181 protein-coding genes and 2 pseudogenes (1 of these 183 cut by a window edge) are annotated in these 230,686 nt (G+C 74.4%); 86 read left to right on the top strand and 97 right to left on the bottom strand.

Annotation, left to right across the window (positions count from 1 at the left end; genetic code table 11):
• The 9 genes from O7633_RS00915 to araB all read right to left on the bottom strand — a co-directional run.
• Positions 1 to 4,363: the 5' portion of a family 43 glycosylhydrolase gene (locus tag O7633_RS00915; RefSeq protein ID WP_282325397.1), read on the bottom strand. Its footprint begins 449 nt before the window's first position; 4,363 of the gene's 4,812 nt are visible here — the first part of the coding sequence; it begins with the start codon at positions 4,361 to 4,363; its stop codon lies beyond the left edge, outside the window.
• Between the two features lie 230 nt (positions 4,364 to 4,593).
• The gene (locus O7633_RS00910) at positions 4,594 to 5,619 is read right to left on the bottom strand and encodes a LacI family DNA-binding transcriptional regulator (protein WP_282325395.1); all 1,026 of its coding nucleotides are present in this window, start codon (positions 5,617 to 5,619) and stop codon (positions 4,594 to 4,596) included.
• 142 nt (positions 5,620 to 5,761) lie between these two features.
• A complete protein-coding gene (araA, locus tag O7633_RS00905; protein ID WP_074479102.1) occupies positions 5,762 to 7,267 on the bottom strand; it encodes an L-arabinose isomerase in 1,506 nt (501 codons plus the stop codon).
• Between the two features lie 28 nt (positions 7,268 to 7,295).
• A complete protein-coding gene (gene yjfF, locus O7633_RS00900) occupies positions 7,296 to 8,288 on the bottom strand; it encodes a galactofuranose ABC transporter, permease protein YjfF (protein WP_074479101.1) in 993 nt (330 codons plus the stop codon).
• Positions 8,285 to 9,355: an ABC transporter permease gene (locus O7633_RS00895; RefSeq protein ID WP_278134618.1), complete on the bottom strand. Its 1,071-nt coding sequence runs from the start codon at positions 9,353 to 9,355 to the stop codon at positions 8,285 to 8,287. The genes yjfF and O7633_RS00895 overlap by 4 nt, the downstream gene beginning before the upstream one ends.
• Positions 9,352 to 10,896 (bottom strand): sugar ABC transporter ATP-binding protein, encoded by a 1,545-nt coding sequence (locus tag O7633_RS00890; RefSeq protein ID WP_282325392.1) that lies wholly within the window; start codon positions 10,894 to 10,896, stop codon positions 9,352 to 9,354. The genes O7633_RS00895 and O7633_RS00890 overlap by 4 nt, the downstream gene beginning before the upstream one ends.
• A 72-nt stretch (positions 10,897 to 10,968) precedes the next feature.
• On the bottom strand, positions 10,969 to 11,976 hold the full coding sequence (locus O7633_RS00885) for an ABC transporter substrate-binding protein (protein WP_278134613.1): 1,008 nt from the start codon (positions 11,974 to 11,976) through the stop codon (positions 10,969 to 10,971).
• Positions 11,977 to 12,131: 155 nt separating this feature from the next.
• Complete coding sequence (locus tag O7633_RS00880) at positions 12,132 to 12,821, bottom strand: L-ribulose-5-phosphate 4-epimerase (protein ID WP_176735066.1); 690 nt, start codon at positions 12,819 to 12,821, stop codon at positions 12,132 to 12,134.
• The gene (araB, locus tag O7633_RS00875) at positions 12,818 to 14,515 is read right to left on the bottom strand and encodes a ribulokinase (RefSeq protein ID WP_282325390.1); all 1,698 of its coding nucleotides are present in this window, start codon (positions 14,513 to 14,515) and stop codon (positions 12,818 to 12,820) included. The genes O7633_RS00880 and araB overlap by 4 nt, the downstream gene beginning before the upstream one ends.
• 879 nt (positions 14,516 to 15,394) lie before the next feature.
• Here araB and O7633_RS00870 point away from each other — a divergent pair.
• Positions 15,395 to 16,408, top strand: a complete 1,014-nt coding sequence (locus tag O7633_RS00870; protein WP_074479096.1) for a LacI family DNA-binding transcriptional regulator — start codon at positions 15,395 to 15,397, stop codon at positions 16,406 to 16,408.
• A 49-nt stretch (positions 16,409 to 16,457) separates the two neighbouring features.
• Here the strand turns inward: O7633_RS00870 and O7633_RS00865 are convergent, their stop codons facing one another.
• The 5 genes from O7633_RS00865 to O7633_RS00845 all read right to left on the bottom strand — a co-directional run bounded on the left by O7633_RS00865 (position 16,458) and on the right by O7633_RS00845 (position 21,954).
• Complete coding sequence (locus O7633_RS00865; protein WP_278134606.1) at positions 16,458 to 17,492, bottom strand: ABC transporter ATP-binding protein; 1,035 nt, start codon at positions 17,490 to 17,492, stop codon at positions 16,458 to 16,460.
• A complete protein-coding gene (locus tag O7633_RS00860; protein WP_278134604.1) occupies positions 17,489 to 18,526 on the bottom strand; it encodes an ABC transporter ATP-binding protein in 1,038 nt (345 codons plus the stop codon). The genes O7633_RS00865 and O7633_RS00860 overlap by 4 nt, the downstream gene beginning before the upstream one ends.
• Positions 18,523 to 19,380 (bottom strand): ABC transporter permease, encoded by an 858-nt coding sequence (locus tag O7633_RS00855; protein WP_282328707.1) that lies wholly within the window; start codon positions 19,378 to 19,380, stop codon positions 18,523 to 18,525. Before O7633_RS00855 ends, O7633_RS00860 begins: the two co-directional genes overlap by 4 nt.
• A gap of 74 nt (positions 19,381 to 19,454) precedes the next feature.
• Entirely contained in the window at positions 19,455 to 20,399 is a 945-nt protein-coding gene (locus tag O7633_RS00850; RefSeq protein WP_074479093.1) for an ABC transporter permease, read from the bottom strand.
• Positions 20,400 to 20,415: 16 nt separating this feature from the next.
• Positions 20,416 to 21,954 (bottom strand): ABC transporter substrate-binding protein, encoded by a 1,539-nt coding sequence (locus O7633_RS00845; RefSeq protein ID WP_282325386.1) that lies wholly within the window; start codon positions 21,952 to 21,954, stop codon positions 20,416 to 20,418.
• A 236-nt stretch (positions 21,955 to 22,190) separates the two neighbouring features.
• Here O7633_RS00845 and O7633_RS00840 point away from each other — a divergent pair, with 236 nt between their 5' ends.
• The gene (locus O7633_RS00840) at positions 22,191 to 22,802 is read left to right on the top strand and encodes an STAS domain-containing protein (RefSeq protein ID WP_282325382.1); all 612 of its coding nucleotides are present in this window, start codon (positions 22,191 to 22,193) and stop codon (positions 22,800 to 22,802) included.
• A 21-nt stretch (positions 22,803 to 22,823) separates the two neighbouring features.
• Here O7633_RS00840 and nhaA read toward each other — a convergent pair whose 3' ends face one another.
• A complete protein-coding gene (nhaA, locus tag O7633_RS00835) occupies positions 22,824 to 24,107 on the bottom strand; it encodes a Na+/H+ antiporter NhaA (RefSeq protein ID WP_221487399.1) in 1,284 nt (427 codons plus the stop codon).
• A gap of 254 nt (positions 24,108 to 24,361) precedes the next feature.
• Between nhaA and O7633_RS00830 the strand changes: the two genes are divergently transcribed.
• Positions 24,362 to 25,705 (top strand): PHB depolymerase family esterase, encoded by a 1,344-nt coding sequence (locus O7633_RS00830; RefSeq protein ID WP_282325381.1) that lies wholly within the window; start codon positions 24,362 to 24,364, stop codon positions 25,703 to 25,705.
• 180 nt (positions 25,706 to 25,885) lie between these two features.
• Here O7633_RS00830 and O7633_RS00825 read toward each other — a convergent pair whose 3' ends face one another.
• A complete protein-coding gene (locus O7633_RS00825; RefSeq protein WP_282325380.1) occupies positions 25,886 to 26,809 on the bottom strand; it encodes a sulfite exporter TauE/SafE family protein in 924 nt (307 codons plus the stop codon).
• Between the two features lie 845 nt (positions 26,810 to 27,654).
• Between O7633_RS00825 and O7633_RS00820 the strand changes: the two genes are divergently transcribed.
• The 12 genes from O7633_RS00820 to cysN all read left to right on the top strand — a co-directional run bounded on the left by O7633_RS00820 (position 27,655) and on the right by cysN (position 50,977).
• Positions 27,655 to 35,427: a type I polyketide synthase gene (locus O7633_RS00820; protein ID WP_282325375.1), complete on the top strand. Its 7,773-nt coding sequence runs from the start codon at positions 27,655 to 27,657 to the stop codon at positions 35,425 to 35,427.
• Between the two features lie 52 nt (positions 35,428 to 35,479).
• Positions 35,480 to 40,432, top strand: coding sequence for a type I polyketide synthase (locus O7633_RS00815; RefSeq protein ID WP_282325373.1), 4,953 nt, complete (start codon positions 35,480 to 35,482; stop codon positions 40,430 to 40,432).
• 80 nt (positions 40,433 to 40,512) lie between these two features.
• Positions 40,513 to 40,818: a phosphopantetheine-binding protein gene (locus tag O7633_RS00810; protein ID WP_282325372.1), complete on the top strand. Its 306-nt coding sequence runs from the start codon at positions 40,513 to 40,515 to the stop codon at positions 40,816 to 40,818.
• Positions 40,819 to 40,820: 2 nt separating this feature from the next.
• Positions 40,821 to 41,645 carry an alpha/beta hydrolase gene (locus O7633_RS00805; RefSeq protein ID WP_282328706.1) on the top strand — a complete coding sequence of 275 codons (825 nt, stop codon included), beginning with the start codon at positions 40,821 to 40,823 and terminating at the stop codon, positions 41,643 to 41,645.
• A 26-nt stretch (positions 41,646 to 41,671) separates the two neighbouring features.
• Complete coding sequence (locus O7633_RS00800; RefSeq protein ID WP_074479083.1) at positions 41,672 to 42,634, top strand: sulfotransferase; 963 nt, start codon at positions 41,672 to 41,674, stop codon at positions 42,632 to 42,634.
• A gap of 171 nt (positions 42,635 to 42,805) precedes the next feature.
• On the top strand, positions 42,806 to 44,575 hold the full coding sequence (locus O7633_RS00795) for a hypothetical protein (protein WP_282325370.1): 1,770 nt from the start codon (positions 42,806 to 42,808) through the stop codon (positions 44,573 to 44,575).
• Positions 44,576 to 44,693: 118 nt separating this feature from the next.
• Positions 44,694 to 45,764, top strand: coding sequence for a PHB depolymerase family esterase (locus O7633_RS00790; protein ID WP_282325369.1), 1,071 nt, complete (start codon positions 44,694 to 44,696; stop codon positions 45,762 to 45,764).
• Between the two features lie 82 nt (positions 45,765 to 45,846).
• Positions 45,847 to 47,025, top strand: a complete 1,179-nt coding sequence (locus O7633_RS00785) for an ABC transporter ATP-binding protein (RefSeq protein WP_282325367.1) — start codon at positions 45,847 to 45,849, stop codon at positions 47,023 to 47,025.
• Complete coding sequence (locus O7633_RS00780) at positions 47,022 to 47,846, top strand: ABC transporter permease (RefSeq protein ID WP_074479079.1); 825 nt, start codon at positions 47,022 to 47,024, stop codon at positions 47,844 to 47,846. Before O7633_RS00785 ends, O7633_RS00780 begins: the two co-directional genes overlap by 4 nt.
• A 40-nt stretch (positions 47,847 to 47,886) precedes the next feature.
• Entirely contained in the window at positions 47,887 to 48,771 is an 885-nt protein-coding gene (locus O7633_RS00775) for a 3'(2'),5'-bisphosphate nucleotidase CysQ (RefSeq protein WP_278134584.1), read from the top strand.
• A complete protein-coding gene (gene cysD, locus O7633_RS00770; protein WP_282325365.1) occupies positions 48,768 to 49,682 on the top strand; it encodes a sulfate adenylyltransferase subunit CysD in 915 nt (304 codons plus the stop codon). The genes O7633_RS00775 and cysD overlap by 4 nt, the downstream gene beginning before the upstream one ends.
• Positions 49,682 to 50,977, top strand: a complete 1,296-nt coding sequence (gene cysN / locus O7633_RS00765; protein WP_282325364.1) for a sulfate adenylyltransferase subunit CysN — start codon at positions 49,682 to 49,684, stop codon at positions 50,975 to 50,977. The genes cysD and cysN overlap by 1 nt, the downstream gene beginning before the upstream one ends.
• 598 nt (positions 50,978 to 51,575) lie before the next feature.
• Here cysN and O7633_RS00760 read toward each other — a convergent pair.
• The 3 genes and pseudogenes from O7633_RS00760 to O7633_RS00750 all read right to left on the bottom strand — a co-directional run.
• Positions 51,576 to 51,971: pseudogene (locus O7633_RS00760) on the bottom strand (hypothetical protein); the annotation flags it as partial.
• A gap of 175 nt (positions 51,972 to 52,146) precedes the next feature.
• Positions 52,147 to 52,503 carry a hypothetical protein gene (locus O7633_RS00755; RefSeq protein ID WP_141724012.1) on the bottom strand — a complete coding sequence of 119 codons (357 nt, stop codon included), beginning with the start codon at positions 52,501 to 52,503 and terminating at the stop codon, positions 52,147 to 52,149.
• A 140-nt stretch (positions 52,504 to 52,643) separates the two neighbouring features.
• Complete coding sequence (locus tag O7633_RS00750; protein ID WP_278134577.1) at positions 52,644 to 53,762, bottom strand: PIN domain-containing protein; 1,119 nt, start codon at positions 53,760 to 53,762, stop codon at positions 52,644 to 52,646.
• Between O7633_RS00750 and O7633_RS00745 the strand changes: the two genes are divergently transcribed.
• Complete coding sequence (locus tag O7633_RS00745; protein ID WP_282325359.1) at positions 53,754 to 53,897, top strand: hypothetical protein; 144 nt, start codon at positions 53,754 to 53,756, stop codon at positions 53,895 to 53,897. The genes O7633_RS00750 and O7633_RS00745 overlap by 9 nt on opposite strands.
• Before the next feature lie 111 nt (positions 53,898 to 54,008).
• A complete protein-coding gene (locus tag O7633_RS00740) occupies positions 54,009 to 57,272 on the top strand; it encodes an NACHT domain-containing protein (protein ID WP_282325357.1) in 3,264 nt (1,087 codons plus the stop codon).
• Positions 57,273 to 57,423: 151 nt separating this feature from the next.
• On the opposite strand, the gene O7633_RS00735 is transcribed toward O7633_RS00740, so the two are convergent.
• The 7 genes from O7633_RS00735 to O7633_RS00705 all read right to left on the bottom strand — a co-directional run bounded on the left by O7633_RS00735 (position 57,424) and on the right by O7633_RS00705 (position 65,756).
• A complete protein-coding gene (locus tag O7633_RS00735; RefSeq protein ID WP_282325355.1) occupies positions 57,424 to 58,152 on the bottom strand; it encodes a VOC family protein in 729 nt (242 codons plus the stop codon).
• 64 nt (positions 58,153 to 58,216) lie between these two features.
• Positions 58,217 to 60,217, bottom strand: coding sequence for an EAL domain-containing protein (locus tag O7633_RS00730; RefSeq protein WP_282328705.1), 2,001 nt, complete (start codon positions 60,215 to 60,217; stop codon positions 58,217 to 58,219).
• Between the two features lie 101 nt (positions 60,218 to 60,318).
• Positions 60,319 to 61,278 carry an NAD(P)-dependent oxidoreductase gene (locus O7633_RS00725; protein WP_256095840.1) on the bottom strand — a complete coding sequence of 320 codons (960 nt, stop codon included), beginning with the start codon at positions 61,276 to 61,278 and terminating at the stop codon, positions 60,319 to 60,321.
• Between the two features lie 32 nt (positions 61,279 to 61,310).
• Positions 61,311 to 62,453 (bottom strand): cytochrome P450, encoded by a 1,143-nt coding sequence (locus tag O7633_RS00720; RefSeq protein ID WP_282325353.1) that lies wholly within the window; start codon positions 62,451 to 62,453, stop codon positions 61,311 to 61,313.
• The gene (locus O7633_RS00715; RefSeq protein ID WP_282325350.1) at positions 62,446 to 63,939 is read right to left on the bottom strand and encodes a class I adenylate-forming enzyme family protein; all 1,494 of its coding nucleotides are present in this window, start codon (positions 63,937 to 63,939) and stop codon (positions 62,446 to 62,448) included. The genes O7633_RS00720 and O7633_RS00715 overlap by 8 nt, the downstream gene beginning before the upstream one ends.
• A 30-nt stretch (positions 63,940 to 63,969) precedes the next feature.
• Positions 63,970 to 64,728 (bottom strand): glycosyltransferase family A protein, encoded by a 759-nt coding sequence (locus tag O7633_RS00710; protein ID WP_282325349.1) that lies wholly within the window; start codon positions 64,726 to 64,728, stop codon positions 63,970 to 63,972.
• Positions 64,725 to 65,756 carry a 3-oxoacyl-[acyl-carrier-protein] synthase III C-terminal domain-containing protein gene (locus O7633_RS00705; RefSeq protein WP_282325347.1) on the bottom strand — a complete coding sequence of 344 codons (1,032 nt, stop codon included), beginning with the start codon at positions 65,754 to 65,756 and terminating at the stop codon, positions 64,725 to 64,727. Before O7633_RS00705 ends, O7633_RS00710 begins: the two co-directional genes overlap by 4 nt.
• A 218-nt stretch (positions 65,757 to 65,974) precedes the next feature.
• Between O7633_RS00705 and O7633_RS00700 the strand changes: the two genes are divergently transcribed.
• Both O7633_RS00700 and O7633_RS00695 read left to right on the top strand, forming a co-directional pair.
• Entirely contained in the window at positions 65,975 to 66,121 is a 147-nt protein-coding gene (locus O7633_RS00700; RefSeq protein ID WP_282325345.1) for a hypothetical protein, read from the top strand.
• A 4-nt stretch (positions 66,122 to 66,125) separates the two neighbouring features.
• Positions 66,126 to 66,914, top strand: coding sequence for an ABC-2 family transporter protein (locus O7633_RS00695; protein ID WP_282325344.1), 789 nt, complete (start codon positions 66,126 to 66,128; stop codon positions 66,912 to 66,914).
• On the opposite strand, the gene O7633_RS00690 is transcribed toward O7633_RS00695, so the two are convergent.
• Both O7633_RS00690 and O7633_RS00685 read right to left on the bottom strand, forming a co-directional pair.
• Entirely contained in the window at positions 66,893 to 67,495 is a 603-nt protein-coding gene (locus tag O7633_RS00690; protein WP_282325343.1) for an AAA family ATPase, read from the bottom strand. The genes O7633_RS00695 and O7633_RS00690 overlap by 22 nt on opposite strands.
• Positions 67,482 to 68,324 (bottom strand): nucleotidyltransferase domain-containing protein, encoded by an 843-nt coding sequence (locus tag O7633_RS00685; protein ID WP_282325342.1) that lies wholly within the window; start codon positions 68,322 to 68,324, stop codon positions 67,482 to 67,484. Before O7633_RS00685 ends, O7633_RS00690 begins: the two co-directional genes overlap by 14 nt.
• A 285-nt stretch (positions 68,325 to 68,609) precedes the next feature.
• On the opposite strand from O7633_RS00685, the gene O7633_RS00680 reads away from it, so the two are divergent.
• Positions 68,610 to 69,527: an FkbM family methyltransferase gene (locus O7633_RS00680; RefSeq protein ID WP_282325340.1), complete on the top strand. Its 918-nt coding sequence runs from the start codon at positions 68,610 to 68,612 to the stop codon at positions 69,525 to 69,527.
• On the top strand, positions 69,520 to 69,906 hold the full coding sequence (locus tag O7633_RS00675; protein ID WP_282325338.1) for an amidohydrolase family protein: 387 nt from the start codon (positions 69,520 to 69,522) through the stop codon (positions 69,904 to 69,906). Before O7633_RS00680 ends, O7633_RS00675 begins: the two co-directional genes overlap by 8 nt.
• Here the strand turns inward: O7633_RS00675 and O7633_RS00670 are convergent.
• The 4 genes from O7633_RS00670 to O7633_RS00655 form a co-directional block, all read right to left on the bottom strand.
• Entirely contained in the window at positions 69,857 to 70,480 is a 624-nt protein-coding gene (locus tag O7633_RS00670; protein WP_219825047.1) for a DUF2238 domain-containing protein, read from the bottom strand. The two genes, O7633_RS00675 and O7633_RS00670, sit on opposite strands and share 50 nt — an antisense overlap.
• A gap of 161 nt (positions 70,481 to 70,641) precedes the next feature.
• Positions 70,642 to 70,839 (bottom strand): DUF397 domain-containing protein, encoded by a 198-nt coding sequence (locus O7633_RS00665; RefSeq protein WP_282325330.1) that lies wholly within the window; start codon positions 70,837 to 70,839, stop codon positions 70,642 to 70,644.
• Positions 70,840 to 71,037: 198 nt separating this feature from the next.
• Entirely contained in the window at positions 71,038 to 71,232 is a 195-nt protein-coding gene (locus O7633_RS00660) for a DUF397 domain-containing protein (RefSeq protein WP_282325329.1), read from the bottom strand.
• Positions 71,229 to 72,137 carry a helix-turn-helix transcriptional regulator gene (locus O7633_RS00655; protein ID WP_282325327.1) on the bottom strand — a complete coding sequence of 303 codons (909 nt, stop codon included), beginning with the start codon at positions 72,135 to 72,137 and terminating at the stop codon, positions 71,229 to 71,231. Before O7633_RS00655 ends, O7633_RS00660 begins: the two co-directional genes overlap by 4 nt.
• Positions 72,138 to 72,262: 125 nt before the next feature.
• Between O7633_RS00655 and O7633_RS00650 the strand changes: the two genes are divergently transcribed.
• From O7633_RS00650 to O7633_RS00635, 4 genes are all read left to right on the top strand, one after another.
• Positions 72,263 to 72,607 carry a hypothetical protein gene (locus tag O7633_RS00650; RefSeq protein WP_178064520.1) on the top strand — a complete coding sequence of 115 codons (345 nt, stop codon included), beginning with the start codon at positions 72,263 to 72,265 and terminating at the stop codon, positions 72,605 to 72,607.
• Positions 72,608 to 72,806: 199 nt separating this feature from the next.
• Positions 72,807 to 74,078 carry a sensor histidine kinase gene (locus O7633_RS00645; protein WP_282325325.1) on the top strand — a complete coding sequence of 424 codons (1,272 nt, stop codon included), beginning with the start codon at positions 72,807 to 72,809 and terminating at the stop codon, positions 74,076 to 74,078.
• The gene (locus tag O7633_RS00640) at positions 74,066 to 74,725 is read left to right on the top strand and encodes a response regulator transcription factor (RefSeq protein ID WP_074477902.1); all 660 of its coding nucleotides are present in this window, start codon (positions 74,066 to 74,068) and stop codon (positions 74,723 to 74,725) included. Before O7633_RS00645 ends, O7633_RS00640 begins: the two co-directional genes overlap by 13 nt.
• 59 nt (positions 74,726 to 74,784) lie before the next feature.
• The gene (locus O7633_RS00635) at positions 74,785 to 75,417 is read left to right on the top strand and encodes a hypothetical protein (RefSeq protein ID WP_282325320.1); all 633 of its coding nucleotides are present in this window, start codon (positions 74,785 to 74,787) and stop codon (positions 75,415 to 75,417) included.
• A 157-nt stretch (positions 75,418 to 75,574) separates the two neighbouring features.
• Here the strand turns inward: O7633_RS00635 and O7633_RS00630 are convergent, their stop codons facing one another.
• Entirely contained in the window at positions 75,575 to 77,221 is a 1,647-nt protein-coding gene (locus O7633_RS00630) for an MDR family MFS transporter (protein ID WP_282325318.1), read from the bottom strand.
• Positions 77,218 to 77,712 carry a MarR family transcriptional regulator gene (locus O7633_RS00625; RefSeq protein WP_282325316.1) on the bottom strand — a complete coding sequence of 165 codons (495 nt, stop codon included), beginning with the start codon at positions 77,710 to 77,712 and terminating at the stop codon, positions 77,218 to 77,220. Before O7633_RS00625 ends, O7633_RS00630 begins: the two co-directional genes overlap by 4 nt.
• A gap of 110 nt (positions 77,713 to 77,822) precedes the next feature.
• Here O7633_RS00625 and O7633_RS00620 point away from each other — a divergent pair, with 110 nt between their 5' ends.
• Both O7633_RS00620 and O7633_RS00615 read left to right on the top strand, forming a co-directional pair.
• Positions 77,823 to 78,428, top strand: coding sequence for a TetR/AcrR family transcriptional regulator (locus tag O7633_RS00620; protein WP_178064513.1), 606 nt, complete (start codon positions 77,823 to 77,825; stop codon positions 78,426 to 78,428).
• Between the two features lie 310 nt (positions 78,429 to 78,738).
• Positions 78,739 to 80,853 carry a cellulose binding domain-containing protein gene (locus O7633_RS00615; RefSeq protein ID WP_282325313.1) on the top strand — a complete coding sequence of 705 codons (2,115 nt, stop codon included), beginning with the start codon at positions 78,739 to 78,741 and terminating at the stop codon, positions 80,851 to 80,853.
• 93 nt (positions 80,854 to 80,946) lie between these two features.
• On the opposite strand, the gene O7633_RS00610 is transcribed toward O7633_RS00615, so the two are convergent.
• Positions 80,947 to 81,294 (bottom strand): helix-turn-helix domain-containing protein, encoded by a 348-nt coding sequence (locus O7633_RS00610; protein WP_282325312.1) that lies wholly within the window; start codon positions 81,292 to 81,294, stop codon positions 80,947 to 80,949.
• Positions 81,295 to 81,460: 166 nt separating this feature from the next.
• On the opposite strand from O7633_RS00610, the gene O7633_RS00605 reads away from it, so the two are divergent.
• From O7633_RS00605 to O7633_RS00560, 10 genes are all read left to right on the top strand, one after another.
• Positions 81,461 to 82,357, top strand: a complete 897-nt coding sequence (locus O7633_RS00605) for an NAD(P)-binding domain-containing protein (protein ID WP_282325311.1) — start codon at positions 81,461 to 81,463, stop codon at positions 82,355 to 82,357.
• Between the two features lie 125 nt (positions 82,358 to 82,482).
• Positions 82,483 to 84,264, top strand: a complete 1,782-nt coding sequence (locus O7633_RS00600; protein ID WP_282328704.1) for an ABC transporter ATP-binding protein — start codon at positions 82,483 to 82,485, stop codon at positions 84,262 to 84,264.
• Positions 84,261 to 85,994, top strand: a complete 1,734-nt coding sequence (locus O7633_RS00595; protein ID WP_282325310.1) for an ABC transporter ATP-binding protein — start codon at positions 84,261 to 84,263, stop codon at positions 85,992 to 85,994. The genes O7633_RS00600 and O7633_RS00595 overlap by 4 nt, the downstream gene beginning before the upstream one ends.
• 209 nt (positions 85,995 to 86,203) lie before the next feature.
• Positions 86,204 to 87,145 (top strand): hypothetical protein, encoded by a 942-nt coding sequence (locus tag O7633_RS00590; RefSeq protein ID WP_282325309.1) that lies wholly within the window; start codon positions 86,204 to 86,206, stop codon positions 87,143 to 87,145.
• A gap of 242 nt (positions 87,146 to 87,387) precedes the next feature.
• Positions 87,388 to 88,524 carry a LacI family DNA-binding transcriptional regulator gene (locus O7633_RS00585; protein WP_282325308.1) on the top strand — a complete coding sequence of 379 codons (1,137 nt, stop codon included), beginning with the start codon at positions 87,388 to 87,390 and terminating at the stop codon, positions 88,522 to 88,524.
• A gap of 36 nt (positions 88,525 to 88,560) precedes the next feature.
• Complete coding sequence (locus O7633_RS00580) at positions 88,561 to 89,832, top strand: sugar ABC transporter substrate-binding protein (RefSeq protein ID WP_282325307.1); 1,272 nt, start codon at positions 88,561 to 88,563, stop codon at positions 89,830 to 89,832.
• Position 89,833: 1 nt separating this feature from the next.
• Entirely contained in the window at positions 89,834 to 90,826 is a 993-nt protein-coding gene (locus O7633_RS00575; RefSeq protein ID WP_282325306.1) for a sugar ABC transporter permease, read from the top strand.
• 10 nt (positions 90,827 to 90,836) lie between these two features.
• Positions 90,837 to 91,670 (top strand): carbohydrate ABC transporter permease, encoded by an 834-nt coding sequence (locus O7633_RS00570; RefSeq protein WP_246384590.1) that lies wholly within the window; start codon positions 90,837 to 90,839, stop codon positions 91,668 to 91,670.
• 49 nt (positions 91,671 to 91,719) lie between these two features.
• Complete coding sequence (locus O7633_RS00565) at positions 91,720 to 93,273, top strand: glucoamylase family protein (RefSeq protein ID WP_282325305.1); 1,554 nt, start codon at positions 91,720 to 91,722, stop codon at positions 93,271 to 93,273.
• The gene (locus O7633_RS00560) at positions 93,270 to 95,141 is read left to right on the top strand and encodes a xylan 1,4-beta-xylosidase (RefSeq protein WP_282325304.1); all 1,872 of its coding nucleotides are present in this window, start codon (positions 93,270 to 93,272) and stop codon (positions 95,139 to 95,141) included. Before O7633_RS00565 ends, O7633_RS00560 begins: the two co-directional genes overlap by 4 nt.
• A gap of 111 nt (positions 95,142 to 95,252) precedes the next feature.
• On the opposite strand, the gene urtE is transcribed toward O7633_RS00560, so the two are convergent.
• The 6 genes from urtE to O7633_RS00530 form a co-directional block, all read right to left on the bottom strand.
• Complete coding sequence (gene urtE / locus O7633_RS00555; RefSeq protein WP_074477882.1) at positions 95,253 to 95,945, bottom strand: urea ABC transporter ATP-binding subunit UrtE; 693 nt, start codon at positions 95,943 to 95,945, stop codon at positions 95,253 to 95,255.
• Positions 95,945 to 96,706 (bottom strand): urea ABC transporter ATP-binding protein UrtD, encoded by a 762-nt coding sequence (gene urtD, locus O7633_RS00550; RefSeq protein WP_074477993.1) that lies wholly within the window; start codon positions 96,704 to 96,706, stop codon positions 95,945 to 95,947. Before urtD ends, urtE begins: the two co-directional genes overlap by 1 nt.
• Entirely contained in the window at positions 96,703 to 97,887 is a 1,185-nt protein-coding gene (urtC, locus tag O7633_RS00545; protein WP_282325303.1) for an urea ABC transporter permease subunit UrtC, read from the bottom strand. Before urtC ends, urtD begins: the two co-directional genes overlap by 4 nt.
• Entirely contained in the window at positions 97,884 to 98,771 is an 888-nt protein-coding gene (gene urtB, locus O7633_RS00540; protein WP_043963236.1) for an urea ABC transporter permease subunit UrtB, read from the bottom strand. The genes urtC and urtB overlap by 4 nt, the downstream gene beginning before the upstream one ends.
• 57 nt (positions 98,772 to 98,828) lie before the next feature.
• Positions 98,829 to 100,073 (bottom strand): urea ABC transporter substrate-binding protein, encoded by a 1,245-nt coding sequence (urtA, locus tag O7633_RS00535; protein WP_282325302.1) that lies wholly within the window; start codon positions 100,071 to 100,073, stop codon positions 98,829 to 98,831.
• A 442-nt stretch (positions 100,074 to 100,515) separates the two neighbouring features.
• On the bottom strand, positions 100,516 to 101,652 hold the full coding sequence (locus O7633_RS00530; RefSeq protein WP_282325301.1) for a substrate-binding domain-containing protein: 1,137 nt from the start codon (positions 101,650 to 101,652) through the stop codon (positions 100,516 to 100,518).
• Positions 101,653 to 101,749: 97 nt separating this feature from the next.
• Here O7633_RS00530 and O7633_RS00525 point away from each other — a divergent pair, with 97 nt between their 5' ends.
• Positions 101,750 to 102,223: a MarR family transcriptional regulator gene (locus O7633_RS00525; protein WP_282325300.1), complete on the top strand. Its 474-nt coding sequence runs from the start codon at positions 101,750 to 101,752 to the stop codon at positions 102,221 to 102,223.
• A gap of 48 nt (positions 102,224 to 102,271) precedes the next feature.
• Here O7633_RS00525 and O7633_RS00520 read toward each other — a convergent pair whose 3' ends face one another.
• From O7633_RS00520 to O7633_RS00495, 6 genes are read right to left on the bottom strand one after another with little or no spacing between them, the layout of a single operon-like run.
• Complete coding sequence (locus O7633_RS00520) at positions 102,272 to 103,075, bottom strand: urease accessory protein UreD (protein WP_282325299.1); 804 nt, start codon at positions 103,073 to 103,075, stop codon at positions 102,272 to 102,274.
• Complete coding sequence (gene ureG / locus O7633_RS00515; RefSeq protein ID WP_348776312.1) at positions 103,075 to 103,800, bottom strand: urease accessory protein UreG; 726 nt, start codon at positions 103,798 to 103,800, stop codon at positions 103,075 to 103,077. Before ureG ends, O7633_RS00520 begins: the two co-directional genes overlap by 1 nt.
• Positions 103,790 to 104,467, bottom strand: coding sequence for an urease accessory UreF family protein (locus tag O7633_RS00510; RefSeq protein ID WP_282325298.1), 678 nt, complete (start codon positions 104,465 to 104,467; stop codon positions 103,790 to 103,792). Before O7633_RS00510 ends, ureG begins: the two co-directional genes overlap by 11 nt.
• Before the next feature lie 5 nt (positions 104,468 to 104,472).
• A complete protein-coding gene (locus O7633_RS00505) occupies positions 104,473 to 106,176 on the bottom strand; it encodes an urease subunit alpha (RefSeq protein WP_282325297.1) in 1,704 nt (567 codons plus the stop codon).
• Positions 106,173 to 106,526 (bottom strand): urease subunit beta, encoded by a 354-nt coding sequence (locus O7633_RS00500; RefSeq protein WP_282325296.1) that lies wholly within the window; start codon positions 106,524 to 106,526, stop codon positions 106,173 to 106,175. The genes O7633_RS00505 and O7633_RS00500 overlap by 4 nt, the downstream gene beginning before the upstream one ends.
• Entirely contained in the window at positions 106,523 to 106,825 is a 303-nt protein-coding gene (locus O7633_RS00495; protein WP_074477867.1) for an urease subunit gamma, read from the bottom strand. Before O7633_RS00495 ends, O7633_RS00500 begins: the two co-directional genes overlap by 4 nt.
• A 425-nt stretch (positions 106,826 to 107,250) precedes the next feature.
• On the opposite strand from O7633_RS00495, the gene O7633_RS00490 reads away from it, so the two are divergent.
• Positions 107,251 to 108,348 (top strand): DUF5919 domain-containing protein, encoded by a 1,098-nt coding sequence (locus tag O7633_RS00490; protein WP_282325295.1) that lies wholly within the window; start codon positions 107,251 to 107,253, stop codon positions 108,346 to 108,348.
• Positions 108,349 to 108,435: 87 nt separating this feature from the next.
• Here the strand turns inward: O7633_RS00490 and O7633_RS00485 are convergent, their stop codons facing one another.
• Positions 108,436 to 111,651, bottom strand: a complete 3,216-nt coding sequence (locus O7633_RS00485; protein WP_282325294.1) for an Ig-like domain-containing protein — start codon at positions 111,649 to 111,651, stop codon at positions 108,436 to 108,438.
• Between the two features lie 222 nt (positions 111,652 to 111,873).
• On the opposite strand from O7633_RS00485, the gene O7633_RS00480 reads away from it, so the two are divergent.
• The 6 genes from O7633_RS00480 to O7633_RS00455 all read left to right on the top strand — a co-directional run bounded on the left by O7633_RS00480 (position 111,874) and on the right by O7633_RS00455 (position 115,690).
• Complete coding sequence (locus O7633_RS00480) at positions 111,874 to 112,947, top strand: LacI family DNA-binding transcriptional regulator (protein ID WP_282325293.1); 1,074 nt, start codon at positions 111,874 to 111,876, stop codon at positions 112,945 to 112,947.
• An 89-nt stretch (positions 112,948 to 113,036) separates the two neighbouring features.
• On the top strand, positions 113,037 to 113,438 hold the full coding sequence (locus O7633_RS00475) for a YbaB/EbfC family nucleoid-associated protein (protein WP_282325292.1): 402 nt from the start codon (positions 113,037 to 113,039) through the stop codon (positions 113,436 to 113,438).
• Positions 113,425 to 113,745 carry a type VII secretion target gene (locus O7633_RS00470; protein WP_282325291.1) on the top strand — a complete coding sequence of 107 codons (321 nt, stop codon included), beginning with the start codon at positions 113,425 to 113,427 and terminating at the stop codon, positions 113,743 to 113,745. The genes O7633_RS00475 and O7633_RS00470 overlap by 14 nt, the downstream gene beginning before the upstream one ends.
• A complete protein-coding gene (locus tag O7633_RS00465; protein ID WP_282325290.1) occupies positions 113,742 to 114,935 on the top strand; it encodes a WXG100 family type VII secretion target in 1,194 nt (397 codons plus the stop codon). The genes O7633_RS00470 and O7633_RS00465 overlap by 4 nt, the downstream gene beginning before the upstream one ends.
• Positions 114,935 to 115,258 (top strand): hypothetical protein, encoded by a 324-nt coding sequence (locus tag O7633_RS00460; protein WP_282325289.1) that lies wholly within the window; start codon positions 114,935 to 114,937, stop codon positions 115,256 to 115,258. Before O7633_RS00465 ends, O7633_RS00460 begins: the two co-directional genes overlap by 1 nt.
• 15 nt (positions 115,259 to 115,273) lie before the next feature.
• A complete protein-coding gene (locus O7633_RS00455; RefSeq protein ID WP_282325288.1) occupies positions 115,274 to 115,690 on the top strand; it encodes a hypothetical protein in 417 nt (138 codons plus the stop codon).
• 746 nt (positions 115,691 to 116,436) lie between these two features.
• On the opposite strand, the gene O7633_RS00450 is transcribed toward O7633_RS00455, so the two are convergent.
• Positions 116,437 to 117,681, bottom strand: a complete 1,245-nt coding sequence (locus O7633_RS00450; protein ID WP_282325287.1) for an IS256 family transposase — start codon at positions 117,679 to 117,681, stop codon at positions 116,437 to 116,439.
• A 165-nt stretch (positions 117,682 to 117,846) separates the two neighbouring features.
• Here O7633_RS00450 and O7633_RS00445 point away from each other — a divergent pair, with 165 nt between their 5' ends.
• Positions 117,847 to 118,761: an IS5 family transposase gene (locus tag O7633_RS00445; RefSeq protein WP_282325286.1), complete on the top strand. Its 915-nt coding sequence runs from the start codon at positions 117,847 to 117,849 to the stop codon at positions 118,759 to 118,761.
• On the opposite strand, the gene O7633_RS00440 is transcribed toward O7633_RS00445, so the two are convergent.
• Entirely contained in the window at positions 118,758 to 121,298 is a 2,541-nt protein-coding gene (locus O7633_RS00440) for a DUF262 domain-containing protein (RefSeq protein WP_282325285.1), read from the bottom strand. The two genes, O7633_RS00445 and O7633_RS00440, sit on opposite strands and share 4 nt — an antisense overlap.
• A 433-nt stretch (positions 121,299 to 121,731) precedes the next feature.
• Between O7633_RS00440 and O7633_RS00435 the strand changes: the two genes are divergently transcribed.
• The 5 genes from O7633_RS00435 to O7633_RS00415 all read left to right on the top strand — a co-directional run bounded on the left by O7633_RS00435 (position 121,732) and on the right by O7633_RS00415 (position 125,373).
• Complete coding sequence (locus tag O7633_RS00435) at positions 121,732 to 122,991, top strand: acyltransferase (protein WP_282325284.1); 1,260 nt, start codon at positions 121,732 to 121,734, stop codon at positions 122,989 to 122,991.
• 168 nt (positions 122,992 to 123,159) lie between these two features.
• Positions 123,160 to 124,098 (top strand): alpha/beta hydrolase, encoded by a 939-nt coding sequence (locus O7633_RS00430; RefSeq protein WP_282325283.1) that lies wholly within the window; start codon positions 123,160 to 123,162, stop codon positions 124,096 to 124,098.
• A gap of 49 nt (positions 124,099 to 124,147) precedes the next feature.
• Positions 124,148 to 124,525 carry a hypothetical protein gene (locus O7633_RS00425; protein ID WP_282325282.1) on the top strand — a complete coding sequence of 126 codons (378 nt, stop codon included), beginning with the start codon at positions 124,148 to 124,150 and terminating at the stop codon, positions 124,523 to 124,525.
• Between the two features lie 84 nt (positions 124,526 to 124,609).
• Entirely contained in the window at positions 124,610 to 125,137 is a 528-nt protein-coding gene (locus tag O7633_RS00420; RefSeq protein WP_282325281.1) for a Uma2 family endonuclease, read from the top strand.
• Positions 125,134 to 125,373: a GntR family transcriptional regulator gene (locus O7633_RS00415; RefSeq protein WP_282328702.1), complete on the top strand. Its 240-nt coding sequence runs from the start codon at positions 125,134 to 125,136 to the stop codon at positions 125,371 to 125,373. The genes O7633_RS00420 and O7633_RS00415 overlap by 4 nt, the downstream gene beginning before the upstream one ends.
• A gap of 451 nt (positions 125,374 to 125,824) precedes the next feature.
• Here the strand turns inward: O7633_RS00415 and O7633_RS00410 are convergent, their stop codons facing one another.
• From O7633_RS00410 to O7633_RS00365, 10 genes are all read right to left on the bottom strand, one after another.
• A complete protein-coding gene (locus tag O7633_RS00410; RefSeq protein ID WP_278134451.1) occupies positions 125,825 to 126,724 on the bottom strand; it encodes a hypothetical protein in 900 nt (299 codons plus the stop codon).
• 333 nt (positions 126,725 to 127,057) lie between these two features.
• Entirely contained in the window at positions 127,058 to 127,429 is a 372-nt protein-coding gene (locus O7633_RS00405; protein ID WP_282325280.1) for a nuclear transport factor 2 family protein, read from the bottom strand.
• A 97-nt stretch (positions 127,430 to 127,526) separates the two neighbouring features.
• The gene (locus O7633_RS00400; protein WP_282325279.1) at positions 127,527 to 128,957 is read right to left on the bottom strand and encodes a pectinesterase family protein; all 1,431 of its coding nucleotides are present in this window, start codon (positions 128,955 to 128,957) and stop codon (positions 127,527 to 127,529) included.
• A 201-nt stretch (positions 128,958 to 129,158) separates the two neighbouring features.
• The gene (locus O7633_RS00395; RefSeq protein WP_282325278.1) at positions 129,159 to 132,248 is read right to left on the bottom strand and encodes a tubulin-like doman-containing protein; all 3,090 of its coding nucleotides are present in this window, start codon (positions 132,246 to 132,248) and stop codon (positions 129,159 to 129,161) included.
• A 31-nt stretch (positions 132,249 to 132,279) separates the two neighbouring features.
• Complete coding sequence (locus tag O7633_RS00390) at positions 132,280 to 133,788, bottom strand: vWA domain-containing protein (protein ID WP_282325276.1); 1,509 nt, start codon at positions 133,786 to 133,788, stop codon at positions 132,280 to 132,282.
• Positions 133,789 to 133,801: 13 nt separating this feature from the next.
• Positions 133,802 to 135,175 (bottom strand): hypothetical protein, encoded by a 1,374-nt coding sequence (locus tag O7633_RS00385; protein WP_282325275.1) that lies wholly within the window; start codon positions 135,173 to 135,175, stop codon positions 133,802 to 133,804.
• A gap of 17 nt (positions 135,176 to 135,192) precedes the next feature.
• Positions 135,193 to 138,099 (bottom strand): hypothetical protein, encoded by a 2,907-nt coding sequence (locus O7633_RS00380; protein ID WP_282325274.1) that lies wholly within the window; start codon positions 138,097 to 138,099, stop codon positions 135,193 to 135,195.
• Positions 138,096 to 140,123, bottom strand: a complete 2,028-nt coding sequence (locus tag O7633_RS00375) for a hypothetical protein (protein ID WP_282325273.1) — start codon at positions 140,121 to 140,123, stop codon at positions 138,096 to 138,098. Before O7633_RS00375 ends, O7633_RS00380 begins: the two co-directional genes overlap by 4 nt.
• A gap of 340 nt (positions 140,124 to 140,463) precedes the next feature.
• Entirely contained in the window at positions 140,464 to 141,105 is a 642-nt protein-coding gene (locus tag O7633_RS00370; protein WP_074477844.1) for a response regulator transcription factor, read from the bottom strand.
• Complete coding sequence (locus O7633_RS00365) at positions 141,102 to 142,280, bottom strand: ATP-binding protein (RefSeq protein WP_282325272.1); 1,179 nt, start codon at positions 142,278 to 142,280, stop codon at positions 141,102 to 141,104. The genes O7633_RS00370 and O7633_RS00365 overlap by 4 nt, the downstream gene beginning before the upstream one ends.
• 390 nt (positions 142,281 to 142,670) lie before the next feature.
• Between O7633_RS00365 and O7633_RS00360 the strand changes: the two genes are divergently transcribed.
• Genes O7633_RS00360 through O7633_RS00325 form a run of 8 tightly spaced genes read left to right on the top strand, consistent with a single transcriptional unit; the run spans position 142,671 to position 153,999 of the window.
• Complete coding sequence (locus O7633_RS00360) at positions 142,671 to 144,413, top strand: hypothetical protein (RefSeq protein ID WP_282325271.1); 1,743 nt, start codon at positions 142,671 to 142,673, stop codon at positions 144,411 to 144,413.
• Entirely contained in the window at positions 144,410 to 146,938 is a 2,529-nt protein-coding gene (locus O7633_RS00355) for a protein kinase (protein ID WP_282325270.1), read from the top strand. Before O7633_RS00360 ends, O7633_RS00355 begins: the two co-directional genes overlap by 4 nt.
• Positions 146,939 to 146,972: 34 nt before the next feature.
• Positions 146,973 to 148,220 carry a hypothetical protein gene (locus tag O7633_RS00350; RefSeq protein ID WP_282325269.1) on the top strand — a complete coding sequence of 416 codons (1,248 nt, stop codon included), beginning with the start codon at positions 146,973 to 146,975 and terminating at the stop codon, positions 148,218 to 148,220.
• Complete coding sequence (locus O7633_RS00345) at positions 148,217 to 150,067, top strand: AAA family ATPase (protein WP_282325268.1); 1,851 nt, start codon at positions 148,217 to 148,219, stop codon at positions 150,065 to 150,067. The genes O7633_RS00350 and O7633_RS00345 overlap by 4 nt, the downstream gene beginning before the upstream one ends.
• The gene (locus tag O7633_RS00340; protein WP_178064484.1) at positions 150,064 to 150,708 is read left to right on the top strand and encodes a 4Fe-4S single cluster domain-containing protein; all 645 of its coding nucleotides are present in this window, start codon (positions 150,064 to 150,066) and stop codon (positions 150,706 to 150,708) included. Before O7633_RS00345 ends, O7633_RS00340 begins: the two co-directional genes overlap by 4 nt.
• Positions 150,696 to 151,316, top strand: coding sequence for an FHA domain-containing protein (locus O7633_RS00335; RefSeq protein ID WP_282325267.1), 621 nt, complete (start codon positions 150,696 to 150,698; stop codon positions 151,314 to 151,316). Before O7633_RS00340 ends, O7633_RS00335 begins: the two co-directional genes overlap by 13 nt.
• On the top strand, positions 151,313 to 152,098 hold the full coding sequence (locus tag O7633_RS00330) for a PP2C family serine/threonine-protein phosphatase (RefSeq protein ID WP_282325266.1): 786 nt from the start codon (positions 151,313 to 151,315) through the stop codon (positions 152,096 to 152,098). The genes O7633_RS00335 and O7633_RS00330 overlap by 4 nt, the downstream gene beginning before the upstream one ends.
• 47 nt (positions 152,099 to 152,145) lie before the next feature.
• Positions 152,146 to 153,999, top strand: a complete 1,854-nt coding sequence (locus tag O7633_RS00325) for an NACHT domain-containing protein (protein ID WP_282325265.1) — start codon at positions 152,146 to 152,148, stop codon at positions 153,997 to 153,999.
• Here O7633_RS00325 and O7633_RS00320 read toward each other — a convergent pair.
• The gene (locus tag O7633_RS00320) at positions 153,962 to 156,037 is read right to left on the bottom strand and encodes an NACHT domain-containing protein (RefSeq protein ID WP_282325264.1); all 2,076 of its coding nucleotides are present in this window, start codon (positions 156,035 to 156,037) and stop codon (positions 153,962 to 153,964) included. The genes O7633_RS00325 and O7633_RS00320 overlap by 38 nt on opposite strands.
• Between O7633_RS00320 and O7633_RS00315 the strand changes: the two genes are divergently transcribed.
• From O7633_RS00315 to O7633_RS00300, 4 genes are read left to right on the top strand one after another with little or no spacing between them, the layout of a single operon-like run.
• A complete protein-coding gene (locus tag O7633_RS00315; RefSeq protein ID WP_282325263.1) occupies positions 156,008 to 157,321 on the top strand; it encodes a CHAT domain-containing protein in 1,314 nt (437 codons plus the stop codon). The genes O7633_RS00320 and O7633_RS00315 overlap by 30 nt on opposite strands.
• Before the next feature lie 3 nt (positions 157,322 to 157,324).
• Positions 157,325 to 158,983, top strand: coding sequence for a CHAT domain-containing protein (locus O7633_RS00310; RefSeq protein WP_282325262.1), 1,659 nt, complete (start codon positions 157,325 to 157,327; stop codon positions 158,981 to 158,983).
• Positions 158,980 to 160,128 carry a hypothetical protein gene (locus O7633_RS00305; RefSeq protein WP_282325261.1) on the top strand — a complete coding sequence of 383 codons (1,149 nt, stop codon included), beginning with the start codon at positions 158,980 to 158,982 and terminating at the stop codon, positions 160,126 to 160,128. Before O7633_RS00310 ends, O7633_RS00305 begins: the two co-directional genes overlap by 4 nt.
• A 7-nt stretch (positions 160,129 to 160,135) precedes the next feature.
• Positions 160,136 to 160,762: a DUF2071 domain-containing protein gene (locus O7633_RS00300; protein ID WP_282325260.1), complete on the top strand. Its 627-nt coding sequence runs from the start codon at positions 160,136 to 160,138 to the stop codon at positions 160,760 to 160,762.
• A gap of 52 nt (positions 160,763 to 160,814) precedes the next feature.
• Here the strand turns inward: O7633_RS00300 and O7633_RS00295 are convergent, their stop codons facing one another.
• From O7633_RS00295 to O7633_RS00280, 4 genes are read right to left on the bottom strand one after another with little or no spacing between them, the layout of a single operon-like run.
• On the bottom strand, positions 160,815 to 161,708 hold the full coding sequence (locus O7633_RS00295) for a VOC family protein (RefSeq protein WP_178064476.1): 894 nt from the start codon (positions 161,706 to 161,708) through the stop codon (positions 160,815 to 160,817).
• Entirely contained in the window at positions 161,705 to 162,022 is a 318-nt protein-coding gene (locus O7633_RS00290; protein WP_178064475.1) for a Dabb family protein, read from the bottom strand. The genes O7633_RS00295 and O7633_RS00290 overlap by 4 nt, the downstream gene beginning before the upstream one ends.
• Positions 162,023 to 162,040: 18 nt before the next feature.
• Positions 162,041 to 162,529 carry an aromatic-ring-hydroxylating dioxygenase subunit beta gene (locus O7633_RS00285; protein ID WP_141724015.1) on the bottom strand — a complete coding sequence of 163 codons (489 nt, stop codon included), beginning with the start codon at positions 162,527 to 162,529 and terminating at the stop codon, positions 162,041 to 162,043.
• 44 nt (positions 162,530 to 162,573) lie between these two features.
• On the bottom strand, positions 162,574 to 163,953 hold the full coding sequence (locus tag O7633_RS00280) for an aromatic ring-hydroxylating dioxygenase subunit alpha (RefSeq protein ID WP_282325259.1): 1,380 nt from the start codon (positions 163,951 to 163,953) through the stop codon (positions 162,574 to 162,576).
• Between the two features lie 346 nt (positions 163,954 to 164,299).
• Between O7633_RS00280 and O7633_RS00275 the strand changes: the two genes are divergently transcribed.
• Complete coding sequence (locus O7633_RS00275) at positions 164,300 to 165,406, top strand: acetamidase/formamidase family protein (RefSeq protein WP_278134406.1); 1,107 nt, start codon at positions 164,300 to 164,302, stop codon at positions 165,404 to 165,406.
• Positions 165,407 to 165,630: 224 nt separating this feature from the next.
• Here the strand turns inward: O7633_RS00275 and O7633_RS00270 are convergent, their stop codons facing one another.
• Genes O7633_RS00270 through fdxA form a run of 7 tightly spaced genes read right to left on the bottom strand, consistent with a single transcriptional unit; the run spans position 165,631 to position 171,229 of the window.
• Positions 165,631 to 166,536 carry a ribokinase gene (locus O7633_RS00270; RefSeq protein WP_278134404.1) on the bottom strand — a complete coding sequence of 302 codons (906 nt, stop codon included), beginning with the start codon at positions 166,534 to 166,536 and terminating at the stop codon, positions 165,631 to 165,633.
• A gap of 7 nt (positions 166,537 to 166,543) precedes the next feature.
• The gene (locus tag O7633_RS00265; protein WP_074477804.1) at positions 166,544 to 166,918 is read right to left on the bottom strand and encodes a cupin domain-containing protein; all 375 of its coding nucleotides are present in this window, start codon (positions 166,916 to 166,918) and stop codon (positions 166,544 to 166,546) included.
• 26 nt (positions 166,919 to 166,944) lie between these two features.
• On the bottom strand, positions 166,945 to 167,760 hold the full coding sequence (locus O7633_RS00260) for an aldolase/citrate lyase family protein (RefSeq protein WP_282325258.1): 816 nt from the start codon (positions 167,758 to 167,760) through the stop codon (positions 166,945 to 166,947).
• Positions 167,761 to 167,767: 7 nt separating this feature from the next.
• A complete protein-coding gene (locus O7633_RS00255; protein WP_278134399.1) occupies positions 167,768 to 168,946 on the bottom strand; it encodes a hypothetical protein in 1,179 nt (392 codons plus the stop codon).
• Positions 168,943 to 169,941 carry a fumarylacetoacetate hydrolase family protein gene (locus O7633_RS00250; RefSeq protein WP_282325257.1) on the bottom strand — a complete coding sequence of 333 codons (999 nt, stop codon included), beginning with the start codon at positions 169,939 to 169,941 and terminating at the stop codon, positions 168,943 to 168,945. The genes O7633_RS00255 and O7633_RS00250 overlap by 4 nt, the downstream gene beginning before the upstream one ends.
• Positions 169,938 to 170,909, bottom strand: coding sequence for an NAD(P)/FAD-dependent oxidoreductase (locus O7633_RS00245; RefSeq protein ID WP_282328701.1), 972 nt, complete (start codon positions 170,907 to 170,909; stop codon positions 169,938 to 169,940). Before O7633_RS00245 ends, O7633_RS00250 begins: the two co-directional genes overlap by 4 nt.
• An 8-nt stretch (positions 170,910 to 170,917) precedes the next feature.
• The gene (gene fdxA, locus O7633_RS00240; protein ID WP_074477794.1) at positions 170,918 to 171,229 is read right to left on the bottom strand and encodes a ferredoxin; all 312 of its coding nucleotides are present in this window, start codon (positions 171,227 to 171,229) and stop codon (positions 170,918 to 170,920) included.
• Between the two features lie 173 nt (positions 171,230 to 171,402).
• Here fdxA and O7633_RS00235 point away from each other — a divergent pair, with 173 nt between their 5' ends.
• A complete protein-coding gene (locus tag O7633_RS00235; protein WP_282325256.1) occupies positions 171,403 to 172,719 on the top strand; it encodes a hypothetical protein in 1,317 nt (438 codons plus the stop codon).
• A gap of 49 nt (positions 172,720 to 172,768) precedes the next feature.
• The gene (locus O7633_RS00230; protein ID WP_178064466.1) at positions 172,769 to 173,623 is read left to right on the top strand and encodes an IclR family transcriptional regulator; all 855 of its coding nucleotides are present in this window, start codon (positions 172,769 to 172,771) and stop codon (positions 173,621 to 173,623) included.
• A gap of 37 nt (positions 173,624 to 173,660) precedes the next feature.
• Here O7633_RS00230 and O7633_RS00225 read toward each other — a convergent pair whose 3' ends face one another.
• The 3 genes from O7633_RS00225 to O7633_RS00215 all read right to left on the bottom strand — a co-directional run bounded on the left by O7633_RS00225 (position 173,661) and on the right by O7633_RS00215 (position 175,625).
• On the bottom strand, positions 173,661 to 174,428 hold the full coding sequence (locus tag O7633_RS00225) for an IclR family transcriptional regulator (RefSeq protein WP_074477788.1): 768 nt from the start codon (positions 174,426 to 174,428) through the stop codon (positions 173,661 to 173,663).
• A 385-nt stretch (positions 174,429 to 174,813) separates the two neighbouring features.
• Positions 174,814 to 175,224 carry a nuclear transport factor 2 family protein gene (locus tag O7633_RS00220; RefSeq protein ID WP_278134390.1) on the bottom strand — a complete coding sequence of 137 codons (411 nt, stop codon included), beginning with the start codon at positions 175,222 to 175,224 and terminating at the stop codon, positions 174,814 to 174,816.
• Positions 175,212 to 175,625 carry a VOC family protein gene (locus tag O7633_RS00215; protein ID WP_246384583.1) on the bottom strand — a complete coding sequence of 138 codons (414 nt, stop codon included), beginning with the start codon at positions 175,623 to 175,625 and terminating at the stop codon, positions 175,212 to 175,214. The genes O7633_RS00220 and O7633_RS00215 overlap by 13 nt, the downstream gene beginning before the upstream one ends.
• 221 nt (positions 175,626 to 175,846) lie before the next feature.
• Here O7633_RS00215 and O7633_RS00210 point away from each other — a divergent pair, with 221 nt between their 5' ends.
• From O7633_RS00210 to O7633_RS00190, 5 genes are all read left to right on the top strand, one after another.
• A complete protein-coding gene (locus tag O7633_RS00210; RefSeq protein ID WP_278134388.1) occupies positions 175,847 to 176,872 on the top strand; it encodes an aldo/keto reductase in 1,026 nt (341 codons plus the stop codon).
• Between the two features lie 105 nt (positions 176,873 to 176,977).
• A complete protein-coding gene (locus O7633_RS00205) occupies positions 176,978 to 178,504 on the top strand; it encodes an alpha-L-fucosidase (protein ID WP_282325254.1) in 1,527 nt (508 codons plus the stop codon).
• Complete coding sequence (locus O7633_RS00200; RefSeq protein WP_282325253.1) at positions 178,501 to 180,528, top strand: beta-galactosidase; 2,028 nt, start codon at positions 178,501 to 178,503, stop codon at positions 180,526 to 180,528. The genes O7633_RS00205 and O7633_RS00200 overlap by 4 nt, the downstream gene beginning before the upstream one ends.
• Before the next feature lie 319 nt (positions 180,529 to 180,847).
• A complete protein-coding gene (locus O7633_RS00195) occupies positions 180,848 to 182,500 on the top strand; it encodes a ricin-type beta-trefoil lectin domain protein (protein ID WP_278134382.1) in 1,653 nt (550 codons plus the stop codon).
• A 105-nt stretch (positions 182,501 to 182,605) separates the two neighbouring features.
• Positions 182,606 to 183,586: a phosphotransferase gene (locus tag O7633_RS00190; RefSeq protein ID WP_282325251.1), complete on the top strand. Its 981-nt coding sequence runs from the start codon at positions 182,606 to 182,608 to the stop codon at positions 183,584 to 183,586.
• A gap of 75 nt (positions 183,587 to 183,661) precedes the next feature.
• Here O7633_RS00190 and O7633_RS00185 read toward each other — a convergent pair whose 3' ends face one another.
• Both O7633_RS00185 and O7633_RS00180 read right to left on the bottom strand, forming a co-directional pair.
• Positions 183,662 to 183,901, bottom strand: coding sequence for a hypothetical protein (locus O7633_RS00185; RefSeq protein ID WP_282325250.1), 240 nt, complete (start codon positions 183,899 to 183,901; stop codon positions 183,662 to 183,664).
• A gap of 2 nt (positions 183,902 to 183,903) precedes the next feature.
• Positions 183,904 to 185,109 (bottom strand): helix-turn-helix domain-containing protein, encoded by a 1,206-nt coding sequence (locus tag O7633_RS00180; RefSeq protein ID WP_282325249.1) that lies wholly within the window; start codon positions 185,107 to 185,109, stop codon positions 183,904 to 183,906.
• 195 nt (positions 185,110 to 185,304) lie between these two features.
• Between O7633_RS00180 and O7633_RS00175 the strand changes: the two genes are divergently transcribed.
• Entirely contained in the window at positions 185,305 to 186,435 is a 1,131-nt protein-coding gene (locus O7633_RS00175) for a helix-turn-helix transcriptional regulator (protein ID WP_282325248.1), read from the top strand.
• Positions 186,432 to 187,010 (top strand): HD domain-containing protein, encoded by a 579-nt coding sequence (locus tag O7633_RS00170; protein WP_282325247.1) that lies wholly within the window; start codon positions 186,432 to 186,434, stop codon positions 187,008 to 187,010. Before O7633_RS00175 ends, O7633_RS00170 begins: the two co-directional genes overlap by 4 nt.
• Before the next feature lie 56 nt (positions 187,011 to 187,066).
• On the opposite strand, the gene O7633_RS00165 is transcribed toward O7633_RS00170, so the two are convergent.
• Together O7633_RS00165 and O7633_RS00160 are read right to left on the bottom strand one after the other, a co-directional pair.
• Positions 187,067 to 187,261: a helix-hairpin-helix domain-containing protein gene (locus tag O7633_RS00165; RefSeq protein WP_282325246.1), complete on the bottom strand. Its 195-nt coding sequence runs from the start codon at positions 187,259 to 187,261 to the stop codon at positions 187,067 to 187,069.
• Positions 187,262 to 187,314: 53 nt separating this feature from the next.
• Positions 187,315 to 188,166, bottom strand: coding sequence for an SDR family NAD(P)-dependent oxidoreductase (locus O7633_RS00160; RefSeq protein ID WP_282325245.1), 852 nt, complete (start codon positions 188,164 to 188,166; stop codon positions 187,315 to 187,317).
• Between the two features lie 80 nt (positions 188,167 to 188,246).
• Between O7633_RS00160 and O7633_RS00155 the strand changes: the two genes are divergently transcribed.
• The 3 genes from O7633_RS00155 to O7633_RS00145 all read left to right on the top strand — a co-directional run bounded on the left by O7633_RS00155 (position 188,247) and on the right by O7633_RS00145 (position 190,486).
• Positions 188,247 to 188,831, top strand: coding sequence for a TetR/AcrR family transcriptional regulator (locus tag O7633_RS00155; protein WP_282325244.1), 585 nt, complete (start codon positions 188,247 to 188,249; stop codon positions 188,829 to 188,831).
• 226 nt (positions 188,832 to 189,057) lie between these two features.
• Entirely contained in the window at positions 189,058 to 190,155 is a 1,098-nt protein-coding gene (locus O7633_RS00150) for a sporulation protein (protein ID WP_282325243.1), read from the top strand.
• 106 nt (positions 190,156 to 190,261) lie between these two features.
• Entirely contained in the window at positions 190,262 to 190,486 is a 225-nt protein-coding gene (locus O7633_RS00145; protein ID WP_077937497.1) for a hypothetical protein, read from the top strand.
• Positions 190,487 to 190,568: 82 nt separating this feature from the next.
• Here the strand turns inward: O7633_RS00145 and O7633_RS00140 are convergent, their stop codons facing one another.
• The 8 genes from O7633_RS00140 to O7633_RS00105 all read right to left on the bottom strand — a co-directional run bounded on the left by O7633_RS00140 (position 190,569) and on the right by O7633_RS00105 (position 200,813).
• Positions 190,569 to 191,483 (bottom strand): ABC transporter permease, encoded by a 915-nt coding sequence (locus O7633_RS00140; RefSeq protein WP_282325242.1) that lies wholly within the window; start codon positions 191,481 to 191,483, stop codon positions 190,569 to 190,571.
• Entirely contained in the window at positions 191,480 to 192,697 is a 1,218-nt protein-coding gene (locus tag O7633_RS00135) for an ABC transporter permease (RefSeq protein ID WP_282325241.1), read from the bottom strand. The genes O7633_RS00140 and O7633_RS00135 overlap by 4 nt, the downstream gene beginning before the upstream one ends.
• On the bottom strand, positions 192,697 to 194,286 hold the full coding sequence (locus tag O7633_RS00130) for an ABC transporter ATP-binding protein (RefSeq protein ID WP_282325240.1): 1,590 nt from the start codon (positions 194,284 to 194,286) through the stop codon (positions 192,697 to 192,699). Before O7633_RS00130 ends, O7633_RS00135 begins: the two co-directional genes overlap by 1 nt.
• A 36-nt stretch (positions 194,287 to 194,322) precedes the next feature.
• Positions 194,323 to 195,402 (bottom strand): BMP family ABC transporter substrate-binding protein, encoded by a 1,080-nt coding sequence (locus tag O7633_RS00125; protein WP_282325239.1) that lies wholly within the window; start codon positions 195,400 to 195,402, stop codon positions 194,323 to 194,325.
• A gap of 13 nt (positions 195,403 to 195,415) precedes the next feature.
• Positions 195,416 to 196,876: an amidohydrolase family protein gene (locus O7633_RS00120; protein WP_282325238.1), complete on the bottom strand. Its 1,461-nt coding sequence runs from the start codon at positions 196,874 to 196,876 to the stop codon at positions 195,416 to 195,418.
• The gene (locus O7633_RS00115) at positions 196,873 to 197,889 is read right to left on the bottom strand and encodes an alcohol dehydrogenase catalytic domain-containing protein (protein WP_278134366.1); all 1,017 of its coding nucleotides are present in this window, start codon (positions 197,887 to 197,889) and stop codon (positions 196,873 to 196,875) included. The genes O7633_RS00120 and O7633_RS00115 overlap by 4 nt, the downstream gene beginning before the upstream one ends.
• Positions 197,890 to 198,081: 192 nt before the next feature.
• Entirely contained in the window at positions 198,082 to 199,347 is a 1,266-nt protein-coding gene (locus O7633_RS00110) for a helix-turn-helix domain-containing protein (protein ID WP_282325237.1), read from the bottom strand.
• A complete protein-coding gene (locus O7633_RS00105) occupies positions 199,344 to 200,813 on the bottom strand; it encodes an aldehyde dehydrogenase family protein (RefSeq protein ID WP_282325236.1) in 1,470 nt (489 codons plus the stop codon). The genes O7633_RS00110 and O7633_RS00105 overlap by 4 nt, the downstream gene beginning before the upstream one ends.
• 73 nt (positions 200,814 to 200,886) lie before the next feature.
• Between O7633_RS00105 and O7633_RS00100 the strand changes: the two genes are divergently transcribed.
• Together O7633_RS00100 and O7633_RS00095 are read left to right on the top strand one after the other, a co-directional pair.
• Positions 200,887 to 201,969: an NAD(P)-dependent alcohol dehydrogenase gene (locus O7633_RS00100; protein ID WP_178064451.1), complete on the top strand. Its 1,083-nt coding sequence runs from the start codon at positions 200,887 to 200,889 to the stop codon at positions 201,967 to 201,969.
• A gap of 115 nt (positions 201,970 to 202,084) precedes the next feature.
• Entirely contained in the window at positions 202,085 to 204,310 is a 2,226-nt protein-coding gene (locus O7633_RS00095; RefSeq protein ID WP_282325235.1) for a cytochrome P450, read from the top strand.
• A gap of 442 nt (positions 204,311 to 204,752) precedes the next feature.
• On the opposite strand, the gene O7633_RS00090 is transcribed toward O7633_RS00095, so the two are convergent.
• Complete coding sequence (locus tag O7633_RS00090; RefSeq protein WP_278134358.1) at positions 204,753 to 205,820, bottom strand: TauD/TfdA family dioxygenase; 1,068 nt, start codon at positions 205,818 to 205,820, stop codon at positions 204,753 to 204,755.
• Between the two features lie 444 nt (positions 205,821 to 206,264).
• Here O7633_RS00090 and O7633_RS00085 point away from each other — a divergent pair, with 444 nt between their 5' ends.
• The gene (locus O7633_RS00085) at positions 206,265 to 207,917 is read left to right on the top strand and encodes an amino acid adenylation domain-containing protein (protein ID WP_282325234.1); all 1,653 of its coding nucleotides are present in this window, start codon (positions 206,265 to 206,267) and stop codon (positions 207,915 to 207,917) included.
• An 89-nt stretch (positions 207,918 to 208,006) separates the two neighbouring features.
• The gene (locus tag O7633_RS00080; protein WP_278136402.1) at positions 208,007 to 209,272 is read left to right on the top strand and encodes a hypothetical protein; all 1,266 of its coding nucleotides are present in this window, start codon (positions 208,007 to 208,009) and stop codon (positions 209,270 to 209,272) included.
• A 45-nt stretch (positions 209,273 to 209,317) separates the two neighbouring features.
• On the opposite strand, the gene O7633_RS00075 is transcribed toward O7633_RS00080, so the two are convergent.
• The 3 genes from O7633_RS00075 to O7633_RS00065 all read right to left on the bottom strand — a co-directional run bounded on the left by O7633_RS00075 (position 209,318) and on the right by O7633_RS00065 (position 212,493).
• Complete coding sequence (locus O7633_RS00075) at positions 209,318 to 209,998, bottom strand: response regulator transcription factor (protein ID WP_141724004.1); 681 nt, start codon at positions 209,996 to 209,998, stop codon at positions 209,318 to 209,320.
• Positions 209,999 to 210,064: 66 nt separating this feature from the next.
• The gene (locus tag O7633_RS00070) at positions 210,065 to 211,393 is read right to left on the bottom strand and encodes a HAMP domain-containing sensor histidine kinase (protein ID WP_278134354.1); all 1,329 of its coding nucleotides are present in this window, start codon (positions 211,391 to 211,393) and stop codon (positions 210,065 to 210,067) included.
• A gap of 107 nt (positions 211,394 to 211,500) precedes the next feature.
• Complete coding sequence (locus O7633_RS00065; RefSeq protein WP_282325233.1) at positions 211,501 to 212,493, bottom strand: bile acid:sodium symporter family protein; 993 nt, start codon at positions 212,491 to 212,493, stop codon at positions 211,501 to 211,503.
• Between the two features lie 174 nt (positions 212,494 to 212,667).
• Here O7633_RS00065 and O7633_RS00060 point away from each other — a divergent pair, with 174 nt between their 5' ends.
• Positions 212,668 to 213,153, top strand: a complete 486-nt coding sequence (locus O7633_RS00060; RefSeq protein ID WP_178064444.1) for a hypothetical protein — start codon at positions 212,668 to 212,670, stop codon at positions 213,151 to 213,153.
• Between the two features lie 151 nt (positions 213,154 to 213,304).
• Here the strand turns inward: O7633_RS00060 and O7633_RS00055 are convergent, their stop codons facing one another.
• The 4 genes from O7633_RS00055 to O7633_RS00040 form a co-directional block, all read right to left on the bottom strand.
• A complete protein-coding gene (locus O7633_RS00055) occupies positions 213,305 to 215,566 on the bottom strand; it encodes a catalase (protein WP_282325232.1) in 2,262 nt (753 codons plus the stop codon).
• An 89-nt stretch (positions 215,567 to 215,655) separates the two neighbouring features.
• Entirely contained in the window at positions 215,656 to 216,291 is a 636-nt protein-coding gene (locus O7633_RS00050) for a maleylpyruvate isomerase family mycothiol-dependent enzyme (protein ID WP_278134348.1), read from the bottom strand.
• A 106-nt stretch (positions 216,292 to 216,397) separates the two neighbouring features.
• Entirely contained in the window at positions 216,398 to 219,136 is a 2,739-nt protein-coding gene (locus O7633_RS00045) for an AAA family ATPase (protein WP_282325230.1), read from the bottom strand.
• Between the two features lie 71 nt (positions 219,137 to 219,207).
• A complete protein-coding gene (locus O7633_RS00040) occupies positions 219,208 to 219,837 on the bottom strand; it encodes a hypothetical protein (RefSeq protein WP_282325229.1) in 630 nt (209 codons plus the stop codon).
• A gap of 237 nt (positions 219,838 to 220,074) precedes the next feature.
• Here O7633_RS00040 and O7633_RS00035 point away from each other — a divergent pair, with 237 nt between their 5' ends.
• Positions 220,075 to 221,265, top strand: coding sequence for a pectate lyase (locus O7633_RS00035; RefSeq protein WP_282325228.1), 1,191 nt, complete (start codon positions 220,075 to 220,077; stop codon positions 221,263 to 221,265).
• A 68-nt stretch (positions 221,266 to 221,333) separates the two neighbouring features.
• Here O7633_RS00035 and O7633_RS00030 read toward each other — a convergent pair whose 3' ends face one another.
• Positions 221,334 to 221,867 carry an SRPBCC family protein gene (locus tag O7633_RS00030; RefSeq protein WP_256095827.1) on the bottom strand — a complete coding sequence of 178 codons (534 nt, stop codon included), beginning with the start codon at positions 221,865 to 221,867 and terminating at the stop codon, positions 221,334 to 221,336.
• Positions 221,868 to 221,924: 57 nt separating this feature from the next.
• Here O7633_RS00030 and O7633_RS00025 point away from each other — a divergent pair, with 57 nt between their 5' ends.
• Positions 221,925 to 222,422 (top strand): winged helix-turn-helix domain-containing protein, encoded by a 498-nt coding sequence (locus O7633_RS00025; protein ID WP_282325227.1) that lies wholly within the window; start codon positions 221,925 to 221,927, stop codon positions 222,420 to 222,422.
• A gap of 129 nt (positions 222,423 to 222,551) precedes the next feature.
• Here the strand turns inward: O7633_RS00025 and O7633_RS00020 are convergent, their stop codons facing one another.
• Positions 222,552 to 226,904: a carboxypeptidase regulatory-like domain-containing protein gene (locus O7633_RS00020; protein ID WP_282325226.1), complete on the bottom strand. Its 4,353-nt coding sequence runs from the start codon at positions 226,902 to 226,904 to the stop codon at positions 222,552 to 222,554.
• 324 nt (positions 226,905 to 227,228) lie between these two features.
• On the opposite strand from O7633_RS00020, the gene O7633_RS00015 reads away from it, so the two are divergent.
• The 3 genes and pseudogenes from O7633_RS00015 to O7633_RS00005 form a co-directional block, all read left to right on the top strand.
• Positions 227,229 to 227,768, top strand: a complete 540-nt coding sequence (locus tag O7633_RS00015; RefSeq protein ID WP_282325225.1) for a winged helix-turn-helix domain-containing protein — start codon at positions 227,229 to 227,231, stop codon at positions 227,766 to 227,768.
• 30 nt (positions 227,769 to 227,798) lie between these two features.
• Positions 227,799 to 230,456: an AAA family ATPase gene (locus O7633_RS00010; RefSeq protein ID WP_282325224.1), complete on the top strand. Its 2,658-nt coding sequence runs from the start codon at positions 227,799 to 227,801 to the stop codon at positions 230,454 to 230,456.
• Positions 230,457 to 230,486: 30 nt separating this feature from the next.
• Positions 230,487 to 230,686 (top strand): annotated as a pseudogene (locus O7633_RS00005) (hypothetical protein); the annotation flags it as partial.

The following is a 230,686-nucleotide window of genomic DNA, read 5'->3' as shown; positions in this document are numbered from 1 at the left end:
CGCTGGCGTTGACCACGAACTTGCGCTCCACCAGGTACGCCTGCACGGTCGGGGCGGTCTCGTCCACCTTGACCGGCAGCGACCACACGTCGCTCCAGAAGAGGTTGACGCCCTGGGCCCGGTAGTCGACGCGGTGGCTGCCCGCCGGCAGGTCCACCGGCTCGCGGTACGGGAACCAGCCGCCGCCGTCGATCTGGTACTCGACCAGCTTCACCTGGTCACCGGCGGTGATGGTCAGGGCGGCGTCCGCGCCGTACCACCCGTCGGCCCCCGCGGCGGAGACCGTCGCCTTCGGCTGCCCGCCCTCGTAGCGCAGCGGGTCGACGCCGCCCAGCGTCGGGACGACCTTCCTGATGGCGCCGTCCGCGTCGAAGTACAGCCGGTCGATCGTGGTCTCCCGGTGCGTGCCGTCGCCGCCCGGGATCCCGAACCGGTGGTACGCGACGTACCAGTCGTCGGTGCCCGGCACCTGGAGGATCGAGTGGTGCCCGGTGCCGAGGATGCCCTGGCTCGGGTCCTTGGTGAGGATCTCCCCCTTGGCGGTGAACGGCCCCAGCGGGCTGGTGCCGGTGCCATAGCCGACGCGGTAGTTCTCGCTGCCCGTGTCGTCGATCGACCAGGACAGGTAGTAGGTCCCGGCGCGCTTGTGCATGAACAGGCCCTCGCGGAAGTCCGTGAGGCCGGTCAGCCGCACCCGCTTGGCGACGTCGTAGGAGACCATGTCGTCGTTGAGCGGGACCACGTACGGGGTGCCGTTGCCCCAGTAGAGGTAGCTCTGCCCGTCGTCGTCGGTGAAGACCGCCGGGTCGATCTGCTGGGCGTTGTCGTAGTCGGCCTTGCTCACCAGCGGCTTGCCGATGGGGTCGACGAACGGCCCGAGCGGCGAGTCGGCGACGGCGACGCCGATGTTCTGCTGCGCCGAGAAGTAGAAGTAGTACTTGCCGTTCTTCTCGATCGCGGCGGGCGCCCACGCGTTGCTGTCGGCCCAGGTGATGTCCGGCCCGAGGTCGAGGATCGTGTCGTGCTCGGTCCAGTCGACCAGGTTGCGGCTCGACCAGACCTTGAACGTCGAGCTGCCCCAGCCGGGGAAGCCGTCGGTGGTCGCGTAGATGTAGTAGGTGTCGCCGAACCGGACGATGTTCGGGTCGGCGTTGAAGCCGGGCAGCACCGGCGAGCGCATCTGCACCGCCCGCACGGTCCACTCGCGGGTCGCCCCGGCCGCGCTGGTCACGGTCAGCGTCACCGGCTGCGAGTAGTCCCGCGCGCCGCCGGGCGTGACGGTCGAGGTCGGCGCGACCACGTACGTCGGGGCGAGGGCGGTCACGTCGGTGCCCGGCTTGACCGGCAGCGTGATGGTGCTGCTGGCGGCGTCGACGATCGCGGGGACCTTGAGGCTGTCGAGTTCGACCGCCACGACGCTGGTGCCGTTGGCGCCCAGCGCGGCGACCTCGCCGTCGGTGAGCGCCCGGTTGTAGAGGGAGAAGTCGCGCACCCGGCCCTTGAGGTACCTGTCCGAGGCGTACTGGGAGCGGCCGATGTAGTTGGCCGTGGTCCGGCCGCCGCCGATGTCGCCGGGGCGGTGGGTCAGGCCGGTCTTCTCGGCGACCCGCACCCCGTCGAGGTAGATCCGAGCGGTGCCGGCCGAGTTCAGGGTGTACGTGAGGGTCTTCCACACGCCCCGCGGGACGGCGCTGCCGCCGGTGACGGTCTGTTCGCCGGTCCAGTTGCCGAGGCTGATCGAGGTGCGGTAGTTGTTGCCGGTGGTGAAGAGGTAGCCGTTGCCGACGCCGGCGGAGTCGGTGTTGCCCAGGCCCCAGACGAAGTACGGCGTCGCCTGGTCGGTGGCCATGTTGACGTCCATCGACACGGTGATCTCGTCGAGGCCGGCCATGATGTTGTCGGGCAGGGCCACGTGGCCGTTGGTGCCGCCGAGGGCGAGGCTGCCGTCCCTCCAGTTCGCGTCGCCGGCCAGCTTCGCGTCGTAGCCGTTGCCGGAGTCGTCGGTGACGGTGGTGCCGCCGGCCTGGTCGAGCGCGTAGTGGGCGACGACGCCGTCGGCGTTGGCGCGCACCGGCGGCGGCGCGTCGTTGAGGGCGTCGAGTTCCTTCTTCGTGACCGGGATGACGGTGCCGTGCCGGGGGCTGGCGGGCAGGTCGTAGGAGGCCGGCACCTTCCAGTCCGGGTGCTCCAGGTCGTCGGTGCCCAGCGGGATGTAGCCCCGGCCGCCGTACTCGTCGACGAACAGGTAGTACTTCGAGCCGGAGGTGTCGCCGGGGTTGGCCTTGAAGACCGTGGGGCCCTCGACGGCGGAGGTGCCGGCGTCGCGGCCGATGCACGAGTCGAGCACCGCCCAGGAGGGCTTGCCGGGCAGGTCGACGGCGGTCAGCGAGGACGACTTCTCCTGGATGATGTCCGAGCAGCCGGTGCCGCCGCCGCCCTCGTCCTTGGTGAACCGGTAGTAGGTGTCGCCCTCCCGGATCACGGTGGAGTCGATGCGCGAGTCGCCCGGGTCCTGCCAGATCGTCGGCTGGCTGAACGTGACGAAGTCGCGGGTCGTCGCGGCGAGCATCCGGTTGTACGTGTTGCCGGTGTGGTTCGGGTCGCTCTCGGCGTAGAGCTTCGAGGCCCAGAAGACGAGGTACTCGCCCCGGGCGGCGTCCCAGTACGCCTCCGGCGCCCAGGTGTTGCCGGCGGCGGGCGGGGAGACCAGGACGTGCCGCTGCTCCGACCAGTTCACCAGGTCGGTGGACTCCCAGACCTCCAGGTAGCGGCTGCCCTGGCGCTGGGCGACGTCCCAGTTGCCGTTGCGGCCGATGGACAGGTCGGTGGCGATGAGGAAGAACCGGTCCCCCTCCGGGCTGCGGATCAGGAACGGGTCCCGCAGGCCCAGGGTGCCGAACGTCGACTCCAGCTTCGGCTGGCCGCCGTTGAGCTCGGTCCACCGCAGCGCGTTGTTGCCCTGGCTGGCCGCGAAGTAGATCTTCTCCCCGGCGATGGAGTTGCCGGTGAAGTAGCTGAAGGCGTAGCCGGCGTAGGGGGCGGCCTCGGGCAGCTCGCGGACGGTCAGCTCGATGGCCCGCTCGGCGGTGGCCGTGCCGACGGTGACGGTGGCGGTCACGGTGACCTTGACGTCGCCCGCCCCGTGCGCGGGGCGCTTGACGATGCCGTCGGGGCTGACGACGTCCGGGCGGGCGGAGCGCCAGGCGACGGTCGCGCCGTTGCTCCCGGTGCTCGGCATGGTGAGGTTGCCGCGCACGTCGCCGGCGTTCACGAGCGAGAGGGCGGCGGCGGCCGCGGCGGCCCGCGTCTGGTCGGTCTCGTTGGGCAGGACGGTGGCGGTGAACGCCTTGGTGTCGCTGCTGCCACCCCGGCTGACGGTCGCGGTGAGGGTGACCGTGGCGGGCCCGTCGGTGGGGGCCGGGCGGGTCACCTCGCCGGTCGCGCTGATCGTGCCCGGCGCGCTGGAGGACCAGGAGATCGCCGAGCCGTACGTGCCGGTGGTGGGCAGGGTGAGCTTCCCGGTCACGGCCGAGAGGTCGCCCAGGTCGAGGGCGGCGGTGTCGGCGGCGACGCGGGTGGCGTCGGGCAGCGCGATGGCGGCCACCTCGCCGGCGGCCAGCGCCCGGTCGTAGATGCGGAAGTTGGCCACCCGACCCTTGAGGAACCGGTCGGCGGCGTAGTTGGACCGGCCGAGGTTGTTGTTGGTCGTCGTGCCGTTGCCAACGGCGCCGGGCAGCACGGTGACGCCGGTGTTCTGCGCGACCTGCACGCCGTCCTCGTAGAGGGTGCCGGTGGTGCCGGTCTGCGTGTAGGTGACGGACTTCCACACGCCCCGGGCGAGGTTCGCGCCCTTGCCGGTCACCTTCTCGCCGGACCAGTTGGTGGTGGTGATGGCGGTGCGGAAGGCGTCGCCGCTGGTGAACAGGTAGCCGGTGCCGGAGTTCGACGTCGCCGGGTTGCCGAGGCCCCAGATGAAGTACGGCGTCTGCTGCGCGGGGTCGACGAGCACGTCGACGGCGACGGTGATCGACGACAGCCCGGCCATGATGTTGTCGGGCAGCCTGACGTGGTCGTCGACCCCGTCGAGGAGGAGGCCCCCCTGGCCGGTCCAGGTGCCGCCGCCGGTGAGCGTGCCGTCGTTGCCCCGGCCGGAGCTGTCGGTGACGGTGGTGCCGGTGGTCTGGGTCAGGTCGTAGCGCACCAGCAGGCCGTCGGTCACGTCGGCCGCGGCGGCCGGCGCGGCGGTGGCGGGCAGCAGCCCGGCGACCAGGGCGAGGAGGATCCCGGCGACGAGTGGCCGGGCGCGGCGTCGGGAGCGGGGCGGGGAGGAGGATGGCGTTTCCGGGGGAGCTGCTTCGCGCATGGGGTTCCCTCGTGGTGGCGGGGGTGTGAGCGTTAACAAGCCCGAATTCTCGGCGCTACGAAACCCCGCAGTCAAGGGGCCCACCAGGCACGACGCTGGGTATGTGCGCGCTAACAGGGATCACTGCGGCGGACGGTTCGACCGCCGGGCCACCGCCGGCGGGCCCGGGCGGCCGGACGGCACGGCGGAGGCCGGCACGGCCCTGGCGGCGCGCCGCGTGCGGCGTGCGGTCAGCCCTTCCGGCCGCTGCTCGCGCGCACGACGAGCTGCGGCTCGACCTGCGGATGCGGGAAGCGCCCCGCCGGGCCGTCGGCGTCGAACAGCTCCAACAGGGCCGCCACGCAGCGGCGGCCCACCTCGTCGAAGTCCTGCCGCACCGTGGTCAGCGGCGGCGAGAGGTATTCGGCCTCGGGGATGTCGTCGAACCCGACCACGCTGACGTCCTCCGGAACCCGCACGCCGCGCTGGTGCAGCGCCCGCAGCAGGCCGAGCGCCTGGTGGTCGTTGGCGCAGAACACAGCCGTCACGTCCGGGCGGTCGACCAGCGTCTGCCCGATCTCGTAGCCCGCGCGGGGACTCCAGTCGCCGACGAGGACCGGGGGGACGGACCGCCCGGCCTGCTCCAGCGCCAACCGCCACCCGTCGACGCGGTCGCGGGCCTCCAGCCAGTCCCGGGGGCCGGCGATGTGCCACACCGTCTCGTGCCCGAGGGAGAGCAGGTGCTCCACGGCCAGCCGGGCCCCGGCGACCTGGTCGACGGAGATGCTCGGCAGCTCCCGGGCGCCGCCGCTCGACTCGACCACCACGGCGGGCACGCCGGTGGGCAGGCCGTGCACGGCCACCGCCGCCGTCATCATCGGGGCGATGACGACGACCCCCGCGACCGACTGCTCGGTGAGGGCGTCGATGGCCGACCGCATCCCGGCCCGGTCGAGCTGCTCCAGGGTGACGATGCTGATGCCGTACCCCGCGGCGCGGGCGGCGCGTTCGATGCCGAGCAGGGTCGCCGCCGGGCCGTAGAGGATGGTGTCGAAGCTGACCACGCCGATGACCCGGGAGCGCCGCCCGGCCAGGCCCCGGGCCAGGGCGTTGGGCCGGTAGTTGAGCTGGTGCACCGCGCGCATCACCCGCTCGCGGGTCTCCTGCCGGACGCTGGGGTGGTTGTTGAGCACCCGCGACACCGTCTGGTGCGAGACACCGGCGAGCCGGGCGACGTCGTTCATCACCGCCGCGCGTGCGGCCGGCTGCTGACCCATGGCAACTCCCCTCGTGGCCATCGTAGCCCGTCGTGATCAACAAGACGGGCGGTCAGGCTCGCTGCGCGGAGGGCGTGTCCGGCGTGCCCCCACCTCGGGGAGCACGCCGGATGGCCCTGTCGTACGGTCGACCGGTCGAGCCTCAGAATCCCCTGGCCAACCGGTAGTAGGCCTGGTTCCACCGCAACTCGTTCGTCAGCCGGCGGGTGGTCGTCTCCGCGTCGATGACGACCAGCTCGGTGGCGACCATCTCGGCCAGGTCGTGCAGTTCCTCGACCCCGACGGCCTGCGACAGCACCGTGTGGTGCGGCGCGCCGGCCGTGAGCCACGCCTCCGCCGAGCCGGCCAGGTCCGGCCGGGGCCGCCACACCGCGCGGGCCACGGGCAGCTTCGGCAGCGGCTGCGGCGGGACGATCACGTCGATCTCGTTGGCGACCAGCCGGAACCGCTCCCCCATGTCGGCCAGCCCCAGCACCACCGCGGGCCCCGCCTGGGCGTCGAACACCAGGCGCACCGGGTCCTCGCGGCCGCCGATGCCCAGCGGGTGGATCTCCACGGCGGGCGTGTCGGCGGCGATGGTCGGGCAGACCTCCAGCATGTGCGCGCCGAGGACGACCTCCTGCCCTGGCGTGAGGTCGTAGGTGTAGTCCTCCATGAAGGAGGTGCCGCCGGTGGTGCCCACCGACATCGCCTTGAGCGTGCGCACCAGCACCGAGGTCTTCCAGTCGCCCTCGCCGCCGAAGCCGTAGCCGTCGGCCATCAGCCGCTGCACCGCGATCCCCGGCAGCTGCCGCAGCCCGCCGAGGTCCTCGAAGTTGGTGGTGAACGCGCGGAACCCGCCCGCGTCGAGGAAGTCGCGCAGGCCCGCCTCGATCCGGGCGGCGTAGCGCAGGGAGTCGTGCCGGTCGCCGCCGGCCCGCAGCTCGGCGACGAGCCGGTAGCTGTCGTCGTACTCCTTGACCAGCTCGTCGATGCGCGTGTCCGCCACCGCGTCCACGGCCGCCACCAGGTCGTTCACGCCGTAGGTGTTGACCGAGACGCCGAAGCGCAGCTCCGCCTCGACCTTGTCGCCCTCGGTCACCGCCACGTTGCGCATGTTGTCGCCGAAGCGGGCCAGCCGCAGCGACCGCAGCTCCGCGTGCCCGATCGCCGCCCGGGTCCACGCCGCGATGCGGGCGGTGACGCTCGGGTTGCTCACGTGCCCGGCGACGGTCTTGCGGGCCACCCCCAGCCGGGTCTGCACGAACCCGAACTCCCGGTCGCCGTGGGCGGCCTGGTTGAGGTTCATGAAGTCCATGTCGATCTCGGACCAGGGCAGCGCCACGTTGGCCTGCGTGTGCAGGTGCAGCAGCGGGGTGCGCAGGGCGTCCAGGCCGGAGATCCACATCTTCGCGGGCGAGAAGGTGTGCATCCAGGCGATCACCCCGACCGCGCCCTGGACGGCGGCGTCACGGCAGACGGCCAGGATGTCGGCGCTGGAGGTGAGCACCGGCTTCCAGACCACCCGGGCGGGGATGGCCGGATCGGCGTCGAGCTGCTCCGCGATCTGCCGGGACTGGTCGGCCACCTGACGCAGGGTCTCCGGGCCGTACAGGCCCTGGCTGCCGGTGAGGAACCAGACCTCGGCGGCCGGGGATGGGTTGGTCATGGGGTTGCCTTCCGGTGTACTGGGGTGGTCACTTCTTGCGGATGCCGACGAGGCGCTGGAGGAGGATGAACGCGAACAGCAGGCCACCGATCACGATCTTGGTCCACCAGGAGCTGAGGCTGCCGTCGAAGGTGATCAGCGTCTGGATCACCCCCAGCACGAGGACACCCAGCACCGTGCCGAACACGTAGCCGGAGCCACCCGTGAGCAGGGTCCCGCCGATGACGACGGCGGCGATCGTGTCCAGCTCCATGCCGATCGCGATCAGCGGGGCGCCCGACAGCGTGTAGAACGACAGCAGGATGCCGCCGATGGCCGAGCAGAGCCCGCTGATCGTGTAGACGGCGATCTTCGTACGCCCCACGGGCAGGCCCATGAGCAGCGCCGACTGCTGGTTGCCGCCGATGGCGTACACGTTGCGGCCCAGCCGGGTGTAGGCCAGCGTGTACGCCGCGACCGCCACCACGACGAGGGCGACCAGGACGCTCACGGTCACGAAGTTCTCGCCGATGCGGATGCGCTCCTGCGCCGCCGAGGTCCAGAACCCGTCGGTGATCGGGATGGACGTCGAGCTGATCCAGGTGCACATGCCCCGGGCGAAGAACATGCCGGCGAGGGTGACGATGAACGGCTGGATGTCGAAGAAGTGGATGACGCAGCCCATCGCGAACCCGAGGGCGGGGCCGATGAGCAGCGCGATCAGCAGCACCACCGCGGGGTGCACGCCGTCGCCGAGCAGCGACGCCGACACCATCGCGGTCATCGCCACCACGGAGCCGACCGACAGGTCGATGCCGCCGGTCAGGATGACGAAGGTCATGCCGACCGCGACGACGAGCAGGAAGCCGTTGTCGATGAAGATGTTGAAGACGACCTGGATGTTGGAGAAGGCCCGGTACTGCGAGACGCCGATGCCGTACATCACCAGCAGCAGGGCCAGGGTGGCCAGCACCGGCACCTGCCGCTGCGGCACCCGCCACCAGGCCCGTGGGCCGCGCGCGGCCAGGGGGGTCGTGGTCATGCCGGGACCTGCTCCTTCTGCTTCTCGGCGGGCGTCGCCGGGGCTGACGTCGGCGCGTGCCGACGCCGGAACCGGGCGCGGAACGCCGGCGCCTGGATGAGGCAGACCGCGATCACCACGACCGCCTTGAACAGCAGGGCCGTCTGCGGGTCGATGTTCATGGCGTACACCGAGGTGGTCAGGGTCTGGATGATCAGCGCGCCGACGATGGTGCCGCTGAGGTAGAACCGGCCGCCGGCCAGCGACGTGCCGCCGATGACCACGGCGAGGATGGCGTCCAGCTCGACCCAGAGGCCGACCGCGTTGCCGTCGGCGCTGGAGACGTTCGCCGTCATCATGAACCCGGCCACGGCGGCGCAGGCGGCGCTCACCACGTAGACCAGGAAGGTGATCCGCCGCGAGCGCACGCCCGCCAGGCGGCTGGCCTCGGCGTTGCCGCCGACCGCCTCGATGATCATGCCGAGGGCGGTGCGGCGGGTCAGCACCGCCACGACCAGCGTCACCGCGAGGGCGATGATGATCGCGAACGGCAGCGTGAGCAGGTGCCCGACCCCGATCGTCTTGTACGGCTCGCTGTTGATCGTGATGATCTGCCCGGAGGTGACCAGCTGGGCCAGGCCCCGGCCGGCGACCATCAGGATCAGCGTGGCGATGATCGGTTGGATGCCTATCCCGGCGACCAGGATCCCGTTCCACGCGCCGAGCACCAGGGCCACGCCGAACGCGATCGCCACCGCCGTGAGCACGGCGCCGAGGCTGTTCTGGTCGGGCTGCTCGCTGATGTAGAGGCAGGCTATCGCGCCGCAGACGGCGGCCACGGAACCCACGGAGAGGTCGATGCCGCCCGTGGCGATCACCAGCGACATGCCCAGCGCGACCAGGATCAGCGGGGCGCTGAGCCGGACGATGTCGACGAGGCTGCCGTAGAGGTGGCCGTTCTTCAGCTCGACCGACAGGAAGCTCGGCCGGTAGACGGTGTTCGCCGCCAGCAGCACCACCAGCACGACCAGGGGCCAGAACAGCCGGTGGCCGGTGACGCCCGCGAGGCGGGTACGCGCTGTGCTCATACCTTCTCCAACCCTTCCTGCGCCGCGCCGCTGGCGATGGCCTGCATCACGCGGTCGGCGTCGAGGGTGTCGTCGTTGTCGAGCTGGGCGACCAGCCGCCGGTCGCGCATCACGACGACCTTGTGGCTGAGCCGCAGCACCTCCTCCAGCTCGGCGGAGATGAACAGCACCGCCATCCCGCCGTCGGAGAGCTGCGCCACGAGGCGCTGGATCTCGGTCTTCGCGCCGATGTCGATGCCCCGGGTCGGCTCGTCCAGGATCAGCAGCCGCGGCTCGGTGATCAGCCACCGGGCGAGCAGCACCTTCTGCTGGTTGCCGCCGGAGAGGTTGCGCACCGGCATGTCGGGGTTGGCCGGCCGGATGCTCAGCGCCTTGATGTAGCGCTCGACCAGCTCGTCCTGCTTGCGCCGGGGCACCGGCCGCAGCCAGCCGCGGGCCGCCTGCATGGCCAGGATGATGTTCTCCCGCACCGACAGCTCGCCCACCAGGCCCTCGGTGCGACGGTTCTCGGAGCAGAAGGCGACGCCCCGGTCGATCGCGGCCACCGGGTTGCGGATCGCGGCGGGCGCGCCGTCGACCGCGAGCCGGCCCTGGTCGGCGCGGTCCGCGCCGAAGAACAGGCGGGCGACCTCGGTACGCCCCGACCCCAGCAGCCCGGCCAGCCCGACGACCTCGCCGGCGTGGATGGTGAGGCTGAACGGCGCGACCGAGCCGGAGCGGCCCAGCCCGTCCGCCGCCACGAGGGGCTCTCCCTGCGTGACCGCCGTACGGTCCCGGTCGGTCTCGGAGTCGAGGCGCTCCAGCGCGTCGAGCTCCTTGCCGATCATCTTCTCCACGAGGGCGATCTGCGGCAGCTCGGCCGTCGGGTACTCGCCCACGAGGCGGCCGTTGCGCAGCACGGTGATCCGGTCGGCGATGCCGTACACCTGGTCGAGGAAGTGGGTGACGAAGACGATGGCGATGCCGTCGTCGCGCAACTGGCGCATGATCCGCATCAGCTGGGCCACCTCGTCGGCATCGAGGCTGGAGGTGGGCTCGTCGAGGATCAGCACCCGGGCGTTCACGTCGACGGCGCGGGCGATGGCCACCATCTGCTGCACCGCGAGGGAATAGCTGCCGAGCAGCTCGGTGACGTCGATGTGCAGGTCGATGCGGGCCAGCAGCTCCTTGGCCCGGCGGCGCATCTCGCGCCAGTTGACGGCCCCGAGCCGGCGCGGCTCCCGGCCGATGAAGATGTTCTCCGCCACCGACAGGTTGGGCAGGAGGTTGACCTCCTGGTAGACGGTGCTCACCCCGGCCGCGGTGGCCTGCATCGGCCCGGCGAAGGAGACCTGCTGACCGTCGAGGGTGATCGTGCCGGCGTCCGTGCTGTAGACGCCGGTCAGCACCTTGATGAGGGTGGACTTGCCGGCGCCGTTCTCGCCCATCAGGGCGTGGACCTCACCGGGGAAGAGACGGAAGTCGACGCCGTCGAGGGCGCGTACTCCCGGGAAGATCTTGCTGATCGCGGTCATCGTCAGGACCGGATGCCTCTGCGACATCCCACCAGGCCTTTCGTGTGTCGCGGAAGCGAGCGGCGGGGCCGCCGCGCGTGGCGCGGCGGCCCCCTCCGGTCAGTACTTCCGGGTCGGCAGAGCGGCCTTGGCCTGCTCCTGGGTGAAGGTGGTCTCCTGGGTCTCGACCCGGGCGGGGACCTCCTCGCCGGCCTTGACCTTCTTCACCAGGTCCATCAGCTGGTCGCCCAGCAGCGGGCTGCACTCGGCGATGAAGTTGAACTTGCCGTCGGCCAGGGCCTGCATGCCGTCCTTGACCGCGTCGATCGTGATGATGGTGATGTCCTTGCCCGGCACCTTGCCGGCCGCGGTGATCGCCTCCAGCGCGCCGAGGCCCATGTCGTCGTTGTGGGCGAACAGGACGTCGATCTTCGGGTTGGCCTTGAGGAACTGCTCCATGACCTGCTTGCCGCCGGCCCGGGTGAAGTCACCGCTCTGCGACGCGACGATCTTCAGGTTGGGGTTGGCGGCGATGGCCTCCGCGAAGCCCTTCTTGCGGTCGTTGGCCGGCGCCGAGCCGGTGGTGCCCTGGAGCTCGACGATGTTCACCGGGCCCGTGGCGTCCTTCTTCTGCTCGACCAGCCACTCGCCGGAGAGCCGGCCCTCCTTGACGAAGTCCGAGCCGATGAAGGTCTTGTAGAGGCTCTTGTCGGCCGAGTCGACGGCCCGGTCGGTCAGGATGACCGGGATCTTGGCGTCCTTGGCCTCCTTGAGCACGGTGTCCCAGCCCGACTCCACCACCGGCGAGAAGGCGATCACGTCGACCTTCTGCTGGATGAAGTTGCGGATCGCCTTGATCTGGTTCTCCTGCTTCTGCTGGGCGTCGTCGAACTGGAGCTTGATCCCGGCCTTCTCGGCGGACTCCTTGATGGAGTTGGTGTTCGCCGTGCGCCAGCCGCTCTCCGCGCCGACCTGCGAGAAGCCGAGGACGATCTGGCCGTCGCCGTTGCCGCCGGACTCCGAGCCGGTGTCGCTGTTGCCGCAGGCGGCCAGGCTGGTGGCCATCAGGCCGGCGGCCAGGATCGCGCCGAACCCGCGGCGGGTGATGGTCGTGCCGGACTTGCGCATGTGATGACTCCTTGCGGGGGTGGGTGGGGTACCTACATGGGCCGGGGCCGCCTCGGCGTGCCGGACGGCACGGCCAACCGGTGGTGCTGTGGTGAGGTGCGGTGGAACGGGCCGGGCCCTCGGGGTGCCGGACCGGCCGGGACGGGGTGGGGCGGTCAGGGGGTGGCGGAGACCCCGGGCTGCCCGTAGACGTTCTGGTAACGGTCGTAGAGGGAGTCGATGTCCTCGCGGGCCATCGGCACCGGCCGACCGAGCGTGCGGGCCAGGTGGGCGGTGCGGGCGACGTCCTCGCACATCACCGCCGCCTTGACCGCCGCGCGGGCGTCCTTGCCGATGGTGAAGACGCCGTGGTTGCGCATGAGCACCGCCGGCGAGCGGTGCCCGGACAGGGTGGCCACGATGCCCTTGCCGATGTCGTCGCCGCCGATGAGCGCGAACGGGCCGACCGGGATCTCGCCGCCGAACTCGTCGGCCTGGGCGGTGAGGTGGCACGGGATCGACTCGCCGCAGGCCGCCCAGGCGGTGGCGTAGGAGCTGTGGGTGTGCACCACGCCGCCGACCTCGGGCATCGCCCGGTAGACGTAGGCGTGCGCGGCGGTGTCGCTCGACGGCGACAGGTCACCCTCCACCACGACGCCGTCGAGGTCGCAGACGATCATGTTGTCGGGCCGCAGGTCGTCGTAGGAGACGCCGCTGGGCTTGATGACCATCAGGTCCGCGCCGGGCACCCGGGCGGAGACGTTGCCGGCCGTCCAGGCCACCAGGTTGTAGCGGACCAGCTCGCCGTGCAGGGTCGCGACCTGCTCGCGCAGGCGCGTCACCTCGGCGCCGAGGTCGGGGCTCATGCCAACACCTCCAGGGGGACTGCGGCCTCGCCGGCCGGGGAGTGGTCGGCCGCCCGACGGGCGGCGTTGCGGATGGCGCGCAGCCGCAGCAGGGCCTCGTCGCCGCCCCGGCCGAAGTGGTCGTGCAGCCGCCGGTACTCCGCGTAGAGCGCGTCGTAGGCGAGCGCCCGCTGCGGGTCGGGGCGGTAGACGTCGCGGTCGACCCGGCCCATCACGGCCGAGGCGGCCGGCACGTCGGGGTACGCGCCCGCGGCCACCGCCGCGTGGATCGCCGAGCCGAGCGCCGGGCCCTGCGTCGAGCCGATGATGCCCAGCGGGCGCTTCGTGACGTCGGCGTAGATCTGCATGAGCAACGCGTTGTTGGTCAGCCCGCCCGCGACGATGATCTCGTCGACCGGCACCCCCGCCTCGGCGAACGCCTCGATGATCATGCGGGTGCCGAACGCGGTGGACTCCAGCAGCGCGCGGTAGACGTCCGGCGGCCGGGTGGCCAGGGTCAGCCCGACGATCACCCCGCTGAGGTCGTGGTTGACCAGCAGGGACCGGTTGCCGTTCCACCAGTCCAGCGCCACCAGGCCGTGTGCGCCGACCGGCTGGGCCGCGGCGGCGGCCGTCAGCGCCTCGTGCGAGTCGAAGCCGGCGGGGGCGGCGTGCTGGACGTACCAGCCGAAGATGTCGCCGACGCCGCTCTGGCCCGCCTCGTAGCCCCAGTGCCCGGAGCTGATCCCGCCGTCCACGACGCCGCACATGCCGGCCACCTCGGCCAGCTCGGTGCCGTTGACGACGTGGCAGGTGGAGGTGCCCATGATGGCGACCAGCCGGCCCGGGTCGAGGGCCTGGGCGGCGGCGGAGGTGACGTGCGCGTCGACGTTGCCGACCGCCACGGCGATCCCCTCGGGCAGGCCGGTCCAGGCCGCGGCCTCGGCGGTCAGTCCGCCGGCCCGGGCGCCCAGCGGCGCGAGCGGGCCGTCGATCTTGGCGACGAAGTCGGCGAAGCCCGGGTTCAGGGCGGCCAGGTACTCCCGCGACGGGTACCGGCCGTCCTGGCGGATGCCCTTGTAGCCGGCGGTGCACACGTTGCGGGTCTCGACGCCGCAGAGCTGCCAGACGATCCAGTCGGCGGCCTCGATCCACCGCTCGGCGCGGTCGTAGACCTCCGGGTCCTCCTCCAGCAGTTGCAGGCCCTTGGCGTACTGCCACTCGGCGGAGATCTTGCCGCCGTAGCGGCCGATCCACGGCTCGTCGCGGGCGTGGGCCAGCTCGTTGATCCGGTCCGCCTGGGGCTGGGCCGCGTGGTGCTTCCACAGCTTGACCCAGGCGTGCGGCCGGGTACGCAGGTCGGGCAGCTCGCACAGCGGGGTGCCGTCGGCGCGGGTGGGCAGCACGGTGCAGGCGGTGAAGTCGATGCCGATGCCGATGACCTGGCGGGGGTCGACGCCGCTGGCGGCCAGGGCCGCCGGCACCGCCTGCCGCAGCACCTCGCGGTAGTCGTCCGGGTCCTGGAGGGCCCAGTCCGCGGGTAGCGCCTGGCCGTCGACGGCGAGTACCGTGTCCATCACGGCGTGTCGGTACTCGTGCACCGCCGTGCCCAGTTCGGCACCGTCACCGACCCGTACCACCAGCGCTCGACCCGACAACGTGCCGTAGTCGACGCCGACAACGTACCGGTCGCCCGGCCCTGCCGAAACGCTCATGACATCCTCCGCTCACTTGCTGGCAACAGTGTTAGCGCTCACATGTCGTGTCGTCAAGATGCTTCCCGCCAAGATCTTTCAGTCCGGTCCCCGACACGGCCCCCAGCCTGGAGTCTCTCCAGATGGCCACGTCGGCGACGATTCGGTCACGGGGCGCGACCCGCGGCGGAGGCGGCCCGAGGCCGGGGATGTGCGCGTTCACAAGGAGAGGGCGAGCCGGCCGCACGGCGCGGGAGACGCCCCACCGCCGCCCGCCGGCCCCCGCCGGGCCCACCGACCCGCCGCCCGGCCGTGACGGGGAGTGAGAGACGGCCCCCCGGCGCACCACGCCACCCGCCCGACCCGCTCCGCGCCAGAGGACGCAACACTCACGCTCCGCCACGAGGCAGAAGCCTTCGCAGCTCCTCGCGGAGCCGGATGCGCACCGCTCGACGAGGGCGTCGCGGCGCCGGGCACGCAGCAGAGCGCGCGGCGGCATCACGGAGACCCCCGGAGAATGACAACGCAGGGTAAGGACGATCGTCCTAATGTGGCCAGCTCCCCTTCGTCACGGAGCGCGACCGAAGCACCCAGGCTCGCAGCCCCGCCGAAGCCCTACCCCGGGCGGCCATGCCGGCCCGGGGAACCCCCGTCGGGCACCGGGCCGACGCCGCCCCGTCCGGCGGCGCCGACCCGGCCGACAGCAGACGCGGCAGCAGCAACCCGCGCCCGAAAGTTTCGAGCTTGTTTCGGACCCGTGCAGACTAAGCTTTCGAGCGAAGGCGAGTCAAGCGTCACCTGTCGATGCGACGAGGCCAGACCCCGACTTCACCCCTACCCGCCCCCAAGCGTCGAAAGTTTCGGGATATGCTGCGGCGGGCCGGGAACTAGGGAGATGGCATGGAACAACAGCGGGCGACGCTGGCGGAGATCGCGCAGGCGGCCGGGGTCTCGATCCCCACCGTCTCGAAGGTCCTCAACGGCCGACCGGACGTCGCACCCGCGACGCGGCACCGGGTGCAGACGCTGCTCGACGCGCGGGGGTACACCGCCCGGGGCACCGCCCGCCCGGCCAACCGGGCGGGCCTGATCGACCTGGTGCTGCGGGATCTCGGCAGCCCGTGGGCCATGCAGATCATCGACGGCGTGGAGGAGCTGGCCTACCAGGCCGGCTTCGGCGTCGTCGTCTCCGCCGTCCACGGCCGGCACCGCACCCGCCCCGACCGGCGCTGGACCGAGCAGCTCGCCGCCCGACGCTGCAACGGGGTGCTGCTCGTCCTCTCCGACCTCTCCCCCGCCCAGCGCGGCCAACTGGAGGACCTGGGCATCCCGGCGGTGATCATCGACCCCGCCGGGCAGCCCCCCGCCGACATCCCCTCCGTCGGGGCGACCAACTGGGCCGGCGGGCGGGCGGCCACCGAGCACCTGCTCGACCTCGGACACCGGCGGATCGCCGTCATCGGCGGACCCCCCACCGTGCCGTGCAGCCGCGCCCGCGTCGACGGCTACCGGGCCGCCATGGACGCCGCCGGGCAGCGGGTCCCCACCGGCCACGTCCGCGCCGGCGACTTCCTGGCGCCCTCGGGCTACCGGGAGACGCACGCCCTGCTCGACCTGGCCCGGCCGCCAACCGCGATCTTCGCCTGCTCCGACGAGATGGCCCTGGGCGCCTACGAGGCGCTCTACGAGCGGGGACTACGGGCGCCCGACGACATGAGCGTCGTCGGCTTCGACGACCTGGACGCCGCCCGATGGGCCGTGCCACCGCTGACGACCGTGCGGCAGCCGCTGACGGAGATGGCCGCGATGGCCACCCGCATGCTGCTCAGCCTGGTCAACGACGAGGAGCTGGCGAGCGACCGCATCGAGCTGGCCACCCCGCTGATCGTCCGGCACAGCACCCGGCCCTGCTGACCGCCCCGACCGCTGGCGTCCCGTCCACGTGGACGGGACGCCGCCGGGGTCAGGCCCCGTCCCGCATGGCGCGCACCGCCTCGCCCGCGTACAGGCAGGCGGCCCGCTGACCGGGGGCCACCTCGACCAGCCCCGGGTCGACCTCGGCGCAGTCCGGCCGGGCCTGGGGGCACCGGGTCCGGAACCGGCAGCCGGCGGGCGGGTCGACCGGGCTCGGCACGTCGCCGCGCAGGATGATCCGCCGCCGGCGCCGCTCCACCTTCGGGTCCGCCACCGGGACGGCCGACAGCAGCGCGGCGGTGTACGGGTGCGCCGGCTGCCGGTAGAGCTGCGCCGGGGTGCCGGTCTCCACGATCCGGCCCAGGTACATCACGGCGATCCGGTCGCTCATGTGCTCGACGGCCGCGAGGTCGTGGGCGATGAACAGGTACGTCAGTCCCAGGTCCCGTTGCAGCGCCCGCAGCAGGTTCATGATCTGCGCCTGCACGCTCAGGTCGAGCGAGGCGATGGGCTCGTCGAGGACGATCAGGTCGGGCTCCCCGGCCAGCGCGCGGGCGATGCCGACCCGCTGGCGTTGCCCGCCGGAAAGCTCGTGCGGGTGCCGGCCGGCGAGGTCGGGGCGGAGGCCGACCAGTTCCAGCAGCTCGGCGACCCGGCGGCCGCGGGCCTGGGCGGAGCCGGCGAGGCGGTGCACCACCAGCGGCTCGGCGACGCTGGCCCCGATCGTGCGCCGGGGGTCCAGCGACGCCTGCGGGTCCTGGAACACCATGGCCACCCGCCGACGCAGGCCGCGCAGCCGGCGGCGGGACCACCGGGTGACGTCCCGGCCGCCGACCCGCACGCGCCCGGAGGTCGGGTCGACCAGGCGCAGCAGCGCCAGGCCGGTGGTGGACTTACCGCTGCCCGACTCGCCGACCAGCCCCAGCGTCTCGCCCCGCCGGACGGTCAGCGACACCCCGTCGACGGCCCGCACCTGCGCGCCGCCCCCGGCCGGGAACCACACCCGCAGGTCGTCGAGCTCGGCGAGGGGCTCCGGCGGCCGGGCCTGCGGCGTCGGCGCGGCCGGGACGGTGTCGGTGCTCATGCGTCCTCCCCGCCGGGATAGAAGGTGCGTACGTCGTGACCGGGGGCCACCGGGACCAGCGGCGGCAGCTCGTGCGCGCACCGGGCGTCGCCGCGCACCGGGCAGCGGGGCCAGAACGCGCAGCCGGGCGGCAGGTCCAGCGGGCTCGGCGGCGCGCCGTGGATCGCCGGGAGGTCGCCGCCGCCATGCTGCGGGTCCGGGCGGGCCGCCAGCAGGGCCCGGGTGTACGGGTGCGCCGGCGCGTCGAAGACGGCGTCGACGTCGCCCCGCTCGACGATCCGGCCGCCATACATGACGGCCACCGTGTCGGCGACCCCGGCGACCACGCCGAGGTCGTGGGTGATCCAGACGACGGCGGTGCCGAGCCGGCGGCGCAGGTCGGCGACCAGCTCGACGATCTGCGCCTGGGTGGTGACGTCGAGCGCGGTGGTCGGCTCGTCGGCGATCAGCAGGGCCGGCTCGCAGGCCAGGGCCATCGCGATGACGACCCGCTGCCGCATCCCGCCGGAGAACTGGTGCGGGTACTCGTCGACGCGCCGGCCCGGCGACGGGATGCCGACCAGGTCGAGCAGCTCCACGGCCCGGTCCCGGGCCTGCCGGCGGGTCATGCCGAGGTGCTCCTCGCACGCCTCGGACACCTGCCGGCCCACGGTGAGCACCGGGTTGAGCGAGGTCATCGGGTCCTGGAAGACGAAGCCGACGTGCCGTCCGCGCAGCCGCCGGCGGCGCGGCTCGGGCAGCGCGGTCAGCTCCTCGCCGAGCAGCCGGACCCGGCCGGTGACCGTGGCCGCGCGGGGGGCCAGGCCGGTGGCGGCGAGCACGGTCATGCTCTTGCCGCTGCCGGACTCGCCGACCAGGGCGAGGGTCTGCCCGGCCCGCACCGACCAGTCGACGCCCGCGACGGCCCGGGCCGGGCCACGTCGGGTGCCGATCGTCACCGTCAGGTCCTCGATCGCCAGCACCGGCGCGTCGTCGTCGCGGGCGGCGGGGCCGGGCCCGGCGTCATCGCGGGCGGCGGGGGGTGGTGTGCTCATGTCCTGCTCCTGTTCGCCTCGCCGACGGTGAGCTGGCGCGGGTCCAGCACGTCGCGCAGCGCGTCGCCGACGAGGTTGAAGGCGAGCACGGTGAGGAAGATCGCGGCGCCGGGGAAGACGCCGAGCCACCACGCCTCGGTGACGAACCCGCGCCCGTCGTAGAGCATCCGGCCCCAGGCGGGGTCCGGCGGCTGCACGCCGAGGCCCAGGAAGGACAGGGCCGCCTCCGAGAGGATGGCGAACGCCAGCGACAGCGACGTCTGCACGATCAGCGGGGCCGCGACGTTGGGCAGCACGTGGCGGCGGATGATCCGCGCGTCCGACGCGCCGATGGACACCGCCGCGCGGACGAAGACCTGCTCGCGTACGGAGAGCACGCCCGCGCGGGTGACCCGGGCGAAGATCGGCGTGTAGACCACCCCGATCGCGACCATCGCGGTGACCAGGCCCGGCCCGAGCACCGCCACGATCGCGACGGCGAGCAGCAGCACCGGGAACGCGAACAGCACGTCCATGCCGCGCATGAGGACGTTGTCCACCCAGCCCCGGTACCAGCCGGCGAGCAGGCCCACGGTGACCCCGACCAGCAGCGCGATGCCGACGCTGACCAGGCCCACCTCCAGGGAGACCCGGGCGGCGACGAGGACGCGGCTGAGCACGTCGCGGCCCAGTTCGTCGGTGCCGAACGGGTGGTCGAGGCTGGGCGGGCGCAGCATCCGCTCGACGTCGACGTCGTTGACCCCGGCCGGCGCCAGCCACCGGCCGGCCACCCCGACGACGAGCAGCAGGAGCAGCACGACGGCGCCGGCGACGGCCGGCGGGTCGTGGCGCAAGGCGGCCAGCGTGCGGCGCAGCGTGCCGTCGGACCCGCCGCGCGCCGCGGGCCGGTCCGCTCCGCCGCCGACCGCAGCCCGGTCCTCGCCGCCGCTCACCGCAGCCCGATCCGCGGGTCGAGGCGGGCGTAGAGGACGTCCACCAGCAGGTTCATCAGCAGGAACAGGGCAGCGACGAAGAGCACCGCGCCCTGGAGCACCGGGTAGTCGCGGGCCTGGACGGCGTCGTAGGTGAGCCGGCCGACGCCCGGCCAGGCGAACAGCACCTCGATCACGATCACCCCGCCGACGAGGCTGGCCAACTGCACCGCCACCACGGTGACCACGGGGATCAGCGCGTTGCGCAGCACGTGCCGGACGACCACGACCCGGGCGCGCAGCCCCTTGGCCTCGGCGGTGCGCACGTAGTCCTCGGCGAGCACCTCCAGCACCGAGGAGCGGATGAACCGGGTGAGGATCGAGGCGGTGACCAGCCCCACGGCCGTGGCCGGCAGCACCACGTGCGACGCCCACCGCGCCGGGTCCTCGGTCAGGGCCACGTAGCCCGACGGCGGCAGCCAGCCGAGCACCCCGGCGAAGAGCAGGATGCCCATGATGCCCATCCAGAAGTCGGGCACCGACACGCCGAACTGGCTGAACACCCGGGCGGCGTGGTCGAGGGCGGACCCGCTGCGCACGGCGGAGAGCACGCCCAACGGGAAGGCCACGAGCAGGGCCAGCAGCACGGCGGTCACCGCCAGCGACAGCGTCGCCGGCAACCGCTCCAGCACGATCGTGGTGACCGGCTGGCCGCTGCGGAAGCTCACCCCGAGGTCGCCGGTGAGCGCGTGGCCGACGTAGCTGAGGTACTGCGCGACCAGCGGCCGGTCGAGGCCGGAGCGTTCCCGCAGCGCGTCGTAGGTCTGCTGGTCGAAGCGGGTCCCGAGGGCGACCCGGACGGGGTCGCCGGGGACGAGCTGGAGCAGCAGGAAGACGACGAGCGTCACCCCGAACAGGACGACGACCGACTGGAGCAGCCGGCGTAGGACGAAGCGTGTCATGTCTGCCCCCGTCAGCTCACCTGTCGAGGGCGACGTCGCGGAACCGGATGGCCCGGTCGGAGCGGACCTGGTAGCCGGTCACCTGCTTCGACCAGCCCTGCACCACGTCGGGGTTGTAGAGGTAGATGTAGCTGGCGTCGTCGACGATCTGCTTGGCCGCCTGGTCGTACGTCCGCTTGCGGGCCGCGGGGTCGGTCTCGGTGCGGCCGGCGTCGAGGAGCCTGTCGACGGCGGGGTTGCTGTACTTGTGGAAGTTGAACGTCGCGCCGGTGCGGTGCTGGGCGTAGTAGAACTCGTCCGGGTCGATGTTGCCGAGCCAGCCGAGCAGGAACGCGTCGAAGGCGCCCCGGCCCTGCTCGTCGAGCCACTGGGCGAAGTCGAGGGTGCGGATCTTCACGGTGATCCCGACGTCTTTGAGCTGGGCGGCGATCACCTGGGCCGCGCTGACCGTCTCCGGGTACTCGGTGGTCACCATCAGGTCCAGGCTCAGCCCGCTGACGCCGGCCTGGCCGAGCAGCTGCCGGGCCTGCGCCGGGTCGTGCCGGTACGGCGCGTACTCGAAGTGCCAGGAGCTGCCCTTCGGGATCGCGGTCTGGTTGACCGTGGCCTGCCCGAACTTGGCCGCCTTCGCGATCGCCTCCCGGTCCAGGGCGAACGCGATCGCGCGGCGCACGTTCACGTCGTCGTACGGCTTGCGGCCCTCGTTGAGCGCGAGGTACCAGTAGTCGGTCGACGACCGCGACTCGACGGTGACGTCGCCGCCGTTCTCCTTCAGCGCGGCGACCTGCTGGGGCGGCAGGTTGTCGGTCCACTGGACCTCGCCGCCGCGCAGGTTCTGGAGGGCGACCGTGGGGTCCTTGACGAAGGTGAAGCGGACCCCGTCGAGCTTCGGCTTCGCGCCCCAGTAGTTGTCGTTGCGGGTGAGCTGGATGCTGTCGCCGGAGGTGTAGCCGGCGACGGCGAACGGCCCGCTGCCCACCGGCCTGGTCTTGACCGCCCCGGACTCCACGTTGGACTTCTCGACGATCGCGACGCCCTTGAACCCGCCGAGGCTGGCCAGCAGGTTCGGGGTGGGCTTGGTGAGCGCGACCACCACGGTCGTCGGGTCGGGCGCGGTCACGGACTTCACGGTCTCGAACCGGTAGGACTGGTTGAGCTTCTCCGAGATGATCCGCTCGTACGAGTAGACGACGTCCTCGGAGGTCAGCGGCGACCCGTCGGAGAAGCGCACGCCCTCGCGGAGGGTGAAGGTCCAGGTGAGCTGGTCGGCGCTGGTGGTCCACTTCGTCGCCAGTGAGGGACCCATCCGCAGGTCGGGGCCCGGCTCGACGAGGGTGTCGTAGACGTTCTCCAGCACCTGGAAGCTGTAGTAGGCCGAGGTCCGGTGCGGGTCGAGCTGGTCGGGTTCCCCGCCGATCGCGGCGTTCAGCGTGCCGCCGGCGCCCGTACCGCCGGTGTCGCCGGCCCCGTCCACGTCGACGCTGTCGCCGGCGCCGCACCCGGCGGCGGCGAGCGCGAGCGCGAGCACGGCGCCGACCATTCTGGATCTGGTCATGGACCCGGTCCCCCTCCGTCAGCGAGGCGCGGGAGTGCTCCCGCCCCCGATCTCCTTGCCCGCGGTGTCCGGCGGACGAAACCTGCGTCGCCGCCCCGGCCCGCCACCGGGCGCGGCCACGGCGGTGCCGGCCCAGGTGAGGGCGGTTTCGTCACACAACCGTCATGGAACCGGGGGGTGCCCTCCAAAACCGCGTACCAGGGTGGGGGCTGCCGCCGCCGAGGAGAGGAGGCCGGATGACGGTCGTACCGGACGATCGCCTGATGACGCTGATCTGCGACGACTGCGGCGACACGACGACCGGCAACGCGTGCGTGCTGCCCGACGCCGAGGTCGTCTGGACGCTGGTGTCCGAGCACGGCTGGAGCGGCTCGCCGTTCGCCGTCGGCCCGCACCGGTGCCCGCCGTGCAGCATCGCCGGCCCCGCGCCGAGCCAACTCCTCGGGATCGACCAGGTCGACGGCTGCGACGACGCGCCCAGCCACGGCGAGGACCGGCTGCGCGCCGCCCTGCGCGACGCGGTCGAGTTCGACGGGCGGGCCGTGGTGGACCTGCACGGCATGGAGCAGATCGACCCGGCCGGGCTGGGTCTGCTGGTGCGGGCCCACCAGGAGGCCCGGCAGCGGGGCGTCGTCCTGTGCCTCGCCGCGCCGTCCCGGTTCGTCCGCACCGTCCTGCACACCATGCGGCTCGACGGCCTCTTCCCGACCTTCGCGACCCGGCAGGAGGCCCTGGCGGCGACCGGCCCCGCGCTGACGGCGACCGGCCCCGCCCTGGCGGCGACCGGCCCCGCCCTGGCGGCGACCGGCCCCGCCCTGGCGACGGCCGACCCCGCGCCGGCCCGCTGACCCGGCGCGGGGCGCGGCGGCTCAGGCCGACCGGTCGGGCTGCGCCTGGTAGACGTCGGGCACCCCGTCCCGGTCGCGGTCGACGGTCTCGGCCTCGTGCACCCGCCGGTAGGCCCGGCTGCGGACGCGCAGGATGACGGTGGCCAGGCCGGCGGCGAGCAGGGATCCGGTGAGCACGGCGACCTTGACGTGGTCGTCGCGCTCGCTGCCCAGGCCGAAGGCGAGCTCGCCGATGAGCAGGGAGACGGTGAACCCGATGCCGCCCAGCAGCGCCAGGCCGAACACGTCGAGCCAGTTCAACCCCTCGTCGAGGTCGGCGCGGGTGAACCGGGACACCAGCCAGGTCGCCGCCATGATGCCGATCGGCTTGCCGAGCACCAGGCCGACCACGATCCCGACGGCGACCCGGTCGGTCAGGGCGGTGGCCAGGCCGGCGAGGCCGCCGACGGTGACACCGGCGGAGAGGAACGCGAAGACCGGCACCGCGACCCCGGCGGAGAGGGGCCGGAACCGGTGCTCGAAGTGCTCGGCGAGGCCGGGACCGGCGTCCGGGCCGCCCGCGGCCCGGCTGCGGACCACCGGAACGGTGAACGCCAGCAGCACGCCGGCGACGGTGGCGTGCACCCCGGACTCATGCATCAGCACCCAGGTCACGGCGGCCAGCGGCAGCAGCAGCCACCAGGACCGGACCCGGCGCTGCACCAGCAGCCCGAAGACCGCCAGCGGGACCAGCGCGCCCAGCAGCGGCCCGACGGCCAGGTCGGAGGTGTAGAAGACGGCGATGATCACGATGGCGAGCAGGTCGTCGACCACCGCGAGGGTGAGCAGGAAGGTGCGCAGCGCCGCGGGCAGGAAGCGGCCGACGACGGCGAGCACCGCCAGGGCGAAGGCGATGTCGGTCGCGGTGGGGATCGCCCAGCCCCGCGGAGCGTCGCCGCCGGCGATGAGGTGGTAGAGGAGGGCGGGCACGAGCACGCCGCCCATGGCGGCGGCCACCGGCACCGCCGCGCGGCGCGGGTCCCGCAGGTCCCCGGCGACGAACTCGCGCTTGAGCTCCAGCCCGGCGACGAAGAAGAAGATCGCCAACAGGCCGTCGGCGGCCCAGGTGGCCAGGCTGAGGTCCAGGTGCAGCGCCGCCGGACCCAGCCTGAGGTCCCGCAGCGCCTGGTAGCCGTCGGCCCAGGGGGAGTTGGACCAGATCAGGGCCAGCAACGCACCGACCAGCAGGAGCGCCCCGCCCACGGTCTCCCTGCGCAGGATGCCGAAGATGCGGCTGGTCTCACCCCACGAGCGTCGGGCGAGCAGGCTGGGGCGGCGCCGGGGGGCGTCGGTCACGGGGAACTCCTCGTCGGCTGGGCAGCGTCGTCTCGTCGCCGACCAGACTTCCCGGCACACCGAAGCCCTACCCTAGCCGCTTTCCGGGCCCGAAACTTCCGCTGGTTGCCACCCTCACTCCAGCTATCCATACTGATGAACGTTCCTGAGCCGGACATGGTCGGAGGCCGGGCAGCCCCGATCGGAACCTCGCCCCATCGGCACTCTCCGGAGGAACCTGCCCCATGAGATCAAGGACGAAGCTGCTGGGCGCCGCCCTGGTGGCCGCCGCAGTGGCCGCGCTCGCGGCCGTCACGGCACCCGCGCCCGCGTCGGCGGCAGCGCTGACCGAGGTCACCAACTTCGGCGCGAACCCCAGCAACCTGCGCATGTACCTGTACGTGCCAGACCGGGTCGCGCCCCGGCCGGGCCTGCTGGTCGCGGTGCACTACTGCACCGGCACCGGCCCGGCGTTCTTCAACGGCGCCCAGTTCGACGAGCTGGCCAACCAGTACGGCTACATCGTCGTCTACCCGTCGGTGACCCGCAGCAGCCAGTGCTTCGACGTCTCCTCGCCGCAGGCGTTGCGCCGGGACGGCGGCAGTGACCCGGTGGGCATCAAGTCGATGATCGACTACGTCCGGGCGCGGTACCCCGTCGACGCGGACCGGATCTTCGCCACCGGCGTCTCCTCCGGGGCGATGATGACCAACGTCCTGCTCGGGCTCTACCCCGACGTGTTCGCCGCCGGCGCGGCCTTCGCCGGCGTCCCGTTCGGCTGCTTCGCCACCACGAACGGCTCGGAGTGGAACAGCGAGTGCGCCAACGGTCAGGTCACCAAGACCGCCCAGCAGTGGGGCGACCTGGTCCGCAACGCCTACCCGGGGTACACGGGCAAGCGGCCCCGGATGCAGCTGTGGCACGGCACCAACGACGAGACCCTGCGCTACCCGAACTTCGGCGAAGAGGTCAAGCAGTGGACGAACGTGCACGGGCTGAGCCAGACCCCGACGTACACGGACACCCCGCAGTCCGGCTACACCCGCACCCGCTACGGCGGCAGCGGCACCATGGCGCCGGTCGAGGCGATCAGCATGGCCGGGGTCTCGCACAACCTGCCCGTGGACGCCGCGCAGGCCATCCGGTTCTTCGGCCTGGACAACGCCACCCCGCCCACGACGCCGCCGCCCACCACTGCCCCGCCGACCACCCCACCGCCGACCACGCCGCCGCCGCCCACGACGCCGCCGCCGACCACGCCGCCGGCCGGCGGGGGCTGCGCCGTCGGGTACACCGTCAACGCCTGGAACACCGGCCTGACCGCCGCCGTCACGATCACCAACACCGGCGGCACGACGATCAACGGCTGGAGCCTGGCGTTCACGCTGCCGGCCGGGCAGAGCATCACCGGCGGCTGGAACGCCACCTACTCCCCCACCAGCGGCGCGGTGACCGCCCGTAACGTCTCGTACAACGGCACGATCGCGCCGAACTCGTCGGTCAGCATCGGCTTCCAGGCCGACCACACCGGCAACACCGCCAAGCCGGCCTCGTTCACCCTCAACGGGGCGGCCTGCTCGGTCTCCTGAGTGCAACCCGGTGGCGGTGCGCTCCGCCCCACCGTCGCCGGCGAGGGCGCGCACCGATTCCGGTGCGCGCCCTCGTCACGAATCCGACATGCCGACCGCCGGCACGGGGGTCCGGGCGGGACTCCCGTGCCGGCGGCCCACACCGGCCCGCGCGCCGGCTACGGCGGGCCCGGCGGGCGGTCAGCTCGTCGCGGTGGCGGGCTCCCCGGGACCGTCCCCGGCCACGACCGGCTCGACGGTCCGGTCCGCCAGGTGCTGGCGCACCGACCAGGCCACGGCGGCCGCCCAGGCGGCCACGATGACCAGGTAGCTGGCGTACCGGATGCCGGCGGAGGCGTCGATCCAGTCGCTGAGCAGCAGGGTCCGCACGTTGGTGAGGATGATGACGCCGCCGACGGCGGAGCCGAGGACCCGCGGCGGCACCATCCGCACCAGCCAGGCGGCGATCGGCGCGGCGATCATGCCGCCGAGCAGCAGCGCGCCCACCCAGCCGAAGTTGATGTTCTCCGACCCGATCCCGACCAGGAACCCGGCGCTGGCGGCGATCGCCACCAGGAACTCGCTGGTGTCGATGGAGCCGATCACCCGACGCGGCTCCATCCGGCCGCTGGCGAGGATGGCGGGGGTGCCGACCGGGCCCCAGCCGCCGCCGCCGGTCGCGTCGACGAAGCCGGCGACGAGGCCCAGCGGGCCGAGGAAGCGCTTGCGCAGGGGCAGCCCGACCCGGTCGCGGGGCAACCCGGAGACGGTGAACCGGACCAGCACGTAGACCCCGAGGGTCAGCAGGATCAACGACATGATCGGGGCCGCGGTCGCGGTGGAGAGGCTGGAGAGGAACGTGGCGCCGGCGAAAGCGCCGACGGCGCCCGGCACGCCGACCCTGCGGACCACCGTCCAGTCGACGTTGCCGAAGCGCCAGTGGGCGGCGCCGGAGACGAGGGTGGTACCGATCTCGGCCAGGTGAACGGTTGCGGAAGCACTCGCGGCGCTGGTGTTGATGGCCAGCAGCAGTGTTGTCGACGTCACGCCGTACGCCATGCCGAGGCTGCCGTCTACCAGTTGCGCACCGAGTCCCACAAGGGCGAGGAGAAGGAGTTTACGCACAATTTCCGCCGATCCGAAAGACAAAAGGGGGTCTGGCAGCGCCGGGCGGGGACGGCGGTCGAGGCGGACCGCACCGCCCCGGCGAGCCGAGTCTGTGCAGGTACAGGGATTGTCGTAGGCGACGCCGGCCGCCCCATTGACGGGCGACCGCGCACTAATCATTCCGACAGATTGGGTAAAACGCTCGTTAAGCGGGGCTACGGTGCCGCCGCCCGGTCGCGGTATCGGCTCGCCCAGCGCGACCGCCGGCAAGACCGTCGCTGAACTCACCGCCTGTGGCGAACCGCACTCGATGCGGTCCGCGTCGTTACCGCAGCTAGCGTGACGTGGGTCACAACACGCCGTCTACCAGGACCTTCGCTGATCGCCCGGCGAAGCTCACCTCACTTTCGGTGAATGTCGAAGTTAATCGATGGGTAATAGCGATGACGACATTGACAGGGATCGTTGAGGCAGTCCACAACCCCTGGCAAGACCCGTTCCACATCGTGAGACAGAACGACCAAAATCACCCACTGCCAGGGAATGTCCGGAGAGCGTAAAACAATTTCGTAATGAACTCGACAATCGCCGCACTGCGGCGAGCGGTGCCGTTCGCACCCCCTGCCGTCCGAGCTCGCGGTCATTTTGCCTGGCCACCTCACCGGCAAATCCCGCCACCTTAGTAGGAAATCTTCACCTCCCCGATCAGGTTGGTCAGATTTAACCGGGCCGTAACTGAGCGACGCTACGTTAGGACCGAGCGCGACATTGACTGACGCGAATTAGGGCCCGAGCGCCGGTGGTACGGCCGGCCGGTCCAGCCCGTCGCCCCGCGATCTTCTCGCGACCGAAGTGGGAGCCTGATGAGTACTGCACCGCACACGCGCGACCTGATCATGGTTGTCAACCCTGCCGGCGCACTGGAGCCCGGCCCACGGATCACGGCCGCCGCCTGCGCCGGTGGCGGGCTGGGCGTGCTCGACCTGGCCGGCGGCGACGACTGGTCGCTGCGCGCGCTGACCCAGGCCGCCTCCTGGTCACCCGGGCCGATCGGGGTCCGGGTGCCGGCCGGCTGCCTGGCCACCCCCGACGAGGTCGACCACGCCGCCCGCGGCCGGGTCGACCTGGTGGTGGTCACCGCCGACAGCCCCTGGTCGCTGGCCGAGATCACCCCGCGGTACCGGGTGATCGTGGAGGTCACGAGCCGGGAGGAGGCCCGCGCAGCCGCGGCGGGCGGCGCGCACGGGCTGATCGCCCGGGGCCTGGAGGGCGGGGGCCGGGTCAGCGACCTCAGCTCCTTCGTCCTGCTCCAGCAGCTCGTCACCGACGCCACCGTCGACCTGCCGGTCTGGGTGGCCGGTGGGATCGGGCCGCGCACCGCCGGGGCCTGCCTCGTCGGCGGGGCCACCGGGATCGTCCTGGACACCCAGCTCGCCCTGATGCCCGAGTCCGAGCTGCCGGCCGACGTCAAGGCCGCGATCCGGCGCATGGACGGCTCCGAGACGGTGCTGGCCGACGGTGCCCGGGGGATGCGCCGGGGCGGCCAGCACGACGTACGCTCGGAGCTGCTGCCGATCGGTCAGGACGGCTGGCTCGCCGCCGTCTTCGCCGACCGCTGGGCCGACACCGCCAGCGCCGTGCGGGCCATGCGGGCCATCATGCTCGACGCCGCCGACGACCCCGAGGCGGGCACGCTGCTGCTGCCCGGCTCGCCGCTGGCCCAGGCGCTCGGCGTGCGGGTGCCCGTCGCCCAGGGCCCGATGACCCGGGTCAGCGACGAGGCGGGCTTCGCCGCCGCGGTCGCCGACGGCGGCGCGCTGCCCTTCATCGCGCTCGCCCTGAACTCCGCGGACCAGTGCCGCCGGATGCTCACCGAGACCGCCGAGCGGCTCGGCGACCGGCCCTGGGGCGTCGGCGTGCTCGGCTTCGCCCCCGAGGAGTTGCGCGCCGCGCAGCTGGCCGTCATCGAGGAGATCCGCCCCGGCTTCGCGATCATCGCGGGCGGGCGGCCGCCGCAGGCCAAGGCGCTGGAGGAGCAGGGGATCAGCACCTTCCTGCACGTGCCCTCCCCGGGCCTGCTGCGGCAGTTCCTGCGCTCCGGCGCGCGGAAGTTCATCTTCGAGGGCGCCGAGTGCGGCGGGCACATCGGCCCCCGGTTCAGCTTCCCCCTGTGGGAGGCGCAGCTGCTGGTGCTGGAGGAGTACCTCGACGCCGAACCGGACGCGGGCGCGCAGCTCCAGGTCTTCTTCGCCGGTGGCGTCCACGACGCCCGCTCGGCGGCGATGGTCGCCACGATGGCCGCGCCGCTGGCGCGCCGGGGCGCCCGCATCGGCGTGCTCATGGGCACCGCCTACCTGTTCACCGCCGAGGCGGTGGAGCACGGCGCGGTCCAGCCGCTCTTCCAGCGTGAGGCCCTCACCGCCGAGCGGACCGCCCTGCTGGAGACCGCGCCGGGCCACGTCACCCGCTGCCTGCACACCCCGTTCGTCGACGACTTCCACGCGCTGCGCGCCCAGTTGGAGCAGGCCGGCGCGGAGAACCGCGAGGTGTGGGAGCAGCTCGAACTGCTCAACGTCGGCCGGCTGCGGATCGCCAGCAAGGGCCTCAAGCGCAACGGCGAGGTCATCGAGGCGGTGGACGAGGGCGTCCAGGCCGCCGAGGGGCTGTTCATGGCCGGGCAGGTCGCCGTGCTGCGCGACGCCGCCACGACCGTGGCGGGCCTGCACGACGCCGTCAGCACCGAGGCCCGCGACCTGCACGCCGCCCGGCTCGACGCGCTGCGCGACCGGCTCGCCCCGCCCGCCGAGATCGAGGAGCGTCCCGCGCCGCTGGACATCGCCATCGTCGGAATGGCCTGCATGCTGCCCGGCTCCCCCGACCTGGACAGCTTCTGGCGCACCGTGCTCACCGGCGCCGACGCGGTGACCGAGGTCCCCGCCGAGCGCTGGGACACCGACCTCTACTACGCCCCCGAGGTCGGGCCGGGCCAGACCGGCCGGATCAGCGTCTCCAAGTGGGGCGGCTTCATCAAGCCGGTGCCCTTCGACGCCATCGGCTACGGCATCCCGCCGACGGCGCTGGGCAGCATCGACCCGACCCAGCTGCTCGCCCTGGAGGTCTCGCACCGGGCGCTGGTCGACGCCGGTTACCCGCACGACGCCGCCGGGGTCGACCACTCCCGCACCGGTGTCGTCTTCGGCGCGGAGGCCGGCAGCGACATGGGCCACGCGCAGACCCTGCGCACCATGCTGCCGGCGTACTTCGGCGAGGTGCCCGACGAGATGCAGGACCTGCTGCCCACGGTCACCGAGGACAGCTTCCCCGGGGTGCTGGCCAACGTCATCGCCGGCCGGGTCGCCAACCGGCTCGACCTGGGCGGGCCGAACTACACCATCGACGCCGCCTGCGCCTCCTCGCTGGCCGCCATGGACGCCGCCTGCAAGGAACTGGCCAGCGGCGACAGCGACATGATGATCTGCGGCGGCGCCGACCTGCACAACGGCGTCAACGACTACCTGATGTTCACCTCGGCGCACGCGCTGTCCCCCACCGGCCGGTCGCGGCCCTTCGACAGCACCGGCGACGGCATCGCCCTCGGCGAGGGCGTGGCCTGCGTCGTCCTCAAGCGGCTGGCCGACGCCGAGCGCGACGGCGACCGGATCTACGGCGTGATCAAGGGACTCGGCGGGGCAAGCGACGGCCGCGCCCTCGGCCTGACCGCCCCCCGCCCCGACGGGCAGCGGCGGGCGCTGGACCGGGCGTACCGACGCAGCGGCGTCTCCCCGCGCGACGTCGGCCTCGTGGAGGCGCACGGCACCGGCACCGTCGTCGGCGACCGCACCGAGCTGGAGACCCTGACCCGGATGTTCGTCGAGGCCGGCGCGGAGCCGGGCGCGTGCGCGCTCGGGTCGGTGAAGTCGCAGATCGGGCACACCAAGTGCGCCGCCGGGCTGGCCGGCTTGATCAAGGCGGCCCTGTCGCTGTACCACGGCGTCCGGCCGCCGACGATCCACCTGAAGCGCCCCAACCCGGCCTGGCACCCGCAGCAGAGCCCGTTCGCCTTCTACACCGAGGCCCGCCCCTGGCCGGCCCCCGCCGAGGAGCGGATCGCCGGGGTGAGCGCGTTCGGCTTCGGCGGCACCAACTTCCACGTCGTGCTCAGCGCGCACGCCGGCGCCCCCGAGCCCCGGCACGGCCGGCGGCTCTGGCCGGCGGAGCTGTTCTGCTTCCGGGGCCTCGACCGGGCCGCGGCCCACCAGTCGGTCCGGCAGCTGCTGGACGGCCTCGCCGGCGACGCCGGGCGGGACCGCCCGGGACGCCTCGCCGAGCTGGCCGCCGCCGTGGCCGCGAAGGCCGCCGGCCGGTCCGGCCCCACCCGGGTGGCGATCGTCGCCCGGGACCTGACCGAGCTGGAGGCGCTGCTGCACCGGGCGCTGGCCGGCGAGCACGACCCGGCCCGGGGCCTGGTGCAGCCGGACGAGGTCGAGCCGGTCGGGCCCGGCCAGGTCGCGTTCCTCTTCCCCGGGCAGGGCAGCCAGCGCCCCGGCGCCCTCGCGGAGCTCTTCGTCGCCTTCCCGGAGCTGCGGCACTACCTCGAACTCGACCGCGACGCGGCCGAGCTGCTCTTCCCCGCCGCCGCCTTCGACCAGTCGTCGCGGCGCGAGCAGGAGGAGCGGGTCCGCGACACCCGGGTCGCCCAGCCCGTGCTCGGCATCGGCGGGCTCGCCGTCGACCACCTGCTGCGCCGCCTCGGCGTACGCCCGGACATGACCGCCGGCCACAGCTACGGCGAGCTGGTCGGGCTCTGCGTGGCCGGCGCGTTCGACGCGCCCACGCTCATGGCGCTGAGCCGGGAGCGCGCGGCGTCCATCCTGGGCGCCGCCGGCGAGGACCCGGGCACCATGGCGGCCGTCAACGCCTCCGCCGACGACGTCGCCCAGGTCCTCGCCAGCGCCGGGCTGACCAGCGAGGTCGTGCTGGCCAACCGCAACTCCCCGAAGCAGGTGGTGGTCTCCGGGCCGACCGCGAAGGTGCAGTCGGCGGTGGTCGCGCTCAAGGAGGCCGGGCTGTCGGCCAAGGCCCTCTCCGTCGCCTGTGCCTTCCACAGCCCCGTGGTGGCCGGCGCGGTGGAGACCTTCGCCGAGGTGCTCGCCGCCCACCGGATCGCCGAGCCGCGCATCCCGGTCTGGTCCAACCTGACCGCCGCGCGCTACTCCGGCGACGCCGGCCAGGTGCGCCACCACCTCGCCGAGCAGATCGGGGCCCCGGTCCGCTTCGTCGAGCAGGTCGAGGCGATGTACGCCGCCGGGGCCCGCCTCTTCGTCGAGGTGGGACCCGGGCAGGTGCTCACCCGCCTGGTCAAGGCCGTGCTCGGCGACCGGCCACACCGCGCGATCGCCTGCGAGCGCGGGCCCGAGGAGGGGCTGCGCGGCTTCCTGATCTCGATCGGGGAGCTCGCCTGCGCCGGTGCGCCGGTGCGCCCCGACTGGCTCTTCCACGGCCGCGTCGCCGCCGACGCGCCCGCCACCGCACCGACCCGTCGTCCGATCTGGACGGTCGACGGGCTGCTCGTCCGGGACCAGCACGGCAACTGTCTTCCCGGTGGCATGACCCCTCCCCGACGGATCAAGGAGTTGTCGATGACCCCAGCGAACGGTGCCGTCACCGGTACCCCCACCGGCACCGGCCCCGACGCCGGCGGCCAGGACATCCGTGGCGAGCTGCTCAACGAGTACCTGCGCGCCACCCGGGACATGATCGCCTCCCAGCGTGACGTGATGCTCGCCTTCCTCGGTGACCCCGGCACCGGCGGTCCGGGCGGCGGCGGCCGGCTCGTCTGGCAGCCCGCCGAGACGTACCGGGTCGAGGGCCACACGCCGGCCGCGCTGCCGCAGGCAGCGGCGGCACCCGCCATCGCCCCGCCGGCACCCGCGCCCGCCTCCCCCCGGCCCCCGGCCCCCGCGCCCGCCGCGGCCCCCGTGCCGGCCGTGGCGCTGGCGACCAACGGCGGGTCGGCCCTGGCCACGACCATCGCGCCGGCGCGGCCGGTGGCCCCGGCCGTCGTCCCGGTCTCGCCCGCCGTCGGGCCCATCACCCCCGCCCCGGCACCGGTGCCGGCGGCGGCCCCGGTGGCCACCGGGCCGAGCGTCGCCGACTTCCAGAACGCCATCCTCGCGGTGATCAGCGAGCGCACCGGCTATCCGGTCGACCTCATCGAACTCGACCTCGACCTCGAAGCCGACCTCTCCATCGACTCCATCAAGCGCGCCGAGGTCGCCGGCGAGGTCGCCCAACGCCTCGAACTCGCCGTCGAAGGCGACGAGTCCGAGCTGGAGGACCTCGTCAAGGCCCGCACCGTCCGCGCCATGGTCACCTGGCTCGACGAGAAGATGGGCTCGGCGCCCGTCGCCGCACCGGCGGCCGGGCCGGTCGTCGTCCCGCCCGCCGGCACGCCGGTCGGCGTCACCACGGCCGACTTCCAGCAGGCGATCCTCAGCGTCATCAGCGAGCGCACCGGCTACCCGGTCGACCTCATCGAACTCGACCTCGACCTCGAAGCCGACCTCTCCATCGACTCCATCAAGCGCGCCGAGGTCGCCGGCGAGGTCGCCCAACGCCTCGAACTCGCCGTCGAAGGCGACGAGTCCGAGCTGGAGGACCTCGTCAAGGCCCGCACCGTCCGCGCCATGGTCACCTGGCTCGACGAGAAGATGGGCGGCAGCGTCCACGTGTCGGTGTCCACCACCGGCCCGGTCGCCCTGCCGACCGCTCCCGTCCCCGCCGCCGCCGCGCCCGGGGCCTCGCTCGCCGAGTTCCAGAACGCCATCCTCACGGTGATCAGCGAGCGCACCGGCTACCCGGTCGACCTCATCGAACTCGACCTCGACCTCGAAGCCGACCTCTCCATCGACTCCATCAAGCGCGCCGAGGTCGCCGGCGAGGTCGCCCAACGCCTCGAACTCGCCGTCGAAGGCGACGAGTCCGAGCTGGAGGACCTCGTCAAGGCCCGCACCGTCCGCGCCATGGTCACCTGGCTCGACGAGAAGCTCAACGGCGCGGTCACCGCGACGGCGACCCTCACCGCCACGGCGAGCATCGCCGCCCCGGCCGCCCCCGTGCAGGCCGCCCCCGCCGTGGCCCCGGCCGCGCCGGAGCCGGCCGACGCCGGGGTCGGCGTCGGGATCGCCCCGAAGCGGCTGGTGGCGCAGGAGAGCGTCCGCACCGAGCCGGTCGGCGACCCGGCCACCGTGCTCGCCGGCACCCGGTTCCTGATCACCGGCGGCGGCGCGATCGCGGCGTACCTGGCGGAACTGCTCGGCGAGTACGGCGCCAGCGGCCAGCTCGGCGTGCTCGACAGCCAGCAGGCCGGCGAGGGCTTCGACGGGGTGCTCGTCCTCGACGGGCTCACCAACCTCGACGAGCCGCTGCTGCCCGACGTGTTCCCGCTGTTGCAGCGGGCGCTCGCGACCGGCCCGCGCTGGCTGCTGGCCGCCGGGGCCCGCGACGCCGCCGGGGCCGCCGACGGCATGCCCGGCCTGTTCCGCACCATCGCCCGCGAGTACCCGCAGCTGACCGCCCGCTTCGTCGAGGTGGACCCGGCCGCCGCGGCGGACATGCTCGCCCGGCAGCTGCTCAACGAGGTGCTCACCAGCAGCGAGGCGCCGGTGGTGTACCTCCGGGGCGACGACCGCTACGTCGCCGACCTGGTGCCGGTGGAGCTGGGCGCGCTGGCCGCCGGCGGGGCCGGCCCGGCCGGCGACGGGGTGGCCGAGGCCGCCGCGATCGGCCTGGAGCCGGACTCGGTGATCGTCCTGATCGGCGGGGCGCGGGGCATCACCCCCTGGTTCGCCCGGACGCTCGCCTCGGCCAGCCGGTGCCGCATCGAGCTGGTCGGCCGCACCCCGCTGCCCGAGGGCCCGGAGGACCCGGCGCTGGCCGCGGCCGGCGACAAGCAGGCCCTGGTCGCGGCGCTGGCCCGGCAGGGCCTGCGCAACCCCGCCGAGATCGACCGCACCGCCCAGCGCATCCTGGCCGCCCGGGAGGTCAACGCGACCATCGCCGAGCTGACCGAGCTCGGTGGCGAGGTCCGCTACCACACCCTCGACGTCCGCGACACGGCCGCGACCCGGCACCTGCTGGGCCGCATCCACGCCGAGCACGGCCGGCTCGACGGCCTGGTGTACGCCGCCGGGATCATCGAGGACAAGCTGATCGCCGAGAAGGACCCGGCCTCGTTCACCCGGGTCTTCGACACGAAGGTCGACGGGGCGCGCGGGCTGCTGACCGCCCTGGACGAGCTGCCCGCCAAGCCGCGCTTCGTGGTCTTCTTCGGCAGCATCGCCGCCGCCTACGGCAACCGGGGGCAGTCCGACTACGCGGCCGCCAACGACGCCCTGGACACGATCGGCACCCGCTACGCGGCCCGCACCGGGGTGCGCACCGTGACCGTCCACTGGGGGCCGTGGGCGCCCGGTGTCGGCCACGGCGGCATGGTCACCGCCGAGCTGAGCCGGGAGTACGCCCGCCGCGGCATCGGCCTGATCGACCCGGAGGAGGGCGCGCTGGCCCTGCTGCGCGAGCTGGCCTGGGCCGACGCGGCGGTCACCTCGGTCGTCTACACCGCCTCGGGCTGGTGAGCGCGCCGATGCCCCGCAACGCCCCCGCCCACACCGCACGACGGAGGAACCGATGAGCAACGGCGCACCCGCGCCCGGCCAGATCGCGATCGTCGGGATGGCCGCCCTGATGCCCTCCGCCGGTGACCTGGAGAGCTACTGGCGCAACCTGATCAACGGGGTCGACGCGATCACCGACGTGCCGCCGCACCGGTGGGACGAGGAGTTCTACGACCCGGAGCAGGCGCACCGCCCGGACCGGATGTACTGCAAGCGCGGCGGCTTCGTCGACGAGTTCGCCACGTTCGAGCCGCTGCGGTTCGGGGTGATGCCCGCCTCCATCGGCGACATCGAGCCGGACCAGCTGATCACGCTGGAGGTGGCCGCCGCCGCGATCGACGACGCGGGCGGCGCCGACAAGATGCCCGACGGCGAGCGCGTCGGCGTCATCCTCGGCCGGGGCGGCATCCTCAGCCCCGCCCAGGCCCGCTACGCCCAGCGGGTGCGGATGTCCAGCCAGGTCATCGGGATCCTGCGGGAACTGATCCCGGACGTCGACCCGGCCCGGCTGGAGCTGCTGCGCAAGAAGTTCGACGAGCGCCTCGGCCCGTACCAGCCGGAGGGGACCATCGGCCTGGTGCCGAACCTGGCCGCCTCCCGGGTGGCCAACCGGCTCAACCTGCGCGGCCCCGCGTACACCATCGACGCGGCCTGCGCCTCCTCGCTGATCGCCGTGGACCAGGGCATCACGGAGCTGCTCAACGGCCGGCTCGACGCGGTGCTCGCCGGCGGCGTGCACCACGTGCACGACATCAGCTTCTGGTCGGTGTTCAACCAGCTCCGGGCGTTGTCGCGGCAGGGCGAGATCCGGCCGTTCGACGCCGCCGCCGACGGGCTGCTGATCGGCGAGGGCACCGGCGTGGTGGTGCTCAAGCGGTACGCCGACGCGGTCCGCGACGGCGACCGGATCTACGCGGTGATCCGGGGCAGCGGGGTGTCCAGCGACGGCAAGTCCGCCAGCATGTTCAACCCGGCGGTCTCCGGGCAGGTGCTGGCCATCAAGCGGGCCTGGGAGGCCGCCGGGCTCGACCCGACCGCCCCGGACGCGCTGGGGCTGCTGGAGGCGCACGGCACCGGCACCCCGACCGGGGACGCCGCCGAGCTGACCACCGTGGCCCAGGTGTTCGGCCCGTACACCGGCGGCCCCCGCCCGGTCATCGGGTCGGTCAAGTCGATGATCGGGCACACCATGCCGGCCGCCGGCGTCGCCGGCCTGATCAAGGCCGCGATGGCGGTCCACCGGGGCGTGCTGCCGCCCACTTTGCACTGCGAGTCCCCCCGGGCGGAGATGGCGGCGACCCGGTTCGCCCCGATCGCCACCGCCCAGCCGTGGGAGAGCGACGGGCCGCGCCGGGCCGGGGTCAACGCCTTCGGCTTCGGCGGGATCAACGCCCACCTGGTCATCGAGCAGGCGCCCGCGTCGGCCGGCGAGCCGCTCGTCGGGTTCACCGCGCCGGCCGCCGGCGCCGGGTCGGTCTCGGTCGACGAGGCCGACCAGGTGCTGTGGCTGGCCGCGTCGAGCCCGGCCGGGCTCGCCGAGCTGCTGGACCGCGACGACGAGACCGTACGCCGCCTCGGCGCCGACCTGGCCGCGCGCTCGGGCGGCGACGCGCCGGGGCGGGCCCGCCTCGGCATCGTCAACCCCACCGACAAGCTGCTCGCCGTGGCCCGCAAGACGGTGGCCCGGGGGCAGGCGTGGCGGGGCGGGCGGGACATCTGGTTCAGCCCGCAGCCGCTGCTGGCCGACGGGGCGGGCAAGCTCGCGTTCGTCTTCCCCGGCCTGGAGGCGGAGTTCTCGCCGCGCACCACCGACCTGGCCGCCCACTTCGGGCTGCCCGACCGGGAGTGGTCCGCCGCCGACCTGGGCCGGCACGGCGCCGGCCTGATCGAGGTCGGCAAGCTGTTCAACGCGGCGCTGGAACGCATCAACGTGCGCCCGGACGCCGTCGCCGGGCACAGCATCGGCGAGTGGACCGCCGCCGCCGTCAGCGGCCAGATCAGCACCGCCGCGATGGACGAGTTCCTGGAGCTGTTCAACGCCGAGTCGGTGGAGATCTCCGGGTACGTCTTCGCCGCCGTCGGCGCGGGCGCCGACCGGGTCACCCCGCTGCTCGGTGACTTCCCCGGGGTGGTGCTCTCGCACGACAACGCGCCGGCGCAGTCGGTGGTGAACGGGCCGGAGACCCAGGTGGACCGCCTGGTGGAGGCGCTGCGGGGCCGCAACATCCTGTGCCAGAAGCTGCCGTTCCGCTCGGCCTTCCACACCCCCGCGTTCGCCGAGGGGCTCACCTCGATCGGCGCGGCGCTGGGCCGGTGGGAGGTGCACCCGACCCGGATGCCGGTGTGGTCGGCGACCCTGCACGCGCCGTTCCCGCCCGACGAGGACCAGGTCAACCACATCTTCGTCCGGCACATGATGGAGCCGGTCTGGTTCCGGCAGACCGTCGAGGCGATGTACGCCGACGGGTTCCGCGTCTTCCTCCAGGTCGGCGCGGGGCAGCTCGCCTCCCTGATCGGCGACAACCTGCGCGGGCGCGACCACCTCGCGATGCCGGTGAACACGGCGCACCGCACCGGGCTGAACCAGCTCCGCCGGGTCGCCACCGCGCTGTGGGTGGAGGGGGCGGCCCCGGACCTGAAGGCCCTGTCGACCCCGGCGCGCACCGCGCCGGCCGCCCCGGCGAGCACCGCGCCGGCGAAGCCCACCAGTAGCACCGGCCGGCGCGGGCCCCGGATCAAGCTCGACCTCGGCGGCCCGCTGGTCCGCCTCGGCGCGGACGCGGCCGGCCTGCTCGGGCTGGACGCCATGCCGGCCGCCACCGCCGCGCCGACGCCCGTGCGGTCCGCCGGCAACGGGGCGTCCGCCGCCCGGCCGGTGGTGGGCAACGGCACCCCGGCCGGCCCCCGCCCGGCCGCCGGCAACGGCACCCCGGCCACCGTGCCGGTCCGGGCCGCCGGCAACGGCACGCCGGCCGCGCCGGCGGCCCCCGTCGCCCGCCCGGCCACGGGCCACGGCGCGCCGGTGGCCACGCCGGCCCGGGCCGCCGCACCGGCGACCCCGCCGGCCGTGCCCCAGGGCACCGTCGCGCAGCAGGCCAGCGCGGCGCTGTCCAAGGAGGCCAGCGCCGCGATGACCGCGGTGAACCGGCTCGCCGGGCAGTCCAGCGCGGCGGCCGAGTTCGCGGCCCTGCTCCAGGACACCGCGCAGAGCGCGGCCAGCGTGCTGGACGCCACCGGCGGCAGCGGCACCCTGGCCCCGGCCCGCCCGGCGACACCCGCCGGCCCGGTCCGGTCCCAGCCGCCGCGACCCGTCACCGCGCCGGCCACCGCGCCGGCCGCCTTCAAGGCCCCGACCCCGGTCGTGCGCCCCGGCGTCAATCCCGGCGAGATCGGCCGGATCACCCTGCGGGTCTCCCTGGACACCATGCCGTACCTGCTGGACCACTGCTTCTTCGTGCAGCCGGACGACTGGCCGAACCCGGAGGACCGGTGGCCGGTGGTGCCGGCGACGGCGCTGGTCGCGCACATGATGGACGCGGTGGAGCAGCTGGTGCCCGGCACCCGGGTGGTCCAGGTGCACGACGCCAAGTTCAACAAGTGGCTGATCGCCGAGCCGGCCACGGACGTCGAGATCGTGGTGAAGACCGCCGGGCCGAACCTCTACTCGGTCGTCTTCGCCGGCTACGCCCGGGCCACGATCGAGGTCGGCACCGCGTACCCGGCCCCGCCGGAGGTCTGGACGCACGACCCGGCCACCGAGCGCCCGCCCACCCTCGGCGCCGCCGAGATGTACGCGGAGCGCCTGATGTTCCACGGCCCGCAGTTCCAGGGCGTGACCGAGGTGCACGCGCTCGGCGACATGCACGTGCGGGGCATCGTCACCGCCCCGGTGCCGCCCGGCGCCCTGCTGGACAACGCGTTGCAGCTCATCGGCAACTGGCTGATCACCACGCAGCCGTTCCGGACGGTGGCCCTGCCGGTGGGGCTGGGCCGGGTGCGGTTCTTCGGGCCGCCCCCGCCGGCCGGCCGGGCGTTCGTCTGCGTCGCCCGGGTGCAGACCATCGACGACGGGAAGCTCGTCGCCGACACCCAGCTCAGCTACCAGGGGCGGGTGTGGGCGCAGATCGAGGGGGCGGTCGACCGGCGGTTCGACAGCCACCCGCAGGCCCGCGTCGCGGAGCGCTTCCCCGAGCGGTACCCGATGTCGCACTTCCAGCCGGAGGGCTGGACGATGGCCTTCGACTGCTGGACCGACCTGGTCACCCTGGGCATGGCGGCCCGGGGCATCCTCGGCGGCGCGGCCAACGCCGAATACGAGCGGCAGCCGGCCAAGACCCGCAAGCAGTGGCTGCTCGGCCGGATCGCGGCCAAGGACGCGGTGCGCTCCCGGCTGTGGGAGCAGGGCCACACCGACATCTACCCGATCGAGCTGACCGTCGGCAACGACCCCGACGGGCGGCCGTGGGTGCGCGGTCGGCCCGGCCGCGGCCTCGACGACTGCGACGTCTCGCTCGCGCACTGCGGCGACATCGGGGTGGCGATGGCCCGGTTGCGTCCCGCCGGGGCGCCGGCCGCGACGCCGGGCGTCGGCATCGACGTCGCCGAGGTCACCGACGACCCGGACGGCACGGTCGGCTCCGCCCTCACCGACGGCGAGGCGGCGCTGCTGGCGTCGCTGGCCGGCGGGGACGCCGCCGCGCACCGGCTGTGGTCCACCCGGTTCCGGGCGGCGAAGGAGGCCGTCGGCAGGGCGGAGGGCACGGGGCTGGACGGCAGGCCGCGCCTGTTCCAGGTGCGCGAGGCCGCCGACGGCGTGCTGACCGTCGAGGTCGCCGGGCGCGGCTACCGGGTCGGCTACCGGGAGGTCGACAACCCCGAGGACCTGCGGCCCCGGCGCTACGTCGTCGCCTGGACCTGGGGCCCCGAGCCGGCCCCCGCCACCCCGCCCGGGGTGTCCCGACCGTGAACGACAGACCGGGCCGGCCGACCGGCCGGCCCACCCCGACAGCAGGCCACCCCACCGGAACAACAGAAGGAGCAACCATCATGGCCGCGGCCCAGGACAGCATCCTCGCCGACCTCACCGAGATGATCAACGCCGTACTGGGCGACTTCGCGACCGACCAGGTCATCACCATGGACACCACGTTCCGCGACGACCTGGGCATGGAGAGCATCGACGTCGTCTCGCTCGCCGGCCGGCTCCAGGCCCGCTACGGCGACACCGTCAACTTCGCCCACTTCGTGGCGAAGCTCGACCTGGAGACGGTGGGCGAGCTGCGGGTCGGTCAGCTCGTCGACCACATCGCCACCTCCCTGGAGGGCGACGGGGTCACGGCGGGCAGCCGGTGACGATGGTACGGGCGAACGGGATCGAGCTGCACGTGCAGCGGCTCGATCCCGCCGGTGCGGCCCCGGCGGGCGGGACCGGGCCGACGCCGACGGCGGTGCTGATCCACGGCATGGCCTCGGACACCATGGCGAGCTGGTACTTCACCATGGCCGAGCCGCTGACCCGGGCCGGCTTCCCGACCGTCCTGTACGACCTGCGCGGCCACGGCCGCAGCGACCGCCCGGCCACCGGGTACGCCCTCGACGACTTCGTCGACGACCTGGCGGCGCTGCTGGTCGAGCTGGACGTCACGGGCCCGCTGCTGCTGTTCGGCAACTCCTTCGGCGGGACGATCGCCTTCGGCTACGCCGCGCGCCACCCGGACCGGGTGGCCGGCATCGTGGCCGTGGAGTCGTCCCCGCCGACGCCGGAGTGGATGGGCCGGGTGCGGATGCGGCTGGAGCGGGTCGCCGCCCGGCTGCCCCGCGAGGGGGCGCTGGCCGAGATCGGCGCGGCCCGGGGGCGCATCGCCGCCCGTCGGGCCGCCGACACCGGCCGGATGCTCGCCGAGACCACCATGACGGCGGAGCTGCCGGCGAGCCGGCTGCCGGCGCGCGACGCGCTCGCGGCGATCGCCTGCCCGGTGCTGTGCCTCTACGGCGGCGACTCGGCGGTGGGCGAGCTGGCCCCGGCCGTACAAGGGCTGCTGCCGCAGACCCGGGTCGTCGTCCTGCCCGACCAGAAGCACTCCGTCCTGATCGACCGGCCCGACTCGGTGCGCCGGCACGTCCTCGCCTGGCTGGGCGAGGAGTGCGGGCTCGACGTGGCCCCACCCGTCACCACATGACAGCGCGACTTCCAGGAGGAATCCCGATGGACACCCCGATCACGGGTCGGTCGATCATCATCAGCAACGGACGCTGCGGCTCGACGCTGCTGTCCGACCTGATCCACGAGGAGCCCGACACGCTGTCGGCCCAGGAGTTCTTCATGTCGGTGACGCCGTGGGCGCGCAGCGCCGAGGTGATCACCGGGGCGGAGTACTGGGCGGTGCTGGCCAGCCCCAAGCCGGAGCTGGCCACGCTGTTCCGGATCGGGCTGCCGCCCAAGGAGGTCCGCTACCCGGCCACGGGCCGCTGGGCCGGCCGGATGACCGAGCTGCCCCGGATCCTGGCGATCACCCTGTCGAAGCTCACCGACGACCCGGACGCCCTGTTCGACCAGCTCGCCGAGCGGGTGCCGAGCTTCGGCACCCAGTCGGTCGCCCGGCACCACAGCGACTTCCTGGACCTGGTGGCCACCCTCACCGGCAAGAAGCGCTGGGTGGAGCGCTCCGGCGGCTCCAGCCACCTGGCCCCGCACCTGCTCAAGGGCTTCCCGGACTGCAAGATCGTCTACCTGACCCGGAACCGTGAGGACACGGCGAAGTCGATGAGCCGGCACTCGTCGTTCCAGCTCATCCAGCTCCGGGTGGAGTTCCTGGGCCGCTGCGGCCTGGACCCGTTCCGGGTCACCGACGCCGACGACGTGCCGGCGGACCTCCAGCCGTTCCTGCCGCACCGGCTGACCGCCGAGGCGCTGCGCGAGCGCGGCGAGGACATGCGCCGCTATCTCGGGCTGTGCGCGTTCATGACCAGCCAGGCCGATCAGGCGCTGTCCGACGTGCCGCCGGAGCACCTGCTGCGGATGCGCTACGAGGACCTGGTCGCCGACCCGGTCGGCGAGCTGACGCAGCTCGGCGAGTACCTGGAGTTCCCCGAGGCCGGGAAGTGGGCGGAGCAGGTCGCCGGGCGGGTCGTCGCCCCGGCCCGCAAGCCCGCGCCCGCCGCCGTCTGAACCGCCCCACCCCACACCGCACCCAATTCTCCTGCGCGCCGGGGCCCGGACCACCGGGCCCGGCCGCCGGTGTCCCACCCTTTTTGCTGGAAAGAGAGGCAGTTGGTGAATCCACTCCGGATCTCCACTCGGCGGCTGTTAGCCGCCGTTGCCGTGCTCGGGCTCGGGCCCGTGCTGGCGGTCCCCGCGGCGGCGCTCGGCGCGCCGCTCGACGCCGCCGGGGCGGCCGGCGGCCAGCCGCCGGCCACGCAGGTCCTCGCCAAGGCCCCGCCGGACGAGTGCTTCGCGGGGATCGGGCAGCCGTACCCGGCGGGTCCGCCCTGTGAGACGGGGCAGGCGAAGGTCAACCAGGCGTACCTGTGGGGGATGACCCGCGCCGGCCGGACGCTGTTCTTCGGCACCGGAGCGAACGTCAACTGCCTGACCAGCGGCCGGACGCTGGAGAACACCGTGCCGACGCAGAACGCCGACTGGGTCTGCGAGTACGGCGAGAGCCAGATCGCCAAGCGCAACCCCCAGTTGCCGGTCAAGCTGGGCGACCACCGCATCCCGCGGCTCTACACCTACGACACCAGGTCGAACCAGCTCACCGAGAAGACCGACCTGGTGAAGGCCGCCTCGCCCGACGACGCGACCCGGTTGCAGAACACCGTCGGCATCCGGGCCGCCGGCAACTACGGCGGCGTGGCCCTGCTGGGCGGCCCGGCGCTGGGCGAGAGCATCAACCTCTTCGCCTTCGACACCGACACCGGGGCCTTCCTGGGCTCGCACAACTTCACCGCGTACGGCAACATCCGGCACTTCACCGTCGCCGACGGCGCGCTCTACGCCGGCGTGGGCGTGGGCAACAACGGCGGCAACCGCGGCCACGTGCTGCGCTGGATGGGCAGCAAGACCGACCCGTTCAACTTCGTCCAGGTGGCGACCCTGCCGGCGCAGGCCGCCGACCTGACCGTCCACGAGGGCCGGATCTTCGTCACCACCTGGCCGGGGGCGACCGAGGAGTTCGGTGAGGAGGCGACGGAGGCGGCGGAGCCGACGGAGCCGCCGGCGAGCATCGCCTCGGTGTGGATGAGCCCGAAGCTCTCCGACGGCGAGCCGGGGCTCACCCCGTCCGACGACGCCGCCTGGCAGCAGGTGTGGAACGTGGCCAGCTACGAGCCCGACCCGGTGGTCGCCTACACCTACGGTCTCGGCGGCCTGGCCTCCTACGGCGGCTACCTCTACTGGGGCACCATGCACGTGCCGATGAAGGCCACCAGCCTGCACCTGAGCATCTACCCGCCGGTCGACGAGGCCGGGATCACCGCGACGGCCCAGAACACCCAGCGGGCGATCAGCATCTACCGAGGCAAGGGCTTCGGCTCCTCGAAGCAGAAGGTGGACCTGCTCTACGGCGCGACCGAGCTGCCCGCGTTCGACCCGGAGGCCAACAACGGGGTCGGGGCGTGGACCACGAAGTCGACCAACTACACCCCGAAGTACGGCGCCGCCGGCTTCGGCAACCCGTACAACAACTACACCTGGAAGATGGCGGTGGCCGCCGGGAAGCTCTACGTCGGCACCATGGACTGGAGCTACCTGGCCAAGGAGTTCGGCCAGCAGACCGCCGCCCAGCTCGGCCTGTCGCCGCAGATGGGTGACGTGCTGGCCAAGGCGCCGGCCGCGGCGGCAGCGCCGCCCGGAATGCGGGCCACCGCCGAGATCCCCGAGGCGGTGTACGGCGGCGACCTGTACGCGTTCTCCTCGACCCGCAAGGGGGCGACGACGATCAGCGACACCGGGGTGGGCAACTACCTCAACTACGGGGTGCGCAACATGGTCGTCGACGGCCCCAACCTCTACCTGGGCATGGCGAACCCGATGAACCTGCGGACCGACCCGAACGACGACGTGCCCGAGGGCGGCTGGGAGCTGATCAAGCTCAAGGCCGGCTGCTGATCCCCGTGCCGCCGGCCCGGCGTCCCCTCCTGCGCCGGGCCGGCGGCCGGCAGCCCTTGCCGAACCCTGGCCCGTTCCTGACATTCCTCGAACATTCGCGGGCGAAAGTGTTCATATGATGACTTTTTCCGTTTTTCGCCCCGCCGCCGGGATGCCCGGCGGTCGGTCGCACCGACCGTCGCCCTCCCCCGCCGCCACCCGACTCGCCGGGGCGCTCGCGCTCCTCGTCGGGCTGACCCTGCTCGCCGGCTGCACCCGCGGCGGCGGGATCGGTGACGGCGGGCCGGGGACCGACCGGGCCTCCGACGGCGCGTCGACGGCGGACGTGCCCGTCGGCTCGTCCCAGCGCACCCTGACCGTCGACGGGCGCGAACGCACCTACCGGCTGTACCGGCCCGCCTCGGCGAAGCTGACCGAGCCGGTCCCGCTCGTGGTCATGCTGCACGGCGCGGCCGGCACCGGCGAACAGGCCGAGGAGGCGTACGGCTGGACGGAGGAGGCCGACCGCAACGGCTTCGTGGCCGTCTTCCCCGACGGCATCAACCGCGCCTGGGCGGTCGGGCGCGAGTGCTGCGGCGCGCCGGCCCGCGAGGGCGTCGACGACGTCAAGTTCATCACGGAGCTGGTCCGCACCGTCGGCGAGACGGTCCCGGTCGACCCGGCCCGCACGTACGTCTCCGGGATCTCCAACGGCGGGCTGCTGGCGTTCCGGCTGGTCTGCGACACCACGGTCTTCGCCGCCGTCGGCGCGGTGGCGACCACGCTCACCGGGCAGTGCGACGACCCCAAGCCGGTGTCGGTGCTGCACATCCAGGGCAAGCTCGACAAGACCATGCCCTACGGCGGCGGCCCCGGCCGACGCGACAACGGCGGCACCGGCCGCAACCCGGTGAAGATCGACGGCCCGTCCGCCCCCGAGCTGGCCGCCCGGTGGCGCGCCGTCGACGACTGCGGCGAGCCGAAGGACACCACCGACGGCCCGGTCGTCCGCACCGCCGCCACCTGCCCCGAGGGGCGCGCCGTCGAGCTGATCACCATCACCGACGCCGGCCACCAGTGGCCCGGCGGCAAGCCGAACCCGCCGCGCGCGCAGCGGCTGCTCAACCTCGACCCGCCCTCCACCGCGCTGAACGCCACCGAGACCATCTGGCAGTTCTTCAGCGCCCACCCCAAGCCCGCCGGCGGCTGACGCCGCCCCGCGCCGTCCGCCGCCGGCACCCCTCGTGCCGGCGGCGGACGGCGGCACCCCGCACCCCCAGACAGGAGAGCAGATGCCCAGCAGAGACGGGCCGGCCGTGGTCGAGGTCGCCGACCTCGTCAAGCGCTACCCGCGCAGCGACACCAACGCCGTGGACGGGCTGTCGTTCACCGTCGCGCCGGGCGAGATCTTCGGACTGTTCGGGCCCAACGGCGCCGGCAAGTCCACCACCGTCGGCATCCTCACCACCCGGCTGCGGGCCACCGGCGGCCGGGTGCTGGTCGGCGGCGTCGACGTCGGGCGCGACCCCGCGGCCGCCCGCGCCCAACTGGCCGTGGTGCCCCAGCACAACAACCTGGACCGCGCCCTGACCCCCCGGCAGAACCTGGTCTACCACGCGACCTACCACGGGCTGCCCCGGCGGGAGGCCGAGAGCCGGGCCGGGGAGCTGCTGGAACGCTTCGGCCTCACCGAGCGGGCCGACCGGCGCATCGAGGCGTACTCCGGCGGGATGGCCCAGCGGCTGATGATCGCCCGGGCGCTCACCCACGACCCGATGGTGCTCTTCCTCGACGAGCCGACCAACGCCCTCGACCCGCAGACCCGGCTGCTGATCTGGGGCCAGATCCGCCAGCTGCGCGAGCGCGGCGTCGCGATCGTGCTCACCACCCACGCGATGAACGAGGCCGCCCGGACCGTCGACCGGGTCGGCATCGTCGACCACGGCAGGCTGCTCACCTGCGACACCCCGGACAACCTGGTCCGGGGCCTGGCCGGCGACGCGCTGCTCGACCTCACGCTCACCCCGGCCCCCGGCGACGACCCGGAGGCGCTGTGCGCCGCGCTGGGCGAGCTGGACGGCGTACGCAAGGCGGAACGGCTCGCGTCGCCCACCGTGCCGGCCGGTCTGCGGGGCGGCGCGGGGCTGCCCGGCGGGGCCGGCGGCGGCGCGGCGCTGGCGGCCCTGGCCACGCGGGCCGGCGGCGGGGCGCGGCCCGGTGGCGGCGGCCTGGCCGCCCTGGCCGGCGCGGGCCTGCTCGGGCGCGGCGGCGCGGCGGGCCGCAACGGCGGGGGCCCGGCCGGGCGCGGCCGGCTGCGCGTGCGCCTGCACCTGGCCACCGACCCCGCCGCGCTGCTCGGCGCGGCGGTCACCGTGCTCACCGCGCGGTCGGCGGCGCTCAACGCCATCGACATCGGGGAGCCGAGCCTGGAGGACGTCTTCATCGAACTGACCGGAAGGGAACCACGGTGACCGCTGTAGACACGCCAACCCCGCTGCGACCGGCGGTCACCCCACGCCCGCGGCCCGGCGCCGGCCGGGTGTTCGCCGCCGTGCTGCGCCGCGACCTCATGGTCACCGGCCGGGAGCTGTGGGTCATCCTGGTGCAGGTCGGGCTGACCCCGCTGTTCATGCTCTTCGTGTTCGACACCATCCTCGGCGGGCAGGGCATCGTCGGGCGCAACTTCGCCGATCTCTTCCTGCCCGGCATCATCGCGCTGGCCGCCCTCACCACCGCGTTGCAGAGCGTGGCCCTGCCTCTGGTGAAGGAGTTCGGCTTCACCATGGAGATCGAGGACCGGCTGATGGCCCCGCTGCCGACCAGCCTCGTCGCGATCGGCAAGCTGGTCATCGCCACCGTCCGCGGGCTGATCGCGGCCCTGCTGATCTATCCGCTCGGCGCGCTGGTGGTCGGCTCCGCGCCGTGGCGTCCGGAGGGGCTGCCCCTGGCGTTCGTGGTGGCGCTGCTCGGTGCGTGGATCGGCGGGGCCATCGGGATGAGCCTGGCCACCACCCTGCCGGTGCAGCGGATCAACGTCACCTTCTCGGTGATCCTCACCCCGATCATCTGGACCGGGTGCATCCACTACCCCTGGCCGAGGCTGTCGCTGCCCTGGTACCAGGTGGTCACCGCGCTCAACCCGATGACGTACGTCTCGGAGGGGGTGCGCGGGGCGCTGCTGCCCGAGGTGCCGCACATCCCGGCGTGGGTGTGCCTGAGCGTGCTCACCGGGGTGGCCGTGGCGCTGACCTGGCTCAGCGTCCGTTGCTTCAGTCGACGGGCGGTCCAGTGACCGCCCGGGCGTTACCCACCGGCCCCTGCGAGGAGCTGCCATGCCGACCCTGACCCCTCCGGAATCCGACGCGGCGCTCGCCCGCCGGCTCGCGGCCCACGCCGGCGAGCTGCTGCTGCGGGTACGCTCCGCGCACGGCCACGGTGACCCGGCCGCGTTGAAGGCGGCCGGCGACCGGGCCTCCCACGACCTCCTGCTCGCCGAGCTGGCGTCCCACCGACCGGACGACGCGGTCCTGTCCGAGGAGGACAAGGACTCCCGCGCGGTCGGACACGTCGACGCCGGCGGCCGGCTCACCGCCGACCGGGTGTGGATCATCGACCCGTTGGACGGGACCCGGGAGTTCTCCGAGGAGGGCCGTTCGGACTGGGCGGTGCACGTGGCGCTGTGGGCGCGCGGCGCGTCGACGCCGCACCGCCTGGTGGCGGGGGCCGTGGGCCTGCCCGCCCAGGGGCGGGTGCTGGCCACCGACGCGCCGCCGACGCCGCCGGCCCCCTCCGCCGACGCCGCCGCGCCGCTGCGGCTGGCGGCCAGCCGCAGCCGTCCCCCGGCCTTTCTGGCGGACCTGGCCGCCGAGATCGGCGCCGAGCTGGTGCCGATGGGCTCGGCGGGGGCGAAGATCGCCGCTGTGGTGACGGGTGAGGTCGACGCGTACGTCCACGCGGGCGGCCAGTACGAGTGGGACTCGGCCGCCCCGGTGGCCGTGGCCACCGCCGCCGGCTTCCACGCGTCGCGCGTCGACGGCTCCCCACTGGCCTACAACCAGGCCGACCCGCGCCTTCCCGACCTGCTGGTGTGCCGTCAGGAGCTCGCCGCGCCGCTGCTCGCCGCCCTCGCGCGGCAGCTCTCCGGCGCGGCGGCCCCCGGCGGCTCCGGCGTCCCCTCGACCGGAGGCGTCCCCTCGACCGGAAAGGACACGCGATGAGCAGCGGATCGGCTGCGTACCAGGTCTCCCAGCTCGACGAGTTGGAGGCGGAGAGCATCTTCGTGATGCGTGAGGTGGTTGCGGAGATGGAGCGGCCGGTGCTGCTCTTCTCGGGTGGTAAGGATTCGATCGTGATGTTGCGGTTGGCGCAGAAGGCGTTTGCGCCGGCGAGTGTGCCGTTTCCGGTGATGCATGTGGATACGGGGCACAACTTTCCCGAGGTCCTGGAGTATCGGGATCGTCGGGTGGCGGAGTTGGGGTTGCAGTTGATCGTGGCGTCGGTGCCGGAGGCGTTGGCGCGGGGGTTGGTGCGGGAGTCCGGGGACGGGATGCGTAACCGGATCCAGACGCCGGTGTTGTTGGACGCGGTGGAGAAGCACCGGTTCGACGCCCTGTTCGGTGGGGCGCGGCGGGATGAGGAGAAGGCGCGGGCGAAGGAGCGGGTGTTCTCGTTCAGGGACGAGTTCGGGCAGTGGGATCCGAAGAACCAGCGGCCGGAGTTGTGGTCGTTGTACAACGGTCGGCATCATCCGGGTGAGTCGATCCGGGTGTTCCCGTTGTCGAACTGGACCGAGTTGGATGTGTGGCACTACATCGCCAGGGAGCGGATCCCGTTGCCGTCGATCTATTTCGCGCACGAGCGTGAGGTCGTCGAGCGCGACGGGATGTTGTACGCGGTGAACGAGTTCTTCACCCCGCGGGCGGGTGAGACGCGGTTCGTGGAGGTGGTGCGGTACCGGACGGTGGGTGACGCCTCGTGCACGGCGGCGGTGCGTTCGGATGCCGCGACGGTGGCGGCGGTGATCGAGGAGGTGGCCGCGACGCGGGTCACCGAGCGGGGTGCGACGCGGGGCGACGACCGGGTCAGTGAGGCCGCCATGGAGGACCGTAAGCGGGAGGGCTACTTCTGATGAGCATCGACATGGCGCCGGTCGAGGTGGAGGCGCGGCCGATGGACCTGTTGCGGTTCGCCACGGCCGGGAGTGTGGACGACGGTAAGTCGACGTTGATCGGCCGGTTGTTGTACGACACGAAGTCGTTGTTCACCGATCAGTTGGCGGCGGTGGAGGCGGTGTCGGCGGCGCGGGGGGACGAGTACACGAACCTGGCGTTGTTGACCGACGGGTTGCGGGCGGAGCGGGAGCAGGGCATCACGATCGATGTGGCGTACCGCTATTTCGCGACGCCGCGGCGGAAGTTCATCATCGCGGACACGCCGGGTCATATTCAGTACACGCGGAACATGGTGACGGGGGCGTCGACGGCGGACCTGGCGTTGATCCTGGTGGACGCGCGTAAGGGCCTGGTGGAGCAGTCGCGGCGGCACGCGTTCCTGTGTTCGTTGTTGCGGGTGCCGCATCTGGTGTTGTGTGTGAACAAGATGGACCTGGTCGACTTCGACCGGGAGGTGTTCGAGGCGATCGCGGACGAGTTCACGGCGTTCGCGGCGAAGCTGGACGTGCCGGACCTGACGGTGGTGCCGGTGTCGGCGCTGCAGGGGGACAACATCGTGTCCCGGTCGGAGGACATGCCGTGGTACGAGGGTCCGTCGTTGCTGCACCATCTGGAGCGGGTGCACATCGCCTCGGACCGCAACCTGCAGGACGTCCGGTTCCCGGTGCAGTACGTGATCCGGCCGCAGTCCACCACGGTGACGGACTACCGGGGCTATGCCGGTCAGGTCGCCTCGGGGGTGTTGAAGGCCGGTGACGAGGTGATGGTCCTGCCGTCGGGGTTCACCTCCCGCATCGCCGCGGTGGAGACCGCCGACGGGCCGGTCGAGGAGGCGTTCCCCCCGATGTCGGTCACCGTCCGGCTGGAAGACGAGATCGACATCTCCCGCGGGGACATGATCTGCCGCCCCCACAACGCCCCGACCGTCGCGCAGGACATCGAGGCGATGGTCTGCTGGATGGACGAGACCCGCCCGCTGACCGTCGGCGGCCGCTACGCCATCAAGCACACCACCCGCTCCGCGCGGGCGATCGTGCGGGGCCTGCACTACCGCCTCGACATCAACTCCCTGCACCGCGACGAAACCGCCACCGAACTCAAGCTCAACGAGATCGGCCGGATCCGCATCCGCACCACCGTTCCGCTGCTCGTCGACGACTACCACCGCAACCGCACCACCGGCGGCTTCGTGATCATCGACGAGGCCACCAACCGCACGGTGGGCGCGGGCATGGTCGTGCAGCGGGACTGACAGCACCCACGGCGGAACGGGGGTCGGCGGTCGCCGGCCCCCGTTCCTCGTGCAGCCGCCGGGACCGGTGGGCCGGCCACCGGCAGCGCCGGGAACGCGGCCGGGACCGCCGGGCGCACCGCCGCCGTCAGGCCCCGGGCGGGTAGGCCCCGGCCGCCCAGCGGCGCAGCAGGTCGATGCCCTCGTCGAGCTGCCCGTGCTCGGTCAGCAGCGTGATCAGCAGCGGCAGGGACCGGCGGTCGCCCTGCTCGACGGCGCGCCGCAGCAGGTCGATCGCCTCGTCCGGGCGGCCACCGGCGGCCAGCAGGGCGGCCAGCTCGACGTGCGCCCCGGGATCACCGAGGTCGGCGGCGACGCGCCAGTAGCGTTCGGCGTCCTCCGCCTCCCCCCGCTCGGCCAGCAGGGCCGCCAACCGGGCGGCGGCGTGCCCGTCGCCGTGGTCGGCGCGCAGCCGCAGCTCGTCGGTGTGCCCCCGGTCGGCCAGCAGGTCGACGAGGACGCTGCCCGCGCCCCGCGCCCCCGAGGCGCCCGAGTCGGCGAGGTCACGCAGGTAGCCGGTCGGGTCGGGCACCGGGGTCAGCCCCCCGATCGCCTCCGACCCGAAGAACCGGCTGCCGCCGAACTCCAGGCGCAGCCGGTCGTCGAGGTCGTCGGCCAGGGCGATCATCCCGCGTACGGCCAGCAGCAGGTGGGTGGGGACGAAGTCCTGCCCGAAGACGGGGATGGAGGCCCACACCGTGCCGCCGGTGCAGTAGACCCGGCCGACGACCAGCCCGTTGGTCAGGTCGGAGAGGCGCTGGTAGAGCGTCTGGGTCGGCTCGACGCCGGTGAGCAGCGGCGAGAAGACGTCCACCAGGGGCGGGTCGTCCTGGACCCGTACGAAGATCATGGCGGAACCGGCGCGGATGCCCACGTCGCCGTCGGCGTCGACCCGGAGCTGGTCGGCGGTCACGCCGAGGACCGCGGCCAGGATCCCCTTCACCCGCTCGGTGAGCTTGCCGCCCTCGGCGTCCCCGCCGTCGAACACGGGCGGCGGCGGGCGGCGCGGGCCGACGACCGGCCGCGCGGCCAGCGCGGCGGCCAGCCGGGTGCGCCCGGGAACCGGCGCGGCGGTCGTGGTCGTCGTCGGGCGGGCGGCCAGCGCGGCGACCCACCGCTGCCACCGGGTGTCACGCGCCGTCATCGTGCTCACCGTCCGGTGTGTCGGCGGGCGGCTCGGCCGGCGGCTCCACCCGGACCTGGTCGAACATCTTGGCGATCACCAGTGGCGCGGCCACCCCGAAGGTGAAGCTGGCGAACGCGGTGTCGGCCAGGCCACCCGCGCCGGCCGCGGCGGCCAGGCCGGTGCCGGCCGCCGCCCGCAACAGGACGGCGAAGACGACGATCGGCCGGTCCCGCCGGTCGCGCCACGGCCACTGCCACCGGCCCCCGGACTCGCTGGTCGGGCGCATCATGGCGGAGAGGTTCAGTGCCTCCGCGACGGCGCTGCCGACCATTCCCCACATCGCGGCCATCCATAGAGACACGTCCCAACCCTAGCGATCGAGGGAACCGCCACCGGCACCGCCCCGCGGGTGGGTGGCGACGCCACTGCCCACGGTAGCCGGACGCCACAACGGACCGTCCGATCCCGACCGTCCACGGTGGTGGGGCCGCCGGAGCGCGGTCAGGAGGCCGCCGGCACGGTCAGCAGGTAGTCGTCGGCGTCGGCGCTCCACCGCAGGTCGACGACCCCGCTGGTGGCGGCCGCCTTGCAGAACTGGAGGAAGCTGCGGTAGCCGAGCTTCTTCTCGCTGAAGTCGGGGCGCGCCCGGCGCAGCTGGTTCTTCAGCCCGGACAGGGCGACGTCGCCCCCGCCGCCGGCCAGGTCGGCGACCACGGACCGGAGCAGCCCGAAGGCCACCTCCCGGTCGCCGTGCTCGGGCAGGGACACCTCCGGGTCGCCCTTCGCCGGCCCCTCGGCCAGCTCGATCACCGTCCGCCCGGCGAGGTGGCGCAACAGCTCGCCGAAGGTGCGGAAGCCGTAGTCGGACTCGCTGAACGTCGGGTCCTTGCGCAGCAGGGTGCGCTTGAGCGTCGAGGCGGTGACCTCCCCGCTGGAGCTGCCCTGGAGACCGGCGACGGTCTGCGCCACCAGCACGCTGAGCGTGTCGACGTCGCGGGCCGGCTCCGCGCCCACCGGCTGCGCCTCGGGCTCCGCCGCCTCCCCCGCCTCCGCCGCCTCGACCTGCCCGGCCTGCTCGACCTGCCCGGCCTCCGGGCTGGGCAGCCGGGCCGGACGGCCGCGCCGGGCGCGCGCCGGCGGGACGTCGACGCCCTCGAGGCGGTCGTAGTAGAGGAACTCGTCGCAGGCCGGCGGCAGCAGCGCCGAGGTGGACTTCTCCACGCCCACGCCGATGACCCGCTTGTTGAGCTCCCGCAGCTTGTGCACCAGCGGCGTGAAGTCGCTGTCGCCGGTGCAGATCACGAACGTCGAGACGTACGCCCGCTCGAAGGCCAGCTCCACGGCGTCGACGGCCATCTTGATGTCGGCCGCGTTCTTGCGCGAGGCGCCCATGCGCTGCGGCATCTCGATCAGCTCCACGTGGGAGCGGGTGAGCATCCGCCGGTCCTCGTCGAAGTAGGACCAGTCGGCGTACGCCCGGCGCACCACCACCCGCCCCCGCTCGGCGAGGGCGTCGGCGAGGGGACGCAGGTCGAAGACCATGCCGCCGAGGTGCTCGCGCGCTCCCAGCGCGAGGTTCTCGTAGTCGAGGAACAGGGCGATGCGGTCTTCGTGATCCACGCAGGCCAGCGTACGCCCGGCACCGGCCCACCCGCGGCACACGCGCCGGACGGCGGCCCCGCCCCGGTCGGCGGCGGCACGACGAAGCCGACGGGGCCGACGCAGGCGATCCTGGCGGCGGTCGACCAGCGCTGATGTGGTCGGCAGCAACACGACCAGCGGAAACGGGCCCTGGCCAGCCGATCCCGCACTACCCTGGACGGCGAGAGCTGCTCGCCTTCACGGCGGCCGACCACGGGGGTGTGGATGCGGCGACCGGCACGTGGCCCGTTCTGGGCGGCCGAGCTGTGGTGGCAGCAGCGCCGCCGACGGTGGCGCACCCGGCGGGAACGCCGCGCCGAGCGGGTCGTCCGCCGGCGCGCGGACCAGCGTGCCGACCACCGGATCGGGTGGCGCTACCACCGCCGGCTACGCTGGACGATCCAGCTCGGCGCGGCGCTGCTGCTGGCCTGGACGGCCTACTCGCTGACGCTGCTGGTCCTCGACCGGGAGCCATACCTGTTGCGGCTGTCCCAGTGGTGCGGTGGAGACCATCCGCGGGCATACTACTGCGGCCAGGTGCAGGACTTCGTCAAGGGTCCCCTGGTCATCGCCCTGGGGTTGGCGATCTTCCTGGTGGTCCGCTACTTCTGGGTCCGACATTGGTATCACGCCAGCGCCCTGCGCAACCGCCAGCTCGTCGTGCCCACTGCCGCACACGACATCAGCAGCGTCCGCATCGTGGGGCGCGACGAGCTGTGCGACCTGATCATCCAGCGGCTGCGCGACCGACGCACCCGACGCCCGTTGGTGCTGGTCGGCGGCATCGGCACGGGCAAGACGGCCACCCTCGTCCGCCTAGCGGAGCTGCTCATCGACACCCGGATCGTGCCGATCGGCGTCGACCTGCGCGGGGTCGACACGCCGGAGGACCTCGACTTCCACCGGCTCGCCCGCAACCGGTTCCAGCGCACCATCGATACCCAGCTCCACGCCGAGGGGGAGGCCGACAAGGTGTGGCGGCAGCTCTGGGCCGAGAACCGGGTCGTGGTCATCGCCGACGGCCTGGAGGAGGTGTTGGCCGACGCGCAGCAGCCCTACGACCGCGACAGCGTGCTCCGGCAGGCCATCCGCACCGCGGGCGAGGAGCGGCTCCCATTGGTGGTCTCGTCCCGCCCGGACGACCCGCTGCGCGGGCTGGATGCGCTGGTGCTCCAGTTGGAGCCGCTCGCCGAGGGCGCCGCCCTGGAGTACGTGCGGGCCCAGCGGCGGCAGCCCGGTCCGGAGGACCGGTGGGACCGGGTCACCGCCCTGGTACGCGAGGCCGACGTCGCCGACTCGCCGTTCTACCTGCGGATCATCAGCCAGCTGCACGAGGTTGACCGGCTCGACCGGGTCGAGTCGTGCGACCGGGGCCGGTCAGCCGCGCGTTGGAGGCTGCTGGAGCAGTGGTGCGACGCGCTGGTCGCCGGGGACCTCTACGAGGACTACGGCGTCCCGCAGACCGAGCGCGCCGACGCGATCGAGGTGATCTCCGCTCTCGCCTGCATCGGGCTGGGCAACAACCGGCTGCGGGTCCGGACGGCCGAGCTGTTCGGCGACCCGGACGGAGCGGACACGGGCCACCGGTGGATCAGGCAGGAGCTGCACCACCGGCTGCGCAAGCTCGACGCCGGAAACCCACAGGACGTCGGGCTCGCCGAGACGACCGGCGGTGAGCTCAACCTCGTGGTCAAGCACCAGGACGGCGTGCGTTTCGTGCACGGCGTGGTCCAGGCGTACCTCGGCGCGCGCTACCTCACCGCCGCGCTGCGCGACGACGGGTTTCTCGACCGCGCCTTCGACCACGACGACGGCCCGGCCAGGGAACTGCTGGCCGCCCTCACGCTCTACGCCCAGAGCGACGGCAGGTTCGAACGCAGCGACGGGCGTGCCCGACGCCTGCTGCCCCGGCTCCAGGGCCGCTTGGGCGACCTCGCCCGCCGCCCGGTCGAGCCGGACCAGGACGCCCGCGACACACGAGCCACCCGCATCCGGTCCACCGCGCTGGCCCGCCGGCTGCTCGACGAGGCCGTGGCCACCAGCAACCGCACCAAGGCCGTGGAGATGTTCGCCGCCGCCCTGGAGATCGACGCGGCGGCCGGACACCGGAACCACCTCGCCATCGCCCGGGCCGTCCACGAAGCGTGGCCGCGCTACCAGGGCGACGGCTCCGTCACCGACCGTCCCCTGGAGGACGCGAAGATCGCCCTGGTGCACAGGTTCGGCGACGCCGCCCGGCTGTTGCGGCACGGTCCCCAGTCGGCGTCGCGGTGCCGGCGCGCCCCTGCCCCGCAGTACTGGCGGCTCTTCCTGATGATGGGCGACGAGACGTCGTACCTGCCGAGGCTGGCCGCCGCGCGCCAGTTGGCCATCGGCGGCGATGCGGCCCTGCGGGCCCTCGACCACCTACTCGACAGCGGGCCGGACCACGCCGGCGGCGATGCCCAGCGCTCGGCACGCCTGCGGCAGCTGCGCACCTGGCTGGCACCCGCGATCTTCCTGGCCGCAGCGGAGCCCCGGTGCCGGAGCGTGGCCCGGGACAACCTGCGGCGGTGGGTCGACCGCCTGGCGACCGACCGGTCGGACACCGCGCGTCTCTACGAGATCACCCTGGCCCAGGGATTCCGCCTGGCGGCCAATTGCCGACTGTACCCTGCGCACCGCAACGTGCTGCTGGAGGAGGCGGAGCGGGCGTTGCGGCACACGCGCTTCTGGTATCCCCAGCTCGTCCTGCTCCAGGCGCTCACTCTGCTCGCCCTCCCCCGCGACCCCGCCGAGACGCTCCGCGAACGCGGACACGGCTCGGATCCGCGAGGGCTGATGGACTACTGGCTGGCCATCGCCGGGGGCGGCGACGACGCCCCGTCGCCCGGCAGCGGGACGACCCATCCGCTGGTCGAGGAGGCCGCCGCCCTCTGCGTCGAGGCGCTGGTCGACCGGCACCCGGAGCGGCACTGCTGGGTCGACGAACGGGAGATCGTCAGCCGGGTGGGTTCGGTCAGCCCGCAACCGGAGATCCGCCGGCTCCAGGACTCCTGGCTGCCACCCTCGCTCGGCTGGGGGGTCCTGGCCCCCCGCGCCCAGCGTCTGCTCGCCGACGTGATGCTGCTGCTCAACCTCGCCGACCGGGGGGCCGACGACGTGGAGCGGGCCGCCCGGATCAGCCGGGCGTGCCGCCAGGATCTGCCGCCGTGTCTCACCATCGACCGCAGCGCCCTGCGGGTGACCCTGAGCCGCCGGCAGGCCCACGACGTCCACCCCGGATCCACCTGCATCGACGACTGCCCGTTCCGGCTCTGCCCGCTGCCGCCCAAGGGCGACGAATTGCCGTACCAGATGGACGAGGTCTTCTGCGCCCGGCAGGTCGACCTGGTCGGGCACTGGCTGCGCCCGCAGGCGCGGGCGGGGTGGCAGGCGGTCAACCGATCCGACCTGCGGGCCTTCTGGCGGGAGATGTCCGAGCGGATGGCACCGGCGTGGCGGAAGTGACCGGGACCGGCGGGCGGTCGCCCGCCCGACCGCAGCAGGGCTCCGCCGAGTCTGGTGGTCGCCGCGGTGCCGACGCCGACGAACAGCGCGGCGGCCCCGACGGCCACGGCGCCCCCGACCGGACCCACGAGCAGCGGTCGGCACGCCGGGACTACGCCGGGGCCGTGGCCGGGCGGACGACGGTGAACACCGCCCCCGCCGGGTCGGCGAGCGCGGCCACCCGGCCGGTCGGCACGTCGCGGGGCGGCACCAGCAGCCGCCCGCCCAGCGCCTGCGCCCGCCCGGCCACGTCGTCGGGGTCGGCGACGGCGAAGTAGACCATCCAGCCGGTCGGCAGCAGGCCGGCCAGCGGCGGGGGCAGCGCCAGCCGGCCGGCGACGGGCCGCCCGTCGGCCAGCAGCAGGGCATACGAATCGTCGGGCGCGCCCGGCGGCACGCTCGCCCGCAGCCCCAGGGCGTCGGCGTGGAACCGGTCGGCGGCGGCGGGGGCGGTCGTCAAGTACTCGTACCAGCTCGGCCGCCCCGGGCCGGGGGCGACGACGTCGGTGCCGGCGCGCAGTCGAAAGGACCCGCCGAGCGGGTCGTGCACGTCGTCGCCGTCGACGCGCGCCCCGGCCCGGCCGGCGGCGGCCCGGACGGCGCCGACGTCGCCGGCGGCGAGCACCGTCCACCAACGGGCCGGCCCGGCGCCCGGCTCCAGCCCGGCGGCGGGCGTCCCCTCGGCGTATGCGACGGTCGCTTCGGTCCGCCCGGAGTGCGGGCCGGACGGTGCGGCGTACGCCCAGCCGAGCAGGTCGGTGTAGAAGGCGCGGGCGGCGTCGGGGGCGGGGGTGGCGAGCGTGACGCCGCCGGGCAGCGCCGGCGCGGGGGGTACGGTCACCTGGGTCACCTGGGTCTCCGGGGAACGGCGGGGCGGTGGTCGGGGCGCAGGGTCGGGGCGGCGGTCAGTGGTCGGGGCGGCGGGACGCGCCGTCCACGGCGGCGGGACGGTCGTCGGGCACCCGGTTGAGCAGGACGTCCAGGGGCACGGGGCGGCCCAGGTGGTAGCCCTGGCCGGCGTCGACGCCCAGCCGGCGCAGCGCGGGCACCAGCGCGTCGCGGTCGACCGACTCGGCGACGGTGCGCATGCCCAGCCCGTGCGCGGCGCGCACGACCGCGTCGATGAGCACCGGGTCGGCGCCGCCCCGGTCGGCCTGCCGGACGAAGTCCCCGGCGATCTTGACGGTGCTGAACGGCAGGTGCTTGAGGTAGGCGAACGAGCCGAAGCCGGCCCCGAAGTCGTCCAGGCTCAGCCGGCAGCCGGCGTCGCGCAGCGTGCCGGCGAGGTTGCGCACGGCGGCGACGTTGGTGATCGCCGCCGTCTCGGTGACCTCCAGGCCCAGCCGGCGGGCCTCGACGCCGGCCGCGCGCAGCCGCCCCACCACCCAGTCGCCGAAGCCGGGCGACTCCAGCGACCGGGCGGAGATGTTCACGTCGAAGCGGGTCCCGGCCGCCGCGGCGGCCGGGTCGGCCAGCGCCGCCGTGGCGGTGGCCACCACCCACCGGTCCAGCTCCCGGATGAGGTCGTCGCGCTCCACCGTGGGCAGGAAGTCGCCCGGCGCCAGCTCCGGCTCCCGGCCGTCGCGCAGCCGGATCAGCAGCTCGTGGCTGACCACCTCGCCGGTCAGCAGGTCGATGATCGGTTGGGCGTCGAGGCGCATCCGGCGCTCGTCGAGGGCGTTGCGGACCCGGGCCACCACGTTGACCCGCTGCACGGCGTGCCGGTACTGCTCGGGCAGGTAGAGCCGGGCCCGGTTGCGCCCGGCGTTCTTCGCCTCGTAGAGCGCGAGGTCGGCGTGGGCGAGCGCCACGTCGCGGGTGTCGCCGGGGGCCAGCGACGCGGCCCCGATGCTCAGGGTGACCCGCAGGCCGGCGTCGACCAGCGGCACGGGGCTGCGTACGACGGCGTTGCACAGGCCCTCGGCGACGGCGAGGGCCCCGCCGGCCGTGGCCTCGGGCAGCACGACCGCGAACTCGTCGCCGCCGAGGCGGCCCAGGAGGGTGCCCGCCGGCAGGTGCCGGACGAGCAGGCGGGCCAGCACGCGCAGCACGTCGTCGCCGACGGCGTGCCCGTGCACGTCGTTGATGTCCTTGAAGTTGTCGATGTCGATCAGCAGCAGCGCGCCGCTGCGCCCGTCGCCGGAGGCGAGCAGGTGGTCGAGGCGGGCGAGCAGGGCGCGCCGGTTCGGCAGGTCGGTCAGGGGGTCGCGCTCGGCCAGCCGGGTCAGCTCGTCCTGGGCGCGCCGCATGGCCGTGATGTCGTGGGCCGTGCCCAGGACGCGTTCCGGGGCGCCGGTGGCGTCGGTGACGACCTCGCCGTAGCACTCGAAGACGCGGATCGTCGCGCGGTCGGGCAGGTACATGCGGTGGGTGTAGGCGAAGGGCGACGCGGTGGCCAGCGCCGACTCCAGGGTCCGCTCGATGAGGCCGATGTCGTCGGGGTGCACGAGCTGGCGGTAGGACGGATAGTCCAACGTGGTGCCCGGCGGCAGGCCGAACATCTGCAGCAGCACGTCGGACCAGACGACCTCGCCGGTCGCCACGTGCCACTCCCAGGTGCCGACCTTGGCCAGCTGCTCGATGCGGGCCAGGCGCCACCGGTGGTTGCGGCCCCGCTCGCGTTCGCGGCGTTCGGCGCTGACGTCGCGCACCTCGTACACGCGCAGGGGTTGGCCGTCGGAGTCGACGCCGTGGCAGCACACCTGCAACCACCGGGTCGCCTGCTCGGCGGCGGGCCAGGGGACCTCGACGGCCGGGCCGCCCGGCTCCACCCGCGCCAGCGGCAGCTCGTCCGGCCGCACCCCGAGCCGGCCGGCGGCCACGTTGGACCAGAGGCAGCGGCCGTCGGGGGCGAGCACCAGCAGGGCGGTGCAGGAGACGTCGGCCGCGACCGCCGCAAGAGTCATCACCTGGCGGGCACCCCATCCCTCTCCCCGGGCTCGGATCGCACGAGGGCGCCCTCGCACGAGGGACCCCGACGCATGGTCATCCGGCCGCGACGCGGAGTCTACCCACGGTCCCGGCCGCCGCGTGTCCCGCGCGCCGCCCGCCCTGGTCCGTCCGGCGCGGCCAGGTAGTCGGCGAGGTCGCGGCGCGGCCGGTACCCCTGGGCGCGGGCCCGGCCGAGGTCGAGCACCATGTCGCGGGCGAGCTGGTCGACGGCGTACCGGGTCAGCAGCGGCGGGCGGCGGGTGAGGCCCGACCACGCGGTCGCCGCCGACGCGGCGGCGTGGGCGACGCCGGCCGGCAGGTGGGCCAGCCGCGCGGGGTCGCCCACCGCGGCGAGCACCGCGCGCAGCACGGCGTCGCGCGAGTACGGCCGGGCGTCGGCGATGTTGTACGCCCCGCCCGGCCAGGCGGGGGCGGCCAGGCAGGCGTCGGCCAGGTTCTCCACGGCGGTGAGGCTGAGCCGCACGTCGGGGCCGGGCACCGGCAGCCACCCGCCCCGGCGGGCCCGCAGCAGCCGGGGCAGCAGGTGCGGGTCGCCGGGGCCGTAGACCGCCCGGGGCCGCAGCACGACCGCGCCGGCGGCGAGGGCGAGGCGCTCGCCGGCGGCCTTGGTGCGCCCGTACGCGGAGAGCTGCCCGTCGGTGGGGTGGTCCTCGGTGACCAGGGTCGCGCCCTGCGGCCGGTAGACGCTGGCGCTGCTCACCCAGACCAGGGGGCGGCCGGCGGCGGCGTCGAGCACCCGGGCCGCCCCGTCGACGTTGACGGCCCGGTAGGCGCGTTCGGCGGCCCGGCCGGGCGGCGGGTCACCGACCGCCGCGGCGAGGTGCACGACCACGTCGGCCCCGGCCAGGTCGGGGGCCGTGCGGGCGGCGTCCCACGGGACGTGCCGGCCGACCGGGCCGGGGCGGCGGCCGAGGCAGCGCACCCGGGCCCCGGCGGCCGCCGCCGCGCGGGCCACGGCGGCGCCGCAGAAGCCGCTCGCCCCGGTGACCGCCACCTCGGCCCCGTGGAGGTCCACGCGCCGGCCCCGGGCGTCGGCCCCGGCGGGGCTCACGCGCCGGCCCGGATCACCAGGCGCGCCCAGCCGGGCAGCGCGGCGCGCCCGTCGGCGCGGGCCCGGGTCACGACCGGCCGGTGCGGGGCGAGCGCGGCGAGGGTGTCGGCGAGCTGCGCGCGGGCCAGCCGGGCCCCGGGGCAGGAGTGCGGGCCGGCGCCGAAGACCAGCCGCGCGGTCCGGGTCGGGGCCGGGTCGGCCGGGTCGGGGCCGGCGCGGTGCGCCCCGGCGGCGTGCCGGGCGACCAGCAGCAGCCGGTCCCCGGCCCGGACGGGGCAGCCGCCGGCGGTGCCCGCCGCCGCGGCGACCCGGGGCAGCAGCGGGCTCGGCGCGGTCACCCGCAGCAGCTCGTCGACCAGGGCCTCCCGGTCGGCCGGGTCGGCGGCGGCGGCCCACAGCCGGTCGTCGGCGCACCAGGCGACCGCCCGGGGCAGGCCGGAGACGGTGGTGTTGACGGCGGCGACGGCGAGCATGCCGGCCAGGCCGGCGGCCTCCGGCGGCACGCCGAGCAGGTCGGCGAGGTCGGCCACGGCGCGGCGGGCGGCGCGGGCCCGGCCGGGTGGGCGCGGGCCGGGGAGCTGGGCGGCGGCGGCCGTGGCGGCGGCGCGGCGGGCGGCGGCGGCCAGGGCGGCGGGGTCGGCGTCGACGCCCAGCAGCGCCGCCGTGGTGACGCCGGCCAGTTCGGCGGCGACCGGCACCAGGTCCACCGGCTCCCCGGCGGCCAGCGGGGCGAGCCGCCGCCCCAGCACCGCCGTCCAGGCCGGGCGCAGCTTGGCCACCCCGGCGGGCCCCAGTCCGTCGTGCAGGGCGCGGCGCAGCCGCCGGTGCTCGGGGCCCTCCTGGTCGAACAGGAGCCCGTCGGCGCCGAGCCGGTGGGCGGTCCCGCCGACGGTGCCGGCGGCGGCCCGGTCCAGGGGCAGCCGGGTCAGCGCGTCGAGGTACGCCTGCGGGTCGTGCACGAGCACGGTGCGTCCCAGCCGCAGCACCGGCCGGCGCCGGGTGGCGACGAGCACGCCGAACAGCAGCGGGTAGCGCCGCAGGTAGAGGCGGCGGTCGCGGCGGCGGCCCCGACCGGGACGCGCAGCCCCGGCGGGGGCCGCGTCGACCGGGGCCGCCTCGGCGGCGGGGCGCTCAGCCACGGCCGCCCCGCCGCGGGCTCGGGACGGGCCGGCCCGTCGCGGCGGCGGCCAGGGCGGCCGTGGCGGCCCGGTCGGGCTTGCGGGACCGTCCGCTCGTCGGCACCGGGGCGATGAGCAGCGCGTCGGGGCGGGCGGCGCCCATCCGCGCGAGCACCGGGTCGAGGGCCCCGCGCAGCCGGCCGGGGTCGACGCCGGGCTCCGGTTCGACGACGGCGACGAGCCGTTCGTCGCCGTCGTCGGCGGGCACGCCGACGAGCACCGCCAGGTTGACCCCGGGCACGTGCAGGGCCGGCTCGTACAGGCCAGGGTAGATGTTCTCCGCGCCGCGCAGGATCATGTCCTTGCTGCGGCCGGCGAGGACGATGCGGTCGCCGTCGAGCCGGGCGACGTCGCCGGTGTCGACCAGGTCGTGCGGCGGCTCGCCGAGATAGCGGTGCGCCTGCCCCGGCCCGGCGAGCAGCAGCCTCCCGTCGGGCCCGACCCGGGCGTCCACCCCGGGCAGGGGCGCGCCGACGAGGTCGCCGTCGCCGGTGAAGGCGGCCTTCTCGGTCGCCTCGACGGCGGCGGCCGGGAAGAGCTCGGTGAGCGCGTACACCCCCCACGCCTGCTCGGCTCCGGCCCGGCGGGCCCGGTCGAGCAGGGTGGCGCTGACCGGCGCGGAGCCGCTGTAGAACCGGCCGGACAGCCGGGGTCGCTGCGCCAGCAGGGCGCGCAGCTGCGGCGGGGTGAGGTAGCTGGCCTGCGGGCGCAGCCGGGCCACCTGCCGGGCCAGGACCCGGGGCGAGCGGGCCGGCAGGGCCACCGGCGCGCCGCTGGCCAGGGCCGGGACGAGGACGAAGAACGTGCCGCCGAGCACCGGCGCGCCCGCGCGCGGGCGGACCAGGTCGGCGACGGCGCGCATCCCGGCGTCCAGGCCGGCGCGGCGGTGCACGACTGCCCGGGGCCGGCTGGTCGTGCCCGAGGTGAAGATGATCACCGCGTCGTCGTCGGGTCCGCCCCGGTCGGGGGCCGGGCCGGGGCGGGGGCGCAGCTCCGGGGCGCAGCCGGGCAGCCGGCGGCCGACCGTACGCACCGGCCCCAGCTCGGCCAGCCGGGGCAGGGCCAGCCGCGCCCGGTCGGCCAGCGGGCGCGCCCAGCCGGCGACGGCCTGCGCCGCCGCGTCGGCGACGACCAGGGCCGGGCGGGCCAGGGCCAGGCGCGCGGTGAGCACGTCCGGGCCGGCGCTGGGGTCGAGCACCGCCACCCGCAGCCCGAGCCGGTGCGCGGCGAGCAGCACCGACAGGGCCAGGGGGCCGGGGCGCACCGCCACCCCGAGGGTGTCCCCGGCGGCGAGGCCGTGGTGGTGCAGGGCGGCGGCGTACCCGTCGGCGAGGGCGGCCAGCTCGCCCCGGGTGGCCCGGGTGCGGGTGCGGCCGGTGGGGCCGGCGGCGAGCACGGCGGGCCGGTCGGGGTGGCGGCGCAGCACGGCGGCCAGTTCGTTGAGCATGGTGGGACTCGTTTCCGGGCGGGGGTGCGGTCAGCGCGGGTCCGGGGAGAGCCGGCCGCTGCCCCGGTCCAGGTACCAGGCGGCGGTGCGGCGCAGCCCGTACGCCCGCAGCCGCCGGGTGGAGTTCTCCACCACCATGGTGCGCTCGTGGACGATGGCGTCGGTGTGCCGGCGTACCCGGTTGAGGAACTCCCGGTCGGTCGGCGACGGGCGGCGGGGCATGCCCCCGGCGGCGAGGTACGCCTCGGCGGTGATCGCCATGTTGTTGCCCGCGTGCATCCGGTAGGGGGCCCGGTAGCCGGGGCCGCGGTGGGCGGGGCGCAGCCGGCCGAAGGTGGTGGCGACGGCGACCAGGCAGCGGAACCCGGCCCGGCCCAGCGGGCCGTGCTCGTCGCGGCGGGCCTCGATCCGGCCGCACGCCATGGCCGCCCCGCCGATGAGGGCGCGGCGGGCGGCGGCCACCCAGCCGGGGTGGGGCAGGCAGTCGGCGTCGGTGCGGGCCAGGAGCGTGGCGCCCTGCGCGATCGCGTGCCGGAAGCCGGTGTCGACGGCCGCGCCGACGCCCCGCTGCTCCTCGCGCAGCAGCCGGGTCGGCACCGGCGCGTGCACGGCGAAGCGGCGCACCGCGTCCCGGGTGCCGTCGGTGGAGCCGTTGTCGACCACCAGCAGGGTGAAGTCCCGGTCGGTCTGCGCGGCGAGGGCGTCGAGGGTGCCGCCGACGCGGGCGACCTCGTTGTACGCGGGCACCACCACCCACAGGGCGGTCCCGCCGTCCCCCGGGCCGGTCACGACTTCTCCCAGACCATCGTCATGAGGCTGACGCCGCCGCCGAGGCCGACGAAGAGCACCCGGTCACCGGGGCGCAGCGTGGCGTCGACGCGGGCGAGCTGCACGCCGAGGGTGGCGCTGGCCAGGTTGCCCAGCTCCCCGACGGTGATCTCCAGCTTGTCCCGGGGGACGCCGGTGACCTCGACGAACCGGTCGAGGTAGGGCAGGGTGACCTGGTGGACGAGGACCCGGGCGTAGTCGGCCCAGTCGAGGCCGGTGCGGCCCCGGACCCGGTGCAGGATGTCCGCGCCGATCTTCTCGAACACGTCGCGCAGGGCGCGGCCGTCGCCGGTGAAGTACGTGTGTTCGTCGCCGCGGGGGTGGCGGGACCCGCCGCCGGGGATGCCGCCGACCGTCCAGTGCTCCGACCAGGTCTCGGTGTCGACGTCGACGATCCCGCCACGCGCGACCGGCTCGACGAGGACGGCGGCCCCGGCGTCGCCGAAGGTGTAGCCGGCGAACGCGCCCCGGGCCTGGTCGAGGTCGGTGACCTGCCAGCGCATCGCCCGGGTGGGGGTCTCCCCCGTCACGACCAGGGCGCGGCGGGCGCGGCCGGCGAGGATCGCCGAGCGGGCCAGGTCGATGCCGTTGAGGAAGCTGTTGCAGGCGTTGGTGACGTCGAGGGCGTGGGCGCGGCTGCCGAGTTCGGCCTGCACGATGTGGGCCGTGGCGGGCTCGGCGACGTCGCGGGTGGCGGAGGCGAACAGCAGCAGGTCGACCTCCTCGGGCTCCCGGCCGGCGGTGGCGAGCGCCCGCCGGGCGGCGCGCACGGCGAGGGTGGAGGCGTACTCGCCGTCGGCGGCGAGCCGGCGGGAGGAGATGCCGGTCATTCGCGCGAGCAGGCCGTCCGGCAGGGTCAGCCCGCTGGCCTCGGCGAGCCGCCGCTGCACCTCGGCGGTGGGGACGGCCTGCCCGGGGAGGCTGGCCCCGACGGCGGTGATGCCCACCCGCCCCCGGGCCGGGCTCAGTGGTGGTGTGGGGTCGATCATGCGTTGAGCTTGCCCAACGCACCCGGCCAGCGGATGAGTAGGGGTGCTCATGTTCGCCCGGCGGCCCCGGTGGCGCACGCTCACGGGCGCGCGGCGCGGCGGCGGATCCGCCGCCGACGACGAGCCGGCGTGACGGGAATCACGCGCCGCGGCGGCCCGGCGGGGTCGCCGGGCCGCCGCGCGGCGCGTCCCCGGCCCGCTACCTGCGGAAGGGGCCGGTGGGCGATGCTGTTCCTGGGCCGCTCCCCGGGTTGCCGGGCGCGCTGGCGGTGGCGGTGCAGCTGCTGTGGATCGTCGCGCTGTGGTGGCTGGCCCGGCGGCGGTGGCACGTCGCGGTCCGCCGGCTCACCGTGCACGGGGGCTGAGCCGGTGCACACCCTGCGCGTCTACCGGCGCTGTCTCGGCGCGCACCTGCGGGCCACCCTGGAATACCAGGCCGACTTCTGGATCCTGGTGGTCGCCGCCGTGCTGACCCAGGGCGCGGGCCTGCTACTCATCGCGACGATCTTCGCCCGGGTCCCCCGCATCCACGGCTGGGGGGTGTGGGAGGTCGTGTTGATCTTCGGGATGATGGTGCTCGCCCAGGGGGCCAGCGAGCTGCTCGCCGAGGGCACGTGGGGGCTGGCCGGTCTGATCAACCGCGGCGAGCTGGACCGGATGCTGCTGCGGCCGTACCCGTGCCTGTTGCAGGTGTGCAGCAGCCGGGTGGGCATGAACGCGTTCGGCAACCTGACCGTCGGCGGCGGGCTGCTCGGCACCGCGCTGGCGCACCTGGACGTGGCGTGGACGCCGGGGCGGGTGGCGCTCGCGGCGGTGCTGCTGCCGAGCGCGCTGCTGATCAAGGTGTCGCTGACCGTGGTGGCCAACTCCACGTCGTTCTGGCTACGGGGGGCGATCAACACCTTCGCCGCCGGCCTGGACCAGCTCGGTGAGCTGACGAAGTATCCGCTGAGCATCTACTCGGTGGGGTTGCAGGCGGTGCTGGCGACCGCCCTGCCGTTCGCGTTCATCGGCTTCTTCCCGGTGTCGGCGTTCCTCGACCACGGGCGGCTGGCGTGGGTGGGCCTGCTGACGCCGGTGGTGGCGGCCTGGTGCGTGCTGCTCGCCGTCGCCATGTTCCGCCGGGGCCTGCGCCGCTACGAGAGCGCCGGGAACTGAGACGCCCGGGGGCCGTCGAACGCGTCGAGCGCGTCAAGGGTGAGGGTGGCCTCGCCGGCCCGCGCGCGGATCGCCGCGATCGTCTCGTCGACCGTCAGGTCGCCGTTGTCCAGCCAGAGGCCGACGCCGGCCAGCTCCCCGGCCATCTCGTCGGCCAGGTGCAGCCAGCCGTGCAGGACCGTCTTGTGTGGGCGGAGCTCGTCGCGCACCGCCGCGACGGCCAGGTCGGGGCGGAGCATCACGAAGCCCAGCGGCGCGGGGTGCAGCAGCTCCAGGTAGCGCCGCAGCCGCTGCCGGGACGTCACCACGTAGTCGAGGACGACCAGGAAGTCGGCGGCGAGGAACGAGCGCGCCAGCAGGCACTGGTTGCCGACGTTGAGCAGGATCTGCCGCTCGGCCTCCTCGTCGTGCTGCGGCTGCGGCGGCCGGCTGCCGGCGACGATGAGCCGTTGCAGCGCGTCGCCCTCGACGTGCACGCCCCGGGGCACGGAGCGGGCCAGCGCGCGGGCGGTCGTCGACTTGCCGGCCCCCGGCACGCCGGTGACCATCCAGACCCGGGGCCCGGCCTCATCCCCCGGCACCGGCCATGACCTCCTCGCGCACGTCGCGCAGCAGCCGCAGGGCGCGGGTCAGGTCGGCCGGGTCGGCGGAGAGGGCGGCGAGCGCCGCCTCGACGCCGCCGCGGAACCCGGCCGGGGTGGTCGGGAAGGTCGCCGCCTCCGCCACCGCGCCCTTCTCGTTGACCAGGTAGCGGCCGGCGGTGGCGAAGAGCACCTGGGTGAGGCAGGCGACGGCCCGGTAGGCGCAGCCGGTGACGTACGCGACGTCGCCCCGTCCGGCGGCGGTGACCGCCGTGTCGAGGGCGAACTGCGACTCCCAGCCGAACTGCCCGACGAGGGCCTTCGCCAGCGGCTCGGGGTAGGGGTCGGTGAGCTCGCGCAGCTGCGCGAGCACGCCCTGCGGGTCGTGGAACGCGACGTTGTGGTGCAGCTCCCCGGCGTAGATCACGGTGCAGAACCCGTGCGGGTGGCCGGGCTGGTAGTGGATCTCGGGCCGCCCGGCGGCGCACGCCCGCACGACGGCGCGGACGCGGTCGACCTCCCGCAAAAGGACGTCGGTCTTCACCCCGTCGACGACGAGCCAGCCGCCGCCGTTGATCCACGGCCCCCACTCGCCGTAGTCGGTGCACCCGGCGTCGCCGCTGTCGTCGATGCGGGCGAAGGCGGCGCTGAGCTCCCGGACGTCGGGCCGGCCGTCGCGGTGGTAGTAGACGCCGACGTCCACGTCGGACCTGCGGTCGGCGGTGCCCCGGGCGCGGGATCCGCCGAGGGCGAGGCCCACGATGCCGGGCAGCCCCGAGAGCGCGTCACGGATCTTGGCGAGGATCGCGTCCTGTCCGGCGTCGCCCACGGGCCGCCACCCTTTCTGTACCGTCACCGGCCGCGTGCCAACCTAGCACATCCCGGGCGCGCGCCCGGCCGCCCTCAGGGGCCGGCAATAGGGGTTTCCAGTCGTTCTCCGCGTGTCGTATAAGGGCCCCGCATCGGCACTGGGAAATCAATTCTGGACCGGTCGAAGACATTGACGTACGCTGCGGTCTGACGACACGGTGGCCTCGCCATGACATCGAGGACGATCGAAGGCCACGACCGAACCACGAACCATTGCGGGGGTTCTCATGATTCGGCCTTTGCCGTGACGGATGCGCAACGCCGGGCGCTCGCCGAGAAACTGCGTCGCCACGCGGCGGCGGCCGGCCGACCGGTGCGGTCCTTCCTGCGCCGGCCGTACCCCACCGCGTTCCCGTCCACGGCGCGGCTGCGCCGCTGGCGGCACCGCGGCCACGCCCGGCTGGCCCACGGCCGCACGTTCTGGGGCGACCGGCTGCGGGTGCGGCTGCCCGACGAGATCTCCATCGCGATCCGCCGGCACGGCTTCATCGAGTACGAGCTGAGCGCCTTCCTGCTGCGCCACCTGCGCACCGGGGCGACGTTCCTCGACGTCGGCGCCCACCTCGGCTACTTCACGGTGCTGGCGGCGCGCTGCGTCGGCGGGTCCGGCCGGGTGGTGTCTTTCGAGCCCACGCCCGGGACGTACGCGCTGCTGGCGCAGAACGTGGCCGGCCTCGGCAACGTCACGGCGGCGCCGGCGGCGGTCTGGTCGTCGCCGGGGAAGGTGTCGCTGACCGACCACGGCGTCGGCTACAGCCCCTACAACTCGGCCTACCGCTCCCGGCTGCCCGCGGCGGTGCGGCAGCGGGTGGCCACCACCGTGCACGGGGTCGCCGCGGTCGCCCTCGACGAGTTCGTCGCGGCGCGGGCGCTGACGCCCGACGTGGTGAAGATCGACGCCGAGAGCGCCGAGAAGAACGTCCTGGAGGGCATGGGCCGCCTGCTGGGCACGGTGCGCCCGGTGGTCTCGCTGGAGGTCGGCGACCTCGACGTGCCGGGCGCGCCGCGCAGCGCGGAACTCGTCGAGTTCATGGTCGGCCACGACTACCGGGCCTACGAGCTGTCCGACGGAATGCCGCGACCGCATCGACCGAGGTCATCGTATGAATACGACAACCTCGTCTTCGTCGCCGCCGAGAAAGGACACCTGCTCGATGTATGACGTCGTCGTTCGGTCCGGCACGGTCGTGGACGGCACCGGAGACGCCGCCCGGACCGGTGACGTCGCCATTTCCGACGGGCGGATCGTGGCGGTCGGGTGCATCGTCACTCCCGGATTCGTCGACATCCATAAGCACTTCGACGGCCAGGTGACCTGGGACCCGTTGTTGACGCCGTCCTGCTGGCACGGCGTGACCACGGTGGTGATGGGCAACTGCGGCGTCGGATTCGCCCCGGTGACCGAGCCCAACCGGGAGTGGCTGATCGGCCTGATGGGCGGCAGTCTGAGCAATGCCGGTAAACCATTCGGCCGCACACCGGCGGCGGGGTTCAGCCGCGCGCCGCCGGTGGCGGAAGCTGCCGGTCGTGCAGCCGGCTGAGCAGGGTCAGCGACGTGATCGCGCCGAGCAGCGCCAGGAACATGTCCCACTGGGTGTCCCAGACGTCGCCCTGGGTGGCGAGGAAGTCGTCGGCGGCCGAGCCGCCGGCCACCGCCGCCCACCACTCGATCATCTCGAAGAAGGCGCTGAAGGCCAGGCAGGCGCAGACCACGAGCGGGGCGAGCCAGCGGCTGCCCCGCAGCGGCGAGCGGCGGACCAGGATCTCCCGGACCAGGATGGCCGGCACGAAGCCCTGCGCGAAGTGACCGAGCCGGTCGTACGGGTTGCGGGACAGGTCGAACAGGTCGCGCGCCCAGTCGCCCAGCGGGGTGCGCGCGTACGTCCAGTGCCCGCCCGCGATGAGGATCAGCGCGTGGGCCGCGAGCAGGCAGCACAGCAGCGTGCTCAGCGGGAAGCGCCGCCAGGTGAGCAGCACCACCGGCACGCCGACGATCACCCACACCGTCTCCAGCAGCCAGGTGAGCCGGTCGTACGGCCGGATGCCGGACGCCACCAGCGCCACCAGGACGAGGGCCAGCAGTGCCGGGGGAAGGACCGCACGCGCTCGGGACACCGACGACCGCCTGTTCGGTTGGGCCAGGCCGGCAGCCGCCGGTCGGTCGCCGACGATATCCCCTGCTGATCGGTCACTCAGCGGCAGGGCGGCGGGGCGCCGGGGTCGGCGGCAGGGCGGTTCCGCGCCGGGATCAACGGCGGGGCTGGCGAGCGCCGGGGTCAGCGGCCCGGGGCGGAGCCCGCCTTCACGGCGGCCACGAAGCCACCCCACGCCGCCGGACCGAAGGCCAGGGCGGGGCCCGCGACGTCCTTGGAATCGCGTACGCCGACTGCGTCGCCGCCGAGCCGCACCTCCACGCAGTTGGCATTGTCGGAGCTGCGGGACGACTTGAACCAGTCACGACGAGGGGCGCTCACGTCATCTACCGACAAGGGAACGTCCCTTGAGAAAGTGCGGCCAGCAGGCGATGAATCAGTTGCGAGTGAGCCCGGTTCCACGGTCTGCCCTTCCGCAAGAGTGGCGGACCGCCAAGGTAACTGATCAGGCGCTACACACCCACTATCCGAAACCTGACATCGGCTCGCCGAAGTGTGGCAACGACCACGCACAGTCCGTTAGAGGCGGGGCCCGCCCAGCTTGATCGCGAGGGTGAAGCTGGCCCAGGAAGCGGCGACGAAGGCCAGGGTGGGGCCGCTGGGGTCCTTGGAATCGCGCACGCCGACCGCGTCGCCGCCGAGCCGCACCTCCACGCAGTTGGCGTTGCTGGAGCTGCGGGACGACTTGAACCAGTCACGACGAGAAGCGCTCACGTCATCTCCTTGGCGATGCGGCGGATCAGGTCGACGGACTCGTCCGAGCCTAACGCGAGTTCCCGGGTCTCGGCGAAGGTGACGAGGTAGTCGGTCACCCGCACCGACTGGTCGACGATGTCGATGGAGGTCAGGATCTCCTGCCAGACCAGGTCGGGCAGCCGGGGCGAGGGAAACGACAGGATCTCGAACGGCCCGCCGAACGCGGGGTGCGCCCCGGCGCTGAACGGCAGCACCCGCACCTCGATCTGCTCGGGCCGCTCGGTGGCCAGCCGGACGAGGTGGTCGAGCTGGCGGCGCATCACCTGCGGGCCGCCGACCTGCTGGCGCAACGCGCCCTCGCTGAGCAGGGCGGACACCCGCAGCGGGTGCGCGCCGTCGAGGCGCGCCTGCCGGGCCATCCGCACGGCCACCCGCCGCTCGACCTCGGTCAGCCGGATCGTGGTGGTGCCGCCCCGGATCACCGCGCGGGCGTACTCCTCGGTCTGCAACAGGCCGTGGATCGCCTCGGGGTGGAAGCTGCGGATGTGCTCCGCGCCGGCCTCGTAGCCGAGGAAGCGCAGGAACTCCGCCGGGAAGAGCTGCGCGTACTCGTGCCACCAGCCGCGCCGGGCCGCGCCCGCCCGGAGCTGCTCCAGCTCGGCCGCGTCGTCGGGCTCGAACTCGTACGCCTCGATCATCTGCGCCAGCCGGCGGGCGGGCAGCTTGACCCGGCCCGACTCCACCCCGGAGACGTACGCCTGGATGATGCCGATGGCGCGACCGGCCGCCGCCGCGGTGAAGCCGACCTCCTCGCGGCGCTGGCGCAGCCGGATGCCCAGCTCCCACGCCTGCACGACCGGCGACGACTCCAACTGCGACAGTGCCGCGCGCGGACCGGACGGCCCCGGGGATCCTGCGGCCATGCTTCCTCCTTCGCCGACCAGCGACATTGACCACGAGTATTCAGCCCGACACGCTTGATATCAAGCTACCCGCCGTGCATTCTCAGGCACATCAGTCAGGCCGTCGATGGCGAGGGAGCAGCACCATGTCGTACGCGGGTCGGTGGGTCCACCAGGAGGAGAAGGTTCCGCACGCGTTCTCGCTGTGCCGGGTGCTCGACGCCGGCACCTTCGAGCAGTCCTACGACCTGCTCGGCGTCGTCCAGGTCACCGTGGACCGGCGGTACCCGCAGCAGCTGCCCGCCAACCTGCGGCCGTGGGCGCTGGCCACCCTCGCCACCGGCGGATACGGCTTCGGCCGCTTCTACGCCGCGTACAGCACCCTCGACGACGACGGCGAGCCCGACCGGGCCCTCGCCGAGGAGTACATCGACTGGTCCGGCACCGGCGTCCTCGCCCCGGCGCAGCCGGACGCCGCCGGGCCGGCCTGATCCCGCCAGGCGGGCGGCTCGGGTACAGCAGGCACTACTTTCCGGCCCCGACGGTGCCGCCGGCCCGCCGCCGTGCCCTACTGTCGCTGCTGTCCCACCGGGACGCCCTGCTTTCACGGCCGTGCCACGGGGCGCCCTGCTGCCGCTGCCCTCCCCCGGGGGCAGTGCTGTCGCTGCCGTTCCACGGGAGGAGGCGAGGATGCCGCCGGACGAGCACGACCCGCCCGGCGGGGCCGCGGCCCGCCGGTGGGCACCCGCCGCCCGGGTCCGCCTCAGCGTCGACGCCCTGGAACGCCTCGTCGGCGGGCTCGGCACCGCCGTCCTGGCGCTGTCCACCCTGGCCCTGCTGACCGTCACGGCGCTGGCCTGCCTGGTCGGCGTGGGCCTGCCGGCGGTGCCGTACGCCCTGCGGGCGCTGCGCGCCGTCGCCGACCGGGAACGCGACAGGCTGTCCCGCACCGGCCCGGTCATCGCCGCCGGGCTGCCGACGCCGCAGACCCTGCGGTCCGCCGTGGCCGACCCGACCGTCCGGCGGGAGGCGCGCTGGCTGGTCACGCACGCCACCCTGGGGCTGTTCCTCGGCCTGCTCGGGCTGACGCTGCCGATCAACGTGCTGCGCGACGGCACGTTTCCGCTCTGGTGGCGGCTGCTGCCGGCGGGCGAGGCGACCTCGGCGCTGGGCTTCCCCGTCGTGACCGACACCGCCGGGGCGCTCGGGGTCGGCCTGTTCGGCCTCGGCTGGCTGGCCCTCGTCGGCTACGCCACGCCCACCCTGGCCCGCCTCCAGGAGCTGCCCGGCCGCCGACTGCTCCCACCCGACCCCGACGCCGACCTGGTGCTGCGCGTCGCCGAGCTGACCGCGACCCGGGCCGCCGCGCTCGACGCCCACGCCGCCGAGCTGCGGCGCATCGAGCGGGCCCTGCACGACGGCACGCAGAACCGCATCGTCGGCGTCACCGTGCTGCTCGGCGCGGCCCGCCGGGCGGTGACCCGCGACCCCGCCGGCGCCGACGCCCTCCTGGAACGGGCGCAACGCGCCGCCGAGGACGCCCTCGCCGAGCTGCGCGCGGTCGTCCGTGGCATCCTGCCGCCCGTGCTCACCGACCGCAGCCTGCCCGACGCGCTGCTGTCGCTGGCCGCCACCTGCCCCGTCCCGGCCCGCGTCGACGCGGACGTGCCCGGCCGGTGCGCCGCCTCCGTCGAGGCCACGGCATACTTCGTGGCCGCCGAGGCGCTGACCAACGTCGCCCGGCACAGCGGGGCCCGACGGGCCACGGTGACCGTACGCCGCGTCGCCGACCGGCTGCGCGTCACGATCGTCGACGACGGTCGCGGCGGCGCGGACGAACGCGCCGGCTCGGGGCTGTCCGGCATCCGGCGGCGCGCCGAGGCACACGACGGGAAACTGACCCTGACCAGCCCGCCGGGCGGTCCGACCACCGTGGAGGTGGACCTGCCGTGCGGATCGTGATCGCCGAGGACGACGCGCTGCTGCGCGAAGGGCTGGCGCTGCTGCTGCGCGCCGAGTCCCTGGACGTCGTCGCCACCGCCGACAACCCGACCACGTTCCTCGCCGCCATCGACACGCACGCCCCGGACGTGGCGATCGTCGACGTGCGGATGCCGCCGACCCACACCGACGAGGGGATCGTCGCCGCCGTCGAGGCCCGCCGCCGGCAGCCCGGCCTCGCCGTCCTGGTGCTCTCCGCGTACGTCGAGCAGGCGTTCGCCACCGACCTGCTCGCCCGGGGCGGGGCCGGGCTCGGCTACCTGCTCAAGGAGCGGGTGGGCCGGGTCGAGGAGTTCCTGGTCGCCCTGCGCCGGGTGGCCGGCGGCGGCACGGCCATCGACCCGGACGTGGTCGCGCAGTTGCTGGTCCGCAGCCGCCCCGACACCCGGCTGGACCGGCTCAGTCCCCGCGAGCGCGACGTGCTGGCGCTGATGGCCGAGGGGCTGGGCAACGCGGCCATCGCGGAGCGGCTCTTCGTCACCGACGGGGCCGTGCACAAGCACATCCGCAGTATCTTCGCCAAGCTCGACCTCCCGCCCACCGACCGCACGGACCGCCGCGTCGCCGCCGTCCTGCACTACCTCGACACCCCCACCCCGCCCCCCTGACAGCCCCCGCCGTCGCGGTCGCCGGTGACGGCCGGATCGGGGGTTCCTATGATCCGGTGATGGCGCTGCTGCACCGGGCGGAGATCCGCCCCACGAAGCTCGAACTCCTGTCGGCCTGGCTGCCCCGTCGTCCGTGGTTCGAGGGGGACGCCGCCGCCGGCGTCGAGCGCGTCGCGGCGTACCGCTTCGACGACCCCGCCGGGGAGGTGGGGATCGAGACGCTGCTGGTGCGGGCCGGCGACGGGCCGGTGCACCAGGTGCCGCTGACCTACCGGGGCGCGCCGCTGGGCGGGGCCGACGCGTGGCTCGTCGGCACCTGCGAGCACTCGGTGCTGGGGCCGCGCTGGGTGTACGACGCCTGCGGCGACCCCGTCTACGCGGCGGCCCTGGCCGGGGCGGTCCTCGCGGGCACCGGCCAGGCGCAGGAGTACTTCGAGGTGGACGGCCAACGCGAGGAGCGCCCACCGAGCATGGGGATCGCGGTCGACGGCGCGGGCCTGGCCGGCGCGCCGGGAATCGACGCGCTCGACGAGGTCGTCGACGGCGATCCGGCCCGCATCGTCGCCGGCTCCGTCGAGCTGGCCGTCCTGCGGCGGGTCGGCGACGACCCCGGCCTGCCCGGGGCCCGGCTGACGGGCACGTGGGAGGGGCAGCCGACGCCGCTGCCGCTGGCGTACGTGTCGCCGCGCTGACCCCGGCCGCCGGCCGAGCCGAGGCCGATCCGCCCACGCCGACGCCGGCCCCGCCCGCCGCGCCGACGCCGGCCCGGACAACGGGCGGCAACCGGCCCGGACAGCGGGCGGGGCCACCGTCACCGGGCGGTGACGGTGGCCCCGGCGTCGGGACGGGTCAGGGCCTGCCGACGGGCGGGCGGTCGCCGCGACCGGCGTCGACGGCCACCTGGTCGAGGGCGGGCGCGCCGTCGACGGCGTCGGCGGCCACGGCGGCCGACCTGGCCGCGTCGGGCAGGTCGAGGCTGGTGCGCAGGGTGACCGGCCGGAGCAGGAGCGCCGCGACGACGCCGACGACGGCGATGGCCGCGGAGATCAGGAAGATGTGCCCGGTGGCGTCGCCGTACGCGGCCCGGATGATCTCGCGCACGGGCGCGGGCAGGACGTCGAGGTTGAGGCTGCCGCCACCGGAGCCTCCGGAGACGGGGATGCCGGCGGCGGCGAAGTCGTGGGTGATCCGGTCGCCCACCCGGCGGGCGAGGACCGCGCCGAGCACGGAGACCCCGATGGTGCCGCCGAGGGAGCGGAAGAACGCGACGGTGGAGCTGGCCGCGCCGATGTCGCGCAGCGACACGGTGTTCTGCACCGCGAGCACGAGGTTCTGCATGGTCATGCCGACGCCGGTGCCGACGACGAACATGGCCACGCCGACCAGGACGAGCGACGTCTCGTGGTCGATGGTGCCGAGCAGGGCGAACCCGGCGACGAGGAGGATCGCGCCGACGACGATGTAGGGCTTGATCCGCCCGGTCCGGGTGATCATCCGGCCGGCGATGATCGACGAGCCGAGCACGCCGGCCATCATCGGGATGGTGAGCAGGCCGGCCTCGGTGGGGCTGTAGCCGCGCCCGATCTGGAAGTACTGGCCGAGGAAGACCGCGCCGCCGAACATGGCCATGCCGACGGCGAGGCTGCCGAGGATGGCCAGGGCGGTGGTGCGCTCACGGACGATGCCGAGCGGGACGACCGGCTCGGCGGCCCGGGACTCGACCCAGGTGGCCAGGGCCAGCAGGAGCACCGATCCGCCGACCATGGCGGCGGTCTGCCAGGACAGCCAGGCGAACGAGTCGTCGACGAACGAGATCCAGATCAGCAGCACGCTGACGCCGGCGGCGATCAGGGCCGCGCCCAGGTAGTCGATCCTGACGTTGTCGCGGCGCACCGTGGGCAGGCGCAGGGTGAGCTGGAGCAGGACGAGCGCGACCAGGGCGACGGGCACCCCGACGAAGAAGCACCAGCGCCAGCCGAGCCAGGACGTGTCGACGATGAGGCCGCCGAGCAGGGGGCCGCCGACCGTCGCGACGGCCATCACGCCGCCGAGGTAGCCGTTGTAGCGGCCGCGCTCGCGCGGCGGGATCATCGCCGCGATGGCGACCTGGACGAGGGCCTGGAGGCCGCCGACGCCGATTCCCTGGAACGCGCGGGCGGCGATGAGCTGGCCGGCGGTCTGGGAGAAGCCGGCGACCACGGAGCCGGCGAGGAAGACGACGATGGCGACCTGCACCAGCGTCTTCTTGTTGAACAGGTCGGCCAGCTTGCCCCAGATCGGGGTGGTGGCCGTCGCGGTGAGCAGGGTGGCGGTGACCACCCAGGTGTACTGGGTCTGCGAGCCGTCCAGCGCCCCGATGATCTTCGGCAGCGCCGTCGACACGACGGTGCTGCTGAGCATGGCGACGAAGAGCACCAGCAGCAGGCCGCTGAGCGCTTCGAGGGTCTGCCGATGGGTCATCGGCGCGGCTTCGGCCGTCGTGGTGGGTGCGCTCATCGCGCGGCCTCCAGGTTGTCGTTGTCTGCGGGGGCGGCCCCCGGGTCGGCCCTGCCGCCGAGGGCGGCCCCCAGGTCGCGGGTGAACCGGCCCAGCGCCGAGCACAGCGCCGCCACCTCGTCGGGGGTCCAGTCGGCGAGCGCCCGGTCGAGCAGGTCGCCGTACCAGCCGTAGGCGTCCGCAAGGGCCGCCCGGCCGGCGGGGGTGACGGTCAGGCAGCTCGCCCGCCGGTCGGTGGGGTCGGCCCGCCGCTCGACGAGGCCGTGTGCGACGAGCGCGGCGACGGCCCGGCTGACGGTGGACGGGTCGAGCCCGGTGTGCTCGGCCAGCTCGCGGGCGTGCGCCCCGACGGCGAGCTGCTCGATCTGGGTGAGCATGCCGACCAGCCCGAGCGGCACGGACGGCCGGTCGTCGGCACGCCGCTGCTTGATCAGCCGCACGCTCTTGAGCAGGTCGTACATCCGCACGCTCAGCTCCCGGGTGGTCTCCACGCCGCCCCCTCCCGCCGTGATGGTTGCTGCAAGCAACTATTCACCGAACGTGCGCACCGGGCAAGTTTGCACGTTGAGAAGTAAATCACCGGCCGCGTATCGTGACGCCCATGGACGAGGCCACCGGGCTGCGCGAACGCAAGAAGGCGGCCACCCGGCTCGCCCTGCACGAGGCCGCCCTGCGCCTCGCCGCCACCGAGGGGCCCGACCGGGTGACCGTCGAGGCGATCGCCGACGCGGCCAACGTCTCCCGCCGCACGTTCTCCAACTACTTCTCCAGCAAGGAGGAGGCGTTCTTCCACGGCGACACCGAGCGGCTGCGCCGGATGCGGGAGCTGATCCGCGACCAGCCCCCCGGCGATCGGCCCTGGACGGTGCTGAGCCGGGCGGCCGAGCGACTCACCGCCGAGGTGTACGGCGACGCCGACCCGGCCTGGCTGGCGCACCGCCGGCAGCTACGGGCGCACCCGAGCCTGCTCGCCCACCACCTCGCGGCGTACACGACGGTCGAGCGGGAGGTGGCCGCGGAGCTCACCTCCCGGCTCGCCGGCCCGGACGCCGCGCTGCGCTCCCGGGTCCTGGCCGCGAGCTTCCTCGCGGCGCTGCGGGTCGCCATCCAGCACTGGATCGACCACCCGGACGGCCCGCTGCCCGACACGATCCGCACCGCGCTCGCCGAGGCGGAGCCCGCCGCCGCCCCGCCCCGCCACGACTGACGGCGGGCACGCGGCACGACCGATGGCGACGCCCGGCACGACCGGCAGCGCCGCGTCGCCGCGACCGGCGGCGCGTGCCGGCCCCGGCCCGCCGCGCCGGGCCGCACCGCCTTGAGCATCCGGGCGCGGCCGTGAGATTCTTGTGCGTCGATGACCAGCCGCGCGCGGGGCTGACCGTCGTCCAATGGGCAACCGGTGGCCGGCGCGGCCTCCCGGGGGACGGCGACATCTGCGACCAACGCCAGATCAGTCCGTCCAGAGCCGCCCGCCGATCCGGCGGCGCTCTGCCCGTGGTCCACGAAGGAACAGCATGAACAACCCGAGCACGTACGGGTACCCACGCCACACCCCGCCGCCCCGCCGGCCCGGTCGACGCCGCTGGACGGCCCTCGCCGCGGGCGCCCTGCTCGCCACCGGCGCCCTCACCGCGATCACTCCCCCGGCCGTCGGCGCGGCCGCCGACCCGGTCGTCGTCACCGTCAACGCCAAGGCGGGGCTGGCCGGCGTGCCGAACACCGCCCTGGGCGTCAACCAGGCCATCTGGGACACGAACCTGGGCACGAACGAGACGTCGGACCTGCTGCGCGCGGCCGGCGTCCAGATGCTGCGTTACCCGGGCGGCTCGTACGCCGACATCTACCACTGGAAGGACCACACCGCGCCCGGCGGGTACGTGGCCCCGAACACCGACTTCGACACCTTCATGGCCGGCGCGAGGCGGGTCGGCGCGCAGCCGATGATCATCGCGAACTACGGCACCGGCACCCCCGCCGAGGCCGCCGACTGGGTGCGCTACGCCAACGTCACCAAGCAGTACGGCGCGAAGTACTGGACGATCGGCAACGAGAACTACGGCAACGGCCTCTACGGCTCGGCCTGGGAGGCCGACGACCACCCGGACAAGAGCGCGACCTACTACGCGAACCTGGTCGTCGACTACGCCGACGCGATGAAGGCCGTCGACCCGACGATCAAGGTCGGCGCGGTGCTGACCATGCCGGGCAACTGGCCCGACGGGATCACCGCCGCCAGCGACCCCGGCCCGTGGAACCAGGCGGTGCTGTCGATCGCCGGCCCGAAGATCGACTTCGTGGACGTGCACTGGTACCCGGGCGGCAGCGCCGCCGAGTCCCTGGCCCGCACCGCCCACGTCGACGAGGCGGCCCACCTGCTGCGCCAGCAGATCGCCAGGTACGCGGGGCCGAACGCCGCCCGCATCGGCATCAGCTTCACCGAGCTGAACGTCGACACCGGCCGCACCACCCAGCCCGGCGCGCTGTTCCTCGCCGACGCGTACAGCGAGCTGCTGGAGAACGGGGTGTTCACCGTCCAGTGGTGGAACGTGCACAACGGCATCGACAAGGTGTCGCAGGTGGCCGGCCACACCGACTACGGCGACTTCGGGCTGCTCTCCAGCGGCACCTGCACCTCCGACGGCACCGTCTGCGAGCCGCCGCTGAACACGCCGTTCGCCCCGTACCACGGGCTGTCCATGATGAACCTGCTCGCCGGGGCCGGCGGCCAGTTCGTCCGGGCCGGCACCGACGAGGCGCTGGTCACCGCGCACGCCGTGCGCCGGCCCGACGGCAGCCTCGCGGTCATGCTGGTCAACAAGGACCCGGACGACGCCCGCCCGGTCACCATCGACTACGCCGGGTTCACCCCGTCGGCCGCCGCGCCGACCGTGCACACCCTCACCAACGGCGCGACCGCCATCGCCACCAGCCAGTCCGGCAGCGCGACCAGCCGCACCCTGCCGCCGTACTCGCTGACCACGCTGGTGCTGCGCCCGGACACGGTGGTCACCGGCGCGCCGGGCGCGCCCGCCCAGCCCACCGTCGCCGACGTCACCGACCGGGGCGCGACGGTCTCCTGGCCCGCGCTGCCCCCGGCGGCCGGCGGACCCCTCAAGTACGAGGTGTACCGGCAGAACGGCACGGTCAGCGAGCAGCTCGGCGAGACCACCGCCAGCTCGCTCGCGGTCGGCAACCTCGTGCCGGGCACCCGGTACACCCTCAACGTGCTGGCCCGCGACGGCGCGGGCCGGCTCTCCTGGTCGTCGCCGCCGGTGACCTTCACCACCGCCGGCCCGGCGGAGAGCACGTGCGGCGTGCGCCTGCGCGACACCAACGACTGGGGCAACGGATTCGTCGGCAGCCTCGACATCGTCAACAACGGCACGCACCAGATCGACGGCTGGACGCTCACGTTCACCTGGCCGACCACCTGGCAGCGGGTGGACAGCGGCTGGAGCGCCACCTGGGCGCAGAGCGGCCGGACCGTGACGGTCACCAACACCGCCGACAACGCGAAGATCGCCGGCGGCGGGGGCGGCACGAGCGCCGGCTTCGTCGGCGCGTACAGCGGCCCGAACGTCTGGCCCACCGCGTTCACCCTCAACGGCACCCCGTGCGCCGTGCTGTGACGCGCCCGCCGACCCGTCACCCCGGGGTCGGCTGACCGGCCGTCGCCGCCGGTGGGAGCCCCCGGGCCCCCGCCGGCGGCACCCGGCCGGACGTTACGGGACCACCCGCGCCGGCACGTCGCCGACCGGCAGGTGCTCCCGCCCCCAGGCGCCGAGGGGTTTGAGCGCCTCGTTGAGCGCCCGCCCACCCGCCGTGAGGGAATATTCCACCCGCAGCGGCAGGTCGTCGAACGTCTCCCGCCGCACGATGCCGTCGGTCTCCAGCTCGCGCAGGTGCTGGAAGAGCACCTTTTCGCTCACCCCGGGAATGAGCCTTCTCAGCTCACCGAAACGTCGGTGCCGGTCGCTGAGGGCCCACAGGATGACCACCTTCCACTTGCCGCTGATCACCTCGACCGCGGCGTCCAGCCCGCAGTGGGTGGGCCGCACCCGGACGCTCATCCGGCCGTTCCGCGGCCGGTCGACGACGTTCTCCCCGTGAATCCACACACGCCGACGAGTCTAACCACAATGGATGGCCGGCGCGCCCACGCACTTTGCGGTAAGTGCTTGAGGCGCACGGAAAAGCGGTCCTACGCTTTCCCCGAAAATGCGAGGGGGAACAGACATGACCGACGAAAACTGTGTGCCCGTCTCGGTGATCGGCCTCGGAATGATGGGTTCGGCGCTGGCCGACGCGTACCTCAGGGCCGGCCACCGCACGACGGTGTGGAACCGCTCGGCGGCCCGGGCGGACGCGCTCGTCGGGCGGGGCGCGAGCCGCGCGGAGACGGTCGCGGACGCGGTCGCCGCGAGCGACGTCCTGGTGGTCTGCGTGACCGACTACCAGGCCCTGTACGAGATCCTGGAGCCGGTGGGCGCCGCGCTGCGCGGCCGGGTGGTCGTCAACCTCACCTCCGGCGTGCCCGACGACGCCCGCGCCGCCCAGCGGTGGGCGCGGTCGCTGGGCGCGGAGTACCTCGACGGGTACGTCATGGCCGTGCCGCCGGGCGTCGGCCTGCCCCAGACCCTGCTGTTCTACGGCGGCTCCCGGGCGGCGTTCGACGCGCACGGGCCGACGCTGCGGGTCCTCGGCGGCAACAGCGTCTTCATCGGCGAGGACCCGGGCACGGCGAGCCTGTACGACCTGGCGCTGCTCGGCATCCTGTGGTCGTCGTTCGCCGGGGCGCTGCACGGCTTCGCGTTGCTCGCCAGCGCGGGCGTCCCGGCCGGGGCGCTCGCGCCGTTCGCCGAGTCCTGGCTCACCCACGTGGTGGTGCCCGGCATCGGGCAGGCGGCCCGGCACGTCGACGCGGGCCGCTACGCGACCGACGTGTCCACCGTCGCGCTCAATGCGCTCGGCCTGGCCAAGATGGTGCAGGCCAGCGAGAGCCAGGGGATCCGGCCCGACGTGATGGTCCCGATCCGCGACCTGCTGCGGGAACGCGCCGAGGGCGGCCACGGCGACGAGGCGCTCGCCAGCATGATCGAGGTCATCCGGCGGGGCCCCGAAACGGGGCGGTAATCGGGCAGAGCGGTCGTTAGCCTGGGTCGGTGCCTCTCCGGATCCCCCACCCCGAGCCCGGTGTCCCCGACACGTCGGGGCCGCTGCGCTACATCTGGTGGCTGATCCGCTGCCAGCCGTGGCGGGTGCTGCGCGGCAGCCTGTTCGGGACGGTGTGGATGGTCGGGCTGTCGGTCCGCCCCTACCTGGTCGCCCGCGCCATCGACGATGGCCTGCGCGCCGGCGACCACCGGGCGCTGCTGTGGTGGATCGCCGCGATCGTGGCGGCCGGGTTCGCGCTGGCCTGGCTGGGCATCATGCGGCACCGCACGATGACGTTCATCCGGGAGGACGCCAGCGCCCGCTCCGCCGAGGTGCTGCTGCGGGCGCTCGCCCACGTCGGCGCGGTGCTCCCCCGCCGGCTGGCCGCGGGCGACGTCGCCACCGTCGGCGGGTACGACATCGTGCGCACCTCGCACGTGCTGACGCTCAGCGGCCCCGGGGTGGGCGCGGTCATCGCGTACGGGGTCGTCGCCGTGCTGCTCTGGTCGGTGGATCCGCCGCTCGCGGCGCTGGTGCTGCTGGGCGTGCCGGCGATCGCGGTGTCCGTCGGGCCGCTGCTGCGCCGGCTCGAACGCGCGGAGTCGGCCTACCGGCAGCAGCAGGGCGAGCTGACCACCCGGGCCGACGACATCGTCGCCGGCCTGCGGGTGCTCGCCGGGGTCGGCGGTCGCCACCTGTTCGCCCGCCGGTACGCGGCCCGTTCCCGGGCCCTGCTCGGCGAGGGCTACCGGGTGGGCGCGGTGGCGAGCTGGATCGACGCGCTGACCCTCACCATCCCGGGGCTCTTCCTCGCGGCCGTGGTGTGGCTCGCGGCGCGGACGGCGGCGAACGGCGACATCACCGTCGGGCAGCTCGTCGCCGTCTACGGCTACACGGCCATCCTCGTCGTGCCGGTCTGGTTCCTGCTGGAGGGCGGCTACCTGCTCATCCAGGGGCGAGTCGCGGCCCGCCGCATCGTCGGCCTGCTGCGGCTGGCCCCCGACCGGGCGGGCGGGCCGGTGACCGCGACCGCGCCGCGCCAGCCGGCCGAGCTGCGCGACCCGGCCACCGGGCTGGTGGTGCCGCCGGGCCGGCTGGTGGGCGTCGCCGCCGACGACCCCGCCGAGGCCGCGGCCCTGGCCGACCGGCTCGGCCGGTACGTCGCCAGCGACGTGACCTGGGGCGACGCGCCGTTGGCCGGGGTCGACCTCGACGAGGTGCGCGCCCGGATCCTGGTCGCCGACCACGACGCGTACCTCTTCGCGGGCACCCTGCGGGAGATCCTACGCGGCCGGGCGGCGGGCGGCCCCGCGCGCCCCGCCACGGCCTGCGACGACGAGGCCGGCACCGGCCCCGCCCGCGACGACGCCGACGTCCGGGCCGCGCTGCACGCCGCGTCGGCGCAGGACGTGGCCGACGCGCTGCCCGCCGGCCTCGACACCCCGGTCGGGGCGCGGGCCCGCACGCTCTCGGGCGGCCAACGGCAGCGGGTGCGCCTCGCCCGGGCCCTGCTGGCCGAGCCGGAGGTGCTGATCCTCGTCGACCCGACGTCCGCCGTGGACGCCCACACCGAGGCGCGCATCGCGCAGCGCCTGCGCGCGGCCCGGGCCGGGCGCACCACGATCGTGCTGGCCACGTCGCCGCTGCTGCTCGGGCACGCCGACACGGTCGCGCACCTGAGCGCCGGCCGGGTCGTCGCCACCGGCACCCACGCCGACCTGCTCGCCACCGACCGGGGCTACCGCGCTCTGGTGTCCCGCGCCGACGGCGACGCCGTCAACGGGCCCGCCGGGGCCGTCGGGGACCGGACCGGCGGGGGCCGGGCGGCCCCCGAGGGCAGGGCCGCCGGCGACGGGCCCGTCGAGGCCGGGCGGGCGCGGCGGTGACGAAGCTCCCGGTGGCGGGCCGGGCCGCCGTACGCCGGGCCGCCCTCGACCTGATCGCGCGCGACCGGCGGGCCGTGGCGGTCGTGCTGGCGCTGCACGTCGCCGCGACGGTCGCCGGGCTCGGCGTGCCGTGGCTGCTCGGCCGGATCGTCGACGCGGTCGCCACCGGCGCGGGCGTCGCCGCCGTGGACCGGCTGGCGCTGGCCATCGCCGCCTGCGTGCTGGCCCAGGGCCTGCTCTCCCGCTACGCGCAGTACGCGGGGCACCGGTTCGGCGAGCGGGCCGTCGCCCGGCTGCGCGAGGAGTTCGTCACCCGGATGCTCGCGCTGCCCGTGTCGGTGGTCGAGCACGCCGGCACCGGCGACCTGGCCACCCGCAGCTCGGTCGACGTGACGACCGTCGGCACCACCGTGCGCGAGGTCGTGCCGACGGTCGTCATCGCCGGGACGCACCTGCTGCTGCTGTTCGCGGCCGTGTTCCTGCTCGATCCGCTGCTCGGGCTCGTGGCGCTGGCCGGGCTGCCGTCGATCTGGGCGGTCACCCGCTGGTACCTGCGCCGGGCCGGGCCCGCCTACCTCGCCGAGGGGGCGGCGACCGCGGAGCTGACCGAGGCGCTGACCACCACGGCGGAGGGCGCGCGCACGGTCGAGGCGCTGCGGCTGGGCGCCGACCGCGTCGCGCACGGCACCGGGCGCGTCGCCGGGGTGTGGGCGGCGCGGCGGGCCACGCTCGCGCTGCGGTCGGTGTTCTTCCCCGGGGTGGAGGGCAGCTACGCGCTGCCGATCGCCGCCGTGCTCGGTGTCGGCGGGGTGTTCCTGGCGCGCGGCACGGTCAGCCTCGGCGAGGTGGTCGCCGCCGCGCTCTACCTCCAGCAGGCGATCGACCCGCTGGACCGGCTGTTGCAGTGGGTCGAGCAGGCGCAGCGCGGCATCGCCTCGCTCGCCCGGGTCCTCGGGGTGGGGCTGGTGCCACCGGAGCCGCGCGGCCGGGCCGACGCGCCGCACGGGCGACGGCTCGTGGTGCGGGGCGCGCGGTTCTCGTACGCCGAGGGCCACGAGGTGCTGCACGGCATCGACCTGGCGGTCGAGCCCGGGGAACGCCTCGCCGTCGTCGGCCCCTCGGGGGCCGGGAAGTCCACCCTGGCCCGGCTGCTCGCCGGGATCGACGCTCCGCAGGAGGGGGTGGTGAGCCTCGGCGGTGTCGCGGTCACCGACCTGGACCCGGCCGAGCGGCGTCGCCGGATAGCGCTCGTCACGCAGGAGCACCACGTCTTCCTCGGCTCGCTGCGCGACAACCTCGCGTTCGCCGCGCCGGACGCCACCGACGAGCGCATGCTCGCCGCCCTGGACACGGTCGGCGCGGACTGGCACGCCGACCTGCCCGACGGCCTCGACACCCAGCTCGGCGACGGCGCAAGGGGCCTCGGCGCGGCGGAGGCCCAGCAGTTGGCGCTGGCCCGGCTGGTGCTGGCCGACCCCGACACGCTGATCCTCGACGAGGCGACCGCCGCGCTCGACCCGACGACGGCCCGGCGCACCGAACGGGCGCTCGCGGCGGTGCTCGCCGGGCGGACCGTCATCGCCATCGCGCACCGGCTCAACACCGCGCACGACGCCGACCGGGTGGCGGTGCTGGAGGACGGCCGGATCACCGAGATCGGCGGCCACGACGAGCTGGTCGCCGCCGACGGCGTGTACGCGTCCCTGTGGCGCTCCTGGCACGGCTCGTGAGCCCCGCCGGCCGCCGCGCCCGCTGAAGCCGGAACACCTGCGCGCCGGGTGAAACCTGAGGGCCGCGTGGCGCGTCACACCCGGGCGGGACACCGTCCGGCGGCACCATCCGGTGATCCCGCCGGGGCGGGTATCGTCCAGCAACCATCGTCCACGAAGGAGCCCATGTGCATCTGACCCATCCAGCGAGAACGCTGGGCCGTCTGCTGGTGTCCGTCGTGGGGGCCACCGCGCTGGTCGCGGCACCGGCCTCGGCGGCCCCGGCGCAGAACTGGGGGCGACCGCAGCTCCCGCCGGCCTCCGGCTGGGCCCCGGTCCCCGGCGACGCCAAGGCGAAGTCGGGGCCCGCCGCCACCGTCTACGGCGGCGACCTGCACCTGTTCGCCCGGGGTGCGGGCGACGCCGTCCGGGTCGACCGCTACAACCTCACCACCGACACGTGGTCGGGTTGGGCCACGGTGCCCGGCGCCGCCGGGGCCACCTCCGCACCCGCCGCCACCATCTACGGCGGCGACCTGCACCTGTTCACCCAGGGCACCGGCGGCACGGTACGCACCAACCGCTACAACGCCTCCACCAACACCTGGGCCGGCTGGACCACCGTCCCCGGCACCGCCGGAGCCACCTCCGCACCCGCCACCACCATCTACGGCGGCAGCCTGCACCTGTTCACCCAGGGCACCGGCGGCACCGTACGCACCAACCGCTACAACGCCTCCACCAACACCTGGGCCGGCTGGACCACCGTCCCCGGCACCGCCGGAGCCACCTCCGCACCCGCCACCACCATCTACGGCGGCGACCTGCACCTGTTCACCCAGGGCACCGGCAACACCGTCCGCACCAACCGCTACAACCTCGACACCAACGCCTGGACCGGCTGGACCACGGTGCCCGGCACCGCCGGGGCGAGGTCGGCACCCGCCACCACCATCTACGGCGGCGACCTGCACCTGTTCACCCAGGGCACCGGCAACACCGTCCGCACCAACCGCTACAACCTCAGCACCGGCGACTGGGCCGGCTGGACCACCGTGCCCGGCCCCGCCGGGGCGCGCTCGGTGCCGGCGGTGGTCGTCTACGGCGGCGAGCTCCGGCTCTTCGTCCGTGCCGCGCAGCACCGGATCCACCAGGCGCGGTTCGGGCTGTAGCCCGTCCGGCGCGTTTCCCGGGCCGGGGAGGACCGATCGTTCCTCCCCGGCCCGCTGCGTGTTCCGGCGGCACCCGTTCGGTGTGGCCAACCGTCGGGCTGCGGACAGCGTCCATCCGGGCCGGTCGTCTGCCAGGGAAGGGACCGCCTCGGGTTGTGGAGTCATCGGCGGTTGCCTATGGTTCTCGGTAACCGGTTTCTGAAACCGGTTACCGAGGAGCGTGCGGCGGAGCGAGGGAGTCCATGGGCAACGATCGGCTGACGGTCCGGGAGATCGCCCGGCTGGCCGGGGTGTCGGTCGCCACCGTCTCCCGGGTGTCCAACGGCGTCGGTCAGGTGTCGGAGGAGACCCGGCGGCGGGTACAGCGGGCCATCGAGGAGCACGGCTACCGCCCCGACCACCTCGGCCGGGCCCTCGCCGCCGGCCGGCACGGCGCGGTCGGCCTGGTGTTCCCGGGGCTGTCCGGCCCGTACTTCTCGGAGCTGATCCAGGGCTTCGAGGCCGAGGCGGTGCACACCCGCACCAGCGTGCACATCCTCTGCACCCACCTGCGCGACGACTCCGACGCCGAGGTCGTGGAGATGGCCCGCCGGGTCGACGGGCTGGCCGTCTTCGGCGGCACCGTCTCCCCCGACACGCTGCGGGAGCTGGCGAAACTCGTGCCCGTCGTGGTGCTCGCCGGCGAGGGGCCGCCCGGCATGCCGTCCGTACGCGCGGAGAACGTCGCCGCGGCGACGGCCCTGACGCGGCACCTGCTGGCCGACCACGGGCTGCGCGGGCTGGTCTTCGTCGGCGACCCCCGCAACTCGCCCGACGTCACCGGCCGGTGGGAGGGGTTCCGCGCCGCGCACCGGCAGCTCGGCCTGCCGGCGCCCCGCGCGCCGCTGCGGGTCGGCCTCGAACAGCACGACGGGGTGTTCGCCGCCGAGCAGCTGCTCAGCCGGGCGGCCCCGCCCCGGGGCGTGGTCTGCGCCAACGACGAGACCGCGCTCGGGATGCTCGTCGGGGCGGCGGCCCGGGGCGTGCGGGTGCCCGCCGACCTGGTCGTCACCGGCTTCGACGACATCCCGATGGCCGCGCTCGTCAGCCCGGCCCTGACCACCGTCCGGCAGCCGGTGCGCGAGCTGGCGGGGCGGACCGCGCGGCTGCTGCTGCGGGCCGCGGCCGGCGAGGCCGGCGGCCCCGACGCCGCCCTGGTGCTCCCGACCGACCTCGTCGTGCGACGCAGCTGCGGCTGCCCCGCGCCCACCGGGGCCGGCACCGCCACCGCCCGCCGCCCCGCCACCGGGCACCGGCCCACCACCGACCACACCACCACCGAGCACGACCCCACGGCCGCCGGACGCCGTCCGGCGGCGGGTGCCCGCAGCACGCGGTGACCCGGCCGTGGCGACCCATCCCCCTCAGGAGGCGCAATGAGGCACTGGAGACAGGCGACGGCGCTCGTGGCCGCGCTCGCGCTGGGCGTGACCGGCTGCGGCCGCGACGACGGCGGGCCGGGTCCCGGCGGGCCGGCGGCCGGCGGGGCGGTCGCCGAGGGCAAGGCCACCGGCGAGATCACGGTCTGGGCGATGGGCGCGGAGGGGGAGAAGCTGAAGGCCCTGGCCGACGACTTCACCCGGGACAACCCGGGGGCCAAGGTCACCGTCACCGCGTTCCCGTTCGACGCCGCCCACGACAAGCTCGCCACCGCGATCGCGGGCCGGCAGACGCCGGACGTGAGCATGATGGGCTCCACCTGGATGGGCGAGTTCGCCAAGACCGGGGCCCTGGATCCGACGCCCCCCGGGCTGTTCGACCGGGCCGCGTTCTTCCCGGGCGCGTGGGACACGACGGTGGTCGACGACACGTCCTACGGCGTCCCCTGGTACGTCGAGACGCGGCTGATCTACCACCGCACGGACCTCGCGGCGAAGGCCGGGGTCGGCAAGCCGGCCAACTGGCAGGAGCTGACCGCGTTCGCCAGAGGGCTCAAGCAGACCGGCGGGGCGAAGTGGGGCATCTCGCTGCAACCGGGTGGCACCGGCGCGTGGCAGTCGTTCCTGCCGTTCGCCTGGCAGGCCGGGGCCGACGTGCTGGCCGACGGGAAGTTCACCCTGGACACCCCGCAGATGCGCACGGCGCTGGAATACTACGCGTCGTTCTTCCGGCAGGGGCTCGCCCCGGGCCAGGTCGCGCCGGGCGCGCAGGAGAGCGGCTTCGTCTCCGGCGACATCGGGGCGTTCGTCTCCGGCCCCTGGCACATGAGCATCCTGCGCGAGCAGGGCGGCGCGGCGCTGGAGGGCAAGTGGGACGTCGCGCCGATGCCCCGCGAGCAGGCCGGCACCTCGTTCATCGGCGGCGCGGACCTGGTGGTCTACCGGGACGCCGACAACCGCGACACGGCCTGGAAGTTCGTCCGGTACCTCACCTCGCCGGCCGCCCAGCAGAAGCTCTACGACCTGGTGGGCAGCCTCCCGGCGGTGACGGCGACCTGGCAGTCGGGCAAGCTCGCCGACGACCCGCTGCTCAAGGCGTTCGGCGCGCAACTCGCCGACGCCAAGTCGCCGCCGGCGATGGCCACCTGGGAGCAGGTCGCCGACGTCATCGACGACGGCATCGAGCGGGTGGTGCGGGGCGTGACCGACCCGGCCACCGCCACCCGGGAGATGCAGGCGAAGGCGTCGGCCATCGGCACCGGGAGCTGAGGTGACGTCCGCCCTCGCGCGGCAGGCCGCCCCCACCGGCGGCGCGCGGCCCGGCCGGCGCGACGCCAGGTGGCCCGGCCGGCGCGGCGTCACCGGCAGGCGGCCCGGCCGGCGCGGCGTCACCCGCCGGCAGCGGGTCGCGGGGTGGGGCCTGGCCCTGCCGTTCCTGCTGATCTTCACCGTGTTCATGGCGGGCCCCGTGCTGGCCTCGGCCGCCATGAGCTTCACCGACCTGCGCAGCGCCGACCTGCGGGACCCGCTCGCGGTCGACCTGGTGGGCGTGGACAACTACGTGCGACTGCTCGGCGACGAGACGCTGCGGCGGGCCGCCGCCAACACGGCGTGGTTCGTGCTGCTCGGCGTGCCGCTGACGATGGTGCTGGGGCTGGCCGCGGCCGTCGCCCTCGACGCGGGGATCAGCCGGTTCCGCACGTTCTTCCGGGTCGGCTACTACCTGCCGGTGGTCACCAGCATCGTCGCCGTCGCCGTGGTCTGGCGGTTCCTGCTCGAACCCGACAGCGGTCTGGTCAACACCGCGCTCGCCCGCCTCGGCGTCGACGGCCCGGCGTGGCTGTCCGACACCCGCACGGCGCTGCCGTCCCTGGTGGTGATGGCGGCCTGGCGGAACATGGGCTTCCTGATGGTGGTCTTCCTCGCCGGCCTCCAGGCGATCCCCGGCGAGCTGCACGAGGCGGCGGCCATCGACGGCTGCGGGGCCTGGGCGCGGTTCCGGCACGTCACCCTGCCCCTGCTGCGGCCCACGCTGCTCTTCGGCGGGGTGGTGACCGGGATCGGCTACCTCCAGTTCTTCGAGGAGCCGTTCGTGATGACGGGCGGCGGGCCGCTGGACAGCACCCTGTCGGTGGCCTTCTACATCTACCAGCAGTTCGGCTTCGGCAACTACAGCTACGCGGCGGCGATCGCGTACGTGCTGTTCGTCGCCGTCGTCGGGCTCACCGCCGCGCAGTTCCGGCTGATGCGGTCGAAGACGTGAGGAGGACGCCGTGCCGACGACCGTGAGACGCAGACGGGGCCAGCCCTGGGTGTACGGGGTGCTGGCCGGCGGCCTCGTCGTCCTGGTCGGCCCGTTCGTGTGGATGCTGCTCGGCTCGGTCAAGCCGGACGCGGAGATCCGCCGGACGCCGCCGACCTGGCTGCCGGAGGCGCCCACGCTCGACAACTACCGGCACCTGTTCACCGAGCTGGACTTCCCGGCGTTCTTCCTCAACAGCGTCCTGGTGGCCGGCGCCGTCACCGTGGGCAACCTCGTGTTCTGCTCGATGCTCGGCTACGCCCTGGCGAAGCTGGAGTTCCCCGGCCGGCGCGTGGTGTTCGCGTTGGTGCTCGGGATGCTGATGGTGCCGGGCATGGTCACCTTCGTGCCGCTGTTCATGCTCGTGAGCCGGCTGGGGCTGGTGGACAGCTACGCCGGGCTGATCCTGCCGTGGCTGGCCAGCCCCTTCGGGGTGTTCCTGATGCGCCAGTTCATCACCGGGCTGCCCGACGACCTGATCCAGGCGGCCCGGGTCGACGGCGCGGGCGAGCTGCGGATCTTCGCCCGGGTCGTGCTGCCGCTGTGCGGGCCGGCCCTGGCCACCCTCGGCATCCTGACGTTCCTGTCGTCGTGGAACAACTTCCTCTGGCCGCTGGTCGTCGCGCAGTCGGAGGACCGGTACACCCTGCCGGTGGCGCTCGCCCTGTACGCCATCGGCGAGAACAACACCCGCTACGGGCTGCTGATGGCGGGCTCGGTGGCCGTCATCGTGCCGGTCCTGCTGGTGTTCGTCGCGCTGCAACGGCACTTCGTCCGGGGCATCGCCACGACCGGCCTGAAGTGAGCCCGCCCGCCCCACCTGACCTGACCGTCCTCCAGTGAGGAGCCTCCCCGTGCGATCCAGGTCCCATCCGTTCCGCGCCGCGACGGTGCTGCTGGCCCTCGGGCTGACCGCCGCCGTCGCCCCGCCGGCCGCGGCCGCGCCGCCGACAGCCGCGCCCGCCGGGTCCCCGGCCGCCACGCTGCGGCAGTACGCCGCCGACACCTGGCGGTCGATGGCCGCCATGGTCGACCCGGGCACCGGGCTGGCGGCCGACAACGTCGGCGGCGACCTCGACCCGGCCGACCGCGCCGGGTACACGTCGCCGACCAACGTCGGCGCGTACCTGTGGAGCACCGTGGCAGCCCGGGAGACCGGCCTGGTCAGCGCCGGCCAGGCCCGCGACCGCATCGCCCGCACCCTCGCCACGCTGGGCCGGCTGGAGGTCCACGAGCCGTCCGGCATGTACTACAACTGGTACGACCCGGCCACCGGCACGAAGCTGACCACCTGGCCCGTCGACGGCAGCGCCGTGCACCCGTTCCTGTCCAGCGTGGACAACGGCTGGCTCGCCACGGCGCTGACGGTGGTGCGGCAGGCGGTGCCGGAGCTGGCGGGGCACGCCGACGCGCTGCTGCGCCGGATGGACTTCGGCTACTACTACGACCCGGCGCAGCGGCAGATCCGCGGCGGCTTCTGGGTCGAGCCGCCGCCGGGCTGCTCGCTGGCCGGCAACTACCGCACCGGGCCGGACGTGTTCTACACCTGCCACCACTACGGCGCGTTCAACACGGAGCCGCGCATCGCCAGCTACCTCGGCATCGCCGCCGGGCAGATCCCGCCGGAGCACTACTTCGGCACCTACCGCACGTTCGACCCGGAAGGCTGCGACTGGGCGTGGACGGAACAGCGGGCCGTCGGCCAGTGGCGCACGTACCTGGGCGTGCGGGTGTTCGAGGGCGCCTACCGCTACCGGGGGTTGCAGCTCGTGCCGAGCTGGGGCGGGTCGATGTTCGAGGCGCTGATGGTGCCGCTGTTCGTGCCCGAGGAGCGGTGGGGCCCGCATAGCTGGGCGGTCAACCACCCGGCGTACGTGCGGGCGCAGATCGAGCACGGGCTGCGGGAGGCCGGGTACGGCTACTGGGGCTTCTCCCCCGCCAACGACCCCGACGGCGGCTACCGGGAGTACGGCGTGGACCAGCTCGGCATGGACGGACCGGGCTACACCTCCGACCAGGAGCGCACCTCGGTCGACCCCGGGTACGGCGAGTGCCGGCCCGCCCAGCCGCCGCCGTCGGGCTACGGCCGGGGCGTGGTCACCCCGCACGCGTCCTTCCTGGCGCTGCGCTACGCGCCGGACGACGCCCTGCGCAACCTGGCGAACCTGCGGCGGGACTTCGACGCGTACGGGCCGGGCGGGTTCTACGACTCGGTCGACGTGACCACCGGGCGGGTGTCGAAGCGCTACCTGGCGCTGGACCAGGGCATGACGATGGCGGCGCTGGGCAACGCCCTGGCCCACGACGTGCTGCGCCGGCCGTTCGCGCAGGGGCCGATGCAGCAGCGGGTCGCGCCGCTGATGCGGATGGAGGAGTTCTCCCTCCCGCACGGTGGGCAGCAGCGATGAGGGACGGCCAGGACGACGCGGGCGTCGACGCCCGGGGCGACTGGACACGGCGCATCGCGCGGCGCAGCGACGAGCAGGGGGCGACGGGAGGCATCCCGGACCTGCCGCCGCCGGCCGGGCTGACGGCGGTCGCCGGGGTGGGCCACGTGCGGCTGTCCTGGTCGCCGGTGCCCGACGCCGTCGGCTACCTGGTACACCGGGCCCCGCTGCGCGACGGGCGGCCCGCCGGCCCGTTCGCCCCGGTCGACCACCAGGGCGGCGACGTGCTCGCCGTGCCCGACACCTGGTACGTCGACACCACCGGCGAGCCCGGCCGGCCCTACGCGTACGCCGTGGCCGCCGTGCCCGAGGTGACCGTCACCGGCGCGCTGGGCGACCCGGTCGTCGCCGCCGCGTCGCCGGCCGCCGCCGGCCCGCCGCCGACGGTGGACGTGCGCGTCGACGCCGCCGCGCCGGGCACGCCGCTGCACCGGCCGTGGCAGCCGATGATCGGCAGCGAGCGCCTGTCGCAGCTGCTGTGCGCCGACACCAGCGGCGGCCGGGAGATCGGGGCGGAGCTGCTGGCGGCGCTGCGCCGGGTCCGCGCGGAGGTGGGCGTCGAGGCCGTGCGGGCGCACGCGATCCTGCACGACGACCTGGGCGTCTACCGGGAGGTCGACGGCCGGCCGGTGCACGACTTCACCGGCGTGGACCGCGTCTACGACCTGCTGCTCTCGGCCGGGCTGCGGCCGGTCGTGGAGATCGGCTTCATGCCCCGCGACCTGGCCCGCGACCCGGAGCGGACGGTGTTCGCCTACCGGGGGGGCATCTCGCCGCCGAAGGACTGGGACCGCTGGGCGGAGCTGGTCCGCGCGCTCGTCGCGCACCTGCTCGACCGGTACGGCGAGGCGGTGCTCGGCTGGGACTTCGAGGTGTGGAACGAGGCCAACCTGGAGGTGTTCTGGGCCGGCACCCGCGAGGAGTGGATGCGGCTGTACGAGGTCACCGCCCGCGCGGTCAAGGACGTCGACGACCGCATCGCGGTGGGCGGGCCGTCGTCGGCCGCCGCCGGCTGGGTCGACGCCCTGCTGGAACACGCCGCGCGTACGGGCGCGCCGGTCGACTTCGTCTCCACCCACACGTACGGCAGCCCGCCGCTGGACCTGCGGCCCACCCTGCGCCGGCTCGGCTTCCCGCACGCCCGGCTGCTGTGGACGGAGTGGGGCGTCACGCCCACCCACTTCCACCCGGTCAACGACGGCGCGTCGGCGGCGACGTTCCTGCTCGGCGGCATGCGGTCGGCCGCCGGGCGGGTCGACGCCCTGTCCTACTGGGTGGCCAGCGACCACTTCGAGGAGCTGGGCCGGCCGCCCCGGCTGCTGCACGGCGGGTTCGGCCTGATCACCGTCGGCGGCATCGCCAAGCCCCGCTACCACGCCCTGCGGATGCTCGCCCGGCTCGGCGACACCGAGCTGCCGGTGCGGTCCTGCGGCGACGGCGCGGACGGCCTGGTGCAGGCGTGGGCGAGCCGGCACGCCGACGGCGGCCTCGCCGTGCTGGTCTGGGTGTCGACGCTCGACCAGTCGAAGCGCGACGGCGACCCGGCGCTGGCCCGCCGGGTCCGGTTGAGCGTGGCCGGCGGGCCGGGCGGCGGCGTGACGGTGACCCGGCTCGACCGCGAGCACGGCGACGTCACCACCCTCGCGGGCCGGCTCGGCGTCGGCGACTGGCCGACCGACGGGCAGTGGGACGCGCTGCGGGCCGCCGACGCGCTGCCGGCGGAGCCCGTCGAGCCGGACGTGGCCGGCGGGGTGACGACGGTGGAGCTGCTGGTGCCCCAGCCGGGCGTCGTGCTCGTCGAGTTCACGCCGCCTGAGCCGACGGGCTGAGCCGACGGGCTGAGCCGACGGCCCGTGGCCTCGGGCTGAGGCGGGCCGAGCCGTCGACCCACGACGCCGGCCCGAGGCGGGGCCGGGCCGTCGGTTTGGGGCGGGGCGGGGTCAGACTGCGAGCGCGGCCCGGACGGCGTGCTCGGCGGCGGCCCCGCCGTCGCCGGTCGAGGTGACCCGGCCGGACTCCAGCACGTAGTAGCGCTGGGCGACCCGCAGGGCGAAGCCGAGGTGCTGCTCGACGAGGAGCACCTGGATGCCGGCGCGGGCGGTCAGCTCGACGACGCGGTCCTGGATCTCGGCGACCACCGAGGGCTGGATGCCCTCGGTGGGCTCGTCGAGCAGCAGCAGCTTCGGCCGGGTGACCAGCGCCCGGGCGATGGCGAGCTGCTGGCGTTGGCCGCCGGAGAGCAGCCCGGCCCGGCGGCGCAGCAGCGGGCGCAGCGCCGGGAACAGGTCGAGCGCCTCGGCGGTGGCCGCCGCGCCGTCGCGCCGGCCGTCGGCGACCAGCCGCAGGTTCTCCCCCGCCGTCAGGTGCGGGAAGCACTGCTGGCCCTGCGGCACGTACGCCATGCCCCGGGCGACCCGCTGGTGCGGGGCGAGCCGGGTGACGTCCTCCCCGGCCAGCTCGACGGTGCCGGCGCGGGGCCGCAGCAGGCCCACCGCGACCCGCAGCAGGGTGCTCTTGCCGGCCCCGTTGTGGCCCAGCACGGCGGCGACGCCGTCGGCGGGCACGGCGAGGTCCACGCCGTGCAGCACCTCGCTGCGTCCGTACCCGGCGCGCACGCCGCGCAGTGTCAACATCACGCCTCCGTGGGAGCGTCGACGGGGTGGCCGAGGTAGACCTCCTGCACCCGGGGGTCGGCCTGGACCTGGGCGACGGTGCCCTCGCTGAGCACCCGCCCGGCGTGCAGCACGGTCACGGTGCGGGCGAAGCGGCGCAGGAAGTCCATGTCGTGTTCGATGACCACGACGGTGCGGTCCCGGCTGACGGTCTCCAGCAGGGCGCCGGTGGCGTCGCGCTCGTCGTGGCTCATCCCGGCGACGGGCTCGTCGAGCAGCAGCAGCCGGGCGTCGGAGACGAGCAGCATGCCGATCTCCAGCCACTGCTTCTGCCCGTGGGCGAGGGTGCCGGCGAGGTGGTCGGCCCGGTCGGCGAGGCCGATGGTGTCGAGGGCGGCGACGACCTCGTCGGGCAGCCGCCGCCGGCGGCGGGCCAGCGCCCACCAGCTCCGCCCGGCCCCGGCGGCGATGTCGAGGTTCTGCGCGACGGTCAGCTCCTCGAACACGGCGGCGGTCTGGAAGGTGCGGCCCACGCCGAGCCGGGCGATGCGGTGCACGTCCCGGCCGAGCAGCTCCCGGTCGCCGAAGCGGACCGAGCCGGTGGCCCGGACCAGCCCGGTGACCGCGTCGACGAGGGTGGTCTTGCCGGCCCCGTTGGGCCCGATGAGGAAGCGCAGGTCACCGGCGGGCACGTCCAGGTCGACGCCGTCGACGGCGGTGAAGCCGTCGAAGCTGACCCGCAGGCCCCGCACGCACAGGCCGTCGGTTCGTTCGTCGGTCATGCCGCCGGCGCCTCCGTCCGGGTCCGGCCGCTGCGGGCGGGTGGGATGCGCCGCCACCAGGGCGGCCGGTCGGCTGCCGCGCGCCGGGTGCGCCGCAGCGCCCACAGCGACGCCAGGCCACCGGGCAGGAACGCGACCACCAGCACGAACAACAGCCCTTGCAGGTACGTCCAGGTGCCCGGGAACCGCTCGGACAGCGCGGTACGCGCCCAGGCCACGGCGACCGCGCCGAGCACCGGGCCGAGCAGGGTGGCCCGCCCCCCGACGGCGACGCCGATGACGAACTCGATGGACGGCACGATGCCGATCAGGGCGGGCGAGATGATGCCGACGGCGGGGACGAACAGCGCCCCGGCGAGCCCGGCCATCCCGGCGGCCACCACGTAGGCGACGACCTTGACGGTGGCCGGGTCGTAGCCGAGGAAGCGGACCCGTTCCTCGCCGTCGCGCACGGCCACCAGCAGCTCGCCGTAGCGGCTCTGGATGAGCTGACGGGCCAGCGCGAGCAGCCCCAGCAGGGCGGCGGCGATCAGGAAGTAGACGGTGCGCTGGTTGACCGGGTCGTCGAGGTCGTAGCCGAAGAAGCCCTGGATGTCGGTCAGGCCGTTGGTGCCGCCGGTGGTGCCCTGCTGGCCGACCAGCAGGATCACCATCGCGGCGGCGAGGGCCTGGCTGAGGATGGCGAAGTAGGCGCCCCGCACCCGGCGGCGGAAGACCAGCGAGCCGAGCCCGAAGGCGACGACCATGGGCAGCAGCACGGTGGCGGGCAGGGCGAACCAGGGGCTCGCGAACGGCCGCCACCACCACGGCAGCTCGTCGAGCTGCCCGTACAGCTGCATGAAGTCGGGCAGCGCGCCGGGGCCCGCGTCGGCGAGCTTGAGGTGCATGGCCATCGCGTAGCCGCCGAGGCCGAAGAAGACGCCCTGGCCGAGGGTGAGCATGCCGCCGCGGCCCCAGGCGATGCCGATGCCGACGGCGACCATGGCGACGCAGAGGTACTTGGCCAGCAGCGCCAGCCGGAAGTCCGACAGCAGCAGGGGCGCCGCGCCGAACAGCAGCGCCGCGCCGGCGGCGAAGCCGAGCGCCGCGCGGGCCCGGCCGCCGGTGCGGCGTGCGGGCGGCGGCGGTGCCGGCGCGGCGGGCTCGTCGGCGGCGGTGGCCGGGCCGGTCACGGTGGTCATGCGAGGCTCCTGGTACGCAGGGTGAACAGGCCCTGTGGCCGCCACTGGAGGAACGCGACGATCGCCACGAAGACGATCACCTTGGCGACGCTGAGGGTGGTGAGGTATTCACCGGTGGCCTGGAGCACGCCGAGGGCGAAGGCGACGATCACGCTGCCCTTGAGCTGGCCGATCCCGCCGACCACGACCACCAGGAAGGCGTCGATGATGAGGTTGGTGCCCATCGTCGGGCCGATCGGCCCGAGCAGGGTCAGCGCGACCCCGGCGACGCCCGCCAGGCCGGAGCCGACGAAGAAGGTGGTGCGGTCGACCCGGGCGGTGGCGATGCCGGAGACGGCGGCGAGGTCGCGGTTCTGCACGACGGCGCGGATGCGGCGGCCCAGCGGGGTGAGCCGCAGCGCGAGGGTCAGCGCCACCACGGCCGCCACGGCGAGGCCGAGGATGAACAGCCGGTTGTTGGCGACGGTGACGCCGCCGGGCAGCGCCACGTTGCCGGTGAGCAGGGCGGGCGCGCGGGTCTGCACGTTGGGGCTGCCGAAGATGTCCCGGGCCGCCTGCTGGAGCATCAGCGACACGCCCCAGGTGACGAGCAGGGTGTCCAGGGGCCGGGCGTAGAGGCGGCGGATGAGCAGCACCTCCAGCAGCACCCCCAGCGCGCCGGCCACCGCGAAGGCGACGGGCAGGGCGACCAGCAGCGACCAGCCGGCCGAGGTGATCGTCTGCTGGAGCACGTAGGTGGTGTAGGCGCCGGCCATGATGAACTCGCCGTGGGCCATGTTGATGACGTTCATCTGGCCGAAGGTGAGCGCGAGCCCGAGCGCGACGAGCAGCAGGACCGCGCCGATGCTGACGCCGGTGAAGAGCTGTCCGAACAGGACTGTCACGGTTGCTCCGAGGAGGGGTGGGGCCCGGGCGGCGCGGGGGCCGCCCGGGCCGGGTGGTCAGCTCAGGCCGGTCGCCCAGGGGTAGCTCTTGAGGTACGGGTCGGGCTTGATCGGCTGGCCGGAGTTCCACACCTCGGTGATCAGCCCGTCCGCGCCGACCTTGCCGATCCGGGCGGTCTTGGCGATGTGCTGCGTCGGGCCGTCCACGGTGACCAGGCCCTCGGGCGCCTCGTAGGTGATGCCGCCGGCGGCGGCGCGGACCTTCTCCACGTCGAAGGAGCCGGCCTTGGTGACCATCTCCTTCCACAGGTACACGGCGACGTACGCGGCCTCCATCGGGTCGCTGGTGGGCTTGTCCGCGCCGTACTTCGCCTTGTAGGCGGCGACGAACTTCGCGTTCGCCCCGCCCGGCGTGGTCTGGTAGTAGTTCCAGGCGGTGAGCTGGTCCTTGAGATATTGCGTGCCGATGCCCTTGACCTCCTCCTCGGCGATCGACACGGACACCACGGGCATGCTCGTCGCGTTGAGCCCGGCCGACGTGTATTCCTTGAAGAACGCCACGTTGCTGTCGCCGTTGAGGGTGTTGAACACCGCGTCGGCCTTCGCCGACTTCACCTTGTTGACGATCGTGCCGAACTCGGTGGAGCCGAGCGGGGCGTAGTCCTCGCCGAGGACGGTCATCCCGTTGGCCTTCGCGTACGCCTTGATGATCTTGTTGGCGGTGCGGGGGAAGACGTAGTCGCTGCCCACGAGGTAGACCGACTTCTTGCCCTGCGCCTTGAGGTAGTCCAGGCCGGGGACGATCTGCTGGTTGGTCGTCGCCCCGGTGTAGAAGATGTACGGCGACTGCTCCAGGCCCTCGTACTGCACCGGATAGAACAGCAGCGCCTTGTTCTTCTCGAACACCGGCTTGACGGCCTTGCGGCTGGCGGAGGTCCAGCAGCCGAAGACGGCGGCGACGCGGTCCTCGGAGATGAGCTTCTCGGCCTTCTCGGCGAAGGTCGGCCAGTCCGACGCGCCGTCCTCGCCGACCGGCACGATCTTCTTGCCCAGGACGCCGCCGGCCGCGTTGATCTCCTCTACGGCGAGCATGATCGAGTCGCGGACGGTGACCTCGCTGATGGCCATGGTGCCGGAGAGCGAGTTGAGCAGGCCCACCTTGACGGTGTCGCCCGAGACGTCGGCGCTGACGCCCTTGCCCGACGTGCTGTCGGAGGTCTTGCTGCCGCACGCGGCCAGCGCGGCCGCGACGACGAAGGCCATGGTGCCGGCCAGGATGCGGCGGCCCCGGAACAGTGACATGCAATCTCCCCTGCGGTGTGCGTGGAGCGACGACCACCGGCCCTGCCGGGCCGGGCTGCATTGCCATTGGTGATTGGTGAAGCGGTGCGGTCACGGGTGTCGCGTCGGGCGGAAAGACCGGCCGGCGGGTGGGACGCCGGCACACCATCCGCAGTGGACCTCGGGCAGGGCAAAGCCTCGACTCGATTCGTTGCGGCCACGTTTCCCGGCCCTTAATTGCCTGTTTCCCGAACGGCCGGTAAGGCCAGCTCAACGGGGGTGAAGCAGCAAAGGCCGCCACCATCCCCGGAGGACTCACGGAGAATGGCGACGGCCCACGACAGACATTCGGAAGAACGGTCGCCCCAGCGCCGGAATCGCATTTCGACTAATCGGGCGGCGAGCCAGTTACTTCCTGCGTGAAGGATTTTAGCGGGCTCCCCCGGCCGGCTGTCAAGCGCCCCTACAGCTCCGCCAGCACCGCGAAGTCGAGCCCGTCGGCCTCGGCCAGGTAGATCCGCTGGCGCACGTGCCGCCCGCGCAGCCGCAGCTCCCCCCGTGGCCCCTGGTAGGACACCGCGTCCGCGGCGGCCCCGATCGCCCGCACGTCCAGCGTGCGGGCCCGCGCGATCAGCGCCGCCAGCAGCATCACGCCCTCGTAGCAGGACTCCCCCAGGCTGCCCAGCGGCGGCGCCTCCACCCCGAAGCGGCGGGCGAACGCGCCGTGGAAGTCGAGGTTCTCCCGGGTGACCAGGCCGGCGAAGAACCCGGCCGTGCTGTACAACCGACGGGTCGCGCCCGCCCCGCTGGCCAGCAGCATGTTCTCGTCCATCAGGGTGCTCAGCCGCAGGCAGCGCTGGTCCAGGCCGCCGCGGGCGAACGCCCGGTTGAACCGCACCGCGTCCGCGCCGACCAGCAGCATCAGCACCCCGTCCGCCTCGGACTGCTCGACGGCGCGCAGGACGGGACCGAAGTCGTGGACGCCCAACGGCAGGAACCGCTGCCCGCACACCCGTGCCCCGCTGCGCAGGGCGTACCGCTGGGCGGCGCGGGCGGTGTGGCGCGGCCACACGTAGTCGTTGCCCACCACGTACCACCGGCGCACGCCCTGCTCGCCGGCCAGCAGCCGCATCGCCGGCCAGAGCTGCGCGTCGGGCGTCTCGCTGGTGAGGAAGACCCCCTCGGTGCGCTCGCCGCCCTCGTAGAGCGCGGTGTAGACGTACGGCACCCGGTGCGCGACGCGCGGGGCCACCGCCTGCCGCACCGACGAGATGTGCCAGCCGGTCACCCCCTGCACCGCGCCGGTCGACACCAGCGCCTCCACCTCGGCGGCCACCTCGGCCGGCGGGGCGCCGCCGTCGACGGGCACCAGCCGCAGCTCGCGGCCGAGCACCCCGCCGGCACGGTTGATCTCCTCCACCGCGAGCTGGGCGCAGAGCTCGCAGGTCGGGCCGAACATCCCGGCGGGCCCCCGCATCGGGTAGACCAGCGCGACGCTGACCACCGACCGGTCCACGGTGAGCCAGGGCGCGGGAAGGTGGAGCGTCTGCCCCGGCTGGGGATGCGGCGCACCAGCCGGACGCCCTGCCGGCACGGACATGACGACATGATTGCCGCCGGCCGGTGCCCACACCAGACCCGGTCACGATGCGGGACCTTTTCGGTACGATGGCAGCCCCACCGAACGGGGGAGGGTCATGCCCGAGGTGCCCGCGACGCCCGTCGATCTGCTGCGTGTGCTGACCCGTGCCGAGCGGCTGCTCGCGCGGCGGGTCGGCGGTGTCCTGGCCGCCGAGGGCCTCACCGTCGAGGCCTGGCGGGTGCTGTGCCTGCTCGCCGACGGGCAGGGGCACCCGATGAGCGAGGTCGCCGCCGAGGAGTCCCTGCCGCCGGGGACGCTGACCAAGCTGGTCGACCAGCTCGTCGACCTGAACCTGGTCTACCGGCGGATCGACCCGCAGGACCGGCGGCGCATCCGCGCGTACCTGACCGCCCGGGGCCGCCGCGAGCAGGAACGCGTCGACGCCCTGGTCCGGGCGGACCTGGCCGACCTGGTCACCGGCGACGACGCCGACCTGGCCGGGGCGCTCGCCGCGCTGGCCGACCGGCTGGGCGCCGGCCGCCCGGTCGGCGCGGCGGCCGGGGCCCGCGCCCGCGTCGCGGCCCGCTGACACCCGCAGCCGCCGCCCCGGGCCGGACACACCGCGCCGGTGCGCTCCTCAGGCCGGGGTGAGCCGCTCGCGCAGGGTGTGCGCGTCGGCGGCGGTGGCGGTGAGCAGCGCCGCCGGGCCGCCGGCCAGCGGCAGCCAGGCCACCGCGCCGCCATCGTCGCCCGCCGGCCGCGACCGGGGGACGGGCAGGCCGCCCGGCCGCACCCCGACGCCCGGGGCCGCCCCGAGACCCGGCTGCGCGGCGGGGCCCGGCGGGACGTCGGGGCCCACCAGCAGCAGCGAGCCCGTCGCCGGGGCCCCGCCGAGCACGGCGGCCCCCGCCCAGCCGGGCGCGGACGGGCCCACCGCCGTCGACTGGCGCAGCAGCGGCCGGCCGCCGTGGTCGACCGACGTGCGTACGACGGCGTCGCCCGGCGACTCGCCGTACCGGCCGCAGATCAGCTCGTCGCGCCAGGTCAGCCGGGCCCCGGCGGCCAGCTCGACCCGCGCCTCGGCGACGTGGTCGCAGCCGGCCGCCGCGACGAGCTGCTCCGGCAGCCAGTGCAGGGCGGCCCCGGCGTGCACCACCGCGTGCACCCGCATCCGGGACGCCGCCGCGCCGGGGCGGCCGGGCAGCGCCACCGAGGCGGCGACGCTGCCGACACGCAGCGCCGCCCCGGGGCCCACCTCCACCTCCAGCAGCAGGTCGTCGCCGCCGAGCGGGCCCGCCGCGCCGCCCACCACGTACACCGTGGCGACCCCGCCCTCGGCGGTGGTGGACCGCAGCAGCAGCGGCGACTCGCCGCGCAGCTCCGTGAGGCGCGTGCCGCCGCGGCCGTCGGCCCGCGCCACCACCCGGGCCCGCGCGCGCATCAGGCGACGGCCACGGCGGCCCGGTGGTGGGCCAGCTCGTGCCGGATCCACCCGGCCACCCGGGTCGCCTCCGGGTCGCCGACGATGGACAGGAAGACCGTAGGCAGGTCGCCGCGCCGGGCCCGCGCGTCGCGGTCCATCACGTCGAGGTCCGCGCCGACCAGCGGCGCGAGGTCCGTCTTGTTGATCACCAGGAGGTCGGCGGCGGTGACCCCGGGCCCGCCCTTGCGCGGCACCTTGTCGCCGCCGGCCACGTCGACCACGAAGATCTGCCGGTCGATCAGGCCCCGGCTGAACGTGGCCGTCAGGTTGTCGCCGCCGCTCTCCACGAGCACCAGGTCCAGCGGGCCGACCGCCTCGCACAGCTCGTCGATCGCGTCGAGGTTCGCGCCGATGTCGTCGCGGATCGCCGTGTGTGGGCAGCAGCCCGTCTCCACCGCCCGGATCCGGGCCGGGTCGAGCACGCCGGCCCGGCGCAGGAAGTCCGCGTCCTCGGTGGTGTAGATGTCGTTGGTGACCACGCCGAGGCGCAGCTCGGTGGCGAACGCCCGGCACAGCGCGGCGACCAGGGCGGTCTTGCCCGAGCCGACCGGCCCGCCGATGCCGATGCGCAGCGGCCGGGCAGCCGGCGGCAGCGGGGCGTGCGGGTCGACCCCGGGCTCGGGGTGGGTGTGGGGGACGTCCTCGTCGTGCGACGAGGTCAGGGGAACGGATTCAGGACGCAAAGAGACGCACCTCCCAGGTGGTGTGGACTTCGGCATGGATGTCGGTGAGGGGGGCCGCGCCGTCCGGCAGCCACTCCGGCGGCCCGCCGGCGGCGGCCACCGCCCGCGCCGCCGTGGCGTCGACGTCGGCCGTCAGGTCGGCGAGCAACCCGTGCACGCGGTACGGGTCGAGGCCGAGCAGCCGCACCGCCGCGCTCGCCGGGCCGGTCACCGACCCGTACGCGGCGGCGGTCGCCAACTCGGCCGGGTCGAGGCCGGCGGCCGAGGCGACCAGCCCGAGCACCAGCGGCTGGTGCGGCCCGGTCGGGTCGGCGGGCAGGGCGGCGAACGGCCCGCCCGGCCACAGCGACCGCCCGGCGCGCAGCAGGGCCCGGCCCTGCCGGCGGGAGACCGCGCGCAGCGCCGGGGCGGCCGTGCGGGCGTCCAGCTCGGCGTCGAGCCGGGCCAGCGCGGGGCAGGGGTCACCGGCCGCCGCCGCCCGGTGCGCCGCCACCGCGAACGCGGCGGCGACCAGCCCGCCGGTGGCCAGCCGGCCGACCAGGAAGCCGCGCAGCGACGCCAGGTCGTTGACCAGCCCCGCGGCGACGGCGGCCTCCAGCCCGGCGGAGTGGGCGTGCGCGCCGGCCGGGAACCGCCCGTCGGCGAGCAGCAGCAGCATGCTCGTCATCGTCGTCAGAACAGGTGGTAGAGCTGGGCCATCGGCAGCTCCGACACCGGGTCCGGCTCGACCACCTCGCCGTCGATGCGGACGGTGAAGGTGTCCGGGTCGACCTCGATGCGCGGCATGGCCCCGTTCTCGGGCAGGTCGGCCTTGCCCCGCGACCGCACGTCGGCGACGGGGACCAGCGGCCGGCGCACGTCGAGGCGCAGCCCGGCCTCCAGCGCCGCCGGGGCCACGAACGCGAGGCTGGTCGCCGCCGGCACGACGCCGTGCGCGCCGAACATCGGCCGGGGCAGCACCGGCTGCGGCGTCGGGATCGACGCGTTCGCGTCGCCCATCTGCGCGTACGCGATCATGCCGCCCTTGAGCACCAGGTGCGGGCGTACGCCGAAGAAGGCCGGGTCCCACAGCACCAGGTCGGCGAGCTTGCCCGGCTCCACCGACCCGATCTCGCGTTCCAGGCCGTTGGCCATCGCCGCGCAGACGGTGTACTTCGCCACGTAGCGGCGGGCCCGGTGGTTGTCGGCGCGCCCGTCGCCGGGCAGCGCGCCCACCCGCCGCTTCATCACGTGGGCGCTCTGCCAGGTGCGGGTGATCACCTCGCCGATGCGCCCCATCGCCTGCGAGTCGGAGCCGATGATGGAGATCGCGCCGAGGTCGTGCAGCAGGTCCTCGGCGGCCATCGTCGACGGGCGGATGCGGCTCTCGGCGAACGCCAGGTCCTCCGGCACCGCCGGGTTGAGGTGGTGGCAGACCATCAGCATGTCGAGGTGCTCGGCGAGGGTGTTGCGGGTGTACGGGCGGGTCGGGTTCGTCGACGACGGCAGCACGTTCGGCTCGCTGGCGACGGTGATGATGTCCGGCGCGTGGCCGCCGCCCGCCCCCTCCGTGTGGTACGAGTGGATGGCCCGGCCGGCGATCGCGCGCAGCGTGTCGGCGACGAACCCGGCCTCGTTGAGGGTGTCGGTGTGGATGGAGACCTGCACGCCGGAGGCGTCGGCCACCCGCAGGCAGGCGTCGATGGCCGCCGGGGTGGTCCCCCAGTCCTCGTGCAGCTTGAAGCCGCCCGCGCCGGCCCGCAACTGCTCCCACATCGCCTCCTCGGAGACGGTGTTGCCCTTGCCGAGCAGCAGCACGTTCACCGGGAACGCGTCGAGCGCCTCGTGCATCCGGGCCAGGTGCCAGGCGTTCGGGGTGACCGTGGTGGCGCGGGTGCCCTCGGCCGGGCCGGTGCCCCCGCCCACGAGGGTGGTGACGCCGCTGGCCAGCGCCTCGTGCACGAGCTGCGGGCAGATGAAGTGCACGTGGGTGTCGACGGCCCCGGCGGTGAGGATGCGCCCGTTGCCGGCGATCACCTCCGTCGCCGGGCCGATCACCAGGTCCGGGTGGACGCCCGGCATCGTGTCCGGGTTGCCGGCCCGGCCGAGCGCGACGATGCGGCCGTCGCGCAGCCCCACGTCGGCCTTGACCACGCCCCAGTGGTCGAGCACCACCGCGCCGGTGATCACCGTGTCGAGGGCCCCCTCGGCGCGGGTGGCCCGGGACTGGCCCATCGACTCCCGGATCACCTTGCCGCCGCCGAAGACCATCTCGTCGCCGCCGACGCAGTGGTCGGCCTCCACCTCGATGAGCAGGTCGGTGTCGGCGAGCCGGATCCGGTCGCCCGTGGTGGGCCCATACAGGTCGAGGTAGCGCCGCCGGTCGAGTTCGCTCACCGGTCCGACCCCCCGTCCGCCCGGTCGACGACGCCCGGGCCCGCGTCCAGCGGGCCGGCGACCTCGCCGCGCAGGCCGGCGACGATGCGCGCCCCGCCCAGCGGCACCAGCTCCACCTGGCGGCTGACCCCCGGCTCGAACCGCACGGACGTCCCGGCGGGCACCGCGAGCCGCTGGCCGTACGCGGCGGCGCGGTCGAAGCGCAGGCCGGGGTTGGCCTCGGCGAAGTGGTAGTGCGAGCCGACCTGCACCGGCCGGTCGGCGGTGTTGACCACCAGCAGGGTGGTCACCGGCAGGCCGGCGTTGATCTCGACCGGGCCGTCGCCGGGCAGCACCTCCCCGGGGATCACGGGATCGGGTGGTGCACCGTCACCAACTTGGTGCCATCCGGGAACGTCGCCTCCACCTGCACCTCCTTCAGCAGCTCGGGGACACCGTCGAGCACGTCGTCGCGGGTGAGCACGCCGCGACCGGCCGACATCAGGTCCACGACCGACCGCCCGTCGCGCGCGCCCTCCAGCAGGAAGGCGGTGACGATGGCGACGGCTTCGGGATAGTTGAGGCGCAGGCCGCGCTCGCGGCGGCGGCGGGCGACGTCCGCCGCGACGTGCACGAGCAGGCGATCCTGCTCGTGGGGGCTGAGGAACACGGAAACCTCCGGGCGGTCCGGCGTGCACGCTCCCGCCGTCGCGGCGCGCGTCGACGGGCGCCGGACGAGAGGGGGTCACACGTGACCGCCGCCGGCCGTCGGCGGTTCGCCCCGGGACCCCACCGGCCCCGGCCCGATCCTACGGCCGCGCAGCGGTGTGGGGGCTGGGAACGGACCGCACCGCCAACCGCTGACCAGACCGTAGAGGATCGCCCGGACGGTGGCAACGGCCGTCCCGGCGATGCGGCGCGGGTCACCGCGGCCGGTCCCCTCGGCCACCGGCCCGCCGCCGCCACGGTCACGAACGGGACAGCGGGCGGCAAAGCGGGCACGTATCCTCTCGTTCTCCGGCCGATCGGCCGGGCGGGCGCGGGCGACCCGACCCGGAGGGCAGCGACCGGGAAGGCAGGGATCCGGAGGTGGGGATGCGGCGGACGAGCGGCGGGCGGCCCGGCCGGGCCGGGCGGCAGCGGCGGTCCTTCCTCGTCGGCGGGGCGCTGCTCGGGGCCGCCGTCGTCATGCTGCTGGCCGCGTGGCGCAGCACCGGCTTCCTCAGCGACCTGCTGCTCAACCTCGGCGCGAGCGTGGTGCTCGCCGCGATCTCCTACGTGGTCTTCGACCCGCTCTTCGAGGAGGCCCGCCGGGCCCGGGTGCAGGAACACCTGAGCTTCGACCGGGCGGCGTTCGTGGCCCGGCTGGAGCGCAGCGCCCGGCTGGTGCGCATCCTCGACACCTGGACGATCCTGCTGGAGCACCGCAACCGTGACGAGACCCTCGCGGCGGTGCGGGCGGCGTTGGCCAAGGGCGCGAAGGTGCAACTGCTGCTGCTCGACCCCGACTGCACGGCCGCCCAGCAGCGCGGCGAGGAGCTGGAGCGGCAGCGGATCGACGTCCCCCGGCAGATCCGGGCCAACCTGCGGCACCTGGCCGCCTTCCGACGGTCGCTGGAGCCCGCGCTGCGCGACCGCCTCCAGGTCCGGGTCTACGACGCGTCGCCGTCGATCCAGCTCTACCAGTGGGACGCGCGGGCGCTGATCTCGTTCTTCCCGATCGGCAAGCTGTCGTTCAACGTCCCGCAGCTGGAGGTCGACATGGACAGCCCGTGGGGCGGGTTCGTGCACGCCCGCTTCGAGGAGCTGTGGGGGCAGCCGCAGGCCACCCTGGACCTGGAGCGGTACTGGTCGACGACGATCACGCTGCGCCACGAGGACTCCGACGTCGTGGAGCTCCCGGCGGACTTCGTGACGGTCGACGGCCAGCACTACGTCGACTGCCGGGCGCTGCGGATGGCCGGCCCGCTCACCGTCCGGGCGCAGCTTCCCGAGCGCGCCCGCACGACGGCACCCCGCGAGTACGCGCTGGTGGAGCCGGCCGACGGCGACCGCACCCCGGTGGCGCGGGTGGCCCGGCTGTTCGACCAGAAATACGGCACCCGCGACGGCGGGCGGACGATCCTGCGCCTGGCCCCGCAGGGGGCGGACGACGGGCGGGTGCCCGGCGCCCGCTCCCCCGCCGGCGCCTGACGAGCAGGGCGACCGCCGGTCACCGCCCCGTCGACCGTCCTGCCGCCGCCCCGTCGACCCGCCGACGGCAGACGCGGGCGGCCGGCGTCAGCGCCGCAGGCGGATCGTGTAGGTACGCGACTGCGAGCCGTCCTCGCTGGTCACCTTCACGGTCGCCGTGCGGCTGCCGGCCTCCGGCTGGCCCACGACGACCGTGGCGTACGGGTCGGCGGCCACCGCGGTGACGCACGGCAGCTTGCCCCGGCGGGCCACCGTGTAGGACAGCTTCTCCGGGTCGAAGCCGGCCAGCGGCACCCCGTCGAGGGAGATGCCGGCGGCGGAGGCGTCCGACGACGTCCCGGGCGCGGCGGCGAAGACCTCGATCTCGCTGGCCGTGATGTGCCGGTCCGGGTACGCCGTGAGCACGACCCGCACCGCGTCCGTGGCGCCGGACACCGGCACCTCGACGGCGGGGGCGCCCGCCGTGCCCGTCGGGACGTCCACCGGCGCGCCGGCGTCGACCCAGCCGCCCTGCGGGTCGCGGACCTGGGCGCGCAGGCGCTGCGGATAGCTGTCGGAGCCGTCGCGGTAGAAGTGGACGACGGCCCGGGTGAGCGTCCGGCGCTCCGGCAGGGTGACCGTGAGGGTGTCGGAGGGGTTCTTCGGCCCCGACCGCCAGTTCGACCACGCCTTGTCCGTCAGCACGCCGTTGGCCAGGCCGTCCGGCGAGTAGCCGGGCTCGGTGAAGGTGGCGGTGACGCCGGCCGGGGTGGCCCGCTCCGGCACCGGCGGGGTCACCTGCACCCGCACGCTCGCCGCGAGGGCCCGCCCGTCGCCGGCGTCGGCCTGCCCGGTGAGGGTGACGACGCCGGGGGCGTCGAACGCGCCGGCCGGCGGCGGCTGCCAGCGCACCGGGCGCTGCACCGTCGCGCCCCGCCGGGCCACCGCGGTGACCGTGGCCGGCAGCTCCGGCTCGCCGCCGACGGCGGCCTTCGCCCGGGTGGGCCGCGTCGCCACGAGGGTGTCGACCACGACCGTCGCCCGGGCGACGTGGGCCCGCCCGAGAACGTCGGTGGCGCGGCCGGTCACCCGCACGGTGCCGGGCCGCTGCCACCTCGACGCGGCGGGCAGCCGCCAGGTGACCGGCAGGGTCCCCCGCGCGCCGTCGCGGTGGACCGGGACGACGGTGTCCGGCAGCGCCGGGGCGACCCCGGGGACCGTGAACGCGTCGGTGGGCGCGATCCGCAGGACCGTCTCGTCGGTGACCCGCCAGCGCTGGTTGGCCCCCGAGTTGGCCGGCCAGGAGGTGACCGCCGCGCCGTCGCCGGTGGCCTGGCCGCCGACCTCCAGCAGGCGGCGCGAGTCGACGTTGACGAGGGTGTAGTTGCCGTCGCCGGTGGTGGACAGGATCCACTGTGCTCGCGGGCCGGGCGCGGCGACGGCGGGGACGAGGGTGACGGCCTGGTCGAGGACGGCGAGCTGGCGGGCGCCGTCGGCGGTGGCGAGGGCGTACCGGGCCCGGTTGCCGGTGCCCCCGGCGAGCCGGGTGAGCCGCCACAGCTGGTCCACGCTCGCCGGGTCGGTGGTGCGGATGACCGCGCCGGAGGCGACGCCGCCGGCCGGGGCGAGGGAGCGGCTGCTCTGCACGCCGGTGAGGCGGTAGACGTGTCCGTCGCGCACCAGCGCCGCGCCGGGGGCGACCCCGGAGACGCCGGTGACGAGGAACGTCGTCACCGACTGGGCGGGCACGTCCACCCGGGCGGCGCGGTCGCGCACGGCGACGGGTGCGCCGCGCCGCAGCGCCCCGTCCGCGCTGGTGACGACGGGGGTCACCGTCGCGTTCGCGGCGACGGCGCCGAACGCCGACAGGTCGAGCGCGACGGTACGGGCGGCGGTGCCGTCGTTGACGTGCACGACGGTGGCCCGCCCGCCGGGGGCCACGGCGGCGACGCTGGAGGTGTCGTTCACGGCGACGAGCCGGTCGCCGGGGCGGATGTGGTGGGTGAAGTTGCGGACGGTGTCGAACTTGGTGTTCGTGTGGATCGGGCAGGTCCGCAGGGTGTCGGCGGCGGTGCAGTCGAACGGGAGCTGGATGCTGCCCCAGTTGGCGCCCTGCGGGAACTCGCCGCCGGGCTTCATGTTGTCGTAGTCCTCGACGGGCTGCCAGAACACCCACGCCGACGGTTCCAGCTCGCGCAGGTCGTCGACCATGTGCCGGGCCATCCCGAGGCCGGGGGCCATGCTGGTGAGGCTGTGCCCGTCGCCCCAGGAGCCCTCCACCTCGCTCATCCACAGCGGCTTGTCCTCGCCCTTGGCGATGTCGCGGGCGGTGGTGCGCTGGCCCGTGCCGTAGGTGTGCACGTTGAGCTGGTCGACCAGGCCGCGTACGTCGTCGGGGTAGGCGTTCCAGTTCGTGGCGAACGTGCCGGGGTTGGTCTCGTCCATGGCGGACACCCGGGTCCCGCTGCCGGCGGCGCGCAGCTCGGCGGCGACCGCCCGGAGGACCTGCTGCTGGAGGGCCGGGCCGGCGTGGGCGCCCTCCTGCCGGCCGCCGACCGGGTTGCCGTCGGCACCCAGCCGGGTGCCCCAGTAGGTGGTGTTCGGCTCGTTGAGCGGGTCGATCGTGTCGACGGTGATGCCGTGCGCGGCCTCGAGGCGCTGGGTGACCCGCACGAGGTAGGTGGCGAAGTCGTCGACCCGGTCGGCGCGGATCTGGTCGGCGGCGGGGTCGAAGCCGCCGGAGACGTACCCGCTGACGGTCTGGAACCACGGCGGCGAGTTGCTGAAGGTCTCCCACCGGGTGACGTCGCCCTTGATCCGGTCGACCCACCAGCGCTGCGCGCGGTCGGCATCCGGGTTCCAGTGCTGCGGGTTGTCCGGGTCCCACCAGTCGGTGTCGGCCCGGGTGGTGCCCTCGGGGGCCCGCCACCAGCCGGGCACCGCGCCGCCGGGGCGCAGGTAGTCGGGGACGTCGGGGGCGTTGCCGCCGCCGATGTTGTAGCGGGCGATGTTGAGGTTGAGGCCCTGCTCGCCGAAGACGAGGTCGGCCAGGCGCTGCCGGATCTCCTCCGGGTAGCCGCCGGTGGCGTTGGCGAACCAGACGAGGCTGGTGCCCCAGCCCTGGAACTCCTGTCCCTGGTAGGACGGGTCGGGGCGGACGGTGACCACCGGGGGCGCGGCCCCGGCGGCCGGCGCGGGGGCGGACGCGCCGGCGGCCGCTCCGGCGGCCGGCGCGGCGGAGGCGGGCGCGGCGGCGACGCCGAGGGCGACGACGGCCGCCGTGATCGCGGCGGCCAGCCCCCGGCGGGACGGGTGTCTGCTCATGTGGACGGTCTCCTCCGACGGGTGGTGGTGAGCCGGTGGACCGCGCCGCGTTCCTGCGGCGGGCGTGCTACCTCGATGTTTACGCAAACATCGAGGGTTGCGATGCTCCCAGTCGGCCCGTGGCCCGTCAAGCGCGCCCGGCATACTGGGCTGCGCCCCGACCAGACGCGGCGGAGGTGGCTCGGGCCGCGAGGCGAGGCGGGGCGGGAGGAGCGAGGCGGGATGAGTCCGTCCGGGCCCGACGGGGCGACCCGGGAGCCGGCCGGCGCGGGCCGACCCCGCGCCGGCCGACGGCGCGGCGTCTCGATGGCCGACGTGGCGCGGCTCGCGGGCGTCTCCGCGCAGACCGTCTCCCGGGTCTCGACCGGCCACCCCGGCGTCGTCGACAGCACGCGCGAGCAGGTCCTCGCCGCCATGCGGCAGCTCGGCTACCGCCCCAACAGCGCCGCCCGCGCGCTCAAGTACGGCGAGTTCCGCACCATCGGCGTCATCCTGTTCACCCTGTCGAGCACGGGCAACAGCCGCACCCTGGAGGCGATCGCCACCCACGCCGCCGACGCCGGCTACGTGATCACCCTCATCCCCGTCGGGGTCCCCACCCAGGACCGCCTGCTCGGGGCCTTCACCCGGCTCGGCGAACTCGCCGTCGACGCGGTCATCGTCATCATGGAGGTGCACCTGCTGGACGCGGCGACCGTCGCCGTCCCACCGGGCGTGCACGTCGTCGTGGTCGACTCCGACGCCGGCGACCGCTACCGGGTCGTCGACACCGACCAGGCCGACGGGGCCCGCCAGGCCGTGCACCACCTGCTCGACCTCGGGCACCGCACCGTGTGGCACGTGGCGGGACCGCGCGAGTCGTTCGCCGCGCAGCGACGCGCGCTGGCCTGGCGTACGACGCTGCAGGAGCACGGCCGCACGGTGCCGCCGGTGCGCCGCGGCGACTGGTCGGCGGAGTCCGGCTACCGCGCCGGCCTCGACCTGGCCGACGAGGCAGACTGCACGGCCGTCTTCGTCGCCAACGACCAGATGGCCCTCGGCGTGCTGCGCGCGCTGCACGACCGGGGCCGGCCGGTGCCCCGCGCCGTCAGCGTCGTGGGCTTCGACGACATCGCCGACGCGGGGGCGTTCATCCCACCCCTGACCACCGTCCACCAGGACTTCGCGGAGGTCGGCCGCCGCTGCGTCGAGGCGGTGCTGCGCCAGGTCCGCACCGGCGTGCCGGAGACCGGCACCACCCTGGTCTCCACCCGCCTCGTGGTACGCGAGAGCACCGCGCCCCCGCCGGGCGGCTGAGCCGGCGGCGTGACCGGCCGGCGGCGGTGCGTGACGGGTTGCTACGGTGTGCGGGACGGTCACCGGTGTGTCCCCTGGGGAGGGTCGGCATGTGGGCGGACGAGGCCGCGCTGGACGCGGCGACCCGCCGGCTCGACGAGTGGGAGTCGTCGCTCGCCGACCGGGCCGCCCGCGCGCAGGCGCTGTCGGCGCGGACGCGGGCCCTGACCGGCACCGCCCGCAGCCCCGACCGCGCGGTCGAGGTCACCGTCGACGCCACGGGTCTGCTGGTCGACCTGCGACTCGACGAGCAGACCCGGCAGCACCCGGCGGCACACACCGCCCGGCAGATCGTCGCCACGACCCGGGCCGCGCACGCCGACCTGCTGCGGCAGCTCACCGAGGCGACCACGCAGACCCTCGGCGACGACGACCCGGCCGGACGGGCGATCATCGACGGTCACCGGCGGCGGCTCGACCCCGGCCAGGGCCCGCCCGATGGCCGCCGGTGACGGCATCCGGGTCGATCCCGACGACCTGATCGCACACGCCACCCATGTCGACCGCTGCGCCGACAGCCTCGACACCACCCGCCAGGCCGGCCAGCACGTCCGGTTGGGCGCCGACGCGTACGGCCAGCTGTGCGCGATCATGCCGGTGCTGCTCGACGGCCTCCAGCGGACCCTGGTCGACGGCATCGGCACCGCAGCGGAGTCAGTGCGCGACACCGCCGGCAGGCTGCGGTCCAGCGCCGAGCGCTACCGGGCCGCCGACGCCCGCGCCGAGCAGCTGCTCCACCGAATACGGGACCACCGGTGACCGGCAACCCGCTCGTCGCCGCCCCGGCGGGCGGCGCGCCCAGCGCGTGGGCCGGCATCTGGATCTGCGAGGACATCGAGCTCATCGCGCAGGGCGTACGCGACGGCAGTTGGATCGACGGCAGCCTCGGCGTGGTAAGCGCCGGCCTCGACGCCCTCGCCTTCGTCTCCGACCCCGTCGGTGCCCTGCTGCAGTACGGCATCGCCTGGCTCATCGAGCACGTCAAGCCCCTCAGCGAGGCGCTGGACTGGCTGGCCGGCGACCCGGCGCAGATCACCGCGCACGCGCAGACCTGGCGCAACGTCGCCGCGTCGCTGCGCGACGACGCCGCCGAGCTGGCCCACGCCGCACGCACCGAGGTCGCCGGCTGGGGCGGCGACGCCGGCCCCGCCTACCGCGCCTGGGCCGCCGGGCAGCACCAGGCGATCGGCGGCCTCGCCCAGGCCGCCGACACCCTGGCCGCCATCACCGAGGGCGCCGCCGGCCTCGTCGCCGCCGTCCGGCTCCTGGTCCGCGACGCCATCGCCACCTGCGTCTCCCGCCTCATCGTGTACGCGGGAGAACTCGTCGCCACCGCCGGCCTCGCCACGCCGGTGGTCGTCGAACAGGTCACCACCACGGTGGCAGCGTGGGCGGCGCGGATCGCCCGGCTGCTCTGCGGACTGCTGGCCAGCCTGCGCCGGCTGATGCCGCAGATCCGCCGGCTCGGCGAGCTGATCGAGAAGCTCAAGCAGGCATTGGGACGGCTACTCAGCGGCGGTCGAACAGGCCGAAGGGAACCGTCGCAGCCACTGCCGCCTCACAGTCCCGGGCCGCCGCGTCTCGATGAAGAGCGGCGGATCCACGAACTCGGCATGGATCCGGCGACGGGCAAGTTCCGGCCCAGGGAGGCCGAGACGGCTGCCCGGCTGGAGCGAGAACTGGACGTCACTTTGACCCGTGCACCCGAAGGCTCGTCTGCCGACTGGATCGATGGCAGCGGGCGCACGTACGACGCAGTGGGCAACTTCCCAAGCCAGTACTTCGACCGGCAGTGGCCTCAGCTGCAATATCAGATTGAGCGACACCTGACCAAGGCCGACCTCGTGCCGGTCGACGTCTCGCAGTTCTCCGGGGAGCAGGTCGCTAGGATCGAGCAGTTCATAGCAGATCGGGGCTTGGGCCCGCGAGTGTTCATTGTGGGGAAGTGATGGCTGGCCTCATCGTGCTGAAGCCCGGCGTCGACTGGACGGTGACGGGCGGCCTGTTCGACTGGGCGCTGGAGTTCCTCATCCCGAGGCTTTCCGACAGGACGGTCGCGGACCAGCTCCAAGAAGTCGTCGACAACAACCTCGGCTCGGTCTGGGTTCACGAACTGCCGCCAGATGCGCAGGCGGAGATCGTCAGCCACTGGCGGCAGGGCCTGGTGGCCGCAGGAAAGCAGGAGCTGCCTGAGAGCGAGCACAAGGCCGACGTGATTCACCGCCTCCAGGAGCTGGTGGATGCCACCTACACCGCCGGTTATCCAGGATGAGGTGAGGCCGACGCATTGAAGACGGTGGGGTTCTTCCGGGAACTCGGCCCGGACCCGGTCGAGGTCTATGCTGAGAGCATCCATGCTCACCTGGCTCCGGATCCACTCCCCGACACCGATCGCGTGACAAGCTACCTGCGCGACGGGCACGAGTTGATCGACGTCATGGGCGCAGAGCTGGACGTCCTCGGCAGCGGCCGACACCTCGTCGGCGGGGCGTCGGTCATGACCGACGGCGAATGGATCTGGCGCGACGACCTCCGATTCTACGTGGCCACCTACCACGTACGCCTCCCGGACGACTTCCTCGCCTACATCCGCGCGAACGACCATCACGTTCCTGACCTTCGGATCGGGGATCTTCGCGCGGCGGGCAAGGAAGCGATGCTCATCCTTGGCTACCATCGGCCGCCGGCCGCATCGCTCTACTGAACAGCGTCCACCCGTGACCGGTGGTCGACATCCAGGCGATGAAGCGCATCGCCCAGGCGTTTGGGCTTCGGGGCCGGGCGACGGATGGCGTCGGGCAGCTCAGATTCGGAGACCGGGCCACCCGGAACCGGATCGCCGCACGTCCCCTCGACGCGCCGGCCGAAGACCACGGACCGGGTGTCCCTGACTATCGGTTGCGCACGTAGCCCGGTCGGGCACGCAGGTCACGATCCTGACCGCTCCAGCTGACAGGCACCACCCCTCCGTCGGCACCGCCAGGCGGGGTGACTGCCTCCCGTCGAATAGGGAGCTGAGTCATGTACGACATCACCATGCCCGGTGCGCTCTCGGCGGGGGTGACCACGCCCCAGCCCGGTCCGGTGATCAAGAGAAAAGCGTCAAAGTTGATCTCTACAATGACCCGAATCTCTTGATCACCGGGCCACGCTGGGCCGAGCCGGGCGGGGTTGGAGCCGGATGGGCATGGGGTGGCAGGGGTAGCCGGTGATGTCGTAGACGACTCAGCTCCGTAGGGGCCGGTGCACCGCATCAGCCGTCACGGCCCACAGCTCCCGGTTACACCGGTCGGGCCGGTCGCGCCCAGGCCAACCCCGGTCCGACTAGGCCGTGTTTCGTAGCGGTTGACGGCGTGGCGGTGGTCGCTAATCGAGGAGGTCTCCGGTAGAGTTGGGGTCACGTCCGCGCTGGTGGTGTAAGAGACGGCCATCGCGTGATCCGGTCTGATGCTATGCGGCGATCGGGGTGGGGTCGGGTTGGTCGGTGTCGTGTTGGCTGGTGTCGACGGTGATCAGGCGGGCTTTGGCCAGTAGTTCCAGGCCCATGTAGCGGCGTCCTTCGGTCCATTCATCGGTCTGCTCGGCCAGGACAGCACCGACGAGGCGGATGATCGCCGCCCGGTTCGGGAAGATCCCGACGACGTCGGTGCGCCGGCGGATCTCTTTGTTCAGGCGCTCTTGCGGGTTGTTCGACCAGATCTGACGCCAGATCTCGCGCGGGAAACTGGTGAACGCCAGGAGGTCGTCGCGGGCGGCGTCGAGGTGCTCGGCCGCGGTGGGGAACTTCGCTTCGATCGTCGCCACGACCCGCTGGAACTGGGCTCGGACGGCGTCGGCATCAGGCTGGTCGAAGATCGTGCGCACAAGGGTCGCGATCCACGGCTGCGCCGACTTCGGCACCTTCGTGAGCAGGTTGCGCAGGTAGTGGGTGCGGCATCGTTGCCAGGTGGTGCCGGGCAGGGCTGCGCCGATCGCGGCGACGAGGCCGCGGTGGGCGTCGGAGATGACCAGTTGGACGCCGGAGAGTCCGCGGGCGGTCAGGGATCGCAGGAACGCCAGCCAGCCGGCGCCGTCCTCGTCCGAGGCGACGTCGACGCCGAGGACTTCACGCTGGCCGTCGGCGTTGACCCCGACCGCGACCAGGGCGTGGACGTTGACGGTCCGGCCGTGTTCGCGGACCTTCATGGTCAGCGCGTCCATCCACACAAACGTGTAGTGCGCGGCGTCCAGGGGCCGGTTGCGGAACGCCTCGACCTGGGCGTCGAGGTGGGCGGCCATCTCCGAGACCTGCGACTTCGACAGCTGCCGGATCCCGAGCTGCTCGACCAGCTTCTCCACCCGCCGCGTCGAGACCCCGAGCAGATAACTCGTGGCCACCACCGAGACCAGGGCCTGCTCGGCCCGTCGCCGATGCGTCAGCAGCCAGTCGGGGAAGTAGCTGCCCTGACGGAGCTTGGGGATCGCCAGGTCGATCGTTCCGGCGCGGGTGTCCCACTCCCGAGGCCGGTAGCCGTTGCGCGAGTTGACCCGCTCGTCGCTGCGTTGCCCGTAGCCGGCGCCGCAGATGGCATCCGCCTCGGCGGACATCACCGCCTGCGCGAACGTGCGGATCATCGCCTGCAACACATCCGGCGACGCGCCCTCAATCTGCTCGCGCAGCAGGTCAACAGGGTTCACACTCTCTGAAGCGGCCATCGCGCTCTCTCTTCCTTCTCTGACTTGGTCGTCTTGAAGGATCGACGCGATGGCCGTCTCTCATCTACGCAACACGCCCATCACGGGCAAGTCGTACACCACTCCCGTGGACGCAACCGTAGTTTTGGTTCAGCGACCAAGCTAGAACTTCACACCGGAGACCTCGTGCCGAGCGTAGCGGCAGCGAGGCGACATGACCTGACCGACGTGCAGTGGGCGGTACTCGAGCCGTTGCTGCCTGCGGGAACGGGTCATGCTCGGCCGCGCAGATGGACCATGAGACTGATCATCGACGGGATCCGGTGGCGGGTCCGGACCGGGTCACCGTGGCGGGACGTCCCCTTGCCCTACCCGCCCTGGCAGACCCTGTACCGGTGGTTTCGGCGCTGGCAGCGTGACAGCGTCTGGTCTCGGATTCTCACCTTGTTGCAGGCCAGCGCGGACGCGGCGGGGTTGATCGGCTGGACGGTGAGCGTGGACTCGACCATCAGCCGCGCCCATCACCACGCCGCCGGGGCCCGCCGCGACGGTCAGGCTCAGAAAGAGCCCCCCGGTGGTGTGCAGACCGAACCGGCAGATCACGGGCTCGGCCGGTCGAGGGGCGGCTGGACCACCAAGACCCATCTGGCCTGTGAACAAGGCCGCAAACTGATGGCCGTGGTGGTGACCGCCGGACAACGCGGCGACAGCCCACAGTTCATCCCCGTGCTGGCCAGGATCCGCGTCCCCCGCGCCGGTGGCGGCCGGCCACGGACCCGCCCCGACATGGTGCTGGCCGACAAGGCATACACGTCCAAGGCCAACCGCTCCCACCTGCGATCCCGCAGCATCCGGGCGTGCATCCCGAGCAAGACCGACCAGGACGCGCACCGCAAGGCCAAAGGCTCCAAAGGCGGACGTCCGCCCGCGTTCGACCCCGACCTCTACCGCCTGCGTCACGCCGTGGAGTGCGGCATCAACCAGCTCAAACAACACCGCGCCATGGCCACCAGGTACGACAAACTCGCCGTGCGCTACGAAGCCACCCTCACCATCGCCGCCATCAACCAATGGCTCCGCGCCCTACGAAACACGGCCTAGATCAGGTCGGCTTCGTCGGGGGTGTCAAGCTGCGCCTGGTCGTAGAACCAGCGCAGGTGGTCGAGCAGCGCCTCGCGGGCGTCGGCGTCGGCGAGGACCGTTAACGGAAAGCCCGGCCGCAAAGTCAGCTTGGCAGCGGCGATCCTGACGCCCGGCAACTGGTTCAACCGCTGCCGCAGTTCCTCCCGCAGGGTCACGTCGTCAAACGGCGTGCGGACGCTGAGGTGCTGGAAGACCACCTCGAACTTTCCGCCCGGGTAGATCACGGCCGGCCAGATGCTGCCCAGTTCGTGTTCCCTGCGCCGGGCCATCAGGAAGCAGGATGTCTCCCCGCCGGTGCCGTAGGACAGGGTCCCGCCCAGCGTGGTCCATTCCTCGAGCAGCACGAGCACGGCGGTGGTGACGGCCGGGCTCTGCCGGGCGGTGAGCTGCTCGATGAACCGGTCGGCGTAGGTCCCGCCCTGGCCCGGCCCGGGTCGGGGGGCACGTTCGGGCAGTTCCTCCGGCGTGATGCCGGCGAGCTGCGCCAACTCCTCGACGGTGATGCGCTGGGCCTGGTCGGCGCGGCCGTGCTGGTCGAACGTCACGCCCTCGCCGCGCAGCACGTCGCGCGGGTCGTCGGTGCGGCCGGGTTCAAGCCACTTGAAGTTGCCCGCGACGATCCCGCCGGCCTGGAGCACCCGGTGGGCGTTCAGGGTCGGGTGGTTGGCCAGCCGGTTCCCCACCGGTTGCGGCGCCGTGCCGATCAGGGCGGCCAGGTCACCGTAGGTGGTCCACGAGCCGGCCGGCAGCTCGGCGAGGGCCTTCGCCAGCACGTCCCAGGGCACGTCGGACTGGTTGCCGCTTTCCTCGGTGGGGCCCGGCCAGCTGGTGATGATCCGTTCGGCGAGGGCGTCGGCCCGCGCCAGGATCTCCGAGCGGCCCCACCGCTGCCGGTCGGCGATGTCCCGGCTCAGCTGGACGCCGCTCTTCGCCAGGGCGGTCCGCTTGGCGGCAAACGGCTTGTTGCTCAGCTCCGAGTTGTAGCCGGTGAGGGTCAGGTTGCCCAGGGTGTGCACGAGGGCGTCGTGCGCCTCGCCGGGGGTCTCGTCCGTGTCGAGGTCGGCGGCGAGCATCTGCGCCCACTCTTCGCTGAGGGTCTGCGGCAGCACGTGTTCGATGGTCAGCTTCTCCAGCGCCACCGGCTCCTTGCTGCCGTGGGACTCCTCCAGCCAGCGCAGCACCAGGCTGCGCTGGCTGGCCCGGCCGTTGAGATAGAACGGGATAGTCCGCACCAGGGCACGCAGGCTCGCGTCGGTGGCCCAGTGCTTGCGGCCCGTCGACAGGTACTTCCGCACCGCCTCGTGGACCGGCAGGTCCCGGTCCATCTCGGTGACCACGGCGAGCAGGATGCGGTTGATGTTCATCGTGCTCCGGCCGATCAGCAGCCGCCGGACGAAGAAGCTCTCCAGGTACAGCATCGCGGCGGCGATCTGCTCGGAGGTCGCCGTGCCCTGGTCCCGTCGGTCGAGCAGGTGCAGGAGCACCGGGTAGACGGTGGTGGTGCCCCACGCGCTGAGCCGCTCCAGCCGCTGTCGTACGGCCGGGTCGTGTTCCTCTGCGGGGTGCAGGATCACCCGCAGCAGCGCGCCGAGCCGGCTGAACCGCTGCACCTCGGCTTCGACGTCCGCTTCGGTGCGCAGCTTCTCGAGGCGGGCCTGCTGGGTCGAGTACGTGTCGCTCTGCTTGACCTTCGGATCGCGGTGCACCAGGTCGAGCCAGAAGAGCAGGACCAGCTCCGTCGGGGTGAACCGCTGCTGCAGCGGCAGCCAGAGCGACTCGTAGACGGCCTGTCCCCGGTTGGGCAGCCGCATGAAGATGTAATTGCGCAGCAGGTCGGCCTGGGTGAGCGTCAGCCCGGTGTTGTTCAGCGACTCGAAGATCCGGTAGACGTTGTCGCCGGTTCTGGCGGTGATCGCCACCAACGCCAGGCCGGTGATCACGGCGCTCTCGATCTGCTGGACGGTGATCGGCTCCTCGGCGGCGGCGAGGTTGTTCAGCGCCTTGGCGAAGAACCGGTACGCCCGGCCCACCGCGTTGTCCCCGCCGGCCTGCGGCGTGGACTTTACGCAGGCCACGTACGCGTCCCGGTCGGCCTGGGTGGGGACCAGCTTCAACCAGCGCTGCTCCTCGAACGGGTTGGTCAGGTACTGCTGGTCGAGCCGGAGCCGGTGCTTCGGGCTCACGTGCTCGGCCAGGTGGTCGCGGATGGCGCAGAGCAGGATGGTCAGCGTGGTGAGCCGCTGCTGGCCGTCCACCACGAGGTATTCGGCGACGCCGACCGAGCCCATGGCCGGGCTGGGCGCGAGCACCAGCGAGCCGATGAAGTGGGTGGCGGCCGGGTGGTCGGCCCGGTCCCTGGCGAGCTGGCAGACGTCGTCCCAGATCCGTTCGAACTGAAGCTCGGTCCACGAGTAGGTCCGCTGATAAAGCGGCACAAGGTATTGCCTCGTGCCCTCCAGCAGACCCTGCAACGTGGTTTCCTGCGCCGTGACCATCCCGCACCCGTCCCCTTTGGACCCACCCTTGAGCCGGCAAGACAACCAGATCAGTGCAGCCGGGGGCAACACGCATGGCAGGTTGCCGCGTCGGATAGCCGACAGCGGTTGGCGGTCACCCGATCGGGCGGCGCAATGGGCACGAGCGACCGCACCCACTGACCGAAAGTGCATAGCCAGAAAGGAGCACCGCCGGGCGTTCCGACACATCCCGCAGATTGCATTCGATTAGCTCGAATAAATTAGCTATCCGACCATTGCCGCAACTACCGCAACTCAACGATCCGCAGACATCCATTCACGACATGTCACAGCATTCACGACGCCACACGTCTCAACAACAGAACGATTCCGGGGTGAATATGGCGGCGAATACATTCGATCCCGTATCCATAGATGCAGATCATGACGCCTGAATGCCCTGGGAGGAACGATGTCCACTGAAGCCGACGCGGCGCATTCAGCGCCCGCCCGACCCGCCGGCCCGGAACGGCCGGCGTCGCCACCGCCCGTCGGCGAGCCGGACCACGCCGGCCCGCCCGACCGGCCGCGCACCAGGTTCCGTGGCGACATCGAGGGAATCCGCGCGGTCGCCGTGGTGACGGTGATGCTGTTCCACGCCGGCGTGCCGGCGCTCTCCGGCGGCTTCGTCGGCGTCGACGTCTTCTTCGTCATCTCGGGCTATCTCATCACCACCCAACTGTTGTCCGAACAGAACCGGACCGGCGGGGTCTCGTTGATGGGCTTCTACGCCCGCCGGGCCAAGCGGCTGCTGCCGGCGGCCAACGTGGTGCTGCTGACGGCAGCGGTGTTCGTGTTCCTGATGGTGCCTCGTGGCCGGTGGGGTCAGATCGGCGGCGACATCATCGCCGGGGCGTCCTACCTGTTGAACTGGCGGCTGGCCGAACGCTTCGCGAACCCCGACCCGACGATGCCGCCGTCCCCCGTACAGCATTTCTGGTCGCTTGCCGTCGAGGAGCAGTACTACCTGATCTGGCCGTTGCTGATCCTGCTGGCGGTGGCGTTGGCCAAGGTGTCCGGCGCCCGGGTGAAGCCGGTCCTGGCGACGGCGCTGGGCCTGCTGGCCGCCGGCTCGCTGGCCTGGTCGGTGACCACCACCGTCGGCGCGCAGTCCCCGGCGTTCTTCCAGACGACCACCCGGATCTGGGAGCTGGCCGTCGGCGCGGGCGTGGCCATGTCGGTCGGGGCGTGGGCCCGGCTGCCCAGGCCGGTCGCTGTCGTGCTGGGCTGGGCCGGGCTGGCGGCGGTGCTGGTGGCCTGCCTGTCCTTCACCCCGATGATGGACTTCCCCGGCTACACGGCCGCCCTGCCGGTGCTGGGCACCGCGGCGGTCATCGCGGCCGGCTGCGCCGCCCCGGCCAGGGGCGGGGTGGGGACCGCGCTCGGGGTCGCGCCGCTGCGCTGGGTCGGCGCGCTGTCGTACTCGCTGTATCTGTGGCACTGGCCGATGATCGCGATCGCGGCCACCTACTGGGGACCGCTGTCGACGTCCACCGGGCTGCTGGTGATCGCGCTGTCGACCGTCCCGGCCTGGTTGACCTTCCACTTCGTGGAGAACCGCATCAGATACTCCCGGCGGGTCTCGCAGTCGCCACGGCTCGCCCTGGGCATCGGGGCCGGTTTCTCCGCGCTGGGCGCGCTGGCCGGCGTCGCGCTGCTGCTGGCGGGCTGACCGGGTCCGGCGCCGACCGTCCACCCGGTCGGCGCCGGGCCGACGGCCGCGATGTCAGACCGACGGAAAATGGTACGGCCCAGAATGTCTGATCCTGGCCCGGTCGCTCGTCGGTAGGACGAATGCCGCCCGGCGGCCTGCCGAGCGGTTCCGGCCATGGAGGTTGACATGACGTACGCCTATGACGCGGAGCTGGCGCCGTGGGTGCCGATGCTGCCCGTCCTCGACCTTCGCGACCCGGCCGCCGCGCGCGAGGTCGGACGGGCCATCGCGGCCCAGCTTCCCCCGCCCGACCTGACCGGCCTCACCGTGCTCGACCGCACGGTGCCCGGCCCGGCCGACGCCCCCGCCGTCCGGGTCCGGATCTACACCCCGCAGCCGGCAAGGACGCCGATGCCGGCCGTCCTGCACCTGCACGGCGGCGGCTTCGTGCTCGGCGACCTGGCGCTCGAACACGCCGACGCCGCCGCGTTCGCCACCGGCACCGGGGCCGTGGTGATCGCCGTCGACTACCGCCTCGCGCCGGAGGCGCCCTTCCCGGCGGCGCTGGAGGACAGCTACACGGTGCTGTGCTGGCTGGCCGGCAACACCGACGAACTCGGCGTGGACCCCACCCGCCTGGGCCTCTACGGCCGCAGCGCCGGTGGCGGGATCGCCGCCGGCCTCACCCTGCTGACCCGCGACCGTGGCGGCCCGCGGCTGGCCATGCAGTATCTCGACGTCCCGGTGCTCGACGACCGGCTCGACAGCGTGTCCATGCGCGCCTACGTCGACACCCCAATCTGGAATCGCCCCAGCGCCGAGCTGGGCTGGTCCCACTACCTCGGTGACAGCGTCAGGCCCGGCGACCCGGGCGTGTCGCCGTATGCCGCCCCGGCCCGCGCCGAGGACCTCGCCGGGCTGCCGCCGGCGTTCGTCTCAGGCTGCCAGTTCGATCCGGTACGCGACGAGGGGATGCGCTATGCGCAGCGGCTGGCCCAGGCCGGCGTGCCGACCGAGGCGCACCTGTATCCGGCCACGTTCCACGGTTCGGCGCTGGTGACCGAGGCGGCGGTGTCGCGGCGGATGCAGCGGGACGCGGTGGCCGCCTTCCGTCGGATGCTCTGACCGCCGACGATGGGCATCGAGTCAACTGCCGAAGGAGATGCCACCGTGGATGTCGCGCCTGGACGACCGGGCCGCTGACGTCACCGGAGACCGAGTTCACCACCCCATCCGTATCGGCGGCGAGGGCCGCTTCCACCATCGCCCACCGGTTGCGGAACTCGACGGCGCCGGTGAGGCGTACCGGGTACTTGGCCGGCCCGAGGAGGCCGTGGCCTTCCACCTGTGCGCGGCGACCACCCACTGCCAGCTCGGCGACACCTGGCAGCTGGCCCTGACCCTGGATCGCCTAGCCGCCGCCCTCGCCGAGGCGGACCGCCCCGAGGAGGGGGCGGCAGCCAGGCAGGAGGCGCGAGGCCTGCTCGCCACGTTCGGTGACAGCCGCGCCGCCGCCCTGCTGGACTACCGCGATGCGGTCGGAAGAGACTGAGCCGCGCAGCGGCCGCGTCGTCGGCTGCCGTCCCGGTGGGGCCGGTACGATCGGCGCATGAGCTCAGAGGCGGTTGGCAGGCACATGCCTTCGGTCGTGACGCTCGACGACCTCACCGCGATGATGGCCGCGGATGACCACCACCGATACGAGATCAGCCCCGAGGGTGTCCTGACGGTCGCACCGCCGCCGGGATACGCCCATGCGATCATCGCGACCCGGCTCATGGTGTGGCTCGCCCAGGGCGGCATTCCGGCGGACCGGATCGCCCAGGCCGTCGGGCTGCGCATCCCGGGCCGGCACGGCGGCGTCGGCGGGCGCATCCCCGACCTGGTCGTCTGGAGCAAGGCCCAAGCCGACGGGGTCTGGCTGCCGGTGGCCGACGTGCTCCTCGTCGTCGAGATCGTCTCCCCCGGCTCCGAGGGCATCGACACGGTGACCAAACGCAACGAGTACGCCGCCGCCGGCATCCCGCAATACTGGGTGGTCGACCAGGATCCGGCGCAGACCGTCACCATGCACCGGCTCGACGGCGACCGCTACGCCGTCCGGGCGTCAATGCCGCTCGCCTGGGTCCTCAACGCCAGCCCGGCTGACCACGACCTCGACTGACTGAGCATGGCTGGCTCGCAACACCGGCGCGCCGGGATGACCTGCGCGCGAAGATCAAGGCCGGCATCTACCCGCCAGGGAGCAAGCTGCCCTCCGCGCGCCTCCTGGCCGAGGAGTACGACACGAGCCACATGACCATCCGGCGCGCCCTCGACTCCATGATCGAACGTGACGAGCTGGTCGGCCGTACGGGCATCGGCGTCTTTGTTGCCGACGATTCGGGGCAGAACCCGTAAAATGCCGTCAGGATCCCGAGGCCATGCTCTCGCAGCCTCGCCTGAACGCCTCAGTCCTTGCGGCGGCGAGGCTCTCGAATCCGGGAGAAGACGACGGCGTCAGCGCGCCGGTCGGGGAAGGTGACACTCAAGGTCATCCTCGCGCCAGGGACGGAGGCGAACAGCCCCGTCGGTGAGTGCCACGGCAGGATAGCCAAGCCCCATCCCACCAACGCTACCGCCGCAGCCAACCCCACATCCCCCGGTGATCAAGAGGAAAGTGTCAGGATCGTTCTCCGGGCAGACGCAAACCTCTTGATCACCGAAGATGCGGTCGGGGGTGCGGCGGCCGGGTGCGGGTGATGTCGCATGCGACTCAGCTCCATATGTGCCCCCGGTGTCGGCTGCCATCTTCCACAGACAACGGGAAGGGGCGGCACCGCCGCCCCTTCCCGTACTGCGGTGCACCGCGTCAGGACAGGAACTTGTCCAGGGCCGCCTCGATGGTGCCGCTGTCCGGCGAGGCGTACGACTTCATGGTGACCTTGTTGTACGAGATGAAGCTCGGGCACCGGTTGGCCGGGGCGTTCACGGTGCCGCCGTCGCCGATCTTCTCCGCGGTCTTCGCCGCGTAGAAGGTCATGGTGTAGCGCGACGAGATGTAGGAGATCGTGACCTGCTTGCCGGAGTTGTCCTTGTAGTCGCACTTCTTGGGCGCGCCCTCACTACCCTCGTCGACCTTCAGGCAGGCGACCACCGACACCGACGTGAAGTCGGCCGACTTCGCGTAGTACGGCTTCGCGGAACTGACCGACTTCGTCGACCAGAACGTGGGCCGTTCGATGGAGTTCGCAAAGGTGTACGCCTTCGCGCCGGACGGGCCGCTGTAGGTCGCCGCGTTGAGGATCGGGCTGCCGTCGCACACGCCCGACAGGTCGCTGGAGTAACGCGCCGTCACCGCGTTGTTGTTGTTCGGCTGATCCGGGGACTCGGTCGGCTCGGGGGCGGCCGAGGGCTCCGTGCCGGGCTGGGGGTTGCCGGTGGTCGGGCCCGCCGTCGCGGGGCCGGACGCGACCGGGGTGGGGTCCTCGTCGTCGCCGACGAGGGCGAGCCCGATGCCGGCGCCGCAGATCGCGAGGACGACGACCACGGCACCGGCGGCCAGGCCGATGATCAGGCCCCGGTTCGACTTCTGCGGCGGCGGGATGGGAGCGCCGAACTGCGGCGGCCCCGGCTGGCCGTAGGCGGGCTGGCCGTAGCCCGGCTGGCCGTACGCGGGGTACCCGGCGGGCTGGGCGGGGGCGGGCGGCCCACTCCACGGGGTGACGTTCGGATCCGGCTGCCCTCCGTACGGAGGGTGATTGTTGCTCATCTGAAGCCCTTATCGCTATCGGCGGGTGCCACGGCACGGGATCATGAAACAGGGTAGTGAGCGGCGCAAATTGTCGCCCTCCCGATCGGGGTGGGTGACCGACGTCGATCACGCCACGTCAGGAGTCATGACTTTCCGTGTGGGGCACGCTGCGCTGGCGATTCGCCTCCGATGGGGGAATGGGCCCTTTGGCCGCCGGTTGCGGGTTTCGGGAGCGGGAAACACCTCCTGGTGGTCGGTGGGAGCCGTCCCGCCGAGCAAGCAGTTCGAAGTGTGACGCAGATTACTGAACCGGAGTAGGGGTAGGGCGAAGGCCCGCCGGGAGGGGGCGGGTCAGGACACCGGCTCCCGGACGTCCATGCGTTCCACCAGCCCACCCCGGATGGTGTACAGGTGGTGCACCACCTGGTCGGCCAGCACCTCCCCGTCGAGGGTCCTGACGACCTGGTGCACCTCGACGCAGATCCGCCCGTCGGGCTCCGGGGTGATGGCGCGCGGTTCGACCCGGGGGTCGATCGAGTCGAGCTGACGCCGCCAGTACTCGCGCACCGCCGCCGGGCCGGTGGCGCGTACACCGTCGATCATGTTGGGCCAGTCGACCTCTGGGCTGAGAACGCTGACGATGTCGTCGATGTCGCGGGCGTTGAACGAGGCGTACAGGCGGCGGAGCAGTTCCGTCACCCCCGGTTCCAGATCGGTCGTCATGCCCCGAGTCTGGCAGCCAAGTCCGGCAGATCAAGTGAATCGCATTATCAGCCGATTTCACGTTTCCGGTGTGGCCTTTCGGCCTCGGGGAAGCTGGTCACATCGGGTTCCAGCCGTCGGAGCCCGCGAGATACTTCTGCGGCGTGTAGTTGGCCGCCTGCGCGTCGCTGAGCTGCGGACGGTTGCTGTTGACGCCCGCGCCGGCGCCGGTGTTGCGGTATTCCAGGAACCGGGCGTTCTGCCAGGCGTTGCCGGACATGTCGGTCCAGGGCTGGGCCGTCTTGATGGTGCCACTGAGCGACGACTCCCGGTACAGCACCTGGGCGGTGGGGCCCCACGGCCGGCCGAGGTTGGTGGTGTTGCCGGTCGCGCCGGTGATCGTCGAGCGGTAGATCAGCATCCCGTACGTCTTGGTGGCGGGCGTGCGGGCGGCGGTGATCGGCCCGCCGGTGGACCGCTTCTCGTAGATCGAGGCCCGGTCGAGCACGACGGTGCCACCGCCGAAGATGAAGTCGACGGTGCCCTCCACGTAGGAGTCGACCACGTAGGCGCGGGTGCTGTCGTTGACCAGGAAGGTGTCCTGGTCGCCGAGCAGCCGCACGTTGCGCAGCACCGCGCGGTCGGCGTTGAGGTGCAGCGCGACCGCCTGCTGGTCGCTGTTGTTCCAGTTCTCGACGTAGTCGTTGGAGATCGTCAGGTTCTCCGCGACGAAGTTGGCCCCGTAGACGAACATGCTGGCGCTGTTGAAGGTGCCGTGGGTGGCGGCGTAGTTGTTGTAGACGAGCACGGTGTTCGACGGCGACGAGCCCAGGCCCCGCAGGGTGATGTGGGGCTTGTTGGCCGGCACCGTGACGACCTCGCGGTAGGCGCCCGGCTTGATGGTGATCGTGACCCGGGAGCTGTTGTTCGTCGGCACCGCGTTGATCGCGGCCTGGACGGTGCGGTAGGTGCCGGTGCCGTCGGCCGCCACGGTCGGCGTCCCGGCCGGCGGCGGGGTCGTCGCGGGCGGGGTGGTCGGCGGTGGGGTGGTCGGCGGCGGCGTCGTCGGGGGTGCGGTGGTCGGCGGCGGGGTCGTCGGGGGTGCGGTGGTGGGCGTGGTCGTGCCGGTGCAGGCGGTGCCGTTGAGGGTGAAGACGGTCGGCGCGGGATTGCTGGAGTTGTTCCAGGACCCGTTGAAGCCGACGTCCACCGCGCCGTTGGTCGGGATCGACGCGGTGTAGTCCGCGCTCGTCGCGACCACGTTGCCGCTGGCCGGGCTCGCGGTGAAGCCCCAGGACTGGGTCACGGCCTGACCGGCGGTGAACGTCCAGCCCAGCCGCCACCCGTTGACGGCGTCCCCGAGATTCTTGATCTTGATGGTGGCGCTGAAACCGCCGTCCCACTGGCTGGCCACCGCGTAGGTGACCTGGCAGCCGGCCGCGGCCTGCGCGGAGCCGGTGGTCGCGACGCCCGCGACGACCGTGGTGGCGGTGGTGAGGGCTGCGGCGGCCACCGACAGGACTCGCCGCCGCCTCGACAGAACGTTCACGCTGACTCTCCCCGGGGTCCTGGCCTGCGGGCGGGCCAGCCATCGAGCCTCGCCTATGTCACGGGGGCATATCGTGGCACGTCGCGGACGAGCTGTAAAGCGCTTTCCCCACCTCTTCGCGGTATCCCGGGAGAGCCGGCGGGGCGGTCGCCGCGACCCGCGCGACGACCGCCCCGCCGGGGACGCCACCGGACCGGGCCGTCAGGGCCGGTCGTCGATCGCGAGGTGGGCCGCGACGGTGAGCAGGTGCCACAGCTCCGGTTCGATCCGGTGCGCCGACGGCAGGCCGTAGAAGCGCCGGGTCCCGTACTCCCAGTCGAGGTCGCGGCGGGCCTCGTCGGCGGCGGCGAGCACGGCGTCCCGGCGGATCTCGGCCAGGCGCGTGGACTGCGCCACCAGGTCCCGCAGGATCAGCCCCAACCGTGCCTCGTCGCCGACCTGCTGGTGGGGCAGGCCGCGCTGCGACCGGGTCGTCCAGCCCAGGACGTGATCGCCGCCGTCGGAGGCGAGGATCGGCGACAGCCGCTCGTTGGCCAGGGCCACGGCCGCCGCCCGCAGCAGGTCGGCGTCGCGGCACAGCAGCAGAAGTTCCCCGCCGAGGCGGCCCAGCGGCCGGGCCAGGACGCCGTCGCCGACCAGCTTCTCCGAGTACGCCTCCAGCACCGCCGCGTTCTTCTCCTCTGCGAGCACGTGCGGCGACGGCGGGCTGGCCCGCCGCTGCTCGTAGGAGCGGCGCAGGTCGGTGAAGCCGTCGAAGGCCGCCAGCCGCAGGGAGTGCCGGGAGGCGAACAGCACGATCTTGTCGGTTACCGGTCGTTCCTCGGCCTCGTTGGAGGGGACGATGTCGTTCAGGTCGACCCGCTGCTGACGCAGGAACGCCCACAGGTCGCGGCTGAGCGCCTCACCCGGCGCGCCGGTCGGCGGCAGCGCCGCGAAGGCGTACACCTGCTGCTGCGGCTCGCCGTCGTCGTCCCGGGCCAGGTTGACCAGCCGGCGGTGCTCCTCGTCGTCGTAGTTGACCAGCCAGTCGCTGCCGTCGAGCAGCTCGCGGCCCAACTCGTCGGCCGGCACCCGGGACCGCTCAAGCAGCTCGAACACCGAGATCTGGCGCAGCGGCGCGATCAGCGGGCGGGCCCGGTCGCGCAGCGCCCGCACCACCGCCGCCGCCGGGCTCCCGGGCGTCGACGTCGACGCCAGCGCCAGCGTCGCCCCGCCCTCGGCGAGCGACACCCGCCAGGCCAGCGCCGAGGCCACGTCGGCCAGCCGGGGCCGCCGGCGCTCCCGGTCGGCGCCGCCCACCGACCGGTCGTACAGCCAGGCCTCGGTGTGGTGGTCGTCGACGGCGGGCACGACCCGGCGCAGCGGGAAGCGCTCGGCCTGCCGCCGCTCGTTGCGGACGTCCTCCATGGCCAGGCGCACGACGCGCGTCGCGTCGTCCACCGCGTCCCGCCAGCCCTGCGCCTCCTTGCGGACGACCGCGACGGTCTGCGTCATGCGCTCCAGCATCAGCAGCGTCCGCAGCTGGCAGTCGTGCTGGTAGTGGGCGGTCAGCAGCGCCTGCTCGGCCGCCAGGTAGTCGAGCTGGTGCCGGCCACGGCGCAGGCCCCGGTCCTCGCGGACCCGCTCCTCGGCCTCGTCCCGCGCGGCCTTGGCGACGCCGGGATCCGCGCGGGGGGCCTGCTCGACCCGGCTGCGGAACAGGTCGAGCCGCTGCTGCACCCGGTCCAGGAAGGCCAGCCCGCCGCGCGGGCCGCCGTCGCGCCGGGACATGATCCGGGCCACCGCGCCGCGCAGGGCGATCCCCCACTGCCGGTCGGTCTCCCGGGCGTGGTGGTCGGCCACCGGGTGCCACTGCTGCTGCGTCTTGAGGGTCAGCGGCGCGTTCTGCTCGCCCCAGAACATCCGCAGCGTCTCCTGGGTGGCGTCGACGACGAACTGCCCCCGGTGGTCGGTCCGCATCGGCCGGATGTCCTCGAAGGGCAGGCGCAGGTTGGGCAGGTCCGGCAGGCGGGGGCCGCCGCCGGGGGCGGTCAGCCAGCCCGACGACGGCGCCAGCAGCCCCTCCCGCGCCGGCTCGCTGTCGAGCTCCTGGAGCACCGGCGGCGGCTGCGCGCCCTCGGCGTCCCGCTCGTCGGTGGCCCCGGAGAGGAACTGGTCCACCTCCGGGCCCAGGTCGCCGACGGCGGTGGGCAGCGCGGCCAGCACGTCGGCGGCGGCCCGGTCGACCAGGCCGCGGATCACCGGCTCCCAGGCGTACTCGACGAGGTAGACGCCGAAGGTGGAGTAGAGGTCCGTCGCGCCGCGCGTGTACTTCTTCGCATTGACCCGGTAGCTGCTGAACGCGGGCCCGACCGTCGGCAGCAGGTGCGCGTAGACGGCGTCGGCGACCGCGACGGGGCAGACGGCCTCCGTGTCGTACGCCGGCAGGTGCCGGCCCGACGAGCGCGACCGGCGGCCGTCGATGAAGTACGTGTACTGCGCCGGCGCGGCGGTCATCTCGTGCCGGTTCCGCGCCGACCAGCGGAACTCCGCCGGGTGGGCGCGGTCGCTGTTCATCAGGCGGTCCAGTTCGCGCAGCAGCGCGTACCCGTTGGCCTCGCTGCGGGTGCGCTGCGGCCCGTCGAGCCGCCGCCGGAACGCGCCCGAGAGCACGCAGAACAGCGTCACGGTGAACCCGCCGCCGTGCTCCTGGCGCAGCTTCTGGAGGTACGCCAGCACGTCGAGCAGGATGCCCGCGCCGGTGCCGCCCGCCGTCGAGCTGACCACGTAGATGTTCGGCATGCTGTCGGCGTCGACGAGGGTGAGCTGGTCGAGCGCGTCCTCCAGCCGCTTCGTCACCGGCGTCGCGCCCAGCACGTCGGAGAAGAACGCCAGCCGGCCGAACGACCGGATCTGCCCGGCGCCCTCCACCAGGAAGGACAGGGCCTCGTCGTCGCGGATCTCCCGCGCGTCCTGCGGCCCGAACCACGGCACGACGGTGGGGTAGAACTCCTGCGCGACGTCCCGCCCCTGCCGCACCTTGTCGATCATGGAGCGGACCGAGCCGTCCAGGTACAGGTCCTCGGTGTCGACGTCGAGGCTCACGCCGTCGACCTGGGGGCGCGTGCGCCGGTCCACGTCGAGGGCGCGCAGCAGGACGGGCCAGTCGTAGGGGCGGCCCGCCGTCCGCTCCGACGCGCCCGGGTCGAGGCGCAGGTCCTGCCAGCGCTGCTCGACCGCGAGCCGGTGCTTCAGGTGGGCGGCGGCGATGCTCCCGGTGCCGCCGAGCCCGATCACCAGTGCTGGGAGCACGATGTCCTCCATGTCCGCCGTGAGGCTGTGGTCAGGGTTGGTAGGTGAAGGTCGTGCCGTCCGCGGCCGACACCGGCTGCCGGGGCCGGCACACCACGCGCTGCCGGCGGCCCGCCCGGCGGTAGTCGACGTGCAGCACCAGCTCGGTGCCGCTGCCCACCGTCCGGCGTCGCCGCTGCGCCCGGACCGTGCCCGTGCCCTGCGTGCCGCCCCGGCCGTGGGCCGCCGGGAAGCGCACCCTCCGGCCGGTGAGCAACTGCCGGTACGGCGCCGCCGCGCCCGGCTCGGCCACCAGCAGGTGCCCGCCGCCCATCGGCTTCCAGCGCCGCCGGCGCAGCGTCACCACCAGCGCGACCAGCGCCACGAGCGCGAGCCCGGCCACGACCACCAGCCAGACGGGGATCCCGCTCGCCGTCCTGGCCCCGGCCGCCCGCGCGGTCACCGGCTGCGGGGCGAACTCCAGGCCCAGGTCGCGGTCGATCACGTCCCGCCAGGGTGAGTCGACGGTGCCCACCAGCCGGACCTCGCCGTCGGTGGTGCGTTCGCCGCCGACCCAGGTGCCGGGCAGGGCCTGCGGCCGGAGCCGGACGGTGACCCGCTGCTCGGGCGCGCCCGGGTCGAGGGTGACCTGCGCCGGATCGGCCGTTCCCGTGACGCGCAGGCCGTCCACCTCGACGGTCAGGTCGCGGACGGTCAGCGGGACCCGGGTGGCGGCGCTGCGGATGCGGGCCACCACGTCGACCGGCGCATCGCCGACCACGACCGACGGCGGTTCCAGGGTGATCGTCGCGGCGAGCCGGTCCCGGGCCACGTACGCGGCGGCCTTCTCCACGGCGATCCGGTCCCGCACCCGGCCGAGGTAGTCGCCCACCTGTTCCGGGGGCAGGTCCATCAGCACCGTGTCGTCGAAGACCTCGTCGAGCAGGCGCACGTCGGTCCGGCCGGTCAGCGGGACGCCGAGGGCGCGCACCGAGCGGCGCTCCTCCACCGCACGCGCCCGCTTGCGCAGGTCGGCGAAGGCGTCGTCGCCCGAGCGCGCGTACCTCGACCCCGGCGGCGGGTCCTGGACGCCGTCGGTGAGCATGATGACCGTCGCCGGGGCGGCCTCGCCGGGCTGCTCCACGATCTGCAACGCGGCATCGATCGCCGCGCCGATGTCGGTCCGCTGCCCCTCGGCGCGGGGCGGCAGGCGGTCCAGGACGCCCGCGCCGTTCGCGCCGATGTCGCCGCTGAACACGGGACCGGGGCTCCCGGCGAACGCGATCAGGTGCAGCCGGTCCACCGGGGCCAGGCCGTCGAGCAGCGGGCGCAGCGCCGCCCGCGCGTCGGCGTACAGGTCGCGCCGGCCGTCCTGCATGGACGCCGAGACGTCGAGCAGGACGACGTAGTCGGCGGGCAGGGTGTCGACGCGCAGGCTGCGCAGGACCTCCGGCAGGGTGGCCTGGTCGGGGGCGGAGCCGGCGCGGGCGGGCGCGCCGACGACCGTGAGCAGCGCCAGCAGGCAGGCCGCGAGCGCGGACCGGACGGCACGTCTCGGCATTGGGCTCCTCCTTCTAGTGCGTGGCGCCGTACACGACCCGGCCGGGCTTGTCGCCGAGCTCGGTGCCGCGCAGGTGGGGCCGTAGGCAGTCGAGGACCAGCCCGTCCGACTCGGACGCGCTGGTGAGGCGCACGTCGTCGCGGCCGTCGGTCAGCCCGTTGTTCTTGGCCTCGGCGTACCGGCCGGCGATCTCGGTGATCACCACGTGGGGCGCGTGTTCGGCGGCGACCTCCCGCACGAACCGGACCGTCTCGTCGCGCAGCCGGTGCCACCAGCTGTCCGGCGCGACGAGCGGACGGTGCACCACCATGCGCAGCCCCTCGGCGAGTTGGGCGGCCCGCAGCACGCACCGCTCCGTCTCGCCCCAGGCGACCGCCTGGCTGAACTTCGCCAGCCGCTCGGTGAGCAGCTCGGTGTAGCCGACGCCCTCGTGCGGGTCCCGCAGCGGCGTGAGCTGCCAGGTCCGGGCGCTGTGCGCGGCCTCGTCGGCCGCGGCCAGCCAGCTCATCTGATGGGCGAGCCCGGCGGCGAGGTCGTGGCCCGGCTCGTTGCCGGACAGCGGCGCGGCGACGCCGCCGGACTTCGACGCCCGCGGGTCGGCCAGGACGCCGGGGTAGCGCCCACACGCCGGCACGAGGACCCGGCCGGGCACCGTGGCCGGCGCGGGGACCCGCTGCCAGTTCTCGGCCGGCTCCAGCCAGTACGCCGGGGCGGCGGAGCGCATCCGGGCCGTCCAGAGCGCCTCCAGCGCCGGGGGCAGCCGCAGTAGGCTCAGGTGGAACGCCCGCCACCGGTCGACGAGCTCGAAGCCCGCGGGGACGGGCCGGCCGCCGGTCCAGCGGCGCACCTCCGCCTCGTCGGCGAACTCCACGAAGACCTGCTCGATGGCCCGGCGTACCTGTTCGCCGGCCTCGCGGACCTCGGGGGCGACGGGCCGGGCTCCCGGCACCGCCCAGCCGTCCACGTCCGGTCGGTGCGGCGTGCCCCCGCCGGTGGCCGGCGTGCCGGCCACGGCCCCGTCGTCACCGGGCGGGACGGCCCGGCCGGTGACGATGCCGACGGCCGGATCGGCCTGCCGCGCCGCCTGCGCCGCCGCAGCCTCCGCCGCCGCCGGCTCCGTCAGCGGGGCCGGGGCCGGCCGGCGGTCCAGGCGGGACACCAGGCGGCGGTACAGCTCGGCGACACACTGCCACATCTCGTCCTCCTCGCCGGGGACGCCGCGGCGGGCCCGGTCCATCGCGGCCCGCAGGAGCCCCTCCTGCATGACCCCACCGAGCCGGGTCACGTGTTCCCGGAACAGCTCGGCGTGGCGGCCCTCGGCGCACAGCACGGTGGCGAGCAGCTCCTCGAAGGGCACGTCGGTGCGGTGGGTTCCGCTGTCGGTCACTGGGTCTCGTCCGTCCATCAGTGGGTCCCGTCGAACGGGTTGTCGTGGTCGTCGGCGTCGAGCTGCGGCGCGCCGAGGCGCACCCGGAGCACCACACCGGGGTGGGTCTCCACGTCGAGCGGGTCGTCGGTGGTCCACCGGGGCGGGTCGCCGGCGTGCACCCGGACGACACCGTCGGCGTCCAGGCTCACCAGGTGCGGACCCCGCGCCCCGGGCACCGCCGACAGCGTCCCGACGAGGTGGTCCCGGCCGTCGTCGGTGCGGTAGAGCAGGCCCCACCGGCCGTCGTCGCCCGGCGGCGGCAACGCGCCGACGCCGAGCACCCCGGCGCGGGTCTCGCCATGCTCGTCGACGAACGTCTCCCGGGCCGGGGCCGCGTCGGCGCCCCGCAGCGCGGGGCGGGGCGGCGTCTCCCGTGCGCCGGCCACGTGCAGGCGGTCGGCGTGCGCCGTGGCGTCGGCGACGTCGCCCCGCAGCTCCGCGGGCAGCCGCGGGGCCGGCTCCGCGCGGTCGATCCGCAGGTACGGCCGTTCCCCGCGCCACAGCAGCAGGTCGAGGTTGCCGGCCGCGTCGACCTCGATGCCGGCCCGGATCTGGCGCGGCCAGAGCCGCCGGTCGAGCCGCCGGGACGCGCCCGACTCCGCGAGCCGGGAGTCGAGCTCGCTCCACCGGAACACCCCCCACGGCACGGGCTGCCCGCCGTCGACCTCCCGCCGGATGATGCACCGGTCGCCGAGCGGGCCGATCGTGGCGAAGGCGCGCAGGCTGCCGTCGGCCTGCTCGCGCAGCGGGGTGCCGGCGGGCAGGAGCACCCGCCCCTGGTCGGCGCGCCCGGCCATGCTCAGCGCGCAGGGCAACGCCTGGAGCATGTTGTCGACCTCGACGGCGACCTCCGTGGCGCCCTGGCGCAGCAGTTCCTCGTCGGCGTCGGGAGCGCCCAGGGAGGCCAGCGACGCCGCCCACGCCGCGCCCATCGACGCCGCGTTCTTCGCGTACGTCCGCTCCACCACGACCCGCACCGGCGGCTCGCCGCGCCGGCTGCCGGCGGCCAGTTCCCGGCCGACGACGTCGGCGGCGAGGGCGAGCTGACTCGCCTTGCCGGTGAGGATGACCCGGTCGAGCCGGTCCGCCCCGTCCAGGCGGGCGCGGGCGAGACCGGCGGCGAGCCGGCTGACCTCCACCAGCATCGGCTCGGTCACCTCGACGAAGTGCGCGTAGGACAGTTCGAGCGGCCCGCCGCCGATGCCGGGGGGCAGCTTCGCCGGCACGCCGTCGGCCCGGCTGACGATGTCCTGCACCACGTCGGCGGGCAGCCGGAACGGGCGGCCGGGCGCGACGTCGATCTTCGCGCGTTCGGCGAGCTCCCAGAGGTCGCCGAAGGTCCGCTCCCGGCCCTGCGGGCTGCCGGCGACGCCGGCGGTGCGGGTGCCGAGCACCCGCTCCACGTTGTCGCGGAACCGCCGGCCGGCGGGCCCCTCGGGGACGGCGGTGTCCCGGCGCAGGGCACCCAGCGCCTGACGGACGAGCCGGCCCGGCACGTACCGGCCGTTCTCGCGGCAGGACGCGTCGAGGCCGGCGGTGACCGTGTCCTGCCACTCGCGCCAGGCCCCGGCCTCGCCGAGCTGGTCGGCGCCGGTGTGCCCGGTGGTGAGCAGGTGGTCGGCGATGATCGCCTTGAGCAGGTGGAAGACCTGGAGGGTGAGGAAGTCCCCGCCCCGCCGGGCCCGCCCGCTGGTGCCGCGCAGCTGGGGCAGCAGCCGGTAGTAGCGGCCCGTGGTGCCCGGTTCGGCCCCCGGCAGCGGCGGCGTCTCGTCGCGCAGGTGGACGGTGACGAGCGCGATGTCGGTGGTGCCGCCGCCGATGTCGACGACGAGGGAGTTCTCGATCCAGTGCCGCTGCCCGCCGGGGACCGGGCGGAACCGGGCCCGCAGGGCCTCGATGCCGATGGCGTAGTTGGCGCCGAGGTCACGCATCAGGAAGAAGAGCGCGGCGGAGATCGCCTCGTCGTAGCGCAGGTCGGCCTCGCCGACGCCGAGCACGTCGGTGAGGACCCGCGCCAGGCGTTGCCGGGCCGACGGCGGGGCCATCGTCGGGTAGGTGGCCACGACCTGATCGACGTGGCCGCTCTCCAGCCGGTCCGGGTGGGCCCGGGTGAACTCGTCGGTGCGGTCGAGCAGGAAGCCGAAGGCCCCGCCGAGCAGCGCCTCCACGTCGACGGTGCGGTCGTCGTCGCGCAGCGCGACGCGGAAGGCGGGGTCGTCCAGGTGGTGCTTGAGGCCCCGTACGGAGGCCAGCGGGGTGCCGTCGCCCAGTGGCGGCCCGAGGCGCACGCGCAGCTCCGGGTCGACGGCGGTGACGTCGAGCCGGCTCGGGACCTCCTCGGCCTCGATCGCGCTGTCCAGCCGCACCGGGAACAGGCAGTGGTGTTCCAGGGCCGGGGTGGCGAAGGCGGTGTCGTAGCAGTGGTGCAGGCGTCCGGCGAGCCAGGCCGAGAAGGGGGCGGTGCCGCCGGGTTGGGCCAGGTCGAGCGCCAGCAGCACCCGGTGCAGGAGGCCGCCTCCGGCGGCCTCGTCGCTCTCGACGGCCTCGACGAGACCCTCGACGTCGGTGCCGGTCAGGTCGCCGGCGATCCGGTCGCGCAGGGCGGCCCACTCGGCGCGGCACGCCCCGGCGCGGGGCGTGGCGAGCTCGTCGTCGGCGGGCTCGGCGCGCAGCAGGGCCACGGTCTCCCGGCACAGGACGGCCCGCTGGTCGGCCGGCATCGGCAACTGCGGCGGCGGCCGGTACGGGTCGTAGAGGGTGACGGTGGAGTTGGTGGTGCCGAAGTCGACGGCGGCCAGCCCGCCGTGCCGGTCGGGGAAGCGGCGCACGCCCGGCCGGATCCGCCGCCCGACGCCGGGCGGGCGGGGGTCCTCGCTGCTCATCTGCCCTCCTCGGCGGTGCGGGACATCCGGTTGTCCTCCTCGGCGCGCGACGACAGGTCGTCCTCCTCCAGCAGGGCCTCCACCCGCCGGGCGAGGACCTGCGGGGGGTCCGGCTCGACGCCGGGGTCGACGCCGGCCAGGGCCCGGATCTCCGCGTCGGTGCGGGGCAGGGCGGCGCGCAGCTCCCGCAGCGCGTGGCGGATGGCGTCGACCCGGCGGGCCTGTTCCACGGCGAGGCCCTCGACGGCCAGCCGCCGGACGGCCTCGACCAGTTCGCGGCGCACCCGCATGACGGTCGCCTGGTGCCAGCCGGGCCCGTGCGGGTCGTGCCAGGGCAGGGGCCGGTCCGGCGCGAGGGGGAACGCCTGGCGCGCGGCGTCGGCGTCGGCGGGCGGTGCCCCGTCGGCCGGGCCGGCGTGGGTCAGCCAGTCGAGCTGCACGGCACGCCGCAGCGTGGTCAGCGCCGCGTCGCGGCCGTCCCCGTCCCCCCGCTCGCGGGCCGGTTCGACGTCGTCGAGCAGCACGGCCTTCAGCGGGCCGAGCCGTGGGGAGCGGCGCTGCCGCCAGGCGGCGACGGTCGCGTCGACGACCTCGCCGACCACCGACGGCAGTTCCCGCAGGGTCGCGCGGAACGTCGCCTCGAACACGTCGGGGCGCGCGGGCGGATCCTCCCGGTCGAACCCGTCGCCGGGCTGCACGTGCTGCTCGGCGACGGCCGCGAACAGGACCGACCACTGCGGCCACGCGTGGACCCGGGCCACCACCCGCTGGGTGACGGCGTCCCGCGGGGTCATCCCCCCGTCGAGCCGGGCTTCGGGGCCGGCGACGCCGCGCCCCACGTCGTCGATCAGCGCGGTGAGTTCCGTGCCGATGCGGCCCACCAGGTCGCGCAGCCGCTCCTGCGCGGCCGGGGGCGGCGGTGGGGCGGCGGGGGGCTCCTCGTCGAGCGCGGCGACGGTGGCGCGCAGCACCCGGCGCAGGTCCAGGTGGGCCGCGTGGGCCCGGGTGGCGCGCGCCGCCCGGCCGGCGTCGCGGCCCGCGCCGAGCAGGGCGGCACGCAGGTCGTCGGCGGGGACGGGCGCTCCGGCGCGCAGCGCCGCGCTGCCCGGCCCGGTCAGGACGGTCAGCTGGGGGTACCCCCGCACGGCCCGCTCGGCGTCGCCCCGCGCCCCCGGCAGGAGCACGGCCGCGCTGGCCGCGCCGAGTTCGTCCTCGATCAGCAGGTCGGCGCGGCCGGTGCGCAGGTGGGGGGCGAGCACCGGCAGGTCGATCAGGTCCAGGGGCTCGTCGGCCAGCGGCCACCGGTCGTGCGGCACGTCCACCTCGACGGTCACCCGCCGCACCACCGGGAAGACCCGGTGCAGGACGCTCTCGGTGAGTTCGGTGCCGGGCTCGTACGGGCCGGGCGCGGTGGCGTCGGGGAACGGCGCGACACCGCCGGCCGCCCCGCCGACGTGGAACGGCATCGTCGCCTGGTGGACGGCGTCGAGTCGCGCCGGGACCCCCTCGACGCCGAGCAGGTGTTCGGCGAAGACCTCGGCCCGGTGCAGCGCGACGAGTTCGGTCAGGCCGGCGCGGCACCGCGCGTCGGCGGCGGGCCAGAGCCGCCGGGCCTGCGCCAGCGCCTGCGGCCAGTCGGCGGCCGACGCGGGCCCGTCGCCGAGCCGGTCGAGCAGCCGGGACCGGCAGCGCGCGATCCCGGCGCGGTCCAGGAAGGACACCGAGACGGCACGGACCGCCGCCCGTTCCCGGGCGACGGCGCGCAGGCGCACCGCCGTGACGTACCCGAGGGTGGACCGCCGCGGGGTGAGCGCCGGCGCGCCCCCGCCGAGCAGCGGCGGCCACAGGTGGTGGCTGACGACGTGGTCGTCGTCGCCCTCGGCCAGCAGGGCGACGGAGACGGGCGCCTGCGCGACGCGCACGACCCGCTCCGACGCCGCCCGGGCGGCGTCGGCGTGCGGGCCGCCCGGCAGGGCCGCGGTGACCGCGGCGAGCAGGCGCTCGGCGCGCTCGCGGGTCCGCACCGCGGGGTCTGTGCGGTGTGTCGGCACGGGTGTCCTCCGGTCAGGGGTACGGTCGGCCAGCCGTCGTCCGGCCAGCGTCGGGCCACCGGCGATCGGGAGAGGGCGCGGGACGATCGGGAGGTGACGAGGGGAATTGCCGCGCCTCGGCGTCGGCGTGGCCCGACTGTAGTCGGGCACCGGGAATTGTCAGTGTCAGCCTTCGGACACTTTTTCGCCGCTGTCGAGGAAAAGCCGCACGGCCCCGGTCCCGCCGTCCGAATGGCTGGACGTAATCGTCGGAAGGTGCCCGGGGTCGAACGCTGTCGATCGTTTCGAACGAGTTGTCATCGGCGTCGACCTCCTACTTCGGCGGCAGCCGGCCGCGGCCGAATCCGTCCTCGCGGGCGCGGTCGAGAAACTGCACCCGGTGCTCGATCGGCCGGCCCGCCCGCGCGTATTTCTCCTTGATACGATCGAGGTACGTCCGCACCGTTCCGGGTGCTATCCCCAGCACCCGGCCGACCGCCTCGACGGTGCACCCGCTGCCGTAGGAGACCAGCACCTCGCGTTCCCGGGCCGACAGCTGCGGGCGTTCGGGCCGGGCGTCGCGGCCCAGCCAGAACGCGTGCTCGGTGGTCATCGGCGTCTCCCCGGCGGCGACCTGCCGGACCACGTCGGCCAGGACGCCGAGGTTGTTGGCCTTCAGCACGTACGCCGAGGCGCCGGCCTCGGTGGTCGCCGCGATGTAGACCGGGTCGGGGATCACCGACACCACCACGACCGTGTGCCCGACGGCGACCAGCCGGCGGACGTTGTCGGCGGGGTCGGTGAAGTTCTCCAGGTTGAGGTCGAGGATCACGATCCGGGGCCGCCGCGTCGCCGCGAGGAACTCGTCGACCGAGACGGCGAGGGCCGTGAGCGTGATGTCCGGCAGGCGGCTCATCCAGGCGGACATGCCCTCCAGCAGCATCTGGTCGTTGTCGATCGCACCGATCTCGATCATTGCCGCCATGAGACCTCCACCATCGTTCCCTGGTCCGGCGCGGAGTCGATGGCGACCCGGCCGCCCACCTCCACGACGCAGTGCCGCAGCTCGCGCACGAGCCCCCGGCCGGGGGCGACCACCTCCGGCCGGAAGCCCCGCCCCCGGTCGACGACGGTGAGGGTGATCCCGCCGTCGCCGCCGACGGCGGTCAGCCAGGCCTCGTCGGTGCCGGCGTGCTTGGTGACGTTGGTCAGCGCCTCGCTGACCGCGTTGGTCAACGCCTGCTCGACGTCCGGGGGCAGGCGTTCGGACAGGTCGTGGAACTGCGAGTGCACCTGCAGGCCCAGCGCCTGCTTGTCGCGCACCACGCCGGCCAGCGCGCTGGCCAGGTTTCCCGTCGGGCCGCCGCTGCCGGCGGTGACCAGCCCGCGCAGGTAGTCGGCGTCGCGCTGGGCGAGCGCCCGCACCTCCTCCCGGCGGTGGTCCAGCCGGCCCCGGGCGATCATGCTCAGCGTCGTGAGCACGGTCCGGTGCAACGCGTCGTACTGGCGGGTCCGTTCGTCGAAGCGGGCCTGCGCCGCGGCCTCCCGGGCCCCGGCGGCCAGCGCCGCCTCGGTGGCGGCGTCCAGTTGGGCGGCGCTGCCGCGCAGGTAGCCGGCGACCACGGCGGCCAGCACCGCGAAGCCCAGCAGCGACACCGCGTTGACGGTGGTCGCGCCGAATCCGTCCGGGCCGGCGAGCAGCTCGCGCAGGGAGCCGGCCAGGTAGCCGGCCACGAGCAGGGCGACGGCCGCCGTCGCGGGCCAGCGCGGCACGAACGCGGCGGCCACGATCGCCGCGCCCATCGCCGGGGGCAGGACCCAGTGCTGCCAGCCCGTGTCGCACGAGGCGACGCAGGCGGCCGGGACCAGCAGCAGCCCGAGCAGCGCCACCAGCACGTCGGCGTAGACCCAGCCGTGGCCCATCCGGCCGGCCCGGCCGGCGCGGACGAACAGCAGCACCGTCCAGGCGACCGTCAGCAGGTAGCCGGCCAGGACCAGGGCCGGCAGCCGGTACATCCGCAGGCCGCCGATGAGCGGCACCGGGATCCAGACGGCGAGCTGCACCGCCCGCAGGCAGCCGGCCGCCCAGATCAGCAGCACGTTCACCCGTGCCGCCGCCTTCTGTCGCGTCAGCGCCCCTGTCTGCCCCACGTCCCGACGATGGCATGTCGCGTCCTCGTCGGACAGTCGGCATATCGGCGGACACGAACGACCGCCCGCGACACCCGATGCGGATTTCGTCAGATCCGCCACCGCACGGGCATTGACGAATCGAATAGCCGACTGCCACGCTGGCACGGCCGAAGTGCCGCAGTGCTCTCACCATGCCAACCGTTCGGATGATTCATGCTGCAACCGATGGGGCACATTCCCTGCCATCAGGTCGATGCCGCAGTTCGCGCCGCCGAAGATCAACTAGCGACTGCCGCAAGGCGTTCCCCCGCCGAACGAGTCGCGTTGCTGTGGAGGCTTTGCGACGCATTGCAGGGCCGATTCCTGTGCACCAATTCCGCCGCCGACCTGAATAGCGCGATCGACACGGTGCGGACCGCGCGGGAGCTGGTGCCGAAGGCCCGGCCGGAGGCCCGGCTGCTCGCGATCCGGCTCGCCTCGCTGCTCGGCATGCGCGCCCGGCCCGACGACGAACAGGAGGCGTCCGCGGTGCTCGTCGCCGCCCAGCGGACCGTGCGCCCGGGCAGCGTGGAGCACGCCGCCATCGACTTCATGACCGCCGCCCTGCTGCTCCCCCACTACCTGCGCCACCGGCGGGAGGAGGACCTGGCGGCGGCCGTCGAGCGGCTGGAGCGGGCGATGCCCGTCCTCGACGGGGAGGCCGCCCGGGACCGGGCCAACCCGCAGCACACGGCGGTCATGGCCACCATGGCCGGCATGGCGCGCTTCCACCTGGCGCTCGCTCACCACAGCCGGCAGAGTGGCGGCCCCGCCGACGAGGAGGCCGAGCAGCGGATCGTCGCGCTGCTCGCCGAGGCGGAGCGGCTGTCGCCGCAGACCACGTCCATGGCGGGCATGCTGCACCAGGTCCGCGCGTTGCAGCGGGGCCTCGTCCAGGGCGAGTCGGCGGACCCGATGGCCATGGCCGAGCAGGTCTCGATCGGCGACGACGTGCCCTTCCCCGTGGCGACCGGGCTGCTCGGGAGCACGGCCGGCGCGATCCGGGCCGGCGGGCGGCTCGGCTCCTCCGGCGACCTCCAGGCGCTCGACGCGCAGATCGCCACGTTGGAGGCCGAGCTCGCCGCCCCCGACCGGTACGAGCCCGACCCGGCGACGCAGCTCGTCACGCTGGCCCAGTGCTACCAGCTGCGGGCCAGGACGAAGGGCCTGTCCGAGGACCCCTCGGCGGGCGCCGACCGGCTGCGGGCGCAGGAGCTGGCGACCGAGGCGCTCGCCGCGGGCGGCGGCAGCCAGGACCAGGCCCGGCTGGTGCTGGGCGTCTGCAAGCTGGACTCCCTCCATCCCGAGCGGCCCGACCCGCAGGTGCTCGACGAGGCGGTCCGACTGCTGCGCAGAGGCGCCGGCGGCACCAGCCTCAGCCCGGCGATGCGCAACGCCGCCCGCGTCCCGCTGGCCGAGGCGCTGCTCGCGCGGGGCATGCTCGTCGGCGACGGGGACGAGGTCGACGAGGCGCTGGCGCTGCTCACCGCGCACCGCGACCGGCTGCCGCCGGCGTCGTTGCAGCACGCGGTGGCCAGTTCCCGGGTCGCCGCCGCCCTGCACGTGCGCGCCGAGGGGACCGGGTCCACCGAGGACCTGCTGCACGCCGCCGACGCGTCGCGCCGGGCGACGGCGGCGATCGGGGAACTGAGCCTGGTGTGGGCGTACGACACCGCCCTGTACTGGGCCGAGTGGTCCTGGCGGCACGGGCGCACGGGCGACGCCGCCGAGGCATACCTGCTGACCCTGCGGACGCTCAACCAGATGGCCCGCGCCCAGCTCAGCCGCGCGTACGGCGAACTGGTCCTGCGCCGGCGCACGCGCGGGCTGGTCGGCCGGGCCGCGCACGCGCTGACCCGCCGCCGCCGGCTGCCGGAGGCCGCCGTGGCGCTGGAGTCGGGCCGGGCCGTGCTGCTGTCGGCCGCGCTGGAGCGGGACCTCGTCGGCCTCACCGGCGCGGAGCACGCCCCGGTGCGCGAGCGCTACCGCCGGGCGGTGGACCGGCTGACCGAGCTGGAGGACCGGGCGCAACGCGAGGCGTCGACGCAGGAGGGCCTTCCGTCCGACGAGGCGGCCACGGAGGAGGAACTGACGGGGGAGGAACAGGCGTGAGCGACGTACCCACCCGGCGGGAGGGCCCCGGCCGGCAGGCCGCGCCCACCACCGCCGACCCGACGCCGGGCACGGCGCCGGCCACCACCCGGGAGACGCCGCCGGGCCCGGCCGCCCCGGCGACCGGCGGCGACGACAGCGGCCTGCCGCAGGGCGTGTCGGCGCGGTTCAGCCCGGTGCGCCACCTGGCCACCGGCGGGGAGGCGCACCTGGTCATGCTGGTCGAGGAGCGGGCCACCGGCCTGACCCGGGTGGCGAAGGTCTACCCCACCTCGGTGCGGCCCGACCCACGGCTGCTCGACGCGCTGCGCACCGCCGACGAGCGCCACGTGGTCCGCATGCTCGACTACGGCACCGAGGTCAACCGGTACGGCACCCCCACCAGCTGGGAGGTGCTGGAATACCTGCCGCACGGCTCGCTCGCCGCGCTGGCCCGCGCCCACGGCGGCCCGCTCCCGCCGCAGCAGGTGCGCCGGGTCGTCGCGGAGGTCACCGACGCTCTGGCCTACCTGCACGGGCAGCTGCGCCACGGCGACGCCACCGGCATCGCCCACCGCGACATCAAGCCGGAGAACGTGCTGGTCCGCTCGGTGGACCCGCTGGAGCTGGTGCTCTGCGACTTCGGCCTGGTCGCCGAGCTGCGGGCCACCCGGCGCAGCACCGGCCGGGCGGGCACCCCCGCCTACCAGGCCCCGGAGACGTGGTGGCAGAAGAGCCAGGAGCCCGCGCAGGACTGGTGGTCGCTCGGGGTCCTCGTCGTCGAGCTGCTCACCGGCCGCAACCCCAACAGCGGCGTGGGCGGCGACACCGCCAACGAACGGACCATCTTCGAACACATCGCCACCTACGGCGTCGACCTCAGCGGCGTCACCGACCCGCGCTGGCTGCTGCTGTGCCGGGGCCTGCTGACCCGGGCACCCGATCGGCGCTGGGGCGCGGACCAGGTGCGGGCCTGGCTGGACGACAAGACGCCCGCCGTCGACGACCCCGACCCCGAGCCGGCAGCGGAGCCGGAGCAGCGGCCGGTGCCCCCGTTCGAGCTGGCCGGGCGCCTCTGCCGGAACCCGGCCGAGGTGGGCGTGGCGATGTCCGAGAACTGGCAGGCCGCCGTGGGGCTGTTCCGCCGCCGGGAGAGCCAGCTCGACCTCGACGACTGGCTGCGCGACAACTTCCCCCGGCTCGACCTGCCGACCAACCTGATGAAGTCGAAGGCCGCCGGGCGCGACGACGCCGCCGCCCGGGTAGTCCGTTTCGTCTCCCACGTCGCGCCGGAGCTGCCCCCCGTCTTCGAGGACGAACCCGCCGACGGGCCGGGCCTCGCCGACCTGGCCGCGCGCGCCGTCGCCGGCGAGCCGGCCGCCGCCGGCATCGTCGCCCGGCTCGACGCCCAGCTCCTGCGGGCCCTGGCCCGGCACCGCTGCCGGGCGCACCCCGGCTGCGCGGACGGCCCCTGCGCGGTCCTCGCCGACGCCGCCGAGCGGCTCGCCCGGGTCACCTCGGCCGTCGACGCCCGCGCCGGGCAGCTCGGCGGCGAGCTGGCCGCCGGGTCCACGGGTGGCTGGCCGCGCGGGACGCCGCCGGAGCTGGACCAGGCGCTGCCGGTCGCCCGGGCCCTCGCGCTGCGGCTGCTCGTCGACCCCGACCACGGCGGCCGGCTGCGCGCGACGCTCGCCAGGCAGAAGAGGGCCGCGGGCCGCTGCGACTGGTGGGAGCGGCTGCGCGAGGAGGCCGGCTCCGGCGGCGACGACCGGCAGGTCGCCGCCGCCGCGCTCGCCGCCGCGCTGATCCCGTTCGCCACCGCGCGGGTGGCCGCGGAGAAGGCCGCCGCCGCCGAGGCCAGGCAGCGGGAACGCAACGCCGACGCGGCCCGTGCCGGCTGGGTGCCGCCGGCCCGGGCCACGCTGCGCAACGTCTGGCGGGACGCCGTGAACTACCTGCTCGCGGTCGCGATCGGGTATCTCACCACGTTCGCCGCCGCCGCGTTCTGGACCCTGGGCGAGTTCCCCGACGCGTGGGCGCGGCCGGCGGTGATGCTCACCCGCGTCGCCGCCGTGCAGACCGCGGTCGCGCTGCCCCTGCTGATGCTGCTCGCCTGTCTGGTGATCTGCCCCGCCGACGCGGAGGCCGGGCTGCGCCGGGCCCGCCGGCTCTGCTGGGCCGCCGGGGCGGTGGTCTGGGCGCTGCTCACCGCCGACGACGGCACGTACGCGATGTTCCTCCAGTTCCCGGTGGTGCTCGACACCGGCGTACGGACGTGGCTGACCGACCTGGCCACCGGCTACGGCGAGGCCTACCCGTACGTCGCGGGCGGCGGCCTGCTCCTGGCGGTGTGGCTCGGCCGGCGGCTGGCCGCCCGCGCGTACGGCACCGAGGGCGGGCGGCTGTCCGGCCGGGTACCGAGGGGCGTGCGCGGCGCGGTGATCGCGCTGGTGGCGGTGCTGTACCTGCTGCAACCGGTCTACGTGTGGCAGGGGTGGGCGGTGCCGCTGCTGCCCGAACCCACCCGGGTGTGGTGGTTGCTGTGAACGTCAGTGAGGTCGCGATGGTGAGGAGGCCGCGATGAGCGGGATCACCGGCGCCCGGTACGTCGTGGAGACGGCCGCCGAGCGCCTCGCCCGCGAGCAGCGGGCCCAGTGGCAGCAGTTCGTGCAGGTCCGGGGCGAACTGGAGGCGCTGCGCGCCGAGGCCGAGGCGTACCGGTCGGTCTACGGCAGCCGGATCAGCCGGGTCGCCGCCGGCGCCCGGGCCCGCCCCCAGCACTCCCCGCGTCGGATCGCCGCCGCCACCGCCGACGTCGCCCTGCTGGTCGGCCGCGAACGGGAACGGCTGCGCACCGAGGTCCTCGCCGCCTCCCGGCAGGACGTCAGCGGCCTGCTCGCCGCCCCGGCCGCCGGGGCGGCGCGGCCCGCCGCGCGGCCGCGCCGGCAGTGGGACGAGCGCACCGTCGCCGAGCCGGACACCCGGCAGCGCGACGACACCGCGACCCGGGCCGCCCCGGCGCGCGCCGACGCGGCGGCGCAGGAACAGCACCGGGCCCGCGCCACCCGGGCCGCCGAGCTGCTGTCCCGGCTGCCCGCCGCCACGCCCGACGAGGTCCGCGCGCCGTGCGCCGCGGCGGTCGCCGAGATCGCCGCCGGGGCCCCGCCCAGCCGCGCCCACCTGCTGCTGCGGGACCTGGCGGAGCGGGTGACCGCCCAGCAGCGGGCCGAGGAACTCGTGGCCCTCGCCCGCCGCGACCTGCTCACCATCGCCGCCCCGCTGGAGACGGTGCCCGGCGAGGCGGCGGCCCGGCTGCGCAAGCGGGTGGCCCGGCTCGTCGCCGACCGCGTCGACCACGTCCCCGACGGGCTGCGGGCCGAGGCCGACGAGGTCGTCGCGCAGGCCGACCGGGCCCGCCGCCGCAAGGCCGTGGCCGACGCCGTCCGGGTCGGGCTGACCGACCTCGGCTACCGCGTCGGCGACGGCTTCGACACGGCCCTGGCCGGCGCCGGGGTGGCGTACGCGGCGATGGACGGCGACACCGGCTACGGCGTGAAGGTGCTGCTCGACCGGGACGACCCGGTGATCCGCACCCAGGTGGTCCGCGCCGGCAGCGCCCGGGCCGAGCGCACCGAGGACGCCGCCGCCGAGCGGAAGTTCTGCGACGACTACGAGGTGATCAAACGGCGGGTGCGCCGCGCCGGCATCCCCATCGACCAGTTCGGGCAGGTCGACCCGGGCCGGCAGGCCGTGCAGGTCGTCGCCGACGAGATGATCCCGGCCCAGGCCCACCGCGCCGCCGGGCAGCAGAGGAGGCAGGGACTGTGACCACACCGCCGACCGACGAGACGACCCCGCAGCCGGCGTGGCTGCGCGAGGTGAGCCTCGCCCTCTGCGCGCACCCGCAGGTCCTGCTCACCGGCAACGTCCGCGACCTCTACCGGCTGCCCGACCCGGAACGCGCGGGCGCCGTCCGGTTCATGGGCCTGGTCGAGGCGCTGTGGAGCGTCGCCCGGGCGAGGGGCTACGCCGCGCTGCTGACGTACTCCAGCGGCGTCGGCGTGGAGATCGCCGCGCAGCTACCCGACGGCGGCGCGGCGGCCGCCCAGGCCGTGCTGCGCGACGCCGACGTCGAACCGAACCGCCCGCTGCACCTGGCCCAGGTGCGCGACCTGCTCGGCGCGGTGGTGGACGTGCCCCGGCGGCGCGCCGCCGGCCCACCCGTGGCGCTGGCCCTGGTCGACGCGGCCCGGCTGTTCACCGGCGAGCTGCTCTCCCCCGAGGAACGCCTCTTCCTCGCCACCGCCGACCGGCTCGCCTACCGCGCCACCCCGGTGGGCAGCGGCTACAACACCGTCTTCTGGGTGCTCGACCGCGAGCACGACCTGCCCTCGTGGTTCGCCACCGGCAACCACACCCTGCGGATCACCGCGATCCCCGAGCCCGACCTGGCGGCCCGCCTCCAGACGGCCAACGACCTGGTGGCGACGCTGCCCGGGATGCCGCAGGACACCGACGAGCGGTGGGCGGTCGCCCGCCGGTTCGCCGAGGCCAGCCACGGCATGCGGCTGCGCAGCATGCGCGACGTGGTGCGCCTCGCCACCGCCGCCGGCATCCCCGGCCCCCGCGTCGACGACGCCGTCCGCGCGTTCCGGGTGGGCGTGCCGGACAACCCGTGGCAGAGCGCCGGGCTGCGGGAACGGCTCAAGACCGCGCAGGAGGAGCTGAGCCACCGGGTGCTGGGGCAGCCCGACGCCGTACGCCGGGTGCTGGACATCCTGGCCCGCTCGGCGACCGGCCTGGCCGGCGCGCACACCGGCGGACGCAGCAAACCCCGCGGCGTGCTGTTCTTCGCCGGTCCCACCGGCGTGGGCAAGACCGAACTGGCCAAGGCGCTGGCCGCGCTGCTGTTCGGCGACGAGAACGCCTACCTGCGCTTCGACATGAGCGAGTTCGCCGCCGAACACACCGAGGCCCGGCTGATCGGCGCGCCACCCGGTTTCATCGGCCACGACGCGGGCGGCGAGCTGACCAACGGCATCCGGCAGCAGCCGTTCCGGGTGGTGCTGTTCGACGAGATCGAGAAGGCGCACCCCCGACTGCTCGACAAGTTCCTCCAGATCCTCGACGACGGCCGGCTCACCGACGGCCGGGGCGGCACCGTCTACTTCACCGAGGCGCTCATCGTCTTCACCACCAACCTGGGCATCGTCATCCAGGACGAGGACGGCAAGCCGAAGGAGAACGTCACCCCCGCCCAGGAGCTGCCCGACATCGAACAGGGCGTGCGCCGCTACATCGAGGTGTTCTTCCGCCACCTGCTGCGCCGGCCCGAGCTGTTCAACCGGGTGCAGCAGAGCATCGTCGTCTTCGACTTCCTGCGCCCCGAGGTGGCCGTGGAGATCGCCGACCGGGCGATCGGCCGCGTCGCCGAGGCCGTGCACCGCACGTACGGGGCGACGCTGGAGTTCAGCGACGACGCCCGCGACGAGCTGCGCAAGGAGGCCACCTTCGACCTGTCCAACGGCGGCCGGGGCATCGTGGCGGCGATCGAGAGCATCCTGGTCAACCCGCTCGCCCGGGAGGTCTTCGCCAACCCGCCCGCGCCCGGGCAGACGCTGCGCGTCGCCGCGATCGCCGAGGACGGCCAGAACCGCGAGCTGGTGATGGAGTGAGGCTGCGACTGTCCCGGCTGCACCACCCGGTCACCACCCTCGGGCCGGGCCGGCGCGTCGGCATCTGGGTGCAGGGCTGCGCCATCGGCTGTCCCGGCTGCGTCTCCCGCGACACCTGGGTCGCCGAGCCCCGGCACGACGCCGACGTCGACGACGTGCTCGACCGGGTCGCCGCCCTCGACCCGGCCGCCCTCACCGGCGTCACCGTCACCGGCGGCGAACCGTCGGAGCAGCCGGAGGCGCTCGCCGCCCTGCTCACCGGGCTCCGCGCGCTCGGCGCCGGGCACGACTGGGACGTGTTGTGCTACACCGGCGTCGAGCTCGACGAGTTCCGGGCCCGCTGCCCCGGGGCGTACCCCCTGATCGACGCGCTGATCACGGGCCCCTACCGCGCCGGGGAACCGACGGACCTCGTCTGGCGCGGCTCGGCCAACCAGCGCCTGGTGCCGTGCTCGCCGCTCGGCCGACGCCGCTACGCGCCGTGGGTCGACGCCCGCCGCGACCGCCCCGAGCTGCAACTCCAGGTCGACGACGACCGGGTCTGGCTCGTCGGCATCCCCGGACGCGGCGACCTCGCCCGCGTCCAGCGCGCCCTGGAAGCCCAGGGCATCCGGCTGGAAGGAGTGTCATGGCGGCCCTGACCTGCCCGAACCACGGGCCGCAGCCGGCCGGCGGCGCGTTCTGCCCCATCTGCATGGAGTTCCTCGTGCCGGAGTCCGCGGCACCGGACCCGGGCGTCGGGCGGGTGTGCCCCGTCCCCGGCTGCGGCAACCAGCTCGACGCCGACGGCCGGTGCCCGGTGCACGACCTGGGCGGGATGGCCACCGAGGCCGGCACCTGGGCCGGCGAGCCCCCGCCCGGGCGGCCGGCGGACCGGCCCGCCGGCCCCGGACCGGGCGGCGCGCCCGCCACCACCCGCGACGCGCCCCCGGACACCACGGCGTACCGGCTGGAGTTCCCGTTCGGGCCGGTCGGCGTCGGCCGCGCCGAGGTCCGCCTCGGCCGCGCCGACGACCTCGGCGACATCGCCGCCCGGCTGGCCGCGCACCACAACGTGTCCCGGCAGCACGCGCTGCTCTGGGTCGAGCACGGCGAGCTGTACGTGCAGGACCTCGGCTCCACCAACGGCACCTACGTCAACGACCGCCGCCTGGACCCGCACACCCGCCAGCGCCTGTTCGACGGCGACGAGCTGCGCCTGGCCGGCACCGTACGGGCCCGGGTACGCCGCACCGGAGGAAACCGATGACCGCGTCCACACCGGCCCCGCACGCCTTCGCGGCGGTGCGGGTCTGCGCCGTCACCGCCCGCGGCGCCGTCCGCGCCGGCAACGAGGACGCCGTCCTCGTCCTCGACTGGATCAGCCAGTCCCCGCGCGCCCGCGTCACCGACCTCACCACCGCCTGGACCCCGCCCCTGGCCTGCGCCGTCGCCGACGGCCTCGGCGGGCACCGCGCCGGCGAGCTGGCCAGCCGGCTCGCCGCCGCCGACCTCGCCAACCGCTACATCGCCTGGGACTCCCCCCGCGCCGTGCACGACGGGATCGTCGCCGTCGGCCGCGCCCTGCACGACACGGCCGCCCGCCAACCCGGCACCGCCGGCATGCGGACCACCATCGCGGGCGTCCTGCTCACCGGCGACGGCGCGTACGTGTTCAACGTCGGCGACAGCCGCGCCTACCGGATCACCGACGGCTACCTGGAACAGCTCAGCGTCGACGACTCCGGCCCGGACGGGGCCACCGTCACCCAGTGCCTCGGCGACCCGCCCGCCGACCCCCTCGCGCCGCACGTCGCCCTCGCCTCGCTGGATCCGGCAGGCGCCCGCTTCCTGCTGTGCACCGACGGCGTGCACGGCCAGCTCGACGAGCGGCGCCTGCGCGCCATCTGCCGCACCCCCGATCCCCGGGCGCTGGTCGAGACGCTGCGCGACGAGGTCTACGCCGCCGGGGCCGCCGACAACCTCACCGCCGTCGTCGTCGACGTCCTGCCCCTGCCCGGCGAGCCGCACCCCGGGGACCCCGAGCGATGAGGCCGCCGCGCCGCCGAGCCGGCGGACGGCTCCGCCGGGCGGTCCTGGTGGCGGTGGGGTTCGCGTTCCTCGCAGTCGGGCTCTACACCGGGCTGCGGCTGCACGGAACTCTGCTCGACGACATGGACAAGTTGGCGAGCATCGTGGCGGCGGTCGCCGGAATCGCCGCCCTGTGCCTGGCCGTCCTGGCCCGGGCTGCCGAGGGACAGGCCACGATCGACACCGCGAAGGCCCGGGAGGCGCTCGCCGAGCGGGTCGCCGAGGCCTACCGGGACCGGCTGGACCGCCTGGGCCGACACCGTGGCACGACCCTGTGGCTCAGCTGGCGCGCGATGGACAGCGACGTCACGCAGTACGTCACCATGCCACCGCCGCGGGCCCGCGCCACCACCTCCGGCGGGTTGCAGACCCTGGTGCTGTTCTTCCGGAACCTGCCTGGCCGGCGGCTGGTGATCGCCGGACCACAGGGGGCCGGGAAGAGCATCCTCGCGACCCAGCTCGCCCAGGCGCTGCTCGCCGATCCCGCAGAACAGGCCGTTCCGGTCGTCGTGCCGGCGCTCGGCTGGCATCCCGAGCACCGACCCATGAACGACTGGCTGGTGGACACGATCGTGGCGACGTATCCCGACGAGGACATCACCCCGGAGGCGATCGCACGTCTCGTGCGACGCAACGCGATCCTGCCCATTCTCGACGACTTCGACGAACTGCCGCCCAAGCTCCGGACGGCCGGGCTGCGCACCGTGCCCGGCGGCTGCCTGCTCGTCACCCACGACCTCGCCTGGCTGGACCCGACGTATCCCGGCTGGGAGACCTGGCACCGGGTGATCCAGGTCCAGGAGATCTCGAAGCGGGAGGGCGAGGACTATCTGCATGCCGCCGCGCCCCCGGCCTCCGGGGCCGGCCCGCGCATCGCCGGCCTGGCGAACATGCTGACCACCCCACTCGAGTACGACCTCGGGCTGCGCCGGCTCTGGCGGCTCGGTTGGCCGGGTGAGACGGAGCAGCGGACGCTCGGGCAATGCCGGGCCGCCGTCAACTCCTGGCTGGCCGACGAGGCCCTCGACGGCGCGTACCACGGGAGCCGGTGGTCGGGCGACCAGGGCCGCTCATACCTGCGCCGGCTGGCCCGCATCGGCGGGTCCGCAGCGGACGGCATCGCCTGGTGGCAGCTGCACCACCTGCTGCCCCGGCCGCTGCTCAAGCTGGCCTTCGGCGTGGTCGTCGCCGGGCCCGGGGCCGGGGCGTGGTGGGCGTTGCGGGACGGGCCGACCGCCGGCGGTGTCGCCCTGCTCGCCGGTGTCGTCGGCGCCCTGCTCGCCGATCCCGCTCCGCCCCGCCGGCTTCGTCCACGCCGGCAGTGGCTGGCCGGCGCGGGGTGGATCGCGGGTGTCCTCGCCGGCTTCTGCGCCAGCGAACTGCTCCACGACGGCCCCGCCGGGCAGTTGCCCGTCGTCGCGGGCGCCGCCGGGCTCACCGCGCTCGCGCTGTCCATCGTGGATCGGCCGGCGGACCCGGACCTGGAGACGTGCCCCCGTCGACTGTGGCGCGCCGACGCCGCCGCGTTGCTCGGGGAGGCCGCCGCGCTCGCCGTGCTCCTCACCCTTGCCGCTCTGGCGACCACGCGCGCGATCGGTCAGCCGGTCGAGGGGGCGTACCTCGTCCTGGCGGCACTCGCCGGCGTCGGCTGGGCCGTCGTCCGATCGGCCTGCGTCTGGTACCTCACCACTCTGACGATCCTGGCGGCCGCCCGCCACCTGCCGGTGCGCCTGCTGGCCTTCCTCGCCGACGCACGGCAGCGGGGCCTGGTGCGCCGGGTCGGGCCGGCCTACGAGATCCGGTACCCGTTCCTGGCCGAACGACTCACGCAGGACGCCTGTTCCGGACACCGGCATGGGTGAGCAGGCGTTCCCGCAGGCGGGCGTGGCGGAACTGGTAGACGCCGCCGATCTGGCGCAGGACGCCCCGCCGGTGCGCGTCGTCCAGGAACGCCAGCAGCCGCCACGGCAGCTCCCCCCGCACCGCGAACCAGGCCCGCGCCACCCCGAAGCGGCCCCACGCCGTGAACAGCACGCTCGCCCCGGCGGTCGCGGCGGCGACCGCGAGACCGGTGCCCGCGTCGATCAGGGCCGCCGTGGTGACGCCGAGGATGCCACCGCGCACGACGGCCTTCGCCAGCGCCGTGCGGCGGTCGGCGCGCAGCACCGCCAGCGGGCCCGCCGCGGCCGTCACGTCGGTCGGCACGTCGAGCCAGGCGTCCAGGAACAACGCCAGCAGCAGCGCCCCGGCCGCCGCGACGGCCGCCGCGCCCCCGCCGGCCAGCCACCCGGCGGCGACGATCGCCGCCCCACCGGTCACCCAGCCGACCAGCCCGGGCGTGACCACGCCGCGACCGGGAGCCGGCGGACCCGACGCGACGCCGCCGGTGCGCAGCAGGCGGGTCGCCTGCCGGTGCCACCCGGCCCCGCCGCCGTCGTCGGCCGGCAGCCCGGTGGGCACCAGCGGCTGACGGACCATCACGAACCCGCTGACGACCGCGCCCACCACCGCGCCGAGGACAGCCGCGACGCCGCCGCCGGCCGCCCCGGCCACCACGCCCAGGGCCACCGCGCCGAACACCCCGCCGGCGACGGCCGGCACGGCGCGCGGCACCACGGCGGACAGCCGCCACCAGGCGATGTCCGGTCCGGCGTGCGCGGCCAGCCAGGCCAGCCAGGGCACGACCCGGGCCGCCGTCCGGGCCGCCGCCCCGCCCGCGTGCTCGGTGTAGGCGACCGGGACCGCCCGGTCCAGCAGGTGCCCGGCCAGGTCGTCGGCCGTGCCGAACCGGCCCGCGTCCAGCAGCGCCGCCGGGTCGGCCCCGGTGTCGCTGTAGGCCGCGCGGGCCAACGACGTCATCAGCGGCGTGGCGAGCACCCCACCGACGAGCCGGGCCCGGTCGTCGGCGGGCGCGCCGGCGAGCCGGGCCAGCACCGGCTCCCACGCGGTCGCCGAGGCGCGACCGGTGGGACGTGCGGTACGCGGCAGATACGCCGCCAGGTCCGCCACCCCCAGCGGCAGCAGCCGCACCACGGCCGCGCCGGTGAGCACGTCGCCGCCGCGCACCGCGTCCAGGTACTGCGCGGTCCGGCTCGCCACGACGACGCCCGGCAGCCCGGGCGACGCGGCGTTGAGGGCGAGCAGCGCCGCCGGGCGCGCCGCCGCCGGCAACTCGTCGAGACCGTCCAGCACCGGCAGGACCCGCTCCTCGGCCAGCAGGGCCGCCGCGACGGTGCCGAAGTCCGGATGCCCGGCGGCCAACGCCGGGTAGTCGGCGGCCAACCGGGCCACCAGCCAGTCGGCGAAACCCGCCCGGCCCGGGTCCCAGGACGTCACCGACAGCAGCACCGGCACCGGCTCGCCCGGCCCACCGGCGGCGATCAGGTCCAGCACCAGCCGGATCAGCAGCACCGACTTGCCGCCGCCGGCCGGCCCCAGCACCACCAGCCGCCGCGACGGGATCCGCCGGAACACCGCGGCGGCCTCCGGAAGCCGCCCGGCGACGGCCACCTCCACGGCCGTCGCGCCCGCCGCCGCCAGCCCGACGTTCGCCCAGTGGTCCTGCCCGCCCAGCCCGACGGGAAGCGCCTCCCACCGCACCGGGATCGGCATCGGGTCCTGCACCCGACGCAGCGCCTCCTCCACCCGCCACTGCTGGCGCACGGCCGCCCGCAGCGCGCCCTGGTGCTCGTCGAGGGACCGCGCGGGCCGGCGGGCGCGGCCACCCCACACGGCGAGGAGCAGGGTCGCCGCCGCGACCGTGAAGCTGCCGACGCTCGCCACCCGGTCCGCGGTCTCCAGGTCGGACCGCCAGATGACCCACCCGGCAGCGACGACGGCAGCCGTGACGACGTACGGAACGAGGAGTTGATGACGGACCTTCGACAGAATTCGCCGCACGCGGTTCATGATGGCGGGCAGCGTCCAGACGCGCTCTACGACGAGTTGCGGGCCGCGCACACCGAACTGCGGGCCGCCATCGGGGAGATCCAGCGGATCCCCGGCTACGAGCAGTTCCTCGCCCCCGTCGAGATCGGCGACGTCACGGGCGCGGCCGATCACCCCCTGGTGTACGTGACACCGGCCGACGACACCGGCCTCGCGCTCGTCGTGCGGGGCGAGGACATCGTGGACGTGCCGCTGCCGCACCTGCGCGCGGCCCAGGTGCACGAGTGGGCCGAGCGGCACCGCGAGCACTTCCCCACCGCCGCCGCGCCCGCCTCCCGCCGGGCCGCCTGGGACCGGCACCTGGCGCAGCTGTGCGACTGGCTGTGGGAAGCCGTCGCCGGGCCCCTGCTGGCCGAGCTGGCCGGCGAGGCGCGGGCGTCGGTCGTACCGTGCGGGCTGGTCGGCCTGCTGCCCCTGCACGCCGCCCGGTACGCCGACGCCGCCCGGCCGACGGGTTTCGGCTACCTCGCCGACACGCTCGCCCTCAGCTACGTGCCGAACGCCCGGGCCCTGGCCGCGAGCCGGCGGCGGGCCGCCGCCGCGCCCGACGGGGGCCTGCTCGTCGTCACCGACCCGGAGCTGTCCTACGCCCGGTGGGAGGGGGCCGCGGCCGCCGCCACCTTCGACGGCCCCGTCACCACGCTCGCCTGGGCCGACGCGACCGTCGCGCGGGTCCGCGCGGAGCTGCCCGCCGCCCGGGTCGCCCACTTCGGCTGCCACGGGGCCGCCGACCAGCGGGACCCGCTGCGCAGCGCCCTGCGGCTGGCCGGCGAGGCCCGCCTGCGGCTGGCCGACGTGCTGCCGCTGCGGCTGCGCACGCGCCTGGCGGTGCTGTCGGCGTGCGAGACGTTCCTACCCGGCCTCGACCTGCCCGACGAGGTGATCTCGCTGCCGGCGGGCCTGGTGCAGGCGGGCGTCGCGGGCGTGCTGGCGTCGATGTGGCCCGTCGACGACCACGCCACCGCCCTGCTCATGACCGAGTTCTACCGGCGCTGGCGGGCCGACGACACCACCTCGCCCGGCGAGGCGCTGGCCGGCGCCCAGCGGTGGCTGCGCGACGTGACCCCGGCGGAGCTGGAGGACCACTGGGCCCTGGCCCTCGACGCGGGCGAGGCATGGCTGCCGGTCGACGCCGCCGAGGCGCTGCTGCCGCAGGTGTTCCGCAGCGGCAGCGGCGACTCCCGCCCGTGGTCCGCGCCGTCGGTGTGGGCGGCCTTCGCGTTCACGGGGGCGTGAGCGGTGCCCGACGACACCTGGACCCTGCGCTGGGTCGCCGAGCAGGTCCGCGCCCGCCTCGGCGAACTCGTCGCCGACGCGGAGACGGCCGCGCGCATCGACAAGCTGCTCGCCGAGGCCCTGGCCCGGCCGCCGGGGCCGCTGGCGGACCTGGCGATCGCCCGCGCCCTGCGCGGCGACCCCGCGCTGGAACGGTGGGCGATGGAGACGGTACGCGCCGCCGAGAGCCGGCCCCGCGCGGAACCCGGCAGCGCCCCGCCGGTGCGCTACCTGACGACGTCCCTGCCCCGCCAGGCCCGCCCCGGCACCCGGTTCCCGCTGCACGTGACGATCAGCCGCGACGGCGGCCCCGGCAGCGTCCCCACCCGGCCGTTCCCCGTCCCCGAGCGGGGGGTCGACGTGCTGGTCACGGTCGCCTCGCCGACGCTGTCGATCGAGTCGGACGCCGTCCACGTCGTGCGGGTCCACCCCGGCGACGACCCCGACGGCGTCGTGTTCGTGCTCGGCGCCGCCGAGGAGGGCCGGCACGAGGTCACCGTCCGGGCCTTCGTCGACGGCGGCGGCAGCCAGATCGCGGCGATCGTCCGCACGGTCCTGGTCACCGACTCGGCATCGTACGCGCCGCCGCACCGGCTGACCGCCCGCGTCGAGCACCTCGCCCCCCGGCCCGGCGAGGTGGCCCTCCAGGTCGACCGGCACCGCGACGGCTACGCCTTCCGGCTCGTCGGCCGCGACGGCCCCACGGCGACGGCCGGATCGGTCCCCCGCGGGCTGCTCGCGGACCTGCTGCGCACCGTCAACGCGGCGGCCCGGGGCACCGGCGGGCAGCCCGCCGCCGTGCGGGGCGAGCTCGCCGGGTACGGCACGCTGCTGTGGCGGGCGCTGCCGCCCGAGATCGGCCGCGAGGTCGAGGCCCGGCTGGCCACCGCCACCGGCCTGACCATCTGCAGCGACGTCAGCGAGCTGCCGTGGGAGCTGCTCCTGCCACCCACCTGGGACGAGTTCCCCGCCGAGCGGCTCGCGGTCATGCGACAGACCGGCGGCCACTCCCCCGCCCGGTCACTGGCGCTGAGCGACGCGGTCTTCGTGCACGGCCGCAACCCGCCCACCGGCGCCGTGGCCGAGATCCGGCAGGTCAACGCCGGCCTCGACGTCCCCGGCGCGCTGGTCACCTCGGCGCAGGAGCTGCTGCGCCGCATCGAACGGGGCGACTTCGGGCTGCTGCACCTCGCCTGCCACCAGGACCAGCCCGGCGCGGACTCCGACGGCGGCGTGGCGATGGACGACGGCCGGTTCCGCCCCGTCGCGCTGGCCCGCGCCGCCGCCCGGGGCAGCCTGCGCGCCCGCTGCCCGCTGGTGTTCTTCAACGCCTGCCGCAGCGTCGACGGCGGCTCCTACGACACGCTCATGGGCGGCTGGGCCAACGAGTTCGTCCGCGCCGGCGCGGGCGCGTTCGTCGGCTCCACCTGGGCCGTCCGCACCGAATCGGCGCACCGCTACGCCGACCGGTTCTACGCCGAGCTGCGCGGGGGCGCGCCGCTGGCCGCCGCGTCCTTCGCCGCCCGCCGCGAGCTGCTCGCCGACCCCGGCGATCCGACCGGCCTGGCCTACGCCGTCTACGGCGATCCACAGGCCACGATCCTGACAGGAGCGACCGCATGAGCGACGACCGGCCCGTCTTCGTGATCCACGGCATCGCCAACCGCGACCCGCAGGTGGTCGCCGGCCGGGTGGCGGAGCTGAGCGCCGCCGCCCTCGGCCGGTGGACGATGCACTCCGCCTACTGGGGTGACCTCGGCTCGTCCACCCTCGGGGTGGAGCTGGCCATGCCGCCCGGCCCCGGGCAGTCCTGGGACGTCCGCGACGGCGGGCCGCCGCCGGTCGCCGACGACGCCGGCCTGGGGCTCGCCGGCCCGGTCCCGTTGACCCCCGCGCAGCGGCTGGAGCTGGTCCGGGCGCGGGCCCGGCAGACGCTGGACCCGCCGCTGGTCGAGTCGCGGGACGCCCCGCCGGACGTCACCGACGAGGTGCTGGACGCGATCGCGCAGGAGTGGCCGCGGACCCGGTGGCTGCGCCACGCCGACGACCCGACGCTGCTGGCCGAGGTGGGCGCGGCGCTCGCGGCGGCGGCGCTGGACGCCGTGGGCGACGCCGGCCACGAGGTACGCGACCCGGGGGCGGTCCGCCGCGTCATCCGCCGCCGCCTGCCCGAGCTGGACCGGGTGGCCGGCGCGGCCGTCGGCGCCGCCGGGGAGCGCTTCTACACCTGGGCCCGCATCGCCCGCGCCCGGTACGTCGCCCTCACCCTCGGCGACGTGCTGGTCTACCAGCGCCACGGCGAGCGGATCCGGGCCCGCATCCGCGAGCAGATCACCGCCGTCGCCGGGGAACGCGCCGGGCGGGAGGAGCCGGTGCACCTGATCGGGCACAGCCTCGGCGCGGTCGTCGCCCTCGACCTGGCCACCGGCGAGGACCCGGTGCGCACGGCGGGGCTGGTGACGTTCGGCTGCCAGTGGCCGCTGTTCCACCTGTTCGACCCGCGCGGCGGCCAGCTCGCCCCGTACGACGGCAGCGGGCCGGTGCTGCTGCCGGACTCGGTGGGCCGGTGGGCGAACCTGTGGCATCCGCTGGACCCGCTGGGCTTCGTCGCGAGCCGCCTGTTCCGCTGGGCGGACGGCTCCACGCCCCGGGACGTGCGGGTGGAGCACCTGCTGTCGGACCAGCTCTACACGCACTCGGCGTACTGGACGAACCCGCGCCTGGTGTCGGTGCTGCACGAGACGTTCGCGGAGCCGGAGAGCCAGTGAGCCGGGGGTGGTCGTGCGGGGCGGCGCACGCCCCGACACCCTCGACGGGGCCGCCCACGTCGGCCTGGTCGGCTTCCGGATGGTCGGGCTGGGCCTCGGCCGGGGCCCGGGAGTGCCGTACTTCGGCACCTTCTGGGAGACCAACGTCCGGCTCTACTCCGTCGACGACGCCGGGCGGCGGGCCGTGGTGTTCCGGTCGCTCGACGCCTCCCGGCTGGTCCCGGTGCTCGTCGCGCGGGCGAGCCTGCGGCTGCCGTACCTGTGGTCGAGGATGCGGCTGGACCGCGACGGCGACACGGTGACGTACCGCTGCCGGCGGCGCTGGCCCGGCCCGGCCGGCGCGGCGAGCCGCCTGGTGGTCCGGGTCGGCGACCCGATCGCCGACCCGACGCCGCTGGAGCACTTCCTCACCGCCCGCTGGGGGCTGCACACCCGGGCGTACGGGCGCACGCTGCACCTGCCGAACTGGCACCCGCGCTGGCCGCTGCACCGGGCCGAGCTGCTGAGCCTGGACGACGAGCTGGTCGCCGCCGCGGGGCTGCCCGCGCCCGCCGGAGAGCCGGTGAGCGTGCTCTACTCCCCCGGCGTGCCGGTCGTGTTCGGCCTGCCCGCCGTCGCGCGCCGGCCCGGCTGACGGGCCGACGAGGGCCCGCCGCCGGGCCGGCGCGCGAGGAGAGGCGGTGAGGTCAGAACCGGCCCCAGTCGTCGGCGGCGGGCCGCCACACGTCGATGTTGCGCGGGTCCACCGACATGCGGCGGGCCCGGTGGGTCTCGTGCTCCTCGGGCGTGAAGACCCGGTGCCGGTCGCACAGCTCGTAGCGCGGCCCGTGCACCGGGTCGTGCATGTAGAAGGCGATCGACGTCGACGCGGAGTGGTTGACCAGGTCCGAGGCGATGGGCACCTGCTTGTACTGGGCGCGCGCCCGACCGCGCATCACGTGGTCGAAGCTCTTCATCATGAAGCACAGGTGCGCGACGTAGAACTCCTTGTTGCGCTGGATCGCCAGGCTGTGGTGGTAGCGGTCCTCGCTGCGCAGGAAGGCCGTCACGTCGCCGACGTAGTCGGAGACGAGGAAGCCGAGCACCTCGGTGTAGAAGCGCAGGGTCTCCTCGTACTTCTCGGTGGCGAGGAACGGGTGCACCAGGTCCAGCGGGCGCAGCTCGATCAGCGGCGGCTCGGCGTACTCGGCGAACTCGGTGAACAGCTCGACGATCAGGCCGTTGGGGTCCTTGACGGCGAAGCCGCGCTGGACGAGGCCCTTGACCCGGTCGGCCAGCTCGAACACCTCGTGCCCGGCGGCGGTGACCCGCTCCCGCAGGTCGTCGAGGACCGCGTCGGACTCGACGCTGAAGCCGACCGCGGTGGTCCAGGAGACCTCCCGCTGCGGCGCGGCGACCAGCTCGATGCTGTGGTGCTCGATGTCGGCGCGCAGGAAGGCGTACTCGTCGTCGTGCTGCTCCAGTTGCAGGCCGACGTGGTACTGGAGGAACTCGATGGAGGCGGCCAGGTCCGGCACCTCGATCCGGGCGTACTCCATGCCGTACGGCCCGCGGCGGCGGGCGGCGGCCTCGGTGGTCATCTGCTACCCCTCTCGGTGTGCTGGTGGTCCCCCACGGTGGGGAAGCTGACGATGGCCTGGCGCTCGACGACCGGACGCCAGCGTTCCCGGACGAACCGCTCGTGCGAGTCGCTGTGCAGGTAGTCGAGCAGGTCCTGCTCGGTGGGGAACTCCACGACGAAGCCGTGGCTCATGGTGTCGTCGCGGGTGCTGACGTTGGCCCCGCTGCGCCAGTTGCGCATCGCCGGGTACCGCGACGGGAACGTCTCCAGCTCGGCCAGGACGGACTCGGCCGCGCCGGGCGGCAGGTCGTCGCGGAAGCGGAACACGAGCATGTGGGTGATCATGGCGGCTCAGAGGATGAAGCTGAGTCGGGCGCCGGGGTCCATGGACTCCATCACCGGCACGGCCCGCCGCACCCGGAACCGCAGCCCGTCGGGCTCGACCTTGAGCACGTGCTCGTAGCGGCCCACGTAGGTGTAGGCGCCGCCGTCGCGGTAGCGGTGGATGACGAAGTTCGCGGTGATCCAGACGGTCTCCGCGCCGGCCTCCAGCAGGATCACGTTGGACACCATCCGGTGCGTGCGCGAGTGCGGGTTCTCCGCGTGCGCCTTGCGGCTCTTGAGCCGCTTGACCCGGGCCCGGATCAGCTCGTAGTCGTCGGCGACGAAGTATCCGGCGGTGGTGGCGTCCCAGCCGGCCCAGTCGGTCGTCGGCACCTCCAGCCGGCCGTCGGGCTCGAAGAGGGTGAACCACTCGTCGAGACGCCACTCGTCGAGCAGCTGGGCCTCGCGGTAGAGGAACTCCTCCACCTCGGCGCGGGTGACCTCGCGCGACTCCACTTTCACCACTCCCCCACGGCTGCCGTTGCCCGACGTCACGGCGCTCACTCCCCCGCCTCGGCGGCGGCCGGGCCGCTCGCCGGGGCACCGGCCGGCGGCGCGCCGGCCACGCTGGTGGACGCGCCGACGACGTGCGCCCACTGCCGCCAGAAGCTGCGCATCGCGCCCTCGTCGATCGAGCGCCCCTGGTTGCCCTGCTTCTCGTTGGCCATGCCCCGCGACATGTCGCTCCAGTCGTGGGCGGGGTCGGCCGCGTCGGCGGTGGCGACGATGCCGCGCTGCACCGCCTCGTACGCCTCGATGTCGTCGGGGGTGGCGAGGCCGCCCGGCCCGACGAAGCTGACCATCGTCTTGATGCGCAGCGCGCGCACCGACTCCGGCTCGCCGACCTCGACGAACTGCCACGCCCGCACGTCGGTGCGGTCGGCGGCGACCGGTTCGAGCTGCCGGATGGTCAGCGCCTCCAGGTCGAACAGCAGCAGGTTGGGGAAGACGAACAGGATGCGGCTGGCGTCGGCGACCTCGGCGGCGAGCTCGGGCCCGAGGCGGGCCTCCATCTCGCGCCGCTTGACGACGGTGCGCTCCTTCTCCTCCTCGCCGAAGCGGGGCTCCCAGACCATGCCGATGCGGCCGTTGTGTCCGGTGAGGACGAGCAGGCCGTGGCCGCCGCCGAGGTCGTAGGCGTACTGGTCGTCGTCGGTGACGGCGAAGCCGGTCTCGCGCAGGTAGCCGACGAAGGTGTTGTGCGTGGGGGCGAAGTGGTAGCCGTCCATGGCGTTCTCCACGGCCAGCTTCCAGTTGCCCTTGACGCTGTAGAGCTGCACCCCGGGCAGGGTGGTCATGCCGCGCTCGCCGATCTTGGCCGTGAGCGACATGTAGTGCGCCGCCGGGCCGAGGTGGGTCAGCAGGTCGGGCACGTCGGGGTCGAACGCGATGAAGACGAAGCCCTCGTGGATCTGGAGGCGGGGCACCTGACGCAGCGCCATCGACGCCCGGAAGGCCGGGTCGTCGGGGTACGCGTCGTCGCCGGGCAGCGCGGCCAGCTCCCCGGAGTTGCTGAACGCCCAGGCGTGGTAGAAGCACTGGAAGAACTTGGTGTTGCCCTCGCTGTGCCGGCACAGCACGGTGCCCCGGTGGGTGCACGAGTTGAAGAACACCCGCACCTCGCCGTCGGCGTCGCGGCAGAAGATCAGCGGACGCCCGCCCAGCGTGCGGGTCTTGAAGTCGCCCGCCTTCGGGATCTCCGTCTCGTGACCGAGGTAGAGCCAGGTGTGCCCCCAGATCCGCGCGATCTCCTCGGCGAACACCCCCGGCTCGCGGTACGCCGAGCGGTGCACGCGGAACCGCAGCGCCTCCCAGTCCTCGTCGATCATCGCGCCGTCACCGGGTGCACCGAGCGGGCGTACCGGCGTCTGCTGCGCCATCACCTCACCGCCTTCTACGTCATGCGAGACAGCGTCTCGCACCACGATGCTGCTATCCGGCCCCGCCACCTGTCAAGAGCAGGACATACTCCAGCACCGGGTTACTCGCTGTTAATACGGGCGCAACACGCAACGGCGGTTTCGTTGGCCACGATGCCGAACGTCGACAGGGCGCGGCCACGCCGCTGCGCCGCGGGTACGGGCCCCTCCGTCGTGGCCCGCACACCCGCGGTCCGCACACCCACCGGACGCCACCGCCACCGCCGCCACGCACGGGCGGCACCCGCGTCACCAGCCGCGCCACCCATCGCACCGCCAGCCGGTGTCACCCCTCCCGGAGGATCCCATGCTCCAGCCGCACGAAGGCCCGATCGCTGGAACCCACTACCTGCCGAGCACGCCCGAGACCTGCCTGTGGGGCCGGCTGCCCACCCGGCGGCACGAACCCGTGCTGCGGATCCGCTCGGGCGAGACGGTGACGATCGACACGCTCAGCCACGAGGGCATCCTGGAGGACCAGGGCCGCGACCCGGTCGCGTACCTCAAGCAGTTCGACGTGCCCGCCGACGGGGTCCTCGCCGACGCCCGCGACCTGGCCGCCTCGGACGTCGCCCACGACTACGACGCCGACGGGCCGCACGTGGTCACCGGGCCCATCGCGGTCGACGGGGCCGAGCCGGGCGACGTGCTCCGCGTCGAGGTCCTCGACCTGCTCGTCCGGGCCCCGTACGGCTTCGTCAGCAGCCGGCACGGCTACGGCGCGCTGCCCGGCGAGTTCCCGCTCACCCCGGCCGACACCGGCCCGGACGGCGACGTGCCCCGCGCGTACGGCAGCGTCTGCCACTTCACCGCAGTGGTCAGCAGCGGCGGACGGCTGTACGGCACGCTGCCGTACGGCGACGGGCGGGCCGCCCGCTTCCCCCTCGCCCCGTTCCTCGGCCTGATGGGCGTGGCGGTGGACACCGACGACCCGGTGCACTCCGTGCCGCCCGGCGCGTTCGGCGGCAACCTCGACATCAACGAGCTCCAGATCGGCTCCGCCCTCTACCTGCCGGTGCAGCTCCCCGGGGCCGGCTTCTACGCCGGCGACCCGCACTACGCCCAGGGCGACGGCGAGGTGGCGCTGACCGCCCTGGAGGCGCCGCTGCGGGCCACCCTGCGGCTGTCGGTCGTCCCGCAGGCGCAGGCGGGGGCCCTGGGCGTCGCCGACGGCCCCTTCGCCGAGACCGCGACCCACTGGCTGCCCGTCGGCCTGCACAGCGACCTCGACGAGGCGATGCGCCGGGCCGTGCGCGCCGCCGTCGCCTTCCTCGCCCGCACCCAGGGCATGCCGCCGCAGACCGCCCTGGCCTACCTGAGCGCCGCCGCCGACTTCGAGGTCAGCCAGGTCGTCGACGGGGTGAAGGGCATCCACTGCCTGATCCGCAAGGCGGACTTCCCGGCCCACGTCTGAGCCGCGGCGGCGCGTGACGTACCGTCACGCGCCGCCGCCCGGTGGCCACGAGTCCGTCAGGGCCCTTTGCTCTGCACCCGGATACGCAACGGTTGACCCGCCGTGACGGATCGCCTCACCCCCGGGCATCGGCGTCCGGGATTCCGCCTGGTGGGCGGGGTGCTGCGCGGGTGGGTGCAGAGCAAAGCGAGCGCGCGACGTTGTCCGAGGTCGCAGGAACGCCCCTACGAGGCCGCCGGCACCTCGGCGCGGCGGGGCGCGGCGGCCATCGCGCCCGGCCGGGTCACGGTCACCGCCGCCACCCGGCTCGCCCAGCGGGCCGCCTCGTCGATCGCCGCGCCGTCGAGCAGCGCGTCGGCCAGCGCCGCGCAGAAGCTGTCGCCCGCGCCGGTCGCGTCCACCGCGTCGACGCGCTCGGCCGGCACCAGCCACTCCCGGTCGGCGCCGACCACCAGCGCGCCGTCCGCGCCGAGGGTCACCACCACCGGCCCCCGCGTGCCCAGGGAGCGGGCCAGCGCGGGCAGCTCCGCCGGGCCGGGTGGGGCCGCCGTGGCCGGGACCCCGGCCAGAGCCGCCAGCTCGCCCCGGTTGGGCACCAGGACGTCGACCCGGGCCAGGGTCGCCGCATCCACCGGCCTGGCCGGGGCCGGGTTGAGCACCACCAGGCCGCCCGCCGCGGCCACCGCGGCGGCCACCACCTCGGCGGCGACCTCCTGCTGCAACAGCACCGCGCGGGCCGAGGCGATCAGGTCGTACGACGGCGCGAGGTGCTCCGGCGCGAGCCACATGTTGGCCCCGGAGCTGACCGCGATGGTGCTGTCGCCGTCGGCGGTGACCAGCACGATCGCCTGGCCGGTCGGGCGGGGCGCGCGCAGCACCCCGGCCGTGTCCACGCCCTCGGCGGCGAGCAGCCCGGTGAGCCACTCCCCCTCCGGGTCGTCGCCGACCGCGCCGACCATGGCGACGCGGCGGCCCAGCCGGGCGGCGGCGACCGCCTGGTTGGCGCCCTTGCCGCCGCCGGCGCGCCAGTGGTCGGCGACGCCGAGCACGGTCTGGCCGGGCGCGGGCAGCTCGGCCAGGGGCACCACCACGTCGACGTTGAGGCTGCCCACCACCACGATGTCGGTCACGGCGGCCTCAGCCCTGCCCGGGACGCCAGGCGTGCGCCAGGAAGTCCGCCCGGGGCGGCGCGAAGACGTCCAGGTTGATGCAGGGGCCCTCGGTCGGCTCGACGTAGTGCTCCGCGCCGCGCGGCACGAGCAGCATCGAGCCCGCCCCCATCGGGTGCGGCACCCCGTCGACGTAGTAGTTGCACCGGCCGCCGAGGATCATCACGAGCTGGTCGAAGTCGTCGTGGTGGTGCGGGTTGAGCGTCATGCCCACGCTCAGTTCGTGCCAGGCCAGCACGACCTCGTCGGTGGCGTACACCTTGCGGCGCACCCCGGGCCGCACGTCGGTGGCCGGGATGTCGTCCCAGTTCACCGCGATGCCGTAGAGCTGCGGGTTGAGCATGTCAGCGCTCCCTTTCCGGGTCGGGGTCAGCCGGCGAGCCGGCGCAGGCCGGCGCCGAGCAGTTGCAGGTCCGAGCCGACCACCAGGTAGCCGGCGTCGGTGAGGCCGTGCCGGGCCAGGGCCTCGGCCGTGCGGTCGGCCACCCAGCCGCCCAGCGCGGCCCCGGCCCCCCGGGCCGCCTCGGCGACGTCGCCGGTGCGCCGCAGCAGCGGCGTCGGGTCGTCGGTGCCGGCGAGGCCGAGGCTGACCGCCAGGTCGGTGGTGCCGACGAAGCCGACGTCCACGCCGGCCAGCAGGTCGGGCAGGGGGTCGTCGGTGGTCGCCGTCTCGATCTGGGCGACCAGCAGCGGCGGGTCGGCGGCCTCCGCCGCGAGGTACCGGTCGAGGCCGCCGAGGCCGTAGCCGGCCGCCGGGTGGGCGAGGCTGATGCTGCGCCGCCCGTGCGGGGCGTACCGGCTGGCCGCGCGCAGCGCCCCGACCTCGGCCCGGCTGCGGACGGTGGAGAGCTGGATCCCGACGGCGCCGGCCTCCAACAGCCGGTTGACCTGGCCCGGGTCGACCGCCGGCACCCGGACCAGCGCCGGCAGGCCGAGCGCGGCGGCGAGCCGGAGCTGGTCGGCGGCCGTGCGCTCGTCCAGCGCGCTGTGCTCCAGGTCGACCACGACGAAGTCGAGCCCGGCCTGGGCGGCCAGGGCCACCACGTCGGGGCCGGGCAGCTTGAGGAACGTGCCGACGAGCCGCCCGCCACCGCGCAGCGCCGCCCGCAGCCGCCTGCGGGAGCGGTGCACACCGCCGGGCGGCGGGGCGTCGGTGCCGGACGGCGCGGAACCGGTGGCGGGCATCAGCGGCTCAGGCCCCGGCGACGCCGGCCGCCGGCAGGCCGCGCCACGGCACGGTCGGCACCTGCTCGCCGGCGAGCAGCACCAGGCTCGGCTCCAGCCGCGGCGCGACGATCCGGTTGCCGGCGGCGTCGGGCAGCTCGGCCTCCTCGGCGTCGGCGAGGACCGTGACGTGGGCCGGGCCGCCCTCGACGAGGCTGCCGTAGCCCTCGGCGTCGAGGCCGGTGAGGCGGGCCGGGGCGGACGTCACCCGGGGCACGATCTGCTCCATGGTCATGCCCATGGCCCGCAGCTTGGCCATGCTGGTGACCAGGTCGAACACCGGGCCGTGCCAGTTGCGGCCGCTGGTGTCGGAGGTGACCACGTCCGGCAGGAAGCCCTGCTCGATGGCCGGGCGGGCCACGGCGAAGCTGAGGTTGCTCTTGCCGTGGGCCGACTCGAACAGCACGCCGCGCTCGCGGGCGGCGTACACCTCGGGCAGGACCTTGCCGTCGCCGAGGATGCCGTACGGCTTGCCGGTGTAGCAGTGGGCCACGACGTCGCCGGGGCGCAGCAGGTCGAGGATCACCGGCAGCGGCTCCGGGGTCTCCCCGATGTGGATCATCAGCGGGAGCCCGGCCTCGGCCGACAGCGCCAGGGAGCGCTTGAGCAGCGTGCGCCACTCCAGCCCCACGACGTCCTCGGAGAGGCGGATCTTGAAGCCGCGTACCCGGTGCGGGTTGGCGGCGGCGACCGCCAGGGCGTCCTCCGGCACCAGCGTGTCCGGGTTGAGCAGCTCGCCGAACCGGAAGTCGATCAGGCCGAGGACCGAGACGTTGAGGAAGTTGACCAGCCGCATCCGGGCCGGGGCGGCGACGTACCGCTCGAACGCCGCGAAGGTGGACGCCCCGACGGTGCCGGCGTCGCAGGCCGCGACGACGCCCCGGCGCAGGTGCGCCTCGTCCGGCGGCGCGCCGACCTTGGAGACGTCGGCGAAGATGTGGGTGTGCGCCTCGACCAGGCCGGGCAGCACGTACTGCCCGGAGCAGTCGACGACCTGCCGGCCCTGCGCGGCGAGGCCGGGGGCGATCCGGGCCACCCGGTCGCCGGTCACCGCGACGTCGGTCACCTGGCTGACGCCGGTGGCGGCGTCGAACACCTCGCCGCCGGCCAGCACCAGGTCGTAGCGCGGGGAACTGTCGTCAGTCATGGCATCAGACTCTCTGTACGAAGCGGCGGCGACGGGCGGGCGTCGCCGGGAAGGGGGTCGGGCTCGGCCGTGGCGGCCGGGGTCCCGGCCGGCGCGGCCGGGGTCTCGGCTGCCTGGGCCGGGGTCTCGGCGCGGAACCGGGTGCGCAGCGGCAGCACCCCGGCGACGGTGACCTCGACCAGGTCGCCGGGGCTCAGGAAGCAGCCCCGGTCCTGGCCGGTGCCGGTGGGGGTGCCGGTGAGCACCACGTCGCCCGGCTCCAGCACCACGTACCGGGAGATCCAGGCGAGCAGGTCGGGCACCGGGAAGATGAGGTCGGCGGTGCTGGCCTGCTGGCGCAGCTCCCCGTTGACCGTGGTCCGCACGCCGATGGCGTCGCGGTCGGCGACGGCGTCCAGGCCGAGCACCGAGGCGCCGAGCGCGCCGAAGCCGGGGAAGCTCTTGGCCAGGGTGGGGCTGCCGGAGGCGACCATCACGTCGCGGCAGGTCAGGTCGTTGGCGGCGGTGATCCCGGCGACGTGCGCCCAGGCCCGCTCGGCGGGCGTGTGGTGCATCCGCGCCCCGATGACCAGGGCGACCTCGCCCTCGTAGTCGGACTGCGCGCTGACCGAGGTGGGCAGCGGCACGGTGTCGTCGGGGCCGGAGCCGGCGTTGGGCGACTTGAGGTAGAGCACGGGCTGGGTGGGCAGGGGCCGCCCGGTGGTGCGCGCCTTGCAGTGGTAGTTGAGGCCCACCCCCCACACGGCCGGCGTCCCGCCCAGCGGGGCGACGACGTCGCCGGCGAGGGCGTCCAGCGGCAGCCGGCGGCGCACGGCCGCGGCGCGGGCCGGGGCGAGCCCGGCGCCGGCGCGCAGCAGCGCGGCCACGTCGGCGTACGGCAGGTCGAGCAGCTCGACGTCGCCGTCGGCGGTGAGCCGGCCCAGCCCGTGCCGGGTGGCCACCAGGTGCGTGCCGTCGCCGACGGTGTGCCGGGCGTCGTCGCGGGGGGCGGTCATGCCGCGTCCGAGGAGTGCCCGGGCACCGTGCCCAGCGCCGGGTTGACCAGCGGGGCGAGGTTGTTGACGGCGGCGGCGGCCTCGCCGAAGCCGACGGAGATCAGCCGCACCTTGCCCTCGTAGTCGGTGATGTCGCCGGCGGCGAAGACGCGCGGCAGGTTGGTGCGCATCGACCGGTCGACGGCGACGTAGCGGCGGTGCATCTCCAGGCCCCAGCGTTCCATGGCGCTGAGGTCGGCGATGAAGCCGAGGGCGGCCACCACCGCCTGCGCGGGCAGCTCCTCGCGGCCCTCGCCGCGCACCTCGGCGATCGTCACGGAGGTGACGTTCTCCTCCCCGGCGATGCCGCACACCTCGTACGGGGTGACCACCCGCACGGTGGAGGACTCCAGCTGGGCGACGCTGTGCGCGTGGGCGCGGAACTGCGGCCGGCGGTGCACGAGGGTGACGCTGCGGGCGTGCGGCTCCAGCGCGAGGGCCCAGTCGACGGCGGAGTCGCCGCCGCCGACCACGACGACCTCCTGGCCGGCGAGCTCGTCGAGGCGGGGCACGAAGTAGCGCAGGCCCCGGCCGAGGTAGTCGCTGCCGACGGGCAGCTCGCGGGGGGTGAAGGTGCCGATGCCGGCGGTGAGCAGGACGGCCTTGGCGCGTACCTGGGTGCCGGCGTCGGTGCCGACGAGCACGTGGTCCTCGGCGCAGGTCAGGTCGACGGCGCTCTCGCCGAGCAGGAACGTCGGCTTGGCGGTGGCGGCCTGGGTGAGCAGGGCGTCGACGAGCTCCTGGCCGCGCACCGCGGGCAGGCCGGCGATGTCGTAGATCGCCTTCTCGGGGTAGAGGGCGGCGATCTGGCCGCCGGGCTCGGGCAGCGAGTCGATCACCGCCACGCTCATCCCGCGGAAGCCGGCGTAGTAGGTGGCGTACAGGCCGGCGGGGCCGGCGCCGACGATCGCGAGGTCGACCTCGTGCAGCTCGCCCATCAGGTGGCGCTCCCCGCGACGGCCGGGTGGTCGCGGCCGACCCGACCGATCTTGCGGGCCCCGCCGGGGCTGCCGATCTCGCCGAAGAACTCGGCGTTGATCGGGCCGAAGTGGGCCCGGTCGGCCGGCAGGTCCTCCAGGTGGAAGATCGACGTGACGGGGCAGACCGGTTCGCAGCGCCCGCAGTCGACGCACTCGTCCGGGTTGATGTACATCATCCGGTCGCCCTCGTAGATGCAGTCCACGGGGCACTCCTCGACGCAGGACCGATCCTGCACGTCCACACACTCGTCGGTGACCACGTAGGCCATCGGTCCTCCAGCGGTTGGGTCGGCCGTCCGCATCCGCACCGCTGACCGTCGCGCGGACGTCGCCGGATGCGGGGCGATGTCGTTGATGTCAGGTCACGCTAGAGAAGCCATCCCAAGTATGTCAACATACGAGACGTCATCTTGAATGAAGTCACGGCGGCGGGAGTGCGGGGATGGACGACGAGGTGCCGGCGGCACTGCGGCGGGCGGCCGAACAGGCGATCGACGAGGCGGGCGTCCTCGACGCGCTGGCCGCGCTGGGGGCGGAGCCCAGCCCGTACGGCCGGGAACGGGCCACCGCCCGCCGGCTCGCCGACTGGGCCGCCGCGCGCTGGCCGGAGCTGTCCTGGCGGGTCGACCCCCTGGCGACGACGGCGGCGCTGCCCGACAGCGCCAACCTGGTCGGCTCCTCCGCCCTCGGCACCGCGCCGGAGCTGCTCGTCTACTCACACCTGGACACCTCCCTGACCGGCGGGGCCGACTTCGACGCGCCGATCACCGGTCGGGACGCCCCCGCGCCCGAGCTGCGCAGGCCCGACGGGGCGGACGCCGAGCCGGTGGTCAGCGGCTTCGGCCTCGGGGTGGCCCGCGCGGCGACCGCGGCCGCCCTGGTCGGCTTCGCCGCGGCGGCCGGCGCGTGCCGGGCCGCCGGCCGGCCGCACCGGCTGACCCTGCTGCTCGCCGCCGCCGGCACCCACCGCACCGACCCCGACGCCGGCCCCACCCCCGGCGGGGTGGCCCACCACCTCGACCGGCACCCGCTGCCGGCCGCCGCCGTCGTGGCCAAGAGCGGCCCGCCGGGCGTGCTCACCGCCGAGCCGGGGGCCATGTTCCTGCGGGTACGCCTGACCAGCCGCTTCCATCCGGCGCTGTTCCGCGACGCCGCCGTCCCGCCGGGCGGCCTGCTGGCGCACCTCGGCCGGGTGGTCGCGGCGCTGGAGGCGTTCCGCGCCGCGCACCTGGCCGGGCGCGCCGGGCGCGGCGGTCAGGTCGGGGCGGAGGTGGGCATCGGCGCGGTGCGGGCCGGCCAGCCGGGCAAGCCCGACCTGCTGCCCGGGCGGCTGGACTTCCACCTCTACCTGGTGACGGTGCCCGGCGACGAGCCGGCGGAGATCGCCGACGCCCTGGCCACGACGCTGACCGAGAAGCTGCGCGGCACCCCGCTGGGCGACTGCGGGGTGAGCGTGACCGGCTGGCCCGTCCACCCGGCCGCCGCCACCGACCCCGACGCCCCGGTCTGCCACTGGGCCGACGCCGCCTGGCGGGCCGCGCACGGCCGCGCGCCCCAGCCCATCCGGGGCTGGACCGGGTCGACCGACGGGGTGGTGCTGCGCGGGCGGGGGGTGCCGACCGTCCGGCTGGGCCCACCGTCGCTGCCGGCGGACCCGGACGACCCCCGGAGGGACCGCTTCGCGGTGGCCGAGCTGGTGCGTTTCGCCCGCATTTATGCCGACATCGCGCTACGAAGCCGGCAGATATCGACAGCCTGATGTGCCATATGCCATGATACTGTCTCACTTCACGCAACGAGGGATCCAGATGGCGGACGACAGCCCCTCGCCGGGGAAGAACGCGGACCAGAGCGCCCCGGCGATCCAGACCGTGCAGCGCGCGGCGGTCATCCTCAACGCGTTCACCGCGGCGCGCCCACGACTCAGCCTCAACGAACTGACCGCCAGCCTCGGCACCAGCAAGGCGACGGCCCACCGCTACACCAAGGCGCTGCGGGAGAGCAACCTGCTGCGCTACGACGAGCGGGAGGGACTCTACTCGCTCGGCCCGCAGATCCTGACCCTCTCCGCCGCCGCGCGCGCCGCGATGCCGGTGATCAGCATCGCCGGCCCGCACATGCAGCAGCTCGTCCGCGAGATCGACGAGACCGTGGTGCTCAGCGTCTGGGACGGCGACACGGCCGTGGTCGTCCGCGCCGACGACAACACCGACCGGGTCATCCGCGTCAGCGTCCGCACCGGCTCCCGGCTCTCGCGCACCGAGTCCGCCCAGGGCCGGGTCTTCTGCGCCTTCCTGCCCGAGGACGACGTGGTCGGGCTGGCCGACGAGCTGGCCGCCTCCGCCGAGCTGCGCCGGGAGGTCGACAAGATCCGCCGCACCGGCATCTCGGCGAACACGCCGTCGGCCAACGGCGTGCGCAGCATCGCCGCGCCGATCTTCCGCGGCAGCACGCTGATCGCCGCGATGGCCATCGTCGGCACCACCACCTCCGTGCCGGAGGGCACCGACACCCCGCTCGCCATCGCCCTGCAACAGGTCGCCGCCCTGGTCACCGCCGAGCTGGGCAGCACCGCCGGCACCGGCAACGGCCACCACCCCACGCCGGACAACGGCAACGGCACCCGTCCCCCGGCGGCGCGCGGGGGCGCGGGCCGCCGCTGACCGGCGCGGGCCGGATGCTGCCCGGGCGAGGGCCGGGTCAGCCGACCGCCGCGCCGAGCCCCTCGGACAGCTCGCGCGCGATGCGCAGCAGGGCGTCCGCCGCCGCGGCCTCCGCCGCGCCGGAGAGCACCGCGTCGGTGCCGAGCACGCCCAACGCGGCCACCACCGCGGTACGCTCGAACACCGGCGCGGCCAGCACCCGCACCCCGAAGTCCTCCGGCGAGTTGACCGCGAACCCGTCGCGGCGCACCTGCTCGACCACCGCCCGCAGCCCGGCGGACAGGCGCAGCTGACGGGCCACCACCGGGGCCTCGGCGGGCGGCAGGAACGCGCAGAACACCCGACCCTGCGCCGAGCGCACCAGGTCCAGCGGCGAGCCCGTACGCACGCTCAGCCGCACGTCGCCGCTGACGTTGTCCATGCACCGGACCACGATCGGGCTCTCGCCGTTCCACACGCTGAGCACCGAGGTCTGGTTGGTCAGCCGGGTCAGCCGGTCCAGGTGGGGTTCGGCGGCGGTGACGATGGGCAGCGCCGCGCGCGCGGCGGCCTCCATCGCCAGGATCTGCGGCCCCAGCGTGTACGTGGCGGTGGCCGTGTCGAAGCGCAGCAGGTTGGCCGCGCGCAGCGCGCGGGCGTACCGGTGCGCGGTGGCCCGGCTGATCGCGAGGTCGGCGGTCAGCTCCGCCAGGGTGAGCCGGGGCCGCTCGGCGGAGAACGCCTTCAGGATGGTGGCGGCCCGCTGCACGGTCTGGATCGCCGGCGCGTCGCCGCTGTGTTCCTCGACCCCGACCCCGACCGCCATCGTGTCACCTCGCGCATCCCCGTCGCCTCCGCAGGATGCGCACTCTACCCAGCGCGACGGCCGGGACGCGACAACGGCGGAGGGGACGGCGCGGCCGGCGCCCCTCCGCCTCGACCCTCCGACTACGGTTAGTGAGATCGGGCCGCCGGGCCGCCGGGGTCCGGTAGGCGCTGACGCTGCGTCAGGCCCCGCTGTCCCAGACCACGCGCACCGCTCCCTTTGCTCTGCACCCACGGACGCGACATGCCCGTCACGCTGCGATTCTTCCGGATGCCGCGGACGGCAGGGGGCAGTGGTCAGCTACCCTCAGCGACCGTTGCGTCATTGGGTGCAGAGCAAAGGGAGTCAACGGCGACATCGGCCCGGCCACGGCGGCCACGCCCAGTCACTGCTCGACGGCGAGCTGGCGGTGCACCTCGCCGCTGTCCCAGTAGTCGACCCGGTGCGCGACCAGGCCGTCGGCGTCGACCCGGAACCGGAACATCCCGCGCACGCGCACGGGGGCCCGGCCCGCGGAGACCAGCCGGAAGGACATCCGGTACGCCAGCGCGGCCCGGTCCCCCTCGACGACCAGCTCCTCCACCTCGTAGCGGAGGTCCGCGAACTCGGCCAGGAAGCCGTCGAGCCGGTCCCGGTAGCCGGCCCGGCCGACCACCCCCCGCCCGAGCCCGGCGGTGTGCTCGTTGACGAAGCCGACGCTGACGCAGGCGGCGACGGCGTCGGCGTCGTGGGCGTTCAACGCGGCCAGGTAGCGCAGCACCGCCTCCCGGGTCCGCGCCGCGGTCAGTTCCCCCACAGCCGCCGTACGGTGTCGAACACCTGCTGGTCGTGGGAGATCTCGATGACGTTGCCGTCGGGGTCCTTCAGCGCGCAGATGTAGCCGACCGGCGGCGGCATCTGGCGGGGCTCCCAGTGCAGGCAGCCCAGGTCGCGGGCCCGCGCGGCGATCTCGTCGACGTCCGAGCGCTGCGGCACCTCGATGCCGATGTGCGCGAACGGGTGGAGCAGGCCGAGCTGGCCGCCCTTGTCCTTGTTGAACGAGACGAGCACCAGCACGAACGGCGTCTCGACCTGCTTGTCGTTGGAGAGCCACACGCTCTCCCCGTCGGCGTCGGCGAACCGCTCCACCACCACGAGCGGGGTGAGGGTCGTGTAGAACTCGATCGCCTTGTCGAGGTCGCCGGTGGGCAGTGCCACGTGCGTCCATCGGGCTTGGGTCAGGCCGGTCCCCATGAGTACCTCCACCGTGCCGGAATGTCCAGAACTACGCTTTCACCAGCCTATTCGTCCCCCGGCCGCGGCGGCGATGTGCCGGGGACACAAACCCGGTCGGGCCGATTCGACCCGGCGGGACAGTGCCGGGGGCCGGGCCGGCGTGCCAGCGTGGTCACACACACCAGCAGGAGGACGGTCAGATCATGCGCTACCGCAGGCTCGGCGGCACGGGCGTCGAGGTCAGCACGCTCTGCCTCGGCACGATGATGTTCGGCGCGTGGGGCAACACCGACGAGAAGGAGTGCCACCGGATCGTCGCCGAGGCGCTCGACGCCGGGATCAACCTGGTCGACACCGCCGACGTGTACGCGCACGGCGAGACCGAGGAGATCGTCGGCCGGGCGCTGCGCGGGCGGCGCGACGACGTGGTGCTGGCCACCAAGTTCCACGAGCCGATGGGTGCCGACCGCAACCGGCGGGGCAACTCCCGGCGGTGGATCACGCAAGCGGTCGAGGACAGCCTGCGCCGGCTGGGCACCGACTGGATCGATGTCTACCAGGTGCACCGCCCCGACCCGCGCACCGACGTCGACGAGACCCTCGGCGCCCTGTCCGACCTGGTCCGGCAGGGCAAGGTACGCCTCGTCGGCACCTCCGCGTTCCCCGCCGAGCAGATCGTCGAGGCGCAGTGGGTCGCGCAGCAGCGCCAGCGGGAGCGCTTCACCACCGAGCAGCTCGCGTACTCGATCCTGGCCCGGGGCGCAGAGGCCGGCGTGCTGCCGACCTGCGAGCGGCACCGGCTCGGGGTGATGGTCTTCAGCCCGCTCAACGGCGGCTGGCTGACGGGCAAGTACCGCGCGGGCAGCGTGCCGGCGGACTCCCGCGCCGGGCGCAACGGCGACCACTTCGACTTCCGCGACGCCGCCGCCCGCGACCGCAAGCTCGACCTGGTCGGCGAGCTGGACGCGCTGGCCCGGGAGAGCGGCCTGACGCTGATCGAGCTGGCGCTGGGCTTCGTGCTCAGCCACCCGGCCGTGACCAGCGCCGTCATCGGCCCCCGCACCCTGGAGCAGCTGCGCAGCCAGCTCGGCGCGGGTCAGCTCGACGGGCTGCCGGCCGACGTGCTGGACCGCATCGACGCGCTGGTGCCGCCGGGCCACAACGTCAACCCGGCCGACGCCGGTTACCAGCCGCCGGCGCTGACCGACCCGGCCCTGCGGCGACGCTGACGCCCCTGGCGGCGGCGCGGCACCGACCGGCCACGGGAAGACAGCGGTCAATTCGTCAAGTAGGGTGACGGACGGTATCGGCCCCGGCACGGACGGGACGTTCGGATGACCCCTGCCCCCACTCCGCCGCGTCGCGCGCCGGGTTCCGCCGACGAGATCGAGGCGTTGACCGCCGTGCGTCCCAGCGCGCGGCAGGTGGCGTGGCAGTCGATGGAGTTCTACGCCTTCGTCCACTTCGGCATGAACACGATGACCGACCGCGAGTGGGGCCTCGGCGACGAGGACCCGGCCCTGTTCGATCCGGCCGCGCTCGACGTCGACCAGTGGATGACGGCGTTCGCGACGGCGGAGATGACCGGTGTGATCCTCACCGCCAAGCACCACGACGGCTTCTGCCTGTGGCCCTCGCGGGTCACGACGCGCTCCGTCGCCGCCTCGCCGTGGCGCGACGGGCGGGGCGACCTCGTGCGGCTCGTGGCGGATGCGGCGCGGCGGCACGGTCTGCGGTTCGGCGTCTACCTCTCGCCCTGGGACCGCGGCGAGGCCACGTACGGCTCGGGGAAGGCGTACGACGATTTCTTCGTCGCCCAGTTGGAGGAGTTGCTGTCGGGCTACGGCGAGGTCTTCTCGGTGTGGTTCGACGGCGCCAACGGAAACGGCCCCGACGGCCCGCACCAGGACTACGACTGGGAGCGGTACTACACCGTCGTCCGGCGGCGGCAACCCGGCGCGGTGATCTCGGTCTGCGGGCCGGACGTGCGGTGGTGCGGCAACGAGGCCGGGCACACCCGGGCGGACGAGTGGAGCGTCGTGCCCGCCGGGCTGCGCGACGCCGAGCGCATCGCCGAGCGCTCCCAGCACGTCGACGACGGCACCTTCGCCCGGCTCGTGCGCAGCGACGGGGAGGACCTGGGCAGCCGGGCGGCTCTCGCGGGCCACCTCGACGATCTCGTCTGGTATCCGGCCGAGGTCAACACGTCCATCAGGCCGGGGTGGTTCCACCACCGGCGCGAGGACGACGCGGTCCGCTGTACCGACGAGCTGTTCGCGCTGTGGCGCGCGGCCGTCGGCGGCAACGCCTGTCTGCTGCTCAACGTGCCGCCCGACTCCCGTGGCCTGGTGGCCGACCCCGACGTGGCGGCCCTGACGGGTCTGGGCGAGCGCATCCGCGCGTTCCGGGGCGCGGTGCCGGCGGCCGACGTCGTGCTGTCCTCCGGGGCGGTGCGTCCCGCCGCCGGCGGGCCGGCGGGCGACCCGGCCGCGCTCGCGCGGCTGGTGGCGGGCGCGGCGGAGGGCTGCGTGTGGCGACCGGCGGCGTCCGACGGGCTGCCGGCCGTCTCGGTCGTCCTGCCCGCCCCCACCGAGGTCGCCGCCGTGGTCGTCGGCGAGGACATCACGTACGGGCAGCGGCTGGAACGGATCGTCGTGACCGCCGTGGCCGACGGGCGCGAGGAGGTGCTGGCCGAGGCGGGTGCGGTCGGCTACCGGCGCATCCTGTGCTTCGCCCCGCGCGTCGTGAGCGAGGTGCGGGTGCGGATCGAGGCGTCCAGGGGCCTGCCGGCGATCCGCACGGTCGCGGTGGTCGCGGCGGGCGGCGGGTGGCTACCCCGAGACCGAGGAGTCGCCGGATGAGCTGGTCGCACGTCGACGACGCCTGGCCCACGCGGGGCCTGAGCTACGGGGCCGACTACAACCCCGAGCAGTGGGACAGGGCGACCTGGGCCGAGGACGTGCGGCTGATGACGCGGGCCGGCGTCAACCTCGTCTCGCTCGGCATCTTCTCCTGGGGGCTGGTCGAGGTCGCGGACGGGGAGTTCGACTGGGGCTGGCTGGACGAGGTGGTCGATCTCCTGGCCGAGGGTGGCATCGCCATCGACCTCGCCACGCCGACCGCCGCGCCCCCGGGCTGGCTGCTGGCGGCGCACCCCGAGATCCGCCCCGTCGACCACGAGATGCGGCCGCACTGGCCCGGCGCGCGCCTCGGCTGGTGCCCGAGCAGCCCGGTCTTCCGGGAGTACGCGCTGCGCGTCGTCCGCGCCCTCGCCGACCGCTACGGGCACCGGGACCACGTCGTGATGTGGCACGTCAGCAACGAGCTGGGCGGCGGCAACGGCCGCTGCTACTGCGACGTGTCGGCGGAGGCGTTCCGCGGCTGGCTCCGGCGCAGGTACGGCACGCTCGACGCGCTGAACGACGCGTGGGGCGCCGCCTTCTGGGGCCACACGTACCGCGACTTCGCCCATGTCCTTCCGCCGCGCGGCAACAACGCGAAGAACCCCTCGCTGGTGCTCGACTTCGACCGCTTCTCCTCCGACGAGCTGCTGGCGCACTATCTCGCCGAGCGCGGGGTGCTCAAGGCCGTCACCCCGCAGCTTCCCGTCACCACGAACTTCATGGTGGGCGCCGAGCCCGACGTCGTGGACTACCCGCGCTGGGCGGCGCACATGGACATCGTCGCCAACGACCACTACACCCGCTCCGCCGACCCAGTCCCTGAGCAGGACGTCGCCTTCTCCGGCGACCGGATGCGGGCGATGACGACGCAGCGCCGGCCGTGGCTGCTCATGGAGCACTCGACCAGCGCGGTGAGCTGGCAGCCGCGCAACCGGGCCAAGACGCGGGGGGAGCTGATCCGCAACAGCCTGAGCCACGTGGGCCACGGCGCCGACGGCGTGATGTTCTTCCAGTGGCGCGCCTCGCGGGCCGGCGCGGAGCAGTTCCACTCGGCGATGGTCCCGCACGCCGGCGAGGACACCGAGCTCTACCGCGACGTGTGCCGGCTGGGCGCGTACCTGCGCAGTCTCGCCCCGGTCCTGGGCTCGCGCGCTCCCCGGGCCCGGGTCGGCATCCTCTTCGACGACGAGGCGGGCTGGGCGATGGCGAAGGGGGTCAAGCCGAACAACCACCTCGACTACGGCCGCCTCGTCCGCGACTGGCACCACGCGTTCTGGCGGCTGAACGCGAGCATCGAGGTGCTCCCGCCGTGGGCCGACCTCGCCGGCCACGAGGTCGTGGTGGTGCCGGCGCTCTTCCTGACCGGCGACGACACGGCGGCGCGGGTGGCCGCCTTCGCCGGGGCGGGCGGCACGGTCGTGGTGAGCTTCCTGTCGGGGATCGTGGACGAGAACGACCAGGTGCGGCTGGGCGGCTACCCGGGCGCGTTCCGTGACCTCCTCGGTGTCCGGTGTGAGGAGTTCCGTCCGTTGCAGGAGGGCGAGACGTTCACCCTCGACAACGGCTGGCGCGGCACGGAGTGGACGGAGCTCCTCCGGGTCGGCGAGGCGGAGGTGCTGGCCGGATACTCCGGGGGGCAGCTCGACGGCCGTCCCGCGGTCACGTCGCGTCCGCTGCCGGGCGGGGGCCGCGCCGTGTACGTCTCCGCCGGCCTCGACGGCGACTCGCTGCTCGCCCTCGCGCGGTCGTTGGTGGCCGCCCCCACCGGCGTGCCGGCCGGGGTGGAGGTGCTGGTGCGCCGCAACGACGAGGAGGTCTTCACCTTCTTCGTCAACCACGCCGACACGGATGCCGTCCTCGCGGCCACGGGCCGGGAGATGCTCACCGACCGACCCGTCGACGGAGAGTTGCACCTGCCGGCCGGCGAGGTGCGGGTGGTCAGCTCGGCCCCCCCTGGGCTGACGACCGGGAACGGGGCGTGACCCCATTGGCGACAGACGATCGACAACAGCTCCTTTGCTTGCCCGTGTGAGCGGTCACATGTTAACTTTCCCGAGGAGCTACCGGGCTGCTCCAACCAGCTTATCGGGATCCCCGCCGGCCTCGGAGCGATGCGCATTACCGCATCGAGCCGCGGCCATTCGGAAATTCCGTGCAGCGCTGAAGACAGGTCGCATTACCGCCCCGTAATCGCAGGTGACCGCCACCAAGATGTCACCAGTGCACACCCCATGCCTGCCGAATGGCCCATCAATTGGCAGGCGGCACGACGACGTCCACCGTCCCGAAGATGGAGAGTCAATGCGCGCACGTACGAGATGGTTCGCCGCCCTTGGCGTCGCACTCCTGGGAGCAGTCGGATTGACCGTGGTCGACACGGTTGCCGCCCCGCAACCAGCTCAGGCATTGGAGAACGGGGTGGGCCGCACCCCGCCGATGGGCTGGAACAGCTGGAACACCTTCTACTGCAACATCAACGAGACGCTGATCCGGCAGATGGCCGACGCCATCGTCAGCACCGGCATGCGGGACGCCGGCTACCAGTACGTCGTCGTCGACGACTGCTGGATGAACCCCAACCGCGACTCGGCCGGCAACCTCCAGGGCGACCCGACGCGGTTCCCCAGCGGCATGAAGGCCCTGGGTGACTACATCCACAGCAAGGGCCTCAAGTTCGGCATCTACCAGGCCCCGCTGGACAAGACCTGCGCCCAGTACTTCAACTCCTACCCCGGGGCCACCGGCGCGATGGGCCACGAGGCCCAGGACGCCCGCCAGTTCGCCGCCTGGGGCGTCGACTATCTCAAGTACGACTGGTGCTCCCCCACCGGCACCATCACCGAGCAGGTCAACCGGTTCGCCATCATGCGCGACGCGCTCGCCGCCACCGGTCGCCCGATCCTCTACAGCATCAACTCGAACAGCATCCACGAGAAGACCGGCCCCATGCGCAACTGGGGCGACGTCGCCAACATCTGGCGCACCACCGAGGACATCACCAACGCCTGGGACACCGGCCAGACCAACGGCTACCCGATGGGCATCCAGAACATCATCAACGTCACCGTGCCGCTGGCGGGTTACGCGCGTCCGGGCGCGTTCAACGACCCCGACATGATGGAGGTCGGCCGGGGCGGCATGAACGACACCGAGATGCGCAGCCACTTCGCGATGTGGGCGATGATGGCCTCGCCGCTGATCGCCGGCAACGACATCCGCAACATGAACAGCGCCACGCAGACCATCCTCAAGAACGCCAACCTCATCGCGATCAACCAGGACACCCTCGGCCTCCAGGCCACCCAGGTCTCCAACGACGGCACCCGCCGGGTGCTCGCCAAGCGGCTCGCCAACGGCGACGTGGCCGTCGCCCTGTTCAACCAGGGCGGCTCCACCACCACCATCTCCACCACCGCCGCCGCGATCGGCAAGTCCGGCTCCTCGTTCACCCTGCGCGACGCCTGGACGAACGGCACCTCCACCACCACGGGCGCCATCTCGGCCAGCGTCCCGGCCCACGGCACGGTCGTCTACCGGGTCAGCGGCGGCGGCACCACCACCCCGCCGCCCACCACCACGTTCCGGCTGCGCAGCGAGTCCAGCGGCCGGTGCCTGGACGTCGACAACGGCAACACGGCCAACGGCACGGGCACGCTGATCTGGGACTGCCACAGCAACGCCAACCAGCAGTTCACCCAGTCCGGCCAGGCCCTCCAGGTCCTCGGCAAGTGCCTGGAGCTGCCCACGAACGCCGTCGCCGGCACGCGGGCCCAGATCTGGGACTGCACCGGCGGCACCAACCAGCAGTGGACCTTCAACGGCAACGGCACCATCAGCAACGTGCGGTTCCCGTCGCTCTGCCTGGACGTCAACAACTCCGGCACGGCCAACGGCACCACCGTGCTCGCCTGGACCTGCCACACCGCCGCGAACCAGCGGTGGAGCCGGGCCTGACCTGACCCCACGCGCCACCGGGCGCCCCGGACGCCACCGTCGGCAGACGGCCCGGCCTCCGGGGCGCCCGCCTTCTCGTACGCCAAATCCGCCACACTGTGCCGCATGAGCGGATCGCAGGCGCCGGTGGTGGAGATGCTGTGGGAGGCGCACGATCCGCACCAGGCGCTCGACGCAAGGTTCGGCTTCGGCGACGCGCGGTCGGCGGGCCGCTGGGTCGCCGACGTCCTGGACGAACACTGGGGCGTCCGCGTCGACTCCTGCGAGCGGATCGTGCTGAGCGACGGCAACGCGCTGGCGTGGGTCGACACGCCGTCCGGTCGGCGGCTCGCGAAGTGGTCGGTGCTGCCCGGCCGTTTCCCGCGCCTGGCCGAGGTGGCCCGACTCACGAGCTGGCTCGACGGCCGGGGCCTGCCGCTCTCGGCGCCGTTTCCCACCCGGGACGGCCGGCTTCAGGTCGAGGCCGACGGTGTCTCGCTGGGCCTGCAACGGGTGATCGAGGGCGACCTTCTCGACACCACCGACCCCGGTCAGGTGCGGGCGGCCGGCGCCGTCCTGGCCCGGCTCCAGGATGCGCTCGCCGCATACCCACACGCCGAGCGGTTCACCACGCCCACCGTGGCGTCCCCACCGTTGACACAGCAGATCACCGAATGGCTCGACACCCGCGCCGCGCCGCTGCCCGTGGCGGCCCGCGACGCGCTGCGCGGACTGGTCGCCGGCGCGCCACCCGACCGGCTGCCACGGCAACTCGTCCACTTCGACTTCCGCTCCGCCAACGTCCTGTGCGCCGACGGCGAGATCACGGCGGTCCTCGACTTCGAGGAAGCCCGGCACGACCACCGGCTCGTCGACCTGGCCCGCGCGACGGTCCTGCTCGGCACCCGCTACCACGACTGGGGGCCGGTGCCACCTGAGGTCCAGGCCCAGTTCCTCGCCGGCTACCAGGCCGTGCACCCGCTGACCCCGGCGGAGTCGGGCTGGTGGGACGTCCTGCTGCTCTGGCAGGCCCTCGCGATGGTGCCGCCCGGCGAGGACCCGACCGGCTGGGGAGCGTCCGCGCTGCGCCGACTGCCGCAACCCTGAGCACGGTCCCGGACAGACCTTCACCACTCGGTGCCGAACTCTCGGCGAGCCGGCCAGATCGGGTGTGGTTGACCGTCATCCGGGCGACGACGTGTCGTCCCGGTCGCATTCGGCGGGTTGATTTGCCGTGTCCCACAGGTGCACTTCCGTGGCGGCGCGGAGGACGTCGCGGGCGGCGGCGGCCACCGGGCAGTCCGCTGTTCGGCAAATCGGGCAGTGGCCGTCGGGGGTGGGTTGGTGGTCGCGTAGGACCCAGCGGGCGGTGAGGATGAGCCGGTTGCGGATCTGGGCCAGGGACAGGAACGGGGCGGTCACCCTCAGCCCACCCCGATGGTGGCGGCGAGGTGGACGAGCATCTCCGGGGCGGTCGGGTCGCGGACGACCTGGGCGAGGACGTCGCGGCCGGCGGGTCGGTGGCGGATCTCGGCCGGCGCGATCCGGTCGGCCTCCAGCAGGACCCGGCCGGCGTCGATCGGGTCGCCGGTCTGGAGGTACGCGCGGGCGGTGTCGAGCAGATGCGCGGCGCGGTGTTCGACGGGCAGCCACCGCCAGCCGTCCCGCGCGGTCGTCTTCTCGTGCCAGGCCACGGCCTCCCCACCGTCGCCCGACTCCACCGCTGAGGCGGCCCGGGCCAGCTCCACCGCCGTAGGCCCGAACCCGGTGCGGTGGTGGTCGTGCCCGTCACCGACCCGGGCGGCCAAGGTAGCGGCCTCGTCCAGCAGATCGGCCGCCGCAGCGTCGCCGTCCCCTGCGGCGGCCAGCGCCGCCTGGACGAGCAGCGTCCCACACAGCGACAACTCCGGGGGCAGGCCGAACTCGACCACCGGTGGGGCGATCCGGTAGGCGGCGGCCAGCATCGCCGACCTCGCCTCCCGACCCTGCCCTGACGCGCGCAGCGCCTGGCCGAGTTGCACCGCTGCGACGGCCACCAGCAGCCGGTCGCCCGTGGCAGCGGTCATCGCCCGGTCGACGGCCAGCCACGCCAGGTCCGGGGCGCCCAGCTTCACCAGCAGCGATGCCGCGAGCCGGTACGCCTCCACCAACGGCACCCGACCCGCCACCGGGTCAGCGGCGTGGGCGCGTTCCACGTCGGCCAGCAGCTCCGGCAACAGCTCGGCCACCCGCAGGTAGCGGGCGTGCTGAAAGGTGATCCAGGCGTGCGTCACCTGCCGGGCCACCTGAACGGCCGGCAACACCGGCCGCCCGCCCGCCGCGCGGCCGAGGGGAACCTCGTACCGGGACAACGCGGCCCGGATCCGCTCGACCGCCACATCCCGCTCGATCACCTGCGCGGGCTGAATGTGGCGACCGAGCAGGACTGCCGCGTCGATTCGCAGGACCGTGGCGATCTCCTGGAGGGTCGACACCCGGTCCAGCGCGCGGACACCCCGCTCGACCTTGTCCACCCAGCTCTTCGACTTCCCCAACCGGTCGGCGAACACCTGCTGCGACAGCCTCCGCCGCCCCCGCCAGTACGCCACCCGCCGCCCGACCGGCAGAACCTCTGGTGGAGTGGAGGTCATCCGGCGCCTCCCCCTTCCTCAGCAAAGATCAGACCCGCACGCACGAGATCAGAACTGGCACATTCGGTAACCGTGACGCTACGATCGCGACGACGCGCGTGGTACTCACCCGCAGTACGAATGAGCTGGTCAGGAGTCACCCACGTCGCTGTCTGCGACGGGAAACCTCGACTGCCGGTCACCGTAGGGATAGCGATGGCACCGTTCCAACGATCCGCCCCGACTCGCGGCGACGTGACCGGCTACCTGCTGAAGCTGATCCGGGAATCCATCCCCCTGACCCAGGAACAGCTCAGTGTGAAACTCGGCGTCGACCGTGCGACCGTCCAGAGTTGGGAGTCAGGTCGGCGGCCGTTCCTCGCCGTCCCGTTCGGCCAGGCCGTCAGAATCCGGCACCAGCTCGGCAGCCTCGGCGCACATCCGATACTCCTCGACGCCGTCACGGACGCCGTCGAGGCCGACGCCGTCCTCGCCGCCCTGGTCGGCCCGAAGATCGAGCGGACAGACCTCAGCGCGCAACCCCTCGGCTGCACGGTGCTCACCCACCGGCTGACCGACCTGATCCTCTGGGCGGTTCTCGGCCAGACACCCACCTTCATCAGAAGCCTGCCGACTCCCCACCGTCGGCGCGGCCCCGTCGCCACCGGCCCCACCCTGCCGACAGCGGAACAGCGAGCCTTCTTCGCGAGCCTGCATGTCCTGGCCGAGCGCTCCACAGCCCGGGGCCACTCCAACCTGCTGCTGCACCGGCAGGCGTGCTTCCTCGCGGGCATGGACCCCACAGGCTCCTCCGCTGACTGGCTTGCCGAGAGCAGCGCTCGGAAGGCGCTAGGGATGACCGCCTTTCATACCTGGTCACCGCTGTGGCCCGATGCCCGCTCCGTCGTCACATCCCTGGCCAACCAAGGAAACCCCGAGCCGCTCCGGGACTTCATCGCCCGCGCACACCCCGACGATGCCTGCCAGCGCGCGGCCCTCAACTACTCGGCGTACTGGGTCGGCGAGATTCCTTACCGCCAACCCGACGACACCTTCATGCCTGCCACCATCGACGATTGGCGCGGCAACCGCCTCCTGCGGCACCTGGTCGAGCGCCTCAACGCCGAGCACCCGTTCATCGACCTCAACACCCACAACCTGTGGGCCCTGCTCACCGCCCGACGCGGGCTCGTCCACGATCACCCAGCCATCGGACGAGCCCTAGCCCACCGTGCCGTCGCCGTTCTCGACAGCGACCGGATCTCGGCGCAGTCCCGCCAGGAACTAACCTCTATCGTCTACAGCCTGCGGACAGAGGGCATCACCGGCACAGGGACGGGTAGATGAGCGAGGATCAGCACGCCGCCGCGATGAGGTTCATCTTCGAGGCCGGCGTCCTCAAACGCGCCGCCCGCACCGGCTGGTGGTTCGCCGGGGTCAAGCACCCCGAGACCATCGCCGAGCACTCCCACCGCACCGCCCTCATCGGCATGATCCTCGCCGCCATGGAAGGGGCCGACCCCGCCCGCGTCACCATGCTCTGCGTCCTGCACGACACCCAGGAAACCCGCACCACCGACCTGCCCCACATCGCCAAGCGCTACCTGGCTGCCACCCCCAACACCACCATCACCGCAGACCAGATCGCCGACTGCCCACCCGCCGTCACCGACACCATCACCGCCGCCGTCACCGAGTACGAAGCCGGCGAAACCCTCGACGCCATCGTCGCCCGCGACGCCGACAAACTCGAATGCCTCGTCCAAGCCGTCGAATACCGCCACCAAGGCATCGACAACGTCCAACGCTGGATCGACAGCAGCCGCGCGGCACTCCGGACCAACTCCGCACACCGGCTCGCCGATGCCGCGCTGACCGGACAGCCTCTGGCCTGGCTCACACCTCCGGCAGGGCCGGAGTAGCGGCTCTTGCTCGGCGGCGGGTTCCTCTCCCCGTACCGCCGCTGCGGGGGTGCCCCCTACCCCAGCCTGAGGTCGTGCTCTTCCAGGGAGCGCTGGATAATCCCGAGCGCCTTCGGCCCCATGCCGTGCAGCCTGGCCAGCTCGGCGCGGGGCACCCCGGCCAGGTCGCGCAGGGTCGTATAGCCGGCGTTGTTCAGGGCCCGCGTCGCTGGTGCCCCGATCCGCGGGAGGGCGTCGAGGGCGGAGGTCATGCCGTCGATCCTACGGGGAGGTCAGCACGGGTGGCGCGTTCTCCGGGCTGGGCTCAGGGCTCCACTCCGGCGAGTTGGGCGGCCCGGTGCCAGAACCGGTCGATGAGGGCTTCGTCGTTGACCTGCCTGTTGGTCTGCCATGGCCTCGCGGGCTTCCGCTGGGAATAGAAGAGTCCCGGCTCCCAGTCGACGCCGGGGGTCCCGGTGAGGAAGTGCGCGAGGTTCGCGCCGCCCTTCTCCGGTGGAATCAACGCCAGCCGCGACAGCGGGGTTCGGTAGAGCAGCCGGGTGAGGAGGCCGTCGTTCTCCGCCCCGAAGCCGGTGCGGACGTTGCCGGGATCGAACGCGACGGCATTGACTCCTGTCGACCGGTAACGGGTGTGCAGGCCGCGGGAGAACAGGATGTTCGCGAGCTTCGCATCGCCATAGGCGCGCATCGGCGCGTACGTCTGCTCATGGTTGAGGTCGTCGACGTCGACCTTTCCCACGATCCGCGCCGAGGCGCTCGACGTGTTGACCACAATGCCGTCCCCGGCGCACAGCGGCTCCAGGAGCAGATGCGTGAGCAGGAACGGCGCGAGGAGGTTGACCTGGAACGTCTTCTCGTTGCCGTCCACGGTCACGGTGCGCTCGCCGAAGATGCCGCCGGCGTTGTTCGCCAGCGCGTCGATGCGGTCGACCGAGCCCCGGATGTCCGCGGCCAGCCGACGCACGTCGTCGAGCCGCGTGTAGTCCGCGGTGAACTGGGCCGCCGCGGCGACCTCGCGGGCGACGGCCGCTGTCTTCTGCGCGGATCGCCCCACGATGACGAGTCGGTGCTCGGGTCTGGCGCGCGCGATCTGCCGGGCCGCCTCGGCTCCGATCCCGTCGGACCCACCCGTGACGACGATCGTCCGTCCGGTCATTCGCCCCACCCCCACTGCCTCTCGCATGTCATTTGTGGCACTCCAGTGCCACCAACGGCACGCAAGGGTAGCATGGCGGGGTGAGTGAAGGAGACCTGTCGCTTCGGGACCGGGCCCGGCGGGCCGTGCGCGCGGAGATCGTCGATGCGGCGCTGGGCGTGTTCCTGAGCCAGGGCTTCGAGGCGACGACGGTCGAGGAGATCGCCCAGGCGGCGGGCATCTCCCGCCGCAGCTACTTCCGCTACTTCGCCAGCAAGGACGAGGCGCTCGCCGAGGCCCTCGCCTGCACCGGCCGGGCGGTCGCCGAGGCCCTCACCGGGCGACCCTCGGGCGAATCGCCCTGGGACGCCCTCCGTCGCGCCTTCGACCCGCTGCTCGAACAGGCCGGCAGGGACCCGAACGCCAAGGCCCTCGGCCGGCTCATGCTCGAACGCCCCAGCATCCGACAGGGCAAGGACGCCGTGTGGCAGAGCGAGATCGCCGCGGCCCTCAAGCCCCGGCTGCCAGCCGACGGCGGCGACGCCTCGTTGCGCGCGCAGGCCCTTGCCGCCTCGGCGATCGCCTGCCTCCACGCGGCGCAGGCCCAGTGGCTGTCGCCCGACGAACACGCCGACCTCGGCGCGCTGCTCGACACGAGCATGGCTGCCGTGCATCCACTCGCGTAGGCAGAAACAAGGGCAGGCACGCCAACCCACGCAACCCTACCGAAGGTTAAGCGGATGGATACACTCAGCTACCTCTCAGGTTGAGTTGGTACTTTCCCGGCGCAGCGGCTTCCACCATGGACGCCGCTGAATCCGTTGCGGCACAAGGGTTCCCGGTGCAGGTTCCACCGAATCCGAGTGACGCGCGTGGTGGCTGTCAAGGGAGACGCTCGGAGTGTTCAAAAAGATGTTAGGCGCGTTCGGGGTGGGTGGCCCCAGCGTCGACACCGTCCTGTCCAACCCGAACACCCGCCCGGGGTTGTTGCTCGGCGGGCAGGTGAACCTGACCGGCGGCAGTCACGACGTGGAGATCGACCACATCACCGTCGGCCTGGTCACCCGGGTGGAGGTCGACGGCGCGGAGGAGGAGTACGACGCGCTCGTCGAGTTCCACCGCGTCCAGGTCGCCGGGGGCCTGCACCTGCGGGAGGGGCAGCACCTCTCCCTGCCGTTCCAGGTGGCGATGCCGTGGGAGACCCCGGTGACCGACCTGTACGGGCAGCACCTGCACGGCATGACGATGGGCCTGCGCACCGAGGTGGCCGTCCGCGGCGCGGTCGACAAGGGCGACCTCGACCCGGTGTACGTGCACCCGCTGCCGGCGCAGGAGCGCATCCTGGAGGCGTTCGGCCGGCTCGGCTTCCAGTTCAAGGCCGCCGACCTCGAACGCGGGCACATCTCCGGGCTGCACCAGACGCTGCCCTTCTACCAGGAGATCGAATACTTCGCGGCCCCGCAGTACGCCCACGCCGTCAACGAGGTCGAGCTGACCTTCGTCGCCAACGAGCACGGCGTCGACGTCGTGCTGGAGTTCGACAAGCGCGGCGGCCTGTTCGGTGGCGGCCACGACGCGTACGGCCGTCATCACGTCGCCCACGGCGGCGCCGAGCACGGCGACTGGGCCGCGCAGGTCGACGCCTGGGTCCGCCAGGTCCTCGACGGCCACCGGAGCCCGCACGCCGGCCACGGCTACGCCCCGCCCGTCCCGGGCTACGGGGCGCCCGGCTACCCGCCGCCGCCCCCGCCGCCCGGCTACGGCGCACCCGGCTACGGACAGCCCGGTTACGGCGCACCGGGTTACGGACAGCCCGCCTACGGCGCGCCCGGCTACGGGCATCCGGGGGGCCACTACAAGGAGGAGCACCACGAGCGGCACGACGGGCCCGGCATGGGCGGCGTCGTCGCGGGGGTGGTCGGCGGCGCGGCGCTCGGCTTCGCCGGCGGCATGATCGCCGACGAGGTCTTCGGCGACGACGAGGACGACGACGGCGGCGACGAGGAGTGAGCCGCCGGCGGGTCCACTGTGGATCCTCGCGCCGTTCCATGATCTAATTCGTCAGGTTTGTCCGCATCCAGCCGGATTGTCCGGCCGGAGTATCGAAGGAGTGTGCATGCCCGTCACCGCCGACCTCACCAAGCTGGTCGACAAGGCCTACCAGGACAAGACCCTCACCGAGATCGTCGACGCCCCGGTGTCCGCCCTCGCCGGGGTCAGCGACGGCGACGCGAAGCTGCTCAAGGACGCCTTCAACATCACCACCGTCGGCGACCTCGGCCGCAACCCCTACTTCCGCACCGCCAACGCCCTGGTCGCGCTGACCGGCACCACGAAGTAGCACGAGCACCACGACGGGTGCCCGGTGCTCCGAGAGGCGTTCTCGGCGCACCGGGCACCCGTCCGTTTCGCTGCCGCCGGGGTCAGGTGGTGCCGCGTTGGAACGGCTGGGCCAGCGCCCGGGGTTCGCGGTGCGCGGTGGCGAACACCAGCATCGCCAGCAGCGCCAGCAGGTACGGCGCGGCGATCAGCAGCTGCGAGTTCATGGTGACCCCGAGCGCCGGCAGCGCCAGCCGCATCGCGTCGGCGAGGCCGAAGACGACGCAGCCGACCAGCGTGCGGCCGAGCCGCCAGGCGCCGAAGATCACGGCCGCGATGACCAGGTAGCCGCGCCCGGCGGTCATGTTCTGGTTGAACGAGCCGACCTCGCCGACGGCCAGGTACGCGCCGCCGAGCCCGGCGAGCAGCCCGCACCACAGCAGCGCCTGCCGGCGGCGGAGGTTGACGTGGATCCCGCTCACGTCGGCGGCCTGCGGGTTCTCCCCGACGGCCCGCAGCTCCAGCCCCCACCGGCTGCGCTGCACCAGCCACCAGGTCAGCGGGATCACCGCCAGCAGCAGGTACACCGGCCAGCGTTGGACGAACAGCATCGGGCCGACGATCGGGATGTCCCGCAGCACCGGCACGCTCACCTGCCACACCTGGTGCCCGGTGAAGGTGCTCACCGTGATCAGGTAGCTGGTCAGGCCCAGCACGAGGGCGTTGAGGACCAGGCCGACGACGAACGTGTTGATCTGCACCCGGTGCGACAGGTTGCCGTGCACGAACGCCACGGCCACGCCGACGAACGCGCCGGCGGCCAGGCCGATGGTGGCGCTGCCGGTGGCGCTGGCCACGGCGATCGACCCGAACGCGGCACCGAGCATCATCGCCTCGACGGAGATGTTCAGGGTGCCGGCGCGCTGGGCCACGTACTCGCCGCAGGCGGCGAAGGCCAGGGGGACGGTGAGCCGGGCCCCGCTGGAGAGGATGGTGGCGATGTTGTCGGCGGCGCTCATGCCAGACTGCCTTCCATAGCGTCCTGCTTGCTCACGGCCGGGTCGGTGGCGGACGTGGTGGTCGCCGGCCCATCGGCGCGGCGGCGTTTGCGCAGCATGCCGATCACCACCGGCGGCGCGACGAACGCCAGCACCAGCAGCGCCTTGACCACGTCGACGAGGAACGGCGGCACCCCGGTGGCGGCCAGGAAGCTGCCCCCGGCCCGGAGCACGCCGAACAGCACCGCGACGGGGACGGCCAGCAGCGGGTTGTTCCGGGCGACCAGGGCGACCAGCAGGCCGTCCCAGCCGATGTTGAGGGACATGCCGGGCTGGAGCCGGTTGGTGCCGACGGGGCTGGCCAGCAGCAGCGCCCCGGCCAGGCCGGCGAGGCCGCCGGAGATGGCCAGCGCCATCCCGCCGAGGGCGCCGACGCGCACGCCGGCGTGCCGGGCCGCCGCCGGGCTGAGGCCGGTCATCGTGAGCCGGAACCCCCATCGGGTACGCGCCAGCGCGAGGCTGAACACGACCGCGACGACGACGGCCAGGACGAGCCCGCCGTTGATCTGGAGGTTCGGGTACTCCCCGAGGGAGTCGATCCGGGCGCCCTCGGGCAGCGGGTTGGACTGCGGGGACAGGGTGCCCCGGCCCAGCCGGGACTCCTGGAGCAGCCACGGGGTGTTCACCGCGAACGACACGAGCTGCTGGGCCAGGAAGGTCATCAGCATCGTGCTGACCACGACGTTGACGCCGCGGAAGCGGTACATCAGGGCGCTGAGCCCGGCCCACGCGCCCGCGCCGACTCCCGCGGCGGCGAGCACGGTGACGACGAGCAGCGGTCCGGGCAGCGCCAGGCGCAGCCCGGCCCACGCGCCGAACAGCGCCCCGATCAGCACCTGCCCCTCCTGGCCGATGTTGAAGAAGCCGGAGCGGGCGCTGACGCAGGCGCCGACGGCGACCAGCAGCAGCGGCGCGACGTACAGCAGGGAGGTGCTCCAGGCGGCGGGGCTGGCCATGCTGCCCTGGTACATGGCCTTGGCGGAGGCCGTCGGTGAGCCGCCGGTGACGGCGATCAGCAGGGCGGACAGGGCGAGGGCGACGGCCACGGTGGCCGCCGTGGCGGCGGCCACCTGCCAGCCGCCGACGCCCGGGTTGAGCCGGCGCAGCAGCCGGCGGCCGGTGGCGTCGGGGCCGCTCGGGCCGGCGGGCGGCGCGGCGACGGTGGTGGCGGCCATCAGTGCGCCACCCCGCCGACCAGCATGCCGAGGCGCTCCGCGGTGGCCTCGGCGGTGGGGAGGACCCCGACGATCCGGCCGGAGGAGATCACCGCGATCCGGTCGGCCAGGGCCATCACCTCCTCCAGCTCGGTGGAGATCAGCAACACGGCCACTCCTTCCGCGGCGGCCTGCCGCAGCCGCACGTACATGTCTTCGATCGCGCCGACGTCGAGCCCGTGGGTGGGCTGGGCGGCGACCAGCGCCTTCGGGCCGGCGGACAGCTCCCGGGCCAGCACCACCCGCTGCTGGTTGCCGCCGGAGAGGCTGCGCAGCGGGGTGTCCGGCGAGGGTGCCACGATGTTGAACTCGGCCATCTGCCGGCGGGCGATGCGGTGCATCCGTCGCCGGCTGAGCACCCCGCGCGTGCAGACCCCGGCGAGGGACTTCATGACGAGGTTCTCCGCCACGCTCATGTCGAGCACCACCCCGGAGTGGTGCCGGTCCTCGGGGACGATGCCGAGGCCGGCCTCGTGCAGGGCGCCCGGCCGGGTCAGGTCGACGGGGCGGGCGCCGACCTCGACGGCGCCGTCGTCGGGGACCAGCAGCCCGGACAGCAGCTCGCCGAGGGTGGCCTGGCCGTTGCCCTCGACGCCGTAGAGGCCGACGATCTCGCCGGGGGCGACGTCGAGGTGCAGGTCGTCGAGGACGGGCAGACCGCCGACGCGCAGGGTCACCCCGCGCAGCCGCAGCGCGGCCGGCGTGGCGGGGTCCGCCGCCGGGTCCGCCCCGGCGGGGGCGGCGGGGGGCGGCGCGCCGGCCGGGCCCTGGGGCTCGACGGGCAGCAGGCCCAGGGCCGCGCCCTCGGCGCGCAGCGACACGTCGCGGCCGACCATCTGCCGGGCGAGCTCCTGGGCGGTGGTGTCCGCCGTCGTGCCGTGGAACGCCACCGCGCCGCGCCGCAGCACGGTCACCCGGTCGGTGGCGGCCATGATCTCGGCGAGCTTGTGGCTGATCAGGATGACGGCGCGGTTCTCGGCCTGCACGACCCGGCGCAGCACCGTGAACAGCTCGGCCGACTCGGCCTGGGTGAGCACGGAGGTCGGCTCGTCGAGGATCAGCACGGACGGGTCGCGCCGCAGGCACTTGATCAGCTCGACGCGCTGCCGTTCCCCGGCGGAGAGCCGGTCGACCCGGGCGAGCGGGTCGATCGGCAGCCCGTAGCGCTTGGCGACCTGCTCGACCTGGGCGCAGGCCGCCGCCCGGTCGACCCGCCCGGTGTCGCCGAGGATGACGTTCTCCCAGACGGTGAGCGGCTCGATCAGGCTGAAGTGCTGGTGGACCATGCCCAGCCCGAGGTCGGCGGCGACCTGCGGGCTGTCGATCTCGATCGGTTCGGTGCCGCGCAGGATGGTGCCGGCGTCCCGGTGCACCAGCCCGAGCAGGATCTTCATCAGGGTCGACTTCCCGGCCCCGTTCTCGCCGAGGAGGCCGTGGATCTCGCCGGGCCGTACGGCGAGATCCACGGCGTCGCAGGCGACAACCGGACCGTAACGCTTGCTGACCCCGCGCAGGGTGATAGCCGGCGTCAGCTGGTCGTCAACGTTCACAGTCCGTCCACCTCGTTGGTCGTCGAGCGGCAGGGGTCAGGAGCCGAGCTTGGCGACTTCCGCCTTGGTGTCGATCTTGTCGGCGCCCACGTCGGCGATGAAGGCGTCCATCTTCTGGGTCTGCTCGGCGGTGGGGGAGCAGATCTTGACCGTCGGGTACGCGTCCTTGCCGAGGTGCCACACCTTGGTGGTGCCGAGCTGCATCTCGCCCTTGGCGAACAGCTCCAGGGCGGCGGCGAAGTACGCGCCCGGGTCGAAGATGACCGAGACGTCGAAGCGCGGGTCGGTCGAGTCGCAGCGGTCGGTGCCGGGGGTCAGGGTGATGGCCCCGCCGTCGGCGGCGAGCTTGGCGGCGGCGTCGGTGGCCCCGCCCAGGTACGGGTAGATGACCTTCACGCCCTGGCTGAGCTGCGCCTGCACGGCCTCCCGGGCCTTGGCCGAGTCGTTGAAGTCACCGGTGTAGGTGGTGACCAGCTCGGCGCTGGGCACGACCATGCGGATGCCGGCCTTGAACGCCTTGGCGGCGTTGACGGAGAAGTCGGCCTCCATGCCGGTGACGAAGCCGGCCTTGGTGGCCTTCTTCTGCTCCATCAGCAGGCCGGTGGCGTAGCCGGCGGCCAGCATGCTCTGGCTGGGGTCGTCGCTGGAGATGACGGTGCGCGGGGTCTGCGGGACGTTCTCCGACGACGGCACGTACCAGGCGGTCTTCGCGCAGACCGGCTCCTCGGAGGCGGGGATGGCGTCCTTGAGCTCGGACGCGCCGAGGGCGACCATGTCCACGCCCTGCTGGCACAGCGCCCGCGCGGCGCCGAGCGCCTCGGTGGCCGGGACGCTGCCGCGCTTGATGACCTGCCAGCCCTTCTCGGTGGCGAACTTCTCGGCGCCGATGACGAAGCTCTCGTAGTAGCCGTTGTCGTTGATGTCGCCGGGGCTGAGCACCCCGATGACGACCTTGCCGTCGCCGTTGACGTCGGGCTGCCCGGCCTGGGTGGTCCCGCCGCTGGCGGTTCCCCCCGCCGAGGGCGCGGACGCGTCGTTGCTCGCGCAGCCGACCAGCGCGAACGCCAGGGCTCCGGCGAGCACCGCCGCCGGGCCCTTCGCGGTACGAAGTGTCATGGTGCGTTTCCTTTCACAGTGGGGGCGCTGCGGCGGCCGGCTCGGCCGGGCGCGCGCAGTGTTCGGTCGCGGGCACGGTCGGCCAGCGATGGGGGATGTCGATGCCGGCCCGGCGCAGCAGGGCGGCCCGGCGTGCGGTGGCCTCCTCGCGCAGGGCGTCGACGTCGACGGTGGTGACCCGCCGGTCGCGGACCACCAGCCGACCGTCGACCAGGACGTCGCGGACGGTGTGCCCGGCCGCGCCCCAGACGAGCTGGGTGGCCAGGTCGCCGCGCGGGGCCCAGGAGATGGTCCGGGTGTCCAGCACGACCAGGTCGGCGGCCTTGCCGACCTCGATCGAGCCGGTCAGCCGCCCCAGCCCGACGGCGTCCGCGCCGTCGACGGTGGCCAGGGCGAACACCTCGTCGGCGCGCAGCGGGTCGGGCGTGCCCCGGTCCCGCTCCAGGCCGGCGAAGAGCCGGGCGGCGCGCCACACGTCGGGGGTGTCCCCGGCGTTGTGCGAGTCGCAGCCCAGCGCGAGCCGGCCGCCGGCGCGGCGCAGCTCGGTGTGCCGGCCGGCACGGCTCACGCCCTGCCCGAGGCGCAGGTACGCGCCGGGGCAGGCGGCGACGGCGGTGCCGGAGTCGACGAGCGCGGCGAGCTCGGCGTCGTCGAGCCAGACGGCGTGGCCGAGCAGCAGCCGGGGGCCGAGCACGCCGAGGTCGCGCAGGTGCAGCACGGGCCGGGCGCGGCCGGCGGCCGCGTACGCGGCGACGTCGTCCGGGCCGGGCGAGATGTGCCAGGTCATCGGCACGTCGAGGCGCTCGGCCAGCGCGGCGGCGCCGGTGAACAGCTCGTCGCTGACCAGGTCGTGCCCGAGCAGGGTGATCCAGCCGGTGACGAGGTCGTCGCCGGCGAGCGCGGCGACCGTGTCGGCCTGGGCGGCGAGGGCCTCGGCGGCGGGCAGCGCGTAGGGCGCGCCGGGGGTGTCCCAGCCCCAGCCGCCGACGCGGGCGCGGATGCCGGCGGCGCGCAGCCCCCGGGCGACCCGCAGCGGGTGGGCCACGGTGCCGGGCTCCAGCAGCGTGGTGACGCCGTAGCTGAGCGCCTCGACGGCGGTGAGGGTGGCCGACAGCTCGTCGTCGTCGCCGGTGACGGCGGCGTGCAGCGGCACGATCCAGTCGTAGATGGCCTGCTGGGCGGGGACGTCGTCGGGGATGCTGCTGCGCACGAGGGGGTCGGCGGTGGTGTGCTGGTGCGCGTTGACCAGGCCGGGCACGACCACGCAGCCGGCGGCGTCGAGCTCCGGGCTGCCCGGGTACGCGGCGCGCAGCGCGTCGGCGGGGCCGAGCGCGGCGATCCGGCCGGCGACGACCGCGATCGCGCCGCCGGTGACCACCTCGCGGCCGGGGGCCATGGTGACGATCTCGGCGTCGACGATCAGCAGGTCGGCGGGGCGGGGGGCGGCCGGGGGCACCGGCGGGCCGCTGGTCACGGCCGCACCAGGATCTTGCCGACGAGGTCGCGGGACTCCTGCCGGGCGTACGCCTCGGGCAGGTCGGCCAGCGGATACTCGGTGGCCCGCACCACCCGCAGCCCACCGGTGTAGAAGGCGTCGAGCATGGCGGCGAAGTCGGCCGGTGCGTACGCGCCCGCGCCGAGCAGCCGCAGCCCCCGGTGGTAGACGTCGGCCAGGGAGAAGGTCACCTGGTCGCCGCTGGTGTTGCCGAGCAGCACCAGCCGGCCGCCGGTGCGCAGGCTGGCCAGGGAGACCGGCCAGGTGGCGGTGCCGACGTGGTCGACGACGAGGTCGACGCCGTGGCCGCCGGTGCGCTCGCGCACCTCGGCGACGGTCCGCTCGTCGAGGTCGAGCACGTCGGCGCCGAGGTCGGCGGCGACGGCCCGCTTGGCCTCGGTGCGGGCCACGGCGAGCACCCGCGCGCCGGCCCGGCGGGCGAGCTGGATGGCGGCGATGCTGACGGCGCTCGCGCCGGCCTGCACCAGCACCCACTCCCCCGGGCGGACGGCCCCGACGCGGTGCACGGCGTGCCAGGCGAGGCTCCAGGCGGTGGGCAGCGCGGCGGCGTCGGCGAGGTCGACGTGCGCGGGCACCGGGTGCACGACGGCGGCGGGGACGGCGACGTACTCGGCGAAGCCGCCGGGGCGGTTGCCGCCGACGACCGCGAGCCGGGGGCAGTAGCCGGGCTGGCCACCGGCGCAGGCCGGGCAGGCGCCGCAGCCGACGGTCGGGTCCACGAGCACCCGGTCGCCGGGGCGTACCGTAGTGACGTCGGAACCGACGGCGACGACCTGGCCGGCGACGTCCATGCCGGCGACGTGGGGCAGGCGGAAGCCGGGCAGCCGGCCCGGGCCCTTGCGCTGGAGCAGGTCGAGGTGGTTGAGCGCGGCGGCGTGCACCCGGATCACGGCCTCGGTCGGGCCGGGCTCGGGGTCGGGCAGGTGGCGCAGTCGCACCACCTCCGGGCCACCGAACCCCGTCTGGACCATCGCTCGCACAGGACCCCTCCGGCGCTCTGCCAATCAATATGGCGTCTTGCATTGTGATTCTCGTTGCTTAGCGACGTACTCTGCCTGCGGTGCGTCGGCATGTCAACGGCTTGACCGAAACAGGAACGCCAGCGAAACCAAGCCGTGCCCTTACGTCCCCGCCGCCCCGTTCACCGGGCATCGATCAGCAGGTCAGCCCGGGTCGGACGCGGCCAGCAGCTCCCGCGCGGCGAGCGCGGTGCGCAGCACCGTCGCCGTGTCGGGGGCGAGCGGGTCGACCCCGAGCAGCCGCTTGATCAGCCCCACCCGGTAGCCCACCGAGTTGCGGTGCAGGTGCAGGCGCTCGCTGACGGCCTGCCGGCTGCCCCCGGTGGCCAGCCAGCAGTCCAGGGTGCGCAGCAGGTCGTCGCGGTGCCCGATCGGCCCCAGGTGCCGCTGGACGAACCAGCGCAGCCGCTCGTCGGGCACGGCCAGCAGGACCTGGTGCAGCCCGGCCCGGCCGAAGGGGAGCTCCGGCGGCGCGTCCGGCTGCCGCAGCAGCAGGCGCAGCAGGCGGTCGGCGTCGCGGAACGACACCGCCGTCCGGGCGGCCCCGCTGACCAGCGCGCCGCTGGCCACCCGCACCTGCCCCGCGCCGACGATCTGGTCCAGCCGGGCCCGCAGCCGGGTCGCCTCGCGCTCGACGTCGTCGCCGTGCAGCAGGGTCCAGGCCCGCCGCCCCTCGGCGAGCACGGGCCGGTCCAGCCAGCTCAGCGCCGACGCCCAGCGCCGCGGCTGGGCCCCGGTGTAGCCGATCCCGGCGACCGCGTGCGGCAGGTCCAGCCGCCAGCCGTGGGCCGCGCCGGCCCGCAGCAGGTCGGCCTCGGTGAACCCGCGCGGGCCGGCGACGTCGCCGGGACCGGGCGGCTCGCCGGCCCCGGGCGGGCGGACGCCGGCGCGCAACGCCCGCAGCACGGCCGCGGCGTCGGCGAGGGCTGGCGGCGGGGGCGACTCGCGGCGTACGGCGTCGATCAGCAGCGCGGTGGTCGCGGCCCGGGCCAGGTCGAGCTGCCCGGCGGTGACCGGCTCGGCCACCAGCAGCGCGCCGAGCCGCCGCTGTCCCGCGCCGACCGGCACGGCGCGGCCGGTCCACCCGTCGGCGCAGCGGACCCGGCCCGCGACCACGCCCGCCACCGGCCCGCCACCGGCCCGGGAGCCGGTCAGCGCCCGGCGCACGTCGCCGGGGTCGGCGTCGCGGGCGTCGCCGGCCGCGCCGTCGCTGGCGGCCAGCAGCTCACCGGCCTCGGAGACCAGCCGGCAGGCCGCGCCGACGCGCTGCGCGAGCGCGGCCAGCAGGCCGGGCCAGCCGGCCCCGCCGAAGGCCAGCTCGGCGAGGGCCTGGGCGAACGCGGCCGGCGGCGGCCCGGTCGCGACGCTCAGCCGCGCCCGGGCCGCCGGGAGCTCGTTCGGCCGGGTCACGCCGATGGGCGATCGAGCAGCCGGACCGCCACGGCCTTCTCCTGGGTGTACTCGCGCAGCGCGGCGTAGCCGCCGCCACGGCTGAACCCGCTCTCCTTCTGCATGTTGAACGGGAAGCCGATCACCCCGGCGTCGTGGAACTGGTTGACCGCCACCTGGCCGCTGCGCGCGTCGGCGGCGACCCGCAGCGCCCGGGACACGTCGCTGGTCCAGATGCAGGTCAGCAGCCCGAAGTCGGTGCCGTTGACCAGCGCCACGGCCTCGTCGACGCCGCGGAAGCCCTGCACGGCCAGCACCGGGCCGAAGATCTCCTCGCGGGCCAGCCGCATGCCGGGGTCGACCCCGTCGAAGACGGTCGGCGCGACGAACCAGCCGTCGCCGTACCGCGCGCCGGCCGACTCGCCGCCGGTGACCAGCCGGGCCCCGGCGGTCGGGGCCTCGGCCAGGAAGCCGCGCACCCGGTCGTACTGGGCCTGGCTGACCAGCGGCCCCATGTCCAGGTCCTGGTCCCATGCGCCGGTGCGCACGGCCGCCATACCGGCGGCGACCCGCTCCACCACCTCGGCGCGGATCGACTCCTCGACCAGCAGCCGGGACCCGGCGTAGCAGTTCTGCCCCGCGTTCTCGGTGATCGAGGTGACGATCGCCGGGATCGCCACGTCCAGGTCGGCGTCGGCGAAGACGACGTTCGGGGACTTGCCGCCCAGCTCCAGCTTCACGGGGACGAGGTTCTCGGCGGCGGCCCGCATGACGGCGCGGCCGGTCACCGTGGACCCGACGAAGCTGATGTGGTCCACGTCGCGGTGCCCGGTGAGCGCGGTGCCCGCCTCGGGGCCGAGGCCGGTGACGACGTTGAGCACGCCCGGCGGCAGGCCGGCCCGGCGGGCCAGCTCGGCCAGGGCGAACGGGGCCAGGGGCGCGACCTCGGAGGGCTTGAGCACGACGGTGTTGCCGGCGGCGAGGGCCGGGGCGACGTTGGCCGCGGTGAGCACGGCGGGCACGTTCCACGGGATGATCACGGCGCACACCCCGTACGGTTCGGGGCGGGTGTAGCCGAAGTAGTCCGGCGTGCGGGTGGGCAGGGTGACGCCGGTGAGCTTGTCGGCCGCGCCGGCGAAGTAGTCGACGATGCCGTGCGCGATGTACATGTTGAGACGCCCGCCGGAGCGGGGCTTGCCCACGTCGCGGGCCTCGTGGTCGGCGAGGTCGTCGACGTGGGCGAGGATCAGGTCGGCCCAGCGGCGCAGGATCGCCCCGCGCTCGGTGGGCGAGGTCGCCGCCCAGGCGGGGAAGGCCCGGCGGGCCGCCGCGACGGCCGCGTCGACGTCGGCCGCCCGGGCCCGCGCCACCGGCTGGATGGGCTCGCGGGTCGCGGGATCGAGCACCGGCAGCTCGCCCTGGTCGGCGGCGGCGACCCAGGCGCCGTCGATGAGCTGGCGGGCGGGGGGAATGTCCAGGTCAGCCATGAGGGAATCCTTGACCCTTCATGTTTCACATGTCAAGATGCAGTCTCGCTTTGTGAGTTGACTGGGAGGACGTGTGCGGATCACTGCGGCGGTGCTGGAGAAGGCGGGAGCGCCGTTCACCCTCCAGCAGCTCGACCTCGCCGAACCGGGGCCGGACGAGGTGCTGGTGCGGGTGGACAGCGTCGGCGTCTGCGGCACGGACCTGGAGTTCTCCACCTTCTTCCCCACCCCGGCGGTCCTCGGCCACGAGGGCAGCGGCGTGGTGGAGCAGGTGGGCGCGCGGGTCACCGGCGTCGCCGTCGGGGACCACGTGGCCATGAGCTTCGCCTCCTGCGGCGAGTGCCCGCTCTGCCTCGGCGGAAACCCGGCGTACTGCCGCCGGTTCGACGCCGTGAACTTCACCGGGCGGCGGCCGGACGGCAGCTCGGCGCTGTCCCGCGACGGCGCGCCCGTCAACGGCCACTTCCTCGGCCAGTCGTCGTTCGCCAGCCACGTGGTCGCCCCGGCCCGCGCCGTGGTGCCCGTCGCCAAGGAGATCGACCTGCGGGTCGTCGGCCCGTTCGGCTGCGGCTTCGGCACCGGTGCCGGCGCGGTGCTCAACGTGCTGCGCCCGGAGGTCGGGTCGTCGCTGGTCGTCTTCGGCGCCGGCGCGGTGGGCGTCGCGGCGATCCTGGCCGCCCGCGCGGCCGGCTGCGCCGTGGTGGCCGCCGTGGACGTCAACGCCGGCAAGCTGGACACCGCGCGGCTGCTCGGCGCGACCCACGGGGTGCACTCGGCCGCCGGGGACCCGCGCGAGCTGCTGGCGGCGATCGCCCCGCACGGCTTCGACGTCGCGATCGACACCACCGGCCGGGAGGACGTGCTGCGCACGGCGGTGGAGGTCCTCGGCCCGCTGGGCCGCTGCGGCGTCATCGGCGTCGGGCCGAGCGAGCGGATGAGCTTCGACTGGCGCAGCATCCTCAACGGCCGCACCGTCACCGGCATCATCGGCGGCAACAGCCTGCCGCAGGTCTTCCTGCCGAAGCTGATCGACCTGCACACCGCCGGCCGCTTCCCGGTGGACCGGCTGATCACCTACTTCCCGTTCGAGCAGATCAACGAGGCGGTGGCGGCGGTACGCGCCGGCGAGGTCGGCAAGGCGGTCCTGACCTTCTGATCCTCGATTCGTGACACCGTCTCGTGGTGCGAGCGAGCTACGCTCGTCGTCCGACACCCCAGTGGCGCGGCTGGGCAACACCGCGCAGCGTCCCACACCCGTGGAGCTCGTCCCCATGACCGAACAACCGCTGACCGCACCGGCCACCCCCTTCGACCACCACTCGGCCGAGTGCAACGCCGACCCCGTGGGCTACTACGAGGCGTACCGGCAGACCTGCCCGGTCGGGCGCACCACCGCGCACGGCGGCTTCGTCTACACCACCCGGTACGCCGACGTGGTCCGCATCGCCCGCGACGACGACACCTTCTCCTCCGCCCGGTCCGTCGCCGGGGGCGACGGCACCGCCATCGTCATCCCCCGGGGCCCCGGCCTGGAGCAGTACCCGATCGAGCTGGACCCGCCGGCCGCCACGGAGTACCGGGACCTGATCAACCCGCTGCTCACCCAGGACGCGGTGGCGAAGCTGGCCCCGATGATCGCCCGGCACACCACCCGCGTGATCGACTCGTTCGTCACGGAGGGCTCGGTCGACTTCGTCCGCGACCTGACCAACCCGCTGCCGGCCGCCGTCACCCTCGACTGGCTGGGCTTCCCGGAGGCCGACTGGGCCAAGCTCGCCGGCCCCATCCACGACATCTTCGCCGCGCTGCCCGGCAGCGAACGCGCCGCGCGCGGGGCCGCCGGCCTGGCGTACCTCGACCAGCGCATCCGCGAGCTGATCGTCGAGCGCCGCGCGCAGCCGACCGGCGACGCCGTGAGCTACCTGGCCACCCAGCGCCGCCCCGACGGCGAGCTGTTCGACGCCGACGAGTTGGTCTCCGTCATCGGGCTGCTGATCGCCGGCGGGGTCGACACCACCACCTCGCTGACCGGGTCCACGCTGGTGCACCTGAGCCGCCACCCCGAGGACCGGCAGCGGCTGATCGACTCCCCCGACCTGCTGCACAACGCCACCGAGGAGTTCCTGCGGGCGTTCGCCCCGTCGCAGTCGATGGCCCGCACCGCCCGCGCCGACGCCGAGGTGGGCGGCTGCCCGGTCACGGCCGGCGAGCGGGTGCTGATCCCCTGGGTCGCCGCCAACCACGACCCGGCGGTCTTCCCCGAGCCCGAGCAGATCCGGCTCGACCGCGACGCCACCCGGCACCTCAGCTTCGGCATCGGCAGCCACCGCTGCGCCGGCGCGCACCTGGCCCGCCTCATGTTCCGCGAGATGATCACGCAGGTGCTCACCCGGCTGCCCGACTACCGGGTCGTCGAGGAGGGCCTGGTCACCTACCCGACCCGGGGCAACCAGACCGGCTGGGACGCCGTGCCCGCCGTGTTCACCCCCGGCCCCCGCGCCACCGACGCGCCGGGCGCGCGCCCGGCCGCCGGGCCGACCGTCGACCGGGACCTGCGCGTGGAGGTCGCGGCCCTCGCCGCCGACGACGTGCTGGAGGTACGCCTCGCCGACGCCACCGGCGCGCCGCTGCCGCCCTGGGCGCCCGGGGCGCACCTGGAGGTGCGGCTGCCGTCCGGCCGGGTCCGGCAGTACTCGCTGTGCGGCGACCCCGACGACGACCGCCACTACCGCATCGCGGCCCTGCGCGAGGCGGGCGGCCGGGGCGGCTCGGTCGAGCTGCACGAGGTGGCCCGCGCCGGGGCGACCCTGTCGGTGCGCGGCCCGCGCAACCACTTCCCGCTCGTCGACGCCCCCGGCTACCTGTTCCTCGCCGGCGGCATCGGCATCACCCCGATCCTGGCGATGGCCCGCGAGGCCGACCGCCGGGGCGTGCCGTTCCGGCTGGTCTACGGCGGGCGCACCCGCGCCTCGATGGCCTTCGCCGACGAGGTGGTGGCGCTCGCCGGGGACCGGGCCACCCTGCTGCCGCAGGACGAGGCCGGCCTGCCCGACCTGGCGGCGCTCGTCGCGTCCGCCGGGCCGGACACCGCCATCTACTGCTGCGGGCCCACCGCGATGATCGGCGCGCTGGAGCGGACCTGCGCCGAGGCGGGCCGGTCGGGGCAGCTGCACGTCGAGCGGTTCACCGCCGGCGACGACCTGGAGGTCGCCTTCGACCCGGCGGCCAACACCGAGTTCGAGGTGCACCTGGCCCGCACCGGGGCGACCGTGCGGGTGCCGAGGGACCGCCGGATGATCGACGTGCTGCGCGAGACGGTGCCCGGCCTGACGTACGACTGCGAGAAGGGCTACTGCGGCGCGTGCGAGACGCGGGTGCTGGCCGGCACGCCGGAGCACCGCGACTCGCTGCTCACCGAGGCCGAGCGCGCGGCCGGACGCAGCATGATGATCTGCGTGGGCCGCAGCTGCTCCGAGCGGCTCGTGCTGGACCTGTAGATGCCAGGGCGGCGGTGACCCCGGTAGCACCACCGGGGTCACCGCCGCCCGCCGTCGGCCACCGCACATTGCTCACGTAAGGCGACGGCCCTGGAGGCTATTCACGGTCCCGGCAACTTCACCGTCCGCAATCTTGTCGGGCCCCACCATACGCCGCTCCCATCCTTTGCTCTGCACCCATAGGCGCAACACCCGCAAACATCAGGTCTCATAGCCCGCAATGGATGCCGTAGCGGCGGAATGGCCGGTTGCTCATCGTGATCTGTTGCGTATGTGGGTGCAGAGCAAAGGGCGGCGAAGGGGCGCTGCCCCCGCGCCCGCATGTTGCTCTCCGTCACGGGACGCCGGCAGATCGGGGCGCAGCAGGCCGGTGCCGACGCGGACGGCCCGCCGCGCCACGACTCTGGGGCGCTGCGGGCCGTCCTGACGAGGGGCCGGTGGGTCAGTTGCCCCACTCGAAGTTGGGCTCGACCGCCTCGGCGATGCGGAACCGGCCGCCCGGCGCGATCTCGCTGCCGCGCTCGCTCACCACGTGCTTGCCGAAGCCGGTGACCAGCGGCCGGCCGACGTCGCGCTTGAGCCACAGCCGCAGCAGGTGGCGGCGGCGCTCCGGCTCGGGGAAGTCGACGTAGCCGGTGCGCGAGTGCAGGGCGGCGTAGTTGAGCAGCCACTGCACGTCCCCGGGCTGGAAGTCCATGTCCAGGGCCAGGCCGGGGGCCTGGGACACCTCGTCGTAGAGGTGCAGCAGCTCGATCTGCGCCTCGGTGAGCCGGGGCACCTCCGGGTAGTCCTGCGCGGAGAAGATCATCGAGCTGCCGGCGTACGTGCTGAAGACGCCGTCGACGTAGCTGCAGATGGGCGAGGTGTAGGTGCGGGCCGGGGCGTCCGGGTCCTGCCGGTGCCAGTCCCAGTGCCACGGCTCGAACAGCAGCGGCGCGAGGTCCGGCCGGCGGCGCAGGATCTCGTTGTAGATGGTGGTGCCGCTGACCAGGCTGCTCGCCCCGCCGGCCTTGGCGGCGCGCAGGCACATCAGCGCGACGACGTCGGAGCTGTCGGAGTGGAACGGCAGCCGGTCCCGCACCCGCGAGGGCAGCGCCGACGGGTCGTCGAGGGTCTTGTTGGAGGTGGCGATGACGTGGTCGAGCACGTCGCCCATCTGGTTCTGCCCCATCGGCACGCCGAGGTGCAGCCCCATCAGGTAGAAGATGGCACCGGCGAGGGTGTCGCCGTACGCCTCCGTGCGCAGCCCGCGGACGAGGATGAAGCCGCGCCCGGAGTCGAGCTGCCGGGCGCACTCCTCGTTGAGGCCGGCGCAGGCCGGCAGCGGGTAGTCGGCGGCGGTCACGGTGCGCAGGTCGGGGTTGTCGGCGACGAAGCGGCGGCCGACGTTCTCCAGCTCGTCGAGCTCGGTGTCGCTGAGCTTGTAGACCCACTCGGTCGAGGTGCGCAGCTCGTCGCCGCGCCAGGCGGACGGGCCGGAGATGGGGGCGAGGTCGATTGCGGTGGTCATGATGATGCGCTCCGAGGGTCGGTTTCTGACGGGTACGGGTCGGTGCCCCGGCGCGGGTGGTGCCACGGGCCGGGCGATCGACGGCAGGGACGGCTTCGCCGCCGGTCCACGGCGGCGGGGCGGCCCGTCAGAAGGGGGTCTGCGGATCCCCGGCGGCGGTCCCGGGGCGCATGCCCTCTCGCGGCGGGTGTACCCGCAGCGGCTCCTCGTAACCGCGCACCAACAATCCAGCGCCTTGCGGAACTCGGATCATGGCGTCTCCTGCGGCTGACGGTGTCGCCTCAGGCTAGGGCAGCCCCAGCGCAACGTCAAGAGAGACGGCGTCTCGCAATCCGACAAGCGCCCCGAGGGCGCCTCCCCGGAATCTAAGACATTTCCCAAATGCATTGGCCAGCATCGATTCTGATCGCCGCGCAGGGCGGCCGGTCAGACGAGGAGCGATCCATGCCCGTACGAGAGTCCGACACGATCCCCGGCGCGACGCCCCGCCCGGCCCGCGCCCTCGCCGCCGGTCCGGACGGCTGGCGAGGCCCCCTGCTGGACCACCTTCCACCGCGCGAACGCCGGCTCTTCCACCGGTTCGGCCAGGGACCCGAGGCGACCGTGCCCGACCTGCGCATCCACCACGCGTTCGAACGCTGGGCCGCCGCCACGCCCGACGCCGTCGCGGCCGAGCACCTCGGCGTGACGATCAGTTACCGCGAACTGGACCGTCAGGCCAACCGGCTCGCGGCCCGGCTCGCCGACCTCGGCGTCCGGGCCGGGGACGCCGTGGGCGTCTTCGCCAGCCGCTCGCTGCCGATGCTGGTGGGGATCCTGGCGACGCTGAAGGCCGGGGCGGCCTACGTCCCGCAGGACGTCCGGATCACCCCGCACCGGCAGCTGCGGCAGGTCGCGACGACCGCCCGGTGCCGGGTGGTGCTGACCACGGCCGGGGCCCTGGACGCGGTGCCGGCGCTGCCCGGCGTGCCGCGGCTCGCCGTCGACGAGCTGACGGCGCAGCCGCTGCCGCCCGGCCGGCACCTGAGCGCCCCCGGCACCGACCGCCCGGTGACCGCCGACGACGGCTGCTACGTCCTGTTCACCTCCGGCACCACCGGCACGCCGAACGGGGTCACCGTCACCCACGGCAACGTCGCCAACCTCCTGCTCACCGCCCCGGGAAACCTGGGGATCGGGCCGGGCCGGCGGGTGGCCCAACTGCTCAACGTCGCCTTCGACATGGCCGCCTGGGAGATCCTCGGCTGCCTCGCCAACGGCGGCACCCTGCTCGTGCGCGACCGCGACCTCACCGCCACCGCCGCCCGCGCCGACGTGGTGATCGCCACCCCGTCCGTGCTCGGGCGCATCGACCCGGACCGGTGCGCCGGGGTGCGGACGGTCGCCGTGGCGGGCGAGCCCTGCCCGCGCCCGCTGGCCGACCGGTGGGCCGCCGGCCGCGCCTTCTACAACTGCTGCGGGCCGACCGAGACCACCATCGTCAACACCATGCACCGGCACCGGCCCGGCGGGCCGCTCACCATCGGCCGGCCGACGCCGAACAACACCGTCTACGTCCTCGACGCCGACGGGCGGCCGTGCCGCATCGGCGAGGCCGGCGAGATGTGGGCCGGCGGCGGCTGCGTCTCCGCCGGCTACCTCGACAACGACGCGCTCAACGCCGAGCGGTACGCCCCGGACCCGTTCCTCGGCGACGGCCGGCTGATGTTCCGCACCCGCGACCGGGGCCGCTGGACCGCCGACGGGGAACTGGAGCACCTGGGCCGCACCGACGACCAGGTGAAGGTCCGGGGCTTCCGGGTCGAGCTGGACGCGGTCTCCGCGGTGCTGGAGGCGGTTCCGGGCTGCCGGGCGGCGGTCACGCTCAAGCTGACCGACCGCGACCTGGTCTCCTTCGTCGCCCCGGCCGGGCTGGACCCGCAGCGGTGCCGGGACGCGGTGGCCGCCGCGCTGCCCTACTACTGCGTGCCGGCGGCCGTGCACCCGCTGCCGGAGCTGCCGATGACCGGCCGGGGCAAGGTCGACCGGGACGCGTTGCGCCGGCTCGCCCTCGACCTGCGCTGGCAGTGGGCGCACATCGAGGAGGCGGCGGCGTGACCACCACACCCGTCCGGCCGCAGCCGGCCCCGCCCGCTCCCCCGCGTACCGACGCGGCGGCCCCGCCCGGCGACGGGCCGCCGCCCCCGGTGTCGACGCTGCGCCGGGTCCTCGCCCATCCCCGGTTCATGCACCACCACCGCCTCGTCGCGGCGGTGCTCGCGGCCAACGCCGGGCTGCTGGCGCACGGCCTGGCCGCCGGCTGGTGGCGCGGGCCCGGCGCGGCCGAGGCCCTGGGGGCCGCCGCGTTGGCCAACGTCGCGCTGGCGGTCCTGGTGCGCCAGCAGTACGTGATCAACCTGCTGTTCTGGCTGGCCACCCGCGCGCCGACCCGGTGGCCCCTGCGGATCCGCGCGACCCTGGGCAAGGTCTACCACTTCGGCGGCCTGCACGTCGGCGGGGCGCTGGCCGGCACCGCCTGGTATCTCGGGCAGCTCGGCGCGCTGACCGCCGCCGGTGGGCGCGGGCCGGGCGGGGCGGGTGCCCTGGTCACCGGCTACGCCACCGCCGGCCTGCTGCTGGCGGTCGTCGGCACCGCCCTGCCGCCGGTGCGGTCCCGCCGGCACGACCTGTTCGAACGCACCCACCGCCTCGGCGGCTGGGCGGCGCTGCTGCTGCTGTGGGCGCAGGCCGGACTCCTGGCCGGCGGCCCGGTCGCCCTCGCCGCCTCGCCGCAGGGCTGGGCGCTCGCCGGGCTGACCGCCAGCATCGCCCTGCCCTGGCTGCGGCTGCGCCGGGTGCCGGTCGTGGTCGAGCGCCCCTCGTCGCACGTGGCGCTGGTCCATTTCGACCACGGGGTGACCCCGTTCCCCGGCTCGTCCACCGCGATCAGCCGCCGCCCGCTGTGGGAGTGGCACTCCTTCGCCAACGTGCCGGCGCCGGGGCGCAGCGGCTTCCGGCTGACCGTCTCCCGGGCCGGCGACTGGACCGGCCGGTTCATCGACGACGCGCCGCAGCGGGTCTGGGTGAAGGGGATCAGCACCGCCGGGGTGGCCAACGTCGAGACCCTGTTCCGGCGGGTGGTCTACGTGGCCACCGGCAGCGGCATCGGCCCGGTGCTGCCGCACCTGCTGGCCGAGCAGGTGCCGGCCCGGCTCGTCTGGGTGGCCCGCCGGCACCGGGAGACCTTCGGCGACGCGCTGGTCGACGAGATCCTCGCCCACCAGCCCGACGCGCTGCTGTGGGACACCGCCCGCGACGGCAAGCCCGACATGCTGCGGCTGGCCTGGCAGGCGTACCGCCAGTTCGATGCCGAGGCGGTCATCTGCATCTCGAACCGCCCGCTGACCTGGCAGGTGGTGCGGGGCATGGAGGAACGCGGCGTCCCCGCGTACGGGGCGATCTGGGACTCCTGAGGGACGGGCCGCCGCCCGGGACCGCGCCGGTCCCGGGCGGCCGGCTCAGAGCGCGCCGATCTGGTAGCCGAGCCCGTGCACGGTGCGGACCACCCCGTCGCCGAGCTTGCGCCGCAGGTAGTGCACGTACGTGTCGACGACCGCCTCGGTGCGGTCGGCGCCGAAGACCCGCCCGCGCAGCTGGCTGCGGCTGTGCACCATGCGGGGCTGGGTGGCGAGCAGCCGGATCAGCTCGAACTCCCGCCGGCTGAGCGTCACCTCCCGGCCGTCGGGCAGCCGCACCCCGCGTTGGGCCAGGTCGAGCTGCCCGGCACCGATGGGGATCAGCTCCGCCCCGTCGAAGCGGCGGCGGGTCAGCGCCCGGACCCGGGCCATCAGCTCCGCCACCTCGAAGGGCTTCGGCAGGTAGTCGTCGGCCCCGGCGTCCAGGCCCCGGATCCGCTCGGTGGGTTCGGCGAGGGCGCTGAGCATGAGCACCCGGGCGGCGACCGCGCAGCGCCGCAGCCGGATGAGCAGGTCGACGCCGTCGATGGCGGGCAGCCGCCGGTCGAGCATGATCACCTGGTACCGGCCGCGCAGGGCCAGGTGCAGGCCCCGCTGCCCGTCCCGGGCCAGGTCGATGCGGTAGCCGTCCCCGCTGAACAGCTCGACCAGCATGTCGGCGAGCTCCGCGTCGTCCTCGACGAGGAGCAGCGGGCCGTGCGCCGGGGCCGGCGGGTCGTCCATTTGTTTATGGTCCCACCGAATGCTGAGAAGGTTGACCCGCGGAATTCTCCGCCGGTCGGGACCCGGTCAGGACCCGGTCAACTCGCGCTCCCGGCCCGCCCGGTCCCGACCTGCCCACCAGCAGAAGGGCCACCGGGAACCGGGGGCGTCGCCGTCCGACGACACCGCGCCGGGCCGCGCCCCGCCGCGCAGCGGCAGCCGTACGGTGAACGCGGCCCCGGCCCCCGGCCGGCCGGCGGCGCTGATCGTGCCGCCGTGCGCGGTGACCACCTCGCGGATCAGGGCCAGCCCGAGCCCGACGCGGCGGTCCCCGGAGCCGGGGCCCCGGTGGAACCGGTCGAAGATCCGGTCGGCGTGCCGGGGGTCGAACCCCCGGCCGGAGTCGGTGACCACCAGCTCGACGTGGTCCGGGGCCGCCGGGCGCAGCCGCACCTCCACGCGGCCGCCGGTCGGGGTGTGGTTCAGGGCGTTGGCCAGCAGCTCCGCCACCACCCGGCGCAGCGCGGGCCCGACGCCCTGCACCGGCACCGGGGCGTCCGCGCCGGCCACGGTGAGCGTCACCCCGTGCTCGGCGGCGCGCGGCGCGTCGGCCTCCACCGCCTCGGCCACGAGCGCGGCGAGGTCGACCGTGGCCGGCGGCCGGGCCACCGACGTCGTGTCGGCCAGCCGGGCCGACAGCAGCAGCTCGTCGACGATCTCCCCCAGCCGCCGGGTGGTGTCCAGCAGCCGGTCCAGGTCCGCCCGGTCCGCGTCGTGGCCGGAGCGCGCCGCGCGCCGCGCCAGCAACTGCGCCGCCGTGTGCACCCGGGTGATCGGGGCGCGCAGCTCGTGGCTGGCGTCGGCGACGAAGCGGCGCTGCCGGTCGAGCGCCTCGGCCAGCGGCAGCACCGCCGCGCGGCGCAACCGCAGGTCGGTCACGGTCGCCGCGACCAGCACCGCCGCCGCCGCGAGCGACATCCCCCACAGCAGGTAGCGCCGCTCGGCGAGCTGGAAGCGGGCGTCGAAGACCACCTGGACGACCTCGTCGCCGCGTAGCTGCGTCCGCACGTGGTAGACGGTGCCGTTGCGGGCCACCTGGCTGACCTGCGGCCGCCCGGTGCGGGCCACGGCGTGGATCGCGTCGTGCCTCGGGAAGCCGGCCGGGGGCGCCCCGGCGTGCCCCGTGTCGCTCGCGCCGCCGAAGATCCAGGTGCAGCCGGACGGGTCGGCCGGGCGGCCGTGCAGCACCGCCCAGTCGAGCTCGTGGCGGATCTTGGCCTGCTGGACGTGCAGCAGCGCGGCGTACGCGACGCCCCCGAACAGGGCCAGCAGGGCGACGGTCAGCAGGCCGACGCTCAGCCCGGTGCGCGGTCGGGCGCGGCGCACGGCCGGCCGCTGCTCGTCGGTCAGCGGCACCGGGCTACCGCCCCCCGCCCTCCCGCACGGCCCCGCTCCCGTGCGCCAGCGTGACTACCGACCCGCATCCATCGAAGATGGCACATCACCCATCCGAGCGGAAGGGATCACCGAGCGTCCTCCCGGATGGCGGACCCGCCGGCCGCCCAGCGCCGGGCCAGCTCGGCGCAGACCAGCAGCTGGAGCTGGTGGAACAGCATCAGCGGCAGCAGCACCAGGCCGACGGTCTGTGGGCTGAACAGCACCGCCGCCATCGGCAGCCCGGTCGCCATGCTCTTCTTCGACCCGCAGAAGATGGCGGTGATCCGGTCGGGGCGGGCGAAGCCGAACAGCCGCGCCGCCCCGGCGGTGGCGAGCAGGACCACCAGCAACAGCGCCGCCAGCACCCCGAGCAGCGCCAGCAGCCGGCCCGGCGAGGTGCGCTGCCAGACCCCGGCGACCACCCCGGCGCTGAACGCGGTGTAGACGACCAGCAGGATCGACCCCCGGTCGACGAGGGTGAGCACCCGCTTGTGCCGGCCCATCCAGCCGCCGAGCCAGGGCCGCAGGGCCTGGCCGGCGGCGAACGGCAGCAGGAGCTGGGCGACGATCTCCAGGATCGACCCCGCCGAGAATCTCACCGCGCCGCTGCCGGCCAGCACCACGCCGGCCAGGACGGGGGTGAGCAGCACGCCGGCCACGTTGGAGAAGGAGGCGCTGAAGATGGCGGCCGGCACGTTGCCGCCGGCCATCGAGGTGAACGCGATCGACGACTGGACGGTGGAGGGCACCACGCACAGGAACAGCAGCCCCTGGTAGAGCTCCGGGGTCAGCACCGCGGGCTGCAACACCCGGGCGGCCAGCCCGAGCAGCGGGAACAGCACGAACGTGCTCGACAGCACCAGGGCGTGCAGCCGCCAGTGCCGCGCGCCGGCCCACGCCTCGCCGGGCGAGATGCGGGCGCCGTAGAGGAAGAAGAGCAGCCCGATGGCGAGGGTGGTCGCCACGGACGCGCCGTCGGCGAACCGACCCCGGGCGGGCAGCACGGTGGCCAGCACGAGGGTGGCCAGCAGGGCCAGGATGTACGGGTCGAGCGGGATCCGGGACAGCCAGCGGCGCACGATCGACCCTTCCCCGACAGTCACCACAATTCGAGACAGCGTCTCGCCTCGTGATGCTGCTACGGGCGTCGGGGTGGAGTCAAGCAGTGCGGCGACGGTCACACCGCCCGCCGGCGACGACCGCCACCGCCCCGGCGGTCCGGCCCGGGTGCGCGGCCGTGCCAGGATGTCGCCGTGTCCTATCCTCCTCATTCGCCGTACCCGCCGGGCCCCGGCGCGGTCGCGCCGCTGACCGCCTACCCGCAACCGATCCCGCCGCCCCCGGGCCACGCCGTACTGGTCGTGTCGGTCAACCGGGGGCCCTACCTCGTCCCCGCCCCGGCCACCAGCAAGTTCAAGATCGACGGCCGGACGGTGCCGATCCCCGGCGAGGGCACCTGGCACGTGGCCGTCCCGGCGGGGCCGCACGACGTGCGGTACACCGACTTCATCGGAATCCCCGTCATCACCACCGCGCTCGTCGCCCAGCCCGGGGCCGCGCACCACCTGTCGTTCCGCTTCGGCGGCTGGCGCAACCGGGTCCACGACGGGCACGGCACCGACGTCACGCGCTTCGGCATGTGGTCCAACTACAGCATCATGCTCGTCACGCTCGCCGTGCTCGGTGTGCTGTGCTGCGGCGGCTTCGGGCTCGTCGCCGCCCTGTCCGGCACCTCCTGACCGGCACGTCCCGCCGCCCGGCGCCCGCCCGGCCGGGGGCCGCCCGTCCGGCAGAGCCGGGGCGGCCCCCGGCGGGGGCGGCACCTGGCCGGGGCAGCCCCCGGCCGAGACGGCACCCTGGCCGGGACGGCACCTGACCGGGGCGGCCCGGTCAGGCCAGCGACGCCGGGAACCGCTCCCACACCCGGTGCGCGGCCAGCAGCCGCTGCACGGCCGCGAGCGCGTCGTCGCCGGAGTCGCCCGCGACCACCCCCGGGGTGCCGACCACCCCCGCCGCCTCCAGCACGGCGACGCCCGGGCCCCATGCTCCGATCGCCTTGGCGTGCCGCCAGCACTCCTGCACCAGCAGCAGCACGCGCGGGTCGACCGCCGCCGGGCCCGGCGCGCCCGCCTTCGCGTCGCGCGCCGGCAGCGCGTCCGGCGCGGGCGCGGGCGCCCCGGCCACCAGCAGCGCGTCGAACTCGACCGACCGGCCGGTGGCGAAGGTCCGCTGCACCGGCAGCCCGCCCACCGTCCCGCCGTGCGGGGCGATCAGCAGCGGCACCATGCCCGCCGCGAAGACGGCCCGCTGCACCTGGCCGACCCCGTCGACACCGGCGTCGGGGTCGACGACGATCCCGACCGTACGACCGTCCGCCGGCCACTCGCGGCCGACCTGCGACAGCGTGGGGCTGGGCGCGACGTCGGCCAACGGCACGGTCGGCTCCGGCGCGGGCAGGCCCAGCCCGGCGGCCACCTGCGCACACAGCACCGGGTCGACGTTCGCCAGGCAGGCGAGCTGACGTTCCCGGATCGCCTGGTGGTAGCACTTGCCCAGCTCGAAGGTGTAGGCGCGGACGATGTGCTCCTGCTCCACCGCCGACATGCTCAGCCAGAACAGGCGTACCTGGCTGAAGTGGTCGTCGAACGAGGCCGGGTTCGCGCGCACCTTCGGTGCCTGCGCCACCGTCACCGGCACGTCGACGAACGCGCCCTCGGCGTCGCCGGCCGGGAACGGGTTGCCGCCGTCGAGGGAGTTCGGCCGGTACGGCGCGACGCCCGCGTGCACCGCCTGCTGGTGGAAGCCGTCGCGGAGCATGTCGTTGACTGGGGCGTGCGGGCGGTTGACCGGGAGCTGGGAGAAGTTCGGCCCGCCGAGCCGGGTGAGCTGCGTGTCGACGTACGAGAAGAGCCGGCCCTGCAACAGCGGGTCGTTGGTGACGTCGATGCCCGGCGGCAGGTGGCCGACGTGGAACGCGACCTGCTCGGTCTCGGCGAAGAAGTTCGTCGGCGTCCGGTTGAGCGTGAGCCGCCCGATCGGCTGCACCGGCGCGAGTTCCTCCGGCACGATCTTCGTCGGGTCGAGCAGGTCGATCCCGGCGAACGTCTCCTCCGGTGTGTCGGGCAGGACCTGCACGCCGAGCTCCCACTCGGGGTACGCCCCCGCCTCGATCGCGTCGTAGAGGTCCCGGCGGTGGAAGTCCGGGTCCACGCCGCCGAGCAGCTGCGCCTCCTCCCAGGTCAGGGAGTGCACGCCGAGCTGCGGCTTCCAGTGGAACTTGACCAGCACGGTCTCCCCGGCGGCGTTGACCAGCCGGAAGGTGTGCACGCCGAAGCCCTCCATCATCCGGTACGAGCGCGGGATCCCCCGGTCGGACATGTTCCACATCGTGTGGTGCTGCGCCTCGGTGTGCAGGGAGACGAAGTCCCAGAACGTGTCGTGCGCGCTCTGCGCCTGCGGGATCTCCCGGTCGGGGTGCGGCTTGCCGGCGTGGATGATGTCGGGGAACTTGATCGCGTCCTGGATGAAGAAGACCGGCATGTTGTTGGCGACGAGGTCGAAGGTGCCCTCGTCGGTGTAGAACTTCGTCGCGAAGCCCCGGGTGTCGCGGACCGTGTCGGCCGAGCCGCGCGAGCCGAGCACGGTGGAGAACCGCACGAAGACCTCGGTCTCGCGGCCCTTGGCGAGGAAGCCCGCCCGCGTGATCGGCTCGGCGGTGCCGTAGCCGACGAACACGCCGTGCGCGCCCGCGCCCCGGGCGTGCACGACGCGCTCGGGGATGCGCTCGTGGTCGAAGTGCGTGATCTTCTCGCGGAAGTGGTGGTCCTGGAGCAGGATCGGGCCGCGCGGCCCGGCCTTGAGCGAGTGGTCCGTGTCGCGCAGCCGCGCCCCCTGCGAGGTGGTGAGGTTGGCGCCCTGCTGGCCGTTCGCGGTCGTCGGCGCGCCGGTCGGCGCACCGGTCGGGCTGCGGGTCCCGGGGGCGCCCTGTTCCCCCTTCGGCGGCAGCGGGCCGTGCGGCGTCGTCGGCTCCGCGACGGGCGGCGGGGCGCTGCCGGGCGCGCCGGGGACGTCGGGGGTCAGGACGTCGGCGACCTTCCCCGCGGCGGCCTCGACGACGTCCTTGACCGCCTTGGCGGGCTTGCGAGCACTCATCTGGACGGGTACCTCCGGGATGCGGCGATGAACGGGCATCCGGGTCGTACCCTGCTGGGTTCGAGCAAAACGGACCAGACGGGTGCCGGTCAGCCGGGCCAGCGCCCGGTCAGCACCGCGACGCCGTCGCCGTCGAGCTCGGGCAGGGCCACCCGCCGGCCGGTCAGCGTGAGCAGCAGCGCCTCGCCGGCGCCCCGGACCACCGGGCCCTCGCCCGCCGCCCAGCCCAGGTCGGTGGCCTCGAACCGCAGCCCGGCGACCCGGCGGCGGTCGACGAAGCCGACGGCCCGGCCGCCGGTCAGGAAGTCCAGCGACGTGCGCAGCCGCAGTGGGTCCAGGTCGGCGGGCAGGCCCAGCGGGCGGCGGATGTCCTGCCCGTGCACCTGCACGTCGGTGAGCTGCCCGAAGAACCCGACCACGGGCGGCCGGAACGGGTGCTCCGCGTGGGTCCGCAGCGCCGCGGCCAGCTCGGCCGCCGGCCGGCGGGCCACCTGGCTGGCCAGGCGCGCGTTCGCCGCGTGCAGATTGAAACCGGAGCGCAGCACGAGCGGCAGGATCCGCCACGGGCTGACCACCAGCGGCGACACCAGGTGGCCGGCGACCTCCCGCACGGTCCAGGCCCCGCACAGGCTGGGGGTGTCGAGCTGGGCGGGGGTCAGCGAGTCGAGCAGGTCGGCGATGCGGCGGCGTTCGGCGGCGATCATCGCCAGCAGGTCGGAGGGCACGGCGACATTCTGCCCCCTGCGCGCCGCCCCCGGCACCGGCCGTGCGGTCCGCCCCGCCGGCCGGCGGACCGCCGTGCCGCCGGTCGCCGACGGCCGGCCCCGCCGGTCAGGCGGACGCCGGCCGCCCCAGCACCGCGCCCAGCTCGGCGCGGGTGGAGATGCCGAGCTTGCGGTAGGCCCGGGCGAGGTTGGCCTCGACGGTCTTCGGGCTGATGAACAGCGTGTCGGCGATGACCCGGTTGGTGCGCCCCTGCGCGGCCAGCCGGGCCACCCGCTCCTCGGTGGCGGTGAGCGTGGTCGGCGCGGCCGTCCGCCGGCCGATCCGGTCCAGCTCAGAGCGCGCGGCGGCGGCGAACGCGGCGGCGTCGAGCACGCCGAACTCCGCCTCGGCCGCCTCCAGCGCCGCGCGGGCCTCCCGGCGACGCCGGGCCCGCCGCAGCGCCCGGCCGGCGACCAGCAGGCAGCGGGCACGGTCCAGCGGCAGCACGTCCGCCGGTACGGCCGCCCGCGCGGCGTGCAGCGCGGCGAGGGCCGGTGACGTGTCGACGCCTGCGGCGCCGTCGACCAGCACCCGGCTGCGGGCCAGCCCGAGGGTGGTCCACGGCCGGGGCAGCCGACCGTGCCGCTCGGCGAGGCGGGCCAGGGCCCGGCCCGCCGTGTCGAGGTCACCGCAGCCGACGCACGCCTCGATCCAGTCCGGCTCGAAGCGCAACGCGACCGGCTCGGCGATCCCGGAGCCGGCCAGCGCCCCCGCCAGCTCGCCGTACGCGGCGGCGGCCTCGGCGGCCCGGCCGGCGGACAACGCCACGAACCCGGCCAGTTGCAGGTGGATGCGCCGGCTCCAGGCGTCGTCGACCTCCCGGGCCCGGCGCAGTCCCGCCTCCGCGACCCCGGCGGCCTCGGCCAGCCGCCCCCGGTACGCGGCCAGCGTCCCCGCCAGCCAGGTCTCCCCGACCAGCGCGCTGCCGAGCTGCTCGCCCAGCTCCCGGGCGGCGGCGACGTGCGCCTCGGCCGCGGCGAACCGGCCGGCCAGCAGCTCCGCCTCGCCGAGGTGGGTGAGCAGCTCGTGCTGCCACGGCTCGTCGCCCCGCGCCGCCGCCCGGGCGCGCATGTCGTGCAGCCGTTCCCGCGCCCGGGCGTGGTCGTCGGTGGCCTTCCACCAGATCGCCGGGATCGTGCCGGCCAGCCACGACGGCTCGCCGGCCTCCAGTTCCAGCGCCCGGTCGAGCAGCCCGGTACGGGCGGGCCGCCCCGCGCGCACCTCGTGGAAGAACAGCAGCAGCAGCGACGCGGTCAGCAGGGGCCGGTCCCCGTCCGCGCCGAGCAGGGCGATGGCGGCCTCGGCGTGCCGCCGGGCGGCCCCGGGCCCGTCGTGGAACAGGGTGAGGTGGGCGTGGATCCGCCCCGCGAGGGGGCCGCCGTCGGCGGCGGCCAGCGCGCGCTCGCCCGTGGACACGGCGGTGGCGAGGTCGTCGGCGAACCACGCGACCAACGCGCGCAGCAGCAGCGCCTCCGCTCGCGCCTGCCCGGTGAGCTGCCCGGTCGCGGCGTCGGCCGCCGCGCCGGCCGCCGCGTGGTCGCCGCTGTCGATGCGGCAGCGCACCGCGGCCAGGCGACGCCGGTCCCGGGCGTCGGCCTGGCCGGCGGGCGTGAGCTGCGCGGCCCGCTCGAACAGGTCGGCGGCGACGGCGGGGGCGCCCCGGGCGTGCTGGCGCTCGGCGGCGGCGGCCAGCTCGGCGGCGACCGCGCCGTCCGGCCCGACGGCGCACCGGGCGAGCTGCCGGGCGCGTTCGTCGGGGTCCGGCACCGCGTCGGCCAGCGCCCGGTGCAGCCGTCGGCGGACCCCGGGCGGGATGCCGCCACGGACGGCGGCGGCATAGCTGGGGTGGACGAAGCCGACCCGGTCCGGGGCGACGCGCAGCAGGCCGGCCTCCTCCGCGGCGTCCCACGCGTCCGCCGGCACCCCGGCCGCGGCGAGGTCCGGCAGGGTGGGGACGGTCAGCAGCGCCGCCAGCCGCACCGCGTCCCGGGTGCGGGCGGGCAGCGCCCGCAGCGCGTCGGCGAGCAGCTGCCGCAGCGACGACGGCACCGGCAGGTCCTCGCCGGGCCCCGGCGGGCGGGGCAGGCGCAGCACCGCCCGGGCCATCTCGATGGCCAGCAGCGGGTTGCCGCCGGCGTCGCGGACGATCCGGGCGAACAGCGGGCGGCTGACCGCGCCGTCCAGCCGGGCCCGGACGATGTGGTGCAGGGAGCCGGCGTCCAGCGGGGGCAGGGCGACGCGGGTCACCGGCGCGCCGCCCGGCCGGTCGTCGTCGAGGCCGAGGGGCGCGGCGGCGGGCCCGGGACCGTCCGTGCGCCGGGCGACCAGCACGACCGGCCGGGGCGCGAGCCGGCGCAGCGCGAACCGCAACGCCCGCTCGCTCGGCGCGTCGAGCCAGGGCGCGTCGTCGACGGCGAGCAGCACCGGGGGCCCCGCGCCGAGCGCGGCCTCGATCAGGGCCCGGGTCGCCGCGCCGACCGCCCGTTCGTCGACCGCCTCGTCGCCGGACGCGGCCAGCAGCACCATCTCGGCGGCGGCGCGCTGCGGCGGGGGCAGGGCCGGCACCGCGGCGGCCAGCGGCCGGAGCAGGTCGGCCAGCGCGGCGAACGGCAGCGCCGCCTCGGCCTCGGTCGGGGCGCAGGTGAGCGTCGCCCAGCCGGCCCGCTCGGCCCGGGCGACGAGGGCCCGCCAGAGGGCGGTCTTGCCGATGCCGCTGCGGCCTTCCACGAGCACCGGCGCTCCCGCGCCCAGCGCCCGCCACGCCCGGTCGGCGACCGCGTCGCGCCCCACCAGGGAGGTGTCCATGGCGGGATGATGGCACGCGGCCGCCACCCGGGGGCGGCGCGCCGCCGGCGGGACGGGGCGGCGGCCGGGCCTCAGAGCCGGCCGGCGACGGCGCGGGCGAGGGCCTCCAACGGCTCGCGGTTCTCCTCGGGGGCGTTGAGCCGCACCAGCCGGACGGCCACCCACCTGCCGGAGGCGTTGACGAAGACCGAGTCGTCGGTCGCGTACGCCTCGTCGCCCACGCCGGACAGTGCCCGCGTCTCGTGCCCGAGCGCCCGTTCGGTGTCGAGGTACGTCTTCGCGCCCGCACCGACGAAGACCTCGACCTGCGCGGTCGGCCCGTCGACCGGCGCGGTGTAGGTGCAGGTGTCCCCGACCGGCCTGCCGTCGTCCAGTCCCCGGCCGGCGAGCTGCTCGGCCTCGGCCTTGCGGACCAGGGCGCAGGGGTCGGGCAGGCCCAGCGCGTCGTCTCCCGGCCCGGGTGGCTGCCCGTCGGTCGGGTCGGCCGCCCCGCCGGTCCGGGCGGCGGTCGGTGCGGCCGACCCGCCGGGCTGCGTCGCCACCGGGGCGGGCCGGTCGGCGGCGTCGCCCGGGTCGGCGGAGAGCGGGCCGGCCAGCCGGCCGCAGGCGGCGGGGGCAAGCAGGGCGAGCAGCAGAACGGGGGCCAGGCGACGGGCCCGGGCCGGGCGCCGGCGGGCCGAGGGGTACGTGCGACGGGACATGCGCCTGACGCTAGGGCCCCGCGCCCGCGCGCCAATCGGGTGTTTCCCTATCCGATAGCGGGACCGGGATTGTGTCGATCATCGATCTGCGCTCTGCTTGGCGAAAGCGCTTGCCCCGTGGGCGGCGCGGCCCGTCCGACGGACGGGCGTCCGGGCACGGACCAGGGTCCGCTCCGGCATCCGGCGGGCACCGGCTGCCGGCGTCCTCGCGGGCCCCACGTACAGCCAGGGAGCACCATGCTGCACAGACAGCGCCGAAAGTCCCTTGCCGTCGTCACCGCGGCGGCGGCCACGCTGGCCGCCGCGGGGGTCGTGGCCACCGCGGGCGTCGCACAGGCCGCCGCCGGCTGCCGCGTCAGCTACGTGGTCGGCTCGCAGTGGCCGGGCGGCTTCTCCACCACCGTCACCCTCACCAACGTCGGCGACCCCATCACCTCGTGGCAGCTCACCTGGTCGTTCGGCGCCGGCCAGACGATCACCCAGGCGTGGAACGCCACCGTCACGCAGAGCGGCAGCGCGGTCACCGCCACCAACGCGAGCTTCAACGGCAACCTCGCCACCAACGCGTCGGCCGCCTTCGGCTTCAACGGCACGTGGAACAACAGCAGCAACCCGACGCCGACCAGCTTCGCGGTCAACGGCGTCACCTGCACCGGCGGGACCAGCCCGACCACGCCGGGCAACCCGACCACCCCACCGCCCACCACCCCGCCACCGACCACGCCGCCGCCCACCACGCCGCCGCCGACCGGATCCTGGCCGACGCCGACCGGGCAGGTCGGCGTCAACGGCACGATCGCGGTCTCCGGCGTGTTCGACGGCGGCATGCGCCGCTACTGCTGCATCGGCGACGGCAGCCAGGAGGAGAGCCAGGACCCGATGTTCCAGCTCGCCGCCGGGGCCACCCTGCAGAACGTCATCATCGGCGGGCCCGCCGGCGACGGCGTGCACTGCGCCGGGTCCTGCACGCTGCGCAACGTGTGGTGGGAGGACGTGGGCGAGGACGCCGCCACGTTCCGCGGCAGCGGGTCGCCCACCTTCCTGGTCGACGGCGGCGGCGCGCGCAGCGCCAGCGACAAGGTCTTCCAGCACAACGGGGCGGGCACGCTGACCGTCCAGAACTTCCAGGCGACCAACTTCGGGACGTTCTACCGCTCCTGCGGCAACTGCTCCACCCAGTACAAGCGCAGCGTCGTCATCCGTAACAGCACGCTGACCCGCCCCGGCAACACGGTGGCCGGGATCAACGTCAACTACGGCGACACCGCCCGGTTCTCGGGCATCACGATCGTCAACGACCCCAGCCGGGCGATGGTGATCTGCCGCAAGTACAACGGCAACAACACCGGCAGCGAACCCACCCAGGTCGGCACCGGGGCCGACGGCACCAACTGCCTCTACTCCTCGTCCGACCTGACCTACCGGTAGTCCCCCGCCGGCGTCGCGGGCCCGCAGCGTCGCGGGTCCGCGACGCCGACGCCGGGCCCGCGCGTGGCCTACCGGGCCGCCATGCGGCGGGTCAGCTCGGCCGCCCGGAACGCGGCGACCTCGCGCGCCTTCGCCGCCACGAACCGCCGCAGCGGCGCCGGCGCGTCGGCGGTCACCCCTTCCCTCACCCGGGTGCCGCCCGCCTCGGCGGCCAGGTCCACCACCGCGCGCAACGACACCCAGCCGGGGCTACGCACGTCGCTGACCAGTTGCGCGCCCGGCCGGGTCGCCACCATCCGTACCCGGATCGGGTTGTCCCACCGCACCGGCCCGACCAGCCGGAACCGCTCGACGGCGAGGTAGCGGGCGACCGCCCGGCCCCGCGCGTCGTGGCCGGTGCGCACGTCGCGGACCGCCACGATCAGCGGCGACAGCCCGACGTAGCTGAACGGGTCGGACAGGTGCTGGTAGACCTCGTCCGGTGACGCCGCGACGACGCAGGTCGTCTCGAACGCGACCGGAGGTCTGCGGGCGTCGGGCACGTCGACATCCTGCCACGCCGAGGCGGCGGCACCGTCGGGAAGGGACATTGCCCAGGACATCGACGCACATTATTATGTCAACGCCGTTCCGCGAGCGGCTGGACGGGGAGGGCGGAGATGAGCGGGAGACCCTCCCTGGCCATCGGCATCGCCTCCTCGGCGTCGCACCGCCGCCGTCTCGCCGAGCTGTTCGGCGGGTCCGAGGCCGTCCTGATCGTCTCCAGCGTGGACCAGGCGCGACGGTTCCTCGGCGTGGCCGGCGGGCCCGCCGACGCGCCCGCCGACGCGGCGACCCACCGGGTCGCGGTCACCGCCGTCGCGCCGGCCGCGACCGCGCTGAGCATCGACTCCGACCGGCGGGTGCTGCGCTGGCGCAACCGCGAGATCGGGCTGACCCCGCTGGAGCACGACCTGCTGCGCTGCCTGGTGGGCACGCCCGGGCACACCTGGACCCACCGGCGGCTGCACCGCGAGGTCTGGGGCACCGAGCGCCTCGGCCGCGGCTCCGACCTGCACTCGGTGGTGCGCCGGGTGCGGCGCAAGCTGGCCCGGCTGGGCGTGCCGGCGACCATCGACGCGGTCCGGGGGGTCGGCTTCCGGCTGGCGCTGCCCTGAGCCCCGCCCGCCGTCGCCCCCGAACACGCCGTGCTCGCGCCGACCCCCGGCCGGCCCGCCCGCAGGCGCCGCCGGCCCGCCCGGTCGGTTGACCGGGCGGGCCGGGGTCGTCCCGTCAGCCGCCGCGGGTCAGCAGCGGATCGGCGTCAACGCGAAGTTCTCCACCGTGGGCGTACTGGTGTTGATCTTCGTCTGGCGGGTCTGCGGCTTCCAGCCGTCCTTCGCGACGATCAACGTGAGCGGGTTGTTCCGCTTGTCCAGCCAGTACGCGTACCGGCCCTGGTCGTCGGTGGCGAACGTCCACGACATCGCCCACGAGTCGACCTGCACCACCGCCCCGGGCAGCGGCGCGCCGACGCCCTGGCAGCTCGTCCCGGTCACCGTGCCCAGCAGCTTGCCCCAGGTCTTCGGCGGCTGGGCGGTCATCGTGACCGACACCGGCGCGACCGTGTACGGGGTGTCCTCGGTGATCACCACCGACGCCGTGTACGTGCCCGGCTGGTCGACGGTGGCCGAGATCCCGACGGTGACCGTGACCTTCTCGCCCGGCGCCAGCGTGGCGGCCGTCTTGTCGATCGTCAGCCAGCTGACGTCCGCGGCGGCCTCGGCGCACTCGCCGAAGCCGGGCAGCGCCTCGCTGTCCGGCGTCGCCGTGAAGCCGCCCGAGGAGCCGCCGACCTTGTAGAAGCCGCACGCCGCGCCGCCCCGGTACCGGGCGGTGTTGGCGTTCGGCAGGGCCGACCACGAGTTGCCCGCCGGGTCGTAGGCGAAGCCGGCGTTGGTGATCGCCCCGCCCTGCGAGCCGCCGACGACCAGCAGCTTGCCGTTGGCGACGGCGAACGAGCTGGCCCAGTTGTCGGCCGGCGCGTCGGCGATCGCGGTCCAGGCGTTGGTGCCCGGGTCGAAGGCGTAGCCGGCCTTCTGCGGCACGGTGCCGTCGTTGCCGCCGGTGCAGTAGACGACGCCGCCGATGCCGCCGCAGGACAGGAACGCCACCGACTTCGGGTAGTCGGGCAGCGTCTCCCAGGTGTCGCTGGCCGGGTCGTACCGGACTACGTCGTTGGACATCGGCGTGCAGTTCGCCGTCGTGCAGCCGCCCACCGCGTAGAGCTTGCCGGCGGCGACGGCCTGGCCGGCGGCCGCCCGGGGCAGCGGGTTGTTCGCCTTCTTCGTCCAGGCGTCGGCCGCCGGGTCGTACGACCAGGTGGCGGCGTCGGGGCCGGACGCGCCCCAACCGCCGGTCACGACGATCTTCCCCTCGACGACGCCGGCCGTGACGGCGTTGCGCGCGCCCGGCAGGTCGGCGATCGGGGCCCACGTCTGGGCGATGGGGTCGTAGGCGTAGTTCTTCGCCGACGACGCCGTGCCGTTGCCGCCGGCGATCGAATACACCTTGCCGTCCAGGCTGACCACCCGGTTGTCCATGATGTTGGCCGGGAAGTCGGTGACGTCCGTCCAGGGCGCGGCCTGCGGGCCGGTCGGGGCCGGGGCCACCGCGGCGGCGTTGCCGGACGCCCGCGCGGCCAGCGACGTGGCGGCCGTGATCCGCTGCTCCGGGGCCCCCTCGGCGGCCAGGATCTGCCGCTGGGTCACCCGGGAGCCGTCGGCCCGCAGCAGCTCGAACCCGCCGTCGCGCTCGCCGAAGCGGACGTCGACGGGTGCCCCGCCGGTGTTGGTCACGGTGAAGGTCTTGGCGACGGTGCCGGTGGGCATCCGCACCGTGCCGCTGACCTCCGCCGGCTGCACGGACAGCCGGCCCGCCGCGAGCTTGAAGGTCGCGGTGGTGGCCCAGTCGGCCTCCACGGTGACCTGCTTGCCCTGGCTGAGATAGCCACCGGCCTTGGCGGTGAACCGGTGCGCGCCGGTCAGCGAGGAGAACAACCAGTAGAAGCCGTCGGGCAGCTCGGTGTCGTCGGGGGTGGCCACGGTGGTGGCCGTCTCCGCCGGCCGGTCGTCGCTGGTGACGGTCGCGCCGTTGACGTAGCCGTTGTCGTTGGCGTCGCGGACGTGGCCGAGCACCAGGCCACCGTCGGTCGGCGCGCAGGTGACCTCGCTGCCGATCAGCACGTTGTCGACCTGCCACCACCACTCCCAGGTGGCGTCGTAGTAGTGGAACCGCACCTGGACCCGGGACTCGCCCGCCGCCTGCGGGATCGCGATCTCGGTGACCCGCGGCCCGCGCACGTCCGCCGCCTGCCGCAGCACGTTGGCCCAGGTCGCGCCGCCGTCCACGCTGAGGTCGACGTCGGCCCGCTCGGAGCTGACCCAGTTGAGGTCCTGGTTGAACCGGATCACCGGCGCGGCGACGTCGGTGAGGTCGACGACCGGGCTGACCAGCGAGGTGTCCTGCTTGCCGCCGCTGCCGTAGTCGTCGCTGTCGACGATCGCGAAGCCGCCGGTGCCGCCGGTGAGGTTGCCCCGGCCACCCGCGTCGGTGAACTGCCACCCCTGGCCGGTGCCGGCGTTGTCCACGACCGACCAGCCGGCCGGGGCGCGGTCGCCGTCGAAGGTCTCGTACACCCCGTCGGAGCCGTACCCGTAGCCGGGCGCGGTGGTGCAGGCGGCCGGGTCCACGGTGACGGCGACGTTCTGGGTCTTGTTGCCGGCGCCGACCACGACCTCGCGGGTCACCGTCTGGTAGCCCGGGTACTGCGGCTCCACCTTCAGCTTGTACGTGGCCGAGGCGGGCAGGGTGAGGCTGTAGCGGCCGTTGCCGGGGGTGGTGTAGTCGGACACCGGGAGGCCCTCGACGCTGACCTTGGCGTACACCGGCCAGCCGTGGCCGGAGCCGTCGGTGACCGAGCCGCTGACGGTGACCGACGGCACCGCCGTCAGCGCGACGTCGAGCGTCGTTGTCGCGGCGGCGCGGACCGTGGCGGGCAGGGTCCGGGCGGCGTAGCCGAACGCGGTCACGGCGACCTGGTAGTCGCCGGCGGGCAGCAGGGACGAGTACCTGCCGTCGGCGCCGGTGGTGAGCTGCCGGGACGCCGGGCCGGTGAGGGCGACCGTGGCGCCGGGGACCGGGTCGCCGGTGGCGGCGTCGGTGACCGTGCCGGCGAGGGTGCCGGTGTCCCCGATCGGGGCGGCGTCGAGCAGCGCGAGGGCGTCGAGGCGGCCCTCGCCGTAGACGTTGTTGTCGTCGGCGGTGCCGCCGCACTGGGCGTCGGCGGTGTCGATCGCCGAGTCGTCCAGCAGGGCGCGGGTGGCCGCGACGTCGCCGACCAGCGCGGGCGCCGCCGACCACAGCAGCGCGACCGCGCCCGCGAGGTGCGGGGAGGCCATCGAGGTGCCGCTCAGGCTGCCGTAGCCGCCGCCGGGGATGCTGGAGCGGACGTTGACGCCGGGCGCGGAGATGTCGGGTTTGACGGCCCCGCCCTGGCCGGCGCCCCGGGCGGAGAAGCTGGCGATGGTGTTGTTGACGTCGTACGCGCCGGTGGAGTAGTTGCTGGACCGGCTGCCCGGCGAGCCGCTGGTCTGGCAGGCCGGGCCGCTGTTGCCGTTGGACCAGGCGCCGAAGATGCCCGACGCGGCCCAGGCCAGCGTCACGTCCTCCATGAACGGGTCGTTGGAGGGCAGCCGGGTGCCCCACGAGTTGTTGATGACGTGGGGTCGCTTGCTCGCGTCGGGGTTCTCGCCGTCGAGGTCGGTGGGTTCGAGCATCCACTGGCCGGAGGCGATCAGCGCCGCGTCGGTCGGGCAGCAGCCGTTGGCCGCGATCCACCGGACGCCGGGCGCGACACCGATCTGGTTGGCGCCGTCGGCGCCGGCCATCGTGCCCATCGTGTGGGTGCCGTGGCCGTCGCCGTCGCAGGGGCCGGCGGCGCAGTCGCCGGCCGCGTCGAACCAGTTGTAGTTGTGGTCGAAGGTGCCGTCGCCGTTGTTGCCCCGGTACGCCCGCACCAGTGCCGGGTGGTCGAACTGCACGCCGGAGTCGATGCTCGCCACCGTGATGCCGGCGCCGGTGACGCCGTAGCGCGACCAGACGTCGTCGGCGTTGATGTTGGCGATGCCCCACTCCAGGGCGTTGGCCGTCTTCTCGTCGGTCCCCTTCGTGACCTCGGGGAGCTCGTAGGCGACCGGCGCGTAGACGCCGTCGACCTCGGCGTGCGCGGCGAGGCTCTGCGCCATCGTCAGGGAGCCGCTGCTGACCTTGATGGCGTTGGTCGCCCAGAAGCTCTGGTACTTCGCGCCCGAGCCGTCGAGCTCGGCGCGGACCTTGGCCTGGCTGTCGGCGGCGGTACGCCGCAGGGCGTCCGCCACGGCGGCGCCCCGCTTGGTCCAGTCGGCGGTCGCGGCGGCCTTGCTCAGGTCCGCCCGGGCACCGAAGTGGATCCAGAAGTCGCTCTCGGTCTTGGTCTGGAGCCGTTGGACCAGCTCGGGCCGGATCTTGTCCGCGGGCGTGCCGCCCGGCGCGGCCTGCGCCCCGGGGGCGGTCGTGGCCAGGGCCGTCGCCGCGAGGGCGAGCGCCGCACCGGCGCTCACCAGGCGCCTGGCCAGGCCCCTGGGGTGTGGACGTCTCAGCATTCGGTGCCGCCTCCTGCACGAACGACCCGCGGTTGGTCGGGCCGTGGCAGGGGTACAACGACCGAGCCTCCCGTCTGGACGCACGGCGACGAACCCCCGGGCCCCTCAGGCGTCGTGCGGGTCACGCCGGCCGCCTGTGGGCAAACTATGATCGACAAAGATGAAGGATCAAGCACGCGACGTGAGCAACTCGTCGCTACGAGCAGCCCGACCGGCCACGCCGCCCGCCCGTCGCTGTCACGGCGCTGACAGACTCGGGCAGCGGCGGGCGGCCCCGTCCGCGTGGGCGCGGTGAACGGCGGCGACGGCGGCCCGCCGGCGGGCCCCCTCGACGAGGCGGGGCCGACGGTCCCGCTGGTGATCGCGGTGACCCCGTCGCCGGCCGAACGGATCCGGCTCGCCGAGCGCCTCGACGGCATCGCGCCCCTGCTGCTGGTCGCCGACCTCGACGAGTTGCGCCGGCTGATCGCCGTCCCGCCGGGGCCGCCGGCCGCCACGACTCCCGACCCGGACGACACGCTGTGGATCGACTCGGCCCGGTCGACGGCCCGCTACGGCGGGCGCGAGGTCTTCCTCACCCGGCTCGAACGCGACCTGCTGGCCCGCCTGACCAGCGAGCCGGTGCGGGTCTGGAGCTACGCGGAGCTGCACCGCACGGTCTGGCACGACGAGGGGCGCCAGCGCACGGCCGGCGTGCAGTCCCTGGTGAAGCGGCTGCGCCGCAAGCTCGACCAGCTCGGCACGGGCGTCACCGTCGTCGCGGTACGGGGGGTCGGGTTCCGGCTGACCGACCACCGGCGGCCCCGCATCGACGGCGGGTGAGGCCGCGGCGTGACGGTGCAGGATGGGGGCATGACCGGGCTCGTCGGGCGGGACGACCAGATCCGCCTGCTCGGGGATCTGCTCACCCGCGCGATCGGGGGGCGGGGCGGCGCGCTGGTGTTGCGCGGCGAGGCCGGGATCGGCAAGTCGGCCCTGCTGGAGCACGTGGTCCGGGCCGGGCACGGGCGCGGGGTGCGCGTGCTGGAGGTGACCGGCGTGCAGGCCGAGGGGCAGATCCCGTACGCCGGGCTCGACCACCTGCTCCGCCCGCTGCGCCCCGCCCCGACGTTGGCGGACACGCCGTACCGCCGGGCCGTCGAGGTGCTGCACCTGCTCGGCGAGCCGGAGCAGCCCACGCTGCTCGCGGTCGAGGACGCGCACTGGCTGGACGCCGCGACCTGGGAGACCCTGACGTTCCTCAGCCGGCGGCTCGGGTCGGACCGGGTCGCCGTGGTCATGGCGGTACGCGACGGCGAGGACGTCGACCGGCGGCTCACCAGGGCGGGGCTGCCCGAACTGCGGCTGGAGCCGCTGACCAGGGCCGACGCCGAGACGCTGTTGGACAGGGCCGCGCCCCGGTTGGCCCCCCGGCTGCGGGGCAGGGTGCTGGCCGAGGCCGCCGGGAACCCGCTGGGCATCGTGGAGCTGGGCGGGTCGGTGGCCCGGCTCGGCGACGGCGCGCTGTCGCCGTCGGCGCTGCCGCTGAGCGCGCGGGTGGAGCGGACCTTCGGCGGGCTGGTCGCCGACCTGCCGCCGCGGACCCGGACCCTGCTGCTGGTCGCGGCGCTGAACGACGGGTCCGGCCTGGACGAGATCCTGGCGGCGGCCACGCTCCTCGGCGGCGTCGAGGTGCCCACCGAGGCGATCCAGCCGGCGGTGACCGCCCGCCTGGTCGCCGTCGACGAGCAGTACGAGCTGCGGTTCCGACACCCGTTGCTGCGCTCGGCGCTGCGCCAGCAGGCCGCGCCCGCGGACCGTCGGCGCGTGCACGCGGCGCTGGCCGAGGTGCTGGCCGCCAGCCCGCAGCGCCAGCTCTGGCACCGGGCCTCGGCCGCGCCGGGCCCGGACGAGGCGCTGGCCCGGGAGCTGACCGACGTGGCGGCCGCCGCCGCGCCGCGTCAGGCGCCGCTCGCGCTGGCCGCGCTCACCCGGGCCGTCCAGCTCAGCCGGGACCCGGCCGCGCGCGGCCACCGGCAGGTGTCGAGCTGTCTCGTGGCGCACGAGCAGGGCGACCAGCACACCGTGCGGCGGCTGCTCGGCGAGATCGACGAGAGCGTCCTGCGGCCGGCCGACCACGCCCGGCTGACCTGGTTGCGCGAGACGTACCTCCCGATCGCCTGGTCCGGGCCGGAGCGGCTGTTGACCTACGCCGACCTGATCGACACGATGCGCCGCGACGGCGACCCCGAACGCGCCCTCCAGGCGATGAACGACCTGGCGCTGCGCGTCTACTACTCCAACGTGCCGACGCCCGTCCGCGACCGGTTCACCGAGGTCACGCTCGCGCTCGGGTCGATCGACGACGACCCGCGCGTGCCCGCCATCCTGCTGCTGGTCGCACCGGTCGAGCACGGCGTCGCCGCGCTGCGCCGGCTGGAGCGCCTGGCGCACCGGATGGACCTGCCACCGGCCCTGCGCAGCGACCTGTCGATCGCGGCCTGGGCCATCGGCGCGTTCGACCTCGCCGGGACGTTCGCGCTGTCCGCCGCGGCCGAGGTCCGCGCGCAGGGCCGGATCGGCGTCCTCTCCCAGGCGCTCAACGCGGCCGCGGCGGCGTACGCGGCGCTGGGCGACACCCGGGCCGCGGTGCCGCTGGCCGCCGAGTGCATCAGCCTGGCGGAGGAGACCGGGCTGCCGATGTGGGCGCTGGGCGGCGGCCTCACCATGGGCCTGGTCGAGGCGCTGCGGGGCGACGTCGCCGCCGCCCATCGCCGGGCCGAGGCCGCCGAGCAGGCGCTCGCCGCCGGCCGGCGGCTGCCGATGCTGGCCCTCGTGCAGCGCATCCGGGGCGTCGCCGCGCTCGCCGAGGGCTACCCCGACGACGCGTTCCGGCAGCTCATGCGGATCTTCGACCCGGCGGACAGCGCCTACTTCCCGGCCCACCAGCTGCTCGTGCTCGGGCACCTGGCCGAGGCGGCCCTGCTCGGCGGCTTCCAGGACGAGCTGCGCCCGGTGGTCCGCGACCTGGAGCCGGTCGCCGCGGCCAGCGGGTCGCCCGCGCTGCGGGTCGGCCTCGGCTACGCCCGCGCGGTGCTCGACGGGGACCACGAGGCCGCGCTGGCCGGGGACCTGACCGGCTGGCCGTTCGACCGGGCCCGCCTCCAGCTCGCGCACGGCACGGCGCTGCGGCGGGCGCACCGGGTCACGGAGAGCCGGCCGCCGCTGCGGGCCGCCGTGGCCACCTTCGACGCGCTCGGCGTCACGCCGTGGGCCGACCGGGCCCGGGCGGAGCTGCGGGCCACGGGCGAGACACGGCGGCGGCCGACGGACGCGCTGACCGCCCTCACCCCGCAGGAGCAGCAGATCGCCCGGCTGGCCGCGGAGGGGCTGAGCAACCGGGAGATCGGCGCGCACCTGTTCCTGTCCCCCCGGACGGTCAGCACCCACCTGTACCGGATCTACCCGAAGATCCACGTCAAGTCGCGGGCGGAGCTGGCGCGCGTCATTACGTCATCCGACGTACGCTGAGCACTCGCAGGACTACCTAACGTGAGGCGCATGCCTGTTTCGCACACTGTCGATCCGCGCCGCCCGGCTCCGCGGCTGCGGATCCTCGGCCCGCTACGGGTCCGGCGCGGCGACGCCGAGGTCGACGCCGGGCCGCCGCAGCAACGCTGCCTGCTGGCGCTCCTGCTCGCCCGCGCGGGCCACCCGGTCGGCACGCCCGAGCTGGTCGACCTGCTCTGGGGGCCGGGCGC

Origin of the sequence: Micromonospora sp. WMMD712 (assembly GCF_029581295.1) — a bacterium.
GTDB classification, from domain to species: Bacteria; Actinomycetota; Actinomycetes; order Mycobacteriales; family Micromonosporaceae; genus Micromonospora; species Micromonospora carbonacea.
Note: the sequence above shows the minus strand (reverse complement) of the source record. Positions and strands in the feature narration are given on the sequence as shown.

Coding starts and splice junctions, on each gene's coding strand:
- O7633_RS00910 (WP_282325395.1), bottom strand. CDS start 5,619: ATGGGTCAGCAGCCGGCCGCACGCGCGGCGGTGATGAACGACGTCGCC.
- araA (WP_074479102.1), bottom strand. CDS start 7,267: ATGACCAACCCATCCCCGGCCGCCGAGGTCTGGTTCCTCACCGGCAGC.
- yjfF (WP_074479101.1), bottom strand. CDS start 8,288: ATGACCACGACCCCCCTGGCCGCGCGCGGCCCACGGGCCTGGTGGCGG.
- O7633_RS00895 (WP_278134618.1), bottom strand. CDS start 9,355: ATGAGCACAGCGCGTACCCGCCTCGCGGGCGTCACCGGCCACCGGCTG.
- O7633_RS00890 (WP_282325392.1), bottom strand. CDS start 10,896: ATGTCGCAGAGGCATCCGGTCCTGACGATGACCGCGATCAGCAAGATC.
- O7633_RS00885 (WP_278134613.1), bottom strand. CDS start 11,976: ATGCGCAAGTCCGGCACGACCATCACCCGCCGCGGGTTCGGCGCGATC.
- O7633_RS00880 (WP_176735066.1), bottom strand. CDS start 12,821: ATGAGCCCCGACCTCGGCGCCGAGGTGACGCGCCTGCGCGAGCAGGTC.
- araB (WP_282325390.1), bottom strand. CDS start 14,515: ATGAGCGTTTCGGCAGGGCCGGGCGACCGGTACGTTGTCGGCGTCGAC.
- O7633_RS00870 (WP_074479096.1), top strand. CDS start 15,395: ATGGAACAACAGCGGGCGACGCTGGCGGAGATCGCGCAGGCGGCCGGG.
- O7633_RS00865 (WP_278134606.1), bottom strand. CDS start 17,492: ATGAGCACCGACACCGTCCCGGCCGCGCCGACGCCGCAGGCCCGGCCG.
- O7633_RS00860 (WP_278134604.1), bottom strand. CDS start 18,526: ATGAGCACACCACCCCCCGCCGCCCGCGATGACGCCGGGCCCGGCCCC.
- O7633_RS00850 (WP_074479093.1), bottom strand. CDS start 20,399: ATGACACGCTTCGTCCTACGCCGGCTGCTCCAGTCGGTCGTCGTCCTG.
- O7633_RS00845 (WP_282325386.1), bottom strand. CDS start 21,954: ATGACCAGATCCAGAATGGTCGGCGCCGTGCTCGCGCTCGCGCTCGCC.
- O7633_RS00840 (WP_282325382.1), top strand. CDS start 22,191: ATGACGGTCGTACCGGACGATCGCCTGATGACGCTGATCTGCGACGAC.
- O7633_RS00830 (WP_282325381.1), top strand. CDS start 24,362: ATGAGATCAAGGACGAAGCTGCTGGGCGCCGCCCTGGTGGCCGCCGCA.
- O7633_RS00820 (WP_282325375.1), top strand. CDS start 27,655: ATGAGTACTGCACCGCACACGCGCGACCTGATCATGGTTGTCAACCCT.
- O7633_RS00815 (WP_282325373.1), top strand. CDS start 35,480: ATGAGCAACGGCGCACCCGCGCCCGGCCAGATCGCGATCGTCGGGATG.
- O7633_RS00810 (WP_282325372.1), top strand. CDS start 40,513: ATGGCCGCGGCCCAGGACAGCATCCTCGCCGACCTCACCGAGATGATC.
- O7633_RS00805 (WP_282328706.1), top strand. CDS start 40,821: ATGGTACGGGCGAACGGGATCGAGCTGCACGTGCAGCGGCTCGATCCC.
- O7633_RS00800 (WP_074479083.1), top strand. CDS start 41,672: ATGGACACCCCGATCACGGGTCGGTCGATCATCATCAGCAACGGACGC.
- O7633_RS00790 (WP_282325369.1), top strand. CDS start 44,694: ATGACTTTTTCCGTTTTTCGCCCCGCCGCCGGGATGCCCGGCGGTCGG.
- O7633_RS00785 (WP_282325367.1), top strand. CDS start 45,847: ATGCCCAGCAGAGACGGGCCGGCCGTGGTCGAGGTCGCCGACCTCGTC.
- O7633_RS00775 (WP_278134584.1), top strand. CDS start 47,887: ATGCCGACCCTGACCCCTCCGGAATCCGACGCGGCGCTCGCCCGCCGG.
- cysD (WP_282325365.1), top strand. CDS start 48,768: ATGAGCAGCGGATCGGCTGCGTACCAGGTCTCCCAGCTCGACGAGTTG.
- cysN (WP_282325364.1), top strand. CDS start 49,682: ATGAGCATCGACATGGCGCCGGTCGAGGTGGAGGCGCGGCCGATGGAC.
- O7633_RS00740 (WP_282325357.1), top strand. CDS start 54,009: ATGCGGCGACCGGCACGTGGCCCGTTCTGGGCGGCCGAGCTGTGGTGG.
- O7633_RS00730 (WP_282328705.1), bottom strand. CDS start 60,217: ATGACTCTTGCGGCGGTCGCGGCCGACGTCTCCTGCACCGCCCTGCTG.
- O7633_RS00715 (WP_282325350.1), bottom strand. CDS start 63,939: ATGCTCAACGAACTGGCCGCCGTGCTGCGCCGCCACCCCGACCGGCCC.
- O7633_RS00705 (WP_282325347.1), bottom strand. CDS start 65,756: ATGATCGACCCCACACCACCACTGAGCCCGGCCCGGGGGCGGGTGGGC.
- O7633_RS00675 (WP_282325338.1), top strand. CDS start 69,520: ATGTATGACGTCGTCGTTCGGTCCGGCACGGTCGTGGACGGCACCGGA.
- O7633_RS00655 (WP_282325327.1), bottom strand. CDS start 72,137: ATGGCCGCAGGATCCCCGGGGCCGTCCGGTCCGCGCGCGGCACTGTCG.
- O7633_RS00650 (WP_178064520.1), top strand. CDS start 72,263: ATGTCGTACGCGGGTCGGTGGGTCCACCAGGAGGAGAAGGTTCCGCAC.
- O7633_RS00645 (WP_282325325.1), top strand. CDS start 72,807: ATGCCGCCGGACGAGCACGACCCGCCCGGCGGGGCCGCGGCCCGCCGG.
- O7633_RS00635 (WP_282325320.1), top strand. CDS start 74,785: ATGGCGCTGCTGCACCGGGCGGAGATCCGCCCCACGAAGCTCGAACTC.
- O7633_RS00630 (WP_282325318.1), bottom strand. CDS start 77,221: ATGAGCGCACCCACCACGACGGCCGAAGCCGCGCCGATGACCCATCGG.
- O7633_RS00620 (WP_178064513.1), top strand. CDS start 77,823: ATGGACGAGGCCACCGGGCTGCGCGAACGCAAGAAGGCGGCCACCCGG.
- O7633_RS00615 (WP_282325313.1), top strand. CDS start 78,739: ATGAACAACCCGAGCACGTACGGGTACCCACGCCACACCCCGCCGCCC.
- O7633_RS00610 (WP_282325312.1), bottom strand. CDS start 81,294: ATGAGCGTCCGGGTGCGGCCCACCCACTGCGGGCTGGACGCCGCGGTC.
- O7633_RS00605 (WP_282325311.1), top strand. CDS start 81,461: ATGACCGACGAAAACTGTGTGCCCGTCTCGGTGATCGGCCTCGGAATG.
- O7633_RS00585 (WP_282325308.1), top strand. CDS start 87,388: ATGGGCAACGATCGGCTGACGGTCCGGGAGATCGCCCGGCTGGCCGGG.
- O7633_RS00580 (WP_282325307.1), top strand. CDS start 88,561: ATGAGGCACTGGAGACAGGCGACGGCGCTCGTGGCCGCGCTCGCGCTG.
- O7633_RS00560 (WP_282325304.1), top strand. CDS start 93,270: ATGAGGGACGGCCAGGACGACGCGGGCGTCGACGCCCGGGGCGACTGG.
- urtE (WP_074477882.1), bottom strand. CDS start 95,945: ATGTTGACACTGCGCGGCGTGCGCGCCGGGTACGGACGCAGCGAGGTG.
- urtD (WP_074477993.1), bottom strand. CDS start 96,706: ATGACCGACGAACGAACCGACGGCCTGTGCGTGCGGGGCCTGCGGGTC.
- urtC (WP_282325303.1), bottom strand. CDS start 97,887: ATGACCACCGTGACCGGCCCGGCCACCGCCGCCGACGAGCCCGCCGCG.
- urtA (WP_282325302.1), bottom strand. CDS start 100,073: ATGTCACTGTTCCGGGGCCGCCGCATCCTGGCCGGCACCATGGCCTTC.
- O7633_RS00530 (WP_282325301.1), bottom strand. CDS start 101,652: ATGTCCGTGCCGGCAGGGCGTCCGGCTGGTGCGCCGCATCCCCAGCCG.
- O7633_RS00525 (WP_282325300.1), top strand. CDS start 101,750: ATGCCCGAGGTGCCCGCGACGCCCGTCGATCTGCTGCGTGTGCTGACC.
- O7633_RS00520 (WP_282325299.1), bottom strand. CDS start 103,075: ATGCGCGCGCGGGCCCGGGTGGTGGCGCGGGCCGACGGCCGCGGCGGC.
- O7633_RS00510 (WP_282325298.1), bottom strand. CDS start 104,467: ATGACGAGCATGCTGCTGCTGCTCGCCGACGGGCGGTTCCCGGCCGGC.
- O7633_RS00490 (WP_282325295.1), top strand. CDS start 107,251: ATGCGGCGGACGAGCGGCGGGCGGCCCGGCCGGGCCGGGCGGCAGCGG.
- O7633_RS00485 (WP_282325294.1), bottom strand. CDS start 111,651: ATGAGCAGACACCCGTCCCGCCGGGGGCTGGCCGCCGCGATCACGGCG.
- O7633_RS00480 (WP_282325293.1), top strand. CDS start 111,874: ATGAGTCCGTCCGGGCCCGACGGGGCGACCCGGGAGCCGGCCGGCGCG.
- O7633_RS00475 (WP_282325292.1), top strand. CDS start 113,037: ATGTGGGCGGACGAGGCCGCGCTGGACGCGGCGACCCGCCGGCTCGAC.
- O7633_RS00470 (WP_282325291.1), top strand. CDS start 113,425: ATGGCCGCCGGTGACGGCATCCGGGTCGATCCCGACGACCTGATCGCA.
- O7633_RS00460 (WP_282325289.1), top strand. CDS start 114,935: ATGGCTGGCCTCATCGTGCTGAAGCCCGGCGTCGACTGGACGGTGACG.
- O7633_RS00450 (WP_282325287.1), bottom strand. CDS start 117,681: ATGGCCGCTTCAGAGAGTGTGAACCCTGTTGACCTGCTGCGCGAGCAG.
- O7633_RS00440 (WP_282325285.1), bottom strand. CDS start 121,298: ATGGTCACGGCGCAGGAAACCACGTTGCAGGGTCTGCTGGAGGGCACG.
- O7633_RS00435 (WP_282325284.1), top strand. CDS start 121,732: ATGTCCACTGAAGCCGACGCGGCGCATTCAGCGCCCGCCCGACCCGCC.
- O7633_RS00430 (WP_282325283.1), top strand. CDS start 123,160: ATGACGTACGCCTATGACGCGGAGCTGGCGCCGTGGGTGCCGATGCTG.
- O7633_RS00425 (WP_282325282.1), top strand. CDS start 124,148: ATGTCGCGCCTGGACGACCGGGCCGCTGACGTCACCGGAGACCGAGTT.
- O7633_RS00420 (WP_282325281.1), top strand. CDS start 124,610: ATGCCTTCGGTCGTGACGCTCGACGACCTCACCGCGATGATGGCCGCG.
- O7633_RS00410 (WP_278134451.1), bottom strand. CDS start 126,724: ATGAGCAACAATCACCCTCCGTACGGAGGGCAGCCGGATCCGAACGTC.
- O7633_RS00405 (WP_282325280.1), bottom strand. CDS start 127,429: ATGACGACCGATCTGGAACCGGGGGTGACGGAACTGCTCCGCCGCCTG.
- O7633_RS00390 (WP_282325276.1), bottom strand. CDS start 133,788: ATGCCGAGACGTGCCGTCCGGTCCGCGCTCGCGGCCTGCCTGCTGGCG.
- O7633_RS00380 (WP_282325274.1), bottom strand. CDS start 138,099: ATGAGCAGCGAGGACCCCCGCCCGCCCGGCGTCGGGCGGCGGATCCGG.
- O7633_RS00370 (WP_074477844.1), bottom strand. CDS start 141,105: ATGATCGAGATCGGTGCGATCGACAACGACCAGATGCTGCTGGAGGGC.
- O7633_RS00350 (WP_282325269.1), top strand. CDS start 146,973: ATGAGCGGGATCACCGGCGCCCGGTACGTCGTGGAGACGGCCGCCGAG.
- O7633_RS00335 (WP_282325267.1), top strand. CDS start 150,696: ATGGCGGCCCTGACCTGCCCGAACCACGGGCCGCAGCCGGCCGGCGGC.
- O7633_RS00330 (WP_282325266.1), top strand. CDS start 151,313: ATGACCGCGTCCACACCGGCCCCGCACGCCTTCGCGGCGGTGCGGGTC.
- O7633_RS00315 (WP_282325263.1), top strand. CDS start 156,008: ATGACGGACCTTCGACAGAATTCGCCGCACGCGGTTCATGATGGCGGG.
- O7633_RS00305 (WP_282325261.1), top strand. CDS start 158,980: ATGAGCGACGACCGGCCCGTCTTCGTGATCCACGGCATCGCCAACCGC.
- O7633_RS00295 (WP_178064476.1), bottom strand. CDS start 161,708: ATGACCACCGAGGCCGCCGCCCGCCGCCGCGGGCCGTACGGCATGGAG.
- O7633_RS00290 (WP_178064475.1), bottom strand. CDS start 162,022: ATGCTCGTGTTCCGCTTCCGCGACGACCTGCCGCCCGGCGCGGCCGAG.
- O7633_RS00280 (WP_282325259.1), bottom strand. CDS start 163,953: ATGGCGCAGCAGACGCCGGTACGCCCGCTCGGTGCACCCGGTGACGGC.
- O7633_RS00275 (WP_278134406.1), top strand. CDS start 164,300: ATGCTCCAGCCGCACGAAGGCCCGATCGCTGGAACCCACTACCTGCCG.
- O7633_RS00265 (WP_074477804.1), bottom strand. CDS start 166,918: ATGCTCAACCCGCAGCTCTACGGCATCGCGGTGAACTGGGACGACATC.
- O7633_RS00260 (WP_282325258.1), bottom strand. CDS start 167,760: ATGCCCGCCACCGGTTCCGCGCCGTCCGGCACCGACGCCCCGCCGCCC.
- O7633_RS00255 (WP_278134399.1), bottom strand. CDS start 168,946: ATGACTGACGACAGTTCCCCGCGCTACGACCTGGTGCTGGCCGGCGGC.
- O7633_RS00250 (WP_282325257.1), bottom strand. CDS start 169,941: ATGACCGCCCCCCGCGACGACGCCCGGCACACCGTCGGCGACGGCACG.
- fdxA (WP_074477794.1), bottom strand. CDS start 171,229: ATGGCCTACGTGGTCACCGACGAGTGTGTGGACGTGCAGGATCGGTCC.
- O7633_RS00235 (WP_282325256.1), top strand. CDS start 171,403: ATGGACGACGAGGTGCCGGCGGCACTGCGGCGGGCGGCCGAACAGGCG.
- O7633_RS00230 (WP_178064466.1), top strand. CDS start 172,769: ATGGCGGACGACAGCCCCTCGCCGGGGAAGAACGCGGACCAGAGCGCC.
- O7633_RS00225 (WP_074477788.1), bottom strand. CDS start 174,428: ATGGCGGTCGGGGTCGGGGTCGAGGAACACAGCGGCGACGCGCCGGCG.
- O7633_RS00210 (WP_278134388.1), top strand. CDS start 175,847: ATGCGCTACCGCAGGCTCGGCGGCACGGGCGTCGAGGTCAGCACGCTC.
- O7633_RS00205 (WP_282325254.1), top strand. CDS start 176,978: ATGACCCCTGCCCCCACTCCGCCGCGTCGCGCGCCGGGTTCCGCCGAC.
- O7633_RS00200 (WP_282325253.1), top strand. CDS start 178,501: ATGAGCTGGTCGCACGTCGACGACGCCTGGCCCACGCGGGGCCTGAGC.
- O7633_RS00195 (WP_278134382.1), top strand. CDS start 180,848: ATGCGCGCACGTACGAGATGGTTCGCCGCCCTTGGCGTCGCACTCCTG.
- O7633_RS00190 (WP_282325251.1), top strand. CDS start 182,606: ATGAGCGGATCGCAGGCGCCGGTGGTGGAGATGCTGTGGGAGGCGCAC.
- O7633_RS00180 (WP_282325249.1), bottom strand. CDS start 185,109: ATGACCTCCACTCCACCAGAGGTTCTGCCGGTCGGGCGGCGGGTGGCG.
- O7633_RS00175 (WP_282325248.1), top strand. CDS start 185,305: ATGGCACCGTTCCAACGATCCGCCCCGACTCGCGGCGACGTGACCGGC.
- O7633_RS00170 (WP_282325247.1), top strand. CDS start 186,432: ATGAGCGAGGATCAGCACGCCGCCGCGATGAGGTTCATCTTCGAGGCC.
- O7633_RS00165 (WP_282325246.1), bottom strand. CDS start 187,261: ATGACCTCCGCCCTCGACGCCCTCCCGCGGATCGGGGCACCAGCGACG.
- O7633_RS00160 (WP_282325245.1), bottom strand. CDS start 188,166: ATGACCGGACGGACGATCGTCGTCACGGGTGGGTCCGACGGGATCGGA.
- O7633_RS00150 (WP_282325243.1), top strand. CDS start 189,058: ATGTTAGGCGCGTTCGGGGTGGGTGGCCCCAGCGTCGACACCGTCCTG.
- O7633_RS00145 (WP_077937497.1), top strand. CDS start 190,262: ATGCCCGTCACCGCCGACCTCACCAAGCTGGTCGACAAGGCCTACCAG.
- O7633_RS00140 (WP_282325242.1), bottom strand. CDS start 191,483: ATGAGCGCCGCCGACAACATCGCCACCATCCTCTCCAGCGGGGCCCGG.
- O7633_RS00135 (WP_282325241.1), bottom strand. CDS start 192,697: ATGGCCGCCACCACCGTCGCCGCGCCGCCCGCCGGCCCGAGCGGCCCC.
- O7633_RS00125 (WP_282325239.1), bottom strand. CDS start 195,402: ATGACACTTCGTACCGCGAAGGGCCCGGCGGCGGTGCTCGCCGGAGCC.
- O7633_RS00115 (WP_278134366.1), bottom strand. CDS start 197,889: ATGGTCCAGACGGGGTTCGGTGGCCCGGAGGTGGTGCGACTGCGCCAC.
- O7633_RS00105 (WP_282325236.1), bottom strand. CDS start 200,813: ATGGCTGACCTGGACATTCCCCCCGCCCGCCAGCTCATCGACGGCGCC.
- O7633_RS00095 (WP_282325235.1), top strand. CDS start 202,085: ATGACCGAACAACCGCTGACCGCACCGGCCACCCCCTTCGACCACCAC.
- O7633_RS00090 (WP_278134358.1), bottom strand. CDS start 205,820: ATGACCACCGCAATCGACCTCGCCCCCATCTCCGGCCCGTCCGCCTGG.
- O7633_RS00085 (WP_282325234.1), top strand. CDS start 206,265: ATGCCCGTACGAGAGTCCGACACGATCCCCGGCGCGACGCCCCGCCCG.
- O7633_RS00075 (WP_141724004.1), bottom strand. CDS start 209,998: ATGGACGACCCGCCGGCCCCGGCGCACGGCCCGCTGCTCCTCGTCGAG.
- O7633_RS00055 (WP_282325232.1), bottom strand. CDS start 215,566: ATGAGTGCTCGCAAGCCCGCCAAGGCGGTCAAGGACGTCGTCGAGGCC.
- O7633_RS00045 (WP_282325230.1), bottom strand. CDS start 219,136: ATGGACACCTCCCTGGTGGGGCGCGACGCGGTCGCCGACCGGGCGTGG.
- O7633_RS00040 (WP_282325229.1), bottom strand. CDS start 219,837: ATGTCCCGTCGCACGTACCCCTCGGCCCGCCGGCGCCCGGCCCGGGCC.
- O7633_RS00035 (WP_282325228.1), top strand. CDS start 220,075: ATGCTGCACAGACAGCGCCGAAAGTCCCTTGCCGTCGTCACCGCGGCG.
- O7633_RS00030 (WP_256095827.1), bottom strand. CDS start 221,867: ATGTCCTGGGCAATGTCCCTTCCCGACGGTGCCGCCGCCTCGGCGTGG.
- O7633_RS00025 (WP_282325227.1), top strand. CDS start 221,925: ATGAGCGGGAGACCCTCCCTGGCCATCGGCATCGCCTCCTCGGCGTCG.
- O7633_RS00010 (WP_282325224.1), top strand. CDS start 227,799: ATGACCGGGCTCGTCGGGCGGGACGACCAGATCCGCCTGCTCGGGGAT.